The 228,805-nt window shown below is 62.4% G+C and carries 215 protein-coding genes, 4 tRNA genes, 1 pseudogene and 3 riboswitches (2 of these 223 only partly in view); of the genes and pseudogenes, 109 read left to right on the top strand and 111 right to left on the bottom strand.

The window, feature by feature from the left end; translation table 11 throughout:
- From R4P70_RS05855 to cydC, 5 genes are all read left to right on the top strand, one after another.
- Positions 1–697 carry the 3' portion of an aminodeoxychorismate lyase gene (locus tag R4P70_RS05855; protein ID WP_019745097.1) on the top strand. 167 nt of this gene lie to the left of the window's left edge, so 697 of the gene's 864 nt are visible here — the last part of the coding sequence; its start codon lies beyond the left edge, outside the window; it ends in the stop codon at positions 695–697.
- Between the two features lie 154 nt (positions 698–851).
- Positions 852–2,351 carry a cytochrome ubiquinol oxidase subunit I gene (locus tag R4P70_RS05860; protein WP_020970618.1) on the top strand — a complete coding sequence of 500 codons (1,500 nt, stop codon included), beginning with the start codon at positions 852–854 and terminating at the stop codon, positions 2,349–2,351.
- 9 nt (positions 2,352–2,360) lie between these two features.
- Positions 2,361–3,404: a cytochrome d ubiquinol oxidase subunit II gene (cydB, locus tag R4P70_RS05865; RefSeq protein ID WP_019745095.1), complete on the top strand. Its 1,044-nt coding sequence runs from the start codon at positions 2,361–2,363 to the stop codon at positions 3,402–3,404.
- Positions 3,405–3,462: 58 nt separating this feature from the next.
- On the top strand, positions 3,463–5,151 hold the full coding sequence (gene cydD / locus R4P70_RS05870; RefSeq protein ID WP_317830525.1) for a thiol reductant ABC exporter subunit CydD: 1,689 nt from the start codon (positions 3,463–3,465) through the stop codon (positions 5,149–5,151).
- Positions 5,141–6,829 (top strand): thiol reductant ABC exporter subunit CydC, encoded by a 1,689-nt coding sequence (cydC, locus tag R4P70_RS05875; RefSeq protein WP_317830526.1) that lies wholly within the window; start codon positions 5,141–5,143, stop codon positions 6,827–6,829. Before cydD ends, cydC begins: the two co-directional genes overlap by 11 nt.
- 233 nt (positions 6,830–7,062) lie before the next feature.
- On the opposite strand, the gene R4P70_RS05880 is transcribed toward cydC, so the two are convergent.
- From R4P70_RS05880 to R4P70_RS05910, 8 genes are all read right to left on the bottom strand, one after another.
- The gene (locus R4P70_RS05880; RefSeq protein WP_317830527.1) at positions 7,063–8,103 is read right to left on the bottom strand and encodes a type IV toxin-antitoxin system AbiEi family antitoxin domain-containing protein; all 1,041 of its coding nucleotides are present in this window, start codon (positions 8,101–8,103) and stop codon (positions 7,063–7,065) included.
- 144 nt (positions 8,104–8,247) lie between these two features.
- Complete coding sequence (locus R4P70_RS05885) at positions 8,248–8,853, bottom strand: FABP family protein (RefSeq protein WP_170320401.1); 606 nt, start codon at positions 8,851–8,853, stop codon at positions 8,248–8,250.
- A gap of 291 nt (positions 8,854–9,144) precedes the next feature.
- Positions 9,145–9,450, bottom strand: coding sequence for a DUF1416 domain-containing protein (locus tag R4P70_RS05890; protein WP_003939797.1), 306 nt, complete (start codon positions 9,448–9,450; stop codon positions 9,145–9,147).
- Between the two features lie 2 nt (positions 9,451–9,452).
- A complete protein-coding gene (locus tag R4P70_RS05895; RefSeq protein ID WP_020908929.1) occupies positions 9,453–10,286 on the bottom strand; it encodes a sulfurtransferase in 834 nt (277 codons plus the stop codon).
- A gap of 74 nt (positions 10,287–10,360) precedes the next feature.
- The gene (locus R4P70_RS05900) at positions 10,361–10,831 is read right to left on the bottom strand and encodes a DUF4395 domain-containing protein (protein WP_020970613.1); all 471 of its coding nucleotides are present in this window, start codon (positions 10,829–10,831) and stop codon (positions 10,361–10,363) included.
- A 130-nt stretch (positions 10,832–10,961) separates the two neighbouring features.
- Entirely contained in the window at positions 10,962–11,048 is an 87-nt protein-coding gene (locus R4P70_RS32680; protein ID WP_350318872.1) for a putative leader peptide, read from the bottom strand.
- A 10-nt stretch (positions 11,049–11,058) separates the two neighbouring features.
- Positions 11,059–11,532: a thioredoxin family protein gene (locus R4P70_RS05905; RefSeq protein WP_019745090.1), complete on the bottom strand. Its 474-nt coding sequence runs from the start codon at positions 11,530–11,532 to the stop codon at positions 11,059–11,061.
- Entirely contained in the window at positions 11,529–12,308 is a 780-nt protein-coding gene (locus R4P70_RS05910; RefSeq protein WP_003939847.1) for an LmeA family phospholipid-binding protein, read from the bottom strand. The genes R4P70_RS05905 and R4P70_RS05910 overlap by 4 nt, the downstream gene beginning before the upstream one ends.
- A 141-nt stretch (positions 12,309–12,449) precedes the next feature.
- Between R4P70_RS05910 and R4P70_RS05915 the strand changes: the two genes are divergently transcribed.
- The 13 genes from R4P70_RS05915 (at position 12,450) to R4P70_RS05975 (ending at position 24,077) form a co-directional block, all read left to right on the top strand.
- Positions 12,450–13,202 (top strand): winged-helix domain-containing protein, encoded by a 753-nt coding sequence (locus tag R4P70_RS05915; protein ID WP_003939728.1) that lies wholly within the window; start codon positions 12,450–12,452, stop codon positions 13,200–13,202.
- 1 nt (position 13,203) lies between these two features.
- A complete protein-coding gene (mshD, locus tag R4P70_RS05920; protein WP_029256122.1) occupies positions 13,204–14,103 on the top strand; it encodes a mycothiol synthase in 900 nt (299 codons plus the stop codon).
- A gap of 193 nt (positions 14,104–14,296) precedes the next feature.
- The gene (gene pstS / locus R4P70_RS05925; protein ID WP_019745088.1) at positions 14,297–15,415 is read left to right on the top strand and encodes a phosphate ABC transporter substrate-binding protein PstS; all 1,119 of its coding nucleotides are present in this window, start codon (positions 14,297–14,299) and stop codon (positions 15,413–15,415) included.
- Positions 15,416–15,477: 62 nt separating this feature from the next.
- A complete protein-coding gene (gene pstC / locus R4P70_RS05930) occupies positions 15,478–16,569 on the top strand; it encodes a phosphate ABC transporter permease subunit PstC (protein WP_007733846.1) in 1,092 nt (363 codons plus the stop codon).
- Positions 16,570–16,572: 3 nt separating this feature from the next.
- Positions 16,573–17,481 carry a phosphate ABC transporter permease PstA gene (gene pstA, locus R4P70_RS05935; protein ID WP_003940100.1) on the top strand — a complete coding sequence of 303 codons (909 nt, stop codon included), beginning with the start codon at positions 16,573–16,575 and terminating at the stop codon, positions 17,479–17,481.
- A 58-nt stretch (positions 17,482–17,539) separates the two neighbouring features.
- Complete coding sequence (gene pstB, locus R4P70_RS05940) at positions 17,540–18,316, top strand: phosphate ABC transporter ATP-binding protein PstB (protein WP_019745087.1); 777 nt, start codon at positions 17,540–17,542, stop codon at positions 18,314–18,316.
- Positions 18,317–18,597: 281 nt separating this feature from the next.
- Positions 18,598–18,900: an urease subunit gamma gene (gene ureA / locus R4P70_RS05945; RefSeq protein ID WP_003939800.1), complete on the top strand. Its 303-nt coding sequence runs from the start codon at positions 18,598–18,600 to the stop codon at positions 18,898–18,900.
- Positions 18,897–19,367, top strand: coding sequence for an urease subunit beta (ureB, locus tag R4P70_RS05950; RefSeq protein WP_020908924.1), 471 nt, complete (start codon positions 18,897–18,899; stop codon positions 19,365–19,367). The genes ureA and ureB overlap by 4 nt, the downstream gene beginning before the upstream one ends.
- Entirely contained in the window at positions 19,364–21,073 is a 1,710-nt protein-coding gene (locus R4P70_RS05955) for an urease subunit alpha (RefSeq protein ID WP_317830528.1), read from the top strand. Before ureB ends, R4P70_RS05955 begins: the two co-directional genes overlap by 4 nt.
- A gap of 4 nt (positions 21,074–21,077) precedes the next feature.
- Positions 21,078–21,767, top strand: a complete 690-nt coding sequence (locus tag R4P70_RS05960) for an urease accessory protein UreF (protein WP_021332116.1) — start codon at positions 21,078–21,080, stop codon at positions 21,765–21,767.
- A complete protein-coding gene (ureG, locus tag R4P70_RS05965; protein ID WP_020908922.1) occupies positions 21,760–22,503 on the top strand; it encodes an urease accessory protein UreG in 744 nt (247 codons plus the stop codon). The genes R4P70_RS05960 and ureG overlap by 8 nt, the downstream gene beginning before the upstream one ends.
- Positions 22,503–23,240, top strand: coding sequence for an urease accessory protein UreD (locus R4P70_RS05970; protein ID WP_020970608.1), 738 nt, complete (start codon positions 22,503–22,505; stop codon positions 23,238–23,240). The genes ureG and R4P70_RS05970 overlap by 1 nt, the downstream gene beginning before the upstream one ends.
- Before the next feature lie 90 nt (positions 23,241–23,330).
- Positions 23,331–24,077 (top strand): SDR family oxidoreductase, encoded by a 747-nt coding sequence (locus R4P70_RS05975; RefSeq protein WP_020970607.1) that lies wholly within the window; start codon positions 23,331–23,333, stop codon positions 24,075–24,077.
- A gap of 75 nt (positions 24,078–24,152) precedes the next feature.
- Here the strand turns inward: R4P70_RS05975 and phoU are convergent, their stop codons facing one another.
- A complete protein-coding gene (gene phoU, locus R4P70_RS05980) occupies positions 24,153–24,848 on the bottom strand; it encodes a phosphate signaling complex protein PhoU (RefSeq protein ID WP_003940130.1) in 696 nt (231 codons plus the stop codon).
- A 72-nt stretch (positions 24,849–24,920) separates the two neighbouring features.
- Positions 24,921–26,513 carry an LCP family protein gene (locus R4P70_RS05985; protein WP_020908919.1) on the bottom strand — a complete coding sequence of 531 codons (1,593 nt, stop codon included), beginning with the start codon at positions 26,511–26,513 and terminating at the stop codon, positions 24,921–24,923.
- Positions 26,514–26,538: 25 nt separating this feature from the next.
- Here R4P70_RS05985 and R4P70_RS05990 point away from each other — a divergent pair, with 25 nt between their 5' ends.
- On the top strand, positions 26,539–26,940 hold the full coding sequence (locus R4P70_RS05990; protein ID WP_197941606.1) for a hypothetical protein: 402 nt from the start codon (positions 26,539–26,541) through the stop codon (positions 26,938–26,940).
- Positions 26,941–27,101: 161 nt separating this feature from the next.
- On the opposite strand, the gene dusB is transcribed toward R4P70_RS05990, so the two are convergent.
- The 3 genes from dusB to R4P70_RS06005 form a co-directional block, all read right to left on the bottom strand.
- Entirely contained in the window at positions 27,102–28,244 is a 1,143-nt protein-coding gene (gene dusB / locus R4P70_RS05995) for a tRNA dihydrouridine synthase DusB (protein WP_003939756.1), read from the bottom strand.
- Between the two features lie 81 nt (positions 28,245–28,325).
- Positions 28,326–29,285, bottom strand: a complete 960-nt coding sequence (locus R4P70_RS06000; protein ID WP_003940492.1) for an acyl-ACP desaturase — start codon at positions 29,283–29,285, stop codon at positions 28,326–28,328.
- A 131-nt stretch (positions 29,286–29,416) separates the two neighbouring features.
- Positions 29,417–30,292 (bottom strand): LysR family transcriptional regulator, encoded by an 876-nt coding sequence (locus R4P70_RS06005; protein WP_021332119.1) that lies wholly within the window; start codon positions 30,290–30,292, stop codon positions 29,417–29,419.
- A 114-nt stretch (positions 30,293–30,406) separates the two neighbouring features.
- On the opposite strand from R4P70_RS06005, the gene R4P70_RS06010 reads away from it, so the two are divergent.
- Positions 30,407–31,624 (top strand): MFS transporter, encoded by a 1,218-nt coding sequence (locus R4P70_RS06010; RefSeq protein WP_317830529.1) that lies wholly within the window; start codon positions 30,407–30,409, stop codon positions 31,622–31,624.
- A gap of 56 nt (positions 31,625–31,680) precedes the next feature.
- Here the strand turns inward: R4P70_RS06010 and R4P70_RS06015 are convergent, their stop codons facing one another.
- Positions 31,681–32,271: a DUF937 domain-containing protein gene (locus R4P70_RS06015; protein WP_153211715.1), complete on the bottom strand. Its 591-nt coding sequence runs from the start codon at positions 32,269–32,271 to the stop codon at positions 31,681–31,683.
- Between the two features lie 99 nt (positions 32,272–32,370).
- Complete coding sequence (locus R4P70_RS06020; RefSeq protein WP_020970602.1) at positions 32,371–32,817, bottom strand: hypothetical protein; 447 nt, start codon at positions 32,815–32,817, stop codon at positions 32,371–32,373.
- Between the two features lie 99 nt (positions 32,818–32,916).
- Here R4P70_RS06020 and R4P70_RS06025 point away from each other — a divergent pair, with 99 nt between their 5' ends.
- On the top strand, positions 32,917–33,294 hold the full coding sequence (locus R4P70_RS06025; protein WP_007733864.1) for an MmcQ/YjbR family DNA-binding protein: 378 nt from the start codon (positions 32,917–32,919) through the stop codon (positions 33,292–33,294).
- Positions 33,295–33,339: 45 nt separating this feature from the next.
- Positions 33,340–33,924, top strand: a complete 585-nt coding sequence (locus tag R4P70_RS06030) for a hypothetical protein (RefSeq protein ID WP_019745075.1) — start codon at positions 33,340–33,342, stop codon at positions 33,922–33,924.
- A 1-nt stretch (position 33,925) separates the two neighbouring features.
- On the opposite strand, the gene R4P70_RS06035 is transcribed toward R4P70_RS06030, so the two are convergent.
- The 3 genes from R4P70_RS06035 to R4P70_RS06045 all read right to left on the bottom strand — a co-directional run bounded on the left by R4P70_RS06035 (position 33,926) and on the right by R4P70_RS06045 (position 36,801).
- A complete protein-coding gene (locus R4P70_RS06035; RefSeq protein WP_078377362.1) occupies positions 33,926–35,125 on the bottom strand; it encodes a low temperature requirement protein A in 1,200 nt (399 codons plus the stop codon).
- Between the two features lie 84 nt (positions 35,126–35,209).
- Complete coding sequence (locus R4P70_RS06040) at positions 35,210–36,298, bottom strand: NAD(P)-dependent alcohol dehydrogenase (RefSeq protein WP_317830739.1); 1,089 nt, start codon at positions 36,296–36,298, stop codon at positions 35,210–35,212.
- A gap of 29 nt (positions 36,299–36,327) precedes the next feature.
- The gene (locus R4P70_RS06045) at positions 36,328–36,801 is read right to left on the bottom strand and encodes a DUF4334 domain-containing protein (RefSeq protein ID WP_019745072.1); all 474 of its coding nucleotides are present in this window, start codon (positions 36,799–36,801) and stop codon (positions 36,328–36,330) included.
- A gap of 120 nt (positions 36,802–36,921) precedes the next feature.
- On the opposite strand from R4P70_RS06045, the gene R4P70_RS06050 reads away from it, so the two are divergent.
- Complete coding sequence (locus R4P70_RS06050; RefSeq protein ID WP_029256113.1) at positions 36,922–37,464, top strand: TetR/AcrR family transcriptional regulator; 543 nt, start codon at positions 36,922–36,924, stop codon at positions 37,462–37,464.
- Between the two features lie 94 nt (positions 37,465–37,558).
- Here the strand turns inward: R4P70_RS06050 and R4P70_RS06055 are convergent, their stop codons facing one another.
- The gene (locus R4P70_RS06055; protein WP_279218329.1) at positions 37,559–38,752 is read right to left on the bottom strand and encodes a PrsW family intramembrane metalloprotease; all 1,194 of its coding nucleotides are present in this window, start codon (positions 38,750–38,752) and stop codon (positions 37,559–37,561) included.
- A complete protein-coding gene (locus R4P70_RS06060) occupies positions 38,752–39,423 on the bottom strand; it encodes a hypothetical protein (protein WP_046379179.1) in 672 nt (223 codons plus the stop codon). Before R4P70_RS06060 ends, R4P70_RS06055 begins: the two co-directional genes overlap by 1 nt.
- A gap of 425 nt (positions 39,424–39,848) precedes the next feature.
- On the opposite strand from R4P70_RS06060, the gene R4P70_RS06065 reads away from it, so the two are divergent.
- The gene (locus tag R4P70_RS06065) at positions 39,849–40,115 is read left to right on the top strand and encodes a hypothetical protein (protein WP_139120553.1); all 267 of its coding nucleotides are present in this window, start codon (positions 39,849–39,851) and stop codon (positions 40,113–40,115) included.
- 62 nt (positions 40,116–40,177) lie between these two features.
- Positions 40,178–41,029, top strand: coding sequence for an alpha/beta fold hydrolase (locus R4P70_RS06070; protein WP_317830530.1), 852 nt, complete (start codon positions 40,178–40,180; stop codon positions 41,027–41,029).
- Positions 41,030–41,117: 88 nt separating this feature from the next.
- On the opposite strand, the gene R4P70_RS06075 is transcribed toward R4P70_RS06070, so the two are convergent.
- The 3 genes from R4P70_RS06075 to R4P70_RS06085 form a co-directional block, all read right to left on the bottom strand.
- Positions 41,118–41,190 (bottom strand) — tRNA-Lys (locus tag R4P70_RS06075).
- Between the two features lie 12 nt (positions 41,191–41,202).
- Complete coding sequence (locus R4P70_RS06080; protein WP_047889851.1) at positions 41,203–42,594, bottom strand: MFS transporter; 1,392 nt, start codon at positions 42,592–42,594, stop codon at positions 41,203–41,205.
- Complete coding sequence (locus R4P70_RS06085) at positions 42,591–43,088, bottom strand: MarR family winged helix-turn-helix transcriptional regulator (protein ID WP_019745066.1); 498 nt, start codon at positions 43,086–43,088, stop codon at positions 42,591–42,593. The genes R4P70_RS06080 and R4P70_RS06085 overlap by 4 nt, the downstream gene beginning before the upstream one ends.
- Before the next feature lie 405 nt (positions 43,089–43,493).
- Here R4P70_RS06085 and R4P70_RS06090 point away from each other — a divergent pair, with 405 nt between their 5' ends.
- The 10 genes from R4P70_RS06090 (at position 43,494) to R4P70_RS06135 (ending at position 53,119) form a co-directional block, all read left to right on the top strand.
- Complete coding sequence (locus tag R4P70_RS06090; RefSeq protein ID WP_019745065.1) at positions 43,494–44,147, top strand: TetR family transcriptional regulator; 654 nt, start codon at positions 43,494–43,496, stop codon at positions 44,145–44,147.
- A gap of 111 nt (positions 44,148–44,258) precedes the next feature.
- A tRNA-Glu gene (locus R4P70_RS06095) sits at positions 44,259–44,331 on the top strand.
- Positions 44,332–44,466: 135 nt separating this feature from the next.
- A tRNA-Asp gene (locus tag R4P70_RS06100) sits at positions 44,467–44,540 on the top strand.
- Positions 44,541–44,610: 70 nt separating this feature from the next.
- Positions 44,611–44,687 (top strand) — tRNA-Phe (locus R4P70_RS06105).
- A 241-nt stretch (positions 44,688–44,928) separates the two neighbouring features.
- A complete protein-coding gene (locus R4P70_RS06110) occupies positions 44,929–46,557 on the top strand; it encodes an ABC transporter substrate-binding protein (protein ID WP_317830531.1) in 1,629 nt (542 codons plus the stop codon).
- Between the two features lie 179 nt (positions 46,558–46,736).
- Positions 46,737–46,832, top strand: a riboswitch (SAM riboswitch).
- Between the two features lie 4 nt (positions 46,833–46,836).
- Positions 46,837–47,916 carry an LLM class flavin-dependent oxidoreductase gene (locus tag R4P70_RS06115; protein WP_317830532.1) on the top strand — a complete coding sequence of 360 codons (1,080 nt, stop codon included), beginning with the start codon at positions 46,837–46,839 and terminating at the stop codon, positions 47,914–47,916.
- A 29-nt stretch (positions 47,917–47,945) separates the two neighbouring features.
- Positions 47,946–49,340 carry an NtaA/DmoA family FMN-dependent monooxygenase gene (locus R4P70_RS06120; protein WP_317830533.1) on the top strand — a complete coding sequence of 465 codons (1,395 nt, stop codon included), beginning with the start codon at positions 47,946–47,948 and terminating at the stop codon, positions 49,338–49,340.
- 69 nt (positions 49,341–49,409) lie between these two features.
- On the top strand, positions 49,410–50,771 hold the full coding sequence (locus tag R4P70_RS06125) for an MFS transporter (RefSeq protein WP_198586362.1): 1,362 nt from the start codon (positions 49,410–49,412) through the stop codon (positions 50,769–50,771).
- A 224-nt stretch (positions 50,772–50,995) separates the two neighbouring features.
- Positions 50,996–52,372 carry a putative lipid II flippase FtsW gene (gene ftsW / locus R4P70_RS06130; protein WP_020908900.1) on the top strand — a complete coding sequence of 459 codons (1,377 nt, stop codon included), beginning with the start codon at positions 50,996–50,998 and terminating at the stop codon, positions 52,370–52,372.
- A 114-nt stretch (positions 52,373–52,486) separates the two neighbouring features.
- Positions 52,487–53,119, top strand: coding sequence for a TetR family transcriptional regulator (locus R4P70_RS06135; protein ID WP_019745059.1), 633 nt, complete (start codon positions 52,487–52,489; stop codon positions 53,117–53,119).
- A gap of 3 nt (positions 53,120–53,122) precedes the next feature.
- Here R4P70_RS06135 and R4P70_RS06140 read toward each other — a convergent pair whose 3' ends face one another.
- Positions 53,123–53,881, bottom strand: a complete 759-nt coding sequence (locus R4P70_RS06140; RefSeq protein WP_021332128.1) for an SDR family NAD(P)-dependent oxidoreductase — start codon at positions 53,879–53,881, stop codon at positions 53,123–53,125.
- 130 nt (positions 53,882–54,011) lie between these two features.
- Here R4P70_RS06140 and R4P70_RS06145 point away from each other — a divergent pair, with 130 nt between their 5' ends.
- A complete protein-coding gene (locus R4P70_RS06145) occupies positions 54,012–54,752 on the top strand; it encodes a VIT family protein (protein ID WP_019745057.1) in 741 nt (246 codons plus the stop codon).
- Between the two features lie 54 nt (positions 54,753–54,806).
- Here R4P70_RS06145 and R4P70_RS06150 read toward each other — a convergent pair whose 3' ends face one another.
- The 3 genes from R4P70_RS06150 to R4P70_RS06160 form a co-directional block, all read right to left on the bottom strand.
- On the bottom strand, positions 54,807–55,697 hold the full coding sequence (locus R4P70_RS06150) for a universal stress protein (protein WP_047889855.1): 891 nt from the start codon (positions 55,695–55,697) through the stop codon (positions 54,807–54,809).
- A 48-nt stretch (positions 55,698–55,745) separates the two neighbouring features.
- Positions 55,746–57,281 (bottom strand): CYTH and CHAD domain-containing protein, encoded by a 1,536-nt coding sequence (locus R4P70_RS06155; RefSeq protein WP_080909450.1) that lies wholly within the window; start codon positions 57,279–57,281, stop codon positions 55,746–55,748.
- Between the two features lie 75 nt (positions 57,282–57,356).
- Positions 57,357–58,280, bottom strand: a complete 924-nt coding sequence (locus R4P70_RS06160; RefSeq protein ID WP_082148549.1) for a pseudouridine synthase — start codon at positions 58,278–58,280, stop codon at positions 57,357–57,359.
- A 140-nt stretch (positions 58,281–58,420) separates the two neighbouring features.
- Between R4P70_RS06160 and R4P70_RS06165 the strand changes: the two genes are divergently transcribed.
- The 4 genes from R4P70_RS06165 (at position 58,421) to puuE (ending at position 63,691) form a co-directional block, all read left to right on the top strand.
- Entirely contained in the window at positions 58,421–60,448 is a 2,028-nt protein-coding gene (locus R4P70_RS06165; RefSeq protein WP_024487284.1) for a CocE/NonD family hydrolase, read from the top strand.
- A 62-nt stretch (positions 60,449–60,510) separates the two neighbouring features.
- Positions 60,511–61,755 (top strand): DUF6986 family protein, encoded by a 1,245-nt coding sequence (locus R4P70_RS06170; RefSeq protein WP_020908894.1) that lies wholly within the window; start codon positions 60,511–60,513, stop codon positions 61,753–61,755.
- 3 nt (positions 61,756–61,758) lie between these two features.
- Positions 61,759–62,745: an allantoicase gene (gene alc, locus R4P70_RS06175; RefSeq protein WP_060938101.1), complete on the top strand. Its 987-nt coding sequence runs from the start codon at positions 61,759–61,761 to the stop codon at positions 62,743–62,745.
- A 16-nt stretch (positions 62,746–62,761) separates the two neighbouring features.
- Positions 62,762–63,691, top strand: coding sequence for an allantoinase PuuE (puuE, locus tag R4P70_RS06180; protein WP_020908892.1), 930 nt, complete (start codon positions 62,762–62,764; stop codon positions 63,689–63,691).
- A 7-nt stretch (positions 63,692–63,698) separates the two neighbouring features.
- On the opposite strand, the gene R4P70_RS06185 is transcribed toward puuE, so the two are convergent.
- Entirely contained in the window at positions 63,699–64,475 is a 777-nt protein-coding gene (locus R4P70_RS06185; RefSeq protein ID WP_019745049.1) for a class I SAM-dependent methyltransferase, read from the bottom strand.
- A gap of 46 nt (positions 64,476–64,521) precedes the next feature.
- The gene (locus R4P70_RS06190) at positions 64,522–65,772 is read right to left on the bottom strand and encodes an MCE family protein (protein ID WP_020908890.1); all 1,251 of its coding nucleotides are present in this window, start codon (positions 65,770–65,772) and stop codon (positions 64,522–64,524) included.
- 339 nt (positions 65,773–66,111) lie between these two features.
- Here R4P70_RS06190 and R4P70_RS06195 point away from each other — a divergent pair, with 339 nt between their 5' ends.
- On the top strand, positions 66,112–66,423 hold the full coding sequence (locus tag R4P70_RS06195; RefSeq protein ID WP_021345375.1) for an ArsR/SmtB family transcription factor: 312 nt from the start codon (positions 66,112–66,114) through the stop codon (positions 66,421–66,423).
- Between the two features lie 98 nt (positions 66,424–66,521).
- A complete protein-coding gene (locus R4P70_RS06200) occupies positions 66,522–67,697 on the top strand; it encodes an MFS transporter (RefSeq protein WP_317830534.1) in 1,176 nt (391 codons plus the stop codon).
- Here R4P70_RS06200 and R4P70_RS06205 read toward each other — a convergent pair.
- From R4P70_RS06205 to R4P70_RS06215, 3 genes are all read right to left on the bottom strand, one after another.
- Positions 67,664–68,392 carry an aspartate/glutamate racemase family protein gene (locus R4P70_RS06205; protein WP_317830535.1) on the bottom strand — a complete coding sequence of 243 codons (729 nt, stop codon included), beginning with the start codon at positions 68,390–68,392 and terminating at the stop codon, positions 67,664–67,666. The two genes, R4P70_RS06200 and R4P70_RS06205, sit on opposite strands and share 34 nt — an antisense overlap.
- Positions 68,393–68,397: 5 nt before the next feature.
- Positions 68,398–69,972, bottom strand: coding sequence for an NCS1 family nucleobase:cation symporter-1 (locus tag R4P70_RS06210; protein ID WP_070795779.1), 1,575 nt, complete (start codon positions 69,970–69,972; stop codon positions 68,398–68,400).
- A 107-nt stretch (positions 69,973–70,079) separates the two neighbouring features.
- Positions 70,080–70,805: a GntR family transcriptional regulator gene (locus R4P70_RS06215; protein ID WP_317830536.1), complete on the bottom strand. Its 726-nt coding sequence runs from the start codon at positions 70,803–70,805 to the stop codon at positions 70,080–70,082.
- Positions 70,806–71,001: 196 nt separating this feature from the next.
- Between R4P70_RS06215 and R4P70_RS06220 the strand changes: the two genes are divergently transcribed.
- Entirely contained in the window at positions 71,002–73,335 is a 2,334-nt protein-coding gene (locus tag R4P70_RS06220; protein WP_317830537.1) for an ATP-binding protein, read from the top strand.
- Positions 73,336–73,423: 88 nt separating this feature from the next.
- The gene (locus R4P70_RS06225; RefSeq protein WP_317830538.1) at positions 73,424–75,784 is read left to right on the top strand and encodes an ATP-binding protein; all 2,361 of its coding nucleotides are present in this window, start codon (positions 73,424–73,426) and stop codon (positions 75,782–75,784) included.
- Here the strand turns inward: R4P70_RS06225 and R4P70_RS06230 are convergent.
- On the bottom strand, positions 75,759–75,995 hold the full coding sequence (locus tag R4P70_RS06230; RefSeq protein ID WP_020970572.1) for a hypothetical protein: 237 nt from the start codon (positions 75,993–75,995) through the stop codon (positions 75,759–75,761). The genes R4P70_RS06225 and R4P70_RS06230 overlap by 26 nt on opposite strands.
- Positions 75,996–76,185: 190 nt before the next feature.
- Positions 76,186–76,725 carry a C40 family peptidase gene (locus R4P70_RS06235; RefSeq protein ID WP_021332140.1) on the bottom strand — a complete coding sequence of 180 codons (540 nt, stop codon included), beginning with the start codon at positions 76,723–76,725 and terminating at the stop codon, positions 76,186–76,188.
- A gap of 258 nt (positions 76,726–76,983) precedes the next feature.
- On the opposite strand from R4P70_RS06235, the pseudogene R4P70_RS06240 reads away from it, so the two are divergent.
- Positions 76,984–77,298: pseudogene (locus R4P70_RS06240) on the top strand (alpha/beta fold hydrolase); the annotation flags it as partial.
- A 141-nt stretch (positions 77,299–77,439) separates the two neighbouring features.
- Here the strand turns inward: R4P70_RS06240 and R4P70_RS06245 are convergent.
- A complete protein-coding gene (locus R4P70_RS06245) occupies positions 77,440–78,906 on the bottom strand; it encodes an MFS transporter (RefSeq protein WP_411742459.1) in 1,467 nt (488 codons plus the stop codon).
- Positions 78,907–79,109: 203 nt separating this feature from the next.
- Between R4P70_RS06245 and R4P70_RS06250 the strand changes: the two genes are divergently transcribed.
- The 4 genes from R4P70_RS06250 to R4P70_RS06265 all read left to right on the top strand — a co-directional run bounded on the left by R4P70_RS06250 (position 79,110) and on the right by R4P70_RS06265 (position 82,343).
- Positions 79,110–80,006, top strand: a complete 897-nt coding sequence (locus R4P70_RS06250) for a LysR family transcriptional regulator (protein ID WP_029256090.1) — start codon at positions 79,110–79,112, stop codon at positions 80,004–80,006.
- Between the two features lie 34 nt (positions 80,007–80,040).
- A complete protein-coding gene (locus R4P70_RS06255; RefSeq protein WP_029256089.1) occupies positions 80,041–80,346 on the top strand; it encodes a DUF6412 domain-containing protein in 306 nt (101 codons plus the stop codon).
- Positions 80,347–80,459: 113 nt separating this feature from the next.
- Positions 80,460–81,416, top strand: coding sequence for a membrane protein insertase YidC (yidC, locus tag R4P70_RS06260; protein WP_283567784.1), 957 nt, complete (start codon positions 80,460–80,462; stop codon positions 81,414–81,416).
- 51 nt (positions 81,417–81,467) lie between these two features.
- Entirely contained in the window at positions 81,468–82,343 is an 876-nt protein-coding gene (locus R4P70_RS06265; RefSeq protein ID WP_020970568.1) for an oxidoreductase, read from the top strand.
- Between the two features lie 78 nt (positions 82,344–82,421).
- On the opposite strand, the gene R4P70_RS06270 is transcribed toward R4P70_RS06265, so the two are convergent.
- The 6 genes from R4P70_RS06270 to R4P70_RS06295 form a co-directional block, all read right to left on the bottom strand.
- Positions 82,422–83,429, bottom strand: a complete 1,008-nt coding sequence (locus R4P70_RS06270; RefSeq protein WP_019745038.1) for an NADP-dependent oxidoreductase — start codon at positions 83,427–83,429, stop codon at positions 82,422–82,424.
- Positions 83,426–83,854, bottom strand: a complete 429-nt coding sequence (locus R4P70_RS06275; RefSeq protein ID WP_003939720.1) for an organic hydroperoxide resistance protein — start codon at positions 83,852–83,854, stop codon at positions 83,426–83,428. Before R4P70_RS06275 ends, R4P70_RS06270 begins: the two co-directional genes overlap by 4 nt.
- Entirely contained in the window at positions 83,851–84,312 is a 462-nt protein-coding gene (locus R4P70_RS06280) for a MarR family winged helix-turn-helix transcriptional regulator (protein ID WP_269576978.1), read from the bottom strand. Before R4P70_RS06280 ends, R4P70_RS06275 begins: the two co-directional genes overlap by 4 nt.
- A gap of 78 nt (positions 84,313–84,390) precedes the next feature.
- Positions 84,391–85,773 (bottom strand): condensation domain-containing protein, encoded by a 1,383-nt coding sequence (locus R4P70_RS06285; protein ID WP_317830541.1) that lies wholly within the window; start codon positions 85,771–85,773, stop codon positions 84,391–84,393.
- Positions 85,773–87,245 (bottom strand): condensation domain-containing protein, encoded by a 1,473-nt coding sequence (locus tag R4P70_RS06290; protein WP_283567786.1) that lies wholly within the window; start codon positions 87,243–87,245, stop codon positions 85,773–85,775. Before R4P70_RS06290 ends, R4P70_RS06285 begins: the two co-directional genes overlap by 1 nt.
- Positions 87,178–88,710, bottom strand: a complete 1,533-nt coding sequence (locus R4P70_RS06295) for a condensation domain-containing protein (protein ID WP_113682455.1) — start codon at positions 88,708–88,710, stop codon at positions 87,178–87,180. Before R4P70_RS06295 ends, R4P70_RS06290 begins: the two co-directional genes overlap by 68 nt.
- A 471-nt stretch (positions 88,711–89,181) precedes the next feature.
- On the opposite strand from R4P70_RS06295, the gene sthA reads away from it, so the two are divergent.
- From sthA to R4P70_RS06310, 3 genes are all read left to right on the top strand, one after another.
- Positions 89,182–90,594 carry a Si-specific NAD(P)(+) transhydrogenase gene (gene sthA, locus R4P70_RS06300; protein ID WP_007733953.1) on the top strand — a complete coding sequence of 471 codons (1,413 nt, stop codon included), beginning with the start codon at positions 89,182–89,184 and terminating at the stop codon, positions 90,592–90,594.
- A 151-nt stretch (positions 90,595–90,745) separates the two neighbouring features.
- Complete coding sequence (locus R4P70_RS06305) at positions 90,746–91,648, top strand: hypothetical protein (protein WP_019745033.1); 903 nt, start codon at positions 90,746–90,748, stop codon at positions 91,646–91,648.
- 88 nt (positions 91,649–91,736) lie between these two features.
- Positions 91,737–92,603: a class I SAM-dependent methyltransferase gene (locus R4P70_RS06310; protein ID WP_308371115.1), complete on the top strand. Its 867-nt coding sequence runs from the start codon at positions 91,737–91,739 to the stop codon at positions 92,601–92,603.
- Between the two features lie 581 nt (positions 92,604–93,184).
- On the opposite strand, the gene R4P70_RS06315 is transcribed toward R4P70_RS06310, so the two are convergent.
- Positions 93,185–93,619, bottom strand: coding sequence for a hypothetical protein (locus R4P70_RS06315; protein WP_317830542.1), 435 nt, complete (start codon positions 93,617–93,619; stop codon positions 93,185–93,187).
- Between the two features lie 50 nt (positions 93,620–93,669).
- Complete coding sequence (locus R4P70_RS06320) at positions 93,670–94,671, bottom strand: helix-turn-helix domain-containing protein (protein WP_317830740.1); 1,002 nt, start codon at positions 94,669–94,671, stop codon at positions 93,670–93,672.
- Positions 94,672–95,035: 364 nt separating this feature from the next.
- On the opposite strand from R4P70_RS06320, the gene R4P70_RS06325 reads away from it, so the two are divergent.
- Positions 95,036–97,555, top strand: a complete 2,520-nt coding sequence (locus R4P70_RS06325; RefSeq protein WP_317830543.1) for a helix-turn-helix transcriptional regulator — start codon at positions 95,036–95,038, stop codon at positions 97,553–97,555.
- A 6-nt stretch (positions 97,556–97,561) separates the two neighbouring features.
- Here the strand turns inward: R4P70_RS06325 and R4P70_RS06330 are convergent, their stop codons facing one another.
- On the bottom strand, positions 97,562–98,317 hold the full coding sequence (locus R4P70_RS06330) for a MerR family transcriptional regulator (RefSeq protein ID WP_019745027.1): 756 nt from the start codon (positions 98,315–98,317) through the stop codon (positions 97,562–97,564).
- 321 nt (positions 98,318–98,638) lie between these two features.
- Here R4P70_RS06330 and R4P70_RS06335 point away from each other — a divergent pair, with 321 nt between their 5' ends.
- Positions 98,639–102,094, top strand: a complete 3,456-nt coding sequence (locus R4P70_RS06335; protein WP_020970559.1) for an indolepyruvate ferredoxin oxidoreductase family protein — start codon at positions 98,639–98,641, stop codon at positions 102,092–102,094.
- 94 nt (positions 102,095–102,188) lie between these two features.
- Here the strand turns inward: R4P70_RS06335 and R4P70_RS06340 are convergent, their stop codons facing one another.
- The 3 genes from R4P70_RS06340 to R4P70_RS06350 all read right to left on the bottom strand — a co-directional run bounded on the left by R4P70_RS06340 (position 102,189) and on the right by R4P70_RS06350 (position 105,877).
- Positions 102,189–102,848: an LppP/LprE family lipoprotein gene (locus tag R4P70_RS06340; protein WP_317830544.1), complete on the bottom strand. Its 660-nt coding sequence runs from the start codon at positions 102,846–102,848 to the stop codon at positions 102,189–102,191.
- A gap of 97 nt (positions 102,849–102,945) precedes the next feature.
- The gene (locus R4P70_RS06345; protein ID WP_317830545.1) at positions 102,946–104,610 is read right to left on the bottom strand and encodes an amidohydrolase; all 1,665 of its coding nucleotides are present in this window, start codon (positions 104,608–104,610) and stop codon (positions 102,946–102,948) included.
- A gap of 16 nt (positions 104,611–104,626) precedes the next feature.
- Entirely contained in the window at positions 104,627–105,877 is a 1,251-nt protein-coding gene (locus R4P70_RS06350) for an MFS transporter (RefSeq protein WP_317830546.1), read from the bottom strand.
- A gap of 216 nt (positions 105,878–106,093) precedes the next feature.
- On the opposite strand from R4P70_RS06350, the gene R4P70_RS06355 reads away from it, so the two are divergent.
- Complete coding sequence (locus R4P70_RS06355) at positions 106,094–106,723, top strand: TMEM175 family protein (protein ID WP_195790538.1); 630 nt, start codon at positions 106,094–106,096, stop codon at positions 106,721–106,723.
- 12 nt (positions 106,724–106,735) lie between these two features.
- Here R4P70_RS06355 and R4P70_RS06360 read toward each other — a convergent pair whose 3' ends face one another.
- On the bottom strand, positions 106,736–107,320 hold the full coding sequence (locus tag R4P70_RS06360; protein WP_317830547.1) for a CGNR zinc finger domain-containing protein: 585 nt from the start codon (positions 107,318–107,320) through the stop codon (positions 106,736–106,738).
- Between the two features lie 102 nt (positions 107,321–107,422).
- Between R4P70_RS06360 and R4P70_RS06365 the strand changes: the two genes are divergently transcribed.
- The 4 genes from R4P70_RS06365 (at position 107,423) to R4P70_RS06380 (ending at position 112,587) form a co-directional block, all read left to right on the top strand.
- Positions 107,423–108,325, top strand: coding sequence for an NAD(P)-dependent oxidoreductase (locus R4P70_RS06365; protein WP_019745020.1), 903 nt, complete (start codon positions 107,423–107,425; stop codon positions 108,323–108,325).
- A 2-nt stretch (positions 108,326–108,327) separates the two neighbouring features.
- Positions 108,328–109,521, top strand: coding sequence for an MFS transporter (locus tag R4P70_RS06370; protein WP_317830548.1), 1,194 nt, complete (start codon positions 108,328–108,330; stop codon positions 109,519–109,521).
- Between the two features lie 12 nt (positions 109,522–109,533).
- Positions 109,534–110,049 (top strand): hypothetical protein, encoded by a 516-nt coding sequence (locus R4P70_RS06375; RefSeq protein ID WP_019745018.1) that lies wholly within the window; start codon positions 109,534–109,536, stop codon positions 110,047–110,049.
- 114 nt (positions 110,050–110,163) lie between these two features.
- Entirely contained in the window at positions 110,164–112,587 is a 2,424-nt protein-coding gene (locus R4P70_RS06380) for an ATP-dependent Clp protease ATP-binding subunit (RefSeq protein WP_021332155.1), read from the top strand.
- A 52-nt stretch (positions 112,588–112,639) separates the two neighbouring features.
- Here R4P70_RS06380 and R4P70_RS06385 read toward each other — a convergent pair whose 3' ends face one another.
- The 5 genes from R4P70_RS06385 to R4P70_RS06405 all read right to left on the bottom strand — a co-directional run bounded on the left by R4P70_RS06385 (position 112,640) and on the right by R4P70_RS06405 (position 118,622).
- The gene (locus R4P70_RS06385; protein ID WP_317830549.1) at positions 112,640–114,532 is read right to left on the bottom strand and encodes an FAD/NAD(P)-binding protein; all 1,893 of its coding nucleotides are present in this window, start codon (positions 114,530–114,532) and stop codon (positions 112,640–112,642) included.
- A gap of 176 nt (positions 114,533–114,708) precedes the next feature.
- On the bottom strand, positions 114,709–115,899 hold the full coding sequence (fahA, locus tag R4P70_RS06390) for a fumarylacetoacetase (protein ID WP_080909068.1): 1,191 nt from the start codon (positions 115,897–115,899) through the stop codon (positions 114,709–114,711).
- The gene (locus tag R4P70_RS06395; RefSeq protein ID WP_019745014.1) at positions 115,896–116,765 is read right to left on the bottom strand and encodes a hypothetical protein; all 870 of its coding nucleotides are present in this window, start codon (positions 116,763–116,765) and stop codon (positions 115,896–115,898) included. The genes fahA and R4P70_RS06395 overlap by 4 nt, the downstream gene beginning before the upstream one ends.
- Complete coding sequence (locus R4P70_RS06400; RefSeq protein WP_019745013.1) at positions 116,762–117,961, bottom strand: homogentisate 1,2-dioxygenase; 1,200 nt, start codon at positions 117,959–117,961, stop codon at positions 116,762–116,764. Before R4P70_RS06400 ends, R4P70_RS06395 begins: the two co-directional genes overlap by 4 nt.
- A 109-nt stretch (positions 117,962–118,070) precedes the next feature.
- Positions 118,071–118,622, bottom strand: coding sequence for a MarR family winged helix-turn-helix transcriptional regulator (locus R4P70_RS06405; protein ID WP_019745012.1), 552 nt, complete (start codon positions 118,620–118,622; stop codon positions 118,071–118,073).
- A 104-nt stretch (positions 118,623–118,726) separates the two neighbouring features.
- Here R4P70_RS06405 and R4P70_RS06410 point away from each other — a divergent pair, with 104 nt between their 5' ends.
- Together R4P70_RS06410 and R4P70_RS06415 are read left to right on the top strand one after the other, a co-directional pair.
- Positions 118,727–119,341, top strand: a complete 615-nt coding sequence (locus R4P70_RS06410) for a TetR/AcrR family transcriptional regulator (RefSeq protein WP_113683316.1) — start codon at positions 118,727–118,729, stop codon at positions 119,339–119,341.
- Between the two features lie 174 nt (positions 119,342–119,515).
- On the top strand, positions 119,516–121,114 hold the full coding sequence (locus tag R4P70_RS06415; protein WP_317830550.1) for an ABC transporter substrate-binding protein: 1,599 nt from the start codon (positions 119,516–119,518) through the stop codon (positions 121,112–121,114).
- A 58-nt stretch (positions 121,115–121,172) separates the two neighbouring features.
- Here R4P70_RS06415 and metE read toward each other — a convergent pair whose 3' ends face one another.
- The 7 genes from metE to R4P70_RS06450 all read right to left on the bottom strand — a co-directional run bounded on the left by metE (position 121,173) and on the right by R4P70_RS06450 (position 129,055).
- Positions 121,173–123,437 carry a 5-methyltetrahydropteroyltriglutamate--homocysteine S-methyltransferase gene (gene metE, locus R4P70_RS06420; RefSeq protein WP_317830551.1) on the bottom strand — a complete coding sequence of 755 codons (2,265 nt, stop codon included), beginning with the start codon at positions 123,435–123,437 and terminating at the stop codon, positions 121,173–121,175.
- 158 nt (positions 123,438–123,595) lie between these two features.
- A riboswitch (cobalamin riboswitch) is annotated at positions 123,596–123,797 on the bottom strand.
- A 105-nt stretch (positions 123,798–123,902) separates the two neighbouring features.
- Complete coding sequence (locus R4P70_RS06425; RefSeq protein WP_019745008.1) at positions 123,903–124,340, bottom strand: helix-turn-helix domain-containing protein; 438 nt, start codon at positions 124,338–124,340, stop codon at positions 123,903–123,905.
- Between the two features lie 220 nt (positions 124,341–124,560).
- On the bottom strand, positions 124,561–125,190 hold the full coding sequence (locus R4P70_RS06430) for a response regulator transcription factor (RefSeq protein WP_019745007.1): 630 nt from the start codon (positions 125,188–125,190) through the stop codon (positions 124,561–124,563).
- Positions 125,187–126,311 (bottom strand): sensor histidine kinase, encoded by a 1,125-nt coding sequence (locus R4P70_RS06435; protein ID WP_317830552.1) that lies wholly within the window; start codon positions 126,309–126,311, stop codon positions 125,187–125,189. Before R4P70_RS06435 ends, R4P70_RS06430 begins: the two co-directional genes overlap by 4 nt.
- Positions 126,312–127,106 (bottom strand): ABC transporter permease, encoded by a 795-nt coding sequence (locus R4P70_RS06440; RefSeq protein WP_019745005.1) that lies wholly within the window; start codon positions 127,104–127,106, stop codon positions 126,312–126,314.
- Positions 127,106–128,062 (bottom strand): ABC transporter ATP-binding protein, encoded by a 957-nt coding sequence (locus R4P70_RS06445; protein ID WP_317830553.1) that lies wholly within the window; start codon positions 128,060–128,062, stop codon positions 127,106–127,108. Before R4P70_RS06445 ends, R4P70_RS06440 begins: the two co-directional genes overlap by 1 nt.
- A gap of 45 nt (positions 128,063–128,107) precedes the next feature.
- Positions 128,108–129,055: a DMT family transporter gene (locus tag R4P70_RS06450; RefSeq protein WP_317830554.1), complete on the bottom strand. Its 948-nt coding sequence runs from the start codon at positions 129,053–129,055 to the stop codon at positions 128,108–128,110.
- A 68-nt stretch (positions 129,056–129,123) separates the two neighbouring features.
- Between R4P70_RS06450 and R4P70_RS06455 the strand changes: the two genes are divergently transcribed.
- Entirely contained in the window at positions 129,124–129,669 is a 546-nt protein-coding gene (locus R4P70_RS06455; RefSeq protein ID WP_019745002.1) for a CGNR zinc finger domain-containing protein, read from the top strand.
- 113 nt (positions 129,670–129,782) lie between these two features.
- Positions 129,783–131,081 (top strand): NtaA/DmoA family FMN-dependent monooxygenase, encoded by a 1,299-nt coding sequence (locus tag R4P70_RS06460; protein WP_029256067.1) that lies wholly within the window; start codon positions 129,783–129,785, stop codon positions 131,079–131,081.
- Here the strand turns inward: R4P70_RS06460 and R4P70_RS06465 are convergent.
- Complete coding sequence (locus R4P70_RS06465; RefSeq protein WP_317830555.1) at positions 131,078–132,043, bottom strand: proline dehydrogenase family protein; 966 nt, start codon at positions 132,041–132,043, stop codon at positions 131,078–131,080. The genes R4P70_RS06460 and R4P70_RS06465 overlap by 4 nt on opposite strands.
- Positions 132,043–133,704: an L-glutamate gamma-semialdehyde dehydrogenase gene (pruA, locus tag R4P70_RS06470; protein ID WP_317830556.1), complete on the bottom strand. Its 1,662-nt coding sequence runs from the start codon at positions 133,702–133,704 to the stop codon at positions 132,043–132,045. Before pruA ends, R4P70_RS06465 begins: the two co-directional genes overlap by 1 nt.
- A 195-nt stretch (positions 133,705–133,899) precedes the next feature.
- Between pruA and R4P70_RS06475 the strand changes: the two genes are divergently transcribed.
- From R4P70_RS06475 to R4P70_RS06485, 3 genes are read left to right on the top strand one after another with little or no spacing between them, the layout of a single operon-like run.
- Complete coding sequence (locus tag R4P70_RS06475) at positions 133,900–135,570, top strand: PucR family transcriptional regulator (RefSeq protein ID WP_317830557.1); 1,671 nt, start codon at positions 133,900–133,902, stop codon at positions 135,568–135,570.
- Complete coding sequence (locus R4P70_RS06480) at positions 135,567–135,884, top strand: nuclear transport factor 2 family protein (RefSeq protein ID WP_317830558.1); 318 nt, start codon at positions 135,567–135,569, stop codon at positions 135,882–135,884. The genes R4P70_RS06475 and R4P70_RS06480 overlap by 4 nt, the downstream gene beginning before the upstream one ends.
- On the top strand, positions 135,884–136,984 hold the full coding sequence (locus tag R4P70_RS06485) for a DNA alkylation repair protein (RefSeq protein ID WP_317830559.1): 1,101 nt from the start codon (positions 135,884–135,886) through the stop codon (positions 136,982–136,984). The genes R4P70_RS06480 and R4P70_RS06485 overlap by 1 nt, the downstream gene beginning before the upstream one ends.
- Positions 136,985–137,031: 47 nt before the next feature.
- Here R4P70_RS06485 and R4P70_RS06490 read toward each other — a convergent pair whose 3' ends face one another.
- Entirely contained in the window at positions 137,032–138,081 is a 1,050-nt protein-coding gene (locus tag R4P70_RS06490) for an ABC transporter substrate-binding protein (protein ID WP_317830560.1), read from the bottom strand.
- Between the two features lie 373 nt (positions 138,082–138,454).
- On the opposite strand from R4P70_RS06490, the gene R4P70_RS06495 reads away from it, so the two are divergent.
- Positions 138,455–139,543, top strand: coding sequence for a 3-deoxy-7-phosphoheptulonate synthase (locus R4P70_RS06495; protein WP_003940571.1), 1,089 nt, complete (start codon positions 138,455–138,457; stop codon positions 139,541–139,543).
- 54 nt (positions 139,544–139,597) lie between these two features.
- Here R4P70_RS06495 and R4P70_RS06500 read toward each other — a convergent pair whose 3' ends face one another.
- The 8 genes from R4P70_RS06500 to R4P70_RS06535 all read right to left on the bottom strand — a co-directional run bounded on the left by R4P70_RS06500 (position 139,598) and on the right by R4P70_RS06535 (position 149,412).
- Positions 139,598–140,401, bottom strand: a complete 804-nt coding sequence (locus R4P70_RS06500) for a sugar phosphate isomerase/epimerase family protein (RefSeq protein WP_317830561.1) — start codon at positions 140,399–140,401, stop codon at positions 139,598–139,600.
- Positions 140,398–142,125: an FAD-dependent oxidoreductase gene (locus R4P70_RS06505; RefSeq protein WP_317830562.1), complete on the bottom strand. Its 1,728-nt coding sequence runs from the start codon at positions 142,123–142,125 to the stop codon at positions 140,398–140,400. Before R4P70_RS06505 ends, R4P70_RS06500 begins: the two co-directional genes overlap by 4 nt.
- Positions 142,122–143,216, bottom strand: a complete 1,095-nt coding sequence (locus tag R4P70_RS06510; protein ID WP_317830563.1) for a Gfo/Idh/MocA family oxidoreductase — start codon at positions 143,214–143,216, stop codon at positions 142,122–142,124. Before R4P70_RS06510 ends, R4P70_RS06505 begins: the two co-directional genes overlap by 4 nt.
- Positions 143,216–144,040: an aldo/keto reductase gene (locus tag R4P70_RS06515; RefSeq protein ID WP_317830564.1), complete on the bottom strand. Its 825-nt coding sequence runs from the start codon at positions 144,038–144,040 to the stop codon at positions 143,216–143,218. Before R4P70_RS06515 ends, R4P70_RS06510 begins: the two co-directional genes overlap by 1 nt.
- Positions 144,037–145,989: an FAD-dependent oxidoreductase gene (locus R4P70_RS06520; protein WP_317830741.1), complete on the bottom strand. Its 1,953-nt coding sequence runs from the start codon at positions 145,987–145,989 to the stop codon at positions 144,037–144,039. Before R4P70_RS06520 ends, R4P70_RS06515 begins: the two co-directional genes overlap by 4 nt.
- Before the next feature lie 44 nt (positions 145,990–146,033).
- The gene (locus R4P70_RS06525) at positions 146,034–146,915 is read right to left on the bottom strand and encodes a shikimate dehydrogenase (protein WP_264613232.1); all 882 of its coding nucleotides are present in this window, start codon (positions 146,913–146,915) and stop codon (positions 146,034–146,036) included.
- Positions 146,916–146,978: 63 nt separating this feature from the next.
- Complete coding sequence (locus tag R4P70_RS06530; protein WP_029256055.1) at positions 146,979–148,355, bottom strand: MFS transporter; 1,377 nt, start codon at positions 148,353–148,355, stop codon at positions 146,979–146,981.
- 139 nt (positions 148,356–148,494) lie between these two features.
- Entirely contained in the window at positions 148,495–149,412 is a 918-nt protein-coding gene (locus R4P70_RS06535) for a LysR family transcriptional regulator (protein ID WP_054831264.1), read from the bottom strand.
- A 134-nt stretch (positions 149,413–149,546) separates the two neighbouring features.
- Between R4P70_RS06535 and R4P70_RS06540 the strand changes: the two genes are divergently transcribed.
- Entirely contained in the window at positions 149,547–150,239 is a 693-nt protein-coding gene (locus tag R4P70_RS06540) for an SDR family NAD(P)-dependent oxidoreductase (protein WP_042952756.1), read from the top strand.
- A gap of 22 nt (positions 150,240–150,261) precedes the next feature.
- On the opposite strand, the gene R4P70_RS06545 is transcribed toward R4P70_RS06540, so the two are convergent.
- Positions 150,262–151,035 carry a hypothetical protein gene (locus R4P70_RS06545; RefSeq protein ID WP_019744985.1) on the bottom strand — a complete coding sequence of 258 codons (774 nt, stop codon included), beginning with the start codon at positions 151,033–151,035 and terminating at the stop codon, positions 150,262–150,264.
- A 105-nt stretch (positions 151,036–151,140) separates the two neighbouring features.
- Between R4P70_RS06545 and R4P70_RS06550 the strand changes: the two genes are divergently transcribed.
- Positions 151,141–151,968, top strand: coding sequence for a crotonase/enoyl-CoA hydratase family protein (locus R4P70_RS06550; RefSeq protein ID WP_019744984.1), 828 nt, complete (start codon positions 151,141–151,143; stop codon positions 151,966–151,968).
- Positions 151,965–153,503: an AMP-binding protein gene (locus R4P70_RS06555; protein ID WP_317830565.1), complete on the top strand. Its 1,539-nt coding sequence runs from the start codon at positions 151,965–151,967 to the stop codon at positions 153,501–153,503. Before R4P70_RS06550 ends, R4P70_RS06555 begins: the two co-directional genes overlap by 4 nt.
- Here the strand turns inward: R4P70_RS06555 and R4P70_RS06560 are convergent.
- Positions 153,496–154,128, bottom strand: a complete 633-nt coding sequence (locus R4P70_RS06560; RefSeq protein WP_279217697.1) for an alpha-ketoglutarate-dependent dioxygenase AlkB — start codon at positions 154,126–154,128, stop codon at positions 153,496–153,498. The two genes, R4P70_RS06555 and R4P70_RS06560, sit on opposite strands and share 8 nt — an antisense overlap.
- A gap of 147 nt (positions 154,129–154,275) precedes the next feature.
- Between R4P70_RS06560 and R4P70_RS06565 the strand changes: the two genes are divergently transcribed.
- Positions 154,276–154,692, top strand: a complete 417-nt coding sequence (locus R4P70_RS06565; protein ID WP_003940106.1) for a hypothetical protein — start codon at positions 154,276–154,278, stop codon at positions 154,690–154,692.
- 94 nt (positions 154,693–154,786) lie between these two features.
- Here the strand turns inward: R4P70_RS06565 and R4P70_RS06570 are convergent, their stop codons facing one another.
- Positions 154,787–155,014, bottom strand: a complete 228-nt coding sequence (locus R4P70_RS06570) for a hypothetical protein (RefSeq protein WP_020970523.1) — start codon at positions 155,012–155,014, stop codon at positions 154,787–154,789.
- A gap of 246 nt (positions 155,015–155,260) precedes the next feature.
- Between R4P70_RS06570 and R4P70_RS06575 the strand changes: the two genes are divergently transcribed.
- Both R4P70_RS06575 and R4P70_RS06580 read left to right on the top strand, forming a co-directional pair.
- Positions 155,261–156,052 (top strand): MerR family transcriptional regulator, encoded by a 792-nt coding sequence (locus R4P70_RS06575; RefSeq protein ID WP_317830566.1) that lies wholly within the window; start codon positions 155,261–155,263, stop codon positions 156,050–156,052.
- Between the two features lie 83 nt (positions 156,053–156,135).
- Positions 156,136–156,597, top strand: coding sequence for a hypothetical protein (locus R4P70_RS06580; RefSeq protein ID WP_317830567.1), 462 nt, complete (start codon positions 156,136–156,138; stop codon positions 156,595–156,597).
- A gap of 24 nt (positions 156,598–156,621) precedes the next feature.
- Here R4P70_RS06580 and R4P70_RS06585 read toward each other — a convergent pair whose 3' ends face one another.
- The 4 genes from R4P70_RS06585 to R4P70_RS06600 form a co-directional block, all read right to left on the bottom strand.
- Complete coding sequence (locus tag R4P70_RS06585; RefSeq protein WP_317830568.1) at positions 156,622–157,023, bottom strand: hypothetical protein; 402 nt, start codon at positions 157,021–157,023, stop codon at positions 156,622–156,624.
- A gap of 127 nt (positions 157,024–157,150) precedes the next feature.
- A complete protein-coding gene (locus R4P70_RS06590) occupies positions 157,151–158,284 on the bottom strand; it encodes a HoxN/HupN/NixA family nickel/cobalt transporter (protein WP_133727962.1) in 1,134 nt (377 codons plus the stop codon).
- 140 nt (positions 158,285–158,424) lie between these two features.
- Positions 158,425–158,754 carry a branched-chain amino acid transporter permease gene (locus tag R4P70_RS06595; RefSeq protein ID WP_003940007.1) on the bottom strand — a complete coding sequence of 110 codons (330 nt, stop codon included), beginning with the start codon at positions 158,752–158,754 and terminating at the stop codon, positions 158,425–158,427.
- A complete protein-coding gene (locus R4P70_RS06600; protein ID WP_020970518.1) occupies positions 158,747–159,484 on the bottom strand; it encodes an AzlC family ABC transporter permease in 738 nt (245 codons plus the stop codon). Before R4P70_RS06600 ends, R4P70_RS06595 begins: the two co-directional genes overlap by 8 nt.
- A 79-nt stretch (positions 159,485–159,563) precedes the next feature.
- Between R4P70_RS06600 and R4P70_RS06605 the strand changes: the two genes are divergently transcribed.
- Positions 159,564–160,004 (top strand): Lrp/AsnC family transcriptional regulator, encoded by a 441-nt coding sequence (locus tag R4P70_RS06605; RefSeq protein ID WP_020970517.1) that lies wholly within the window; start codon positions 159,564–159,566, stop codon positions 160,002–160,004.
- A 57-nt stretch (positions 160,005–160,061) separates the two neighbouring features.
- Positions 160,062–160,487, top strand: a complete 426-nt coding sequence (locus tag R4P70_RS06610; RefSeq protein ID WP_003940409.1) for a VOC family protein — start codon at positions 160,062–160,064, stop codon at positions 160,485–160,487.
- Here the strand turns inward: R4P70_RS06610 and R4P70_RS06615 are convergent.
- Positions 160,484–161,494: an AraC family transcriptional regulator gene (locus R4P70_RS06615; RefSeq protein ID WP_019744973.1), complete on the bottom strand. Its 1,011-nt coding sequence runs from the start codon at positions 161,492–161,494 to the stop codon at positions 160,484–160,486. The two genes, R4P70_RS06610 and R4P70_RS06615, sit on opposite strands and share 4 nt — an antisense overlap.
- Entirely contained in the window at positions 161,491–162,681 is a 1,191-nt protein-coding gene (locus tag R4P70_RS06620) for a pyridoxal phosphate-dependent aminotransferase (protein WP_317830569.1), read from the bottom strand. Before R4P70_RS06620 ends, R4P70_RS06615 begins: the two co-directional genes overlap by 4 nt.
- 135 nt (positions 162,682–162,816) lie before the next feature.
- On the opposite strand from R4P70_RS06620, the gene R4P70_RS06625 reads away from it, so the two are divergent.
- The 5 genes from R4P70_RS06625 to R4P70_RS06645 all read left to right on the top strand — a co-directional run bounded on the left by R4P70_RS06625 (position 162,817) and on the right by R4P70_RS06645 (position 166,638).
- Positions 162,817–163,395 carry a carboxymuconolactone decarboxylase family protein gene (locus R4P70_RS06625; RefSeq protein WP_020908828.1) on the top strand — a complete coding sequence of 193 codons (579 nt, stop codon included), beginning with the start codon at positions 162,817–162,819 and terminating at the stop codon, positions 163,393–163,395.
- Between the two features lie 125 nt (positions 163,396–163,520).
- Positions 163,521–163,916 (top strand): molybdopterin-binding protein, encoded by a 396-nt coding sequence (locus tag R4P70_RS06630; RefSeq protein WP_020908827.1) that lies wholly within the window; start codon positions 163,521–163,523, stop codon positions 163,914–163,916.
- A 24-nt stretch (positions 163,917–163,940) separates the two neighbouring features.
- Positions 163,941–164,750 (top strand): molybdate ABC transporter substrate-binding protein, encoded by an 810-nt coding sequence (gene modA, locus R4P70_RS06635; protein WP_020970515.1) that lies wholly within the window; start codon positions 163,941–163,943, stop codon positions 164,748–164,750.
- A complete protein-coding gene (locus R4P70_RS06640) occupies positions 164,747–165,556 on the top strand; it encodes an ABC transporter permease (RefSeq protein ID WP_020970514.1) in 810 nt (269 codons plus the stop codon). Before modA ends, R4P70_RS06640 begins: the two co-directional genes overlap by 4 nt.
- Entirely contained in the window at positions 165,553–166,638 is a 1,086-nt protein-coding gene (locus tag R4P70_RS06645) for a sulfate/molybdate ABC transporter ATP-binding protein (protein ID WP_317830570.1), read from the top strand. Before R4P70_RS06640 ends, R4P70_RS06645 begins: the two co-directional genes overlap by 4 nt.
- Here R4P70_RS06645 and fadD11 read toward each other — a convergent pair.
- From fadD11 to R4P70_RS06680, 7 genes are read right to left on the bottom strand one after another with little or no spacing between them, the layout of a single operon-like run.
- Positions 166,614–168,416 carry a fatty acid--CoA ligase FadD11 gene (fadD11, locus tag R4P70_RS06650; protein WP_279217693.1) on the bottom strand — a complete coding sequence of 601 codons (1,803 nt, stop codon included), beginning with the start codon at positions 168,414–168,416 and terminating at the stop codon, positions 166,614–166,616. The genes R4P70_RS06645 and fadD11 overlap by 25 nt on opposite strands.
- Positions 168,413–169,375, bottom strand: coding sequence for an SDR family oxidoreductase (locus R4P70_RS06655; protein ID WP_283567806.1), 963 nt, complete (start codon positions 169,373–169,375; stop codon positions 168,413–168,415). The genes fadD11 and R4P70_RS06655 overlap by 4 nt, the downstream gene beginning before the upstream one ends.
- 4 nt (positions 169,376–169,379) lie before the next feature.
- Entirely contained in the window at positions 169,380–170,813 is a 1,434-nt protein-coding gene (locus R4P70_RS06660) for an aldehyde dehydrogenase family protein (protein WP_317830571.1), read from the bottom strand.
- On the bottom strand, positions 170,810–171,310 hold the full coding sequence (locus R4P70_RS06665; protein ID WP_060938145.1) for an SRPBCC family protein: 501 nt from the start codon (positions 171,308–171,310) through the stop codon (positions 170,810–170,812). Before R4P70_RS06665 ends, R4P70_RS06660 begins: the two co-directional genes overlap by 4 nt.
- A complete protein-coding gene (locus R4P70_RS06670; protein WP_020908820.1) occupies positions 171,307–172,398 on the bottom strand; it encodes a PDR/VanB family oxidoreductase in 1,092 nt (363 codons plus the stop codon). The genes R4P70_RS06665 and R4P70_RS06670 overlap by 4 nt, the downstream gene beginning before the upstream one ends.
- Positions 172,395–173,327, bottom strand: coding sequence for a metal-dependent hydrolase (locus R4P70_RS06675; protein WP_019744962.1), 933 nt, complete (start codon positions 173,325–173,327; stop codon positions 172,395–172,397). The genes R4P70_RS06670 and R4P70_RS06675 overlap by 4 nt, the downstream gene beginning before the upstream one ends.
- Positions 173,327–174,883, bottom strand: a complete 1,557-nt coding sequence (locus R4P70_RS06680; RefSeq protein WP_317830572.1) for an NAD(P)/FAD-dependent oxidoreductase — start codon at positions 174,881–174,883, stop codon at positions 173,327–173,329. Before R4P70_RS06680 ends, R4P70_RS06675 begins: the two co-directional genes overlap by 1 nt.
- A gap of 183 nt (positions 174,884–175,066) precedes the next feature.
- On the opposite strand from R4P70_RS06680, the gene R4P70_RS06685 reads away from it, so the two are divergent.
- Positions 175,067–175,723 carry a TetR/AcrR family transcriptional regulator gene (locus R4P70_RS06685; RefSeq protein ID WP_070385585.1) on the top strand — a complete coding sequence of 219 codons (657 nt, stop codon included), beginning with the start codon at positions 175,067–175,069 and terminating at the stop codon, positions 175,721–175,723.
- On the top strand, positions 175,720–176,346 hold the full coding sequence (locus R4P70_RS06690) for a TetR/AcrR family transcriptional regulator (protein ID WP_020970505.1): 627 nt from the start codon (positions 175,720–175,722) through the stop codon (positions 176,344–176,346). The genes R4P70_RS06685 and R4P70_RS06690 overlap by 4 nt, the downstream gene beginning before the upstream one ends.
- Positions 176,347–176,350: 4 nt before the next feature.
- Here R4P70_RS06690 and R4P70_RS06695 read toward each other — a convergent pair whose 3' ends face one another.
- Positions 176,351–177,529, bottom strand: coding sequence for an acyl-CoA dehydrogenase family protein (locus R4P70_RS06695; protein ID WP_020908816.1), 1,179 nt, complete (start codon positions 177,527–177,529; stop codon positions 176,351–176,353).
- Positions 177,530–177,716: 187 nt separating this feature from the next.
- Here R4P70_RS06695 and R4P70_RS06700 point away from each other — a divergent pair, with 187 nt between their 5' ends.
- On the top strand, positions 177,717–179,438 hold the full coding sequence (locus R4P70_RS06700; RefSeq protein ID WP_317830573.1) for an FUSC family protein: 1,722 nt from the start codon (positions 177,717–177,719) through the stop codon (positions 179,436–179,438).
- Here R4P70_RS06700 and R4P70_RS06705 read toward each other — a convergent pair.
- Positions 179,414–180,376 (bottom strand): sigma-70 family RNA polymerase sigma factor, encoded by a 963-nt coding sequence (locus tag R4P70_RS06705; protein ID WP_317830574.1) that lies wholly within the window; start codon positions 180,374–180,376, stop codon positions 179,414–179,416. The two genes, R4P70_RS06700 and R4P70_RS06705, sit on opposite strands and share 25 nt — an antisense overlap.
- Positions 180,377–180,653: 277 nt before the next feature.
- Between R4P70_RS06705 and R4P70_RS06710 the strand changes: the two genes are divergently transcribed.
- Genes R4P70_RS06710 through R4P70_RS06735 form a run of 6 tightly spaced genes read left to right on the top strand, consistent with a single transcriptional unit; the run spans position 180,654 to position 187,023 of the window.
- Positions 180,654–181,733, top strand: coding sequence for an ABC transporter substrate-binding protein (locus tag R4P70_RS06710; protein ID WP_019744955.1), 1,080 nt, complete (start codon positions 180,654–180,656; stop codon positions 181,731–181,733).
- On the top strand, positions 181,730–182,551 hold the full coding sequence (locus R4P70_RS06715; RefSeq protein WP_003940477.1) for an ABC transporter ATP-binding protein: 822 nt from the start codon (positions 181,730–181,732) through the stop codon (positions 182,549–182,551). The genes R4P70_RS06710 and R4P70_RS06715 overlap by 4 nt, the downstream gene beginning before the upstream one ends.
- On the top strand, positions 182,544–183,416 hold the full coding sequence (locus R4P70_RS06720; RefSeq protein WP_042952728.1) for an ABC transporter permease: 873 nt from the start codon (positions 182,544–182,546) through the stop codon (positions 183,414–183,416). Before R4P70_RS06715 ends, R4P70_RS06720 begins: the two co-directional genes overlap by 8 nt.
- Positions 183,417–183,447: 31 nt before the next feature.
- Positions 183,448–184,794 carry an LLM class flavin-dependent oxidoreductase gene (locus R4P70_RS06725; protein ID WP_047889904.1) on the top strand — a complete coding sequence of 449 codons (1,347 nt, stop codon included), beginning with the start codon at positions 183,448–183,450 and terminating at the stop codon, positions 184,792–184,794.
- Positions 184,791–186,023, top strand: coding sequence for an MFS transporter (locus R4P70_RS06730; protein WP_021332205.1), 1,233 nt, complete (start codon positions 184,791–184,793; stop codon positions 186,021–186,023). Before R4P70_RS06725 ends, R4P70_RS06730 begins: the two co-directional genes overlap by 4 nt.
- 13 nt (positions 186,024–186,036) lie before the next feature.
- Positions 186,037–187,023, top strand: a complete 987-nt coding sequence (locus R4P70_RS06735; protein ID WP_019744950.1) for an LLM class F420-dependent oxidoreductase — start codon at positions 186,037–186,039, stop codon at positions 187,021–187,023.
- Between the two features lie 9 nt (positions 187,024–187,032).
- On the opposite strand, the gene R4P70_RS06740 is transcribed toward R4P70_RS06735, so the two are convergent.
- The 5 genes from R4P70_RS06740 to R4P70_RS06760 all read right to left on the bottom strand — a co-directional run bounded on the left by R4P70_RS06740 (position 187,033) and on the right by R4P70_RS06760 (position 194,059).
- Positions 187,033–187,695 (bottom strand): DUF3239 domain-containing protein, encoded by a 663-nt coding sequence (locus R4P70_RS06740; RefSeq protein ID WP_020970500.1) that lies wholly within the window; start codon positions 187,693–187,695, stop codon positions 187,033–187,035.
- A gap of 74 nt (positions 187,696–187,769) precedes the next feature.
- On the bottom strand, positions 187,770–189,848 hold the full coding sequence (locus tag R4P70_RS06745) for a peptidase (RefSeq protein ID WP_317830575.1): 2,079 nt from the start codon (positions 189,846–189,848) through the stop codon (positions 187,770–187,772).
- 102 nt (positions 189,849–189,950) lie between these two features.
- On the bottom strand, positions 189,951–191,609 hold the full coding sequence (locus R4P70_RS06750) for a DNA repair helicase XPB (RefSeq protein ID WP_019744947.1): 1,659 nt from the start codon (positions 191,607–191,609) through the stop codon (positions 189,951–189,953).
- Between the two features lie 180 nt (positions 191,610–191,789).
- On the bottom strand, positions 191,790–192,869 hold the full coding sequence (locus R4P70_RS06755; protein WP_317830576.1) for an alcohol dehydrogenase catalytic domain-containing protein: 1,080 nt from the start codon (positions 192,867–192,869) through the stop codon (positions 191,790–191,792).
- Positions 192,866–194,059: an LLM class flavin-dependent oxidoreductase gene (locus R4P70_RS06760; protein ID WP_020908805.1), complete on the bottom strand. Its 1,194-nt coding sequence runs from the start codon at positions 194,057–194,059 to the stop codon at positions 192,866–192,868. Before R4P70_RS06760 ends, R4P70_RS06755 begins: the two co-directional genes overlap by 4 nt.
- A 216-nt stretch (positions 194,060–194,275) precedes the next feature.
- Between R4P70_RS06760 and R4P70_RS06765 the strand changes: the two genes are divergently transcribed.
- Together R4P70_RS06765 and R4P70_RS06770 are read left to right on the top strand one after the other, a co-directional pair.
- On the top strand, positions 194,276–194,587 hold the full coding sequence (locus R4P70_RS06765; RefSeq protein ID WP_097387007.1) for a hypothetical protein: 312 nt from the start codon (positions 194,276–194,278) through the stop codon (positions 194,585–194,587).
- 54 nt (positions 194,588–194,641) lie between these two features.
- A complete protein-coding gene (locus R4P70_RS06770; RefSeq protein ID WP_092763021.1) occupies positions 194,642–195,292 on the top strand; it encodes a TetR/AcrR family transcriptional regulator in 651 nt (216 codons plus the stop codon).
- A 425-nt stretch (positions 195,293–195,717) separates the two neighbouring features.
- On the opposite strand, the gene R4P70_RS06775 is transcribed toward R4P70_RS06770, so the two are convergent.
- Together R4P70_RS06775 and R4P70_RS06780 are read right to left on the bottom strand one after the other, a co-directional pair.
- Positions 195,718–195,843 carry a hypothetical protein gene (locus R4P70_RS06775; RefSeq protein WP_256063234.1) on the bottom strand — a complete coding sequence of 42 codons (126 nt, stop codon included), beginning with the start codon at positions 195,841–195,843 and terminating at the stop codon, positions 195,718–195,720.
- Positions 195,844–195,930: 87 nt separating this feature from the next.
- Complete coding sequence (locus tag R4P70_RS06780) at positions 195,931–198,255, bottom strand: helicase-associated domain-containing protein (RefSeq protein WP_020908802.1); 2,325 nt, start codon at positions 198,253–198,255, stop codon at positions 195,931–195,933.
- A gap of 60 nt (positions 198,256–198,315) precedes the next feature.
- Here R4P70_RS06780 and R4P70_RS06785 point away from each other — a divergent pair, with 60 nt between their 5' ends.
- Positions 198,316–198,504: a hypothetical protein gene (locus R4P70_RS06785; protein ID WP_019744939.1), complete on the top strand. Its 189-nt coding sequence runs from the start codon at positions 198,316–198,318 to the stop codon at positions 198,502–198,504.
- An 83-nt stretch (positions 198,505–198,587) separates the two neighbouring features.
- Here the strand turns inward: R4P70_RS06785 and R4P70_RS06790 are convergent, their stop codons facing one another.
- A complete protein-coding gene (locus tag R4P70_RS06790; protein WP_019744938.1) occupies positions 198,588–199,151 on the bottom strand; it encodes a transglycosylase family protein in 564 nt (187 codons plus the stop codon).
- 8 nt (positions 199,152–199,159) lie between these two features.
- Positions 199,160–199,380: riboswitch (cyclic di-AMP (ydaO/yuaA leader) on the bottom strand.
- Positions 199,381–199,763: 383 nt separating this feature from the next.
- Here R4P70_RS06790 and R4P70_RS06795 point away from each other — a divergent pair.
- Positions 199,764–201,161, top strand: a complete 1,398-nt coding sequence (locus R4P70_RS06795; RefSeq protein ID WP_317830577.1) for a YncE family protein — start codon at positions 199,764–199,766, stop codon at positions 201,159–201,161.
- A gap of 121 nt (positions 201,162–201,282) precedes the next feature.
- Here R4P70_RS06795 and R4P70_RS06800 read toward each other — a convergent pair whose 3' ends face one another.
- Positions 201,283–201,672, bottom strand: a complete 390-nt coding sequence (locus tag R4P70_RS06800; protein WP_003939919.1) for a YccF domain-containing protein — start codon at positions 201,670–201,672, stop codon at positions 201,283–201,285.
- Positions 201,673–201,705: 33 nt separating this feature from the next.
- Positions 201,706–201,933, bottom strand: a complete 228-nt coding sequence (locus tag R4P70_RS06805) for a hypothetical protein (protein ID WP_003940194.1) — start codon at positions 201,931–201,933, stop codon at positions 201,706–201,708.
- Between the two features lie 215 nt (positions 201,934–202,148).
- Between R4P70_RS06805 and R4P70_RS06810 the strand changes: the two genes are divergently transcribed.
- Positions 202,149–202,562 carry a cold-shock protein gene (locus tag R4P70_RS06810; protein ID WP_007733502.1) on the top strand — a complete coding sequence of 138 codons (414 nt, stop codon included), beginning with the start codon at positions 202,149–202,151 and terminating at the stop codon, positions 202,560–202,562.
- A gap of 88 nt (positions 202,563–202,650) precedes the next feature.
- Here the strand turns inward: R4P70_RS06810 and R4P70_RS06815 are convergent, their stop codons facing one another.
- The 3 genes from R4P70_RS06815 to R4P70_RS06825 form a co-directional block, all read right to left on the bottom strand.
- Entirely contained in the window at positions 202,651–203,145 is a 495-nt protein-coding gene (locus tag R4P70_RS06815; RefSeq protein ID WP_019744935.1) for a DUF2771 domain-containing protein, read from the bottom strand.
- Positions 203,145–204,839 carry an MFS transporter gene (locus R4P70_RS06820; protein WP_030244200.1) on the bottom strand — a complete coding sequence of 565 codons (1,695 nt, stop codon included), beginning with the start codon at positions 204,837–204,839 and terminating at the stop codon, positions 203,145–203,147. The genes R4P70_RS06815 and R4P70_RS06820 overlap by 1 nt, the downstream gene beginning before the upstream one ends.
- A gap of 69 nt (positions 204,840–204,908) precedes the next feature.
- Positions 204,909–205,739, bottom strand: coding sequence for a glutaminyl-peptide cyclotransferase (locus R4P70_RS06825; RefSeq protein WP_238076548.1), 831 nt, complete (start codon positions 205,737–205,739; stop codon positions 204,909–204,911).
- A 38-nt stretch (positions 205,740–205,777) separates the two neighbouring features.
- Here R4P70_RS06825 and R4P70_RS06830 point away from each other — a divergent pair, with 38 nt between their 5' ends.
- From R4P70_RS06830 to R4P70_RS06840, 3 genes are all read left to right on the top strand, one after another.
- Positions 205,778–206,599 carry a DUF3027 domain-containing protein gene (locus R4P70_RS06830; RefSeq protein WP_019744932.1) on the top strand — a complete coding sequence of 274 codons (822 nt, stop codon included), beginning with the start codon at positions 205,778–205,780 and terminating at the stop codon, positions 206,597–206,599.
- Between the two features lie 68 nt (positions 206,600–206,667).
- The gene (locus R4P70_RS06835) at positions 206,668–209,340 is read left to right on the top strand and encodes a sacsin N-terminal ATP-binding-like domain-containing protein (protein ID WP_317830578.1); all 2,673 of its coding nucleotides are present in this window, start codon (positions 206,668–206,670) and stop codon (positions 209,338–209,340) included.
- 6 nt (positions 209,341–209,346) lie between these two features.
- Positions 209,347–209,898, top strand: a complete 552-nt coding sequence (locus R4P70_RS06840; RefSeq protein ID WP_020908797.1) for a phosphatase PAP2 family protein — start codon at positions 209,347–209,349, stop codon at positions 209,896–209,898.
- Here the strand turns inward: R4P70_RS06840 and R4P70_RS06845 are convergent.
- On the bottom strand, positions 209,888–210,928 hold the full coding sequence (locus R4P70_RS06845; RefSeq protein WP_052740959.1) for an iron-siderophore ABC transporter substrate-binding protein: 1,041 nt from the start codon (positions 210,926–210,928) through the stop codon (positions 209,888–209,890). The two genes, R4P70_RS06840 and R4P70_RS06845, sit on opposite strands and share 11 nt — an antisense overlap.
- 90 nt (positions 210,929–211,018) lie before the next feature.
- Complete coding sequence (locus R4P70_RS06850; RefSeq protein ID WP_141488525.1) at positions 211,019–211,276, bottom strand: DUF2530 domain-containing protein; 258 nt, start codon at positions 211,274–211,276, stop codon at positions 211,019–211,021.
- 102 nt (positions 211,277–211,378) lie between these two features.
- Between R4P70_RS06850 and R4P70_RS06855 the strand changes: the two genes are divergently transcribed.
- The 3 genes from R4P70_RS06855 (at position 211,379) to R4P70_RS06865 (ending at position 214,743) form a co-directional block, all read left to right on the top strand.
- On the top strand, positions 211,379–212,833 hold the full coding sequence (locus R4P70_RS06855) for an NCS2 family permease (protein WP_020970489.1): 1,455 nt from the start codon (positions 211,379–211,381) through the stop codon (positions 212,831–212,833).
- 65 nt (positions 212,834–212,898) lie between these two features.
- Complete coding sequence (locus R4P70_RS06860; protein WP_019744926.1) at positions 212,899–213,330, top strand: MarR family winged helix-turn-helix transcriptional regulator; 432 nt, start codon at positions 212,899–212,901, stop codon at positions 213,328–213,330.
- Positions 213,331–213,435: 105 nt separating this feature from the next.
- Complete coding sequence (locus R4P70_RS06865; protein WP_007733487.1) at positions 213,436–214,743, top strand: MFS transporter; 1,308 nt, start codon at positions 213,436–213,438, stop codon at positions 214,741–214,743.
- On the opposite strand, the gene R4P70_RS06870 is transcribed toward R4P70_RS06865, so the two are convergent.
- A complete protein-coding gene (locus tag R4P70_RS06870) occupies positions 214,727–215,275 on the bottom strand; it encodes a hypothetical protein (protein ID WP_019744924.1) in 549 nt (182 codons plus the stop codon). The two genes, R4P70_RS06865 and R4P70_RS06870, sit on opposite strands and share 17 nt — an antisense overlap.
- Positions 215,276–215,345: 70 nt before the next feature.
- Between R4P70_RS06870 and R4P70_RS06875 the strand changes: the two genes are divergently transcribed.
- The 3 genes from R4P70_RS06875 to R4P70_RS06885 are packed head-to-tail and all read left to right on the top strand — an operon-like array spanning position 215,346 to position 217,049.
- Complete coding sequence (locus R4P70_RS06875; protein WP_020908792.1) at positions 215,346–215,936, top strand: TetR/AcrR family transcriptional regulator; 591 nt, start codon at positions 215,346–215,348, stop codon at positions 215,934–215,936.
- A 49-nt stretch (positions 215,937–215,985) separates the two neighbouring features.
- Positions 215,986–216,792 (top strand): TrmH family RNA methyltransferase, encoded by an 807-nt coding sequence (locus R4P70_RS06880; protein ID WP_003939731.1) that lies wholly within the window; start codon positions 215,986–215,988, stop codon positions 216,790–216,792.
- Positions 216,789–217,049 (top strand): DUF2537 domain-containing protein, encoded by a 261-nt coding sequence (locus R4P70_RS06885; protein ID WP_019744921.1) that lies wholly within the window; start codon positions 216,789–216,791, stop codon positions 217,047–217,049. Before R4P70_RS06880 ends, R4P70_RS06885 begins: the two co-directional genes overlap by 4 nt.
- Positions 217,050–217,069: 20 nt before the next feature.
- Here R4P70_RS06885 and R4P70_RS06890 read toward each other — a convergent pair whose 3' ends face one another.
- The 4 genes from R4P70_RS06890 to R4P70_RS06905 form a co-directional block, all read right to left on the bottom strand.
- Positions 217,070–217,855 (bottom strand): DUF6928 family protein, encoded by a 786-nt coding sequence (locus R4P70_RS06890; protein WP_195790575.1) that lies wholly within the window; start codon positions 217,853–217,855, stop codon positions 217,070–217,072.
- A 52-nt stretch (positions 217,856–217,907) separates the two neighbouring features.
- Positions 217,908–218,849: a septation protein SepH gene (gene sepH / locus R4P70_RS06895; protein WP_019744919.1), complete on the bottom strand. Its 942-nt coding sequence runs from the start codon at positions 218,847–218,849 to the stop codon at positions 217,908–217,910.
- Positions 218,850–219,048: 199 nt separating this feature from the next.
- Complete coding sequence (gene serC / locus R4P70_RS06900) at positions 219,049–220,170, bottom strand: phosphoserine transaminase (protein WP_007733484.1); 1,122 nt, start codon at positions 220,168–220,170, stop codon at positions 219,049–219,051.
- Positions 220,171–220,233: 63 nt separating this feature from the next.
- Positions 220,234–221,361, bottom strand: coding sequence for a citrate synthase 2 (locus R4P70_RS06905; protein ID WP_003940025.1), 1,128 nt, complete (start codon positions 221,359–221,361; stop codon positions 220,234–220,236).
- Positions 221,362–221,606: 245 nt separating this feature from the next.
- On the opposite strand from R4P70_RS06905, the gene pdxH reads away from it, so the two are divergent.
- From pdxH to R4P70_RS06930, 5 genes are all read left to right on the top strand, one after another.
- Positions 221,607–222,320, top strand: a complete 714-nt coding sequence (pdxH, locus tag R4P70_RS06910) for a pyridoxamine 5'-phosphate oxidase (protein ID WP_021332218.1) — start codon at positions 221,607–221,609, stop codon at positions 222,318–222,320.
- Entirely contained in the window at positions 222,317–223,582 is a 1,266-nt protein-coding gene (locus R4P70_RS06915; protein ID WP_070385574.1) for an MFS transporter, read from the top strand. The genes pdxH and R4P70_RS06915 overlap by 4 nt, the downstream gene beginning before the upstream one ends.
- A gap of 41 nt (positions 223,583–223,623) precedes the next feature.
- Positions 223,624–224,571, top strand: coding sequence for an aldose 1-epimerase family protein (locus R4P70_RS06920; RefSeq protein ID WP_020970482.1), 948 nt, complete (start codon positions 223,624–223,626; stop codon positions 224,569–224,571).
- Positions 224,572–224,929: 358 nt separating this feature from the next.
- Positions 224,930–226,228 (top strand): citrate synthase, encoded by a 1,299-nt coding sequence (locus tag R4P70_RS06925; protein WP_003940509.1) that lies wholly within the window; start codon positions 224,930–224,932, stop codon positions 226,226–226,228.
- Positions 226,229–226,329: 101 nt separating this feature from the next.
- Positions 226,330–226,692: an FKBP-type peptidyl-prolyl cis-trans isomerase gene (locus R4P70_RS06930; RefSeq protein WP_019744913.1), complete on the top strand. Its 363-nt coding sequence runs from the start codon at positions 226,330–226,332 to the stop codon at positions 226,690–226,692.
- A 92-nt stretch (positions 226,693–226,784) separates the two neighbouring features.
- Here R4P70_RS06930 and R4P70_RS06935 read toward each other — a convergent pair whose 3' ends face one another.
- Complete coding sequence (locus R4P70_RS06935) at positions 226,785–227,546, bottom strand: ABC transporter permease (RefSeq protein WP_019744912.1); 762 nt, start codon at positions 227,544–227,546, stop codon at positions 226,785–226,787.
- Positions 227,543–228,496, bottom strand: a complete 954-nt coding sequence (locus tag R4P70_RS06940; RefSeq protein ID WP_070385573.1) for an ATP-binding cassette domain-containing protein — start codon at positions 228,494–228,496, stop codon at positions 227,543–227,545. The genes R4P70_RS06935 and R4P70_RS06940 overlap by 4 nt, the downstream gene beginning before the upstream one ends.
- 93 nt (positions 228,497–228,589) lie before the next feature.
- Here R4P70_RS06940 and R4P70_RS06945 point away from each other — a divergent pair, with 93 nt between their 5' ends.
- Positions 228,590–228,805: the 5' portion of a TetR/AcrR family transcriptional regulator gene (locus R4P70_RS06945; RefSeq protein WP_019744910.1), read on the top strand. Its footprint extends 588 nt past the window's final position; 216 of the gene's 804 nt are visible here — the first part of the coding sequence; the start codon lies at positions 228,590–228,592; its stop codon lies beyond the right edge, outside the window.

Consider the following 228,805-nt stretch of genomic DNA (forward strand, 5'->3'; position numbering starts at 1 on the left):
TCTGAGCGCGCGGGCACTGGGTCTGCCCGCCCCCGTTCTCGATGACTGGCGTCTGGCGATCGAGATGGCAGCCGAGGAGTGGGGGACAGAGAAGGAAGGCGCTCTTCGTCTTGTTCTGACCCGCGGCCGTGAGAGCGGTGACAAGCCGACAGCCTTCGTGATGGTCGGTCCGGTGGCTGATCGGGTCAGACAGGTCCGCGAATCGGGGCTGTCGGTGATGACTCTCGAGCGAGGTTTCTCGGTCGATCTCTCTGCCCGGGCACCCTGGCAGCTACTGGGCGCGAAGACGTTGTCCTACGCAACCAACATGGCAGCGCTCCGATATGCGGCGAATTTGGGTGCCGACGATGTGATCTTCGTCAGTTCCGAGGGCAATGTGTTGGAGGGGCCACGCTCGACGGTGGTGATCGTTCGGGACAGGACTTTGATCACACCGCCTCCCGCACAGGGCATTTTGATGGGTACGACGCAGCGTGCTCTGTTCGACGTTGCCGGCAGTGCTCGCTTCGATTGCCGATACGAAACCCTCCGACCTGCGGATTTGATTGCGGCCGACGGAGTGTGGATGGTTTCGAGCGTCACGCTGGCCGCACGCGTCCATACACTCGACGGGCTCGCATTGCCAGAGCCGAAGGTCTCCGAGGAATTCGCGGAATTGGTTGAACGTGCAATTGATTCGGATTCAGCAGGGCGATAGGCGAATAGGAATCGCGACAGGTCTCTACTACATTTGGTAGTAGCAAAGTCCTGCGGTCCAAACCGGACAGCAGTACCGTGTCCGCAGGGGCCGAGCGACTGCCCGCGTCTCGAACCCCGAAGCCTGTCCCAGGGCCCTACTCTCGGAGTAGCCAATGGATACTTTGGACGTCTCCAGGTGGCAGTTCGGTATCACTACCGTCTACCACTTCATCCTTGTTCCGCTGACCATCGGACTTGCACCGATGATCGCGATCATGCAGACGATGTGGGTGGTCACCAAAAAGGACCACTGGTATCGGCTCACCAAGTTTTTCGGCAAGCTCTTTCTCATCAACTTCGCACTCGGTGTAGCCACCGGCATCGTGCAGGAGTTCCAGTTCGGCATGAACTGGAGCGAGTACTCGCGATTCGTCGGCGACGTGTTCGGAGCTCCACTCGCGTTGGAAGGCCTGGTCGCCTTCTTCATGGAGTCCGTCTTCATCGGACTGTGGATCTTCGGTTGGGGCAGGCTTCCCAAACTTGTACACCTGGCGTGCATTTGGCTCGTGGCGATCGGCGTCAACGCGTCGGCGTTCTTCATCATCGCGGCCAACTCGTTCATGCAGCATCCGGTCGGTGCGACGTACAACCCTGAGACGGGTCGTGCCGAGCTCACCAGTATCTGGGAGCTGTTGACCAACAACACCGCTCTTGCTGCCTTCCCGCACGCGGTTGCCGGCGCCTTCTTGACGGCGGCGACGTTTGTTGCCGGCATCAGTGGTTGGTGGATGGTGCGGAACATGCGCCGCGCCAAGCAGGCTGAGGCCGCCGAAGCCGAGCGTCTCGAAACCGACGCGCGAACGATGTACCGCCCGGCAACACGATTCGCCTTGCTCGTCATGATCGTGGCCGGGATCGGCATCATCTACACCGGTGACGTCCAAGGCAAGCTCATGTTCCAGCAGCAACCCATGAAGATGGCGTCGGCAGAATCGCTGTGCGACACCGAGATGGATCCGGATTTCTCGATTCTCACCATCGGTACACACAACAACTGTGACAGCGTGACGCACGTTCTGAAGGTGCCGTTCGTTCTACCGTGGTTGGCCGAGGGCAAGTTCACCGGCGTCGAACTGCAAGGCGTGAACCAACTGCAGGAGCAGGCGGAGCAGGACTTCGGACCGGGCAACTACCGACCGAATCTCTTTGTCACGTACTGGTCTTTCCGCGCCATGATCGGCCTCGCCGCCGGTTCGGCAGCACTGGCTCTCGCGGGACTGTGGGTCACACGTAAGGGGCGGGTCCCGGACCAGAAGTGGTTCGGAATCCTCAGTCTCGTCGCGATTCCCACTCCGTTCATGGCGAACAGCGCGGGCTGGATCTTCACCGAGATGGGCCGTCAGCCGTGGGTGGTGCATCCCAATCCAACCGGCGTCGACATGATCAGACTGACTGTCGACCAAGGTGTTTCGGACCACGCGTCGGCTACCGTCTGGGCTTCGCTGATCACCTTCACCCTCCTTTACGGAGCGCTGGGTGTGGTCTGGTTCAAGCTGATCGTGCGGTACGCGAAGGAAGGTCCGTTGGAGCACGACATGCATCCGCCGGGCGATACGGATCATGACGAGCCGGAAGATCCGGACAAGCCCAAACAACTGTCGTTCGCGTACTAGGAGGCGATCATGGGACTTCAAGAAGTATGGTTCGTGCTCGTCGCAGTGCTCTTCATCGGTTACTTCGTCCTCGAAGGGTTCGACTTCGGTGTCGGAATGCTCATGCCGATCGTCGGCAGAGGCAGTGACCTCCCGGCAGATACGCGTCGACGGGTGGCGCTCAACACGATCGGCCCGGTGTGGGACGGCAACGAGGTGTGGCTGATCACCGCCGGTGGCGCGATGTTCGCGGCATTCCCGGAGTGGTACGCGACATTGTTCTCCGGGTTCTATCTGCCGCTGCTGATCATCCTGGTGGCCTTGATCGTTCGAATCTGTGCCATCGAATGGCGAAGCAAGATCGACGACGACAAATGGCGTCAGCGCTGCGACTGGGGCATCATCTTCGGCTCCTGGGTCCCGGCAATTCTCTGGGGTGTGGCTTTCGCGAACATCGTTCGGGGCGTGGCGATCAACGCCGACAAGCAGGTCGAGTCGGGATTCTTCGATCTGCTCAACCCGTACGCACTGCTCGGCGGTCTGACCACCGCGCTGGTGTTCGCTCTCCACGGCGCTGTGTTCCTGGCACTCAAGAGTGCCGACGAGGTTCGTGAAGACGCAGTGAAAATTGCTGCACGACTCGCAATTCCGGCTATTCCCGTCGCCGGCGGATTCGTCCTGTGGACGCAGCTCGCCTACGGCAAGGGATGGACGTGGATTCTGGTAGCCGCAGCTGCTGCTGCACTGATCGGCGTCGTCTTCCTGACGCGGGCCGAGCGTGAAGGCTGGGCCTTCGTTCTCACCTGTGTGGCCGTCATCGCCACCGTCGTGCTGCTGTTCGCCTCGCTGTTCCCGAACGTCATGCCGTCGACGCTCGATCCGGCGTACAGCCTGACCATCGAGAACGCGTCGTCGAGTCCGTACACGCTCAAGGTGATGACGTGGGCCGCGGCATTCATGACGCCGGTGGTGATCATCTACCAGGGTTGGACGTACTGGGTGTTCCGACAGCGCATCTCCTCCAAGCAGATTCCGGCGTCGATCGGTCTGCGATTCAAGGAGAAGACGTGGTAGTCACCAACCTTGAATCACGAAACATTCGAATGCCGAAAGAACTGACGGTCGAATTCACGTGACTATCGAAGTAGGCGACGCTCCCACCACTCGGGAGCGTCGCCGGGGGCCGATCGACCCGCGACTGTGGCGCCATTCCGCCTCTGCGCGCGGCTATCTGATCCTGACGGTCGCTCTGTCGATGGTGAACGTCGTGATGGTCATCGTCGCGGCGCTCATGATCGGCCGAGTGCTGGCCGGAGTGATCACCACTCGAACTGTGAATGTTTCTTCGTGGACAACCGAATTGGTTGTTCTGGCCGCAGCTGTGGCAGTCAGGGTTCTGGGGACCTGGTTGCAGACGAGGTATGCGCACCGGACGTCGACTCGCGTCGTTGCCGAGATCAAGAACGGCGTGCTGACGTCGGCGACGGCGATGAGTCCGCGCGATCTGGATCCTCGGCGGGACGAGATCGCGACCGTGGTCACCCGCGGTGTCGACGGCCTCGGTCCGTACCTGACTGGATACCTTCCGGCTCTGGTCCTGTCGGTGACACTGACGCCTATCACCCTGATAGTCATTGCGGTGCAGGACATGACGTCCGCGGTCATCATTTTCGTGACGCTGCCGCTGATCCCGATCTTCATGATTCTCATCGGCTTGCTGACGAAGGGTAAGTCGGAGAAGACACTGGCCGCGATGACCACGCTGTCTTCGCAACTGCTCGATCTACTTGCCGGACTGCCGACACTGCGAGCGCTCGGTCGTCAGCAAGGCCCTGCCGAGCGTGTCCGTGAACTCGGTGACGCCCATCGACGGACGACCATGTCTGCCCTCCGCGTCGCATTCCTGTCCTCGATGGTGCTTGAACTGCTCGCAACACTCTGCGTCGCATTGGTGGCCGTGAGCATCGGCTTGCGACTCGTGTACGGGGACATGTCACTCGAGCCGGGGATAGTCGCGTTGATCCTCGCACCCGAGGTGTATCTGCCGCTTCGGATGGTGGGAACCCAGTTCCACGCCGCCGAGGACGGAATGGCGGCAGCCGACAAGGCATTCGAGGTGATCGAGGCGGATTCTGCGGCACCGGAGGGTGGTAGCACGACGGTGGTCGCTCGCGGTGCCGACATCGTCTTCGACGGACTCGGCGTGACCTCTCGTGGGGGAGTCGCACCGTCTCAACTTTCCGCCGTGGCGTTGCCAGGGGCGATCACCGTGCTCACCGGTCCCAACGGCTGCGGCAAGTCGACGGCAGTGCACGCGCTACTCGGGCTGATCGAACCGAGCAGTGGCCGCGTGACGGTCGCCGGCGTCGATGTCCGAGACCTGGACGAGCACGCGTGGTGGAGTCAGTTGGCATGGCTTCCCCAGTATCCGGTCCTCCTACCCGGCACCGTTCGTGAAAATCTCGATCTCACCGGGGTCGTCGATGCGCAAGCATTGGCTCGCGCCGCTGCTGCGACGGGATTCGACGCGGTATTGGCCGAGCTGCCTGCGGGTGTCGAGACCGTTATCGGCGTCGGCGGCACAGGTTTGTCGCTGGGGCAGCGACAACGACTGGCGCTGACACGCGTGCTCGCCTCCGACCGCGCAGTTCTTGTCCTGGACGAACCCACCGCTCACCTCGATTCCGATTCTGAAGGGACAGTGTTGGCTTCTCTGAGAGCACGGGCGGAGCGCGGCGACACAGTCGTCGTGATCGGCCACCGTCCGAGTGTGCTCGCCGCAGCTGACCGGATCGTCGAGGTGCGCGCTCATGAGAAGTGACGCTCACGATCCGCTTCTGCGTGCTCTTCGGCTACTGGAACTTCGACCACGACGCGTACTGACTGCGGTGGCCGCCGGTGTGGCAACACTCGGTAGCGCACTCGCCTTGGCCGCGCTGTCCGCATGGTTGATCACGCGCGCATGGGAGATGCCTCCCGTTCTCGATCTCAGCGTCGCTGTGGTTGCCGTACGCGCGTTGGGAATCTCACGTGGTGTCTTCCGCTATCTCGAGCGATTGACGACGCACGACGTTGCATTGCGCGGCACCACCGCAGCGCGGTCGAGGATCTACCAGCAGTTGGCAGCGGGAGATCCCGCGGCCGCCGCCGGACTACGACGCGGTGACCTGCTCTCCCGTACGGGCGCCGACGTGGACGCACTGGGCGACGTCGTCGTCAAAGCGCTGATCCCGATTGCTGTTTCGGTTGTCCTCGCCTTCGCCGCGGTGGGAATCCTGTTGTTCATCTCGGTTCCGGCCGCACTCATTCTGGCTGTCGCGCTGGCGGTGTCCGGGATTGCGGCGCCCTGGCTGTCGGCGCGAGCTGCTCGACTTGCGGAGGCCGACAGTTCAGCTGCCGCAGCGCGATTCAGTGAGTCGGCGGTTACCGCGCTCGACCATTCCGCTGAGCTTCGAGTATCAGGTCGCTTGGATCAGGCGGTGAGCGAGGCTGTGTCCGCCGAGAACGAGGTGGTCGATGCAACCGATCGCGCGGCGGTACCGAGTGCCTTTGCCGCCGCTGCGACGCCCCTGGCAATCGGTGTGAGCGTCCTCGGTGCCCTGTTGATCGGAATTACGCTGTACGGAACCACCGACATGTCACCGATGTCCATGGGAATCCTTGTACTGCTTCCGCTGTCGGCTTTCGAGGGAACCGCGATACTGCCCAGCGCGGCGGTGGCGTTGACCAAGGCGCGGCTGGCGTCGGCTCGCATCATGGCGGTACTCGATCGAGCCGACGCGGAACACGTCGAAGGAAATCGTGCGTGGCCGGAGAACGGGATTCTCAGCGTGCATGCATTGCAGGCGGGTTGGCCCGGGGGAAAGGTGACCGAACCGCTCTCCGTGGATCTTCCTCGCGGTGCCCGCGTTGCCGTCGTCGGGGAGAGTGGATCCGGAAAGACCACCGCACTGACGACGACGGCGGGGTTGCTGCCGCCCGTCGCGGGAACAGTTCGCGTTGGCGCAGTGGATATTTCGGATATCGATCCGGCCGAACTGCGCAAGCACGTGGGGTACTTCGCCGAAGATGCACACCTCTTCGAGACGTCGGTACTCGAGAACCTGCGCGTTGCGCGGGGTGACCTCACCGCCGAGGACGCGGAGAAGGCACTTGCCGCAGTTGGTCTCGGCGACTGGTTGTCGGAACTGCCGGAAGGGCTCGATACCTACCTGGTCGGCGGTATGCGAGCGGTTTCGGGCGGTGAGCGTCGTCGGTTGCTGTTGGCACGCGCGATCGTCTCGCCTGCGGAGGTGCTGCTGCTCGACGAGCCGACCGAGCACATGGACGCGGATGCGGGCGCTCAGTTGCTCCGCGAGTTGCTCAGTCGCGACGCAACGCTGGTCGATTCTTCGCGAACCGTTGTTGTCGTCACCCACCAACTTCCGGACGGCACAGCAGCTGACCAGGTGATATGCGTCGGAAAAGTTTCTGTGGAAAATACGTTGCCGTCGTCGTGAAGTGGGCGTACTTTCTCCTTTACACAAGGAAGGAGGTGGTCTGAAATTGAAGTACAGACGGACGCGTGAGGTGGCTGCCAGCTAGCCGCAATCGCTGATGGAATTCACTTACCGCGTGAGCGGCCGGCGAATCCCAGGCAGCCACCCGACCCCCGAGCCCCCGATCAGTCCGACCGGGATCCGCGCGAAAGCGTGGGTGTGGCTCGGGGGTCGCTTCGTGCCGTGCGCCTTTATTAACCCCCGGCGGTTAATAAAGGCGCACAGCGTGGACAAGGATTAGGCCCCCACCATCCACCGCGCTCGAGGATCGCTCTGACCTCGGCTGCAGTTCGGCACGAGGCCCCCTCCACCTCCTCCCAACCGAAGACCAGTGTGGCGTTGCCTGACAGTTCGGATGCGTTACCTCGCCGCCGATCCCGCAGTGCAGTCGCCCGAGAAGAGTGGAAGGCAAAACCGTCGAGTCGAACGATCAGTGCGACACCGCAATTGCGGTAGTCGACGTCCTCGTAGAGAGTTCTCCCGTCGACGATGACCGGCGATTGCCGTCGTGCTTCCGGCAAACCGTGTGCTCGCTCGACTTCGATTGCGTAGCGATGTTCGAGTACCGACTGGACGCCGCGATCCAAGAGGTCCAATGTCGAGGACAGCGCTTTGACATATCGCCTCGGCCGGCGGCACTCCATTCGGGTGCGTAGTTCCACCCGGGACACCTTGCACGCCGTGGCGGATCGGACCAGAGAACGAGCGGCGTCGCGAGCCGACGGCTCTGCAACTGCCAGGTCAATTGCGGTGTCGGCCAGCGAAGTACGAGCAGGCTGCGTGGCAACGCCGATGTGGGCCTGAGCGCGTGAACGATGAACGATCACTCCGGGATGGGCAGTGGACCACCCCAACGGAACGGGGCGCGCCGGGGAGCGTTCGGGTCTGACCGTCGGACTCTGACAGCGTGAGGATCTGCCGTATCGGACAGTGATGTGGACCGGCAGTTCGGACTCGATGTGCGTGAGCCCCCACTCTTCAGCAGCAGTCCGGTGACTCAGGTAGGTCTCTCCGCCGCCGAACAGAAGGGCGGCCTCGAGAATCATTGCTCGGTTGAGTGGGCCGTTGGTGCTGGATTGAACGCCGTGGAGGACGGAAGTCCATTGACCCGATTCGACCAGATGTTGGATGCGCCGCGGTGAATAGCCGAAAGGGCGCAGCTGTTTATTGGTCGCGAGCCCGTGCTGGAAGTCGAAGAGTCTTCGGAGATCAGGATCGATGTAGTCGCAGTTCATGCGAATACCGTGAGATCGCGATCCGACAGGAATCGGTCGAAACTGCCGCTCCAGAGCCCGCCTGTGGAATTTGTCGGTGCCTGTGGATGGATCTGCTGTGCGCCTTTATTAACCGCCGGGGGTTAATAAAGGCGCACAGCAGAACTAGCCGATGTAGCGGGTCAGCCGCGCCGAGAGGCGCGGTTCCAGGCCACCGTCAGACATGATCCGCTCTTCGACGTACGCGAGGTCGCCGCCTTCGACGATGCCGTAGAGGCGCTTCGCGCCGCCGTACAGTGCACCGGACTGGCTGCGGATCACCACGTCGGTGGCAAGTTCCCACGACGCCTGGGTGAGCGCACGGCCGTAGTACATTTCGACGACGCCGGAGCTGTGGCTGAGCAGGAGTTCGACGACTTCCTGGTTGACGCTGCCCGGGATGCCGTCGCCGCCCATGCGCCAGTACCCGCTCTCGCGCAGATCAGGGCTCACGTACTTGCCCTCGGCGTCGAGACGCCAAGATCTGGACTCCCAATTGAGGTAGGGGCCGCCGTCGTGAGAGATGACGATCTGCTGACCGAAGGCGTAGTCGCCGGTCTCGTCGTGCCCTTCGCCTTCGCCGCGCCAGACGCCGACGAGGGGGAGCAGTGCGAGGAGTTCGGGATTGATGTCCGGGCCGAGGCGCAGGTTTGCGGTGTCCTCTGGCAACGGAAGGTCCGGCAGGGTCGGAATGTTGAGCGACGCCGTCGACTTGGAGCGCTCGACGGCGATGGCGACAGCTTCGTCCCCGCTGCCGCGCCTTACGGCACCTGCAGCGGCGGAATCGTCAGCGGTCGCGTCGGACCCTGAATCCGGAGCCTGACTCACGACTCGTCGGTGACCAAGCGGTACACGACGTACACGGAGAACCAAGCGATCATGACGGATGCGAGTGCGAGGAGTACCTCGAAGAAAATGACCACGGGTACATCTTAGACCGCGGCGACCGACCGGAAAAATCGGGAGCCGGAATGCAGAAGGCCCCGCACCGAATGGGTGCGGGGCCGCCTGGAAAAGCAGGAATTACTTGCTGACGGTCACGTCCACGTTGTGCACGCCCGAGCCCTCGGGAGCGACGGTGGATGTGCCGTTGCCCGAGCTGGACAGTGCACGCACGGTCCACTCGCCCGGAGCGGCGAAGAAGCGGAAATCGCCGGTTCCCGATGCCACGACCTCGGCCGTGAACTCTCCGGAGCCGTCGAGCAGGCGCACGAATGCGCCGCCGATGGGCTGGCCGTCAGCGGCGAGAACGCGGCCGGTGATGACCGTTTCCTTCTCGACGTCGACGCCGGCAGGCAGGGTCTGCCCCTGGGTAGGTGCTCCACACATGATCAGGCTCCCAATTCGATCGGTGCGCCGACGAGTGAGCCGTATTCGACCCAGCTGCCGTCGTAGTTCTTGACGTTGTTCTTGCCGAGGATCTCCTGCAGTACGAACCAGGTGTGGCTCGAGCGCTCGCCGATGCGGCAGTAGGCGATCGTTTCCTTGGTGTCGTCGAAGCCCTTCTCCGCGTACAGCTTGGTGAGGTCGTCGTCCGACTTGAAGGTGCCGTCCTCGTTGGCGGTGGTGCTCCACGGGATGTTGATGGCTCCGGGGACGTGGCCACGCTGCTGCGCCTGCTCCTGCGGAAGGTGGGCGGGAGCGAGGATCTTGCCGGAGAACTCGTCAGGGCTGCGAACGTCGACGAGGTTCTTGCTGCCGATGGCGTCGATGACCTCGTCGCGGAATGCGCGGATCGAGAAGTCGGGGGTCTCGGCCTTGTACTGCGTGGCTTCGCGGTTGACTGCGTCCTTGGAGAGCGGGCGTCCGTCGAGTTCCCACTTCTTGCGGCCGCCGTCGATCAGCTTGATGTCCTGGTGGCCGTACAGCTTGAAGTACCAGTACGCGTAAGCAGCGAACCAGTTGTTGTTGCCACCGTAGAGAACGACGGTGTCGTCGTTCGCAATGCCCTTGGCGGAGAGCAGGTCCGAGAACTGCTCCTGGTTCAGGAAGTCGCGTCGGACGCCGTCCTGGAGGTCCTTGCGCCAGTCGAGCTTGACTGCACCCTCGATGTGGCCGCCGTCGTATGCGCTGGTGTCCTCGTCCACCTCGACAAAAACGGTCTTGGGGGTGTTGAGGTTCTGCTCAGCCCAGTCAGCGGAGACTAGGACGTCGGAGCGAGCCATGGTGTTCCTTTCGATGTGGTCTTGCATCGGTCGATATCTAGCAGGGGTTCAGCGGGGTTGTGTGGCAAGCGTTTTCACGCGGTGGTCGCGCGGCCGGTATTTCGCAGCCTGGCGACGAGTGGGTAGATCTGGCAGCCGAGGCAGATGCCGAACGCGGCGTTGAGCAGGGCCGCGAACAGGGCGAAGCCGGTGGCAACGGTGCCGACGATCGTCGACCCGGCCAGGAAACCGACCGTGCCTGCCAACGCGAAGACGAAGCCGACGAACTGAGCGAAGCGCAACGGCGCCACGGGTTCGCGTTCGCTGACCGGCGAGAGTCGCGGGGCGACGAGCTTGCCGAAGATCTGGCCGTACGGGCTGCGCTTGGGGCCGAGTACCGCTCCGACTGCGAAGACGATCGCCTGCAATGCGAGAACGACGGTGGCGGCGGGCAGAGAGAAGGTCGAGAGGATGAGCGTGAGAACGAGAACGCCGGTGGTGACCCACGCGGCGAACCGAGGTCCGCGGACGTCGACTTGCTCGAGCTGGGCTGTGGTTGTGGACATCGGGAGTGCTCCTGCGCTGGATTGCATGGTGCTTGCCTGGACCGAGAAAAGGGGACGCAAAAGTCCCACTCGGTGGATTGATCACGTGAGCGAAAGCTCGAAGGTCAGAGAGATCTGACGGATGTGGTGATCAGCAACAGGTACAGCAACAGCCCCCGAGGCGGCACAGGTCTACTGCGCGGCGTCGGGTGAGCATCAGCTCGTGGCGGGTTTGCACGTCGGCGAGTTTACCCCGAATTCTCGGATTTTGGCTCGTGGGGTCCGGATAGTGGTACGAGCGCAGCTTTCAGATCGGCTGCGGACGGCACTCCGGACACTCGGAACTGTTCCTCCAGGCCACCGTCGAGGATGAACGTGGTGGGCAGCGACAGGACGCTCATTTCGCGTGCCAGAGCCGGTTCCTTGTCGATGTCGAGCTCGATCTCCACCGGCGGACGGGGAGCGTCCGCCATCGAAACCACAACCTGGCCGACGACGCGGCGTACTGCCGCGCACGGTCCGCACCAGTCGGCGGAGAAATGCAGTACGACGGGCCCGCCGTTCGGCGAAGACACTCCGGCAGAACTCAGCAGTTCGAGGCGGCTGTTCGTGGTGCCGGATGCCGCGGTGGTGGCTCGGACTGCTCCGTTGCGTGACTTGAGAAAGAGCCCGACCGCGACGACGGCGACAAGCGCGACCAGCAGAATTGTGATCCCGGTCATCGGTTCTGCAGCTCTGCGAGATCGATCGTCGTGTTTTCGGCGCTGCCTTCGATCACGATTCTTCCGCCTTCCGCGTAGACCAGGCTCGGCTGAATTCCGTAGGGGAGTGCCTGCGGATCGATCGTGTAGCTGAACAATCCGAGGACCACGGGTTCGAGTGCTGCGGGGATCGAGAAATCGGCTTTGCCCTCCGGACCGAAGTACAGGTTGCTTGCGACGATCTTGACCTGCCCACCTTCCAGAACCAGGTTGGCCTGGACGCTCACTGCAGTCTCGACCGGACCGACGGCAACCGTTCCGGTCAGCACGACGGCCCCCGCGGTGCTCGCGCCCGTTCCACCGCTGCCCCCGGTGCCATCCGACTTGTTGGCCGGCGGCGAAGATACCTGCAGGTCAGGGATGTTGAGCAGCTTTCCGAGGTCGGTGGCGTTGATTCCCATCCGGCCGTCGAGTTTGTCGACGGGGAGCTGGGTGACATTGCCGTTCACGATGTCGGAGAAGGGAACGGTGACCCCGCGCAGGTCGGCTTCGACGGTCACTTCGCCGACCACGTCGCTCTGGACGCCGGTAGCTCTGACGTAGACGTCCTTGTATTTCCCGCCGAGTGCTTGGGTGAGGAAGGGGAACCCGTTGAAGGTGACCTCAGGATCCGACTCGAGTGATGCGCCGGTTCGGAGCTCGCGGGAAACCCGGTACTCGGCGTACGCGGCAGCGCCGAAATCGGCCACCAGTCCGAGGCCGAGGAGAAAGACGATGCCGATGATCAGTTTGCGCACCGCACCATTGTGACGGACTCCGGTCGGGGTTCGATGCGACGGCCCCGGTACCAGGCACGCTAATGTAGGGACCGACCAAAAGCGTCGAACTACTCGAGCGTTGCCCTCACGGGTTGCGCGGGCTACTAGATAGGAGGCCGTGTGGAACTGCTCCTCCTCACCTCCGACCCCAACCCGGAAGCTGTACTACCGGCGTTGGCGTTGCTGGCGCACTCGGTTCGGCCTGCCCCCACAGAGGTTTCCTCGCTACTCGAGGCAAGTTCCGCGGACGTGGCATTGGTGGATGCGCGCACTGATCTAGCTGCCGCACGCGGGTTGTGTCGATTGCTCGGAAGCACAGGATCCGCAGTACCTGTGGTCGCCGTCCTCACCGAAGGCGGACTCGTTGCCGTCAACGCCGACTGGGGGTTGGACGACATCCTGCTTCCCGGTACCGGTCCGGCTGAGGTGGACGCCCGATTGCGGTTGTTGGTCGCCCGCAGCGGCGGTGTTGCCAGTCCGGAAGCGTCGGGAAAGATCACGCTGGGCGAACTGGTTATCGACGAGGGGACGTACACGGCACGACTGCGTGGACGGCCCCTTGATTTGACTTACAAGGAATTCGAGCTGCTCAAGTACCTCGCGCAGCATGCCGGTCGGGTATTCACCCGGGCACAGCTGTTGCAGGAAGTGTGGGGCTACGACTTCTTCGGCGGCACCAGGACGGTCGACGTCCACGTGCGTCGTCTGCGGGCGAAACTCGGCACCGAATACGAGTCCTTGATCGGTACAGTCCGAAATGTCGGATACAAGGCAGTGCGTCCGACGAGGGCCAAGGGCGGCGCAGCTGCTCCCGTTCAGTTCGAGGACGACGAAGACGTCGACTACGACGCGGCCGACGGATCGGTGGTCTGACGTGGGTTGGACAGATTCACTGCCGGCCGGATCCGCCGAGCAGGTTTCCGCGCTTCTCGATCGCGCGACCGAGTTCGACGGCAAGGCACCCGTGTCGGAACAGGGGCGCCATGCCGTTGCCGGGCGCGGCGCAGCACGACACTTTCTCGAACTCGACGGCGATACGGTCGTCGGTTATGCACAGCTGCAAGCCGGTTCGGACGAGCATCCCGACATGGCCGAGTTGGTGGTCGACCCGCAGGCGCGGCGCCGTGGTATCGGAACCAGGCTTGCCGCAGCGGTATTCGACGAAGGTCGGCCGGGCACGCGAGTCTGGGCGCACGGAAACGTCGACGCCGCAGTGGAATTCGCCAAGAGCCTCGATCTGGTCAGCGTTCGTGAACTCCTCCAGCTGCGTCGACCGCTCGATGCTCCGCAGCTTCCGGAAATCGTTGTGCCCGAAGGTATAACGATGCGGACGTACCGTGGGCCCGAAGACGATTCCGAGATCCTTCGCGTCAACAACGCGGCCTTCTCCTGGCATCCCGAGCAGGGTGGCTGGACCCAGGCGGAGATCGACGAGAGAACGGCCGAAGGTTGGTTCGACCCTGCCGGTCTGTTCATGGCGTTCGCGGACACCGATCCCGATACTCTTCTCGGCTTTCACTGGACCAAGGTGCACGCACCCGAAGGTGACGATCCCGAGCTGGGGGAGGTGTACGTCGTGGGTATCGATCCCGCGGCGCAGGGACGTGGTCTCGGCCGAGTGCTGACGCTCGCAGGCATGCATTACCTGCGAGATCGCGGCCTCGGAACGGTCCTTCTGTACGTCGAAGGTGACAACACTGCCGCCCTCCACACGTACGAGCGACTCGGCTTCGATCGGTTCCACGTGGACATGGCTTACGCTCGCGCGCTCTGACGTCACAGTCGAACACGCAGAAATGTCCAGTCTGTTCATTCTCTGTTAACCATGTGTGGTCCAACCGGACACCGCGCCCGCCTACTTTTCTCTGTGGGCAGCGCCGTGTTGCCTGATGCAGATTTCAATCATTTTGCATCTCATGTCGCCGCCCGATCGTGGGCGTGGCGGTAGCGATTTCCGGAGGATCTTGGTGAATCTCAAGCGCAGTGGTGCCCTGCTCGGTGTAGTGGCCGTGGGCGCCATGACCTTGGCCGCATGTGGCAGCGACAACAACTCGTCGTCGACGGGTGTGGACGCGTCCGCATCGAACGCAACGTGCGAAGGCAAGAGCAACCTCTCTGCCGCTGGTTCCTCGGCACAGAAGAATGCCATGGACCAGTTCGTCGCCACCTACATCTCCGTGTGCCAGGAAAAGGGCAAGACCGTCAACGTCGCCTACAACCCCAGCGGTTCGGGCGACGGTCGCACGCAGTTCATCGCCGGCCAGATCGACTTCGCCGGCTCCGACTCGGCCATCAAGGACGAGCAGGCCGACAAGGCCAAGGAGCGTTGCGTCGGCGGCGAAGCCTGGAACCTTCCCCTCGTCTTCGGCCCGATCGCAGTTGCATACAACCTCGACGGCGTCGACAAGCTCGTTCTCAACGCAGAGGTTCTCGCGAAGATCTTCAACGGTGGCATCACCAAGTGGAACGATCCGGCAATCGCCGCGCTCAACTCCGGTGCTTCGCTTCCCGACGAGAAGATCACCACCGTGATCCGCTCCGATTCCTCGGGCACCACCGACAACTTCCAGAAGTACCTCGACGCGGCATCGAACGGTGCTTGGACGTCGGGCGCAGGGTCCGACTTCACCGGTGGCGTCGGTGAGGGCGCCAAGGGTTCGGCGGGCGTTGCACAGGCAGTTGCCACGGCACCGGGTTCGATCACGTACGTCGAGAAGTCGTTCGCCGATCAGAACAAGCTCTCGGTTGCAGAAATCAACACCGGCTCCGAGGCAGTCGCACTGACCAACGACTCGGCCGCAAAGTCGATCGCAGGCGCGAAGTTCAAGTCCGACGCAACCGGCGACCTGACGCTCGACCTCGCGTCGATCTTCAAGACCAACGAAGCCGGCGCATACCCGCTGGTTCTCGCCACGTACTCGATCGTCTGCTCCAAGGGCTACGACGCGGACACCACCGCAGCAGTGAAGTCGTTCCTGACGAGCGCGGCCAACGAGGGTCAGGCCAACCTGGCCGAGCAGGGTTACGTCCCGCTGCCGGCCAACGTCCAGGATCGCCTCAACGCGTCCATCACGGCAATCAGCTGACCTAGAGACTCGTGCGGACAAGCTCATGGATCTACATTCAGACGTGAAGGAAGTGAGCGCACATGAGTGACGCGCCCATCACCTCGACATCTCGTTCTCCCGGCCCCGCAACCAGCGGGGCCGGGGTGGGCGGTCCGAACGGCACCACGGAGGACACGATTACTTCCACCAAGGCTCCAGAAACCGAGCATCCTCCGAAGGGTGACGGTCCGGGAAGCGGCAACAGCAAGACGGTGACCCGTCCGGGTGACCGCATCTTCAGCTCGCTCGCATCCGGTTCGGCAATCTTCATCACGGTTGTCATCGCGGCGATCGGCGCGTTCCTGATCTGGCGTGCTGTTCCTGCTTTGAGCCGGAACCAGGTCAACTTCCTGACCAGCCGTGAATGGGTGACGCAGAACATCAACGCGATGGCGTTCGGTGTCCTCGATCTTTTCCAGGTCACGGTGTTGGTCTCGCTGTTCGCACTGGTGCTCGCGATGCCGATCGCACTGGGCATCGCGATCTTCCTGACTTCGTACTCACCCAAGTGGCTCACGCGGCCACTGTCGTACACGATCGACCTTCTCGCAGCCGTGCCGTCCATCGTCTACGGCCTGTGGGGACTCCTCGTGTTCGCTCCGGCGATCACCCCGGTCGCGGTGTGGCTCAACGACACTCTCGGCTGGTTCCCGCTCTTCGCCGACGGCAGCGGATCGATCACCGGCGGCGGCACCATCTTCACCGCAGGCATCGTCCTCGCCGTGATGATCCTTCCGGTCATCACCGCAGTGACCCGCGAGGTGTTCATCCAGACCCCGCGCTCACAGATCGAAGCTGCACTCGCTCTCGGCGCCACGCGCTGGGAAGTTGTGCGCACCACGGTCATCCCGTTCGGTAAGTCCGGCTACATCAGCGGCTCGATGCTCGGTCTCGGACGCGCACTCGGCGAGACGATGGCGCTGTACCTGATCCTGCGCACCACCTCTCAGGCCTTCGGCTGGTCGCTGTTCGACGGCGGCTCGACCATCGCCTCCAAGATCGCCCTCGGCTACGCGGAGTTCAACAACGACATCCAGGCAGGCGCGTACATCGCGGCCGGACTGGTGCTGTTCGTACTGACCTTCGTCGTCAACGCGGCTGCCCGCGCAGTGATCGCCGGAAAGAAGGACTGACCCATGACCTCCACTCTGGACCGGCCGGTCAAGGCCCCCACTTTCCAAGGCGTCGGCGCCCGCCGTCGTGCCAAGGACGTCATCGCGACCATCCTGGTGAGCCTGGCAGTCGTCATCGCGCTCATCCCGTTGGTCTGGGTGCTCTTCACGGTCATCGCAAAGGGCCTGCCCGCTCTGACGTCGCCCACGTGGTTCACCAACTCACTGAGCGGATTGACGGCGTCGGCCGACGGCGGCGGTATCTATCACGCATTGATCGGTACCCTGCTGCAAGGCATCGTGTGCGCGGTCTTCTCCATCCCGCTCGGTATCTTCGTCGCGATCTACCTGGTGGAGTACGCCGACCGGAAGTCGAAGCTGGGCAAGCTCACCACGTTCATGGTCGACATCCTCAGCGGTGTTCCGTCGATCGTGGCTGCGCTGTTCATCTACGCACTGTGGATCGCGACCTTCGGCTTCCCCAAGTCCGCGTTCGCTGTATCTCTGGCTCTGGTCCTCCTGATGGTCCCGGTCGTCATTCGCTCCACCGAGGAAATGCTGCGCATCGTCCCGATGGATCTGCGAGAGGCGTCGTACGCGCTCGGTGTGCCGAAGTGGAAGACCATCTCGAAAATCGTTCTGCCGACGGCGCTTCCCGGCATCATCACCGGCGTCATGCTGGCCCTGGCCCGCGTGCTCGGTGAGACCGCGCCGCTGCTGATCCTCGTCGGCTACGCGCCGTTCATCAACTTCGACCTGTTCAACGGCGAAATGGGCACTCTGCCTTCCGTCATGGTCGCCGAGATGAACAACCCCACCGACGCCGGCACCAACCGCATCTGGGGCGCAGCACTGACCCTGATCCTGCTGATCGCGATCCTCAACATCGTCGCGAAGCTGATCGGTCACTTCTCACAGGTCAGAAGCAAGTGATGTGGCCTCGGAACATGTTCGTACTCAACAGCGTCAACAACTCAGTAGGGAGCCGGTAATGGCCAAGCGTCTGGATCTCAAGGACGTCAACATCTACTACGGCAAGTTCCACGCCGTCGCCGATGTGGGCCTGTCCGTCCCGCCCCGGAGCGTCACCGCCTTCATCGGCCCGTCCGGTTGCGGCAAGTCCACCGTTCTCCGTTCACTCAACCGCATGCACGAAGTGATTCCCGGTGCGCGCGTCGAGGGTTCGGTCCTGCTCGACGGCGAGGACATCTACGGCTCGAACGTCGATCCTGTCGGCGTCCGCAAGACCATCGGCATGGTGTTCCAGCGACCCAACCCCTTCCCGACCATGTCCATCAAGGACAACGTCGTCGCGGGCTTGAAGTTGCAGGGCGAGCGCAGCAAGAAGAAGCTCGACGAGGTGGCCGAGCGTTCGCTGCGCGGTGCCAACCTGTGGACCGAGGTCAAGGATCGCCTCGACAAGCCCGGTGGCGGCCTCTCAGGCGGTCAGCAGCAGCGTCTGTGCATCGCGCGTGCCATCGCGGTCTCGCCCGACGTTCTGCTCATGGACGAGCCGTGCTCCGCGCTCGACCCGATCTCGACTCTCGCGATCGAGGACCTGATCACCGAGCTGAAGAAGGACTTCACGATCGTCATCGTCACGCACAACATGCAGCAGGCTGCGCGTGTGAGTGACCAGACGGCATTCTTCAACCTCGAGGCAACCGGTAAGCCCGGTCAGCTCGTCGAGATCGACGACACCGAGAAGATCTTCTCGAACCCGACGCAGAAGGCCACCGAGGACTACATCTCCGGCCGCTTCGGATAGCCCCTGGGATTGCACACTGCACGATGATGTTTCACCCCCGTTTCCAACAGGAGACGGGGGTGAAACTTTTTGGTTGTGGTGATAGTTCCCACTCCGGGGCGCAGAGCTGAGCGTCGTTGGGCGCCCGAATAATTCGATGAGCAGCGTAAGTGCGCCGAGTGGGCGCTGAAGTAGCCGCCGATGTGAATCTCGTGGATACTGACGACGCTTCGGGCAATGCTAATCTCGGCCCGACAGCACGCTGTCGATCGATGTCGTTTCACAACCGGAAGGGCTTGTCAGTGCACCTCACCCCTTCAGATACCGAAAAGCTCCTCCTGAGCGTTGCGGGCATGGTCGCCCGCGACCGCCGCGAGCGCGGGGTACTGCTGAACTACCCCGAAGCGATGGCCCTGATCTCGTGTTGGATTCTCGAGCGTGCGCGTGACGGAATGACGGTTGCGGAACTGATGAACGCCGGTCGGCAAGTGCTCACCCGCGACGACGTGATGGAAGGGGTACCCGAGATGATTGCAAATGTCCAGGTGGAGGCTACTTTCCCGGACGGTCGCAAGCTGGTCACCGTGACGGAGCCCATTCGATGATCCCCGGTGAGGTACGTGTGTCCACCGAACCGCTCGAGTTCGGTACTGACGCGGAAAAGATCACGATGGTCGTCGTCAACGACGGCGACCGCCCCATTCAGATCGGTTCACATCTCCACCTTCCAGCGGCCAACCCGGCGCTGACCTTCGATCGCGAAGCGGCAGACGGCTTCCGGCTCGACATCCCCTCGGGAACGTCGGTTCGGTTCGAACCCGGGGTAAGCAGGACGGTGACACTGATCGCGCTCGGCGGACTCAAAAGGGTTCCGGGCCTGCAGATCGTGCCGGACGAAGACCTACCGACGCATGCGCGTGAGCCCAAGACCGTGATGCCGTTCGGCACGCCCGGTGTCGAGGTCGAAGAACCTTTGCGAGCGTCCTCGGTGAATGTTCGTGTGAGTGATGTTCCAGTCGAGGCGGATTCACCGGATGACGCCGCGACGCCAGTTGAGAGGACAGCCGAATGAGCAGGATCGATCGACGCGGTTACGCCTCCTTGTACGGCCCGACCGCTGGCGACCAGATCCGTTTGGCCGACACAGATCTGTGGATCGAGATCGAGCACGACTACACCGCGACCGGCGACGAGATGGTCTTCGGCGGCGGCAAGAGCATCCGCGAGTCGATGGGCCAGGGCCTGACCACTCGCGATCAGGGCGCTCTCGACGTCGTCATCACCAACACGGTGATCCTCGATCACTGGGGAATCGTCCGGGCAGACGTCGGAATTCGCGACGGACGCATCGTTGCGATCGGCAAGTCCGGTAACCCCGACATCATGGATGGCGTGCACCCCAAGTTGCTCATCGGGCCGAGCACCGACGTGATCGCCGGCGAGGGGAAGATCCTCACCGCGGGTGCGATCGACACTCACGTGCACTTCCTCAGTGAAATCGAGATGATGGAAGCGCTCGCGACCGGTACGACGACGGTGGCGGGCGGCGGAACGGGCCCAACCGAGGGAAGCAAGGCAACCACCGTCACGCCCGGCGCCTGGTCGCTGACGATGATGCACCGGGCCCTCGACCACATCCCGCTCAACGTTCTTCTCCTCGGCAAGGGCAGCACCGTCAGCCATGAGGCCATGCGTCAGGAAGCTCTCGCCGGCGCAGGTGGATTCAAGGTCCACGAGGACTGGGGTTCCACTCCGGCGGCAATCGACGCAGCTCTGCGAGCAGCCGACGAGTTCGGGCTCCAGGTGGCGCTGCACGCCGACAGCCTCAACGAAACCGGCTACGTACAGCACACTTTGGACGCGATCGCCGGACGCGGGATCCACGTGTTCCATGCGGAAGGCGCCGGCGGCGGGCACGCTCCGGACATCATCGTGACGGCAGGTGAGCCGAACGTTCTTCCGGCATCGACCAATCCGACGTTGCCGCACACCGTAAACACGGTTGCCGAGCACCTCGACATGCTCATCGTGTGTCATGCGCTCAATCCCCGGGTTCCGGAGGATCTTGCCTTTGCCGAGTCCCGGATCCGGCCGACAACTATTGCAGCGGAAGACTTTCTGCACGACATCGGTGCCATCTCCATCACCTCGTCCGACGCCCAGGCGATGGGCCGTATCGGAGAGGTGACCCTGCGGACGTGGCAGGTCGCCCACGTCATGAAGGCCCAGTACGGCAAGCTGGGCACCAGCATGCCGGCCGACAACGAGCGTGCGCGGCGTTACGTCGCCAAGTACACGATCTGCCCCGCGGTGGCTCACGGTATCGATCACGAGATCGGATCGGTCGAGGCCGGGAAGATGGCGGATCTGGTGCTGTGGGATCCCGCGTTCTTCGGTGTCCGTCCTTCTGCCGTGATCAAGGGTGGGGCGATAGTTGCTGCGCCGCTGGGTGATCCGAACGCTGCTATCCCGACCCCGCAGCCGGTGTTCGTTCGCCCGGCCATCGCGGCAACTCCGGGATCAGCCCCGCACCTGTCCACGACGTTCGTCTCGCCGATGGCGATCGAGGACGGTCTGGCCGGTCGTCTCGGTCTCACGCGCACCCTTACCGGTGTTCGTTCGACGCGGCACCTCACCAAGGCGGATATGCCGAACAACACGGCACTGCCGTCCATCGACGTCGATCCGGAGACGTTTGCCATCAAGGTCAACGGCGACCTGATCGCGCCCAACCCCGTTGACGTAGTGCCGATGGCTCAGCGCTACATGCTGTTCTGAAACCATGTCAATCGAGATGGCGTCTGCCGAGATAGCATCGATGCTCTTGGCAGACGGGCGTCTGCCTACCGGCGGTCACGCGCACTCGTCGGGGTTGGAACCGGCACTGGCGGGCGGACTCCTACAGAGTCAGGTCCCTGACTTCATTCGCGGTCGACTCGAAACAGTGGGACTTGTCGAGGCCGCTGCAACGGTGGTCACGCGCCGCTGGGCCGTAAGTGCCGGTGGTGCAGGCGAACTCGAGGAGATCTCAAGGGAACTGCTCGCTCGGACGCCCAGCGCACCGCTGCGTGAGGCGTCTATTCAGCTCGGACGTGGACTGGCCAGGCTGGCGTCGCGATTGTGGCCGCAGCACCCCGCGGTGCAGATGCTCATGGCGCTGCCTGGGCATCCGATGCGTCCGCTCGCGTTGGGAGTCTTCACGGCGATCTCCGGGATGGACGACCTGCAGGCAGCCAGATCTTGTTTGTACGACGACGCTCAAACAGTGGCGTCGGCGGCACTGAAGCTACTGCCGGTGGATCCGGCAGAACCGGTCGAATGGTTGCTCCGAGCAGCCCCGACCATCGAAACCGTCGCCGCGGCTGCCGTAGCAGTCGAGGGCGTCACAGATATACCCGCAACAACAGGACCGTTGGTCGAACAATGGTCACTCGAACACCACGCTCGATCCAGGAGGATTTTCCGTGCTTGACAACCTGAACAACACCACCACTGCTGCAAGAGGTTTGAGGCTCGGCGTTGCCGGCCCCGTCGGCACCGGCAAAAGTACCCTCATCGCCACCATCTGCCGCGAGCTCGCGTCGGAGTACGAGATCGCGGTGGTCACCAACGACATCTACACCGACGAGGACGCGCGACTGTTGCGCGCGGCCAACGTACTTCCGATCGAGCGCATCGTCGCAGTCGAGACCGGAGCGTGCCCGCACACGGCCATCCGTGACGACGTGACGCCGAACCTCATTGCGGTCGAAGACCTCGAGCGTCAGTTCCATCCCCTCGACATGGTGATCGTGGAAAGCGGCGGTGACAATCTGACCGCCACGTTCAGCCCGGCACTGGTCGACGCCCAGATCTTCTGCATCGACGTCGCGGGCGGCGGAGACGTCGCACGTAAGGGTGGTCCCGGCATCGAGCGGGCAGATCTGTTGGTGGTCAACAAGATCGACCTGGCCCCGTACGTCGACGTCGACGCGGTCCAGATGGTGGCCGATGCCACGGCCGCGCGAGACGGACTTCCCGTTCTCGCGCTCAGCCAGAAGGATCACGCGACGATCGACCAGCTCAGTGCGTGGCTTCGCCAGGTCATCGCAGCTCACCGCGCGGGTAGTCACACCCCGCAGGATCCGGGGCCGATGGCGCCGCACTTCCATGCCGATGAAGAAGACCACGGACACGGTCACGGGCACAGCCACTCTCACGCTCACTGATGCGCACCGGAGCTACGCGGGTCGTCGTCGAGAGAGTGGGTGACACCGCTGTTGCGCGAGAGCTGATCTCGGGCGACTTCCTGGCCCCGCGGTTCGTCGACGCTCGCGGGCTCACCGTGCGAATTGCCTTGGTAGGGCACAGTGCAACGCTGCTGGCCGGCGACGACCTGCGTATCGAATTCGTAGTCGCTCCGGGTACGTGCCTCGAGGTGATCGAGCCGTCGGGGACCGTCGCGTACAACGCGCGTGGCGGCCGGGCGTCGTGGTCGGCTTCGGCGAGCGTCGGCGCCGGTGCGGCGCTGATCTGGCGCGCGGCACCGTTTGTCGTCGCGGGCGGCGCGGATGTGACCAGGCGCGTGGATATTTCACTGGAATCCGATGCGGTTGCGCTGCTCGACGAGATGATCGTGTTCGGCCGGACCGGCGAAACCGGCGGTGCCCTTCGCTCGGATCAGCGCATTACCGTCGACGGTGACGCGCTGCTCGTGGAAACACTCGACCTGCGTAGCGTGCCGGGCCGTTCGCTGCCGGGAATTCTCGGTGGCCATCGCGTGCTCGGTACGACCATGCTGTTGGGGATCAAGACTTCCGACGTGGTCGAAGGGCACGTGACGCCGCTGGCGGGAGCAGGGATGCTGGCACGGGCCGTGGCCGATCACGCACACGAGGCGAGCGCAGCGTTGGATCCGATCTGGTCGCAGTGGCGTGGGCGGGTTTCGCAGAAGTACAGCGACTGATTCGCCCGACCGTCACACTTCGGGAGGCTGCGTCGTCCAGTATGTGACCAGGCCGAAGAGAGCCGGGCGCACGGGTTTGACGGAGGCATCATGCAGATTGTTGTTCTGGGCGGAACCGGCCAGATGGGAAAGCTGGTCGTCGAGCAGGCGAAAATCGGGGGCCATGACGTCGTCGCCGCCGCTCGATCGACGGGAGTCGACATCTCCACGGGTGCGGGGTTGGACGAAGCATTTGTCGGTGCCGACGTTGTCATCGACGTGAGTGATCACGTCACCAACAGTGCCAAGAAGGCGATCGAGTTCTTCGAGACGGCAGCGAAGAACATCGCCGCGGCCGAAGCCAGAGCGGGCGTTAAGCATCACGTGCTGCTCTCGATCGTGAACTGCGACGATCCGCAGTTGAAGTCCTTCGGGTACTACCAGGGAAAGGCCGCGCAGGAACGCGCGGTGGAAGCGTCGGGCATTCCCTTCACGATCCTGCGATCCACTCAGTGGTTCGAGTTCGGCGAGAAGACCATCGCGCTCTTCGGACTGGGGCCGGTCGCGATGGTTCCCCGGATGCGCTCCCAACCGATAGCGGCGAAGACCGTCGCCGAGGCTCTGGTGACATGCGCTCAGAACGGTCCGACCGGGAGGGCTCCAGATCTCGCCGGGCCTGAGGTCCTCGAGATCCCGGCCATGACGCGTGAGATTTTGAAATACCGTGGCCGGCGCAAGTGGCTGATCCCGATCTCGATGCCGGGAGCGGGTAAGGCGATGAAGGGTGGGGCGCTGCTGCCCGGGCCGGGATCCACAACTGCAGGACCCACGTTGAAGACCTGGTTACACGAGAACTGAATAGGAAAGGCGGCCGCGCAAGTGCGCGGCCGCCTTTTACTCACGTGGACGGTTGGGTTCAGAGGTCCGGGTAGTTCAGAGATCCGGGTACGAGGTGAGGTTGTCGACCTTCTCGGTGGTTTCCGGCTCTTCGGGCAGCTTGCCGGTCACCAGGAAGATGACGCGTCGGCCGACCTCGACGGCGTGGTCGGCGAACCGCTCGTAGAAGCGGCCGAGCAGCGTGACGTCGACTGCGGCGGCAACGCCGTGCTTCCACTCGCGGTCCATGAGGACGGTGAAGAGGTGGCGGTGGAGGTCGTCCATCGCTTCGTCTTCTTCGCGCAGGCGGGCAGCGCGCTCGGGGTCGCGGGTCTCGAGGACGACCTTGGCGGCCGCACCGATGGAGACAGCGATGCGTCCCATCTCGGCGAAGTAGCCGTTGACCTCTTCGGGAAGCACGTGGTTGGGATGTCGGCGGCGCGCGATCTTCGCGACGTGCAGGGCGAGTGCACCCATGCGGTCGATGTCGGCGACGATCTGGATTCCACTGACCACCGAGCGCAGATCTCCGGCAACGGGAGCCTGCAGGGCGAGCAGCGCAAACGCGCGCTCCTCGCAAATGGTGCTGAGTTCGGTGATCTTGTCGTGTTCGCCGATTACTTGTTCTGCCAGGGACAGGTCTGCCTGGAGCAGGGACTGGGTGGCGCGCTCCATAGCGGCACCTGCCAGTCCTGCCATCTCGCCGAGCGTGTCTGCAAGCTCGGTCATCTGTTCGTTGTAAGCCACGCGCATGAGGTCAGAGCCTACGTGCCGTGAAAGACCAAGTCACAAGCACCAGGTGAACGCAAGGTGAATGAACGCGTGTCAGTCGCAGGTGGTGTCGCCTGCGTTGACGCTGGCGATGTCGGCGGGCAGAGCCGTCGAGGTGCTGGTGTCGACCGATGTCGGATTTGCCGCCAGGATGGTCCCCGGGTCCGCGGGGGCGACGACGGTGCCGGCGAAATTGCTTCCGACGACGACCTCGATCATGTCTCCCATGCTCGGAGCGAGAACGAGAACCGCACCGGGAATCGACGACGCGACAGTGACCGCTTCAGCCTCGTAACCTGCTGCGTAACGCACGACGGTGGTCGAGGCTTGAGCATTCGCCAGGCCGGTGGCTGCGCTGAAGTTGCCGACCGTGGAGATCTGGAAACCGTAGGCAGCGAGGCTGTCGGCGATCGTCGCGGCCTGCCCGGCGATTCCCGACGCGTTGGAGACGTCGACCGAGATGTTGTAGGCGCTCATCGCTTCGACGGAAGTGGCGGCGGGCGGCGTGCTGGACGTAGGAGGGGTTGTCGTGGAACTGGTCGACGACGGTGTGGTGTCCTCGCGCTCTTCACCCGGAAGCGGTTCGTCGTCGATGATCGCCTGGAAGAGGGACTTGATCTCGTCGGTGCGAGGAATCTCGTTGCCCCAGTCGTTGGTGCCGTCCGTGGGGACCGTCAAGAACGTGACCGCGCCCGCGTCGACGTTCTGCAGCGAACGGCCGAGGGTGACCAGCGACTTCGTGTCGATGTTCTCGACGAACGTGTCGCTGGTGAAGGCGTTGATGAATCCGTTGAGCTTGCTCGGATTCAGGAGGACCTGGTTGGACAGGGCCGAGCGGAGCAGCGCCGACAGGAACTTCTGCTGACGGGTGATGCGTCCGTAGTCGCCGTTACCCTCGGCTTCGACGTGGCGCGCACGCACATAGTTGAGGGCGGTACGGCCGTCGAGCATCTGCGTTCCGCCGGATGCGAGGACGGTTCCGAGGATGCCGTCCTCGATCGGTCCGGGGGAGCAGACGTTCACGCCGCCGACGGTGTCGACCATGCGCTCGAAACCGGCGAAGTCCATTCCGACGAAGTGCCCGATTTTCAGGCCGGACATCTTCTGGATGACCTTGACCAGGCACTTGGGACCACCGAGTGCGTACGTCGCATTGAGCTTGTCGCCACTGGCGGCCGGGAAGGTTTCGCTGGTGTACTTGCCGGCGTCGTTGTCCCAGCCCTGGCAGATCGGACGTTCGACGTCGAGGTCACGCGGGAAGGAGACGGCGACGACGCGGCTTCGGTCGGCGGGAATGTTCACCAGCATGACCGTGTCGGCGCGCGCGCCTTCGGCGTCTTCGACGGTTCCGGCGCCGATCTCACCGCTCGCACCGGCGCGGGTATCGGTGCCGATGATCAGGTACGTCTCGTCGCCGAGCTGGCCACCGGCGTCGATGATGTCGTCGGACTCGGTGTCGAGTGCCGCAATCTGATCGAAACCGCCTTCGACTGACCGCAGATAACCCCAGACGACGCCGGTCAACGCGAGAGACATGACGGCCAGGAACGCTACTGCCGATCGGCCGATCACTTTTGCGCGATGGCGGCGGCGAATCTTGCTTTGTGCCAGACGGGTAGCGCCGGTGTCACCGACTACCCGCGGCACTGCGGAGGTCACGGGATGTTCTTCGGTGATCCAGTCCGCAGCGGCGGGCGGGACTGTCGGACGCGCGGGAATCGGCCGGGCCGGGGGCGGCGCGGACGCTGATGGAGGTGGAGTCCTGGGTGGCACGGATTTGGTCGGCGCCGGCTTGGGCGGCGCAGCCGGGGTAGGTGGCGGCTTCTTGTCGCCTACCCGACGGACCAACTCGGCGACCGAAACAGAGTCGTCGGTCGGAGGCGAATCCCGGCGGCCGGTCCGTCCACTGCTGCGACGCTCCGGGGGACTGGGTGGTTGCGGTGCTGGTCGCTGGGGTGTGGCAGGACGCTGGGGAGCTGCCGGTTGGTCCGGGCGGGCGTTGCGGAACCGCTTGTCTGCGAGCGGACGTTCCCAGGGGGCGCGGCTCTCGGGCGGAGGTGGGCCCGAATCGTGATCATCACCCACCGATGCAACCTGTCCCGTCGTCGACTGTCAGTAACTCGTCATTCAGATGCCGGCGTCAACCGGTTGTCGACGAAGCTGGAGCCATATTACTGGTGAATCCTGAGTGCTTCACTCAGAAAGTGATCAGAGTAATCCGACGGCGTGTTCTCGCTAGCCACCGGAGTGCATCATGTCAGCCCCCACCGGCACAAGATCGTCCTCGGGATCGTCGAGCCAACCTTCCGGAAGTGCTACCTGACCGGGCGAGCCTTGGCGACCCCGCGGACCTTCGGCATCCTTGGGGAACGGGACGTCGTGATCGAGCTGTCCGAGCAGGTCGTCCAGTTCGGACAACGTGCTGACCAACGCCATCGAGACCCGCAGATCCGATCCGACCGGGAACCCACGCATGTACCAGGAGACGTGCTTGCGAAGTTCGCGCAAGCCCTTCATCTCACCGTGGTGTGCGGCGAGCAGCTGGGCGTGACGGGCGATGATCTTGGTGACTTCGCCGAGCGTCGGCGGCGTGGCGATCTGTTGTCCGTTGAGAGCTGCGCTGAGTTCCGCGAACAGCCATGGCCGTCCGAGGCAGCCACGTCCGACGACGACGCCGTCGCAGCCGGTCTCGTTCATCATCCGGGCAGCATCCGAAGCATCGAAGATGTCACCGTTGCCGAGGATCGGAACGTCGGTGACATGTTCCTTGAGACGCGTGATCTCGTTCCAGTCAGCAGTGCCGGAGTAGCGCTGCGACGCGGTACGTGCGTGAAGTGCGACGGCAGCAGCGCCTTCAGCTGCGGCGATCCGGCCGGCGTCGAGGTGCGTGTGATGTTCGGGGTCGATGCCGACGCGCATCTTCACGGTGACCGGAATATCGGTGCCCTCGGTCGCGCGCACAGCGGCCGCGACGATCTGTCCGAACAGTCGACGCTTGTACGGCAGCGCGGAGCCACCGCCCTTGCGGGTCACCTTCGGGACGGGGCAGCCGAAGTTCATGTCGATGTGATCGGCCATGTTCTCGTCGACGATCATCTTGGCCGCGGCGTAGGTCGTATCCGGGTCGACTGTGTACAGCTGCAGCGACCGGGGCGTTTCGGTCGGGCCGAACGTGGTCATGTGCATCGTGGCCGGCTGGCGCTCGACGAGCGCACGTGCCGTGACCATCTCGCAGACGTAGAGGCCGGACGTGCTGCCTGCACGTTCGAGTTCGAGTTCACGGCACAGCGTGCGGAAGGCGACGTTGGTGACGCCCGCCATGGGGGCGAGGACCACGGGGCTGTGCAGCTCGAGTGAACCGATACGTAGGGATGACATGTCTACCTCTGAACAAATACTTGTGACAATTGGAAGTGCCCGGTACCGAATCCGGTACCGGGCACAGAATAGCTGGTGAAACTAAGAAGCCTGCTGTTCGCGCTTGGCGGCTTCGCGTGCGAGCATGCGATCGCGCTGTTCCTCGAACTTCGTCGCGTTGGCGGCGAGGGTCTCGAGGAAGGCCGCCAACTCTTCGCGCGTGTTCTCGCCTTCGGCACTGAAATCGTTGCGCTCGAAGATGTTCCACTTGCGCAAGACGGGCCAGACGACCTCGTCGAGGTGCTGGCGAAGGTCGTAGATGCCGTGCTTGGCCATGAGAGCGCCGTTACGACGGAAGTTCGGCATGCCGGCGCCCGGCATCTGGAAGTTCTGGACGATGTTCGCCACAGCCTTGAGAGCCTGATCGGGAGCAAGATCGAGCGCGGCGGCGCAGATGTTGCGGTAGAAGATCATGTGCAGGTTCTCATCAGCGGCGATGCGCTGAAGCATCTTGTCGGCAATCGGCTCGTCGCAGGCCTTGCCGGTGTTGCGGTGGCTGACGCGCGTCGCGAGTTCCTGGAAGGTCACGTAGGCGACCGAGTGCAGCAGGCCGGCGTCGCCTTCGTCGATGGGTGCGCTGTAACCGTTGGTCATGTGTTCCATGCGGAAGCGCTCGAGCTCGACGGGGTCGACTGCGCGCGTGACGACGAGGTAGTCACGCATCACGATGCCGTGACGGTTCTCCTCGGCGGTCCACCGGCCGACCCACGTTCCCCAGGCGCCGTCCTGCGAAAAGTTCTCGGCGATCTCGCGGTGGTACGAGGGCAGGTTGTCCTCGGTGAGCAGGTTGGTGATCATCGCGGCGCGAGCTACCTCGCCGAGCTGTGACTGCTCGAGGCTCCAGTCTTCGCCGCCCATGGCTGCGAAGTTACGACCCTCGTCCCACGGAACGTAGTCGTGTGGATGCCATTCCTTGGCCATGGAGATGTGGCGGTTGACGTTCTCCTCGGCAACCGGCTGCAGCTCTTGTAGCAGCTCCAGCTGCGTCAGAATCCTCGTCATTTCTTGCCTCCATGTTGAGTGAATGCGCGACTTCGCCCCAGCCTACGGCACCGTAGGTTTGAAAAGAATGGCATGAAAATTGCTCCCCTCGAGGGATGTTACCGATCCGTAGTTATCCGGGGGCACTTTCACTACCAAGTCGTTCTTTCGACGTAGTCGCGGAACGTCCGGGCGGGATCGGACAGCTCGCGGCTCTTCGACCAGATCAGCCCTATTTTTCGCTGTGCTCCTTCGATCGGTACGTAGACGACTCCTTCGGCCCAGATCGGTGGATCCTGCACCGGCATGACCGAGACACCGAAGGACGCGGAGACCAGTCCGCCGACCGTTGCCAGCTCGCTGCTCTCGAAGACGAAATTCGGCGTGAATCCTGCGGCCGCGCACAGTTCATCGAGAATTCTTCGCATCCCGAAGTTCGGATGCATACCGATGAACGGTTCGTCGGCCGCGTCCGCAAGCTCGACCGAATGCAACTTCGCAAAGCGATGATCAGCCGGAACAGCCAATGCCAGTGACTGCTGGGCGATCTGCATCCATGCCACCTGCGGATCACGCGGCTGCGGCGAGACGACGGCCAGGTCGGACGTGCCGGCGGCAATTCTGTCGACCAGGAACTGCGCACTGTCCTGATGCAGTTCGAATCGCACTCCGGGATGCTCGACGCGGTATCCGCGCAGCATGTGCGGCACCAACCAGGTGCCGAACGAGTGGAGGAAGTCGAGCCGGACCGTGCCGCTTTCGGGGCTCGCCAGCGACTGGATTTCGCTCTGCGCCGCGTCGAGTGAGTGAAGAGCGGTGCGAGCGTGTCGGTAGAGGATCTCGCCGTACCGGTTCAGTTCGAGCCGGCGTCCCTGACGGTCGAAGAGCGTCACTCCGATCTGTCGTTCGAGGCGTGCGAGTTTGCGCGAGAGTGTCGGCTGCGACAGGTGAGTCAGATCCGCGGTAGCGGTCACCTGTTGGGTTTCGGCGAGAACGACAAACCATTCGAGGTCTTCGGTCAGCATCACGAACCCAATCTATATACTTATGACGCATATAGAACTCCAAGTTTATGCATTTTCTTTTGTCGAAGCGCGGCGGGAGGATTCTTACCGGAGGTAAGCGATGCCTGGAGGTATGTGGTGACTGTCGAGAATGTGATCGAATCCGAAGTGGTGCCGCTTCGCCGCGGAACACCGGGGTATCGCACGGTGACCGTTGCGTTGTTCGCGGCCGGGCTGTCGACATTCATCTCGATGTACGCGGCACAGGCATTGCTGCCTGCGTTCGCCGAAGGCTTCGACGTCTCGCCCGCGGTGTCTGCACTTTCGGTCTCGGCGACGACGGGCATGTTGGCGTTGGCGATCATTCCGGCCAGTGCGCTCTCCGAGCGGTTCGGTCGCACACGGGTGATGATCGCGTCGGCGTCGGCATCCTGTGTGATCGGTTTGCTTCTGCCACTCAGTCCGACGATCGAGGTTCTGCTGATCGGACGCGCGGCGCAAGGCTTGGCTCTGGCGGGGGTCCCGGCGGTGGCGATGGCCTATCTGGCCGAGGAGGTCGATCGCAAGGACCTCGGTGCAGCAATGGGAAGGTACGTCGCCGGCACGACGATCGGTGGGCTGATCGGACGGCTGGTTCCGTCGGCCGTCGTCGATTTCAGTACGTGGCGCTGGGCATTGGTGACTGCGGCCTTGCTGTCAGCGTTGTTCGCGCTCAACATGATCCGGAAGCTCCCCGCGTCGAAGTTCTTTCGCCCGCAACCGGTGTCGGTGCGTGCGATCGCGTCGAATCTACGACGCCACCTTGCGAACCCGTCGCTGCGCACGCTTTTCGCCTTGGGGTTCATCCTCATGGGCGGATTCGTCTCGATCTACAACTTCCTCGGGTTTCGGCTCACGGCAGCACCTTTCGGACTTCCCGAAGCACTTGTCGGCCTGGTCTTTCTTTTCTACCTCGCCGGAACTTTCACCTCAGCGGTAGCCGGCGGGGCCTCGGACCGGCTGGGTAGGCGCAGTGTTCTGCTCGGCTCGGTTGTTGTCATCGGTATCGGTCTGGCACTGACCGTTCCGGACAATCTGGCGTTGACTCTCGTGGGGATGCTGCTCTTCACCGGAGGATTCTTCGCGGCACATTCGGTGGCCAGCGGTTGGGTGGGGCTGATCGCGACCGATCACCGGGCCGAGGCGTCGGCGTTGTATCTGTTTGCCTACTACGCGGGTTCGTCCGTGGCGGGCGCCCTCGCTGGTCTCGCGTACGCGGGCGGCGGTTGGGGTGGGGTCAGTGCCTTTGTGGGCGCGCTGCTGTTGGTTGCGTTTGCATTGTCGCTGAAGATGTTTCGATCTTCGACGGTCGAATGACAGAGCACTGCGGCGACCCCGAACGGGATCGCCGCAGTGCGAATCTGTCGAGCGTCTTACTTCTTGCCGCCGCCGAGGAGGCCGCCGAGCAGGTCACCGAGGCCGCCGCCACTGGATCCACCCAGGATGCCGCCGAGTGCGCCGCCGATGCCGCCGCCGGAATTGCCGCCACTGCCGAGAATTCCGCCGAGGAGATCCCCGAGCCCGCCGCCACCGGAGGCCTGGGTCTGCGCGCCGGCGCCGCCACCGGTGAACTGCTTGGCGAGGTAGGCCAGGACGATGGGAGCGAGGATCGGCAGCAACTGCTTCACCAGATCGTTTCCACCGCCGCCACCGACACCGCCCAGTGCGCTGGCGACCTGATCGGTGTTGCCGCCGAAGATGTTCGAGACGATCTTCTGACCGTCAGCGGTGTCGACTTTGCTGATGTCGACGCCGTCGTCGAGAAGGCTGGTGTCGGCGTGCGACTGCAGCGCACTTTCGAGTGAGGCTGCGCCTGCGGGATCCTGAGCGTTGGCGCCGAGGCCACCGACGAGGGTCGGAAGTGCAGTCTTGACCGCCGATTCGGCAGTTGCCTGGTCCACGCCGAGTTGCTGCGCGATCTGGTCGATGGGGATCTGGGATAGAAGGTCGTCAAGCGATGCCATTGATGCCCTACCTCTTCTGGGGTACTACTCGTCAGTACCCGGCTGTTGCAGACACTAGTGAATGTCGGCGTCGACGGTAACCCTCTGGTTGCCGAGCGGTCAGGCTCGGGTCTTCTCGCGGGGGACCAGACACGCTAGGAGAGCGAGAATCAGTCCGCCGGCCGTCAAGATGAATCCTGTCTGATTTGTCAGGATCGTGGAGTAGTTTTCCCTGATGACATTGTCGAATTGATCGTTCACTCGGTAGTAGAACGTGCCCAGAGTTCCCAATCCCACGATGATTCCGATCCACGCTGAAATACGAGAACCGAACAAAGCGGCGATCAGAATCAATACGGCTGCAGCGAGCAGAAGTATCGCCATCGAACGGTAGAAGGTCACGGACTGATCGCCGAGTTGCTCGATTGCCCACCCGGCCGGAAAACCGTCCCGCAGGTCCTCGAGGCGAACGTTGTTGGGTTTGACCCCGGCCAGTACGTACATGAACGAGCCGACGGCAACGGCGATTCCACAAATGAGCAGAACCAGATGAACTAACGTGCGCATGCCACTCTCCCTGTGTTCGGAGTTCGGTAACGCGGTCGTCGCCGAGCCTAGCTGTGTCGCGGGTGTCAAGCTCGGTATCGAGCGTGCAGAATCGTCTCCATGCCCGACAACATGCGTCGACTCGAAGAGATCTCGTTGTCCCTGCCGGAGGCGGAGCGCGTCGACATCGAAGCGTGGGACGGTCACCCGACCTTCCGGGTCCGCGGCAAGAACTTCGTGTTCTGCAACGTCGAAGCCACCTCCTTGACCGTCAAGTTGAGCAAGGAGGAAGCCGAAGCGGTGGTGGCCACCGAACCAGGTGCAAGCGCTGCCGGCTACGGTCTCGGTCGACACGGGTGGGTTGCGCTCGACATCGGCACCGACGTTTCCGAGGAGAAATGGTCGCAACTGGAGGAGTGGATCTACACCTCGTTCACCCTCGTTGCTCCGAAGCGGCTTGCCCGGATCGTTCTCGATGCGGATGAGGAACGCCCGTAACGGATAGATTCGTCAGTACAGACGCCGACTAGACGAGGATTTGTCATGACGACACCGGAAACTTCACCGGCCACCGAAAAACCGGGCATGCCGCCGTGGGCGAAGAAGGCCATCGGGATCGCAGTGATGGCGGTGGTCCTGGTCATCGCTTACTTCATCCTTGCCGCCTTCCTTCCGCGTTGGTGGGCGCAGCGAATTGCGTCGTTGGCGAACGGCAGCTTCAGCGCCGGAATCGCGTGGGGACTGCTGTTCGGTCTCGTCTGCACTCTGGTCCCGCTCATCTTCTTCCGAGCGGTCTGGCAGGTGCGCAAGCGCAAGCATGCTCGAATCATCCAGATCACGGCTCTCGCGTTGGGTGTGATCTTCGCGCTGCCGAATCTGCTCTCTCTGACAGTTGTTCTCGGCAACAACAATGCAGCGCATGCGGGCGAGCGGATCCTCGACGTCGACGGCCCCGGTTTCCGCGGAGCCTCCGTTGTCGGTGCAGTCCTGGGCGTTGCGTTGTTCCTGGGTCTTGTTGCGCTCGGCTATATGTACAAAAAGCGTGGCAAGGATCTCGACAAGATGCGCGGTGAGCTCAAGCAACACGAGCCGCAGAGTAAGGGCGAGGCTCCAGCCCCGGAAATCTGAGTCAGCTCTTCGACCGAGTACTCAGGCCGACACCGACTCCGACGGTTCCCGCCGCCACCAGTCCGGCGAGCGGGACCGCCCAGTGTCCGGCAAATGTGCAGGCGAGAACCAGGATTGCGCTCACCGGTAGAACAGCCTGCTCGATCCTGTCACGCTTGAAGTGTCGTGAGTGCATGAGCCACACGAAGATCAGGAACATCGCGGCGGGGATCGTGACCGCGGCAGATGCTGCGAACGTCGAAATGTGCGCCTCGCCAACTGCTTCCTCGACGGCTACTTCGATGCCGGCGCCGATGGCCGCAGCGGATCCGAATACGAAGTAGTGCCCGTATCCCCACAACAGGACGGCGCGATTGCCCTGGTCTGCGAGGTACTCGTGGATCGGGACGGCGAAGTAGATCCACAACGCGGAGAACACGATCAGAACTCCGCCGACAGCAATCGGAATCAATAGGTCGGCGGCGTCGAAATCACGAATGCCGGATTGGACCGCGATTGTGGCGGCAGCAATGGTTTCGCCGAGCATGATGATGGTGAAGAGGCCGTAGCGTTCGGCGATGTGTTGCGGGTGCCACGGCGTCTGGTGGTTGCGCTCGGCGATTGCCGGCACCGCGAGTTCGGCGATCATGAGAACGAAGAAGCCGGGTATCCACGCCGACGCCGGCATCAGGAGCAGCACGATCCAGCCGGCCTGGACGATCACGAGCCCGGCGGCGTATTGCAGAGCAGTGGTTCGCGCTGCACCGGATTCACCGCTGGCGGCTCGAAGCCATTGGCAGGTGAGCGCAATTCGCATGATGAGGTAGCCGACGATGGCCGTCGTACGGTCGGTTCCGTCGAATGCGTCGGGGATTCCGGCGGCGAAGACGAGCACGCCACAAATCTGTACGAAGGTCGCGACCCGGTAGGGGACGTCGTCCGTGTCGTAGGCAGACGCGAACCAGGTGAAGTTCACCCACGCCCACCACAGCGCGAAGAAGACGAACATATAACCGGCGATGCCGTCGACGTAGTGGCCCTCGGCAACAGCATGCACCAGTTGAACTCCGGCCTGTGCGGCCGCAACCACGAAACACAGGTCGAAGAACAGTTCGAGTGGCGTCGATGCGCGATGGTTCTCGTCGCGGCTGCGTGCGCGCATCCGGATGATCGGCATAACGGCCCGGCCGTGGCCCGCGCCCGTACTGGTGTGTTCTGTCATCGTCCCCACCTTGCTCCGACGTCTAGTGCAGGAGCGCAGTCTAGGGCGAATTCCGTCGGGTCGACGAATGAGACATTTCGCCCCTCACCACGCGAGAACGGGTTTGATGACGCGCCCCGACGCTTGATCTTCGACGGCTTTGTTGATGTCGGAGAAGGCGTAGCGCGTCACCAAGCGGTCGATCGGAAACCGGCCACCAGTGAAGAGTTCGACGAGTTCGGGGATGAACGTCGAGACTTCCGACTCTCCTTCGATGCATCCTCGAATTGTCTTTCCGCTCAGCATGATGTCGGCCATGTTCACCTCGACCGTGGATGCTCCGAGTCCGACTACCGCCAGTGTTCCCCGTGCTCGAAGTGATGTGACGGCTTGATTGATCACGGAGCCGATTCCGGTGGTGTCGAGGGAATGCGTCGAACCTCCGTCGGTGGCGGCGCGGACCGCGTCGAGCGCATCTTCATTCGAGGGATCGACAGTGACGGCGCCGAATTCCTCGGCGAGTTCGCGCCGCTGCGCAACGGGGTCCACGGCGACCAGGGTGGAAACGCCGGCAGCCCTCGCCGCCAGCAGCGCTGCGAGTCCGACGCTGCCTGCCCCGAAAACGGCAAACGTCGAGTCGGGCTCGGGGCGAAGTAGATTCAGCACGGCACCCGCGCCGGTTTGAAACCCGCAGCCGAGCGGAGCCGCGACGGTCAGGTCCACCGCAGGATCGACGACGACGGTGTTGTCGGCAGAGGCGATGACGTATTCCGCGAAGCTGGACTGGCCGAAGAATGCGGACCGTATCGGAGTTCCGTTTCGCCGGACCGGCGTCGAGCCGTCGGTGCGTGCGCCAGAGCTGTTGAGCCCGTGTGAGCTTTCGCAGTACGCCCGATGGCCGCTGAGGCATTGCCTGCATACACCGCAACTGCGGTAGCTCAGCAATACGTGATCACCAGCCGCGATGTTGTCGATCGACGAGCCAACGGCTTGCACCACGCCGGCGCCTTCGTGTCCGAACACGCAGGGCCCGAGCTTTTCCGGTAGCACCGTCTTCGTGAACAGATCCGTGTGGCACAGGCCTGTCGCGACGATGCGAACCAGGATCTCGTCTGCGCGGGGTTCGTCGATCTCGACGGTGTCGAGTGTGAAGGGGGAGTGCGGGCCGTGTGAGAGCGCCGCTGTCATCTGCATGGCGGACGTCGAATTCTGTTCGGCGCGAATCACGCTCGCTCGAGCAGGAAGTAGTAGTGCTGTCCACCGTCGAGAACCAACGCCGATTTGCCGTTCATGATGCCCATGAGCGTCGAATCGTCGACTTTCTTGAAGTGGTCGAAGATCGGCGCGCCGTCGTAGACCATCGTCGCCGTGACTTCGCCACGAAACTCGATGTTCCACAGACTTGCCTCGCCATTGCCGCTCTTGACGTCGGAGTAGAGGTTGCCGTCTTCGTCTCGGCAGATCAACGGCTTGGCATCCTCGACGGAATTGAAAGTCTTGCCGTACCAGCGGCTCGCGAACAGCTTTTCGTGCAGACGATGACCGGTGGCGAAGTCGTCGCCCTTCCATTCGCCGAGGATTTCTTCGGCGGCGACGGTTTCCAGCGCGGCCCACACTTCGTCGAGTTCTGCTGGTGAAACACCACTTTCCGATCCACGGAGCCGGGTGAATGCGGTTCGAGCGTCATCGAGATTCATGTCTCTCCTTGCGTCGGCGGGTGAGTTGGCCGAAGTTCGCGAACCAAATTGTTCGTCAACTCTGCACGCTACGCCGAACCGGATGGTTCGGCAACGGTCGATTCGTTCTAGGCTGTGAACATGCGCTCAGCAGGGGAAGCCACGAGAGACCGCATTCTGGCGGCCGCAAAGGACGAATTTGCGACGTACGGCCTGGCCGGCGCGCGGATCAATCGGATCGCCGCGCAAGCGCGTGCCAGCAAGGACCGTCTCTACGCGTACTTCGCGAGCAAGGAAGAGTTGTTTTCTGCCGTCACTGAGCAATGGACGTCCGAAACCACAGCGGAGACAGCGCTACGAGGTGATGATCTGCCGGGGTATGCAGGTCGACTCTTCGACAACTACGTAGCGCATCCCGAGAACGCTCGATTGCAGCAATGGGCGGATCTCGAAGCACCGGACGTCATGAGCGAGGACGACATACGAAGCAAGACGTTCCGGCCGAAGGTGGCCGAGATTCGCAAAGGTCAACTCGAGGGACACATCGACCCCGAGTGGAATCCCGCGGAGTTGATTCTGTTGATCACCGACATCGCCCGGATGTTCGCGCTCAAGTCGTCCCGTCCCGTCGCTCAGCGTCGCGAGGCTGCGGTCGGGGCGGTTCAGCGGTTGATCGCGACGTGACGAACCGGATGTGCAACGTGATCAATGGCCAACGCCGCGTTCCCTTGTGCTCTCGCACGAGGGGACGCGGCGTTGAATTCCAGTTCGGAGCGGGTCAGAGCTTGACCGACGGCTGACCACTCCTGATACGACTTACCTCGGATCGAGCGAATTCGACTCGGCCGGTGTTGGTTCCGTGGGAGTCTGCCAGAGCGTCGGCGAGGTCTGCCGCGGCTTCGAGGACGTATTCGGCGCGTTTACGGGCCGCGTGTCCGCCTGCAGATTTGCGGAAAGCCCTGCGTGCCTTGTGGTCGCCGCACAGAGCGACGAATTCTTCGTCCGTGATGACACCACGGTCGACTTCCGGTGCCAGGATGTCGCTCAGGAACTGGCGTTCACGTGGAACCGTCATTCGAAACACGCGGACCACGAGGGTCAATGCGGCGGCGACCATGACAAAGAAGAGCGGAAAGAGAAGTGCATTCTTGCCTTGTGTCAAGGCACCGGCGGAATCCCACAGGCCGTGGAGCAGCATCGCGGTCGCCATCAGCGCGAGTCCGCGCCCCACACGACGCGGTTCCGCCGGCCGTCCCAGTAGATAGACGAGTCCGGCACCGAAGATCGCACTGTACAGAGTGTGTGCGGCCACTCCGAATACCATGCGGAGGATGATCGTCGGCATCGCAGCGCCGACCGGATCGGCTCCGAACTGCGACGCGGCCGAGTTCAAGGCGTACAGAACGTCTTCGAAGATCTGGAAGCCGAGTCCGATGAAGGCGCCGAGGATGAATCCGTCGAATGCGGTGCGCACCAATCGAGATGCCAGTGCGATGAGCAGGAGCAACCCGATGCCCTTGGCGATTTCTTCGGTGAACGGAGCTGTCAGGCCGGGGCCCCAGTCCGATGCCCACGCCTGTCCGAATGTCTTGGCGTACAAGGACAAGATGGCGTCGTTGGCGTTTGCGGCCATCACCCATGTAGCGGCGAAGCTGCCCCACAGGAACGCAACGACGATCAGTTTGACCGGTTGGCGCGCGTACCTGTCGATGTGCTGCGTGAACCACCAGAAGATGGCGCCGTACACACCGAACAGCACCAGCGAAAGCGCGATGGCTTCTCCGTAAGCGCCGGCGGACGACGACAGCAGCGAGAAGAATTTGAAGGCGCCGCTCACCACCAAAGCGAGGTAAACCCAGAAAGCGGCGTTGCGCGGCTGGTAGAACGTGAACGACCTACCCCAACCGGAGTTCTCGATCGCACCGGCGCGGGTGAGGAGATCGTTTGCGGGTTGTGTTGTGGGAGTGTTCATCAGGAACCCTCTCCGGCTCGGTGGCTGATGCTCACGATCATGTGAGCAATGTCGTCCGTGATGGTCGGAGCCACATCGCTCGGCCCGGTGGAGACAACTTCGATGCCTTTTCCGTCGACGACAAATGCTGCGATCACGCCGTCGGCAGTCGAGTTCGAGTAGCTGGTGATGACACCACGAATGCCGCTCGCCGTGGTGATCGAGGAAGAGTCGCCGCTGACGCGCAAAGACTCTGCTGTTGCCAGGGCGTCCGAGGTCTTCTTGATCTGTTCGAGTAGAGCGTTCGCGTCACCGGCGAAGGGTGCCGTGTAGACGGTGAACAGTGCACCGCTGTTCACCAGAGTTGCGCGCTGCGGGAACGAACCGGAGACGGGAGCATCAGTTTCGCGGACCCCGTCTGTGATTCCCCAGCCGACGGCGGGAACGAAGGTGATGCCGTCTTTGAGTTCCATGACATCCCCGGCCACGACTTCGTCGTCGTAGGCGACAGAGTTGTTGACGGCCGGGATGAGGATGCTCATGACTATCGCAACGGCCAGCACTATCGCTGCCGGGATGATGGTCGCTCGGTCCAGGCCGAACCATCTACGGTCGACGGGAACCCAGCGATCCTCGGGTTCGAATGGCGTCCGCGGCGGGTCGTCCCGCACTGTGGTTTCCGTTTCGGTCATGTTTGCCCGGGCTTTCGTGAGTGCTTGGTAAGGCGTTCGCGGGCCGCAGTATCCGATTTGTACTGCACGCCGTTTGTGCTGGGTCGACAGCGAATCTGAGGAGTGCGCCTCAGGGGGTAAAAGTACCAAACAGAACGATTCAGGCAGGACGTGAACCTGGACATCGCTTTGGGGGATTTTCGAAAGGCGCCGGCCCCGGCGTCTGCACGATGTTTACGTGATTCTCAGTATTGGTGCGTAGCTTGGTCGTTGGCTCGTTGACGCCCTCGGGATGTTGACGTGCCGCCCAAACTTTTGTTGTCGACTGTTCAGATACTGGTGAGCTAAAGGATCGCGGCCAGCCACCCGTACTGAATATCGTCGACACTCAGCGTGTTCCTTCGGCGCGCGCACCTGTTCAGTATCTGGAGTGGAACCGTGGCTCAGTGGCCGTGCCAATGAAGATCTCGAAGAAGGTAGCCCTGGTGCTGGTGGCTGCATTCGCGTTGACGTTGGGTTCGGGGGAAGTCGGAACCGCCCGCGCAGACACGCCTGTCCGGGTGAGTGTGGCCGGTCATGTTGTGAGCGCCGGACACTTCGAGCAAGTGCGGCGCCCCAACCGATGTGTGAAGGCTGGGCCGGGGAAGTCGAAACCGAGCGAGCAGAAGTCCACGAATCGCAGTGGGCGTCGAGGTAGCGGGGGATGCTTCTGACGGTGGTTGCGAAGTTCCGCAATCAGCCGTCCTGAATCTGTAACACGTTCTAATCTTGCGTGATGGACGTGACCTATGAGGGGACCAAACGCGAAGTCGCTACCGACAAGGGGACTTTGCGCTATCACGAGGCGGGCGATGGTCCGCCGTTGATCCTGTTGCACGGCTCAGGGGTCGGTGTGAGTGGTTGGCGGAACTATCGGGGGAACCTCGAGGTATTCGCGAAGCATTTCCACTGCTACATCCTCGAGTTCCCGGGTTTCGGCGTGAGCGATCCCGTCGACGGCCATCCGGTGATCGCGGCAGCGTCGTCGGTGATCCGATTCATGGACGCGCTGGGAATCGAATCGGCTGCGATGATCGGCAATTCGATGGGTGGGGTAGTCGGCGTCAACGTCGCGATGAGGTTCCCGGAGCGTGTCTGCAGGCTGGTCACCATCGGTGGCGTCGGCCCGAACATCTTCAGTCAGAACCCAAGTGAAGGTACCCGTCTCCTGCAGGACTTCGCCGACGCTCCCAGCCGTGAGAAGTTGGTTCGATGGCTCGAATGCATGGTGTACGACAAGACTGTCGTCACCGAGGCGCGGATCGAGGAACGATGGGAAACGGCCAACGATCCGGCCTCGCACCAGGCATTGACCGCGATGTACGGATCCAAAGCCTTTGCCGCTCAGCAGCAGATGATGTCCAACTCGGATGTGCCGCCGTACTGGTCGATGATGCACAAGGTGCAATGCCCGACCTTGCTGACATGGGGGCTCGACGACAGGCAGTGTCCACCGGACATGCCGATGATTCCGATGCGACTGATTCCGAACGCCGAACTGCATGTATTCCCGAACTGCGGGCACTGGGTGATGATCGAAGCCAAGGAGGCATTCGAGCGCGTGAGCGTCGAGTTCCTGCTTCGATGACCTGCTGATGCATTGATGTGGCACGAATTGATGTGGCATGAACGCACAAGACCCGGCGCCTCTGAATGAGGCGCCGGGTCTGTGTTTGTGCCCCCAGTAGGACTCGAACCTACGACCTGCGGATTAAAAGTCCGTAGCTCTACCAACTGAGCTATAGGGGCGCGGCGCAGAGTCTAACGGGACCGCAGAGTCCGTGAAAACACCACCCCCACCAGAAGGGCGATTCCGATGACGGCGATGGTCCCGCCCGTGCGATGCAGACCCGCGTCGTCGATGGTTCCGCGCATGGTCAGCTCGATGACGACGGCCGCAAGGTTGGCGCCGATGTACTGGATTGTTCGGTAAAGGCCGATCGCGGTCCCGACGTCGGCGGAGGTGGTCACCGAGTTGATCAGGTTCTGGTTTCCCATGTTGTTGAAGCCGTTGGGGATGCCCAGGATCGCCGCTATCAGCAGGAGTGCCACAAGGGGAGTCGAACTAGATTCGACAAAGGCGATCAGAATCCCGCCGACAGCCAACGCGGCGGTGCCGATCAGGAGGGTGATTCGTGCGCCGAATTTCCCGTACACCCTGGACGCGGACATGGTCGCGAAGATCCCGACCGCAGCGACGGGCAGCATGAAGAGCCCGGCGCTGATCGGTGACATTCCGCGGGCTACCTGTAGCCACTGGGGGAGTCCGAAGAAGATGCAGTAGAACGCTGTGTAAGTCAGCAGGGTCCGGCCGAGAGTCATGCTCAGTGCGCGGTTTCGGGCGATGGCACGGACGTCGATGAACGCCGAGGTGGTTCGACGTTCCCACCAGACGAACAGGAACGCGAAGAGGGCCGTCGACGGGACGAGATACCACTTCGCGTGCTCGGCGAGAGACAGGAGGAAGAGCATCGTCGACGTCGTCAGGGCTAGAAACAGCGTGATACCGAGTGGGTCGAGAGACTTGAACAACGCAGTGGCGCCGGCCCGGTCGGGCAGGGCGGAGTCGCTCGGAGCGGCGAAGAAGACCCATACGGCAGTGACGACGACAAGCGGGAGGTTCACCCACATGATCGACTGCCAACCGAGTGTGCCGACCAGCAGCCCGCCGAGAGTAGGCCCCAGCGCGACGACCGATTGAGCGCAAATGGTGAGTGTTGCTATAGCTGAACGGGTTTGAGCCCGGTGACGGTCAGCGTATTCGCGGATGACGGTCATCGCATTCGGATACTGTGTCGCCGTGCCGATTCCGAGCAGAATTCGCGCCGCGATAAGCCAACCCAGTGACGGGGCGAGCGAGCCGAGGATCGATCCGGCAGCGATCAGACCCAATCCCGCCAGATAGACGCGTTTGGCGCCGAGGATCGATCCGAGTCGGCCAGCCGCCGGTGCCGTGACTGCAGTCGCGATGTAGAGAGCCGAGATGACCCACGCTGTGCCCGAACTGGAACCGAAGTATGTAGCGATCGGGACGATTGCCACCGCAATCATCGACGAGTTCAGTGCCTGAAGGACGGTTCCCGAACCGAGAGCAAGACTCAGTTTCAGGGGAACGGAGGCTTGGGGTGTCGACGTTTCGGCGACGGCGGTCACGGGTTCATCAGTGACTCCTCTGATATCGGTGTCGATGCTGATGGCGGGGAAGCGTCCTGGCCTAGTGTGCGCAGGATGCGGCCGGCGATCAGCAGCAAGTCACGCTCGGCTTCGGTGCACTCGGCGTCGATGACCTCGGCCAGCCACTGCGTGCGTTTCGTTCGGTCTTCGTGAAGGGTCGATGTGCCTAGTTCGGTCATCGTGACCAGGGCCGCGCGGCCGTCCGATGGATCCGCCCTTCGCGTCACCATGCCCTGTTCCTCGAGCGCGGCCACGGTCTTGGCGATGGATTGCGGTGTGACGCGCTCGAATTTCGCCAACGCTTTTGCGGTCAACGGACCTTGTCGGTCGAGGTGGCCGAGAGCTTGGATCTGGCTCGGCGTGAGTTTGTGGTCGTGGCGTTTGGTGCGAAGACGCCGGACGAAGGCACCCAGATCGTCCCAAAGTACGTCGATCTCGTCCCGAGTCTTGCTGCGACCCTCGCCATCGTTCATTTAGACAGTCTAACTGTGTTATTTCGATGCTGCCAGCACGGTTTCGACAAAAACTGGGGAATAAACAATCGCATTAGTTGTTTAAAACCTTGGGATTGCCGTTCATCCGTCGGCGAAGCAGTTCCGTCTGCGAGGTCGGATTATCGGAATCTCGGACACGAAAAAGCTCGGATGCGCACCCCCTGCAGCGCACCCGAGCGGCCAAAACCATACCACTTGGTGTCTTTTGGGCATAAAGTCGGTTGTTGTCCCCCGAACAGCCGATTGCCTCTAGTACTTTTGGCGGGTATCGCTCTAGTCCTTACGTAGGGTGTGTTGGAGGGGATATTGTGAGGTTTCGGGGGATGACAGGCGCCGATCACGGCGATTCTGCGTACCAACTCTGCGAGAGGCACAACACCGTAAATGGCACGTCAACAAGAGCGTGCGCGGCGTACCCGCGCCGCCCTGGTCGAAGCGGCTGCAGTCGAATTCGCCAAGCGCGGCTATGCAGCTGCGTCGGTGAACACGATCCTCGAGGGCTCCCGCGCCACCAAAGGCGCCATGTATTTCCATTTCCAGTCCAAGGAAGAGTTGGCGCGAGCGGTTCTGACCTCGGCTATCGAAACCTTCACTGGAATCACTGATCGTTGGGCCAAGAGAACAGACCTCGATCCATTCGTCGCATTGCACGGGCTCGTGCTCGACATTGCCGAGGTCTTCCGTACCGAGGTAATCGTGCAGGCGGAATTCCGGCTGATCATCGAGCCGGAGTTCTACAAGGATGTGCAATCTGGTGGCGGGCAGGTCTGGGGAAAGACCGCCTACGAGTTGGCATTGCGCGCCAAGGACGACGGTTTGCTCCGCGAAGACGTGGACCCGGAGAAATTCACGCGCGTACTGGCAGCGAGCCTTGCCGGCCAGCGGTACATGGCGGACCTGATTGCCTCGAGTGGCGATCTGGGTGTGTGGTTCGAGGAGTCCCTCGAAGTGGTGCTCGAAGCCATGGCCACACCGGAGTGGTTGGAGAAGTTTCATCGCGACGGCTGGCCACAAGTGGAGTTCCCCGACGCGGAATAGTCCACTTTTCGCCCATGACCAGGCGATTTGTGATTTCCGAACGCTGTGCCATAAGCTATCCAAGCTCCCAACGGAACGCCGTTGGGGTACTAGTTCGGAGAGATCCGGCGGGCCCCCTTCGTCTAGCGGCCTAGGACGCCGCCCTTTCAAGGCGGTAGCGCGGGTTCGAATCCCGTAGGGGGTACGTTTTGCGAAAGCGAAACGATGCAGTATGGTTTGACCCGCACGACACGCTTTGAGATGCACAAATGCCAGGCCAGGACAGTGGTTTGGGAGCGGCTCGAAGATGTAGTACGGTTTCACAGCAAGGAAAAAGCAAGGCCCTGTGGCGCAGTTGGTTAGCGCGCCGCCCTGTCACGGCGGAGGTCGCGGGTTCGAGTCCCGTCAGGGTCGCAAAGCTTTGTTCTCAATCAATTGGTTGAGAACAAAGCAATGCGATAGGCATTCGGTTCGGGTGCCGTCCGGCCAGGTAGCTCAGTTGGTACGAGCGTCCGCCTGAAAAGCGGAAGGTCGCCGGTTCGATCCCGGCCCTGGCCACCATAATTCTTATCGACAAGCTCCAATCTCATGTTCTTCGAACATAAGGTTGGAGCTTTTTCGTGTTCGGATGTCAGTCGCCGTCAACCACTCGGCCCGATCATCTCAGTTGTGCGCATCCTTTGTCTGCGTGAATATTTCCGGTCACCGGGAACGTGCTGGGCGTCACTCCACAGAGGACATCACTATTAGCCGATTGCGGCCGATCCGTGGCTGCGTCTACTGGAAGTGAGGTGGAATCTCCGTGTCGCACTCGAGATCTTGGCGCATCGGGAAAGTCAGCCGGGTCGCCGTCGCGTTGCTCGGTACCGGGGTTCTGTTGGTGGGCTGCGCGAGCAACGGTGACGACAGCGGGACCGATACGACGAACACGTCGGGGGACGTCGTGACCGGCATGGTCAACGAGCAACCGGACCCAGGCGACGCGGTCGCCGGCGGGACCATGACGTACGGCGTGCAGGTGCTCGTTCCCTCACTCGACCCGACCAAGACGGCAGCGCGCGGCGGTTCCGGCGGTGAGGCCTTCGCTGCTGTGTACGACGTCCTGATGAGTTACGACACTGCGAGCGGCGAGTTCGAGCCCAAGTTGGCTCAATCGCTCGATACCAGCGACGACGGAAGCACGTGGACGTTGAAACTTCGCGACGGTGTGAAGTTCAGCGACGGTTCCGCGCTCGACGCCAACGCCGTGATCACAAGCATCGATCGGTACAACGCGGGCAAGGGCAATGGCGCCGAGTTGTGGCTGGCTTCGGTGGAATCGGCGCAGGCAAGCGGTCCCACGACGGTCGACTTCAAGCTGAAAACGCCGTGGATGCGCTTTCCGTCGATGCTCGCTCTCGGGCACGGGATGATCGTCGCCCCGAGTTCGCAGCAAGGCGACAAGTTCACCGCGGTGGGTGCCGGACCCTTCACCGAAGATCTCTTCACACCGAGTGTCGAGCGAATCTTCAAGGCCAACCCGTCCTACTACGGCGGTGCTCCCAAGCTGGACAAACTGCGGATGGTTGCACTCAACGGTCCGCAGGCCAATCTCGAATCATTGAACAGCGGTCAGCTCGATGTTGCCTACATTCGCGGCCTTACTTCGGCGATCAATTCCGCCAAGTCCGCTGGTTACCCCGGCTACATCGACGTGCTCAACGCCGGTAGTGCCGAGATTGTCAACAATCGTGAAGGCCGACCGGGCTCGGATGTTCGCGTTCGACAGGCTATCGGCTACGCGCTGGACACGACATTGATCGATCAGCGCGTGGAAAACGGTGAGGGACTGCCTGGCTCGGAGTTGTTCGGTCCGACGTCGCAATGGCACGTAGACACACCGGGTATTGCCTACGACCCCGAAAAGGCCAAGGAGCTTCTGAATCAGGCGAAGGCAGACGGATACGACGGCACGCTCGACTACGTCGTGCTCAGTGAGCCCAAGGACCACGCGATCGGCCTCGCCGTGCAGTCACTGTTGCAGGCCGTCGGGTTCGAGGTGAACTTGATCTTGGCCAACAACGCCGGCGACATCGTGCAGAACGTCTACGTCAAGCACGATTTCGACCTCGCGCACGCGGGCATCGGAATGTACGAGTCGATTCTCGATCTCGGATTGTTCTCCACGACCAACAGCACCTCGATGGCGAATACTGCTGGATATGCGAACCCGGTGATGGATCAGCTGATCGCAGATCTACAACAAGCCAAGGATAATTCGTCGACCCTGGCGATCATCGGCAAGATTCAGACGCTGTGGAACGAGACGGTTCCGTCGGCGCCGATCGGCGGGCTCACGTCGTTCTGGGCTTGGCAGAAGAACGTGCACGGTGTGGTTCCGACTGCAACCGGCATCATGCTGTTCGATCAGGCATGGATGGGAGCGAAGTAGCGTTCCAGCGCACACCGAGAGCCCCGTCCGACGCGAGTCGGGCGGGGCTCTTTGGTGTCTACGTCGGCTAGCGTTGCGCAACCCTTTCGATCAGGATGATTGTATTGAAATATGTTGTTGGTCAATATGATTCGCCGATCGTGATTTGACTTGTTCAGCGTCGCCCGCATAGATTGCATCCACCATCCAGAGTGGCTGAGAGACCTGGCTCGATGATGCCGCAGCAACCCGCTTCGTTTGCGCAGTGTGGGTGCTACCGCCAGGACCGATGGAGGACACATGACTGTATTTGCCGTGGGTATCGAACTGGACGGCGAGGGCACTCACCCCGCTGCCTGGCGCCGAAGCTCACACCGCCCGGATCAGTTGCTCACGGGTAAGGCCGTGCGCGATCGCGTCGCGGCTGCCGAGAATGCGGGCTTCACCTTCGCGACGTTCGACGATTCCATCCTCCCTCCGAGTGGTGACGTTGTCGGCCGCATCGATGCCGTCTCCAGGGCGTCATACGTGGCAGCGACGACCAGCACGATCGGACTGGTCCCCGTCGTCGGGACCACTTACGCCGAACCGTTCCACACCTCTTCGCAATTGGCGACATTGGACTACTCCTCGCGTGGGCGTGGCGGCTGGCTTGCTGTTCCGGTCGAAGACGATGCCGCGGCGAGGGCGTGGGGGAGGGCTCCGGTAACGACGGAGTCGGCGCGTCAGCAGGAGCAGCGGGATTCGGTTACCGTCGTGACAGATCTCTGGGATTCGTGGGAGGACGACGCCGTCGTCCGTGACTATCTCAGTGGGCGTTTCCTCGAGCGTGATCGTCTGCATTACGTCAATTTCGAGGGCGACACCTTCTCGGTGAAGGGGCCGTCAATCGTTCCGCGGCCGCCGCAAGGCCAGTTGGTGGTGTTCGGCCGCTACGGCGCCATCGAACCACACCAGGCCGATGTTGTTCTCGTTTCCGGTGATTCGGTGGAGGCCATTGCACAGTCGGCTGCCAAGGCGCGCGATGAGGGCGCGTCATTGGTGGTCGCCGAGGTCGATGTGGCATTCGATACGCCGAATCTGTCTGCGGCGCAGCGGTTGATCGAGCTGAACTCGTACGGGAATGCCGTCGTCACTGGCCGACTGCTCCTGGCTGCAGATCCGGGGGAAGCGGCCGTGGTTCTGAAGGAATTGGCCGGACACCTCGACGGTATTCATTTCCACGCTCTCGTGATCGACGAGGACCTTCCGGTGCTGGCCAAATTCGTGCTTCCGGCGCTGTCGAAGTCCGGATTGACGCGACGCCCGGTTCCGGGATCGACTCTGAGGGGCAACCTCGGCCTGCAGCGGCCCGCAAATCGATTCGTCCACTCCTCCTGACTTGACTTCGCGCTAAGGACATTTCGGCTATGACTGCATCACGCTCCGCCGTACCTCGACCCGACGCACACGTTCACTTCGGCGTCTTCTTCCAAGGGGTCAACCACACCACCATCTGGTCCGATTCCTCGAGCGGATCCCAGATCGACTTCGAGACGTTTCGGCAGTTGGTACTCACCGCCGAGCGAGGTCTGTTCGACGCCTTCTTCCTCGGTGAGGGCCTTCGTCTTCGCGAGCAGAACGGCAAGATTCTCGATCTGGATATCGCCGGCCGCCCCGACGCCATTGCGCAGTTGGCCGCCCTCGCCGGTATCACCGACAAGATCGGGTTGGTCGCGACACAGAACACCACGTACAACGAACCGGCCGACCTCGCCCGTCGACTCTCCGGCCTCGATCTACTTTCCGACGGACGGGCCGGCTGGAACGCGGTCACCACTGACAACGCTTGGACGGGAGAGAATTTCCGTCGCGGTGGTTTCCTCGACCACGCCCTGCGTTACGAGCGTGCCGGGCAGTTCATCGAAACTGCACGGGCACTGTGGGATTCGTGGGCCGACGACGCGATCTCGGACTCTCGCACGTCCGAGAACTGGTCGACTCCGGGAGCCGTGAGCGACGTACGCCGCCAGACTTCGCAGTTCGACATCACCGTGACGCCGACGCTTCCCCGCAGCAGACAGGGACATCCGGTCATCTTTCAAGCGGGCGATTCGCCGACTGGACGCGATTTCGCGGCGACGCACGCCGACGTCATCTTCTCGCGACACGGGACGCATTTCGACGGCGCGCTCGACTTCGCCGACGACATTCGGGCTCGGTTGCGTAGCGTCGGGCGACCGGAGGACGACGTCAAGATCCTGCCCAGCACGCAGATCGTGTTGGCGGAGAACGAGTCCGAGGTCGAAGAGAAGGCGCGGTGGGTCCTCGAAGGTCAGTTCACCGGCCAAACCGCACTGTCCCTCGTCGGATTGGTGTGGGGGAAGGACCTTTCCGACCGAGACCCGGACGGTCCACTACCGGAGGAAGATCCGGTTGCCCGCCCGGTGTCCGAGACGCGCGGTTCCGCACGAGACGGCAACGACCCCATTGCGATTGCACGTGAATGGCGGGCTCTCGCCGAGGCAAAGAACCTGTCGCTACGTCAGGTCGCCATCGAGACCTCGCAGCGTTCGGGTTTTGCGGGCACCCCGGGGCAGGTCGCAGATCAGTTGGTCCATTGGGTGCGCAACGGAGCTTCGGACGGCTTCAATATCTCGCCGTACCTGGTGCCGACCGGGCTCGACGAGATCGTGGACTGGTTGATCCCGGAACTGCAGGAGCGTGGGGCGTACCGCACCGAGTACTCCACGTCGACGCTGCGAGAGCACTTGGGGTTGCGACCGCCGCTCACGCGTCGGGCCGCGTCTGAAGTTGCGGGGTAACGGGTCCTGTCCCACACGGTCACAGCGGCGGCCGAATCCACCAAGCTCGATTCGGCCGTCCGCTGGGAGATCATCGTCTGCGTAGCCGCGGGCTTCACCACCCTTCTCGATTCGGCGGTGCTCGGAATCGGGGTTCCGTCGATCCGGGCGTCGCTGGGCGCGTCGACCTCCGAGGTGCAGTGGATCCTTGCGAGCTATTCGCTGACTTTCGGCTTGGCCCTTGTGCCGGCGGGCCGACTCGGTGACGTCGTCGGGCGTCGACGCTTGTTCTTGGCAGGGCTGAGCATTTTCGCGGTGATGGGAATCCTCGGAGCATGTGCGTCGGATCCGTCGATGATCGTGTTGGCTCGTCTGGGGCAGGGGATCGGCGCAGGCACCATCAGTTCGCAGGTGCTCGGCATCATCACCGACCGGGTGTCCGGAAAGGCTCGGGCGAAGGCGTTAGGCGCGTACAGCACCGCGGGTGGTCTGGCCGGCGTTTCCGGACCGATCCTCGGTGGCGTTCTGCTGAAGTATTCCGACGCCGACTTCGGATGGCGGTTGCTTCTCGTTCTCAACGTGCCGTTTGCCGTGATCACTCTGATTTTGGCGTTTCGCTTTCTGCGCCGTGATCGAACTACCCGATCAGGCGCATCGATCGATCCGGTTGGGCTGTGTCTGCTGGCGACTACGACCGGGCTCCTGTTGTGGCCCATCGTGACCCGAACCAGTGTCACTGTGGCTGCGGCTTTCCTGATCGGTGCGTTCGGCGCTGCCGTTGCCTTCTGGTTCTGGGAACGTCGGTACGCCGAGCGCGGCGGGACGCCGGTACTGCTTCCGTCGTTGATCGCCTCGAGGGGCTTCCGACTGGGTACGACGGTTGCACTCTTCTGGTTCGGATCCATCCTCGCCGTCAACGCGGTGCTCAGCCTCTATCTGATCGAAGGTTTGGGCTTCGCCCCGCTGAGTGCGGCGTTGATCATGACCGGTAGCTCACTCGCGATGGCATTGACGTCGGCTCTCGGATGGCGGCTGGTTGCCAGGTTCGGCCGAAGTGCAGTGGTTTTTGCCATAGTCGGCGAGATCCTTGTCATCCTCGGGTACATCGCAGCGGTCAATCTGATTCCGCGGGAACATCTGATCCCGGTGCTGGTGGTCCTGGCGGTGTTGTCGGGAGTTGCCAGCGGTTTGGTCGACGCGCCCAATCGGGTGCTGACTCTCGAATATGCACCGCCGGGCGCGAACGGTGTTGCGGCGGGTTTCCTTCAACTGTCTCAGCGCCTGTCAGCGACCATCTCGCTGGCCGCGGTATCGGGGTTGTATCTCGGTGTACTCGGATCGTCGCCCGACGGATATGGACGTGCGTTCGGGATCGCGCTTGCCGTCTGCGTGGTCATGTTGACGCTCTCGTTGGCGGGAGCGGTGGCAGACCGACGCCGGCGAAGGACGTGACCTGGTATTTCGTGGGTCTACATGGACCTCGGGAGGCCGAGCCCGTGTGACTCATGGGACTTGTGTTACCCATGGGTTAGGAGTCGTGGGACGATACTTGTGTGGTGACCGGTCGCAGTGAAGACAAGCCCAACGGTCGCGGGAGTGGAGAGCCAGTTAACTCACCCCGTGGATCGTCGGACAAACGTGACCGCACATCGACACCCTTCCGCGCTCGAACGGCGATGTGGACGAATCGGCCACTGTTCGATTTCCATATGATCGTCGGTCTGGTCGTGCTGATCGTGGCGTTCGGGCTGCTGATGGTGCTGTCGTCTTCGGGCGTCGAATCCTATGTTCTGTCCGGGACGTCCTACGCCCGCTTCTGGCCGCAGTGCATGTTCGCAGCGATAGGTTTGGTGATGTTCGTGGCGGTCGTGCGGTTGCCGACCGAAACGATGCGTAGAGCCTCACCATGGCTGCTGATCCTGTGTCTTGTTCTGCTTGTCCTGGTTCTGATTCCAGGTATCGGCTCGGAACAGATGGGTGCTCGCAGCTGGTTTGTGATCGCGGGCATTTCCTTCCAGCCGTCGGAGCTGGCCAAACTGGCATTGGCGATCTGGTCCGCGGCGACGGTTGCGTCGTTCATGAACGCGCGGATGGATGTCAACCGTGCGCTGCCGGTGATCGGCGGTACGACGCTGCTGGTTCTGGTTCTGGTGGTGTTGGAGAAGGACCTCGGAACCACGATCACCATCGGCATCATCTTCATGTCGGTGCTGTGGTTCGGGCTGTTTCGGATGAAGACGTTCATCAGCCTCACGCTCGGTTCCGCAGTCGCATTTCTCGTGCTCGGGCTTACTGCTGGTTACCGCTCGGATCGCATCAAGGCTTTCCTCAATCCTGATCTCGACCCGCAAGGCTTGAACTTCCAGAGCACTCAGGCCAAGTACGCCTTGGCGAACGGCGGCATCTTCGGTCGCGGTCTGGGACAGTCCGACGCCAAATGGAGTTACCTCCCTCAGGCGCACAACGACTTCATTTTTGCCGTGATCGGTGAAGAGTTGGGTCTGGTCGGTGCGCTGATCGTCGTTGCTCTCTTCGCCGCGGTTCTGATCGTCGGACTGCGAATCGCGAAGCGGTCCACCGATCCGTTCCTCAAGGTCATGACGGCGACAGCAACGACGTTGATCGTCGTGCAGGCGTTCATCAACATCGCCTACGTCGTTGGCCTGATTCCGGTGACCGGTCTGCAACTACCGCTCATCTCGGCGGGCGGAACGTCGATGATCACCACCTTGCTGATGTTCGGGCTCATCGCGCACGCAGCCTTCCGTGAGCCCGAGGCTGTCGCCTCGGCCGAGAGCAGCGGTCGCGGTTGGATTCCGCTGGTCTTCGGCAAGCCTCGGTTCGGCATTGCCAAGAAGCCACAGACTGACCGACGTCGGCCGCCTGCTCGCCGCGCCCAGCCGGCCCCTACTGGTCAACGCCGACCGGAGCGACGGGCGCCGCAACCCGACCGGCGCCGGACTCAAGCGCCGGGCCGACGCGCACCGTCGCGCGACTGGTCGGAAGATCCACGTAGACGCGGCCGATCCGATCGGCCGCGGCGCGCTTCCTGATCTCGGCCAGTCCTACTGGCGGCCAGCTCGGAAGCGGGCAGTCATGCACCCGACGATTGCGTTGGGCGGCTACATTGGGAGTCGGCAAAACGACGTCTAATTAGGGTTGTGGACATGGCAGGTGGCGACAAGGCAGACCAGTCGGTGGTCGAACGTAGCTCGGTGACCGGACGTCGTACGACGCCGTCGCAACGAGCGCGTTTTCGCCGGATTGTCGACGCCGCAATGGAATCCGCCTCCGAAGGCGGCTACGACGCGGTGCAGATGCGATCGGTCGCCGATCGCGCCGGCGTCGCGATCGGCACTGTTTACCGGTATTTCCCGTCCAAGAACCACATGCTCGTCGTCGCATTGTTGTGGATGTTCGAGGGTTTGCGTGACAGATTCCAGGACTTTGTAATCCCGGGCGAGACTCCGTCGGACCGGATTCTGTTTGTGCTGCGCAAGAATACGGAGGTCCTCGAGACCGATCACCTCCGTTACGAAGCGTTGGTTCGGGCGTACATGTTCGCGGACGCGTCGGCGACTCCGGAACTCAACGCGCTCGGTGGGGTCGTGACCGAGATGTTCGCGAAGGCGATCGGCGTCGAGGAAGTCTCGCAACAGCAGATGGATGCGGTGAAGGTTATCGACGACGTCTGGATGTCGAGTCTGGTCTCGTGGGTTGCCGGCCGGATGACGACGGACGAGGTGATGGCGCACCTCGAACTTGCCGTGCGACTGGTCTTTCGCAAGTTGGGTGGATAGCGCTCAGACGGTGTAGCCGCCGTCGACGTTGAGCTTTTGACCGCTGATGAATCCGGCCGCGTCGCTTGCGAGGAAACATACTGCTTCGGCGATGTCGGCAGCTGATCCGAAGCGCTTCAACGGAATTCGGCTCATCGTCACGTCGAGTGCGCTCTGGTCGAGTTCGGCGGAGTTGATCAGTCGCTCCGCCATTCCGTCCGTCAACATGCCTGGTCCTACCGCGTTGAACCGAACGCCGTAGCGTCCTTCCTCTGCGGCGAATCCGCGAACAAGTTGTTCGACAGCCCCTTTGGTGCCTGCGGAGAGTCCGTCGCGCACGGGAAAACGATCCGTTGCCGCGGTTGTCACCGCTACCACCGAACCCGAAGATGCACGCAGCGCAGGCAGGGCGGTGTGGACGAGTGTGAAGAATGCCGCGGCTTCCTGGTTCAGTTGTTCGGTGAAGAACGCCGGCGTCACGCGTGAGAGGTGCGTCATCGGGACGTGCGGTCCCGCAGCGTGGACGAGGGTCGTCAATGCGCCCAGATCACTGACCGCATCGCGGACGGCGGCGCTGATCGACAGCTCGTCGGTCAAGTCGAGAGAATACGAGTGGACGAGCACGCCATGCGCTCGAATCTGCTCGCTCAGTTGCTCGGCAGCGTCCTTGTTATTTCGGTAGGTGAAGGCGACGTCGTGCCCGCGTTCGGCGAGAGTAAGGGCGATCGCCGACCCGATTCCACCGGTTCCGCCGCTGACAAAAGCGGTGCGTGCTGCGCTCACAATGCCTCCAGAGGTGTGCCGTTCATAACCTAGCAAATGCTTGGTTGGGTTCTGTCTGGGAATATATCAGTACGCGAAGGACAGGCTCAGATTGCTATCGCAACCGGACTGATCGTCCTAATCTGTTGCCATGTCCGGAGACAGTGTGCAGTTGACCGACGGGGCGCCCGGTGGGGAATCGGAACCTCACGCACCGAGTTTGAACAATCGCCTGAATTGGCTGCGTGCAGGTGTTCTGGGGGCAAACGACGGAATCGTCTCGACCGCAGGCCTCGTGGTCGGTGTTGCGGCAGCCACAACCGAGCGCTCCGCGATCTTCACGGCCGGTTTCGCTGGCCTGGTTGCCGGCGCTGTGTCCATGGCGTTGGGTGAGTACGTCTCGGTCAGCGCTCAGCGAGACACCGAACGCGCACTCCTGCAGAAGGAGAAGAAGGAACTCCTCGAGACACCGGAGGCGGAACTCCAGGAACTGACCGAGATCTACGAGAACAAGGGATTGAGTCCGGAGACGGCCCGCCGCGTCGCCGAAGAATTGACCGAGCACGATGCTTTTGCGGCACACGTCGAAGTCGAATTGGGTATCGACCCGGACGATCTCACCAATCCATGGCATGCGGCGATTTCGTCGGCAATCTCGTTCACGATCGGCGCGGCGATCCCGTTGGTCGCAATCCTGTTGCCGCCGACGGGTATCCGCGTCCCCATCGCCTTCTTCGCAGTGCTGATCGCACTTGCACTGACCGGGACGATCAGCGCGACGCTCGGCGGAGCCCGCAAGACCAGAGCGGTGCTACGAGTGGTGATCGGCGGCGCGCTCGCGATGGCTGTGACCTACGGAGTAGGTCAGCTGGTGGGGACGGGCCTCGCCTGACCCCTGCTGTGCGCCTTTATTAACCGCGGGGGGTTAATAAAGGCGCACAGCAATTCAGGTGCGACAGATCATGACCGGCCCTGGCGCATGGTGCAGCAGATTCTGGCTGGTCGAGCCCATCACGGCGGCGGCCATCGCACTGCGGCCGTGGCTTCCGACAACTATCAACTGCGCATCGTCGGCGTACTTGAGCATGACGGGGGCGGCGGCGCCGGGTTCACTGATGCGGGTGACCGGCACGTCCGGGTACTGATCGGCCATGCCGGCCAGGTTCTCTGCCAGCAGTGCTGATTCCTCCTGCTCGACGGCCTCCCAGTCGATGAGGATTCCCGCTCCGCCTTCGCGGAAGGTGGACGAGCCCTGCCAGGTGTGGACCGCGATAAGCGGCGCGTCGAACTGATCGGCATAACGAAACGCGTACTCGACGGCCTTCTTGCTCAACGCACTTCCGTCGACTCCGACGATGACGGGACGTTGATCCGGACCGGGATTCTCCGCCGAACCACGCCAGACGGTGACCGGACAGGTTGCGTGATTTGCCACCTTCAGTGCGGTCGATCCGAGCAGCCGCGAGCGCAGTGCACCGGATCCGGTCGACCCCATCACGATCAGGCGTGCGGTACCCGAGGATTCGAGGATGTGCGTCGACGCCGGGCCCGGTGCGATCTCGGATTCGATGGTCAGTTCCGGGAATTCAGCTGAAATCACCGCGGCGGCGGCATCGATGATCGCTTCGCCGTCTTCGCGGATCTGGCTGAGGAACTGCGACTGCAACATCACTGCAGCGGGACTGTAGATCGGGCCCTCCTGCGGCAGGGCATGCGCCAGAATCAGTCGTGAGTTCACCGCGTTCGCGACCGAGGCTGCCCACCGGGCCGCCGCCGTCGAGGCCTCGGATCCGTCGATACCGGCGACGACGTCCTGGTGTCCTGCAAGTGTGTTCATGTCTACTCCTCTGAAATGATCGAGATCGGTCGACTGGTTACAGCCTGGTCACCAGAGTGACGACGCTGATTTGACGGCTTCCTTCCACGTCTTGCGGAGCAGTGTTGATTGCCCGTCGGCGATTTCCAGTTCTCGTCGGTAGGCCATGCCCAATCCGAAACTGGTGAGCGAGGTGTGCTCCTGCTCCGCAGCAATTTCGAGCAGATGATGTTGGGCTACAACGGAATCCTGATGCTCGCCGAGAACGTCCTGGAAGTGGCTGAAATGCTTCAAGGCACGCTTGGCCCGGCTCTTCGACACCGGTTCCATGACCTCGATCGCGTACTTCATCCGCTTGGCGCCCTTGCGTGCGCGGTGCATTCGCTCGTCACGCTCGGTGCGGGTATCGGCATCGAAGACGTGATCGACCCGCTTACCGACCTTGTGAGCTAGATGGCGCAGGGTATGCGCCAACTCTCGCGCCGACGCCTTCTTTCCTACACGGTGGGCGGCAGTGTCGAATTCGAGGTCGCCGACGTACTCGTCGAGTCGATCGAGCAGTGTGGTGTAGCGCTCGGAATCGAGCGCTTCGAGGGCGGTTTCCTGTGCGGTTTCACCGCGGGCCGAGAAGTACTCGTCGATTCGAGCGCGCACTGCTTCTCGCTCGGGCATCTCGTCGATTTCACCGAGTCGTTCCACAAGACGCTCCCACTGGACCTCGACGTCGCGGGCGTCACCGAACTTTCCACCGATCCACCGAAGATCCGTGATGAGATCGTCGGCCTTGGGGGAGTGACCGGCGTACGACTGTAGAGCGCTGCGGATACGACGTGCTGCGACCCGGAAATCGTGAACGGCTTCGTCGTCGGCGCGGCGCGTGCCGAGATCCGCGGCGACCAGTGCGCGCAGTTGTTCGATGAGGTAATTACGCAACAGAATTCGCGGATTCGACGCTTTGCCAGTGGTGACCTCGTGGCCGACGTATGGAGTGACCGAAGTGCCCAGTGCTCGTTTGAGTTTGGACGGACTCGCAGAACGCTCGAGCCCCGCGTCCAGTAGAACCGACTCGATTGCATCGGCCAGGGCTTGCCCGCCTGCGCCTTGTTCGACCTCGACTTCCTGCCACGTCGACTCACCGGAACCGTCTGCCTTGCAGGCGATGACGGTGTCGGAGACCACTTCGGCAAGCAGAACACCGTTTTCGCCGTTGAGTCTGGTGCGCTCCCGATCGGTGATGATCAGGGCGACCGGCACCAGATCGTGACCGCGGATGACCGCCCGGATCAGACTCGCCAGCGGCGAGGGCACATCGGTGCTCTCGTCCGGGGGAAGCTGGATTTCGGTTCTAGTGTCCTCGCCTGCGGGAAGTTTCATGTGCCACCCCGCGTCATCGCCGCCCTCACGCTTGCGCAGCGTGATCTTCTCGGCGAGCAACCGGTAGTCGGCGGTGTCGAAGTAGGTGGCAGAGAGCTGTATCGAGTCGTGGACCGGTTCGCCGACGACACCGGGAAGTCCACCCAGCGCGGGAACTTCCTGCTCGGCCGGCGCCTCGTACTTGCGCTCGATCTCCCGTACGGCTTCGGGTACGACGGCGGTCTTGCTCATCTGGTCTCCTCTTGCGGTGCGGTCTGCGCTTCCATCCTCCCGGTATCGGAGGCGCAGTGGAAGGGTCCGGGGTCCCTACGGCGAGTCGCCACGGCCTGATTCGTCCGGCCAGGACAGGGTCCGCCGACTTTCGAACCGTTGCAGCCGGCCGGTCGTGGGATCCTCGAACTCGAGAACCTTCGACAGCAGGCGCAGCGGGTTCGAATAATCCTCTGCGGCAACGTCGTAGAAGTCGGGATAGAAGTTGTCGCCGTGGATCGGGAGCCCGAGCGAGGTCATGTGCAGGCGAAGTTGATGGGTCTTGCCGGTATGGGGAGTCAACCGGTACCGCGCGAAGCCGTCTCGCGTCTCGATCAGTTCGATCCGCGACTCGCTGTTGGGTTCGCCCTCGATCTCCGCGGCCTTGAGCACGCCGCGTTCTTTCACGATGCGACTGCGCACGATCACGGGAGTGCTCACCTGCGCGTCGTAACGCGCGATGGCCTCGTATTCCTTGGTGACGCGACGCTCGGCGAACATGGTCTGATAGCCGCGCCGGGCCGCCTGATGCACGGTGAACAGCAGCAGTCCTGCCGTGACGCGGTCGAGGCGATGCGCTGGACTCAACTCCGGCAGATCGAGATCCCGACGCAACCGCACCAAGGCCGATTCGGCGATGTATCGCCCGCGGGGCGTGCTCGCGAGAAAGTGCGGCTTGTCCACGACCAGGATGTTTTCGTCCCGGTAGAGGATGTCGATCTCGAACGGCACCCGCGCTTCGACGGGAGCGTCGCGGTACAGGTAGACGAAACGCCGGGGGGCGAAACCGCTCGTCTCGGTGATCGCGACGCCCTTCTCGTCGACGACCTCCCCGGCTGCGACTTTCTCCCGTAGGCGGACGGCGTCCTGGGGAAACCGTTCGAGCAGGTAGTCGAGCGTCGTCGCCCACATGCCGTCGTCTGGCTGACGGATGCGACTCGGGTTCAGGCCGTCGCGGACGGGAAGGGGAGATCGTGACACATCTTCAAAGCTAGCCGTCCGGGCGGCATCGAGACCTATTGACGACATATGGGACGGAAGTTACTATCCGGTAAGTTCGTGACGCCGGTCACTGTCGTGGGGGCAGGGCTGGGTCATCACAACAGAAAATTGGGGTTTTCGTGAGGACACGACTTCTACGTCGAAGGTCGACAACGATTGCGGTGGGGCTGTGCGTCGTGGGATTGACGGTGCCGAGCGCCGTCGCTTCCGCGGATCCGACGGGAGGGTCGGACGGACAGACCTGGCTCGCGGCCACGGAGACTGCGCCGCAGTATCCGGGCGTCTCCGTCGAGTGGGACGTACCCATCACGATGAGTGACGGCACGGTTCTGCAGGCAAATGTGTACCGACCGGCGGATGCGTCCGGGCGCGCTGTGGAATCGAAGGCGCCTTCGGTTCTCAACATAACTCCGTACACGAAACTGCTGGACACGTTGGTGGATTCAGCTCTGTCGATCCCGCAGGTGGGTGAGACGTTGATGGACGTGGCGAACTCGCTCGACCTCGCGGCGCCGTTCGACGGAGTCTCGGAGTTGACGGGCGTCATAGCCGGCGGAGGCGCCAGGGTTCTCGGCGTCAACCGTGATCTGGTCCAGAACGGATACACGCAGGTAGTGGTCGACGCACGTGGAACCGGCTTCTCCCAAGGTAATTGGGACGTGCTCGGCAAGCGCGAGCAACAGGATTCGGTCGAAGTCATCGATTGGATGAGCAAGCAGGGGTGGTCCGACGGCAAAGTGGGGATGGCCGGAATCTCGTACTCCGCGATCAACTCCGTACAGGCCGCGAGTAACAATCCGCCTGCGTTGAAGGCAATCTTCCCGGTCGAACCAGGCAACGATCTGCTACGCGACATCGTCGGAACCGGTGGCGGACTCGGAGTCGGGTTCATGCCGTTGTGGCTGACCGCGGTCAACGGGCTCAAACTCATTCCGAACGTTCAGGACATCCTGCAAGGCAACTTCGATCCACTGTGGTTGGCGAGCCGCCTCGAGGATCCCGGCACCCTGATTCCTGAACTGGTACAAGCGATGACGGCCCAGAGAATCGAGGACGTGTCACCGTCGACTCTGCAAGTCGCACAGGACGGTCAGTTCTATCAGGACCGATCCGCTGACGTCGGCAACATCACTGTTCCGACGATGGTCTACGGCGGTTGGCACGACATCTTCGCCAACAGCGAGCCGCGGATCTACAACGGAATCGATCTGCCGGCCGGGCAGAAGCAGTTGATCATGGGCAACGGCTATCACGTCACTCCCGGTGGAGGATTCGGCAAGGACGGTGCGCCGCCTCGCCTCGACGTACTCGAACGCGCGTGGTTCGACAAGTGGCTCAAGGGCATCGACAACGGAATCGAGCGATACGGTCCGGTGACGATGTTCCAGCAAGGTGGCGGATGGATCACGGATGATCAGTTCCCGCGAGCGGGCGCGACGTACGAACGTATGTATCTGAACTCCGCGCCCAGCGGAACTGCCGCACACGCGGCCTACGACGGTTCACTGACCAGTGACCAGCCCAGTGCCGCAGCGCGATTGACAGTCGCACCCGGACTGCGAGGCTTCTGCTCCGGTGACGGAACTCAGGGCACTGCCGGGATCTCCGTGGTGCTCGGTGCGTCGTGTTCCAAGGATTCCCGATTCCAGGAAGCGGAGGGTCTGACGTTCACCGGTGAGGCAGTCACGGAGCCGACCTCACTCTCGGGCCCGATCAACGTCCACCTCGAGACAGTCCTGGACGTGACGGACGGATTCTGGGCAGCGACGGTCAACGACGTAGCGCCGGACGGAACATCGACACCGATCACGAACGGCGCTCTGACTGCGTCGCTCCGGGCGGTCGACGATTCCAAGAGCACTCGCTCGGCCAACGGTGACTACAGTGAACCGCACCACTATCTGACGATCGACACGCGTCAGCCGGTGGTTCCCGGTGAGGTCACCGCCGTCGACATCAACATGCTCCCGACCGACGCAGTGCTACAACCCGGTCACCGGCTCCGCGTCGACGTCTACGCTGCCAGCGTGCCGCGATACCTGGCGCTCGGGCCGATGCTTGCCGACAGCCAACTGAAGCCGCAGCACATCGAATTGGCTGCGGATCGGCCGAGCTTCGTCAACGTTCCGTTCGTAGGGGGTCGCTGACCCGGACTGGATCGGCGGCGTGAGAACCTGCGGGCTCGCGGACGTTCTGCGAAGATCGTCCGATGACAGAATCCCGACTCTCCGCCGCCGTCCACGATCGTCTGGACGGACTTCTGGATCCGGTGGACGAGCGGCTCGCGGCGCAGTACCCGGGAAACCGTGACGAGATCCAGCCCGTGCACACGATTTACGTCAGTGCCGCGGATGCAACCGTCGACACCCCTCGTCTCTGGGGTGAGCAGGCGATCGCGCTTCTCGATTCCCATGCGCATGTGTTCGCCGATCTCGACACGGAGAATGCGCTCGCAGATGTGCGAGTTCAACTCGGCCGCAAGCCGGTCCAAGACTTTCGGATCGATTTCGAGGACGGGTACGGACGCCGCAGCGACGAAGAAGAAGACGCAGCAGCGACGTCGGCCGGGCGGACACTTGCAGCGTTGAGCGCTGATCCTGCCGGGCCGAACTGGGGCGGCATCAGGTTCAAAGGGCTGCCGGCCAGTGAGCGTCGACGCTCGATCAGGACGCTCGAGCTTGTGCTCGACGCGGCAGGCGGAGTGCCGGACGGATTTGTCTTCACCGTTCCCAAACTGCGCGCGGTGGAGCAGGTCACGGCGACGGTGGTGCTCTGCGAAGAACTGGAGAAGGCGCACGGACTCGAGACCGGTTCGCTTCGGTTCGAGCTGCAGATCGAGAGCCCGCAGGCGGTCATCGCTGCCGACGGAACTGTGGCAGTTGCTCAGGCCATCCATCGCGGTGCCGGCCGTCTGACCGGTTTGCATTACGGCACTTACGATTACAGTGCGGCTTGCGGAATTGCATCGCGTCATCAGTCGCTCGAACATCCGGTGGCAGACCACGCAAAGGCTCTCATGTTGGCTGCTGCCGCGCAGACCGGCGTCTGGGTGTGCGACGGGTCAACTCAGGTCGCGCCCGTCGGGAGCGCCACGGCGATCCGCGACGCGATCACTCGGCACCATCGCCTCGTCACGCGGTCCCTTGAACGCGGTTACTACCAGGGGTGGGACATGCACCCCGGGCATCTGGTCACCCGCTGGCTCGCCACGTTCGGCTTCTACCGCAACGCGCTCGGCGCCGCTGCCCCGCGCATCCAGTCGTACCTGGGGCGCCAAGGTGGCGACGTGATGGACGAACCTGCAACTGCCCAGGCGCTGGCAGCGGTGGTACTGCGTGGGCTCGACGCGGGGGCTTATCCAGAATCCGACGTTCTCCGGCTCGCCCCGAGCGCGGACACCAACGCACTCCACCACCTCGTAGGACGCACCACACCGATCACAGGAGAACACTGACCGATGAGCACCACCGAATTCACCTTGCTGCCCGACCTGGCACTGCGCACCCTCGGCGGAGCCGTCATCTGGGCGAACGACGAGGCATTCGCCGAGCGCGAGGCCCTGATCCGACCAGGTAAAGCCGGATACCAGCCGGCGACGTTCGGACACAAGGGGCAGGTGTACGACGGTTGGGAGACGCGTCGTCGCCGTGTGGCAGGCCATGACGAGGCGATCGTGCGCCTCGGTGTTCCTGGAGTGGTGCGAGGCGTCGTGGTCGACACCGCGTGGTTCAAGGGCAATTACCCGCCCGAGATCTCGGTGGAAGCAATCTCCGTCGACGGGTATCCGGATCCCGTCGACCTGGCCGGATCCGGCGAGTGGACAACCATCGTCGAACGCTCGACCGTGCACGGTGACTCGGAGAATCCGTTCTCGGTGGTTTCGGAGGATCGATGGACGCACGTCAAGCTGACCATTTATCCGGACGGCGGCGTTGCGAGATTCCGTGTTCACGGTGAAGCACGGCCAGACCCGCGTTTCCTCGATGCCGGGCCGTTGGACCTTGCAGCACTCGAAAACGGTGGCCGCGTGACCGATTGCTCCAACATGTTCTACAGCTCACCGCAGAACATTCTGTTCCCCGGACGCGCTGCTTCGATGGGGGACGGGTGGGAGACCGCCAGGCGCCGCGACGACGGAAACGACTGGGTGCAAGTACAACTCGCGGGTGAAGGCGTGTTGAGTTTCGTCGAGATCGACACCTCGTACTTCCTCGGAAACAGTCCAGGTGAGGGCGCTCTGACCGGCCGAACTCCGGAAGGGGAGTGGTTCGAACTGTTGCCGCGTACGACGCTGCGTCCGGACACGCGCCATCGCTTTCCGATCGATTCCGAAGTTCCGGTCACCGATGTTCGTCTGGACATCTTCCCGGACGGTGGCCTGGCGCGGCTGAGAGTATTCGGCGTACTCACCGACGCTGCTCGCGCTGTGATCTCCGGGCGCTGACGGTAAAGTTGTTGCCATGAGCGACTATCCGCGCGACGACTATCCCCGGGACATGGTGGGGTACGGCCCTCATCCGCCGCATCCGCACTGGCCCGGCGACGCGCGGATAGCGGTTCAGTTCGTACTCAACTACGAAGAGGGAGCCGAGAACAACGTCCTCGACGGGGACGCGGCTTCGGAGACTTTTCTGTCGGAAATGACTCCGGCGGAAGCATTTCCGAATCGACACATGAGCATGGAATCGCTGTACGAGTACGGCTCCCGGGCCGGGTTGTGGCGTGTCCTGCGGACCTTCGAGCGGCGAAACCTGCCTCTCACAGTCTTTGCGGTGGCGCGGGCAATGCAGCGTAACCCGGAAGCAGTCAGTGCTTTTCAGGAGTTGGGTCACGAGATCGCGTGTCACGGATTACGTTGGAAGTCTTACCAATCCGTGGACATCGAGCGTGAACGCGCCGACATGGCCGAGGCAGTCCAGATTCTGCAAGATCTGACGGGTTCGGCGCCTCTCGGTTGGTATACCGGACGCGATTCACCGAACACCCGCGAATTGGTGGTCGAGCACGGCGGCTTCGTCTACGACTCCGATTCGTACGCCGACGATCTGCCGTACTGGGTAGACGTTCCGCGTGGCACAGAGTCGGTGAAGCATCTCGTCGTTCCGTACACGCTCGATACCAACGACATGCGTTTCGCCTCTCCAGCAGGATTTCCCAGCGGCGATCAGTTCTTTGCGCACCTACGTGACGCCTTCGACGTGCTGTATGCGGAGGGAACGGCCGGATCACCGAAGATGCTCTCCGTCGGGTTGCACTGCCGCATAGTCGGCCGCCCTGCCCGAGCTGCCGCCCTCGAGCGTTTCCTGGACCATGTGCAGTCACACGAAAAGGTCTGGATCTCGCGGCGAATCGACATCGCCGAGCACTGGAAGACCATTCACCCCGCGTAATGCAGGGCTATTTGCGCGCCTCGATCAGAAATCGACTCGAGTACGCGACAAAAGATCCGTCGCGACGGATCTGCTGATCGAGTTCCCGGAGCCGGTCCAGATACTGCGCGACGGTGAATCCCGGAACCATCCAGATCACCTTGCGTAAGAAGTAGACAACGGCGCCGATATCGAAGAATTCCATGCGCAGACGCTCGAAACGAAGGTCGACGACGGTGAGCCCGGCCGAAATCGCGTCGGCGCTTTCGTCCTCGTAGTGCCGTCCGCGACGAGCCTGCGGCTGAGGACCGAGGAAGAACTCGACGAGTTCGAACACGCTGGCGTGACCGACATGTTGAGCGAAGTACGTGCCTCCCGGTTCGAGTACCCGAGCGATCTCGGCCCACCACACCGTCGCAGGGTGTCGACTGGTCACCAGATCGAAAGCCGAATCGGCAAACGGTAGCGGTGGCTCGTCCGGATCCGCGACCACCACCACACCTCGGGGACGCAGAAGCGCGGTGGCCTTGGTTACGTTCGGTGGCCAGGATTCGGTTGCCGCCATCACCGGCGGGAGTGTCGGTGCAGCGGCGAGGACTTCGCCGCCGCCGGTCTGGATGTCCAGCGCAGCGCCGGCACCACCGAGACGTTCACCCATCAACCTCTGATACCCCCACGACGGACGCTGCTCCGTGGCGCGCCCGTCGAGCCACGAGAAGTCCCACCCGTCGACGGAGGCGGATTCGGCTTCGGCGACAAGTTCCTCGAAACTTCGTGACGTCCTCTCAGGCGTTCCTTGCGACATCACATCATCATCGTCGCGGAGCGTCGACGGTGCCAGTTGTTTACGGCTACTTCGGGGTGGCACCGAGCATCGGTGCGAGTTGTGTGGCAATCGGGTTCAGGTTGAGCTTGTCCGGGTCCACCTTGGGCTTGCTGTCCCACGGTTGCGAGGTGTTCGGGTCGGCGAACGCGATGCGGTTGGCGCTCCGAACTCCCGTTTCGCTGCCCTGGGGTGCCTGGCAGTTGGCGGCTGTGTTCAACGGGAAGTTCTGCGTCGTGTCGTCGAAGTTCGGGTCCTTGCGCTTCATCTCGTCGAGGATCGCCATGGTCCCTTCGTAACCGACGGTGCACGAGAGCGGGTTGTTGGTCTCGAGTACCAAGCCCAGATGTACTGTGCCGTCTCCCGGTGCAACGGTGGGCGCCGCCCCGGCGAGGGCAGGCAGGAAGAGCAGGAAGGGCTGCAGCGAGGGCAGTGTCGGGGCGGCTGCCGCTGCAACGGCGGAGAGGTTGGAGAGGTTGGTCGTGAGCGCGGGGCCGGCTTCGGTGACGAGAGAGCCGACTTGTTCGCTGGCCGGTATGCCGTTGTCGATCACGCGTCGGATGTCGGGGTCGCTGGTGCGCAATTGCGCAGTCAGTGCGTCGAGGTCGGTGCTGAACTGCTTGATCGCCGACGATTGATCGGACTGGGTCGTGAGTACCGTCTGGCTGTCGCGGATCAGTCCGAGGGTCTGGGGAAGGGTGTCGAGGCCCGACTGGGAAATCCCCGACAGCGAGTCGGCAAGGACTTGCAGATCTTCGCCCTTGCCGTTGAATGCCGCGCCGAGTTCCTTCGCGACGGTGTGGAGTGCGTCGACCGGAACGGAGTGCACCAGACCGTTGGCGCTGGTCAAGACGTTCTCGATGGGGATCGGCGTGGTGGTGTCGCCCACGGCGATCACCGAGCCGTCTTCGAGGAACGGGCCCTGGTCGGTATCGGGCTGAAGGTCGACGTACTGCTCACCGATGGCTGAGCGATTGGCCACCACGGCTCGCGCGGATGCGGGAATCTGTGGAGCACTGCTGTCGATCAACAGGTCGACTTCGATTCCGTCGGACGTGAGCGACATGTCGCCGACGCGTCCGACGGGTACACCGCGATAGGTCACTTCGGCGTTGGTGAAGATGCCACCGGACGTCGCCAGTTCGGTTTTGACCGTGTATTGGCCGAATCCCAGAAGATTGTCCAGCCGTACGTATTTCGCTCCGACGTAGATCAAACCCAGGAGCGCAACCACGACGAGGGCGACCAGCTGCCACTTGGCGAGCTTCGACATCACCATGTGGGGACGGCCCTGAACTGATGCGGTGTGTTCATGGTTCGACTCCCGAATGACTAGCCGGGTACGGCTGGTGTTGAGCGAATTGTGTTCACCCGTGAGCATTCTCGGGCGAACCGGAAACTTCCGGCAATTCGTTGTTGGCGATAACTATAAACAAGTCGTCACAGATAGAAAGTCGGCTCTGAGATTTCCGCAGGTCGTCGAAACGTAAGTGGCACAGCTCACTTCGAATGTGTCGATGTGACGTACGTAGCTTTGCGTCCGAATCGGGCTTGACTTCGCCAAACATATCCACAAAAGTAGATGCGTTCCTGTTGGCGGAGAGAAGGGGTGCGGTCCATGGATGCTTTGGCGATCTTCAAGGCGCTGTCCAACCCGACTCGTCTGCAGATCTTGGAGTGGCTCGCGCATCCGGCGAAGTATTTCGACGAGGACTCGTACACGCAACAGGATCTCGGGTTTCACATCGGAGTCTGTGTCGGTGATATTCAGGGGCGGTCGGGACTTGCCCAGTCGGTGATCTCGGGGTACCTGCAGGGCATGAAAGATGTAGGTCTGCTCGAGTCCGAGCGCATCGGGAAGTGGACGTACTACCGACGAAACGAAACCGTGATCGGAGAGTTCAGGGAATTCGTTCGCGAAAAGCTGTAGCGGTCGGATTGCCCTCGTCGGCTGGTTTTGCTTAATCAAACATATCTATATATCTAGATATGTATCTGTTTTGTGTGGCGTAGTAGGAGGAGTGTGTCGTGAAGTCGAAATTGTTGATACCGGTTCTGGCGTTGGGTGTATTCGGAATCATCACTACGGAGATGGGCATTATCGGGGTTCTGCCTCAGGTCAGCGAAAAGTTCGGTATCACCGCGTCCACTGCCGGATGGTTGGTTGGTGTGTTTGCGCTCGTCGTGGCGGTGACCGGTCCGTTCACGACGCTGATCACCTCGGGAATCAACAGGAAAACCGTTCTGTTGGTGGCGATTGCAGTCTTTGCGGTGTCCAACATGGTGTACGCGAGCACGTCGAGTTTCGAGGTGATGTTTGCATTTCGGATCATTCCCGCCGTGGTTCACCCGGTCTTCTTCGCGCTCGCACTCGCGAGTGCAGTTCGACTGGTGCCACCGGAGGAAGCAACTGCAGCTGTGACGAAAGTATTTGCGGGTGTCACAGTAGGATTCGCATTCGGTGTTCCGTTGACGTCGTATCTGGCCGAGAACTTCTCGGTGTCCGCGGCTTTCGTTTTCGGTGCCGTGGTCAACGTTCTCGCGTTTCTCGGGATTGTCGTACTTCTGCCCTCGGCTCCGGTGACACAACGCCTGTCGTACGGCGCACAGGTCGGGATCCTTCGCCGGCCGCGCGTGTGGTTGACCATCCTTTCCGTCACCTTCGTCTTCGCAGCCATGTTCTCGGTGTACGGATACTTCGCCGAATACCTCGGCGGAGTGACGGGCATGAGCGGATCGTGGATCAGCGCGATGCTCTTGGCTTTCGGTGTCGTGATGATCTTCGGCAACTTCGTCTTCGGGGCGGTGCTCGCCAAGAGTGTGGTGCGCACGGTTGTGGCTTTTCCCTTGCTGTACATCGTCGTCTACGTGATGCTCTATCTGGCAGGCCCGTACTTCGGTGCGATGGTTGTAGCCGTGTTGGTTTGGGGTGTGGTGCATTCCGGTGGACTGGTGGTTTCGCAGAGTTGGATGGGGCGAGACGCAGTCGACGCGCCTGAATTCGGCAACAGCCTTTTCATCTCGTTCTCCAACTTGGGGATCACGCTCGGAACTGCGGTCGGTGGACTGTTTCTCGCGCATTTCGAAACCCGCCAATTAGTCTGGGCCGGAGTATTGTTCGCGGTCCTGGCACTGGTGACAATCGGTGCTCGACTCTCGCTCGGGCACGTTCACAGCGAGAACGGTGTCAGTGTGCCGGTGTAGATTTTGGGCAGTGGCCGTGTGAACTCGCCGCGCGCACTGGTCGACAGTCCGAGGGTGACCAACGATTGAACCATCGTGACCCCAGCGGCAACGCCGTCGACTACCGGGACACCGAGTTCGTCGGACAAGTCCTGGCACAGGTCCGCCATGCCGGCGCAACCCAGCACGAGGACGTCCGAGTCGTCTTGCTCCAATGCGTCGAAACAGGCTTCCAAGATCACCTTTCGCGCGTCGGGATCACGATCGAGTTCCAGAACCGGAATCTCGCAGGAGTGGATACCCCGGCACCGAGCCTGCATGCCGTACCGGTCCACCAGATCGGCTGCGCGGCCGCGGGTTCGACCGAGGGTGGTCACGATGCTGAATCCGCGTCCCAGGAAACTTGCGTAGTTCATTGCCGCTTCGGCAACAGCTACGACGGGGCCCTTGGCCAGCTCTCTGGCTGCATCCAGGCCTGGGTCACCGAAGCAAGCAATGACGTAGCCGTCGACTTCGTTCTTTTCTCCGGCGGCGATCTCGGCCAGGATTCCGGGGATGCTGAGAGCTTCGTCGTAGTGGCTTTCGATCGACGCGGGACCCATCGCAGGGCTGACGGCCTCGACGAATGTGCCCGAGCCCGCGACGGCCCGGGCACATTTCTCGATCTTGGCGGTCATCGCCCACGTGGTGTTGGGGTTGATCACCTTGATTCTCATGACGATCAGTCGACCGTCACAGTGTCGGGAGAAGAAGCATTCCGGACAGCCAGGGAAGTGCGCGTGGCGAGTAGGTAGTAGACGGCAAATCCGAGCCCGCAACCGATGAACCAGCTGTACTGCGCTGCGGTGTACATCCCGGTGAGGTCCTTGCCCAGGACCGGGACCATCGCGACGACGGCTCCCACCACGGTGGCGATCACTGCAGCAGGATTGTATCCCTTGCTGTACCAGTAGGTTCCGGTCGGCGACATGCTGAACAGTTCGTCGACGATCACCTTCTGCTTGCGCACGAGGTAGTAGTCGGCAATCAGGATTCCGAACAGCGGACCGATGAAGGCTCCGAGGGTTTCGAGCGTGTAGTGGATGACGTCGGGATTGTTGTAGAGGTTCCACGGGGTGATGAGGATCGAGCCGATCGCCGCGATCATCCCGCCGGCCCGCCAGCTGATCTTCTGCGGGCTCACGTTGGAGAAGTCGAAGGCCGGGGAAATGAAGTTGGCCACGATGTTGATGCCGATCGTGGCGATGGTGAAGGTGAGTGCGCCGAGGACGATGGCGAAGGTGCTGTCGATTCGTGCCACTGTTGCGACGGGATCGGTGATCAGTTCGCCGTACACCGGCAGTGTCAACGACGCCGTGACGACGACCAACACCGAGAATACGAGGAAGTTCAACGGCAAACCGAGGAAGTTGCCCTTCTTGACTGCAGCGAACGACTTCCCGTAGCGGGAGAAGTCACCGAAGTTGAGCATCGGTCCGGAGAAGTACGAGACAACCAGAGCGATCGCACCGAGCATGACCGGCACGGCGTCGAAACCGGAGTACTTGACGTCGCCGAGTGTGAGATCGACAGCGCTCCAGCCTGCCTGGTAGATGAGGTACCCGCACAGCATGAACATCACGACGTACACAGCCGGCCCGCAAAAGTCGATGAAGCGGCGGATCGATTCCATGCCTCGCCAGAAGACGCAGGCCTGAAGTACCCACAGGAGCATGAAACTTCCCCAGCCCAGTGCGGAGAGTCCGGCGAATCCGTAGTCTTCTACGACGGCATACGGTGCGAGTGACGGAAAGAGTTTGATCAGTACGACATCGAGGGCTGCCGAAGCGAGAAAGGTTTGAATCCCGTACCAGGCCACGGCAATCAGGCCACGAATGATTGCCGGGATGTTCGCGCCGAGGACACCGAACACGCTGCGGCAGATCACCGGATACGGTACGCCGGTAACTTGGCTGGGCTTGGCGACGAGATTGCAGAAGAAGTAAACGATCGTGATACCGACCAGCAGGGCGACGAGTACTTGCCAGCTGGCCAATCCCAGTGCGAAAAGACTACCGGCAGTGACATATCCGCCGACGCTGTGTACGTCGGACATCCAGAAGGCGAAGATGTTGTACGACGACCAGGTCTGCTTGCGAAGCGGCGCCAGATCCTCGTTGGTCAAGCGAGGGTCGTAGCCCGGTTTGATCAGTCCGCCGCCGACCGGGTGGCCCGCGGCTTCGACGAGGTCGGCCGAGCCGGTTTCCTTTGGGGGAGTTGGGGTAGTGGTCGTTCGGGACGGAAGAATGTCGGTCATGACAGCTCCTGTGCATCAGTGCAGGAAATCAGCGGACAGTGCACGAGCTCTCAGCGTCAGTGATGAAAACTGTGTTGAGAGAAAGGTATCGACGCTGTGTTGCACAGCTATTGCGCAATCGGTATATCTTTCTCGGCCAGTAGGCCGGTGTCTGTCGGCAGAGTCGCGATCACGGTGTTGAGTCGGCGATGATGGATTTCGGAAGCACTCAGAAGAGCGGCTGCGTCCCGACGCAGGAATGCGTCCAGCATCGCGGTGTGATCGGAGTGCAGAACCCGGCGATCGACGCCGGCAACATGGACCATCGGCTGTACCGGTTCGGTGATGTTCCAGGCAGCTTCGAACATGTGCAGAAGTCGAAGCATTTGCGACGGTCGGGTCAGTGCGAGGTGAAAGTTTCGGCTCTCACAGTGATAGGACTGAGAGTCGTCGTAGCGCAACGCGATCTCCAGACGGGAATTCACCTCGACGGCGTGTTCGTGATCCTCTTCGGTGGCCTGCTCGACGGCGACGGCCAATGCAGCTGATTCGAGAGTTTCGCGGACGATGTACATCTCGCGCAGTTCTGCCGGCGTCAACTGAGCAACGGTGTAGCCGAATTGGTGGCGGTGGTCGACCAACGACTCTCCGACCAGGGTCTTCAGCGATTCCCGCACTGGTATTCGGCTGACCCCGAACACATCAGCCACGTCGCCGAGAGGGATCGGGGTACCCGGAGGCGCCGACCCCGACAGAATCACTCGGCGCAGTTCGTCGAGGATCGTTTGTTGTGGACTGCCGGGAGCATCGATTACCAGTTGCGTCAGTAGTACCGATCTACGGCGCGGTGGCATGTCGGTCTCCCTTCTCGTCGCTGCCAGGGTAGAAATCCGTTGTTTCGGGCGCGTGACACCGGCATGGCCGTCGTGAATCGCATGCGTGAGGGCCGACATTTCGACTGCGATGACGAAGCACAAGTGAGCGCTGCTCAGGGCGACGAACGCGGGGGTAGCGTTGATTTGTAGTGGTTGGCAGAAAGCGAGTCGGTCGATGGCATCCGTTGTGCGATCAGAAGCCGATCATCGGGTTGTCGGTAACTTGCCGTTGGAGTTGACGAGTTTTGTCGGCCGACGGCGTGAGTTGGCCGAAGCCAGAAGATTGTTCGAGTCGTCCCGTTTATTGACGCTCACCGGTATCGGAGGTGTCGGCAAGACGCGGCTCGCGATCCGGCTTGCGAGTGCGCTCCAGCGGGTGTTCCGAGACGGCACGTGGTTGGTGGAGTTGGGCGAGCAGACGGATCCAGAACTCCTCGAGGATTATGTCGCCGTGATTTTGGGGGTGCGGCCGGTGTCCTCGTCGGACCCGCTGCACACTGTGATCGACTACTGCTCCGATCGCAGTCTGCTGTTGGTACTCGACAACTGCGAACATCTGGTCGATGCCGTCGCTCTGTTTGCCGGTGCGGTCCTACGGCGATGTGCCGGTGTCAAGATCTTGGCGACGAGCAGAGAATCGCTGGGAATGGGCGGTGAGGTGACGATGCGCGTTCCCTCGCTCACCACGCCGCAGCAACAGCCGCGCGAATTCGAGGGACTTGCCCAGTACGAATCCGTGTCGTTGTTCACCGAGCGTGCGGCTTCAGTCGTCCCCGGTTTCACCCTCACTGAGGAGAACAAGCGCGCCGTTGCTCATATCTGTCACGACCTGGATGGACTCCCACTTCCGATCGAGTTGGCGGCCGCTCGCCTGCGCGGTATGTCGGCGGAGCAGATCATGGATCGGCTCTCGGATCGTTACCGCCTGTTGACTTCTGGTGGACACGACGTACCGAGTCGTCAGCAGACTCTCCGATTGTCGATCGATTGGAGTTACGACTTGTGCTCACCTCCGGAGCAGCAGCTGTGGGGTCGGCTGACCGTGTTTTCCGGCGGGTTCGAGCTTGACGCTGCCGAGGGAGTGTGCGGGCAGGATTCGAGTTCGACGGAAGTGCTCGATCTCGTCACTGCGTTGGTCGAGAAGTCCATCCTCATTCGTGAGGAGATCGACGGCACCGTTCGCTATCACCTGCTCGACCTCTTGCGGGAGTACGGACGAGAGAAGGCCGAGTTCTCGAACGACTACGTGGAACTTCGACGGCGCCACCGTGATTGGTTCGAAGCGCTGGTCGTTCGTGCGGAATCCGAGTGGATCAGTGACCGGCAAGCGGCGTGGATCGCAAGGCTGGGTCGCGAACAGCACAACGTTTACGACGCGCTGGAGTTTTCGATTTCCACTACCGGAGAGGCGCGATCTGCGACGCGAATGGTCGGTGCGTTGTACAGATTCTGGCTTTCTGGTGGATTGCTTGTGCAGGCACGGTATTGGACGGATCGAGCTCTGAATACAGAGGATCGGGAGCTCGACCCGTTCCGCGTTGATGTCTTGACCATCGACGCTGTGAATCACGCGATGCAGGGGGAACTCGAACGGGCACAAGCGCTGGTCGACGAGAGTTGGCACCTGGCGAATGCCTTGGCGGACGTACGCTCACGCGGTCTCGCGGCATGGGGTGACGGATACGTCGATACGTTCAGAGGCAACTTCGATACCGCTACAGCCAAGCTGGAATCCGCGTTGACGCTGTTTCGATTGGACGAAAATCTGCTGCATGTGGTGATCGGCCTGGACACGCTGGGGATCGCGTACTTTCTTTCCGGGGCCCTCGATCGCTCGGTGGAGTGCAACGAAGAGACTCTCGCGATCACCGTGCCCGCCAACGAAGTCATGTTCCAGGCTTTTGCGTTGGGAACCCTCGGGCTCGTGGGCTGGCTCCGAGGTGAATTAGATGGCGCACGTGATTATTTGACGCGAAGTCTGAGAATTCTCGATGCCCCGATGAACTCGGCGTGGTGTATCGAACCACTGGCGTGGATTGCTGCAGCGCAACGTGATTGGAAGAATTCCGCGGTTCTGCTCGGCGCGGCAGCCATGTATTGGCAGAAGGTCGGGGGTCGGCTGGCGGGCCTGCCGGGTTTGTCGCCTCATCACGACACTGCGGCAGAGACTGCTCGTAGGGCTATGGGTAAGAGTGCTTTCGACAAGTCGTTTCGCAACGGATTTGTGATGTCCGAGGGTGAAGCTGTCGCGTATGCGCTCGACGAGCGTCGCAGTGTTCCGGGTTCATCGTCAACTGAGGCACCTCACCTCACTCGTCGTGAGCAGCAAGTTGCGGAACTCGTTGCGCGGGGCCTGACCAATCGCGCTATCGCGGAACATCTCGTGATCTCGCTTCGCACGGCTCAGGGGCATGTGGAGCATGTGCTGACCAAATTGGGTTTCACCTCCAGAGCGCAGATCGCGGCGTGGTTCGTGTCGACCGAGCAGGAGACCGACTCCCGAGGCTGAGATCGCGGGCAGTGGTTAGCGCTTCTCGGGTGCAGTTCGCGGGGGTAGCGTTGCTTTTGGAGTGAAATCGCAGAAAGCGAGTCGGTCGATGGCATCCGCTGTGCGTGCAGAAGCCGATCATCGGGTTGTCGGCAACTTGCCGTTGGAGTTGACGAGTTTTGTCGGTCGGCGGCGTGAGTTGGCCGATGCCAGAAGATTGTTCGAGTCGTCCCGTTTGTTGACGCTGACCGGCGTTGGGGGCGTGGGTAAGACGCGTCTTGCGATCCGGCTTGCGGGTGCGCTGCAGCGAGTGTTCAGCGACGGTACCTGGTTGGTGGAGTTGGGGGAGCTATCGGATCCGGATCTGCTCGCGGACTACGTCGCCGTGACGTTGGGGGTGCGGCCGGTTTCGTCGTCTGATCCGCTGCGCGCTGTGATCGACTTTTGTGCCGATCGGAGTCTGCTGTTGGTGTTTGACAACTGTGAACACCTGGTGGATTCGGTTGCCCGGCTTGCCGGGGCGATCTTGCGTCGGTGTGCCGGTGTGAAGATTCTGGCGACGTCGCGAGAGTCTCTGGGTGTGGGCGGTGAGGTGGTGATGCGGGTTCCTTCTCTCACTACGCCGGAACTGCGGGGGCCGCGCGCTTTCGACGGGCTGGCTCGGTACGAGTCTGTTTTGTTGTTCGCAGAAAGAGCTGCGACTGTGGTGCCGGGTTTCGTGTTGACCGAAGGGAACCGGAATGCCGTTGCTCGTATCTGCCACGATCTGGACGGATTGCCGTTGCCGATCGAGTTGGCGGCCGCTCGCCTGCGCGGTATGTCGGCGGAGCAGATCATGGATCGGCTCTCGGATCGTTACCGCCTGTTGACTTCTGGTGGACGCGACGTACCGAGTCGTCAGCAGACTCTCCGATTGTCGATCGATTGGAGTTACGACTTGTGCTCACCTCCGGAGCAGCAGCTGTGGGGTCGGCTGACCGTGTTTTCCGGCGGGTTCGAGCTTGACGCTGCCGAGGGAGTGTGCGGGCAGGATTCGAGTTCGACGGAAGTGCTCGATCTCGTCACTGCGTTGGTCGAGAAGTCCATCCTCATTCGTGAGGAGATCGACGGCACTGTTCGCTATCACCTGCTCGACCTCTTGCGGGAGTACGGACGAGAGAAGGCCGAGTTCTCGAACGACTACGTGGAACTTCGATGGCGCCACCGTGATTGGTTCGAAGCGCTGGTCGTTCGTGCGGAATCCGAGTGGATCAGTGACCGGCAAGCTGCGTGGATCGCACGGCTGGGTCGTGAACTGCACAACGTTTACGACGCGCTGGAGTTTTCGATCTCGACGCCGGGTCAGACGCGATCAGCGACGCGAATGGTCGCGGCGCTGTACCGATTCTGGGTTCTCGGCGGTCGGATCGCTTCGGCGCGGCACTGGGCGGATCGAACCCTGAGAGCTTCCGATAGGGAGCCGGACACTTATCGCGTGGAAATTCTGTGTATCGACGCCGTAGCGCATGGGATGCAGGGTGACCTCGTCCGGGCGCGCGGACAGGTAGCGGAGAGTTGGCGCCTTGCCGAGGTCGTGGGAGATGTACGCTCTCGAGGCCTGGCTGGATGGGCGGACGGATATGTCGACACGTTCACCGGCGAATTCGACACTGCCGCCAGGAAGTTGGAGGCTGCCGTATCGCTTTTCCAATCAGCTGAGAATCTGGAGCACAAAGTGGCCGGCTTGATTACCCTCGGGCTCGCTTGCATCTTTACCGGCGCGCTGGAGCGGTCGGTGGAGTGTTTCGACGAGTCCCTTGCCATCACCGGACCGCCGCACGAAGTGATGTATCAGGCGTCGGCGCTTAGCAATCTAGGGCTTGTGGACTGGTTTCGAGGTGACCTCGAGCGCGCACGTGACCATTTGGCGCGAAGTCTGCGGGCCACGGCCGCTTCAATGAACTCGGCGTGGTGTATCGAACAGTTGGCGTGGATTGCTGCAGCGCAACGTGATTGGAAGCAATCGGCGGTTCTGCTCGGCGCTGCGGCGATGTACTGGCAGAAGGTCGGGAGTCGGCTCGCGGGGCTTCCGATCTTGTCACCCCACCATGACAAGGCGGCAAACGATGCTCAAAAGGCATTGGGTAAGAGTGCTTTCGACAAGGAGTTTCACCGGGGAATTGTGATGACCGAGGGTGAAGCTGTCGCGTACGCGCTCGACGAGCATCGCAGAGTCCCGGACACATCGTCGACCGAGGCGATTCGACTCACCCGTCGTGAGCAGCAAGTTGCGGAACTGGTTGCTCAGGGCCTCACCAACCGCGCTGTCGCAGAGCACCTCGTCATTTCGCCACGCACAGCACAGGGGCACGTGGAGCACGTGCTGACGAAATTGGGTTTCACCTCCAGAGCGCAGATCGCGGCGTGGGTGGTATCGACTGCGCAGGAGCGTGACTCGCGCGAGGTCAATGGTTCAGCAGATCGGAACTGAAGTCCGATTGCAGTTCTCCCCGATCGTCGCCGCACAGGCAGAACACCGGGTACCGCTTACCTAGTTCTCGCCGTTGAAACAATACTCGCAGCGGTCCGGACGCATCCGCGCGCGGGGATTCCGTGAGCAACGTGTACAGCCACGGCCCCTCGTCCAATTCGACGATGGCGAGAACGGTCGTGGGGTCGCCGTGAACCGTTCGCCAGGACACGACAGTGCCGTCTCCGCAACACCGCGTTACGTCCAACCGCGCTCCGCGACACCTGGTGCAGACCGCGCTCGCGGGGGAGAGGATGGCATCACATTCCGCGCATTGGGGGAGTGTCAAGCATTCGGATCGTGATGAACGGCCCGAATATCGTTGCGATACACGACTTTTTGTCAAGTTGACGTGATACATGTCAGTAGCGCCGGGCGAGATAGTATGGCATCGAGTCCACGGGTGCGCGTTTGACCGACTCCCCGGACGTCGGGGCGTGAAGGACCTCACCGCCTCCGGCATAGATCCCCACATGTTCCCCGCCGTAGTACAGGACTACGTCACCTGGCTGGAGATCGTCCCGGGAAATCGGAGCTCCGCCGACCGCCTGGTCGTAGGTAGTTCGCGGAATTGAAACGCCCGCTTGTGCATAGGCCCATTGAACGAGGCCGGAGCAGTCGAACGAGTCCGGTCCGGTCGCGCCCCAGACGTACGGTGCGCCGATCTTGGACTCTGCGGCTGCCAATGCGCGGCCTCCATCCGAGGAAGCGAAAGCTGACACTTTCGCCGGATTCGTGACGACGGAAACTCCCGCGGTGTTCCAGTCCGGAAGCAAGGGGGCCTGAGCGTTCGCGGTGTCGATACTGACGGCAAGGGTTGTCAGTGAAAGAGCGCCGATGACAAGCGCCCTTCCGAGTGCGTTCTTCGTCGTGCTGGGGCTGGTGAATCGGTGGTGCGACATTTCTCGTGTTGCCTTCGCGTCGGTGCGTCCCGAAGCAGGTATCCGGCTGGGCGTGATCGGGCTTCGGCTTGTGACACACAGCCTGGTTTCGCCTCGACGTGTTCGCGCCGGTCAGTTGGACGGGATGCATACCTGTTTTCGAGTGGCATGTCGGCAATCGTGACGTCTCGCGAAGTGGCAGAAGAAAGAAGTAGGTACCGATGCAGGTACTACGGTCGTCGCCGCGCCCTAGACTGACCCGATCGCAACTTCGAAGGTTATGCGGCGTGGGTGACGCGGTTTCTCGACGCGGCCGGAGTTACCGGTCCGGTGACCGTCGTCGGGCATTCGTTCGGCGGCGGTGTAGCGACAGCAGTGGCGCGGGACTTCCCCACGCGAGTCTCGCGCTTGGTTCTGGTGAACTCGGTTGGTGGTCAGGAGCGCCCGATTCGTGAACGTCCGTGGTGGAACTGGTGTGGGTCGGCGATGGTCGAGGCTGCCGAGTCGGTACACGCTCGCAGAATCCCACAGTTTCGATTCGACGAGTCCGCGCGATGCCTGTTGTCGTGTTGTGGGGAGCTGATGATCATGTGATTCCGCGAACGAGTTTTCATGCTGTCTGCGCCGCCTTGGGTGATCCCGAGGTTCGCGAGGTTCCTGGCAATCACAATTGGCTTATCGACGATGCGGAATTGTTCGGCCAGGTGCTGACGGAATCACTGGCCGGACGCGCTGTCAGTGCGCCTGTTCTGTCTCCTTCGTTCGCGTTCTGTTCGACCACGCGGATTGCGCAGTGACCAGGCAGCCGGCGATCAGGGTGATGACCGCGATGACGCGCACGGCGCTGTCCGCGCCGGTGGTGAAGGCACTCAGGACGGCGTCGTGAGCGAGGGGAGTGTCGGCCATCTCGAGTCCGTCTGCGACCGTGCGTGGCGCGGCGCCGTCTCCATCGCGCATCGAGTCGGGCAATGCGCTGATGAAACGGCTGGTCAAGATGGTGCCGATGACGGCGACGCCCAAGGCGCTGCCGAATTCTCGTGCCGTCGCCTGCAGTCCTGAACCGACGCCTGCCTGTTCGAGGGGCAGCGAGTCCGCGATGTCGTGAGTCAATACGGGGAGCGCGGCTGCCGCGCCGATGCCGATGACAACGAGCCACAACGCGTAGGCGAAATAGGGAGTGTGGGCTGTGCTGGTCGACAGCCCGAACATGCCAACCCCGATAAACACGAACGCTGCCGCCACGGTGATGGTGGAACCCAGACGAGCCGAGATCAGCGGCACGAAGCGAGCACCGAACAGCAGTGGAATGGTCAGCGGTATCACCGCCAGGCCGGTGGTGAGAACGCTGAAACCCTTGGCATACTGCAGAAATGAAGCGTTGACGTAGAACAGTGCGAACAGACCGAAGAACGCGACGGTCATTCCCAGGCATCCCGCGCGAAGCAGAGGAAGGCGGAACAACCGCGGATCCAGCAAGGGTTGCTCGACGCGGAGCTCGACGATGATCCATGCCGCATAAAGCGCCGCCGACGCGACGAATGCTGAGATCACCGTGACACTGCCCCAACCACTTTCGGGTCCTTCGATGACGCCGACCAGCAACCCGAACGTCGCCGCCGTCAGCAACACGGTTCCGACGGGGTCGAGACCGCGGTGATTTCGAGGGGTGCGAGGAGCGAGATAGGCGACTGCGGCAGCACCTGCCAACGCGATGGGTACGACGGCGACGAACAACCAGCGCCAGGACCCGGTCTGCAGAAGCGCGCCACCACCGACATTCCCTGCCACGCCGCCGAATCCGGTCGACGATGCCCAAATGGCAATTGCGCGAGGACGCTTCTGTGGGGGAGTCGCGTGCATGAGGATTGCGAGGCTGTTCGACAGAACACAGGCGGCTCCGACTCCGGTGACGCAGCGGCCGATCAGCATCACCGCCACTGTGGGGGAACTCGCGGACACGGCGGCGCCTGCTGCGAAGAGGATCAACCCGATGGTCAGCACCCCTTTGCGTCCGAAGCGATCACCGAGTGCCCCGCAGGGGATCACCAGACAGGCGAAGACCGTGACGTAGGAATCGACGATCCATAGAAGCTGCGTCGAGGAAGGATGCAGAGAACCGGACGTCAGGAGCGGAACTGCCAGGTTGATGGCAGCGACGAACGCAATAACGAGGACGGTGACCGCGCACAACGTTGCGAGCACCAATCCTTGTCGCGCGTCCGAGTTCGCCCGACCCTCCGTCGGTATCGAAGTATTTGTGGACAAGACGCACCTCTTTGCAAAAATTTGTTCTATTGCGGGAGTTGTTGATCGACAGCCAATTCGGCTACTGAAACGACAGTAGGGATCTCGGTAACGTGCGTCTACTGCAAAGATTGCAGTAGATAGTTGCGTATGATGCAACTATGGCGATGGATATGGACCTCAATCTTTTGAGAGTGTTCGACGCTCTGGTGGCGGAGGGCAGTGTCACCGGCGCGGCCGAGCGATTGAACTTGTCGATACCGGCAACCAGTAGGGCTTTGGGGCGTCTCCGGCGTGCGATGGGTGACCCGATCTTTGTTCGTGCCGGGCGTGGGTTGGTACCGACGCCCTTTGCGTTGCGTGCAGCACCTCAGGTCCGATCGCTCCTGGAAGGGGCGCAAGGCCTGTTGATCGACCGCAAGAACTTCGAACCAGCAGAGCTCGAGCGGACTTTCGTGATCCGAATCAACGAGGGCACGGCGGCCAGCCTCACCCCGGCTCTGGTCAGGCGTTTCGCGGCGGAAGCGCCGAACGCTGTAATCCGTTGTATCGGAGAGGGAAACGAGGACGTCGACTCGCTGCGGAACGGTTCGATCGATCTCGATATCGGCGCTGATCCGTTGCCGTCCTCTGATGTGTGCAGTGAGATTCTCTACCGAGAGGGTCATGTGGGCTTGGTATCGAAGTCGTCGCCGTTGGCCCGCACGGCTCAGCCGACACTCGCGCAGTTGTGTGAGCATCCACATGTCTCGACATCCAGACGTGGCCGGACACACGGACCGATCGACGACGCGTTGTCCGCAGTCGGAATGCGCCGGCGGGTGATCGCGGTGGTTGCCTCGCCCGTTGCGGCGGCGCTCATGGCGGCCGACAGCGATCTCGTTGCACTGGTGCCGGAAAGGCTTGCCCGATACTTTGCCGCTCGCCTCGATGTCGCCTGGTTTGCGGTGCCGACCGAACTACCGGCCGTCACCATCCACCAACAGTGGCACGGTCGGCTGGACCACGATCCAGCACACAAATGGCTGCGCGAACAAGTACGTGAGGCAAGCGTCTAGCTGGATTCGGCAGATGTTCTGTACTCTCGCAGTCATGCAACAGCGGAGCACGGGAACGGTGACACGGTCACTGTTGCTGCTTCTGCTGCCGTTCATCGCTCTTCTCGCCGTGCCTCCGCTTGGATCGTCGGGTAGCGCCGCGGTGCTGGGAACTGCGATTGCCGTCTTCGTGGTCGCAGCCCTCGCAACGTCGTCGAAGTACGAACTTCTGCAGCTGTGCGCGGTTTCGGCCACTGGCCCCTCTGATGACGAACGCTGCCTGCGTGGCGCTTTCCGCAGGCAGAGCAGCCCGGACGCGCCCGGCCGTCCACAGCCTCGAGCTCCGGGAATCGGTCTGTAGATCGGCCGTCGGCGGGAGTGAACTCGTCGTAGGTCGGTCAGACGTCTTGCGTCCACGACCATTCCCGCGCTCTCATCTCCTGTGAGCGTGCCTCTCGGTGAGGTTCATTCGTCATGCTCGATTTTGTCTACTACCCCGTGTCCGGAATCCTCTGGTTCTGGCACAAGGTCTTTTCACTGATCTCCGGATCACCCGACAACGGCGTCGTATGGGCGTTGTCGGTCGTATTTCTGGTCTTCACGCTCAAGGCTTTGCTGTTCAAACCCTTCGTCAAGCAGGTCCGCACCCAACTGGTGATGCAGAAGCTGCAACCTCAGATCAAGGCGTTGCAGAAGAAGTATTCGGGTGACCGGCAGAAACTCACTGTCGAGATGGCCAAGCTGCAGAAGGAACACAACTACAGTCCGTTGCTCGGCTGTCTGCCGATGCTCGTTCAGGCACCGGTGTTCATCGGCCTTTATCACGTCCTGCGATCGTTCAATCGGACTGGAGCGGCATCGCACGTCCCGTTTCTGAGCCCGACCGAACCGATGTCGGTGGCGGACAACGCGAATACGGCCAACTACTTCTTCAGTGCCTCGGACGTGCAGTCGTTTCTCGACGCCAAACTGTTCGGCGCGCCGTTGTCTGCCATGATTTCGAGTCCGGCAGCGCAACTGGAAGCGTTCGGCGACGTCAGCCGTATCTCCATCATTCTGGTTGCCGTACCGCTGATGATCTTCGCCGCCGTCGCTACACATTTCACGTCGCGGGCGTCCATCGCGCGCCAAGTGGACACCGGAACCGTCAACCCTCAAACAGCGATCATGAACAAGCTCGCATTGTGGGTGTTTCCGGTGGGTGTGATCGCTTTCGGTGCTTTCGCGCCCGTGGCGATCCTGCTGTATTTCGTGAGTAACAACTGCTGGACGCTGGGACAACAGCATTTGGTCTACGGCCGGATCGCGGCGGAGCAGAAGGAAGCTGAATCGTCGCCCACACCCGGAGTGACTGCGCCCCCGTCGCCCAGGGTGGCTGCAGGACCGCCGCTGCCGGGTGCAAAGCCGATCCGCGCCAAACGCAAGCGATGACCGAAAAGCGACCCCTCCCTACCGGCGGGTAAGGCACGTACGCTGGAATGCATGACCAAATGGACCGCAGAAGACGTAGTCGATCAGACCGGCCGCACATTTGTCGTCACGGGGGCGAACAGCGGACTGGGTGAGGTAGTCGCACGGGCGCTTGGCAAAGCCGGGGCCGACGTCGTCCTCGCCTGTCGTGACACCACGAAGGCCGACGCCGTAGCCGCCGAGATCGGACCCAACGCGGTTGTCCGTAAATTGGACCTCTCGGATCTGTCGTCGGTACGAGCCTTTGCCGACGCAACGGAGAAGGTCGACGTCCTGGTGAACAACGCCGGCGTGATGGCGGTTCCGTTTCGCCGGACTGTCGACGGATTCGAAATGCAGATCGGCACAAACCATCTCGGGCACTTCGCGTTGACCGGATTGCTGAAGGACAAGCTCACCGACCGTGTCGTGACGATGTCCAGTGCCCTGCATCAGCTCGGAACTGTCGATCTGGACGATCTCAATTTCGAGCGTCGGAAGTACAACCGCTGGTTGGCCTACGGGCAGTCCAAGCTTGCCAATTTGTTGTTCACGTACGAACTTCAACGCAGGCTTGCGGCCTCGGGATCTTCGCTCAAAGCGCTTGCTTCGCATCCGGGATACGCGTCGACGAACCTGCAGGGTCACACCGAGTCGATCCAGGACAAGCTGATGGGAATCGGCAATTCGATCTTCGCGCAGTCCGCGGAGATGGGTGCCCTTCCCGAACTGTGGGCGGCAACCGCGCCGGATGCCTTCGGCGGCAGTTACATCGGACCGGACGGTCCGTTCGAGCAGCGAGGTTATCCGAAGGTCGTGGGGTCGAACAAGAAGTCACACGATTCGAAGACAGCCTCGGGCTTGTGGACACTGTCGGAGAAGTTGACCGGAGTCTCGTTCGGGATCTGATTCAGATATGAAGGTGGCCGCGAACTTCGAGAAGTTCGCGGCCACCTTCATATTCGTTCGAGCCAGATGTTGTTCGGGTTACAGCGTGACAACCATCTTGCCGGTGTTCGCGCCGCGCATCAGGTCGATGAACGCTTGCGGTGCATTCTCCAGGCCTTCGACGATGGTCTCGTCCCACTGAATCTTGTTGTCGGCGAGCCACCCTGCCATGTGGGTGCGGAATTCGCCACCGAGGTGACGGTAGCCGCCCACAAGGAATCCGCGCAGTGTGAGCTGCTTGCCGATCACCAGTGCCAGGTTGTGGGGAGCGGTGGGCTTCTCGGTGGTGTTGTACTGAGCGATGGCTCCGCACAGGGCAATCCGGCCACCCTGGTTCATGGCATCGATGGCGGCTTCGAGATGCTCGCCACCGACGTTGTCGAAGTACACGTCGATGCCGTCAGGGGCGGCAGCGGCGAGCAGTTCGGTGATCGGGCCGTCGTGGTAGTCGAATGCCGCATCGAATCCGAGTTCGAGAAGTCGGGCAACCTTCGCCGGTGAACCGGCGCTACCGATTACTCGCTTCGCTCCGAGCAACTTGGCGATCTGACCGACGAGCGATCCGACGGCACCGGCTGCGCCGGAGACGAATACGGTATCGCCTTCCTTGAACTCCGCAACCGCAGTGAGGCCGGCATACGCGGTGAGGCCAGTCATGCCGAGGGCACCCAGGTAGGCCGTCGCCGGCGCGATGGACGTGTCGGCCGGAGTCACTGCGGATCCGTCGAGGATGGCGTATTCACGCCATCCGAGGCCGTGGACGACAACGTCGCCCACAGCGCGATCAGCCGACTTGGATTCGACGACCTCGCCGACAGCACCACCGTCGAGCGGCGCACCGACCTGGAACGGCGGAAGGTAGGACTTCACGTCGTTCATTCGGCCGCGCATGTACGGGTCGACGGAGATGGCGATGTTGCGGACCAGGATCTGGCCGTCTTCGAGTTCGGGGAGTTCTACTTCGGCGGTGGCGAAGTTCTCCGAGGTGGGCCAACCGTTCGGGCGTGAAGCGAGACGGATTTCCCGGCTGACAGTGGTGGTGCTCATTCGTCGTCCTTACTTACTTCGAGGGTGACCTCGATGTTGCCGCGAGTTGCATTGGAGTACGGGCACACCTGGTGCGCCTTCTCCGTCAACTCGACGGCCTGATCATGGGGCAGATGGGGGAGTGAAACCTCCAGTGTCACAGCGAGTCCGAAGCCTCCTGCACCGTTGGGGCCGATGCCGACCCGCGCGCCGACTGCGGAATCAGCCACGTTGGCCTTCTCGGCGCGGGCGACCATCTGCAGAGCGGAGTGGAAGCATGCTGCGTATCCGGCGGCAAAGAGCTGCTCGGGGTTGGTGCCTTCGCCACTGCCACCCATTTCCTTGGGAATGGCGAGGCCGAGATCGAGGCGTCCGTCCGAAGTGCGAGCGTGACCGTTGCGGCCTTCGCCGGTGGCAAGTGCTTCTGCGGTGTAGACGATGTTCATGACTTCTTCTTTCCGTCGGAGTGGGCGTTGGATGCTTGAAGTGACTCACCGAGACGAGTGAGAACGTCTCGGAGTTCGGTGAGTTCGTCGTTACTCAGACCAGTGGCGCCTGCGAGCTTGGCCGGGATGTCCTCGGCCTTGCTGCGCAAGGAGGAACCCGCCTCGGTCAGGTGAATCTCGACGCGACGCTCGTCCGTGGTGAGGCGTCGGCGCTCGATGAATCCCAGACCCTCCAGCCTCTTGAGCAGCGGCGACAGAGTTCCGGTATCGAGATCGAGTGCCTCACAGATCTCACGCACGCCCCGGCCGTCTCGTTCCCAGAGTGTCAACAGGACGAGGTACTGGGGATACGTGATTCCCAGGTCGTCGAGCATTGCCCGGTACGCGGCCGTAGTGGCCCGCGACGCCGAATAGAGGGCGAAGCAGACCTGGCGTTCGAGAGCGAGTGGGTTGGTCACGAGAACAACTGTAGCGCACAGTTAAGTTGTGCACAACAAAGAAGTGTCAAATAGATCTGCGGATGCACAGCCGTCTGGTTACGGCGTCGACAGAATCTCGGATACGCACTCGAGGAAGGTGAGCACTGCCTGGGCCGCGGGTGCCGGAAATCGGGTGCGCACTGCCAGCCCGTCGTGGGTGCGCGAAAACCAGAACTGAACGTCGTCGGCGCTCGACACGCGACTGAGTTGCTGCGGATTGATCGGCGCAGGTTGTGAGTCGCCGGGCCGTGATTCGCGGGGGCGAGATCCACCGGGCATGGTCCGGTAGTCGGCGTAGGACACCGAGAAGATGTCTCGGCGAGTGGGCGAAACCTCGGGTCCCAAGCTCCTCAACACTTGTCTCGACGACACGGACGACAGTGAAAGTGACTCGTGGAAAGCGAGATTGACTGCCCGAGCCGTGCTGTGAAGATCATCCATGCTCGTCACGGTGATGGGTGCATTGGCCACCAGCCAGCCGAAGGTGTGGTTGTGCCGCGGTTCCCGACGCGTGTGAACAGGGAACAGAAGGCGTGTGTCTCTCTTGTCGGTCAATTGTGTTGTGGCCAAACCGATCGACGCAAGAATCGCACCGAACGACGAGTGTCGATGATCGGCGCAGTTCTGGTCGAACAGCTCTGCTTCGTCGGCGTCGAGGAGCATTCGGGTGTCTGTGCCCTGGGGCGACATGGTCCCGGCGGGCAGCCCCAGATCTACGGGAAAATGGGGAGTGTCACCCCCGCAAGATCGAAGGAAAGACCGCCACCCCGAAATGCGGTGGTCGCCGGGCTCTGGATCCGCGGTTGCCGATTCACGGAAGCAGTAGTTGAGGAAACTCCCGGGCTCGGGCAAGAGATCCGACGCGATCGGATTACGGTCCGCCCGCGTGTATTCACGATACAGAGTGCTGATCTCGGTAATTGCGATGCTCAAGGACCAGCCGTCGCAGATGGCATGGTCGAATCCGCAGATCACTGTCGACTGGTCCTCGCGGGTGATGGCCCCGAGAAAGTAGGCGGGAAACGCAAAAGGATTGCACCATCGATCCAAGCGCTCGCCCAGGAGTTCTCGCACCTGTTCCGGCGTTCGCGCGTCCGCCACTGTTTCCTCACGGAGGCGCAGATCGACGACATCGGCGACGTCGACGAACAGCGCCGAGGATTCATCCGCTTCTTCGGCCTGGGAGAACGAGCACGACAGGGCGTCGTGACGGGACGTCCATTCCTCGAAGCTGGCCCGGAGTGCGTCCGTGTCGATCGGGCCGGGAACGTCGAAAGTGGCAGCGAGCCAAGTCGTATCGCCGCGGCTCCCGGCAAGATGCAGCTGCTGATTCGAGGTCGGAGGAACCGGATATGTCGATCCGGTGGAGATTTCGCTCGGCGTCCACTGCAGGATGCGGCCCGGCCGTGCCTCGAACCTGTCGAGAAAGGTGATGTGCATCAGGCGGTCTCCACTTCCTGACGTGCATCCGCCTGACGAACGACACGGTAGTCGCCGGTATCGGCGACCGTTCTCAGGACGTTGCGGAGGTGTCGAAGGTACCGATCCACCGATGTGTGCGCTTGCTCGGTATCGGGAAAACTGACCATCACGTACGTACGGTCTTCCTTCCGGTTGATCCACATCGACAGATCACCCGTCGTTCCTGGCCCACCGAGTGCGCGCGCTTCGAGTTCGTCGTGGTGCTCGGCACCTGGAATCAGGCGCATGTCGATGTACGACACCATCGGCGGGACCGAGGTTCCGCCGATGTCGGATCCGGTCAACTTCGACACCTGGGCGATCACCGAGTGAATGGACACGTCCGCGAGTCCCTTCACGGCTGCGCGAGCAGCGTGAGCAAGGGGGAGTGCATCGGTGAAGGTGGTGACACCACTCAGCGTGAACGAGACCGGGACGAGATTGATGAACCAGCCTTGAGAAAACAGGTATCTCGGATCGGAACGAGTACCGACTGCGTTGAGCGCGAAGTAGTTCGCTCTGTCAGCAACTTCGATCTCGGTGAGGGCGAGGGCTGCGAAGATCCCCGTGGAGAATCCGACGCCATTGGACTTGCACAGCGCTGCGAACGCGGCTGACTCGTCGCTGTCGAGAACGTCGATATGTGTGCGGGTCGACCGGGTCTGTTCGCCCTGCGCGACGCCGAGGTCGAGGGGGAATTTCGGGAGTTGTCCGGCGTTGGCGGCGAGAATCGAAATCCATTGCTGCACAGGTTCTGCGGCTAGGTCAAGGTTCTTCGCCGCTGCCCGTTCTTCGCCGCTGTACTCGACGTAGCTACCGGGAGAGGGAAGTTGAGCGTCGATGCCGGCGCTTTCGGCGATGTACAGCGCACGAAGTTCTTCGACGCCCAGCATCAGCGACAGGCCGTCGGTGTGCGAGTGATCGACGCCGTAGTAGATGGTGAAACCGGCGCCGGTGCCGTGCTCGACGGCGCCACTGGTGAACGAAGGCCATTGCAGTGGGCTGGTATCGCCTGCGAAACTTCGGCTGACATGCTCGCGAACCGCATCGGTCGTGTTCAGGGAACCGACGCTGTGCGGCGCGAGTTCGATCGTCGATTCATCCACCACGTGACGGTCGATGACCCCGCTGCCGCCAGGATCTTCGGATGGTCTCACCTCGAACCAACTGTGAAGTGTGTTGTGCCGCAAGACAAATGTCTGGACAGCCCGACGCAGTGCCTCCCGATCGAGATCACCGGGCAGAGTGAACGTGAATCCGATCCACGGTGACCAGTCGACGCCTTGTGCGCGCTTGTGATCGGCGGTACGAATGTGTCCCTCTTGGAGGAACGAGAGAGGTTGGTCGCTCAGCGGTGCTCGAGATGCTGCCGTCAGGGACTGCTCAGTAGGCCTGAACTCGGTGAGCGTCCCGGCTTTCGGTGCCCAGAGATCGATGGGTGTCATTTCCATGAGAGTTCTCCTCGATCGGTGCAGCGGTATTGATCGGTACAGCGGTGTTGATCGGTACAGCGGTGTTGGTCGGAGGTGTGCATGTGTCGGTCGAGAAGGCAAAGTCCTCCATTTCGCGGCGTAGGAGTCCCGCGAACTGATGGATGTGGCGGCTTGTGCGCGCGTTGCCTGGGTGGCGTATGGCCAGATTGAGCCCTTCGGGAGTCCGTGTGAGCCAGATGTAGACGTCGGTTCCCGAATGATCGCGACTACGAAGGCCTCTGGTCTGCCAGCTCGTCCATTGCTCGGCACCAGGAACGTGACGAACGTCCATGTACGAGAGCACGAACGGCAGGTGCTGCGGGGAGTCGATCAGCTCGCACACTTTCGAGTACGGCAGGGCCGCTGCGGGGCGGACGCGTCGCATCTCCGTGCCGGCAACCTTGGCCAGATCGCTCACGGTTGCTGCGGGAGCAATCGGGATCCTCACCGGCACAACACCGATGAACCATCCCAGCGACGCGGCCCATCGAAGCTCCGAACGGGTGTGTTGCGGCACCACGACGCGGAATTCGTCTGCACCGGTGAGATCACCGGTCACCTTGGCCGCGCACGCGAGTATCGCGGCCAGGAATCCTTGGTTGCTGCGCTTGCTCGCTTCTGCCAGGCGTTCGGCTCCCCGGGCGCTCAGAAGCCAGGCGGACAGGCTCTGCTGAGGGCCTCGGCGTCCGGCGACCGGTTCGGGCAGCGCTGGAAAGAGCGGAGCCTCGCCCTGCGCGTAGAACTCGCGCCACGTCTGCACCGCCGGGTGAGAGCAGTCCGCGTGTCCCACGAGATCTCGTTCCCTGGTGCCGAAGTCGATGTAGCTTCCGGTCTCCGGCGGCGAGGGAGGGCTTCCCTCGCTCGACGAACGGTAGATCGTCTGCAGTTCGTGCGCGGTCAACGCCACCGAATATCCGTCCAGCAGAGCATGATCAGCGGCAAAGACCACGGTGAAATGGTTGGGACCTTCAATTGTCGCGAACTGGTACGCAGGCCACACAAGTGGATCGGTCGACCGGTCGAGCAGTTGCTGCAGATGCGTGAAGACGGACATCGAGGACGCAAGATGTCCGACTTCGTTACCCAGAATTCGGACATCTCCAGGACCCGCGGTGCGTCGGACTATCGCTTCGCCCTCCATGGCGACTCGTGTTCGGAGCACTTCGTGGCGATCGATCCAATGATCGAGAGTGGCCGCCCAGATCCTTCGGTCGAGTCGGTCGTGGATACGAAACGAGGTACCCAGCCACGACGGAGTGCATCCGTCGTTGTGATGGTGCGCCTGCCGTTTCGCCTGCTCGGCATGTTTCAAGTGTGCCTCGTGTATGTAGCTGGCGGGACGCTGGTCGACAGGCCACAGTTCGGGCGGATTCACTGCGGCAGGAGTCCACTCGGTGACGGTCCCAGGAGGTAGGGGATAGTCGGCAAGTTCCGTGAATTCCATTGGGAAACCTGATCTCTCGAGATGGCGAAAGGTGGGGATCGTGAACGGGGCGGATGTTTGTAACCGAGAGTGACAGATGATTAGTCAAGGCAAGTAGAACGCGACCTGAGGCTCCGCGCAACTGCTTCGGTCCGGGATGTGACGAGGAACATTCTGCTCGTTATTTCGGACAATTCGAATACTGGACATCCGGTTTACTGCCCTGGTCACCTGTCAGTTGATCGATCAATCACTCTGGGGTGAAACAAATTTCAACAGACCGTTGTGAACTCCGTCGGACGGCGAAGAATGTGCGCATGCGAATGTCGGAATATGTTTGTGTGTAGCAATTTTCGTAAGGGTTTGACTGTATCTCTTTTAATTGCAACAGGGTTCGTGTACAGCCGTCGTGCCCGTTCGGCGCGCGGATTGTTCACCGAGTATTGACATGCTCGGCATCTGCCGGTCGTATGCAGACGGTATTTGTAAGCGATGACTGATCCGATGGAATACGACCTGGTTGTGATCGGCTCCGGCCCGGGTGGTCAGAAGGCTGCCATCGCGGCGGCCAAGCTGGGTAAACGGGTAGCGATGGTCGAGAAGGGCAACATGCTCGGGGGAGTGTGCGTCAACACCGGCACCATTCCGTCGAAGACGTTGCGCGAGGCGGTTCTCTACCTCACCGGGATGAACCAACGCGAACTGTACGGCGCGAGTTACCGCGTCAAGGAGAACATCACTCCGGCCGACCTGCTGGCGCGAACTCAGCATGTCATCACCAAAGAAATCGAAGTCGTGCGATCTCAGCTCCTGCGCAACCGCGTCGAATTGTTGGTAGGGGTCGGCTCGTTCGTCGACGAGCACACCATCCTTGTCGAGGACGCCTCGCGCGGAGACAAGATGACGATCACGGCGAAATTCGTTGTGATCGCGACCGGAACGTTGCCTGCCCGCCCGGCGGGGGTGTCCTTCGACAGTCACCGGGTGCTCGACTCCGACGGAATCCTCGATCTGACCTCCATCCCGACCACCATGGTCGTGGTGGGCGCGGGAGTGATCGGTATCGAGTACGCGTCGATGTTCGCGGCACTCGGCACCAAGGTCACCGTCGTCGAGAAGAGAACGTCGATGCTGGACTTCTGTGACCCCGAGGTCATCGAATCGCTTCGGTTCCATTTACGCGATCTGGCGGTCACTTTCCGATTCGGTGAAGAAGTGACGGCCGTCGACGTCGGAGCGAACGGAACACTTACGACGCTGCGCAGCGGCAAGCAGATTCCCGCCGAGACCGTGATGTACTCGGCGGGACGGCAAGGCCTCACAGCGCCACTCGCGCTGGAGAACGCCGGGCTCGAAGCCGACGAACGTGGCCGCATCTACGTCGACGACAATTTCCGCACCAAGGTCGAACACATCTACGCCGTCGGTGACGTCATCGGCTTCCCGGCGTTGGCGGCGACGTCGATGGATCAAGGTCGACTCGCGGCCTACCACGCCTTCGACGAACCAGGCGCGAAGCTGATGGATCTGCAGCCGATCGGCATCTACTCGATTCCCGAGGTGTCGTACGTAGGCGCCACCGAGGTCGATCTGACCAAGGAATCGGTGCCGTACGAGGTCGGGGTTTCCCGATACCGTGAACTCGCGCGCGGGCAGATCGCAGGCGACACCTACGGGATGCTCAAGATCCTGGTGTCGACGGATGACCTGAAACTGCTCGGCGTTCATATCTTCGGCTCGGGTGCAACGGATCTCGTGCATATCGGCCAAGCGGTGATGGGGTGCGGCGGGACCGTCGAATACCTTGTCGACGCCGTCTTCAACTATCCGACACTGTCCGAGGCGTACAAGGTGGCGGCGCTCGACGTCATGAACAAGATCAGGGCTCTCAAGCAATTCCACTAGGGGGCGGGGTGTCCCCAGGTACCGGTCAGGGTCGGTCGGTGTACTTCTCGGGTAGCACTTGTTCGAATACCTGAGGGTGATGTCAGGCCTGGGAAAATAGGGCAGGGTCTATCTCTATGACCATTGCCCATGAACTTCGTGTGGAATTTCGATGCTGATCGGACTGATTGCCGCGATCGTGGCGTGCGTCGGATACGGCGTGGCGTCGGTGTTGCAGGCGTACGGCGCGCGCAAGTCGGCAGCGGCCGCCGAGCAGCGAGGCGAGGCCGGACACGTGACGGCGACGGGTGGCCCGACCTTGCGTTCGACGTTCGCCGCAGCGCTGACGGCGTCGTTCATCCTGGGCACCGTGCTCGATGCGGTCGGATTCGCCGGTAGTGCCATCTCCGCGCGGCTCATTCCACTGTTCTTGTCGCAGACAGTGGTCAGTGCCAATCTCGTCATCACGGCAGTGCTGGGGACCGTGGTCCTGGGCATCCAGTTGCATCGTCGCGACTGGTTCGCGATCGCCGCGGTGATCGGATCGCTCCTGCTGCTCGGTTTGTCTTCGGGTCACGCGGGCGGCGGGAGTTCCAACGACGTCGTCCACTGGGGTGTCCTGGTGGGCTCGGCGTTGATCTTGTCGATCGGTATCGGTTTGATCCGATGGTTGGGCTCACGCGCAGCAGTTGTCGCCGGGTTGATCTCCGGTGTGTTGTTCGGCTGTCTGGCCATTGCCGTACGCGTGGTCTACGGAATCGATCCGTTCGAAATCGGCACGATGCTCCGCGATCCGGCCGGCTGGGCAATCCTCGTCTCGGGCCTGGGTGGTTTCTATCTGCACACGGTGGCGTTGCAACTGGGATCCGTCAACGGAGCGACAGCGGCACTGGTTGTCGGCGAGACGGTCGTTCCGGGAATCGTCGGCGTCGTGGTGCTCGGCGACGCGTCGCGACCGGGCCTGGAATGGCTTGCCATCGTCGGATTCGTCGGAGCGATCGCGGGCGCCGTCGCCGTGGCCGTCTTCGGCGCGGCGAGCCACGAGGGGAAACCTGCCGAAGAAGTGACCGTCTGATTCGAAAACCACAGCCCATCGAAAACTGGAACGCGAACACGACCACAGACGTGTTAAAAAGACACTTCAAGTCGATGGCGGAGGGTCAATGGTGCACGAGGGCCAAGCGAAGCACGAGGCAGAAGCCATCGCCGGCAACCGGTCGAATTGGGACGATCGCGCCGAGGTGCATGTGCGCTCCGAAATGTATGACGTCGGAGGGTTTCTCGCCGACAGAGCGGCCATTTCCAGAGTCGTGCAGAACGATCTGTCGAGTCTGTCTACGCATCTGCCGGCGTCGGGAGTGCGGGATCGCTCGCTCCTGCACTTGCAGTGTCACATTGGTATCGACACCATTTCCTGGGCGCGCCTTGGTGCGGTGGAGGTGCACGGGCTCGATCTTTCGCCCAACTCTCTGCGCCACGCAGCGCGTATCGCGAAGGCCGACGACCGCGAGATCACCTGGGTGGAAGGTGATGCGCGATTCGCCTCGACGCTGATCGACCGACGTTTCGACACGATCGTCACCAGCGCCGGGACAATCGTCTGGTTGCCGGAACTCGCCCACTGGGCCCAGTCGATCCACGACCTCCTCGAGCCGGGTGGGGTGTTTCAGATCCGGGACGATCATCCGATCCTCGGCGCAATGGCATTCGAGCCGTGGATGATCACCGACGACTACCTCTCCGGAGGCGGCATGCGATCGTACGAAGACTCGGCGACCTATACCGGGAACTCCGACGGACAGATAGCGCACACCGCCAACCACGAATGGCGCCACGACTTAGGCGAGGTCATTGGTTCCTTGCTGGATGTGGGTCTTCATATCGAATCAGTTTCGGAACTTCCCTACATGGACTGGCCGGCCTTCCCCGAACTCGTTCCATGCGCCAACGGATGGACTCTGCCGAGCCACTCTCCGCGGATCCCTTTGAACTTCGCCATCGTCGCCAGGCGAAATCAGCGAAGTGAGTGAGCAGAGCCGATCCCTTGGGAGACTTCGAATAATTCCTGGAGTGGCGTGGCCGTATTTCGTGCATGATCGTCGGATGGCTTTGTCCCGGTTGTTGCCTGCCAACTCGCCCCTATCGCAAGTCGGCGCGTCGAGTGTCGTGTGTCCAGGGATCGAGTGAATCGTAGTTCTTTCAAGCTAATACTTTTGGTGGATAGTGCTTTTCGCTCGAACTCTGCTCGGCGTTGTTGCAACCGTTCGACGAATTTGCAATATCAGGTTCGAGTGAACTTGCGTCGCTGTTCGGTCGGTCCAGCGGTAACGGAAACCGCATTTTCGCAGATAGTTCTAATGCACGACCGATGCCTCGCATACGTTGTGCGGTCAGAGGCACCGGGTCGTAGACCGGAGGAAAGTAATGAGCAGCTTGGATATTCAACGTTGGTCGAACGACTTCACTGCGCTGACCAAAGTCATTTCGGAAGGCATCGAGCAGTTTGTTCTCCGGTTCATTTCCAGCTGAAGTGATCTGAGCTCGCTGCCTGGCAAGGAGTTATTGATCTCCACCGCGGTTCGGAGGCCGAATCGTGATGAAGCAGAGGTTCTTACGGGGTCTGGGAGGCCTGGGCGGGGGCGAGCAGGTAGGAGAACACGTACGTAACTGCGGCGATGACCGCCAGTACGATCAAGGACGTCGGGAACCCTGCGGCATCTCGCACCGGGGCACCTGAAGCGGTGACGGCCGCCATGAACACTCCGATTACCAACAATGTCACCGCCAAGGCCGAGCACGCAGCGAACCGATGCTTCCAGCAGCAGACTGTGCGCGCCGGCCATGTGTGGCTTGTTCTCAGGGCGCAGCGCCCGCCTGCAACAGCGCTCGAGCCAACAATCAGCCCGACCAGCGCTCCGATGAAAGCGGGTATGAACAGTCCTACCCAGGACCAGGCTCCATCGCCGACTATCGGGATCATCACGGCGACACCTGTGACCGCGCCTGTGAGTGCAGCCAGACTCAGTTCCTTGTCGACCCAGCTCATGGAACAACTAGAACACAGGCGCGATCCCGAGGCTGTGGAGTATTTCGGATTCAGGGGCTGAAGAACTCGAGTCGACGGTGCAGCCGTGCGATCGACGGGTCCCCGATCGTGCGCCTGCCATCGGTACGAGCTTGGCTCGGAGTCATCCCGTAGAAGTCTTTGAACGCGCGCGCCAATTGGGATTTCGAGGTGAAGCCACATCGCAGGGCCAACGCGTCGGTCGTTTCGTTCGACATCTCGGCTCTGGTCAACTCGCGGTAGACGAGTTCGAGGCGCTTGCGCCGTATGACAAGAGCAATTCCGCCGTCGGATGCGAATGCGCGGTAGAGCTGTGCTCGGGAGACCGACAATGCTGCGCACATGCTCGTCGGGCCGAGCCAGGTCTCCGAGAGATGCTCGGCGATGTAGGCGTACGCACGATCGCGGAGAGAGTGATCGGGCCGCGGCGACAGATCAGGTTCGGCGATACCCAAACTGACACGAAGGAGGGAAGCGACGACGTCCTCGTAGCCGGCCGTAGCATCGGGATCGAGATGCGGTAGCGCGAGTACGACCGATTGCATGCACTGAGCGAGCACGACGGCAGGAACTCCGCGCAGTACCGTCCCGTGTAGAGAACGACCCTTCGACTCCGCTTCGACGAGGGAGCGCGGTGCCAGGAGTGTGATGGTGCGTCCGGTCGCCTCGGTTTCGACGTCAGCAGTCCAGGTTCGCCCGAGGTCGAAGAACGCGATGTCCCCAGGGCGGGCGACAAAATCCACTCCGTCGGCGTCACCACTGACCTGTCCGCCGAGAACGACCTGGATCATGTACTGATCGTCGAGTCCGCTCTCGGCGATCACAACTTTGCTGCGGTGGTACTTCTGCGCGTTGAAGGTCGTTTCACCGATCAGCGAGGTCCCGATAGGCAGGGCGAAGATCGAGCCTTGGAGGGGCGTGTCGGCGCCTATCGGCTCGGTGACGAAGAACGGACGCGTGACGACACGCCAGAAGTCGTTGGCGTCCGCAGGGTCCACCGATCGAGTCGACACGCGAATGCGGGCGGAATTCATCGGCACGCGGGCATGATATGTCAGATCCCGCAGGTCGCAGTCACTCTCCCGCAAATAAATGTCAATAGTGACCGAGCCCACATAATGAGACAAATCGGGCGTATTTGTGAGACGGCCAGTGCTCGCGTGTCGCGGTGATTCTGTCTATGTTGTTCGTTATGGGTGGACAGGTTGGGAGTTCGATGCTCGAACGAAATCTCGAGTTCGGCGGGGATCGACTGCTCGTTTGTCGGCCATCATGACATCCACTTCGAATCGGTCGCAGCTATCTCGAGCAAAGCGAAATCCTCGAGGAAGGGGCACGCTGCAAAGACGGCTCGCCGGGCGTGGAGCCACGGCGATTCGTCCTCGTCTGCTCGGGTTGATGGAACGCTCGGCGGGATTGACGGTCATCGATTCGCCGCGTGGGTTCGGGAAGACGGACCTCGCCGCGTTGTGGCTCACGACTCTCGGGCACATGCCCATCAGACCAGTTGTCTGGGTGCCGGCGCCATCGAATCGGATGACCCCCCTCGAGTACTGGAACACTGCGCTCGCAGTGATTCAAGATTCTCTGGAATCACTCGAGGCCCCGCCACGAATGCGCGAGGATCCGGTGGGGGCAATCGAATCACTACTCGACTCGTCGCCCACTCCATTCGTGTTGGTGTTCAACCGCATCGACCTCGTTGAGGGTGACGAGGTGGGACGCCGAATCGTGGATCTGATCGTGCGGCTTCCCGGATTGAAAGTAATCGTCACGCTGCAGGATCGGTCTGCAACGGACTTACTCGAGGACGTCCGCGTGGACGAGTACCTGTGCGCGAACGACCTCAGGTACACGCTCGACGAGTCCACAGTTCTGTTCGCGGAGGCAGGGATCCACCTTCCCTCGGGCATCGTCCATTCGATCTGCGAGCGTGTTGCCGGCGTTCCTGTGCTGATGAAGGTTGCTCTGAGTGCGGTTGCGGGGCTGAGTGAACCGAGTCGTGGGCGCGAACGCGTTCAGCAGCGAGTGGACCAAGCGATCCACGCGTACGTCAGTCGGACCGCTCCTCGATCGGGCAAGTCGCTCGAGTTGTTCGACTTCGCGACTACGATCGCCGCCGCCCGCACCGTCACACCAGAGATCGCTCGTGTCTTGTCCGACGATCTTGACGTGGAGGGCAAACTGGACTTGCTCGAGTCTTTCGGTCTGATCTTTCGGGACGGTCCCGAGGGAGAAGCATCCTGGTACTTTGCGCCGTCAGTTCGACTGGCATTCATGCAGATACGGACCGAACAAGGGGATGGATTCGACGATCCCTTCCAGGTTCTCGTCGATCACGCTCTCGGGACTTCGGATATAGCCGGTGCCGTTCACTACGCCTTGGACGGACGCCATTGGACCAGGGTGCTCGACATACTCGAGCGTCACTGGGCCGATCTTCTGGTCGATCACACCGGATTGGTCCGGACTGCGTTGCAATCCATACCCGGCGACGTACTCAGTTCGAACTCTTCGATTCTGGTGGGCCGTGACCTGCTCGAATCACGCCTACGGCCGCAGTTGGTCAACGGCGATTCGTTGCCGACGGAACCGGCGGAATTGCGTGCGATAGGTGGTAGTTCGCATGCGCACAGCTTGTTGAACGTCGGGACGGTCCAATCGGTTGTGCTGAGAACATCCGGTAAGTACCAACGCTCTACCGAGATCACGCGCAAGTTGGCTCACGTCGTGTACGGACTCGGTGACGAGTCGTTGGGCGCGTTGGGGTCTCAACTGCCCGCCCTGCGCCTGATCTGGGGTGTTTCGCATCAACTGACCGGTGACCTCGGTGATGCCGCGGTGGAATTGCGACTCGCCTATCAGGGTGCGATGGAACACGGTCCGGAGTTCGTCCTGCGGCACGCCGCTGGCAATGCCGCGCTCAACTCCGCGCTGATCGGGGACGTCGCGCACGCGACAGACTGGCTTCACCTCGAAAGCACACACCCGGACGTTTCGGGATGGTTGGGACCGCCCTCGCATATGGGGGGAGCGATCGCGCGGGCACTGGTGGCGTGCGATCGCGTGGACCTGAATGCCGGCGCTGCCGCGATGGACGCGCTCGCCGAGATCACACCGCCGGGCGACCTGTGGGCGTTCGCGGCCTACACTTACACCAGATTCGCACTGCTGCAATCGGATCCGTTCTCGGGGCTGATTTCGCTCCAGCGCGCAGTGGCAACGCACGGGCACGTGAATCCGTGTGAACGATCACTCGGTGACGCACTTCTCGCCGCGGCGCGTATCGATCTTCTGTTGGCGTCCGGGGAGGGTACCAAGGCGCTGGAGGAATCAGTCGCTGCGTCACATACGTTTGCTGTTGTCACGGTTTCTGTCGCTCGTGCGCATCTCCTGACGGGGGCTCCGTCACAGGCATTGGAATTGTGTCGCGAAATCGACTGGAGCGAGCAGTATCTCACGAGGTTTCGGCTCGAGTCCCTGCTGATCGAATGCGCTGCGCTGTGCGAACTGGGGAGAATCCCCGCTGCCGCCAGTCCGTGGGAGGAGGCTCGCGGACTGCTCGAAACCTCAGGTGTCCTGTCGGCGCTGGCGACCATACCGCGTGATCTGATCAGGCAACTGGAAGAGCGGGCCGAGGGCCCGAGCAGTGCCGTCGCAACCTTTCTCGAATCCGAAGTGCCGCAGATGTATCCGGCGGCTATCGTTCAAGTCCAATTGACGAAGCGGGAGATGGACGTTCTCGTGGAACTGGGTCTCGGCATTCCGATCGGCGAGATAGCGCGAAAGTTGTTCGTATCCAACAACACATTGAAGAGTCACCTGCGAGCCCTGTATCGCAAACTCGGTGCGCATTCCCGCGAAGAGGCCGTCGCGGCAGCGCACCGACACAACCTCCTCGGCAGTGGGCAGGACTGATCGACGTCAGTGCAAATTGCGCTCGGAGTAGATCTTCATCGCGTCACGGACCAGCGAAGCGGTGCCTTCTCCGTACTTGTCGTAGTTTGCAGTGAAGCGGGGATCGTCGACGTACATCTGGCCGAGTCCGGTGAAGGCGTCGGCGCTGGGAGTCCTTCCCTGCCAACCGATTTTTATCCACTCGAACTGTCTCTGGGTAATCGTCTGGACGTCGTCGCTTTCCGCGGGTAGGCCCGCTGTCAGTGCTTTTCCGAATGCCGCTGCGATGTCAGCTTGAGCTTGCAGATGTGCTTTCCGGTCCTGCTCGGACATCGACCGCCACCAGTTGTCGCCGCTGGTATAGGCGTCCTTGCCCCAACGCTCGATGACCTCGTCCTTGTATCGGGTGTGGTCGAACCCGTCGAAAACATCTTCCGGCATGAGTGATTCACCTTTCTTCGTCTTGTTCAACGTCCTGTTGACCGATTCGATCTGTCTCGAGATCCGCGTGCGCTCTTGCTCGAGGAGTTCGAGGTGCGTACGCAGCGCGGCGGCCGTGTCGCGTTCACCGGTGAGGACTTCGGCGATGGCCGGCAATCCGAGTCCGAGTTCCCGAAGCAGCAGGATGCGTTGCAGTCGCACCAGGGCGTCTTCGTCGTAGAAGCGGTAGCCGTTGGCGCCGATGCGGCTTGGTTCCAGGAGTCCGAGATCGCCGTAATGGCGCAGCGTTCTGCTGGTGGTACCGGCGGATTTGGCGAGTTCTTGGATGGACCATTCGCTCACGTGGAGTTCCTACTCTCGGATCGGTTGTGCTCATTCAGCATGCAAGTTGACGTTGCGTCAATGTCAAGAAAGTTCTCGGTGTGCATTGTCGGGAACGTTTTATGTCCGTTTCGCCGTATCGCCACGAACGGGTCTCCAACTGATTGATTCGATGACCTAGGTCACGTGATTTGGCTCACAAATTGCCAATTTGAATAGTTGAACAAGCCTCTGTTGACGCTTTCACATACCTCGACCACGATCATCTGAACAGATCGAGTTACGCGGTTGTTGAAAATGCACGGTAGTTGAAATGCACTGCAGACGGAACGGTGGTCCACGATGACTGAACTGGTGTCGGGCGTAGCCCAGGCCAAGCCCTATGACCTCGATGATCGGTACCGGTCGGGATCGGGACCGGTGTTGCTGACCGGTGTTCAGGCAATCGCACGCGGTTTCGTCGAGCAGCACGTTCGCGACATCCGGGCGGGTAAGCGTATTGCCACTTTTGTCTCCGGTTACCAGGGCAGCCCCCTCGGCGGCGTCGACAAGATGCTCCACGGCATGCCCAAGGTTCTCGCGGAACACGACATCACCTTCATCCCCGGCTTCAACGAGGAGCTCGCTGCCACCGCGGTATGGGGAAGCCAGACGGATCTCCCGGCCGGAACCGCGACCCACGACGGCGTGACCGGCGTCTGGTACGGCAAGGGCCCCGGCGTCGACCGCGCTACCGACACCATTCGCCACGCCAACATGTACGGCGTGAACCCCAAGGGCGGCGTCGTCCTGCTGGTGGGCGACGACCCGGCGTCGAAGTCCTCCACGGTTCCGGCCGTCAGCGAGCGCTCGCTTGCCGCGATGGGTGTGCCGGTTCTCTTTCCGCGCAATGCCGAAGAGATCATCACGATGGGTATGCACGCCGTTGCACTCTCGCGGGTGTCCGGTTGCGTAGTAGCGCTGAAGATCGTCGCCGACGTCGCCGACGGTGCCTGGACGATCGACGGCAGCATCGCGGACTTCGACATCGTGGTTCCGGAAGTGCAGTTCGAGGGCAAGCCCTTCGTCTACAAGCAGCGTCAGATGGCTGCGCCGCCGGACAGTGTCATCGCCGAGGCCGATCTGTACGGCCCGCGATGGGATCTTGTTCACGCGTACGGAACTGCCAACAACCTCGATGTGATCGAGGTCAACCCCTCCGGTGCGAAGATCGGTATCGCCGCCACCGGTACAACTTTCGACTCCGTCCGCCAAGCTCTGGCAGACCTCGGCGTCGATGATGCGGCGCTGCACCGCGCCGGGATCCGTCTCCTTCGCATCGGAATGTGCTACCCCGTCGTGGGCGAGAAGATCAGGGAGTTCGCCGAAGGTCTCGAGCAGATCGTCGTGGTCGAGGACAAGACCGCGTTCATCGAAGCTCAGATCCGGGAAGTCCTGTACGGCACCGACGATGCTCCTCGCATCATCGGCAAGCGTGACGGCCAGGGCCGTCTGCTCATGCCTGCCAGTGGTGAACTGACCGCAGGCCGGCTGCTCGCCCCGTTGCGGCGCGTACTGAAGCCGCACGTCGAGCTCAAGCGCACCCTCCCGGCACCGCTGTCACTGAACGTGCTCTCCGCCAAGCGAACCGCGTACTTCTGCAGTGGGTGCCCCCACAACCGTTCCACCGCTATCCCCGAGGGTTCAATCGGCGGCGGCGGAATCGGTTGCCACACACTCGTCACCATGTCCGGCCGTGAGGACAGCGCTGTCACCGGCCTGACGCAGATGGGCGGCGAGGGCAGCCAGTGGATCGGGCAGGCACCGTTCACCGACGTGCCTCACCTGTTCCAGAACATCGGCGACGGCACCTTCTTCCACTCCGGTCAGTTGGCTGTCCAGGCATGCATCGCCGCAGGCGTGAACATCACCTACAAGTTGCTCTACAACGAAGTAGTGGCGATGACCGGTGCACAGGACGCAGAAGGTGCCCTCTCCGTTGCTCAACTCAGCCACAAGCTGACCACCGAGGGCGTCAAGCAGATCATCATCTGCGCCGACGAGCCTTCGCGCCACAACAAGCGCGCCCTGGCCAAGGGCACCAAGCTCTGGCACCGCGATCGCCTCGACGAGGCTCAGAAGGAGCTTCGCGAGATCAAGGGCGTCACCGTACTGATCTACGACCAGCACTGTGCGGCCGACGCTCGTCGCCAGCGCAAGCGTGGCACGCTGCCCACTCGCAACACTCGCGTCGTCATCAACGAGGCAGTGTGCGAGGGCTGCGGTGACTGCGGTGTGAAGTCGAACTGCCTCTCGGTCCAGCCTGTGGACACCGAGTACGGTCGCAAGACGAAGATCGACCAGACGTCCTGCAACACGGACTACACCTGCATGGACGGCGATTGCCCCTCATTCGTGACCGTCGAACTGGTGCCGGGCAAGAAGGCTCCCAAGGCCGCACGTCCCGTCCCGCCCGTCGTCGCAGATCCCGATTTCGGACCGCTCACCAGCACGCAGAACGTGTTCCTCGCGGGCATCGGCGGCACCGGTATCGTGACCGTCAACCAGGTGCTCGCAACGGCGGCACTGCGCGCCGGCCTCGAGGTGGAGAGCCTTGACCAGATCGGCCTGAGCCAGAAGGCCGGACCGGTTGTCTCGCACTTGCGTTTCAGCTCCAGCGCGCTCGAGCCGTCCAACCGCCTCACCCCGGGCAGCGCGGATTGCATCGTCGCCTTCGACCTGCTGACCGCGACGGACAACAAGAACCTCGACTACGGCAACGCCGAGAAGACGGTCTCCATCGCATCGACGTCGCAGACGCCGACCGGAGACATGGTCTACGACAAGGCTGTTCGCTACCCCGAGGAGACGTCACTCCTCGCCCGTCTCGACAAGGTGTCGCGCACCCTGCGCTCGTTCGACGCACTCGCCGCGGCACAGGAGTTGTTCGGTAACACCGCAGCCGCCAACTTCCTGCTGATCGGTGCTGCCTACCAGAGCGGTGGACTTCGTCTGCCGGCCGAGGCCATCGAAGAAGCGATCGGCATCAACGGCGTTGCCGTGGACGCGAACATCGCGGCATTCCGTTGGGGCCGTGCAGCAATTGCCGACACTGCAGCGTTCTCGGCCGTCACCACGCCGGCCAAGTCCGTCCGCGAACCCGTTGTCGCACCGGCTCACATGTTCGCCGGAACCACCTTCACCGGTGAAACCCTGCGACTGGTCGAACTGCGTGCGGCACAGCTCATCGAGTTCCAGTCCGTCAAGATCGCCCAGCGCTACATCGATCAGGTTCAGGCAGTCTGGACTGCTGAACGTGCCGCAACCGAGCGGACCGATTTCAGTGAAGCGGTCGCCCGCGGCCTGTTCAAGTTCACCGCGTACAAGGACGAGTACGAAGTTGCTCGCATGCTGGTCGATCCTGCCTTCATCGAAGACGTCAAGTCGCAGGTGCCGGCCGGGGAGAACCTGACCTACAAGCTCCACCCCCCGATCCTCCGAGTGATGGGCCGCAAGAAGAAGATCGGCCTCGGGCCCAAGTCGCATGTTGCACTGAAGGTTCTGGCCAAGGGCAAGAAGCTGCGCGGTACCAAGCTCGATCCCTTCGGCTACATGCACGTCCGCAAGGTCGAGCGTGAACTGCTCGCCGAGTACGAGGCCATGATCGCTGATCTCTCTCGTACGCTCGCAACCGACGGATACGATCGCGCCGTCGAGATCGCGGCGCTGCCGGACGTGGTTCGCGGCTACGAGGACATCAAGCTCGGCAACATCGAGCTGTACAAGACTCGCCTGCGCGAACTCGGTGTCGGTGAGTAGGAGCGTCAGCGAGTAGATCGAAGAAGACTGTGCCCCAGCGACCGTTGTCGCTGGGGCACAGTTGTATTCAGAGCTGTATCGTACGGAAACGGGTTCAGGAGGGCGGGAACTGGCCGTCGGCGACCACAGCGCTGCCGTTCCACGTGAAATTCACGATATTCGGTCCGCCTTGAGGGCAGCAGAATGCGTCGTCGTCGAGCAACCATCGGTATTGGACGGACACCGAATTCCTGTTGCTGTCGATGACGTGTGTGTACGAGTACGGCTTGCTGGTAGCCGTGCCCAGGTAAGTCCCGTCGTGGAAGAACAGGACGTGTGACTGATACGTCGCATCGCCCACGCCGTCACCGTCGACCGAAACCCAGAGCAGGTCAGGACAATTACCGATCTGCTCCTCGCTCGCGGATCTCGGTATCCAGCTGCCGCCGTTGACGTCGGTTCCCAAGGTGCCGATTGCGTCCGTGACGACCGGGGAGTCGACGTCGACACAGGGACCTGAAGCCGGGACTGCAGGCGTCGTCGCCGGCACGGATTCGCTTGCTGGGGTGCCCGATTGCGGCGGGGGAGAACTCGTTACCGTCGTCCCGGATTCGTTTGCCGTCGAGGTCGCCGACGCCGTTGAGCTTGACGCTGTTGAACTCGCCGCCGCCTCGGGTGTTCCTTCGGTCGACCCGCAACCGGCGACCGTCAGGGCAGTGGCCGTCACCAGTGCCGAGACAGCGACGGCGGCCGAAATCGGAGCTTTCCTGCGCATGCGTCCTCCAGAGAGTGTGGGTTCACGTGTTCAAGTCCCTCCCTCGTTCTGTCGCCGGGCCGCATGCGTGCGTTATCGAACAACTGATAACGATCAGCTATCGGGCTTCGGTGTTGACGGCTTCGGTGTTTGTGGCTCGAGCGGAGTCGTATCGCACGGATCCGGCAACCACGGTCATCGCGATTTCCGTGGTCAGGAGAGAATCGACCCCTTCGGTGAACGGATCTTGTTTCAGTACGACAAAATCGGCTGCTTTTCCCCGAACCAGTTGGCCGGTCACATCTTCCCACCGGCACGAGTAGGCAGCGTCGCGGGTTGCGTGAGCCAGCGCGTCCGCGAGGGGGAGCGCGTACCCCGGCAGGTTGGGTGCCAGTGACGGATCGATTGCGGATCGACGGGTGGTGGCGATGAACATGTTCGGCAGCGGCGGGTGGGGCGCCGTCGGAGCGTCCGAACCCAACGCCAGAACCGCTCCGGCCTCGGTGAATTCGGGCCAGGGGTACGCGCGATTCACCCGGTAGTCGCCGAGCATCGCCTGCCAGTTCTCTTGGATAGCAGGGTCAGCGTGAACCGGTTGCATCGAGGCGATGATTCCCAGGCGGGCAAGCCTTTCGACGTTGTCCCGGGTGATGGACTCCAAGTGTTCCATTCGGTGCCTGCGGGGAATGTCTCCGTTGGCGGCGATCGCGTACTCGAGTGCCGTCAATCCGATCTCCGACGCCTCGTCGCCGATCGCGTGCATCGCGATCTGCAGGCCTGCGGCGTCAGCGGCTGTCACGACGGGGATCAAGGACTCGAGATCCCAGATGGGCTCGGCGTTGGTGCCGTCAGAGTACGGCTCTTTCATTGCGGCAGTGCAGCTGTCGATCACACCGTCGATGATGATCTTGATTCCGGCGATACGGAGCCACGGACCTTGGACGCGCTCGTGGAGTTCGATCACGTCGTGAACTTGTCGGACGTTGTCGGCCTCGTTGTCCTCGCGGGTCATCAGCCAGTGAGCCGCGACGCGCAGCGGCAATGTGCCGTCTCCTGCATCCAATGCTCTTTCCAGCGAAGCTAATTCGTCCGCGCCGAGAGCCATGTCGACCGCGCCGGTCACGCCGTCCTCGAGATAGTGGCGGAACGCGAGCGCGAGGGCGGCGTCCCGGTCCTCGTCGGATGCGAGCTCCGCCAGTTTCGGCCAGACGTAGAGCATCATGGCGGTCTCGTACAGCATTCCGGTGGCTTCTCCGGTGTCCGGATCCCGGCCGATACGACCGCCGATCGGATCGGGCGTGTGCGCGTCGATGCCGAGTTCTCGCAGTGCTGCAGTGTTCACCCAGACCGAATGTACGTCGTTGGCGTCGAGGTACACCGGGCGATCGGGCACGACGGCGTCGATCATCTCTCGCGTCGGGTGCCCTCCATCCAGCGCGGAGAACAACCAACTGCGACCCAGCAGGCGTGGTGCGTCCGGGTTCGATTCCGCGAATTGCTTGATGCTGGACTGAATGTCGGCGAGATCGGTGGCATCACGCAGATCCAACTTCTGCAGCGCGAATCCCATCATGATCAAATGTGTATGGGCGTCGACGAAACCGGGTAGCACGACGGCGCCTTGGAGATCGATCACCTCGGCGTCGGGAGCCAGGATATCGGCATAGACGGTTTCGCCCACGAATCTGAGCTTGTGGTCCTCGACGACTATCGATTCGGCCCATCCGTCGTCGGCAGCCGTGAAGATCTTTCCGTTGCGGTAGTGAGTGATGCTGTCATTCATGACTTCTACGTGATCCTTACGCGATGACGGTAGTAGTGATGGCGGCGCTGTGGTGACGATACGCACCCTCGGTACGTGCGGAGAGTCGGGAAACCAAGGCGAACGGGACTAATAGAACGAAGCTGATCCCGGAGATGATGACTCCGAAGGTCGGATACCCGAGGCTGGCCGTCACCGAAGTGCCGAACAGCGGCGCGAACGCGGAGCCGATGAGGTAGGTGCCCAGTAGTGGGGCCGACCATCGGCCGGCGGCGTCGAGCGCGGCCGAGATGGCAACCAAGACGATGAACGTGGCCGCGTAGACAGTGTTCCAGGCGATGACCAGTACCAGGTAGATCGTGGGATCGGTGGTGAGGCTGGCAGACAGCTTCAGGATTGCCCCGAGTATCAGTAGCACGGAGATCGATACTGTCCGACTGACCCGAGAACCCAACGCGGTCAAAGTAACAGCCGCGAGCACGCCACCCGCCGTTGATGCGCTCAGCGCGAGACTCATTTGTTGATCCGAGAGTCCGGCGTGCTCGGAACCCATGATGCCGAGTACTGCCCACAGTGAGTCTTCGCTGATCGCCCAGACTGCAAGCATCGCGAGAAATGCGGTTCCGGCAAAAGTGAGTCGTTTCGCGCTTACCCCGGCGGGGAGAGTGGTGGTCGTCTTGGCGGACTTCGCCGTCTCCGGCGACTCTTTCACCGGGGATGACGGCAACCAGGTGACCGTTGCTGCGGTAGCCAGTGCCAGGACTGCGACGATGCCGAATGCGTTGGTCATGTGTGTGCCGAGGATGGGTATGAGAGCGAGGACGGCTGTGACGACGACACGGTTCACGAGGCCGCTGATGCTTGACGCCCGGTCCGGGTTCGTGAGCGCGGCCAGTGCCGCTCCACCAACGGATGCAGATCCACCAGCGCCGATGCCGCCGACGATGATCGCGGTACACGCGATCATCGTGGACGGTGCGATGGCCGCAACGCCGAATGCGGCTGCCATTGCCATCAGGCTGACGCGGCCGAGGAGATGACGATGCCGACCCGATGCGATACGAGTGGTGGCGAGGCAGGTGAACGCGCAGACCAGCAGCGATGCGGTCAGGAAGGCACCGGCGGCGGATTCGGTGACACCGAGGTCCTCGACCATTGCCACGATCATCAGGGGGATGAGGTTCGCGGTGATGAATCCCATGACACCGATGCTGAAGACGGCAATACCGCGGTTGGCGGTGAGTGGAACCCGGTCGGACTGCGTAATCGCAGAAGCGTTGATTGGCACTAGGGCAACCCCATGTCCTGAAGGGGGTGGCGGAACCGACCCCTGATGGCGTGATGCGAGTCACTTAATGAATGTGATTCGTTAAGTATGGGGATGGGCCCTGCCTCGGTCAAGGGGTATAACGAATTTGATTCGTTAATTGTATGTTTCGGGATACCGCCTCCCGCAAAGTGGCGTCGCCGGTCTGTTTCTTGTTGTGAGGCTTATGCTTCCGCAATGGCTGAGATTGCGGAACGCACCCGCTACTTCGAGCGCTACGTCACTTTCGTCGACGCGATTGTCGCCATTGCGATCACGCTGCTTGTCCTGCCGCTGGTCGAACTCACCAGTGACCACCACGGCACCACGTCGGAACTCCTGCGCGATCACGCTGCGCAGTTTTATTCGTTCGCCCTGAGCTTTCTGGTGATCTTCCGTCTCTGGTGGTCGCAGCATCGGCTGCTTCGTTTCGTGGTCGACGGAGACAAGGTGGTTGTGCGCGGGCTGGGGTTGTGGGTGATGACCATCGTGTTCTTGCCGTTCCCGACTGCGCTCGTTGCAGCGCCGTCGCAGGATCTCGGAACCAGGGCTCTCTACATCGGGACAATGGCAGCCAGTGCTGCGTGCCTGGCGGTGGTCGCGTGGGGTCTGGTTCGCAACCCTTCGTTGAGTGAAGAGAATGCGAAGCCGCATTTCACCGCTGAAATCGTCACTTTCCTGATCATGGTGGTGGCGCTGCTCGTCAGTGTGCTCGTTCCGGTGACGTCGTACTTCCCGCTGTTTCTTCTCCTGCTGTCGACGCCGATCGAGAAGCTGTGGAACCGAGTGGCGGCGAAATGGAGTGGCGGCGAAATGGAGTCGCGGTGAAGGTGAGATGAGCTAGTCGGCGCGAGCGGTCATCGCGGATTTCTTGGCTTTGTTTCCGCAGATGTTCATCGAGCACCAGCGTCGGTTGTTGCCGCGGCTGGTGTCGACGTAGAGGCCGGTGCACCCGTCGCCCTGGCAGGCTTTGACGCGGTCGTGGTCGGGTCCACCGAGCACCGCGATCGCGTCGGCAGCCACTATCGACAAAGCGTCGCGGATCGGATTGTGTCCGGCTGATTTCCAGAGGGCCCGGCCACTCTCGAGGACGAGGTGGGCATCACCGAGTTCGGATGCGGTGTTGACGATCCCGACATCGGCGCGTGAGGCGCGGCGGTCCTCGCATACGGCGGTTCCGATGCGATGAATGGCCTCACGTAAATCCTGCGCGCCGCGGAGGTCGTCTTCTGTCGCGGTTGCTGGGGTGTCCATCAGATCGTTGGCGCGTAACCATAATTCGAGTCGCTGCGGGCTCGTGAGTCGTTCGAACCTCGAGCCGTTCCGATTGGTGAGGGTGGCGGTGAAGCGGAAGGCGAGCGTGTCGTTGTCGAGTCGAAACACGTCCCGAGCGGATTGATCAACTCCTGCTTCGTTCACTTTCATCCTCCTTTGTAACGAACCATCTCAACCGGTTCGACAGCAACTGTACCTGTGTGAGAGTGTTGAACCGTCTTAGATGGTTCAGCATTTTCGAGAGGGAAATCCATGACTTCTGTTTCCGTGGTCGGTTTGGGTGCGATGGGTCGTCCCATCGCTCGAAATCTGATGGGTGCAGGCTTCGACGTGACGGTGTGGAATCGCAGCCCTGAAGCGGTAGCCGAATTGGTCGCGGAAGGGGCGACCGGCGCGAAAACCGTTGCCGAGGCATTCCAGTCCGGTGTTGTGCTGTCGATGTTGGCGGATGATTCGGCCGTGTCTGCGGCCATTCTGGATCCCGCCGTACTCGCATCCGTTCCGACTGGAACCGTGCACGTCAACATGGCCACCGTCAGCGTCGGCCTTGCCAAGCGCGCCGCCGCACTGCACGCCGAGTACGGCATCGGGTACATCGCGGCGCCGGTATTCGGACGCGTTTCTGTTGCTCAGGCTGGCCAGTTGAACATCATCGCCGGCGGCGACAGTTCCCTCCTCGAGCGAGTGCAACCCTTCCTGGACGTCATCGGGGCTCGCACGTGGCCACAAGGTGAGCGTCCGGAGCAGGCCAACATCGTCAAGATCATCGGCAACTACCTCATCCTTGCCGCGATTCAATCCTTGGGTGAGGCAATCACATTGGGGGAGAGGTCAGGTGTGGACGGAAGCCAACTCGTAGAACTGCTGACCTCGACGATCTTCCCGGGGCCGGTCTACTCCAGCTACGGAAACCTCGTCGCGACGCGTCAGTACGAGCCTGCAGGATTCACCACCACTCTGGGCCTCAAGGATTTGAGGCTTGCGCTCGACGCCGCCGACAGCGTCGATCTGGATTTGCCGTTCGGCGGCGTACTTCGAGGCGTGCTCGCTCAGGCTCTGGCGAACGGTCAGGGCGAGATGGACTGGGCGTCGATTGCAGAACTGGTCCGTTCCGGCCAGTCGGGTGAAGGCAGTCCCGAAACACCGACGAGGTGAGCGTGAACTCGGACGGGACTGCGACTTCGGCACTGGCGGAGACCGATTCCGTCCGGACGCTACCGCTGGCCGGGTTGTCGGCAGTCGCAATGGCAGGCTTCATAGCGATCACAACCGAAACCATGCCGGCCGGACTACTGGTGCAGATCGGGTCAGGACTGTCCGTATCTGTCTCCGGTGCCGGGCAATTGGTCACTGCATACGCGTTGGGCTCGGTCGTCGGGGCGGTACCACTGATCGCATTGACCCGAGGACTGCGACGGCGTGCTGTCCTGGTGTCGGCGACTGTTGGATTCGGTGTCTTCAATCTGGTGACAGCGCTGTCGTCGAATCTTGTTCTCGCCTTTGGTGTTCGGTTTCTGGCGGGCATGGCAGCAGGTGTGGTGTGGGGGTTGCTTGCTGGGTACGCACGCAGGATGGCGCCCCCTCATCTGCAGGGGCGGGCCGTTGCGGTTGCCTCCGTCGGACAGCCGATCGCGCTGGCAATCGGCGTTCCGATGGCTGCGTGGCTCGGGACCCTGGCCGATTGGCGCGTAGTCTTCGCCGTGATGTCGGTTGCTGCGCTACTTCTGGTCGTGTGGATACTCACGGTGATGCCGGACTTTCCCGGGCAACAAGCGGATCGGCAGCTGTCGGTGCGGAAGGTCCTGGTCCTGCCGGGCGTACGACCGATTCTGTTTGTCGCGTTCTTGTGGATCTTCGCGCACAACATCGTGTACACGTATCTGGCGGCGTTTCTGGATCGCATCGGTTTCGGCGATCGGTTGGGAATCGTCTTGTTCGTGTTCGGACTTTTCGCCTTCGTGGGCATCGGTGTGGTCGGGGTGTTTGTCGACCGGGCCCTTCGAAGTCTCACCGTGCTGAGCTTGGTGGTCTTTGCCGCAGCTTTGACGGCGTTGGGCGTCGGCGGTGACAGCTTCGCAGTGATCGCACTCAGCGTTGCGGTATGGGGCGTGGCATTCGGAGGCGCTCCCACTCTCCTTCAGACTGCGCTCGCCGACACGACGGGCGACGCTGTGGACACTGCGCAATCGGTTTTCGTGACGATCTTCAATGCGGCGATCGCAGCGGGCGGCGTCGTGGGCGGGCTGATCTTGGCGGACAGGGGTGCGGGAGCGTTGCCGTTGGTTTCGCTGGTGCTGATCGTCGTCGGTGTTCTTCTGGTAAGTATCCGACAATTCGGACATAGCTTGTGATTCACTTCACGCATGCGAAAGTCATTGCTGGTGGTTGCTCTCGTTGCTACGTGGTTTGTCGCCGGAGCGATGCCCGCGGGGGCTGCGGATGCGAACTGGTCCGGTGATTACTCGCTCAAGCGTTTCGCCGCGACCAAGACGGGCACAAGTCTGGCCGCCAGCCAGTGGGAGCCGGATTTCTCCGATACATACACGTTCGAGACGGATTGCTCGAGCGGAGTCTGTATCGCCACAGTGGTCGGCGGTCCGGCTCCCGCCAATCCGACGTTGCCGCAGCCTGCGCGATACACCTGGGACGGAACCAGTTGGGTGCACCCCTATGACTGGGAGTGGGATTGCTACCAGGGGGAAGGCGTGCCCAAGGTGTGGGCACCGGCGCACTCCGAGGCGTATTACACACCTCAGCCCGATGGCAGTCTGAAAGGTTCGTGGCGTACCGACATCGCGAGTGGTCCCTGCGAGGGATCGGTGATCATGCACGTCGAGGCGTACCCGGTCGGTCGATCTACCGGATCCTTCGGTAGTTGAGAACGATCTGTGGCCCGAAGGTGTTGAAACAAATCTGAGCCCGCGGGAATTGATCGAGCCCCATGCACGTTAATTGAGTCAGTAACGCTCAACTTTCTGCAAGGAGGCTTCGGAATGCCAGCATTCTTCGGGCCCGAGGGTCCCGGTCGCATCGATATTTCCCGGCTCATGAGCAGGGCCACCCAGCAACTCATGGCTGACGCTGCACGTGTAGCGGCTGCTCGCGGTGATTCGGATCTCGATGCACTGCACGTTCTCCGCGTCATGGCGGAGCAGGATCCGGTCCGCACGCTCATGCAGCGCGCCGGAGCCGACCCGAAATCCGTGGTCGACGCCGTCGATCTGCGGCTGCCACAAGGCCGTGAGCAGGGGGCCTACTCTGCTCCTGCGCTCAGCAGCGCCGTGAAAACCGCTCTACTCGAGGCTCATCAACTGGCCCGAGCCCTGGGATCGACGTACATCGATCCCGAACACCTCTTCATCGCATTGGCTGGTGACCCCGATCATGTTCCGGGTCGTCTGCTCGCTTCGGCCGGCATCACGCCGGAGAAGCTGCAGGCAGCGGTTCAGAATCCTGCAGCCGGTCCAGTCGAAGACGAGTCCACCACACCGACGCTCGACAAGTACGGCGTCGATCTCACCGATCGCGCACGCAACGGCGGCGTCGATCCGGTGATCGGCCGCGCCGACGAGATCGAACAGACCATCGAGATCCTCTCCCGCCGCACCAAGAACAACCCCGTCCTGGTGGGTGAAGCAGGCGTCGGCAAGACTGCCATCGTCGAAGGTCTCGCCCAGCGCATCGTCGACGGGGATGTCCCGGAATCGTTGGTGGGCAAGAGGATAGTCCAGCTCGAACTCTCGAGCATGGTCTCGGGTACTCGCTACCGCGGAGACTTCGAGGAACGGCTGACCAAGGTGATCGACGAGATCACCGCACACAAGGACGAGCTGATCGTCTTCATCGACGAGATGCACACCATCGCCGGTGCCGGAGGCGGCGCCGAAGGTGCGATGGATGCCGGAAACATCCTCAAGCCCAAGCTCGCTCGCGGTGAACTGCACATCGTCGGCGCCACCACGCTCGACGAATACCGCAAGAACATCGAGAAGGATCCCGCGCTCGAGCGGCGCTTCCAGCCCGTACAGGTCGGAGAGCCGTCGATCGAGGACGCGATCGCCATCTTGAGCGGACTGCGCAGTCGGTACGAGGATCACCACAAGGTCCACTACACCGACGAGGCGATCACCGCTGCGGTGGAGCTGTCGGCACGTTACATCGGCGACAGGTTCCTGCCGGACAAGGCAATCGACTTGATCGACCAGGCCGGCGCCAGGCTTCGGTTGAAGACGGCCACGGTAGACACCGCTGCTCTGCAGCAACGTCTCGAGCAGCTGGAGAGCGACAAGGAGAAAGCCGTCGCCGATGAATTGTACGAGAAGGCGTCGACCCTGCGTGACGAGATCAACAGCGTCGCAAAGCGTCTGGAGAAGGCAGGATCCTCGGTTCCTTCCGAGGAAACTCCGGATGTGACTGCTGAACAGATTGCCCAGGTTGTCGCCCGTGCCACGGGTATTCCGGCCAGCCAGATGACTCAAGCAGAGAAAGATCGCCTGCGCCGTCTGGAAGAGGAACTGCACGGTCGTGTCATCGGGCAAGATGACGCCGTTCGCGCAATCGCGCGTGCGGTGCGTCGTAGCCGGACCGGTATGAGCGATCCGGATCGTCCCGTCGGTAGCTTCCTGTTCCTCGGACCTACCGGTGTCGGCAAGACGGAGCTCGCAAAAGCTCTGGCTGCCACACTCTTCGGTGACGAGAACAAGATGCTGCGCTTCGACATGAGCGAGTTCGGTGAGAGGCACACGGTAAGCCGATTGGTCGGTGCTCCTCCCGGATATGTCGGCTACGGCGAGGCCGGACAGCTCACGGAACAGGTGCGTCGTAACCCGTACTCGGTGATCCTGCTCGACGAGATCGAAAAGGCACACCCGGACGTGTTCAACACCTTGCTCCAGGTGCTCGACGATGGGCGTCTGACCGACGGCCAGGGTCGAACGGTGGACTTCAAGAACACCGTCGTGATCATGACCAGCAATCTCGGCTCGGACATCATTTCGAGCAAGTCCGGTGGACTGGGCTTCACCACAGGTGATGCAGAGTCGGCGGAGAAGCCACTGCGCGACCGCGTGATGGCCAGGTTGCGCGAATCGATGCGGCCGGAGTTCCTCAACCGCATCGACGAGATAGTGATCTTCCGCAAGCTCGACACCGAGCAACTGCACCGGATCACTGATCTGTTGCTCGACGACAGCCGGAAGCGGTTGCAGTCCAAGGGCATCGACATCGAGTTCACCGCCGACGCAGTGGACTGGATTGCCGAGCACGGGCATCAACCCGAGTTCGGGGCTCGCCCGTTGCGACGTTCGATCCAGCGTGTGGTCGACGACAAGATCGCCGACATGCTGCTCGACGATCTCCTCGAAGAGGGCGGCAGCATCACCGTCGCGGTTGACGAGGGTGAGTTGGTGTTCAGCTAGGAGGGGCACAGCCCCTGTGAGCGGTTAGGGAGTCTCTGGACTCCCTAACCGCTCACAGGCGCGCAGCGCCCAAAATCTCCGCCGCCAGGGCGTCGTTGTGCCGGAAAAACCCCGCATTGGTACGGGGACGAGGGAAAGCCGCCGACCAGTTGTGGCCTGCAACCCACGGCCCGGCCGCGAAGCGGCGAGGATGAGCTGTGTTGTCCTGGTTGAGAATTCGTGACGTACCGTCGACGGCGAGCTTCGCCGAACTGTCCACGGTCGCACGAAGTTCGACTGCCTCGCCCCGACCGTGAAGCGTCCGCAGGAGCGAGTCACCGCTCGCGCTGATGGAAGCAACCGGCAAGCGTGCTTCGACGAGGGTGTTCGCGGCCACGATGTCGGTGTGCGACGCACTGCGAGCGACAAAGATCCCAGCCCCCGTTGCCGGGTCGATCTCGGTGGAGAACACCGAATCCGGCCCGAGGAACTGGACGATGCCGGCCTCGTTGAGCGCGATCAACTGTTCCAGTCGCTCGGGTGGCGGACCACTGGCGATGAAGCTGAAGAACGAATGAAGCCAACCCTCGACGTCCTTGGCGACGGATTCGGCCGGGATTCTGCCGCGCCGCAGCAATTCTCCGACAGTCATGTACGTCGACAGCAGCGCTGAGAAGACAGCGGCGTCGGCGCTGAAATACGGGTCCGACCTCCGCGCGACGTCTGCCGAGATGTATTCGTTGATCCGGGATTGGACCTCGGCAAGTCCGTCGTAGCGCTCACCGCCGAGTGGGCGGTTCAGTCGCTCGAGATCGATACGGTCTTCCGGCTTCGGAACTGCGTTCTCGACGAGTTCCTGCAATCGAGACGATCCCCAAGCCAGCGAGGCGAATTCGGCGTCGAACTCCTCCCAGGTGCCCACCGTCCGATCCGGGTGCGACGCGAACAGTTCGTGATAGTGGGCGCCTGCCAATTCTTTCGACGCCAGCGGCCAGATGTCGTTTCGGAAATTCAACGGCCCGTCGCCGGGCACAAGATCAGCGGTGAAGAACCGAGGTAGCGGTGGCCGCGCGTCGGCGATCGAGTACGAAATCTTGGAGTGGTACGGCACGCCTCGACGAGATCCGGCGTACAACAGAGGTTCCCGACCCGAGGGAGTGTAAGTGAGGGTGCCGTCCTCACCGCGTTCGAAGACGCCGCCGCGGCTCTCGGCGAGGAGAACCATCCAGTCGATGAAAGCCAGCCCGAGCCCGGCGATCAGAACCGGTTCGCGTTCGGGAATGACATCGGCGTCGAGGTCGGCGGTGTATCCCGGACCTACGTAGGTCAACCCGTGCTCGGACGCGAAGCTGGTCAGCGCGGTTTCACGCGGGGCAGCCAACGCATCGGGGTGCCCTTGCGCGAGAAGGACGGCCGTCGCTTCGATGACAACTCCGTCGTCCAGATGAACCGTCTGTATCTCGCCGACGCTCACGATGTCGACCACGGATCGTCGATGAACCCGAACGTCGACGTGCGCTGGTGCGGAGTCGACCGCGGTCTGGAACACCCAGTTCAGGTATCGGCTCTGCAGTGACCTCGATGCAAACGACGACGGGGTGATCATCGGAACTTCTGCCGCGATTTCGGGAAATTCGGCAAGTTCAGTCGAGTGCTCGGCGACCCATTCCGCGAGGGTCGGACCCGGCAGAACCGGGCCGGTCACGGCGGTGGTCTCGTCGGTGAACATCGTGACGTCCGCGGTTGTCGAATTCATCCACAGAAGCGGCGCCTGGCTGCCTCGCCAAATGCGGCCGGCGCCTGCCGGATACGGGTCGACGACGTGAATGTCGATCGGTATGGGATCGGCGTTCACCGATTCGTGAGCGAGGATTCGCTCGAGTACGCCGGTCCCGCGGGGGCCACCGCCCACGATCACGACGACAGCTGCTGTCCCCACTGAGGTACGGGGTCGATCGCCTGGCACGAGTCCTCCATCGGACCTGGCAGAAAGCACCCGCACCTCAGCAGAGGGGGTTGCTGCGACGTCACGGAGCCAGGACTCTCGATCGCTCTGGATGGTTAGTCCAGCTTATCTTCGGAGAATCGTGAGGCAAGGAATTCCGGACATCAGATCAGCGTGAATCAAACAGTTGTCAATCGTTATCTTTCGGTTTGCGTTGCCGGCAGGATCCGAGCGTGAACATCCCCGAAGCCGATTCGTGATCCCCCGACGCCGGGAGCGGTGGCTGAGATGGCGATGGTGTCGCCGTCTTCGAGAAAGGTTCGAGTCTCGGAGCCCACAGTCACGGGTTCCTTGCCACCCCAGGTCAGTTCGATGAAGGCGCCGCGCTGATCCTTGTCCGGTCCGGAAATGGTTCCGGATGCAAAGAGATCGCCGGTGCTCGCTGCTGCGCCGTTGATGGTGGTGTGCGCAAGCATCTGCGCAGGCGACCAGTACATCTGGGCGTAGGGCGGCCGGGAGACGACGTGACCGTTCCATTCGACGGCCAGGTCGATGTCCAACCCCCACTTCTCCTCGCCGCGCAGGTAAGAGAGAGGTTCGGGGTCCTGCACCGGCGTATCGATTCGGGCCTCTTCGAGCGCGAGCAACGGGACAACCCACGCAGAGATGGACGTCGCGAAGCTCTTCCCGAGATTCGGGCCGAGAGGGACGTATTCCCACGCCTGGATGTCCCGGGCGGACCAGTCGTTCACGACGACGGCGCCGAAGACGTGCTCGGCAAAGTCGTCCGGGGTGATGGAATCGCCCATCTTCGAGGGAGTTCCGACGATGAAGCCCATTTCGGCCTCGATGTCGAGGCGGCGGGACGGTCCGAAATCCGGGTTCTCCTGATCGGGTGACTTGCGCTGTCCGCAGGGGCGAACGATATCGGTGCCGGAGACGACGATGGTGCTCGAGCGCCCGTGGTATCCGACCGGAAGGTGCTTCCAGTTCGGCATCAAGGGGGCAGCGTCGGGTCGGAACAGGCGTCCGAGGTTGGTCGCATGATTTTCCGACGCATAGAAATCCACGTAGTCGGCCACCGCGATCGGCAAGTGCATTGTGACTGAGTCGACGGGAAACACTGCGTCCGAGACTATTTCGCCGGTCACTAGATCCGTGATCCGATTACGCACCGATACCCACTGATCTCGGCCCAGCGCCATGAACGCATTCAGACTCGGTTCGGCGAAGACGGAATCTCCCAGTGTCGCTGCGAGATCGACCACCGAGTCGGCGACCCGAACACCAACACGCGGTGATCCTCCGGCGGGGGAGAAGATGCCGTATGGCAGATTGTCGATCCCGAACAACGAGTCGGCGGGAATGTCGATGGTCGTGACGGTCATACGAGTGTTCCTTCGGTTTTGTCGGAGCGGACGATCAATCCGAGACCTTCGAGTTCGGTGAGAGGGTCCGAAATGCTACAGGTCCCGAACGAGAGGAAGCGGCGACGCACCTCGCCGGCCTCGTCCGCGGTCAGTTCGGCCAGGGCTTGCGCGATCGATTCGCCATCGCGTTGCGCCAGAGCAGCAACAACTTCCGAGCGGTCGGCGCCCCGCCTCACAGCGTTGACGGCCACCATGATGTTGAGGAAGCCGTGCTGCTCGAAACCTGTCTCCGGATCGGTATTGCGCACGCCGTGATGCAGTCCCGCGGTCGCCTTGAACGGGATACCCGCTCGGACAACGGATATCACGGCATCGGCGAGCTCGTCCTCGTCCGGGTACGCTTCGGCGACAATTCCTCCGGTGCGAAACTTCGCGGAGTACCCGGCGGTTTCGAGCGCCGTCAGAAAGTCCACGCGTCGATCACCGCGGGGTACCTCGACAAAAATGTCCAGGTCGGGATGAGCGGCATGGACGGGAGCGAGTTCCTCGAAGGCGGCTTCGGCGTCCAACCCGTCAGGAATTCCCACTTCGACGGCGGCGACGCTGACACCGGGGATAGCGAGCGCGTTCGACAGTGCCGCCGCCGTATCGGCTGGACCGGCCGGCACAGTCAGACTCAGCGTCACCGGGTTGTCAGCTGAAACGTACGCGGCCAGTTCGCTCAATCGCGGCGCGGGAAAGACGAAGGGCCCGACCAGTGCGTCATAGTCCGCCTGCTGGTAGGCCGCGTGGGCCGGAACTGCCTCGGCGAGAGGAGCATTGCCGGGTGGGAAGAGTGCTGCGTCGTCGCACAGGCCGCGCAGGAGTGGGGAGATGATCGTCATTGCTGAGGCCCCCGCCCTGCCCAACTCCAGGCGTACGCTTCGTCTTCACAGGCCAAGGCTCCCTCACCCAATTCGAGGGGCCGGAACGTATCGACCATCACGGCCAGCTCGTCGAAGAACTCGGCGCCGATGCTTCGCTCGTACGCGCCGGGTTGTGGGCCGTGGGCGTGGCCGCCGGGATGAATCGATATCGAACCCTGCCCGATGCCGGAACCCTTGCGTGCCTCGTAGTCACCGCCGCAGTAGAACATGATCTCGTCCGAGTCGACGTTCGAGTGGTAGTACGGCACGGGGATCGACAGGGGGTGGTAGTCGACCTTGCGGGGCACGAAGTTGCAGATCACGAAGTTGTTCCCCTCGAATGCCTGGTGCGCGGGCGGCGGCTGGTGAACACGGCCCGTGATCGGCTCGTAGTCGGAGATGTTGAAGGTGTACGGGTACAAGCATCCGTCCCAACCGACGACATCGAAAGGGTGCGTGGGATAAACCATTCGGGTGCCGACGATGCCCGCCGACGTGCGGTGCTTGACCAGTACCTCGATGTCGGTGCCTTCGGCGATCATGGGCGCGGTCGGTCCGTGCAGGTCTCGTTCACAGAACGGTGCGTTCTCGAGTAGCTGGCCGAAGCGGGAAAGATAGCGCTTGGGCGGGACGATGTGACTGTTCGCTTCGATGGCGTAGGCACGAAGTGGTTTGTCACCCTTGGGGATCCATCGATGCGTTGTGGACATCGGGATCAGGACGTAGTCACCTTCACAGGCCTCGAGTGTGCCGAAGACAGTCTCGACGGTCGCCTCGCCAGATTCGATGTAGACCATCTCATCGCCGATTGCATTGCGGTACAGGGGAGATGGCGCCGCCGCAACGACGTAGGACAGTCGCACGTCGGCATTTCCGAGGATGAGACGACGGCCGGTTACCACGTCGGTCTCGTTCCAGGTGCTTTCGGGAAACAGTGTGTGGAGTTTCAGATGGCGCGGTTTGAGGGGATGGTTGGGGGTTGTGCTCTGATCGCGCAGTTCCCAGACTGTTGCGTCGACGATGGCCGACGGGATCTCGCGGTGGTAGAGCAACGAAGAATCCGAGGAGAAACCTTCCTCGCCCATCAGTTCTTCGTAGTAGAGGTTGCCGGACTCGTCACGGTGTTGGGTGTGACGCTTCGGTGGGATGTTGCCGAGTTGTCGATAGAACGCCATGACGGGGCTCCTTCTGTGCTGTTCTGCCTGGCTCACCTCCACCAGATAGTAAATACATTAACTAAAATGATGTGATGGGCGCAACCCTTCAAGGGGGTTCGGGTCTATGTCAGTTACGTCCGCGTACGTCGAACTGGCTGCGGTTGGTGATCAGTTTGTCCAGGAGCATGACAAGAATTCGCTGTTCGGCCTCGCTCAGGACGCTGACCCAGGCGTGTTCGCGTTCGTTCTGCTCGCGAAACGCTTCGACCATGGCTTCTCGGCCTTTGTCGGTCAGGTACAGCTGGACCGAACGGCCGTCGTTCTCGGTGGGCCGACGATCGATCAATCCGTCTGCCAGCAGCGACTTGGACAGATTGGAGACCGCTGCCCTACTCATTCCGGTGAGCTCGGCGGCAGCCTTCGGCTCGATCGGACCGGCCAGCCAGGTGACGAACAACAGTCGGAAGGAGGACCATGACCAGCCTCGAGGGCGGTGGATCGACGACTCGAGATCGTACGTGACGACGTTGGAGGCTCGGTTGAGCGTCAGGAGAACCTCGGTGGCGAGCTGATCGCGAAAGCCGTGTTCGGTGGCCAGCTTTTTGTTGGCCAGTTCGATGAACGACCAGAAATTGAGTTCGCCGACGGTTGACTGGTCATCGGTTGTCCGGTCATTCATGGACTAACCCTAGCGCGATCGGCAGGTGATTAATCTATGTACTAGATTTCGGGGTTCTGATGAAACTTCGCAACCTGGCACTGCGGTCGAGGTTCTGAACTATCGTGACGCGCGTGACTGTGCGCAGCGACGAGTTTCCCCTGGATACCGACCTCATGTCGGTGGGGCAACTCGAGCGGAGACGACGATTGACCACGGCGGTGGTCGAGATGCTTGCAGCGATGCCGTCGGATCGAATCCAGATGAAAGAAGTGTCGGAGCGTTCAGGCGTGGCGCTAGGCACTCTCTATCGCTACTTTCCGACCAAACAGCAACTTCTTGCTGCGGCGATGACGGCGTGGAGCGGGCTCGAATCCGCTCGTCGTCCTGAGGAGCCGCGAACAGGCGGCGAAGAGAGCAATGCGTACGAACGGGTTCTGGCACTTCATCGCCGCGAGATGAAGGCATTCGAGCGTAGGCCTCACTTCGCTCGACTCGAGATCGAACTCCATTCGTCCTCGGATCAGTTCGTGATCGAGTCGTTGGATCAGCGCGCGGCTGCACATCGGAGAATGCTGTTCGAATTGATGGACGGTATTCCGGCCGAGACGGCGCGGGTTGCGGCCGTGGCAATGGGCGGCACGATGTTGACGGCCCTTGCACTGTGGACCAGTGGCCGGATCGGATTCGCAGAGGCCCAGCGGAACGTCGAAGATGTCATCGGACTGGTACTTCGCTGAACGGTGTCACTCTAGAATTCAGTTCTTGTTTCTGTCGCTGTGAATGCGAATCATCGCTGCAGCTTTGTGAAAACGAAGACGCAGGGAGCGTCCTTACCTAGAATTCACTTACAAAACTGCCGGGATGTCCGATCCAAGGATCGACGTGTCCGTGAACTGTGAAAGTGAGTCGCAATGAAGCGCTCGTACCGAGCTCGCTCTCGAATCTGGATGGTTGTCCTGGCGTCGGCGACACTGGTGGTGACGGGGTGCGCCGGTAGCAGCCAAGGTACGACCACGGATGCATCGGACGTGACGGTCGGAGTTGTCGGTGACCAGAACAACGGGGGAGAGCCGCGCTCGGGTGGCACCGTGTCGTTTGCCACCTACAACGGGATCAGCAGTCTCGATCCGGCTGACCGTCAGGACGGCGGCGCTACCGGTGGTAGCGAAATGGCGGCCATCTACGACCTTCTGATGCGCTTCGATACGGCGGCGGGCGAATACGTTCCCCACTTGGCGCAGTCTTTGTCGGCCAACGGCGACAACACGGTGTGGACACTGAAATTGCGCGACGGCGTCACCTTCAGCGACGGCACTCCGATGGACAGTGCGGCAGTCCTGTGGAGTATCGATCACTATCTGCAGAAGAAGGGAACTCACGCGCTGGTGTGGAAGACCACTGTGCGCGAGAGGAATTCACCGGATCCGAGTACGGTCGTCTTCACATTGGCGCAGCCGTGGGACGAGTTCCCGATCATGTTCACCACCGGTCCCGGCATGATCGTCGCGCCCTCGTCGATGGCTACCGGCACGTTCACCCCGATCGGGGCAGGTCCGTTCACCGTCGAGAAGTTCGCCTCCCAGGACGAATTGGTGCTCGCTGCCCGTCCGACGTACTGGGACGGGGCACCGTACCTCGAGAAGTTGCGCTTTCCGGCAATCGTCAACGAGAAGAGCAAACTCGAGGGATTGCACACCGACGGAATTCAGGTCGCCTATCTGAAGTCTCCCGATTTCATACACGAGGCTTTCGAAGCCGGTGATCCAGGATTTGTGTACTCGGCCAGCATGGCCGGCGTTCTGGCAATCAATCAGCGCGACGATCGGGCAGCGAAGGACGAGCGCGTGCGTAAGGCGATTGTCGCTGCGGTGGACCCGACTACGTTCAACGAGCGAGTTCAGGGCGGCTTCGGCGAACCCGGCACCGACATGTTCGCGTCGTGGTCGCAGTGGCACGGATCGGTGGCCGGGAACGGCTTCGACCCCGAGGCGGCGAAGAAGTATCTCGCCGAGGCGAAGGCCGACGGTTACGACGGAAAACTGACGTACGTCGGTATGAACGATCCGGCGACGCAGCGCAGCGCACTGACGTTTCAGTCGCTCTTGCAGGCAGTGGGTTTCACGGTCGACATCACCTACGCAACCAGCATCAACGATCTGATTTCCATGCTGTACGCGAAGCATGACTACGACGTGTCCTACTTCGCGTTCAACGTGCTGGAAGAGTCACCGTTCGTGCGTATGTACGGCAACCTGTTCAGCGAATCGCCGTCGAACATTCTCGGCTACAAGAACGCTCGGATGGACGAGTTGCTCGGCAAGCTGCAAACAGCGTCGGGCGAGGATGAGCGGCGAGCCGTCATCGACGATATTCAGACCGTGGTCAACGAGACAGCGCCGATGGCCGTGGTCAACTCCGGCAAGGTTTTCATCCCGTGGCGCGAGAACGTGCACGGAGTGATGCCGAGTGCGGACGGGATTCTGCTCTTCGGCAACACGTGGTTGAGCTGACCCCCGTGCGCCTTTTTGGTAGTGCCCACTACCAAAAAGGCGCACCGGGGCTTCGCCCCTAAAGCTCCGCTCGTACCAACTTCGCGGCTTCGACGAGGTTACGCAGTGACGCCTCGACCTCGACGGAACCGCGAGTCTTCAAACCGCAGTCCGGGTTGACCCACAACCGCTCGACCGGAACAGCTTTGAGTGCCTCACGCAGTGATTCGGCAATTTCGTCGACGCTCGGCACCCGCGGCGAGTGGATGTCGTAGACACCGGGGCCGACGCCGAGATCGAACCCGACCGAACTGAGATCGTCGAGGACCTCCATGTGTGAGCGTGCCGCCTCGATGGACGTGACGTCCGCGTCGAGGCCGGCGATGGCGCCGATCACCGCTCCGAACTCGGAGTAGCACAGGTGCGTGTGGATCGCGGTGGAATCCGCGACGCCCGAGGTGGCCAACCGGAAGGCGCCGACCGACCAGTCCAGGTAGGCGCGCTGATCCTCGGCACGCAGTGGGAGTAGTTCTCGCAGAGCCGGTTCGTCGACCTGGATGATTCCGATTCCGGCGGCCTGCAGGTCGACGGTCTCGTCTCGAATGGCCAGTGCGACTTGATTTGCCGAGTCGGCGAGGGGTTGGTCGTCGCGGACGAACGACCAGGCCAGAATGGTGACGGGTCCGGTGAGCATGCCCTTGACCGGCTTGTCGGTCAGGGACTGTGCGTACGTGATCCAGTCGACGGTCATCTGCTTCGGGCGCGAGACGTCGCCGTACAGAATCGGCGGACGCACGCAGCGGGTGCCGTACGACTGGACCCAACCGTTGGCGGTGGCGAAGAATCCGTCCAACTGCTCCGCGAAGTACTGGACCATGTCGTTGCGTTCCGGCTCACCGTGCACAAGCACGTCCAGGTCCAGCTTTTCTTGGAGCGCAACAACTTCGGCAATTTCGGCGCGCATACGGTTGACGTACTCGGCTTCGTCGATCTCACCTTTGCGCAGCGCTGCGCGAGCGATGCGGATCTTCGAGGTTTGCGGGTACGAACCGATGGTCGTCGTGGGCAGCGGCGGCAGAGAAAGCAGCTCGTCCTGGGCAGCGCGACGTTCGGCGGCGGGCGCGCGACCGGTTGCCGAGTTCAGCACCGCGTCCAGACGGCCTCGAACACTCGCATCATTGAGTCTGCGATCGTCCTTGCGGGTCGACGCGGCCGCTCGTGCCAGAGCGAACTCGTCCTCCACCGACTCTCTGCCCTGTGTGAGAGCGGTTGCGAGAGTTACTACTTCCTTGACCTTCTCGGTGCCGAACGCGAGCCACGAGCGCAGGGCCTTGTCGACATCGGACTCAGCGTCGAGTGTGTACGGAACGTGCAGCAGGGAGCACGACGTGGAGACGGCAAGCGTGTCGACGCTGCCGAGCAAGGCACCCAAAGTGCTCAGTGCCGAGTCCAGATCGGACCGCCAGATGTTTCGTCCGTCGACCACTCCGGCGACGATTAGTTTGCGGGCGAGTTCAGGTACGGAGCCGATCGAATCCTGACCGGCCACCAGGTCGACGGCAAATCCTTCGACGCCGGTGGACGCAAGCGCGGGCAACGCGTCACGCAGCGAACCGAAGTACGACGCCAACAGGATCGACGGCCGCTTGGACAGCGCTGAAAGCTGTTCGTACGCAGCGCGTGCCGCTTCGATTTCCTCATCGGTGCGATCGCCCACGAGGGCGGGTTCGTCGAACTGAACCCAGCTCGCACCGGCCTTCGCGAGCCGACCGAGTAGATCCGCGTAGAGGGGGAGTAGTTCGTCGAGCCGCGAGAGCAGCGGCTCGTCTGTGCCGACAGCCTTCGAGAGCAGCAGGAAGGTGACCGGTCCGATGACGACCGGGCGGGCTGCAATGCCGTCGGAAAGTGCTTCTGCCAGTTCGGACAAGACTTTGGACGGGTCGAGTGCGAACGTGGTGGACGGTGAAATCTCCGGCACCAGGTAGTGGTAGTTGGTGTCGAACCACTTCGTCATTTCGAGTGGCGCGATGGTGTCCGTCCCACGGGCAGCGGCAAAGTAGCGGTCCAACGGATCGGCGACCGACGCGACGCGGTCGGGCAGCGCGCTGAGAAGAACTGCGGTGTCGAGCATCTGGTCGTAGAAGGAGAAGGTATTGACCGGGACGGAGTCGAGGCCCAGGTCACGGAGGTCGGCCAAGCCCTGCCGACGGAGGTCACGGGCGACAGCCTGCAGGGCGTCGGCGTCGATGCGCCCTGCCCAGTAGCTTTCGGTTGCCCGCTTGAGTTCTCGATGAGGACCGATGCGCGGTGAGCCCAGCACGGTCGAAGTGAATGTTGTTGTCACGGAGTTTCTCCAGATTGCCAATGCATTGATGGCCACTGCCGGCAGACGGGTACACCTCACGAGACCTCGAGTTTCGGCGGACAGTACTGCCCGCACCGCACACGAGGTCCGATGGAGATCTACACGCCCATTCCACGAGGCGGTGGACCGTCGGGCACGGCGTGCCCGACACAGTCGGCAGGTCTTCGGACTCGCGGGCACTCGATCGAGTTGGATCGAACCTACTGGCCGTCGCTTCCCAGGCGGATGCCCAGTGCACATAAACGGCGGTCGTTCCTGCTTACCGCTGCGGGACAGTCCCGGATTTTCACCGGGTTCCCTCTCACTCCGACAGCTTGCGCTGACGGGGCTTCGACGCCGGGAACGGTCTTCGGGGCTCCTCATGACCGCGCCGGGCGAACCAGCTGCATCGACCAGCATAAGGCCAACCCTCCCTGAGCAGTCAAGGAGAGTCGGCGAAGGGCGCTACGCGCGTGACATGTAGGAATTCGAGTCCGGTGGTACGCGCGGAAGATTCTCGGAGGAACGTAGATTCTCCGCCATTTCGACAAGCAGATCCTGCGAAGACGGCGATAGATCGACGACGCGAGAGGTGAGGTTTCGCAGGCGCACGTTGTGCAGCTGTTCGAGGAGAGAGAGGTCCGCCTCGCCGCCCGAGATCGCGGGCGGAGTTTGATCGGACGGGGCGTAGAAGTAGTCCGGATGGACGTTGAAGAAGTGGGCGAGGGCGGCAACCACTTCGGGTGACGGGTTGGTTCGGACGCCGGTGCGCAGTTGGGACAGGTACGGCGTCGAGATGCGGCAGCCGAACTCGGTCATGCCGCGAACGACCATCGCGTTGGTGACGTGAAAGTCGGCAGTCTCGAACAGCGAGTTCAAGCGATCGTTGAACTGGTTCGACATGAGACGTCCCTTCCCCCGTTACGCACAGGCTCCGTCGATTCAATTAACTGCATCATAGCCAGTTATCGAACGATTAGCTGTTTTGGATTCTCGCGAAGGGGGTCGTTTGCAGGGAAAATCCCTAGGGTAGAAGGTCCCTACTTTGAGTGATTTGGACAAATCGCCGTCAAGAATCGAACCGCGAACTATTTGCCGGGGAAGTGGATTCCGGCCACGCGGATCAGAGCCAGCCGTTCGACTCGGCGATTCTGACGGCTTCCGCGCGCGTCGACGCACCCGTCTTACCCATTGCGGATGACAGATGATTTCGAACCGTCCCTGCGGACAAGAAGAGCGCCCCTGCGATGGCTGCCACGGGTGCGCCGTCGTGAGCGGCGCGCAGTACTTGGGTCTCACGCTCCGTCAGAGGCGACTCGCCGCTGACGAGGCTGTCGGCCGCAAGGGTGGGATCGACGACGCGCAGTCCGGCGTGGACACGCCTGACTGCGTCGGCCAACTGCCTGGCGGGTGTGTCCTTGACGACGAACCCGCCGGCCCCGGCGTGCAGGGCTTTGCGAAGAAATCCGGGACGTCCGAACGTGGTGACGATCAGGACTCGGGTGTCGGGTGCTGCCTCGCGAAGGGCCGCCGTCGCGGCGATTCCGTCCATGCCGGGCATCTCGACGTCCAGAAGCGCGACATCCGGGCGGTGTTCGAGAACAGCGGCCACAACCTCGTCGCCGCGACCGACCTCGGCCACCACGGAGAGGTCGGATTCCAGATCGAGTAGTGCGGCCAACGCTCCTCGCACGAGCGCCTGGTCGTCCGCCAAGAGCAGCCGTATGGTTGCTCGATCGCCCTGGCTGTTCACTCTGTCTCCTGTTCGACTACCTGAAGTGCAAACCCCTGCGGCTGGGGATGAGTGATGATCACTCGTGCGCCCGACGCTCCGGCGCGCTCGCGTAATCCGATCAGACCGTTGTCGGAAGACGTCGACCCGGCCCCTTGCCCGTCGTCGACGACCGACGCACTTTTTTCGTCGACCGTGATCCGGCAGTGGGTCGCACCACTGTGTCGAACGACGTTGGTGACGCCCTCACGGATCGTCCATGCAAAGAGTTCGCGAAGACGCGTGGGAACCATGTCGGTACTGCTCGGCACCTCGTCCTCGATGCCAGCCGCACGCAATGCCTCTCGTGCTCGGGCTATTTCGACGGGAAGAGAAATCCCACGAAATCCTTCGACGGCCGAGCGCACGTCTGCCAACGCGTCACGCGAAAGTCTTTCGAGGTCGTCGAGTTCGTTGCGCGCACGTTCGATATCGACATCGAGTAGGCGATTGGCCAGTTCGGCTTTGATCGTGATGACGGTCAGCGAGTGTCCGAGGATGTCGTGCAGATCGCGCGCCATCCTCGTTCGCTCCTCCATGATTGCCCGCTGCTCCTGCTCTTCGCGTTCATGGAGCATGGCGAAGTTGCGGCTGATCAGGGACATGATGCCCCAGGTCGCGAATGCGGCCGCGCAGACTCCGAGCGAGAGTCCGGAGTAGTTCCCCCACCCGGACGAGAGGCTGACTATCTCCACGGAGGCCGCGAACACCAAGGCGAGAATGCCGCCCGAGACGGTCGGCAGCAGCGTCACCGCTGTCACCGCGAGATACGGTGCGGCTGCCAAACCAGTCGGCCCGACGCTGACGATCATCACGGCGGCCAACGCGGTCAAGGCGGCCAAAGCCAGTGCAGCTTCGCGAATCGTCGGCCGAGTCATTGTCATTCGACGCCGCTGCTGCGTTGTGGCGAACGTGTAGAGATAGAGCGCACCGAAGGCGACCGTCGCGAGAATCCCTGTCCAGCCGCGCAGTTCGTCGCGCAGATTCCATCCCTCGATCAGCGGCCCGCCGAGAAATACCATCCAGACCGCCGCGAAGAGAACGCCGAAACGATTCCGCCGCGGGAGCGCGACGGAATCTTCTCGGTCAGTCGTTTGCGACAACTACACACGCTCCGTATCTCGTTGGAACCGCCAGATCGCTCCGCCGGCGAAGATGGCGAACCACACCAGGATATTGACGATCCAGGTCCAGTGAATGCTATTGCCCGTCAACGGTGCGTGGGCGAGGGCGTTGATGCCGAACATCGGGGTGAACTGTGCGATGGTCGCCCATACGGAACCGTCGGTGAGCGGCACGAAGAGTCCGCCGCCGAAGGCGAGCAGAGCCAGTCCCGGTCCGAGCAACTGCATGACGTTCTCACTGGGGAGTAGATACCCCATGAACAGGCCGAAGGCCGCGAAGATCGACGATCCCAACCAGGCGATCAATGCCGTTGTGAACCAGAGTGATCCGTCCATCTGCGCCGAGGTGAACGCGCCGACGACGTAGACGACAAGGATCGAGACGAGACCGAGCAGCATCGCCATGATCAGTTTGACGGCGATGTAGGCGACCGGGGTCAGGGGAGTCAGCCGAAGTTGTCGGCTCCATCCGGACGCTCGTTCGATCGAGACCATCGCTCCGCCGCTGGTGGTGGCCAGCATCGCGCCGTAGAGAGCCATGCTGATCATGATGTACGCGGCGACATTGCCGTGTCCGATCCCGTGGTCGTCGTCGCCTTGACCGAGACCGAAGACGAGGAAGAAGACAACCGGCATGACGAGCGTGAAGATCATCGTGCGCCGATTGCGAGTCAGGCGACGAAATTCCAGTCGCAGTAGCGTCGTGTTGAATCCGCCGAGAGGTACGACGGTTCGCTCGGCTCCGTAGGTGTTCGCTTCGGTTGCAGTGGTCATCACTTCTGTCCTTCGGAGTTGTTCGACGTGAGTGCGATGAATGCGTCTTCGAGGCCACGCGAGACGATTTCGAGATCGCGAGCCTGGGTATTGGTCAACAGGAACCGTGCAACGGCATCGGTGTCACCCGAGTGCACGAGCAGTGACTCACCGCGCACCTCGACGGCGTCGGAGTTCGGTATGGCTCGCAGGAGTTCGTCGGTGATGCCTGGAACAGTCGCGCGCAGGGTGCGTCCGGACGCCATCGCCTTGACCTCGGCGGTGGTCCCGTCTGCGACCACGGTGCCTTGCCTGACGAGGATGATGCGGTCGGCGTAGACATCGGCCTCTTCGAGGTAGTGCGTCGCAAAAAGCACAGTGCGACCATGATCTGCGTCGGCGCGGATGGCGGACCAAAAGTCCCGACGCCCTTCGACGTCCATGCCGGTGGTGGGCTCGTCGAGAATGAGCAATTGCGGGTTCGACAGCAACGCCATCGCAAATCGCAACCGCTGTTGTTGTCCGCCTGAGCATTTGCTGACCAGGCGATCGGAGATGTCGAGGATTCCGGCTCTCCCCAGCACTTCGTCGACCGGACGGGATTGGGCGTACAGGCTGGCGGTCAGCTGCACCGTCTCGGCAACCGTCAGCTCTTTCAGTAGTCCGCCGGTCTGCATGACTGCGGAGACGAGTCCGCGGGCGATCGCCGATCGGGGTGACATTCCGAAGACGCTCACGTCGCCCGACGTCGGCCGGGACAGGCCGAGTATCATGTCGATGGTTGTCGTCTTGCCTGCGCCGTTCGGGCCGAGGAACGCGACGATCTCGCCGGGGCGGATGCTCAGGTCGATACCCTTGACGGCGTCGACGGTTCCGAAACTCTTGCGAAGTCCGGTCAACCGGACGGCGTCGAGTGCCGATCCTTCAGTGAGTGTGTGCAGTGCCTGTGGTGAATGCCGTGCCTGTGCTGAGGTCATACATAGAATCTGCTCGCTTCGAGGTCGTAATCCCTCGTCCGTCCGTCATTCTTCTGCCATGACATTTGTCATCGGGTCGGCCGGTATCTGATTCGGTGCAACCTGGCCGAGGCGCGCGAGGACCAACCCCACGATGATTGCTGCGCCACCCACAGCTTGGAGTGCAGTGACGGATTCCCCGACCAGGATCCACGCGGCGAGGACCGCGCACAGCACTTCGGTCAGCGCTACGAGAGATCCGATTGTCGGCCCCAGCAGCGTGATCGCGGCGATGCCGGTGAGATAGGCAATGACAGTGCTGACCAGGACCAGGACCACCACCGGCAGCCATACGTTCACCGAATGGTCTGCCACGACGGCGTTCGAGGCCGAGAACTGGAGGGGGAGGACGCCGACGAGTCCGAGCGCGCCGATGACCATTGCACTGACCGTGAGCCCCGATGCCGCGAGCACAACAGGATGGAGATCACCGTCCGCACGTTCGGAAATGACGAAATAGACTGCAAGGCATGCCGCGGCGGCCAGTCCCCAGGCGACTCCGACGGCACTGATCTCTGCCGATCCGAAGACGTCGATCACCACGGCGGCGCCGATCATGGCAACCGCCGCACCGAGAAGCGTCTGCACGCTCGGACGCGCGCCCTTGATTATCCACACCCACCCGATGACGATGATCGGTGCAAGGTACTCGAGAAGCAATGCGACGCCGACCGAAAGATGTTGCACGGCATTGAAGAAGCACAGTTGAACGCCCGAGATCGCGAACACCCCGTACAGCAGTACCGTTCGCGTGTGGGCGCTCACCTGTCGTAGGCGAGGCCATTGGGTGGCTACGGCGATCACCATCATCACCAGTGCGCCGCCGGCAACGCGCGCGAACACTGCGCCGCCGGGGGACCACCCCGATTCGATGAGAGACTTCGCGAACGGGCCCGAGACGCCGAACGTTGCCGCGGACAGCAGAGCGAAGATCAAGCCGTTGCGAGAGTTCACGTCGTCACCCGTCAGGAGTAAAAGCGATTACGATGCTGACATTAGGTTGATAGAGCTCAGGAGTCAAAGTGCATTTTGCTGGTGACACGGAATCGGCGCTCGTCTTCGCCGCGTCGTTGGTCAACACGGCCCGCGGCGGGGCTGAACTGCTTCCGGATCAAGGGGAGCTGACACGGTTTCTCGACGCGGATCATTGGACCGGCAGGCGGGACGGCACGCGGGAGGAATTGACGGCGGTTCGTGCGCTGCGTCCACGACTGCGAAAGTTCTGGGAAGCCGCGGGAGTGGACGACGCCGTCGAGGTGGTGAACACACTGCTGCTCGAATCGGGCGCGAGGCCGCGGCTCACCAGGCACGACGACCTCGGCTGGCATCTGCACGTCACCGCTGACGATTCGCCACTGGTGGACCGGATGGCCGCAGAAGCGGCGATGGGTGTGCTCGATCTGATCCGAACCGACGAATTCTCGCGGTTGCGATGGTGCGAGGCCCCGGACTGCGAAGCGGTCTTCGTGGATTTGTCGCGCAATCGTTCGAAGCGATACTGCGACACCGGAAACTGTGGGAACAGGGCGCACGTCGCCGCCTATCGTGCCCGTAAATCCGGGGCGTGACCAAGCGGTGTTCGGAGGGATAGAACCAGGCTGAGTGAATACCTTGTCGGGAGCCAGGATCGGTCTAGCGTTGTGAATTCGGAACAGATTTCGCGAAGCCAGGAGGATGGTCGGTGGCCGATCGTAGGCGTCCACTCAAGACGGTGACCGGTGTCAGCGGGGCGGTGAGTATCTACGACGCCGCGATCGATCCGACGACTTCGACGGTAACGTCCGCGATCGACGTCGCAAAGACGGCCGAGGCGAACAAGATCGACGGACTGTTTGCCGCCGACCTGCTGAGTTTCGGCGCGCAGGGCGCGATCGGCGCGCAGGAGCCGTTGATCTTCCTTGCCGCGCTGAGTGCGGTCACCACCCATGTGGGGCTGATCGCCACCGTCACGACGACGTTTCATCACCCTTTCAACCTGGCACGGTTGTTCGGCACCCTGGACCACGTCAGCAATGGTCGAGCCGCATGGAATGCCGTCACTTCCTCACTCGGAGAAGAGAACTACAGCGACCTGGACCTGCCGAGTCCGGAGGAGCGGTACGCCCGAGCGGCCGAATCGCTCGAGGTGGTCAACGCGCTCTTCGACAGTTGGAAGCCCGGCGCCCTGACCCGGGGAGAGGGCTCAGCGGTGCTCGATCCGTCGAGGGTGGTCCCCATCGAGCATCGAGGCAAGTACTTCACGGTGCAGGGGCCGCTGAACATCCCCTCCCTGCCGCAGCGTCGTCCGGTCCAATTCCAGGCCGGCCAATCTGCCGGAGGTATCGAACTGGGTGCTCGCTTCGCGGAGGTCGTATTCACTTCTCTCGCAACCTTCGAGGACGCGGTCACCTACACGAAGACGATCCGCGCCCGGGCGGCAGAGTTGGGGCGTGGGGACGAACTGCCACTGATTTTCAGCTCGTTCCACGCAACGTACGGCGCTACCGAAACCGAAGTCGAACGATTGGTCAGAGAAGCCGAGGAATCGACGGACTTCGACGCCGGTCGCACGAGGCTTGCCGACATGTTCGGCGGTGACGTGGATTTCTCGGAATTGCCGCTGGACCGGCCGATCCCGGAGTCGTTGTTGCCGGACCCGTCGTCGGTGAATCGACGACGGGGCCGGGTCGAGATCTTCGGCAAGCTCGCATCACAAGGAAAGACTCTGCGTGAGTTGATCATCGCGTCCAAGGACACCGGCCACTGGGCAGCGGCGGGCACCCCGGAACAGCTCGCGGACGCGATCGAGGAACGATACGACGCGGGCGTACTCGACGTCATTACGCTCGGTGACCTTGCCGATCCGCGTACACGCGATTTCGTCACGAACGGACTGCTACCGGAACTACGCAAGCGCAGAATCGTGGGAACAGATTACGTCGGGGGTACCTTCCGTGAGAACCTCGAGTTGCCACCGCTGCCACCGGTTTCCAGCACCTAGTTGTTGGAGGCGAGTGAGCGCATGAAGAACATGAGGTTGGCCGGCCGTTCCGCCAGGCGACGCATGAAGTAGCCGTACCACTGGCTGCCGTAGGGAACGTAGACCCGCAGGTGATTGCCTTCGGCTACCAATCTGCGTTGTTCGCCGTCGCGGATGCCGTAGAGCATCTGAAACTCGAAATCCTCGGCTGTCCGTTCGGTCAATGTGGCGAGTTCGAGGGCGGCTTCGATCATGGTGGGATCGTGGGAGGCGACCATCGGGTACCCGTCACCTTCCATCAAGACCTTCAGGCAACGCAGGTACGACGCGTCGACTTCGCCGGGCTTTTGGAACGCAACGTCGGCCGGTTCCTTGTATGCACCCTTGCACAGCCGAATTCGTGAACCTGATCCGGAGAAGTGCCGGCAGTCGGCCTCGGTGCGGTGCAGATACGCCTGCAGGACCGTGCCGAGCGTCGGGAAGTCGCGACGCAACTCTTCGACGATGGACAGTGTCGAGTCGGTGGTGGTGTGATCCTCCGCATCGACGGTGACCCACGCGCCCACTTCGTCTGCCGCTGTGACGATTCGGTGAGCGTTCGCCAGGGCGATCTTCTCGCCGTCACCGGGAAGTGACTGCCCTAACGCGGAGAGCTTGAGCGAAACCTCGAGGGTGTGTTGCGTCCCAGCCGCTTCGGAAAGCGTTGCGTACGAGCGGAGAAGGGAGAGATAGGCGTCGACGGTAGCTGTTGCCTGAGCTGGATCGGTAGTGTCCTCGCCGAGGTAGTCGACCGTCACGAACCGGCCACTGGTGAGGATGTCGCGTACGGCAGAGACCGCTGCGGGTTCCGCGTCCCCGGCGACAAACCTGTCTACCAGCTTGCGAGTCACGGTCATCCCGGAGACTGTCTTCTCCAGCCGCGACGAGCGTGCCGCCGCGAGGAGTACCGGGCGCAGCGGGTTGCTCAGCGAGACGGCACTCATCAACGGTTCTCGCTCTCGGCTGGATCGACGTCCTGGTGGGGGTAGCGATGATCGGTGGGAGGAACGAAGGTTTCCTTGACGGTGCGTGTCGACGCCCAACGGAGCAGGTTCTGCGGTGAACCGGCCTTGTCGTTGGTACCGGAAGCTCGAGCACCGCCGAAGGGCTGTTGTCCGACTACCGCGCCCGTCGGCTTGTCGTTGACGTAGAAGTTTCCGGCGGCGAACCGCAGACCGTGGTGAGCTTGATCGACGGCTGCACGGTCGGTGGCGATCACGGCACCGGTCAGGGCGTACGCGGATCCGCTGTCGATACGAGCGAGGATGTCGGCGTACGCATTCGGTGCGGAGTCGTCGTAGACGTGCAGGGAGAGTATGGGGCCGAAGTACTCGGTGCTGAAGGACTCGTCACTGGGGTCGTCACCGAGCAGGACCGTCGGCGAGATGAAGAATCCTTCGCGGTCGTCGTAGTCGCCGCCTGCTGCGATGGTGAGGCTGCCGGTCGACTTGGCTCGGACGATCGCGGCGGCATTGCGGTCGAAGGAACGCTGGTCGATGACGGCGCCGCCGAAGTTCGTCAGGTCGGTGACGTCGCCGTACTTCAGTGACGACACTGTGTCGATGAACGTGTCGCCCATCTTGGCCCACACCGATTTCGGGACGAATGCCCGTGACGCGGCCGAGCATTTCTGACCCTGATAATCGAAGGCCCCGCGGATCAATGCCGTCGTGAGTACGTCGGGGTCTGCTGAACTGTGTGCGAGTACAAAATCTTTGCCGCCGGTTTCGCCGACGAGACGCGGATACGTCCGGTAGTTCGAGATGTTGGCTCCGACCTCACGCCACAAACGCTGGAACGTTGCGGTCGATCCGGTGAAGTGGATGCCCGCCAGGCGAGGGTCGGCCAGCGCGACCTCGGACACCGTGGGTCCGTCGCCGAGAACAAGATTGATCACCCCGGGCGGGAGGCCGGCGGCTTCGAGTAGTTGCATTGTCAGGTACGCCGCGACGGCCTGCGTCGGTGACGGCTTCCAGATCACGGTGTTGCCCATCAGGGCCGGTGCGGTGGGGAGATTTCCGGCGATGGCGGTGAAATTGAAGGGGGTGATCGCGTAGACAAAACCTTCGAGTGGTCGATATTCGACGCGATTCCACACTCCCGGAGCGGAAACGGGTTGGTCGGCGAGTATCTGGCGTGCGAACGCGACGTTGAAACGCCAGAAGTCGATCAGTTCGCACGGGGCATCGATCTCGGCCTGATATGCGGTCTTCGACTGACCGAGCATTGTTGCGGCGGCGATGGTTTCGCGCCACGGGCCGGAGAGTAGATCGGCGGCGCGGAGGAAGACCGCCGCGCGGTCGTCGAACGAGAGGTCGCGCCAGGCCGGGGCGGCGAGCGTAGCGGCGTCGATGGCATCACGAACATCCGAGTGCGTTGCGCCCGCAAACGATCCGATGACCGAGCTGTGACGGTGTGGTTGAACTACGTTCTCCCGCTTGCCTTCCGCAGTTCGGTGGACGCCCCCGATGACCTGTCGGATGTCGGTGGGTGTCTCGGCCAGTTCGGTCAGTTTGGTGCGTAGGCGTGATCGTTCCGGGCTTCCCGGCCCGTAATTGTTGACCGGTTCGTTGGCTGGGTGGGGGACATTGGTGACGGCGTCCATGACGATCCTTCGGCAGACTGATGGGTGGGGCAGTTGTCGTGTCGTCATCAGTCAAGCCGAAAGGAGTCGGCGAGTAATCCGCTGATCGGCCAAACTTCTCGGACGCTGTTTGTTCGATCGGCTGAACCATTTCCGCAGGAAAATGCACTATTCTCGAAATTGAGGCGTTGGAACGGTCCGGAAAGTGGGTGGTACGTGGCTATCCGTGAGGTCAGGCTCGACGCGGTCCTTCGGGCGCTGGGCGGAGCCTTTGTCGAGCTCGTCTTCGCGCCGTCAGGTGATGACGTCTTCGTCGACTCCGTGGTGTTCGCGGAGGTCGGGGACCTTTCACGCCCCGGAGCCGCGGACGTCGAATCCTCTGAGCTCTGGCTCGCTGTGGGTATCGGCGCAGCCGAATTGGCGGCCTGGCTGAACCGCGTCGATCAGAAGGGATCAGCGCCTCGGGCCGTCATGTCGAAGGAGGCCTCGGACACGTCGGTGCGCGCGGCGGCACAGCGCGCCGGGATCGCCTTGATGGCAGTCCATCCGGACGCTCGTTGGGATCGATTGTTCACCACTATCCGGGGCGTGCTCGATCATTCGGTATCCCGTCAGGATTCGGAGGACGTTGAATTCGGCAGTGACACAGACTTGTTCGAGCTGGCACAGAACGTCGCGTCACTCACCCGGGGGATGGTCAGCATCGAGGACGAGCGTTCCCACGTCATGGCTTATTCGGCATCAGGAGATGCTGCGGACGAGCTCCGCCGGCAATCGATCCTCGGCCGTGAAGGACCTCGGGAATACCTCCGGAAGCTGCAGGAGTGGGGCGTCTTCGAAAGCTTGCGGCGAAGTGACGACGTGGTGGAGGTGCCTGCGCACGAAGACCTCGCGATCAGGCGACGGTTGGTGGTTCCGATTCGCAGAATTTCCGAGAACGTCAAGGGGGAGAGCGGTTTCAGTTCTGATCTGCTCGGCACGATCTGGGTTCAGGAAGGCCTGCTTCCCATCGCCGGCGATGCCGAGAGAGTGCTCCGCGGTGCCGCGGCCATTGCAGCTCGGCTGATTTCGCGCATCCGAGACGCGCCGAGTAACGAGGCGATACAGGTTCAGCGCTTGCTCGGGGTTCTCGGCGGCGGCGTCGATGTTCCTTCTCTGGCGGCCTCGTTGTCCATCCCGATGTCCGGACCCGCGATGGTGATCGGCGTGGCGAGTGTCGGGAGCAGCGTGTTGTCGGCTTCGGGTGAGCTCGTGTCGTCGTTGCGCCTGCACGCCAGTGCCTTTCACCGTGAATCGCTGGTGAGTGCATTCGGCGCCCGGATCTATGTGCTGTTTCCGCGAACCCAATCCGTGAAATCCACAGACTCGTGGACCCGTGAAGTTGTCGCGCGTTTGGACAAGGTGTCGCCCTCGGGTTTACGGGCCGCAGTCTCGTCGCCGGTTTCGACGCTTGCGGAGGTGGCTAGGGCTCGCGCCGAAGTGGATCGGGTCTTGGACGGAACGTCGGGGGATGTTCGTGTGACCACCCTCGCGGACTCGCGCACTCCGGTGCTGCTGGGCGAAATCATGGACGCGATTGCGGCCGACGAGCAACTGCACGATCCGAGAATCGACGCGCTCGACGTCTACGACAGGCGTAACGGGTCGAACATGCGTGAAAGCGTGTCCGTTTACCTCGCGCATTCGGGCGATGTCCGACGCGCGTCCGAGCAGCTTCGCATTCACCCGAACACACTCAGGTATCGGATCAAAAGGGTCGAGGAGATAACAGATACCGACCTGTCCGAGCCCTCGACGAGGCTGTTGATGGAGATTCAGTTGGCGGCGTCCGCTCGCGCAGTGAGTTCGCCGAACCTGTCGGACCCCAGCAGTACTCTTCGCGAATGATCGACTCAGCGAAGGTGCCAGGCGCAGCGCGCGCATATTTCGACGGCGGAGACGTCCGTGACGTGTTCACCGAAGACGCGGTGGTGCGTGACGACGGCCGGACGTATGTCGGGATCGAAGAAATCGTGGCGTGGAAGTCCGCCGTGTCGACGGCGTTCACCTTCACCCAGAAGATCGAGTCGGTCAACACCCCAGGCTCGGCCGTTGTCGTGTCGGTGAAGGTCGAGGGTGATTTTCCCGGAAGCCCCGTCCGGTTGCATCACCATTTTTCTCTCGACGGTGATCGGATTTCCGCTCTCACGGTGTGCCCCTGATGCCCACCGCTGACGAACTGCTCGGGAAATCCGTCGTCGCCGATCTGGCAGGCTGCCTCGAGCGAGCCTCCGGTCAGACACGCCTCGCCCTCGTTCGGGGTAGTACATCCGAATTCGACGGTATGAGTCTCGGCGAACGTACCCGCGTCGTGCGGGACGCGATGACTGCCGAACTGCCTCAGGATCTTCCGGCCTTCGCCGAGATCATCCGCCGTGCGCTTTCAGCGGAGACCTTCACTGGTTGGATGATCTGGCCGGTGACCGAAGCCGTCGCCGTCACGGCGACACGAAGTGGCTCCGAGTCGGACTTCGACGAGGGAATGGCTCTCCTTGCCGAGCTGACGTCGCGTCTGACGGCCGAATTCGCAATTCGCACATTTCTCGAAACGAACCTTGACCGTTCGCTGGCGATCGCACTCACCTGGACCGGCCATGAAGACGAACACGTCCGGCGCTTGGCGACCGAAGGCACTCGTACTCGTTTGCCCTGGGGAAGACGAGTGAAAGAATTGACGGCGTGTCCCGAGTCGACAATCGCCATTCTCGACGAGCTGTATCAGGATGATTCGGAATACGTACGACGTTCGGTCGCAAACCATCTCAACGATCTCAGTCGTGCTGACGCAGCGCTCGCCGTGTCGACTGCGAAGCGTTGGTTACAGACACCGGATTCCAACACACTGAAAATCGTCAAACATGCATTGCGGACGTTGATCAAGGCCGGCGACCCAGATGCTCTGTCTCTTCTGGGGTTCTCGCCGCCCACCGACGTCGTGGTCGAAGGGTTCGTCATCGACCGCGAAATAGTCGATGCGGGTGGAGAACTCACCTTCGACTTCGCTGTCACGAACAACGGCAGCGAGTCCGTCACCGTCGTGATCGATTACATCGTCCACCACGTGAAGGCCAACGGGACCACGACGCCGAAGGTCTTCAAACTGACAACACGAACGCTCGAGCCTGGGGTGCCGGCCCGCATCGCGAAGAGGCATTCCTTCAAACCGATCAGCACCCGGAAGTACTACGCCGGCGAACATGCCGTCGAGGTGCAGATCAACGGCGTACGCCAGGTGCGAGGTGTATTCCGTTTGGACGCGTGAGTGACCCCACCGGTCACTCACGCGCCGATCCAATGCCCGCACAGACGTCAGCGCATGACCTGTACCTGCTCGGCGATGTCAGCGGCCAGGGCCATCGCAGTCAGAGCGAGGCCGTTGTTGAGGTCATATCGCAGATGCCCGACATGGCCGTCCTGGACAGCGCGGACTCGTTTCCACGTCGGCGACTCGGCTTCGACGGCGTCGGGGTTCTGTAGCAACACGAAGTCGGCCTGGTCGAAGATCGCGAGCTCCTCGAGGCTGTAGAAAGTCGAATCCTTCCGATCGGGTGCCGCATGGGCGGCGTCGGTCAAGACGTTCAGGCCGAGGTCCTGTGCAACCGACACGGCGAACGTGTTGTTCTGCAGCCAGATCTGACCGCTGTCGGCGCCGGCGATCGCAATCGACTTGCCTTCGAGGAGACCACCGATCTTGGCCCGCGCTTGAGCAAGTTCGGCGTTGTATCGGGCGATGACGCGTTCGGCGACTTCGCGGCGATCGAGCGCCGTGAGCTGCGCGGTCATGGCCTGTTTCCAGGACGAGCCCGTCGTGCCCTCGTCAACGACGAGCACCGGGGCGATGTCAGTGCCGAGCAGGCCCTTGTCCTGGTAGTAATCCCACCAGCCTTTCCCGACAACCAACAGATCGGGGTCGTAGCTCAGGATCGATTCGGCGTTCGGTTCGTTGTTCGTCCCACCGAGGCGAGCTGCGCCGGCGGGTACCTTCTGCATGAGTTGAGACTTCGGATCCCAATTGGTCGCGACGATCGGGTACTCGGCCAGTAGTGCAAAATCGAGGGCGCCTCGGGCTTCGAGCACCACGACACGCTTGGGGTCCCGCGGGAGGCGGTAGGTCTGGTCCGCGACGACGATGTCGACCCACTCGTCCGAGGCTTCGGTGCCGCTGGATTCGCTCGAACATGCAGACAGCGCGCCCAGTGCACCGAGCGCCGCCGCACTGGTCAGGAACCCGCGTCGTGTCAAGGAATCGATCAGACGGGTGAATTCGTCGTCCACATCTTTTGTCGACTGCAAGGGGGTTTCGGTCGCAGAAGGGGACACCGTCGGGTGGAAGGTTTTGGTCGATTCGATCACAGGCATGAGAAGGCGCAGCTCCATCTGATGTTCCGGGCATTGGCAGGTGCCTAACCAACGTATTCGAACTTCGCCGCCGGAGACTTACTCGAAAGCGCCAACCGCTCAGCGGATTTGGCCATTCTTCACGGACTCGTGCCACGGGACTCGCCCCTCGGATTCGGCTTGTTGTGGAGGGGCGCGCCCATCTGATCCGAACTCGAGGTATCGTGGCCGTCATGCAGCGCGTCTATTTCTGGTTTAGCAGGCCGGCCCCGGGTGGGCCTGCCGGCGTAACCACGCGCTGACAACCTCCACCCAAGAGCCGGACTACAGACCGGCTCGCTGGAGTTTCTCTTCATCTCTGGGGTCGGCCTGAGAACAGGAAACCGAAAACCCCATGACTGTCACCATCGACACCACCGCAGCTTCGGACAGCCTCGACGATCAGCGCACTGTGAGTATCAGTCCGCTCGTGTCACCGGCGACTGTTCGTGCTCAGCACGCTCCGGACGAGGTCGCGGCCGCAACCGTGCGGACCGGCCGTGCCGACACGATCAACATCCTCAACGGTGACGACGACCGTTTGATCGTTGTTGTCGGACCGTGCTCGGTACACGATCCGGAAGCTGCGATGGACTACGCCCGTCGGTTGGCTGCCAAGGCCGAAGAACTGCGGGACGACCTGCACATCGTGATGCGGGTCTACTTCGAAAAGCCGCGCACCACGCTGGGTTGGAAGGGCCTGCTCAACGACCCCCACCTCGACGGCACGTTCGACATCAACACCGGGCTCGGTATCGGCCGCAAGTTGCTTCTCGACGTGTCGAGTCTTGGCCTGCCTGTCGGCTGCGAGTTCCTTGATCCGATCATGCCGCAGTACATCGCCGACCTGGTCAGCTACGGTGCAATCGGCGCCCGGACCGCCGCCAGTCAGGTTCACCGTCAGCTGTGCAGCGCGCTGTCCATGCCCGTCGGCATCAAGAATTCCACCGAAGGTGATGTGCAGGTAGCCGTCGACGGTACCCGCGCCGCGGCGGCGAGCCATGTGTTCCCCGGAACGGATCTCGACGGCCAGGCTGCCTTGATTCGGACCGCGGGCAACCCGGACTGCCATGTCATTCTTCGTGGCGGCAGCGACGGACCGAACTACGATGCCGAGACCGTCGCGGATACCCTTGCTCGCCTGCGTAAGTCGAACCTGCCCGAGCGCGTGGTCATCGACGCGAGTCACGGTAACAGCAGCAAGGACCACGAGCGTCAGGTCATCGTGCTGGACGACATTGCCCGACGTCTGACCGAGGGTGAGCAGGGAATCGCCGGCGTCATGTTGGAGAGTTTCATCGAGGCCGGCCGTCAGGACCTGACCTTGGGTAAGGCGGACGAGCTCACCTACGGTCAGTCGATCACCGACGCGTGCATCGACTGGTCCACCACCGCAGCGCAGTTGGACCGTCTGGCGCAGGCCGTTGCGGCTCGGAGGGGCTGACGCCCCCGTGCGCGTTTAGGGAGTGCCTGGACTCGCTAAACGCGCACAGGGCCGCTAGGCCAACACTGCTCGCGTGGCCTCGACCAGGCGCTTCAGCCAGGCGTCCGTGCCGACGGCCTGACGCAGCGGCTCGTTGGGCAATTCGATGCTGACCGGCAGTCCGGAAGGCAGGGTCGACCAGATGTCGGTCAGGGCGATGCCGCCGGTGCCGGGCACCAGACGCTCTTCGCGGGCGTGACGGATCAGTTCTGCGTCATCCGTAGGAGCGGGGGTCGAACCGTCGCACATCTGGGCGTAGTGAAGCCACTCGCGCGGGATGGACGCAAGATCCTCCAGTGTGGTCGCCGAGCGGTCGGCGTGGAGTGCGTCGACGAGGACACTACGAGCCGGACCGTCTGCCGCCGAGACGATCTCGATGGCCGCACGCGCATCGGGCACCGCAGTCCACGGCATGAATTCGAGCGAGGCGACGATGCCGTAGTTCGCGCACAGTTCAGCGAGGCGGGCATAGGAGTCAGTGAGCCGAGCGCGGTCGCGATCGTCGCCGCCCACCAGAACGGCTTTGGCTCCGAGCTGTGCACCCGCTTCGAGAAGCGGAACATAGTCGGCGGGGTCGAAGTCGGCTGCAAGGCGGATGATTTCGAGGTCGAATACCTCAACGGGTGAATCGCCTAGTCGACGCACCAATTCGTTCAACCCCTGCTTGTCCTCGTGCAGGGGGTACGCCGTAGTGCCCGGTGCCGCGGGCATCAGACGGATACCGATGGTGTCGAAGCCGTGCTTTTCGGCCAAATCGACGTGCTGCATCGGTGCGGTATCGAGCACCGTGAGGGCTGCCAGCCCGAGTGAGAGTGTCATGCGTGTGCTCCAACTGTCTTGGCTCCGGCCAGTTCCCGACCTGCCAGATAACCGAACGTCATAGCCGGGCCGAGGTTGATGCCGCCGGACGGGTAGTGCCCGCCCATCACGCTGGCCTGATCGACGCCGACGGCGAGCAATCCCTCGATGGGGCGGTCGTTGTCGTCGAGCACATGCGACGACGAGTCGGTGACAAGCCCGGCGAAGGTACCGAAACTGCCCGGCACCACCTTCACCGCGTAGTACGGACCCTTCTGTAAGGGCGCGAGCGACGGGTTCGGCCAGGGGTTGGCGGTATCGCCGGATCCCCGGTTGAACGGCGTTGTACCGCGACCGAACTCGGGGTCTTCACCGGCCACGGCCCCGACATTGAATGCCTCGATTGTCTTTTCCAACTGCGTCGGATCAACGCTGATCTTCTCCGCCAGTTCGCGAACAGTGCGACCCCGTGTCAGGTATCCCGAGCGCAGGTACGGCTGGATCGGGATCGGCAGGGGCTTGGCCATGCCCAGCGGGAGGTAGCGCACATACTGCTGGTCGGCAATCAACCACGAGCACACTTCTTCGCTCTCGGGAACCTGCTCGACCATCGCGAGGGTGTAGTCGTGGTAGCCGAGTGCTTCGTTGACAAAACGCTTGCCGTTCGCGAGAACTCCGATGACACCGGGCTTTCCGCGGTCGAGGATGTGCGGGAACACACCTTCCTTGCCGTTGCGGTAACGAACGATGGAGACGGGGCAGTACGCGACGGGGGAGGCAAGAGTGCGGTCGAGGCGACCACCCACGGATTCGCCGAGGGTGATGCCGTCGCCGGTGGTTGTCTTCGGAGTGAGTGACCAGTGCTCGTTTCCGGTGGGGGTACGGGGGAACAGTTCACGTCGGCGGTCGATGTCCTGGGCGAAGCCGCCGGTGGCCAGTACGACGCCGCGCGTGGCAGTTACCGAGTACGCACCATCCGGACCTTCGAGGCGGACACCGACAACGCGACCGTCATCGTCAGTCTGCAGCGATGTTGCCGACGTTTTCACCCGAATCTCGACGCCGAGATCGAGCGCTGAGCGAAGCATCATGCCGACAAGCGCAGTGCCGTTGACGAGTTGCTGGCCACGACGCTTGGTGGCGAGATCGAACATGTGCTTTGTCACGCGAACGCCACAGTGCACAAATGCTTTCGGCGATCGAGTCGAGTGCAGGAATGCCTGCAGGTCGGGGCCGGCCATGATGCCCATTCCGAGGAATGACGTCTCGTACAACTGTCGACGGAGCAGCGCCGCGACGTCGGGTCCGAGCTTTCGCAAGCTCACCGGTTTCGGTCCGACGGAACGATGACCCGTGCCGGCTCCCGGTGTGTCGCCGTGAATGTCGGCGATCTTGGCTCCGGGAACGAACTTCAGTGCAGTCTTGCGTTCGAAGAACTCGACCATCTCCGGTGCGCCGTCGAGGAGTGCATCCACCTTGGCAGCGTCGAAGTTGTCGCCGAGTCGGTTCTCCAGATATGTCCGCGGCGCCGAACGATCCTCCACAACCCCGTCGGCGATGGCAAACATGTTGCGCGGGGTCCACATCCACCCGCCCGACCAGGCCGTTGCGCCGCCGCAGGTGTCGGCCTTCTCGACAACGAGTACCGACGCGCCGCCATGTGCTGCGGCAATTGCTGTGGAAAGCCCGCCTGCGCCGGAGCCCACGACAACTACGTCGTAGGTGAGGGGGGTACTGCTACTCATTTCTGCTCCTTGGCAGTTGTTGCGAGGGTCGGTGTCGATGTCAGATCGACAACCTTCCCGGTTCGTGACGATTCGTAGATTGCGGCGATGATGGCAAGTGATGCGCGGGCGTCCCGGCCGGTGACGGCGGGTTCGCGCCGGGTCAGGACCGCGTCGGCGAAGTCCTGAACCTGCAGGGTGTGGAAGTCGGTCAGTGCTGCATTAACCGCTCCCACATCGAGATTGGCGTCGATGTCGGCAGAGTACGGCGACTGGAACTCCACTTCACCGGGCACGGTCCAGATTTCGTTGACACCCTCGTGCCCTTCAGGAAATTCGAGGACGCTGGCGATGGCGCCGGTGCGCCCGATCACTGTCACGCGGTTGCCCAGATTGTGATTGGCACCGGTAGTCGCGGTGACGGTGGCGGTGCCGCCCGAAGCAAAGGAAATTACAGCTGACGCACTGTCCTCGGTCTCGATGTGCTCACCGTGGGTGTGGGTGCGGATGAAGCCGCTGACCGAGACGGCCTCGCCCATGAACCAGGCCAGCATGTCGATCTGGTGCACCGCCTGCGTCATGAGCACGCCACAGCCGTCGGTGTCCCAGCGTCCGCGCCACGCGTCGGCCGAGTAGTAACTCGACGGACGGTGCAGGATCACCGACGCCTCGCCGAGCGTGGGCAGTCCGATCCGGCCGTCGTCGATGGCGTCCCGGATCCGACGCGCGGCCGGCCAGAAGCGACGTTGGAAGAGGACGCCGAAGGTGATACCGGCGCGGTCGGCGGCCTCGATCATGCGGTCGGCGGCAGCAACATCGACCGCGATGGGCTTCTCGCACAACACATGTACACCCGCTTCGGCAGCGGCCACGACTACCTCTTCATGTACCGGGTGTGGCGTGCAGACGGTGCAGGCGTCGAGTCCGAGGGCAAGAAGTTGCTCCACTGAACTCACGGCTGCGGGAATGCCGTGCGCTGCCGCGAACTCCTGGGCGCGTCCGAGATCGGGATCGCAGCAGCCGATCACCTCGACGCCGGGGACTTGTTGTAGGGCTCGGGCATGGTTGCCGGCGATCTTGCCGCAGCCGACGATTCCGACTTTCAACGTCATCAGAAATGTTCCTCTGCTTCGACGTCCCGCGCCGCAGACTCGCCGCGGTCGAGACTGTTCAGTGCTTCGATGTCCTCGCCGGAGAGGGTCACGTCGAGTGCTGCCAGGTTCTCGGCCTGACGCGTCGGGTTCGCTGATCGCGCGACCGGAACCACACCCTGCGCGACATGCCAAGCAAGGACCACCTGCGCAGGGGTGCAACCCATTCGACCGGCGATCTCACTCACAACGGCGTTGTCGAGCACATCCCCGCGGCCGAGCGGGCTCCACGACTGCGTGAATATTCCGAGTTCGTCGTTGGCGCGGCGCACCGGAATTCGCGCGAGCGAAGGGTCCATCTGAATCTGGTTGACTGCCGGTGCCTCGCCGGTTTCGGCGACGACGCGGCGCACGTGGTGCTCCAGGAAGTTCGACACACCCACGTACCGAACCAGTCCGGCGTCGCGGCAGGCAAGCATCGCCTCGAACGACGCAACGAAACGATCGATTCGCGGGAGCGGCCAGTGGATCAGGAACAGATCGAGTTGATCCAGTCCCAGTCGTTCCAGGCTCTGCTCGAGCGCTCCGCGGATGTCACCGGAAACCTGGTCGTTTCCACGAAGTTTGGTGGTGACGAACAGTTCTTCTCGCGGTAGGCCCGACTCCGCCAACGCTACGCCGACGGCGTCCTCGTTGCCGTAGATCGCGGCGGTGTCGATGAGGCGGTACCCGGCCTCGATGCCGGAGAGAACCGACTTCGTGGCGTCGGCACCGACCAGTGGCCAGGTTCCGAGTCCGATGGGTGGCAACGCAGTTGCCACCGGTGCGGCTGTGTGTGCGCTCATGCGTGAACCTCCTGACGGGCCGCAGCGGCGGCGGTGATGGCGACGGCAACGTCGGCTGCGGTCACGAGTGCGGCATGGATGGATCCGCCGTCACCGCTCGCGTCGCCGACGGCATGGACCCCGAGTCGTGGTGCCAGTGAACGTAGTTCGGCCAGAAGCTCCGAGCGCGGCTCGACGCCCTGTGAAATCAGCAGCTCGCCGGGGGCGTCGACTTCGCTCAGTACACCGCCTGTCGAGATCGTGACCCGATCGGCGTCGACTTTGGTGACGATCGAGCTCAGGTAGGTCGTGAGGTTCTCACTTGAGGCCAGGCGCGGCAGCAGTACGATCTTGCCGCGTCGGCCGACGTCGTGCGCGATGGTTTCCTGCGGCCCGATCATGACGACCTGGGTGCCCTTCTGGAGCAGATCGTCTGCGACGGCAGCAGCCTCGCGGTCGGCGCCGAAAATGGTGATTGCTTCGGGGGCCGGATCTCCGGAAACCAGGAACTCGCGCACGTCACGGACGGTTCGGGTCTGCGCGCCGGGGAGGTCAGTCACGGGACCGTGCCCACCGGCAGCAAGGACGATCGCGTCGAAGTCACTGTTTGCGAGCAATGCTGCGTCAGCTCTGGTCGAAGTGTGGCACTGCACCCCGAGTTCGGCCAGTTCCGCGAGGTACCAGTCCACGATCCGCCCGTATTCAGGATACTCGTGCAGCTTCGATGCCAGAGCGAAGTCGCCACCGAGGCTGGGTCGTTCGTCGTACAGGTCGACGCGATGACCGGCAAGTGCGAGGTCGCGGGCAGCGGCCATTCCGGACGGACCGGCACCGATGACGGCGACGCGTACGGTGGCATCAGCCGGCTTCGTGGGCTGATCCAGTTCACGTCCGACCCACGGGTTGACGGAACAGGGAATGGGGCCGGCGGCCAGGCTGTCGATGCAGTAGTTGCAGGCGATGCACGGCCGGTACCGGCCACCGTCGACAGCGCGATTCGGAAAGTCCGGATCGGCGTGCAACGTACGGGCCATGCTGACGAAGTTCGCCTGGCCGGATTCGATGATCTGCGCGGCGATCTCCGGCGACGTGATGCGTCCGGCTACACCCACAGGGATGTCGAAGTCGCGCTGGTACTGCTCGGAGTACGGTGCGAGGAGTCCGCGGGACCATTCACCGGGCTGGATGATCCACTGTCCCGCTTCGTAGTTGCCGGCCGAGACGTCGAGGAAATCGAGTCGGTCGGTGTCGATGGCGTCGATGCGAGAGCGGGTTGTCTCGGCGTCGAGTCCGCCGGCAATGCCTTCGAAGGCTGAGAATCGAAGTCCCAGAGTGATTCCCGGAGCGTGTTCGTGGACGGAGGCGATGACCTTGTTGACGAACAAGGTGGGGTCGGCCCATTCGTCGTCGCGGTGATTGTAAGCAGGGGAGAGGAACTGGTGGATCAGATACCCGTGGCCACCGTGCAGGGAGATGACGTCGACGCCCGCCTGCTGGCAGCGCGCTGCGGCTTCACCGAAACATTCGATGATGTGCTCGATGTCGTCGGCGTCGAGTTGTTCTGGCATCTCGCCGCCGACAACCAAACACGGAATCGGTGTCGGGGCAACGGGAACAAACCCGCTGACAGAACCTTGCGCCGTACGTCCACCGTGGTTGAGTTCGACTCCGACGAGGGCGCCGTGTGCGTGGATCGCGTCGGCCATCTTCTTGATGCCGGGAATCCGTTCGTCGACGTCGACGCCCATCTGCCGGATGCGTCCCTTGCCGTCGGCACGCACGTAGCTGGCTTCGGTGAAGATCAGTGCAGCACCACCTTCGGCGCGGCGGGCGAGGTACGCGATGTACTCGTCCGTCATGGTGCCGTCGACTTCGCAGTAGTTGCGTTCCATCGGGGCGGACACGAACCGGTTCCGGAGGCGGACGCTGCCCATGTCGAGAGGTTCGGCGAAAGGCGCAGTCACCTTCATCAGTGCTCCTGGTACTTCGCGAGAAAGTAGGTGTTCGGTTGTGCTCATGCGCATGCCGTCTCGGAGAGCAGCTCGCTCAGATGGCTGCGCATGCGATCCGTATCGGCTTCGACACCGGTCAGGAGTGTGAAGGTGTCAGAGGCTTGAGCCACCAGCATCTGCCCACCGTCGAGAACCGCGCATCCGAGAGCAGCTGCAGCGTCGAGCAATTCGGTGCGCATCGGTCGATAAACGATGTCAGCGAACCACAATCCGGAATGCAACGCCGCAGGGTCGAAGGGAGTTCCGGGGTGACCCACCATGCCGATCGGAGATGCGTTGACGACGCCGTCGCACGTCGTCAGGTTGACGGCGATCTCATCGATCGCCAAAGCCGTTGTGCGCGTGCCAGGGAAGGCCGAGGTGACGCGAGAACACACATCGACAGCGCGATCGGGATCAATATCTGCGATGCGAAGATCCGTGGTACCGGCGGCGGCGAGTGCGTATGCCACAGCGGAACCCGCCCCTCCTGCCCCGGCAAGCACCACTCGGTCCAAGGCGGCGTCGGGCAAACCGCGCTGCAGTGCTGTGAGGAATCCGCTGTGGTCTGTGTTGTGGCCGATCAAACGGCCGTTGTCGACCACCACCGTGTTGACGGCACCGAGCAACCGCGCGTTGCCGGACAGCTCGTCGAGCGCGTCCACGACAACCTGCTTGCACGGGTGGGTGATGTTCAGTCCGGTGAAATCGCCCGCGACGGCGCCACGCACCACCTCACCGGTTTTCTCGACCGAGATGTTCAGGTTCTCGAGATCGATCAGTTCGTAGCTGTAATCGTCGAATCCGAGTGCTGCTGCTTCGTGTGCGTGCAACGCGGGCGAGAGTGAGGTGGCGATACCCGACCCGACAAGGCCGATACGGTGACGTGTGTATTCGGAAGTCATGACATTCTCCTGCATAAGTGGGGACGGCCCCTCGCGGCAATTCAGCGCGAGGGGCCGGTCCGGTCAAGCGTTGTTGCTGGTGAGCTCTGAGTCCTGCTTGATCGGCAGGCTCGGCTTCGGTTGGCCCAGTTCTGCTGTGGGCGTGCGGTACGTTTCCGGTCCGGTCATTGCCGCGATGGCGGAGATGACGGCGAAGCCCAGGCACATCCATGCAACCGGTGTCCAGTTGCTCTTGTCTCCGGCCGAAATCGCCTGGGCGATAGCCGGTGTGAAGCCGGCAACAAGGAGTCCGAGCATGAGGCTGACGGCCATTCCGGTGTATCGGACCTTCGCGGGGAACTGCTCCGGGAAGTATGCCGGGTACGTGCCGTTGGGCATCGCGTAGAAGATTCCGATCATGACGATTCCCGAAGCGAAGACCATGGGGACGCTTTGGGTTCCGATCGAATGGAAGAAGACGAAGATCATCAAGCCGGCTCCGATGGCGCCGACGACGAAGATGGGCTTACGTCCGTAGCGATCCGAGAGAATGCCGAACAGCGGCTGAGTCAGTACGGCAACAAAATTGGCGGTCGCGATGGCCCACAGCATCGTGGAGCGTTCGAAGCCGGATTCGACGGCGTACGCCAGGGCGAAGACGTTGACGATGGTGTTGATCATCGCGAAGGTCGAGCTCATGCTGATACGGATCACGGTGCGCCAGTGCGAGCGGAACATCTCGACGACGGGAATTCCGGCCGTCTCGTCCTGTTCCTTGAGTTCTTCGAATACCTCGGGCTCATCCAAGGCGCGACGTAGCCACAGCGCAACGACGGTCACGATGATGCTGAGCCAGAAGGGAACTCGCCAACCCCACGAGTAGAGGTCTTCGTCGGGCAGGCTCGCCACAGGGATGAATACCAGGCTGGAGACGACGATGCCGAACATGATCCCGCTCATGGTGAACGAGGTGAAGAACGAACGACGGTGATCAGGTGCGTGTTCGAGAGTCAGTGCCGAAGAGCCGGGTGATTCACCGCCGGCAGAGAGCCCTTGAAGAAGGCGAAGCAAGACGAGAATGATCGGCGCGGCGATGCCGATCTGGTCGTAGGTCGGCAGGCAACCGACGATGACCGTCGCAACACCCATGAGGAGCAGGCAGGCGAGAAGCGCGTTCTTGCGTCCGTACCGATCGCCGAGGTGTCCCCACAGCACTGCGCCGAGTGGGCGGGCGACGTAGGCCACGCCCAGGGTGCTGATCGAGAGCAGCGTTGCCGTCGAGCCGCCGCCAGGAAAGAAGATCTTGGGGAACACGAGCGCGGCTGCGGAGCCGTAGATGAAGAAGTCGTAGTACTCGAGGGTGCTGCCGAGGAAGCCCGAAACGGCGGCGCGGCGCGCATTCGAATTCGGGTGCTCCGCAGTGGAGTGCGTGGAACCGGTGGAGGTGATCGGTGGTGCCATGTGAAGTCCTTTCGTCCCGATGGGCCGGCCGTGGCGGCACGTTTGGTGATGCACCACGCATCGGTGACGTCCCTCACCTTTCGGCGGCTGAGACGACAGTGCCACGAAGGACTATGGCGCGTCCAACACTAAATGAGTCTCAGATAATGACGTTTTTGGTCTCAATGTCCGGCGTCGGCAGAATCTCCTCGGACGTCTCCAGTGCGACGGCGAGTGCATCGGTCATGTGCCGGGGTGACCAGGCAATTCCGTGATTCATGAACGTCGGCTCGCCGGTGAGTGGGACGAACACACTGCCAGGTGGGGTGATAGCAGCCATGCCGGACGTCATCAGCGCTACACCGACGCCGGCGGCAACGAGCATGAGGATCATGTACGGATCGGTGATCTCCTGGACGACGCGAGGCCTGAAGTCTGCGTTCATGCAGGCGCGCATCGCGGTTTCCTGGAGGGCGGAGCCGGCTGAGAGCGGGGTGGTCACGAATCCGTCGTCGGCCAATTCGCGGAGATCGATCGCGTCCCTCTCGGCAAGGGGATGGTCGATCGGAAGTACGGCGCCGAACGCCTCCCGTCGGATCAGCCGGGTAGACAGTGATGCGGATTCCACCGGTAGTCCGACGAAGGCGAGGTCGAGGGCGCCGCTCTCGAGTTGAATGACCGCGTCGCGCGTCATGATCCGGCCGAGGAGTGTCAGTTCGACTTCCGGATAGCGCTGACGCAACGCGCGGGTGAGCGGCGGAAGTGCTTGATAGTTGAGCACTCCGGTGAACCCGATCGTGACTCGTCCGTAGACGCCTCCCGACGACGCACGTGTAGCGTGTCGTGCCGTCTCCATGTTCTCGATGACGCGATAGGCGTGGGGGAGAAAGGCATGTCCGCCGGACGTGAGTGCGACGCTGCGAGTGCTTCGTTCGAACAACTTGACGCCGATGTCCTTTTCGAGCTTTCGGATCATCTGGCTGAGCGGCGACTGGGCCATCTGGAGCCGTGATGCGGCCCGCCCGAAGTGAAGTTCTTCCGCAACCGCGACAAACGCGTGCAACCAGCGGGTTTCCATCGCCAAGGCCTCCAGTTATTTGACGTTGACAACAAACGCCATATATTCAGAATTTCTACACAGTGTGACGGCAATTATGCCTGTTTGCAACATAAATTGAGTGCGTAGCGCACAGAAACTCAGGAGTGAATGCGATGCAGGGTTACCCAGAGGGTGTCACCGCGCTCGTTACCGGCGGTGCGAGCGGAATCGGCGCCGCCAGTGCAAAGCTGTTGACGGAGAGGGGAGTTCGGGTGGTAACGGCAGATCTTGCCGAGGGTGCGGACGAACAACTCGACGTGAGTGATCCGACAGCAGTCGATGCGCTTCGAACCAGACTCGGCAGAGTCGACATCTTGATCAACAGTGCGGGAATCGTAGGACCATCAGCGCCACTCGTCGACGTCGACCTCGCGGCTTGGCGGCGTACGTTCCGCATCAACGTCGAAGGGACATTCCTGATGTGCCGGGCGTTCGTGCCGGGGATGGTTGCGTCCGGGTGGGGGCGGGTCGTCAATCTCGCGAGTATTGCTGCCAAGGACGGAAACCCGAATCAGAGTGCATATTCCGCGTCCAAAGCGGCAGTCGTCGCGCTGACGAAGTCGCTCGGCAAAGAGGTCGCCACCACCGGTGTGCTGGTCAACGCGATTGCTCCCGCGGCCGTGGAAAGTCCTATGAATGCCGGCACCGATCCGGCCATCCTCGCTCGTTCGCAGTCTTTGACGCCGATGGCACGGATGGGGCGGGCCGACGAGATCGCTGAACTGATCTCCTGGCTGTCGTCGTCGGCGGTGAGTTACTCGACGGGTGCTGTGTACGACGCCAGCGGTGGCCGCGCAACGTACTGAATTACCTTCTGGAAGAAGTCGATCAGAACTGGAGCAGTGACTGCCACAGTTCGCGAGATGCGTCCTGGTACTCGAGCATGTGCGAGATCAGTTCACGTAGTGGCTGCGTCGGTTCGAGTTCTTCCGGAAGGAGCGGATTGCGCACGATGACCGCGATCACCGCGCTGCCCAAGGCAAGTGATTCACGGGCAGCCTCCTCGCGACTGATTGTCGCCAGGCGTGTTTGCGCCTGTGTGAGTGCTTCACGGGCCTCGGCGATGTCGACCAACAGTGCTTCCGAGTTCCAGAGTGTGCGGATTGTCGAATCATCCTCGGGGGCAAGGTGAGCGATTTCCATGACAGCCGATTCGGGGGCGGCGCCGAGTCGGCGGAGAGTGCGGCGGGCGCTGTCCGTGCCGCCGAGCAGATTGTTCGGGCGGACGGCGAGTGTGGGCTTCCACTCCTCGTAGCCCGCCAGGCGCAGCGCCTGATCGTGTCTTCGGGCGGCAGTGCGGTCGCTTCGTTTGAGCGCTGAGTGCTCGACGGCTATCCACGTGCCGTCCCAGGGGCGTATGCGATCGGTGCGAGTTCGCCACCCCTCGACCTCGCTGTAGGTGGGGATGCCGTCCGGGTTGAGGACGTACGTTCCACGAGCGGTGCGACGCAGTTTGTTCTCGCGGCACAGGCGGCCCGTTGCCACGCGAACGCTCGATGCGCTGACACCGACGATCTCGCCGGCGCGGGTCAGCACTGCAGTGCTGAACTCGGTGTCCGGACTCGCCGTTGCGAGGTCCAGCACAACTCGGGTTGCGGACATTCCTCGATCAGTTTGTAACAACTTTTGAACAACTCCCGACAAATTCTGTTACAAGTGGCATGGTGGGTACCGGGAAACCTTATCCGCGAGCAGTGAGGAAATATCGTGACCGACTCCGATCGACCAGGTGGCGATGTCTATGTGGAGCGTGACGGTGGCGTCACCGTCATCGTGATGAATCGCCCTGATCGCAAGAATGCGGTGGACGGGCCGATGGCGGCGCAGTTGCGTGATGCCTTCCTGGAGTTCGAATCGGACGAGAGTCAGAAGGTGGCGATTCTGTGGGGCGCGGGCGGCACATTTTGTGCCGGTGCGGATTTGACCGCAGTCTCCGACCCCGCCCGCGTGCACGAGTTGCATCCGGAAGGCGGCGGCACCGGCCCGATGGGGCCGAGTCGGTTGGTGTTGTCCAAGCCATTGATCGCCGCCGTCAGCGGATACGCGGTTGCAGGAGGGCTCGAGCTTTCATTGCTCGCGGACCTGAGGATCTGCGAGGAGGATTCCGTGTTCGGAGTCTTCTGCCGGCGCTGGGGAGTTCCTCTCATCGATGGTGGGACCGTGCGACTGCCGCGAATCGTCGGGCAGGGGCGAGCGCTCGACATGATCTTGACCGGTCGCCCGGTCGACGCTCCGGAGGCGCTGGCCTTCGGACTGGCCAATCGTGTTGTTCCAGTGGGGCAGTCACTCCAGGCAGCCAAGGAGCTTGCGCACCAGTTGTCCGCTTTCCCTCAACTCTGCATGCTCGCGGATCGCGCGTCGGCCTACCGATCTTTTGATCTACCACTTGCCGAAGCACTGCGGGCCGAGGGCGTCGCGGGAAATCCCATTGTCATCGCTGAAGGTGTGCGCGGCGCTGCTGCGTTCGCCGCGGGCGCCGGCCGGCACGGCCGGTTCGAGAACAACCCGAATTCGAACGAGGAAACTGAACCATGATGCCCATAACCAGAGACCTGATCGCCCGTGGTGCGCGACAGCACGGATCGCGAACAGCCGTCGTTTTCGGCGATCGATCGATGACGTTCACGGAAGTGGACGAACTCAGCAGCCGATTGGCGCACACATTCATCGCCCTCGGTATCGGGCGTGGTGCACGGGTTGCATTGCTGGTCAACAACTCTCTTGCCAGCGTCCCCGTCGATTTTGCCTGTGTCAAAGCCGGCATCAACAGGGTTCCGCTCAACTCGCGTCTCTCGCTCGACGAGCACGCGAGAATGCTCGAGGACACCGACACCTCGCACGTCGTCTTCGGTAGTGACCTCGCCGACCGCGCCGCTGAACTGTCCGCCAGGTTCCCCGAACGTACGTTCATCGGGCTGGAAACAGGTTCGGCGCGGCAGCGTTCGCTGCTCGACCAAGCACAGAGCATGCCTTCGGACACACCGGACGTCGAGTTAGCTCCCGACGATGTGATCCTGACGCTGTTCACCTCCGGGACCACGGGAACATTGAAGGCCGCGCAGCACACTCAGCGCAGCTACGCCGGCATCTGCCGCAATGTTCTGCTCAATCTGCTTCCGGCGACTCAGGACGACACGATGCTGCACGCGGCATCACTGATTCATGCCAGCGGTGTCTTCGTGCTTCCGTTCTGGCTGCGTGGCGGCAAGACCGTCATCCTTCCCGGATTCGACCCGTCGACCTTCTTGGACTCGATAACCGAGCATCGGGCTACGGCAATCAATCTGGTGCCGACGATGATTCAGATGCTCCTCGAACGCCCTGATTTTGCGAGCGCAGACATCTCGAGTCTGAAATCCGTGATCTACGGTGCGTCGCCGATGCCGCTGGCCACTATCGAACGTGCAATGCAGGCGTGGGGGCAACACCGTTTTCTCCAGTACTACGGGCAGACCGAGGCACCGCTGTGTATTGCAGTCTTACGGCCCGAAGATCACACGGAAGATCGCCTGCTGTCCTGTGGTCAGCCCGCCATCGACGTCGAGATCAGGCTGCTCGACGGCGAGGGAAACGAAGTGCCCCAGGGAGAACCGGGTGAAATCGTGATCCGCTCGCCATCGGCGATCGCCGGATACTTCAATGCACCGGAACTGAATGCGGACACCTTCACCGAAGACGGCTGGGTTCACACCCGTGACATCGGTCAGTTCGACGCCGAAGGATTCTTGTTCTTGAAGGACCGAGCTTCGGACATGATCATCAGCGGCGGATACAACGTCTACCCCCGTGAAGTCGAGGATGCACTCCTGACGCATCCGTCTGTCCGTGAGGTCGCCGTGGTGGGTACCGCCGACGCCAAGTGGGTGGAGGCGGTCACGGCTGTGGTGGTACTCGAGGACTGGACCGTCGAAAACGACGCACTGCAAGCATCATTGGTCGCGCACGTCGGCGAGCGACTGGCGTCGTACAAGAAGCCGCGTCGGGTTGTTTTCGCAGAATCCATACCGAAGACGGCCGTCGGCAAGCTTAATCGGAAGGCGCTGCGAGACGAACTCCGCGACGCTATCTAACTCCGCGAGTGCGGAATTGAACGCTGATTCTCGGCCCGAGGGCCCGTGCACTCTTCGGGACACAGTGTTCCCACGTGCGTTGGCAGGATCCGCCCATGACGAGTAGATCTCCGTGTCCGAGATTGAAGCGGATGGATTCGCCGCCCCCACGAGGGCGCAGTAGGAGCGGGCGAGCCGCACCGAGAGACAGGATGGCCACCATCGTGTCCTCGGTGCGACTTCGTCCCGTATCGTCCCCGTGCCAGGCAACGCTGTCGGAACCGTCGCGATAGAAACACAGACCCGACGTGGCGAATGGTTCACCGAGTTCGTCGAAGTAGTGACTGCTCAGCGCGTCTTTGGCTTCGGTGAGAAGTGCGTCCGGCAGTGGTTGATTCTCTGCGTAGAAACACACCAGACGAGGGACGTCGACAACGCGGTCGTACATCTGACGCCGTTCGGAACGCCACGGCACCGAGGCTTCCAGATTGTCGAACACGGCCTCCGATCCGGTCAGCCAGGCCGGGCGATGGTCGACCCATGCGCCGGCGGTGAGAATACGTCGCTGCACCGTGCCGTCGAGATCGGCCAAAGAAACGCCGAGGTCACCGTTGTCGAACAGAGACGGTTGCATCGTGGCGGTCATAGGCTCCACCGTACACCGAAATCGAACATATGTTCCCATGAATCTTGATTGCAGTGCTGGACGGCTGTTCATCCTTGCTGGGTGATGTCCGTCGGCGTGAACCTTTGAATACTGTTCTCACGCTATTTCGCCGAAGAAGGGGACGTCATGACTGCTCCGCACCAATCTCATGCGAACCATCCTGTCCGACAAGGCTTTGCCATCGGGACCACGGTGGCGGCAGCCTGCCTGCTCTTCGTCGCGGGAATCGTCGCGTTGCTCCAGGGCATCGCGGCTCTCGCAGACAACGACCTGCTGATCGTCGGAGTCAACTACACCTTCGAATTCGATGTCACGACATGGGGTTGGATCCACATCGTGCTCGGAATCATCGGCATCGCGGTGTCGCTGGGATTGTTCGTCGGCATGACGTGGGCCCGCGGCATGGCCTTCGTGATCGCGGCGCTCTCGATCGTGGCGAATTTCCTGTGGATGCCGTACTACCCGCTGTGGTCGATCGTGATCATCGCCCTCGACGTCGCCGTGATCTGGGCCGTCGCGACCTGGCGACCTGACGAGGTGTGATCCTCTGACCGAAGTGAGTGGTTCACCTGCGACAGGTGAACCACTCACTTCGCTGTGTCCGGGCCTCCACGGTTGGCCTCATCCCTACGCGGCGTCAGCGCCGTTTCGGTGACTCGCGATCCTGGTTCTCGCGCGGACGCATGTCCTTCGTCGATCGGTGTGGGAAGCCGTGGATCATCGAGCAAGAGATCCAGCAGATCACCACCGTTGCGATTCCGAGTCCGATCGACGCGAATGGTTCCTGCGTGGCCAGCCAGACGCTCAGTCCGATTGCCGTCCCGACGATCAGAATCAGGATGGTGTCGAGTCGTGTCGTTTGCATCGAAATCATCGCCTGGCACAGATTGTTTTCGGCGGCCCGCTGGTTTTGGCGGCCCGCCACCCGGCGAGTGACAGCCGGGGGCAGACCTTGCGCGGCTGACCCCTCGCTCTGGAAATCGCCGCCGCAAGTGATCAATACCCGCGAAATTCGTCTGCGAAACTATTGGCAGGCAGAACAGGACCTTAGGCCTCAAGGCCGGCATGTCGGCCTTGACTATGACGTAGCGTCATAGTTGATGCTGTTCGTATGCGAATCAGCGACGTGGCCAGTGCGGCAGGCACCACTCCGCGGACCGTTCGGCACTATCACCGACTGGGGCTGCTGGCCGAGCCGAGACGACTGTCCAACGGTTACAGAACTTACGAACTTCCCGATCTGGTCAGGCTGATGCGCATTCGTTGGCTCTCCGCCGCCGGCATTCCACTCGGATCCATTGCCGCGATGATCGAACCGAAGCCGATCGATGCACGAGAACCGGACGACTTCGCCGAAGATCTTTCCTCCTTGATCGCGGAGATAGACCGGAAACAGCGCGTCCTCGCAGACCAGCGAGTGCGGCTCCAGGAAATGCTCTCGGCGCGAGGCGCCGGCCGGGTGGTCTCGCCGCTTCCGGTGGAGTTGCTGTCTGCGTTCGACGAGTTGATCGCGTCGTCCCCGACGGATTCGGTTCGGCGTCTGTTCGAGCGTGAACGCGACATGTGGGAATTGGTGGCGATCTCGGGAGCAGCGCCACACGAACTGTTCTCCACGGCTGCGCGATTGCTGTCCGACGAGGGCGACCGGAAGAGAATTGTCGATCTGTACCGTCGTTTCGCCGCTCTGGCTGGGCGCGAGGTCGCCGAGGTTGCAGACGAGATCGCGTACTTGTCGGACGAACTGGAGGAATCACTGGACGGGGTGCTCGGCGATGTGTACTCAGACGGAGACTCCGCAGGTGTGGGATTCTCGGTTGGGATCGCGGACCTGGTGCCCGATCCAGCGCAACGTGAAGTGGTCGCGCGCGTCGCAACACGTCTCATGTCAGGCGGTACGGCGTGATCCGATCACTGTGGTTGCTCTCGACGGGTCGGAGAGACGGAGGTTCCAGTGATACAGCGACTTTCGGCTACGCGAGGGGGACAATGTCGATACCGGTGGCATTTGTTGCGGCGAGTGTGATCGAGGCCGTAGCGATTCACTTCCTGGTGCCGTGGCAGTGGCTTCGCGTCGTGCTGCTCGTTGCAACGGTGTTGTCGCTGATTGCGATTGGCGGTTGGCTTGCCGGACGCGTCGTGCACCCGCACCTCGTCTCGGCTCGAACGGTAGTGTTTCGATCCGGCACGGGCATTCGAGTCGAGGTGGACCGATCACGGATTTCGCGGGCGAGCATGGTCCGAAGATTCGGTGAGACAGCAAATGCGATTGTCGACGATCGCTTGGTTCTGCCGGGGCCCGATGGCACTGTCGTGGATGTCGACTTCGATCAGCCGCTCTCGGTCACGCTCCCGAAACGGCTCTCGAAGGCCAGTCCCACCACGATCGGTGGGCTGCGGTTGCATGTCGATCAACCCGGCGAGTTCTGTGCTGCATTGGGGCCGAACTGAATTCGCAACGATCGTTGGATCCGGTCAGTACGGAGACTTCGGTGGAAGACCTTCACGGAACGGATCGACAACCAGCCATTGCACCGTGCCACCGACATTCCATAGTGCACCGGGGTTGTCGAGCGAGGCCGCGTACGTTGCCGCAGCTTGGTCGCCGGCGATCTCACCGCTCTCGCCCGACGGCGGGTTGGGCTCGAGGAATTCGGAGGGGTGCGGCCCTGGCCATGCAGGCACGTCGAACGGGGAAATGCTGGTGTCGATGAAGCCAGGTCGATGCACGGTCACCCGGTCGGGAACTTGCTTGGTTTCCGCCGCCACGGCGATCCCTGGTCCTTCGGCAGCTTCGCCGTCGCCGCTACCGCAGCCGGCCACTGCAAGAACAAGTCCCGTGATTGCCGCACCCAGTATCGCATGACGTATCCGCACCGTTTTCTCCTAGCCGGGGCTGACCCCGTTCGAACTCCACTATTGCATCTCGCCAACTCCGCGGGATGCGTCTTTCGATAAATGTGGGAAACGCACTGAATGTGCGTAGAAGACTCGGATTGCCAAACTATTCAGCGGTCGATCGAGGTGCGGTGGCAACGGATTGTGCCTGCCACCGTTCTTCGATGCGGCCGTACCGCCACACAAGGAGGGCGATCATCCAGGTGGCAACGAAGAGTCCGACGATGATGAAGCCCATCGCGCCGAGATCCAAGTTCCCGATGGCGCCGAGAATCCCGTCGTGGATGTCGAGTTTGTCGGTGAAGATCGAGATGATTTCCTGGGTCCCGATCAGCAGTGCCACTGCCACCGAGAGTCCGGTGATCACCATGTTGTAGTAGATCTTTCGTACCGGCTGGGCAAATGCCCAACCGTAAGCGAAGTTCATGAACGATCCGTCGATCGAGTCGAACAGAGACATCCCGGCGCAGAAGAGTATCGGTAGAACGAGGATCGAATACCACGGGAGCCCTGTCGCTGCCGCGCCGCCGGCGATCACCAACAGTCCCACTTCGGTGACGGTGTCGAATCCCAGTCCGAACAGTAGGCCGACCGGGTACATATGCCAGGGCTTGCGAACCATCTTCATCACCGGGCCCAGGATCTTGTTGAGGGCGCCGCGGCTGTCGAGTTCCTTCTCGAGTTGTTCCTCGTCGAAGGTTCCGGCCTTGTACTTCGTGTACACCCGATGAATCCCGATGAGAGAGAAAAGATTCAGGAGGCCGATCAAGATCAGGAACGTTCCGGAAATGGTGGTGCCGAACAAGCCGGTCCACTTCTCCAGATCGGAGTTGTCGTCGGAAAGGCTGGTGGCAAGTTGCCGCACACCCAACGCCAGAAGTGCGACGAGAACAAAGACGATGGTGGAGTGTCCGAGTGAAAACCAGAAACCGACGGACATCGGTTTCTTGCCGTCCGCCACCAACTTCCGAGTGGTGTTGTCGATGGCGGCGATGTGATCGGCGTCAAAAGCATGGCGCATGCCCAGCGTGTACGCCGTGACACCGAGTCCGATGCCGAAGACACTGCCTTCGATCGTGTAGTGGCCGGGGACAACCAGACCGAGAAGAACTGCCCACCCGACGACGTTGAGTGCAACGACGGTGACGGTCATTCCGATGATGCTTCGACGCTGGCCTCGATCCAGACTGTGCCAAGCGCCGGCGATTCGGGTGCCCGTCGTGGTCATTGTCGTGGACATCGAACCTCACCGATCTTTCAGTCGCGGCCGGCGGCCACCCTACTGAAATCGTGTAAGTGTTCAACTGTTCAGATAAGCGCCTGGAGGTTACAAATCACCCATCCGGGAGTAAAACTGCTTTGCTCCCGGATGGGAAACGCTCAGGCAAACACGGTATTGACCAGTGCGACGTAGATCGTCGTTCCGACAACGATGCTCAGGACGGCATTCTTTCGCCACAGGTGCGCGGCGATTGTGGCACACACTGCAATCAGTTCGGGGAGGCCGTGAGACGGGGCGGTGATCGACACCCCTTTGAGTGAATACATCACGAGGATCAGCATGACGCCGGCCGGCATGTAGATGCCGAGGTAGCCGACCAGGGCGGAGGAGCGCAGCGGCATGAGCGCGGCGAAGGGGATTGCGCGCAGCGCGAAGGTGACCACGGCCATGACTGCGACCGCCGCAAAGATGTACGAGGTGTCAGGCATCGATCTTCGCCTTTCGTGAGTCGTAGACAAAGCGGCCGATCAGGAAGAGCACGAAGGCGCCCATTGCAATTGGCAGCATGTGATCCGGGGCTGCGAGCCGGGCGACCAGAGCGCAGGTGACCGCAGCGACCGGCACCGCGAATCCGTTTTGTGCGCGAATTGCCTCGATCGAGAGGACGACGAACAGTGCGGTCAGAGCGAAGTCGAGACCGACTATCGAATCTGGAATCCACTGTCCTGCCGTCGCGCCCAGGATCGCGCCACCGATCCAGTAGCCGTGGAGGTACAGCTGGGAGTAGACGATGACGCGTCCGGTGAGTGCCTTGGGATCGGCAGTTACCGACATCGCATAGGCCTCGTCGGTCAGCGCGAACATGCTGTAGAAGCGGGCGAAGGGGTTGCGAATCTTTTCCAGCGGAAAACTCAAGGCGTAGAACACATGTCGAAAGTTGACCAGCAGTGCGGTCAGAGCGACGTACGGCAGTGGTGTCATGGCCGCGACCATTCCGACGGCGAGAAACTCCAGCGATCCGGCGTAGATCAGCGAGGTGAAAGCGACTGCCCACCAAGGGTTGAGGCCCTGTTGGACCACAAGAACGCCCAGGGCTATCCCGAGTGGGAGCAGGCCGAATCCGACCGGCAGCGACAGTTGGAAGGCGTGCCGCCACGCCGGGGTTCGCGGCGAGAGTTCGACGGCAGGCGCGGCCGTCGACGATGCTGGTTCGATCACGACGCAAATCTATAACAAAGATCGAGGTGATCGATTGCTCAGAATGCCCACATATTGAACAGTGCGCAATAATAGTGCGATGGATGCCATGGATGACGCAATTTTGTTTCACCTCCGTCAGGACTCGAGTCTGACGAACACGGAATTGGCGGATCTGGTGGGTCTGACACCGTCCCCTTGCCTGCGCCGCGTGAAAAAGCTCGAAGCCGACGGAATCATCACCGGGTACCGCGCGATCGTCAGTCAGGAAGCGCTTGGCCGAGGATTTCAGGTGATCGTCACCGCCGAGATCGGAGTCAACGACCAGGCGACCATCGAGGACTTCGAATCCCAGGTCGCCGCCTTCGACGAAGTGATCGAATGTCGGCGGTTGTTCGGAATTCCCGACTACTTCATTCGGGTCGCGGTGAAAGATCTCGCGACGTACGAGAACTTCATGGTCACCAAGCTCAGCGGGCTTCCGGCTGTCTCGCGGGTGACATCGCTGATCACCATGAAGACCATCAAGAGTGTCGACTGATGCCCGGGCTCGGCTGAACCTTCACTAGGTGTCGGTGGTCGGCGTTAACGTCGGAACATGGGATACGAATTTCAAGTCACAGTAGATTCGGCACATCCGCACGAACAGGCGAAGTGGTGGGCCGCAGCACTCGGGTGGGCAGCGGAGCCCAGCGACGAAGACTTCATCAGGGGCCTCGTCGCTGCTGGTCACGCCAAGGAATCTGACACCACGACCTTCGAGGGAGTTCTCGTCTGGCGCGAAGGTGCAGCCATCAGCGATCCGGAGCATCCCGAACGTCCCCGCGTTCTGTTCCAACTGGTTCCGGAATCGAAGACGGTGAAGAACCGGCTCCATTTCGACATACGAGTGGGCGACAAGCGCGAGGATGTCGCAGCGCACCTCGAGACGGTGGGGGCGACGATCCTGCACCGTGGAGCGCAGGGGCCGAGCGTGTGGATCACGATGACCGATCCCGAAGGAAACGAGTTCTGCGTCAGCTAGCGGTACGAACTCGGAGTGTCGCCGGTCCATCGTTTGAAGGCCCGACGGAACGCGCTGGGCTCGGAGAACCCCAATCGCGCCGAGAGTACTTCGACGGATTCTCCGCGCCGCAAACCAGCGATGGCTACGTCGCGGAGCACTTCCTCGCGCAGTTGATTCAGTGATGTTCCGTCACGCCGCAGCAGTCGACGCAGATGGGGAACGCTGATCGAGAGCATCTCGGCGATCTCCTCGGCCGTGGAGGTTCGCCCCTTCACCCCGAGTTCGAGGACCCGTCGCACCTGCGCCGACGCAGTGCTGTCGTAGTCGCGTTCGGACATGAGCTGAATCGGAGATTCTCGGAGGTACTCCTCCAACGTCTCCTCGGTTTGGATGATCGGTGCGCGCATGGCCGAGTTGTCGAACTCCAGTGCCGCTCGCTGCGCGCCGAAGGTGACCGGCGCTCCGAAGATGTAGTCGTAGTCCTGCGCCAACCGCGCATCCGGTGCCGAGTACGGAAATTCGACTGCCCGAAGTCGGACGCGCTTTCCGATCAACCACGCGGAAAATCGGTGCAGCAAGATCAGGACAAAATCGGTTGTGACACGTTCTGCGACATCAGGTTCGGCGACGCCTTCGCGAGCTCGGACTGCGAAGCTCACCCGCGTGCTTTCCTCGCCCTTTTCGATCGCCAGTGGGGCGAGAGCCGGTAGTGCACGGATCACGTCGGACATTCGAGCGAACGCTGATCCGAGGTCAGGGCAATGGATCAACGTCAGGCAGATCAATCGGAAAGTGCCACGGGGGACCGGGGCGGATCCGAGGCCGAACAATTCGTCATCGGTGATCTGCCAGGTGGTTTGAATGAAGGTGGTGACCTGAGTTGGGGTCAGCCGCGCGCGAGCGTCCGACAATGTCTCCAGGTCGATCCCAGCAGCTCGCAGTGCACCAGACAAATCGACGTCGTTGTCCGGCGAGAACGCGAGGTAGCGGTGGACGAATGCGGTCGGGATGGTCCGCGCTGTCATGGGTGCGCTGCTCCTTGGAGCAGGTGGAGACGGCGTGCAGCTTCGGAAAGAATGTGGTCCTGCTTGCAGAAGGCGAAGCGCACCAGGTGCTTCCAATCGTCGCGGTTGTCCGCGAACACGTCGACCGGTACGGCCGCGACGCCGATACGCTCGGGCAGTGCGCGACAGAAATCTCCCGCGTCGGTTTCACCCAACGGTCTGATGTCGGCAAGGAGGAAGTACGTGCCGCCGCCGGAATGCACCGTGAAACCGGCCTCGGTCAGAGCTTTTCCGAGTACGTTCCGTTTGCCCTGCAAGCTCTGTCGAAGTTCGACGACCCACGGCTGTTCGTTGGTCAGCGCGTAGGCAACGGCCGGTTGGAATGGTGCACCGGCAACAAATGACATGAACTGCTTGGCGGCACGGACTCCGTCGATGAGTTCTCGGGGGCCGATCGCCCAGCCGGTCTTCCAGCCGGTGACATTGAAAGTCTTTGCGGCACTGGACACAGTGACGGTGCGCTCACGCATGCCCGGGAGCGACGCCATCGGTGTGTGGGTGAGGCCGTCGAAGACCAAGTGCTCGTAGACCTCGTCACTCAACACGATCAGGTCGCGTTCGCACGCGAGTTCGGCGATCGCTCGAAGTTCGTGATCGGTGAATACGGTGCCGGTGGGGTTGTGAGGACTGTTGACGATCAGCATCTTCGTCTTGGCGGTGATCGCACCGCGCAATGCATCGAGATCGACCGCGAATCCGTCTCCCGCGGCGACCAGCGGAACAGTCCGACGCACAGCGCCTGCCAATGCGACGGATGCAGCGTAGGAGTCGTAGTACGGCTCGATCAGCACTACTTCTTCGCCGGGTTCGACCAGTCCGAGAATTGCAGCACTGATCGCCTCGGTGGCGCCGACGGTGACCAGAACTTCGGAGTCGGGATCGCTGTCGAGTCCGTAGCGGACGCGCCGATCCTCCGCGATGGCCTGACGCAAGACGGGCATGCCCGGACCGGGCGGGTATTGATTGACGCCCTCGGCGATGGCTCGGCGCGCTACTTCGAGCATGGCCGCAGGACCGTCGGTATCCGGAAAGCCCTGACCGAGGTTGACCGCGTCGTGAAGTGTGGCCAACGCTGTCATCTCGGCGAAGATCGTGGATGCGAACGGCTGCAGACGCGAGACGGTGCGGTTGCGGGGCGTCGAAGGCATCTTTGCAGCTTAGTCGGCTGACACCGCATCCTCACATCCGCTCGGACGCGGTGCTTGTCACGTTTGAATCGCCGCCATCGTCCAACTCTGTAGAGAGCATCGAATCCGGTGCCCCAGAACATACGGAGGCTTGCCATGACTCGCATTCCCGCAGTGACACCGTCAGAAGCCAGTCCGTTGATCAAAGTGGCATACAAATTCGCCGCCAGGCAGTACGACGAAGTCCCCGAGCCCTTTGCCGTCCTGGCCAACCATCGGAAATTGTTCGTCGCGGCTGCCCGTCACGAGATGGCCGTGCAGAAGGCGTCGAAGGTGCTGCCGTCGAACATTCGTGAACTGGCCGTCTATCGCGTCGCCTGGACTGTCGGCTGCTCGTGGTGTGTCGACTTCGGGACGATGCTCTCGCGCCTGGACGGTTTGGACATCGACAAGCTGAAAGGGATCGCGAATTACCGGGATTCACCGAAGTACAGCGAGGACGAGCGGGCCGCGATCGCCTACGCCGATGCCATGACCGGTGACCCGCACGGGGAGAACGGGGTGACGGACGAGCAGGTCGCGGATCTCGAGCGCAGGTTCGGGCGAGCGGGCGTCGTGGAACTGACCTATCAGATCGGGCTCGAAAACATGCGCGCCCGGATGTATTCGGCGTTGGGGATCACCGAGCAAGGGTTCAGCACCGACTCCTGCCGCGTGCCCTGGGCCGAAGAATGATGCGCTGACTCGTCTACGGCAACTATCGACAATGCTCCGCAGATACGTGATCATGATTGACTAGTTCACGCATCTGCGGAGTATTTCGGCTTGTTAGGTCCGCACTTGCGACCTACGATCACCTGGTGCCCAACATTCGAATCCGCGAAGCTGCCGGTCTGCTCGGTGTCAGTGACGACACCGTTCGACGGTGGGTCGACGGTGGGCTTCTCACCGCGAGGACGGACGACTCCGGCCGCAAGGTCATCGACGGTGCCGAGTTGGCGGGCTTCGCCCGGTCCAACGCCGGACCCGCACCGGCCGATCCGCTCGCGGGTGCGAGTTCGGCCCGCAACCGGTTCGCCGGCCTCGTCACCAAGGTCGTCACCGACAAGGTGATGGCCCAGGTCGAAATGCAGTGTGGGCCCTTCACTGTCGTCTCGTTGATGAGTACCGACGCGGTTCGGGAGCTCGGACTCGAGGTCGGGAGTATCGGAGTCGCAATCGTGAAGGCCACCACGGTCATCGTGGAAACGCCGTAGTTCTGAACATACTGGAGGAAATTCGTGAAGCGTGTAGTCGGACTTGTTGCAGCAGGTGCCTTTTCGCTTGCCCTGGTGACCGGTTGTAGTTCCTCCGACAATTCGTCGTCGGAGACGTCGTCGGCCGCTCCGACCACGACCACTTCCAGTGACAGTGCCACGGGAAGCATCACCGTCTTCGCGGCGGCGTCACTCAAGACCAGCTTCACCGAACTCGGCAAGGAGTTCGAGTCCGAGAACCCCGGTTCATCGGTCACATTCAGCTTTGCCGGGTCCTCGGATCTCGTCGCCCAGATCACCCAGGGCGCACCGGCTGACGTGTTCGCCTCGGCTGACGCCGCCAACATGACCAAGGCCACCGATGCCGGTGTCGTCGCGGGGTCGCCCTCGGATTTCGCGAGCAATACCTTGACGATCGTTGTACCGCCTGGCAATCCGAAGGGCATCGCGTCCTTCGCCGATCTGGCAAAGGAGGGGACACAACTGGTGATCTGCGCTCCGCAGGTCCCGTGTGGCGCGGCTACGAAGAAGGTCGAGACGGCCACAGGTGAGACCCTCTCGCCCGTCAGTGAGGAATCGTCGGTGACCGACGTTCTCAACAAGGTGACGTCCGGTCAGGCCGATGCCGGCATCGTCTACGTCACCGACGCGAAGTCCGCGGGTGACAAGGTGCAGACGGTCGCGTTCCCGGAAGCCACCACGGTGGTCAACCTGTACCGGATTGCGGTGCTGAAGGATTCGAAGAATTCGGAAACGGCAACCAAGTTCGTCGATCTCGTCAAGGGGCCCAAGGGCCTGGCAGTTCTGAGTGACGCGGGATTCGCTGCCCCGTGACACACCTAAGACCGGCAGTCCGGGCTCCGCTCGGGTTGCCGGTATGGATTTACCTTCCGGCGCTGATCGGCGGAGCGTTTGTCATCGCGCCCTTGGCGGCGATGCTGGCCACCGTGCAGTGGTCGCAGTTCTGGGAACTCGTGACTTCCGAATCGTCGGTTGCCGCGTTGAAACTGAGTTTGAAGACAGCGGCAATGAGCACGCTGCTGTGCATCCTGTTCGGGGTACCGATGGCCGCGGTGTTGGCGCGCAGTCATTTTCGGGGACTGTCCGTTCTTCGATCCTTGATTCTGCTCCCGCTGGTTCTGCCGCCCGTGGTGGGCGGTATCGCGTTGCTGTACACGTTCGGGCGCAAAGGGTTGATCGGTGAGCAGTTGGAAGTGCTCGGCATCCAGATAGCATTCTCGACAACCGCGGTGGTCCTGGCGCAGACGTTTGTTGCGCTACCGTTCCTCGTCGTCAGCCTCGAAGGTGCACTACGCACTGCGGGTACAAGATACGAGGCCGTTGCCTCGACGCTCGGAGCCCGCCCGACCACTGTGCTTCGCCGGGTGACTCTGCCGCTGGTGCTTCCCGGTCTGGTGTCAGGGGCAGTTCTGGCTTTCGCTCGAGCGCTGGGGGAATTCGGTGCGACGCTGACCTTCGCGGGAAGTCTGCAAGGGGTGACGCGTACCCTGCCGCTGGAAATCTATCTCCAGCGTGAGACCGATCCGGATGCAGCGGTGGCGCTTTCGCTGGTGCTGGTTGTAGTCGCGGTGGTCATCGTGGTTGCGGTGCGTGGACGCGGATCGGCGGGTTCGTTGTGAGTGGCCTCCACGTCGACATCGAGATTCCGGAGCGCGACGTCGTTGCGACGTTCGACGTAGCGGCGGGCGAGGTGACCGCCATCCTCGGGCCGAACGGCGCCGGCAAGTCGACGGTACTGGCGGCGGTTGCCGGACTGCATCATCCGCGGCGCGGGTTGATCGAACTCAATTCCCGCGTTCTCACCGATACCCGTAGGGGAGTCGTGTTGGCACCCCATCGGCGCGGCACTGCCCTACTCGCGCAAGAGGCACTTCTCTTTCCCCATCTCAGTGCGGCTGCGAACGTGGCGTTCGCGCCGCGCAGTGCAGGGCGGTCGCGTCGCGATTCCGCCGAGTCCGCGCGCCATTGGCTGGACGCAGTCGACGCCGGCGATGTGGCTGAACGCAAGCCTTCACAACTCTCCGGTGGCCAAGCGCAACGGGTTGCAGTGGCGAGGGCATTGGCTGCTGAACCCGAACTGCTTCTGCTCGACGAACCGATGTCCGCGCTCGATGTCGCTTCCGCCCCCGCGCTGCGGTCGTTACTGCGCCGAGTGCTCAGGACCGGCGATCGCACTGCCGTACTCGTCACGCACGACGCTCTGGACGCACTTGCGCTGGCCGACACGGTTGTCGTCATGGACGGTGGCCGGGTCGTCGAACGTGGTGACGTACGAACAGTTCTGACCCGCCCGCGTAGTGCATTCGCAGCACGCATCGCCGGAATCAACTTGCGCAGCGGCACGATGGCCGGAGACGGAGTGCTCAGAAGTCCGGTCGGGGTGGATATCGCGGGCCAGACGGAGACCGACCTACCGGCCGGCAGTGCCGCCGTGGCAGTCTTCGAGCCGCGAGCAGTGTCGGTCTACCTGGATCCGCCTCACGGCAGCCCACGAAACGCGTTTGCGGTCACGATCGCGGAGATCGAAAACCGAGGCGATGTCGTCCGAGTCCGAGCGGAGGACGAAGCCGGCCAGCCGGGCTTGTCTGCCGACATCACGGCGAGCGCAGCGGCCGAACTCGATCTGGTTCCGGGATCGGCCGCTACGTTTGTGGTCAAGGCCACCGAGACGCTGATCTATGCGCAGGGTGCAGGCTCGTAGACGTCCTCTACGACCGAATCCGCATAGAGGGCTGCAATTTCGGACGCGTACTTCTCGGCTATCGGCTTGCGCCTGAGCTTCATCGTCGGTGTCAGCTCGTCGCCGCCTGGCTCCCAGAACATGGTGAGTACGTGAAACCGCTTGATCTGCTCGGCCCTCGACAGACGCGAGTTTCCCTCGGCGACAGCAGTTGCAACGACGTCGACGATCCGAGCATCCTTGGCGAGTACCGCGGCCTCGGCCGCAAGTCCCAGTGAGCGTGCCGCTCCGACCGCGGCGTCGGCGCTGAGAGTGATCAACGCTGTGTTGAACTTTCGGCCGTCTCCGATCGTCACGACCTCACCGATCAACGACGACGACGTCTTCACTGCCGTCTCGATGGCGGCCGGTGACATGTTCTTTCCCGACGCGTTGATGATCAGCTCCTTCTTGCGATCGATCACCGTGAGGTAGCCGTCCGCGTCGGCGGTGACGACATCTCCGGTCGAGAGCCACCCGTCTGCACTGATCGCTTCGGCCGTTTTTGCCGGTTCGCCGCGGTACCCCTTCATGACCAACGGGCCTCGAACCAGTAGCTCGCCGTCCGGCTCGATGCGCATTTCCATGCCTGGGAGTAACTTTCCGACCGTTCCGAGCTTGGTCGGCTCGGCCGGCGCGGTGCTCGCGATGCATGTCAGCTCGGACATTCCCCAGATCTCCGAGATCGGAACTCCCAGGGCCGCAAAGAATGCCAACGTGTCCGGCGGAATCGGTGCGGCGCCAGAGATGGCCCACTTCAGTTCGGCAAAGCCGAGTTTCGCACGCAGAGCGGACAGGACCATCGTATCGGCTCGGGCGTAGTCCGCTTCCAGTTCGGCGGGGACTGTTTCACCGGCTCGCAAGTGTGCGAGACGAGTGCGACCGACGTCGAGTGCCCACTGCAACGCCGCTCGCCGCGCGTCGTCCGGTTCGTTGGCGACAGCCGATTCGACTGCAACTTTCAGCTTTTCCCACACACGGGGGACGCTGCCCCAGATCGTGGGGCGACAGTCCGGAAGCGCGGCCGCTACCTGGCTCGGATCCGGTACGACTGTGATCTGGGTGCCGAACACCATTTGCATGTACAGGCAGGTGAGCCGATCGGCGATGTGCGCCGACGGCATGTACGAGGTGATGCGGTCACCGAATTCGACGGGGAGTACAGCGCTTACGGCGTTGGTTTCGAACAACAGGCATGCATGAGTCGTCTCGACGCCCTTGGGGTTGCCGGTCGTGCCGGAGGTGTAGATCAACGTGGCGACGTCGTTCGGTTTCACCGCACGCCAGGTGCCCTCGAAATCGAAATCCGATGCGGCAGAATTCTTCATCTGCTCCAAGGTCACGGTGCCGGGCTGGTGGACATGCGATTGCGCGTCGACGACGACGATCGTCTCGAGTGTGGCGCCTGAGCGGCGGACCGTATCCACGTACCGGTCTTCGCAGACGAGAACCCGTGCACCGGAATTGGCGAGGATGTAACGGATGGCTTCGGGTGCCGACGTGTTGTAGATGGAGAAGGACGTCGCGCCGAGATGTTGGGCACCGACGTCGATCGGATAGAACTCGATGCGGTTACTCATCAACAAGGCAACCGTATCGCCGTGTCCCACGCCGATTCCGGCCAATCCCGCGGCAACCTCGCGGACCTGTTCGGCGTACTCGCGCCACGTCAGTGTTCGCGCATCGCCGATGTCTCGCAGGGCCACCGCGTCGGGCGCTACCGCCGACACTCGCTGGAAGGCTGCACACAACGTGGTCATGATGATCTCCTGGATGCCTTTGTCAGGGCTGATGCATTCGTCGGGGCCGCAGCGGTGGTTCTGTCTTCGAGTTCGCGGATCAGGTCGTGTGCCTGTTTGTCCCTGGCCAGATAGCCGTCGGCCAGGACATTGATGAATCCGCGTCCCCACGCCCAGGGTTCCCAGGCAGCGGGGGCAAGGGTCCGCGCGGCGCGGCGCGCGATCGCATCTGCGATCACCGTGGCGGCACGGTCCGGGGAGATTCGATGACGGAGGGGACCGGGTAGTCGAGCGTCGAGTTTGCGCCCGATCTCGTCGTCGTCGAGTGTGGCGCGTGCAAGTTGTGTATCCACCATCCCGAAGTACGCGATGCCGGCAGTGGCGCCGTAGCCGGCAACCTCGAGACGCAGCGCCCGGCCGAGCGCTTCGACCCCAGCCTTGCTGATCATGTACGAAGCGCCGCCCAAACCGGGGGCGAACGACGCCGCCGATGACACGACGACGATGTGCCCACTGTTGCGGATCACCTCGTCGATGGTCGGATGCACTGTGTTGAAGACGCCGGTGAGATTGACGTCGAGCACGCGATCGAATGCGTCGGGATCGATCTGGCGCAATGTTGCCGGGGGAGGGGTGATTCCGGCGTTGGCCACCACGACGTCGATTCTGCCCAGCTGCTCGATGATCGTTTGCACGGCTGCGGTCATGCCGTCCCGATCTCGGACATCGGCCGTCACCGTCACGACTCGCTGTGGCTCGAATGAGCGCTCGGCCGTTGCCAATGAACTTTCGTTGACGTCGACCAGCGCCACGGTGGCCCCACGCCGGTGGAGAGTGCGCGCCAGCGCGGAACCGATACCGTCGCCTCCGCCGGTGATCAGCACGACCTTTCCGGCGACGTCGTAGTCGATTCGGCGCCCGGGCAGTGGAATGCCCAGATCGCGGACTGTTCCCGCAATTGCGGACATGCGTCCCGTCATTGCTTCAGTGCCTTCCGTGTAGAGCGCGGATGAGAACCTTGACCAGCCAGTCGATTCGGGCGGTCCGTCGAAACGTCGTCAGTGGTAGGGGCGAACGGAATCGTTGCCTGGTCATCGACCGGGCATAGGTGAACTCCTTCAGACCATCTGGGCCGTGAACGCGTCCGAAACCAGATGCTCCGACCCCACCCAGTGGCAGGTTGGGAACCGCGGCATACATCACGTAAGAGTTCACCGACGCTCCTCCGGATCGGAGCCGATCGGCAACAGCCACTCCATCCTTGCCGAACACGCTTGCTCCCAATGCGTATGGCGGCGCATTGACCAACTCCACCGCCTCGTCCATCGAGGCGACCTTGGTGATCGTCATCGTCGGGCCGAAAGTTTCCTCCGTGACGGCGAGGCTGTCTTCGGGGACGTCGACCATGATGGTCGGTTGCACATACTGGCCGGAGATCGAGCCGAGCCCTCCGAGAACGACACGTCCACCTCGAGACACCGCGTCGTCGATGTGGCGCCGGATTACAGCCACTTGCGAGGGCATGGTGATCGGACCGATCTTGTCTTCGGCCCCCGGACCCGCATGAACTCGGGCAGCCAAAGTGATTGTCTTGTCGATAAACTCGTCGTAGACCTGTTCGTGCACGTATAGACGCTCGACGCCCAGACAGGTTTGACCGGAGTTGGACAATGCGCCCCACACCGCAGCATCCGCGGCGGCACCAACATTTCCGTCGGCATCAAGGATGAGCGCGTCCTTACCGCCACATTCCATCAACACCGGTGTGAGGGTCTCGGCGCACGCTGCCATGACTTTCTTGCCCGTCGCGGTCGATCCGGTGAACCCGATCTTGTCGACACCGGCCAGGCACAGTGCCGCGCCGACCGAACCGTCTCCTGTGACAACTTGCAGCACAGGATGTTCAGGGACGACCTCGACAAACGCTCGGACCAACCATTGCCCGACTGCCGGGGCGAACTCACTCGGCTTGTAGACCACGGCATTGCCTGCAGCCAGCGAGAACGAGAGCGAACCGAGCGGGGTGAAGACCGGATAGTTCCACGGACCGATCACACCGATCACCCCGAGAGGTCGATACTCCAGCGAGGCGGCCTGATTGACCGTCAACAAACTGGAGCGGACGCTGCGCCTGCCCAATACCTTTCGGGCATTCTTCGACGCCCACGCGAGATGTTCGAGTGCCATGGCGATTTCGAGCATCGCGTCAGGGTGCGGCTTGCCCATGTCCCGGTGCACGACGTCGGCGAGTTCGGATGCTCGACGAGCGATGATTCCACGCCACCGATCCAGTCGACGAGCGCGTTGCTCGAATGTCAGTTCTGCCCACCACTCGGAAGCAGTTCGGGCGTCGCGCACTGCCTGTGTCACCGTGTCGTCGGACGCCTGTGTGGTCGTGTCGATCTCGGTCGCCGTCATTGTGGAGTTCCTTGAAGTGTGTGGTGGACGGCGCCGTCGGCCCAGCTGCGAGTGACGCGTTCGAGGATCGGTCGGGACAGAGCCAGAATCGGGGCGAACCACGGCTGCGCTTGTACGGCGAATGTCCAGGTGAGGCGGCTGCCTGTCGAAGTCGGTTCCAGCACCAGATCTTCGGCGAAGCGTTTGAACCCCGGCAGTGACGCCGACTCCACGTAGAACGTCATTCGGTGCCCCTCGTCCCAGCGGAAGAATCTCTCGTTCAGTGCAGCAAAAGCGCCGGCGCGCACGGTTCGGGTAGTCCCGATGCCGAATGGTCTGGCCGAGGTCCAGTCGGCTCCGGTGATCCCGCGCGCCCACGACGTGAGCGCTCCGTCCGAGGTCAACGTCTGCCACAGGCTTTCGCACGTCGCTTCGGATTCGATCCGGTGAGTGATCACCAGCGGCGCGGATCGGACGAAGTCTGCGTCGGCTGCCGCAAGAGAGAATTTTCCCCTCACAGGTCCACCACCAAAGATGCACCGGTGGAACGTGATCGACAGGTCAACATCGAATCGGCACGTTCGGATTCGGTGAGCAAGGTGTCTCGATGATCGACGCTCCCCGAGAGCACCCGAACCTTGCACGTACCGCAGAAGCCCTGTTGGCAGGAATACGCGACTCCGGGAAGTGCACGTCGTATCGCAGCCAAAGCACTTTCGGACTCGCCCACATCGACGGTGAGACCGGTGCGCGCCAGATGCACCGTGAACTCCTTGCCGTCGACTACCGGGAGTGGGGAGAACCTCTCGCTGTGCACCGATCCGGTCGGATTGCCGGCGAAGGTCGCCGCGCGCACCATGTTCATCAGCGGCGCCGGTCCGCACGTGTACACCGCGGCACCGGGATCCGCAGCAGCGACCAGTGTTTCGATATCCGTCGGGCCCAACTCGTCGTCCGGTCGGATGGTTACCCGGCCGCTGGAGTATTCCTCGATCTCGTCGAGAAATGGCATGGCCGTCCGAGTTCGTCCGAGATAATCCAAACGCCACGGGATTCCGCGGCGGTGACAACGTTGCACCATGGGAAGGAGCGGAGTGATCCCGATTCCGCCCGCAACAAAGAGGTACGACGGAGCAGCGACAAACGGAAATGCATTGCGTGGCCCTCGGACGTCCACAACCATGCCGGGTTTCAGCGACTCGTGTATCTCGCGCGAGCCGCCCCCACCCTCGTCGATCCTCCGGACGGCGATCCGATACGAGGACAAGTCGTCGGGGTCGCCGCACAGCGAATACTGTCGTTGCCTTCCCGAGGGGAGAAAGATGTCGAGGTGGGCGCCGGGAATCCACGACGGAAGGGTGATTCCTTCCCTCGGGGTCAAGGTGACACTCAGGACGTCGTCGCACTCTGACCGGACGGACTTCACGTCCAGAGTCATGTCGAACCCGCTGTAGCGGACCGGGCTCGGGCGCGAAAGTATGTGCGCTGCTGGACTTGCTGCAAAGATTCGGCGGTATGCGCCGGTGGCTTGCGCGGCAAACCTCAACGATCGGGTCGGTGTGAAGTCGGGTGCGTCGTGGGAACTGTCGGCAGTCGTCTTGTTCATCCTGCGCTCGCTTCGGAAGAACGATTGGCGGCAGGCGAGCGAGCGAGGTAACGCATGGCGACGTCCATGTCCCCGATCTGGGAAGGATGGAAGCTCGGCCGCAGATACGGAGGAATCTCGGTGATCAGGAATTTCATGTTGGGTACCAGGCCACGACGGGTGGCGCTTATCAGTTGGAGAGGCCACAGTCGGCCCTTCGTCGTGGACGGGTCCTGTCGGAACAGGTAGTTCATCGAGGCGATGAACAGCACGAACAATGTGAAGCTGGCCAGCAGCGCCGTGCGAACGCGTCTGGCGTAGCTGCCGTCCACGTACATGTAGGCGTCGAAGGCTACGTTGCGGTGTTCGACTTCCTCGGCGCCGTGCCACTTCACCATGTCAAGCATCATCGGGTGCATGCCGGCATCTTCGAGGGCGGGATCGGTGAGCAGCCATTCCCCGACCACCGCCGTGTAGTGCTCCATGGCGGCAAACAAGCCGAGACGTTCACAGAGCCAGGCGTGCTTGGCTTTTCCGGTCAATCCTTTGTCGCCCAATATCTTGTCCACGAGCCAGTCCATCCGGCGTGACATCGGTTTCATGTCCATGCCGAGGTCCGCAAGATGTTCGCGTGCACCTTTGTGCGACGACGCGTGTGTTGCTTCCTGGCCGACGAATCCCACCACCTCTTCGTGCAGGCGGGTGTCCTCGATGAGCGGGAGTGCTTCGGCGAGCGTTGCGGACATGGCCCGCTCTCCCTCGGGCAACACGAGATGCATGAAGTTGATGACGTGGGTGACCATCGGTTCGTTCGGCACGTAATGCAGTGGTACGCCGTCCCAGTCGAATTCGACGTCCCGCGCGGCGATCGCATGTGCTTCGTCGGTGTAGCGGCGAGCGCCGGACGGTGCGACGACGGGTGTGCCTCGGAAGGCGTTGATGCCGAGCATTATCGGCTCCTCACGGTTTCTCGAGCAGTGGTGAGTGCTGCGGACGAGACGGGTTGTACCTGCGCGTAGTGAGCGAGGTCGGCTCGTTTGGTCCTGGCGCGGAATGATCGGTTGAATCCGGGATAGAAGGTGTAGTTGCGGCCGCCGTCGACAAGGTAGTAACTACTGCACCCGCCGGCGTTCCACACGCTGGTGGCGAGTCGGCGGTCTGTCGCGCGTACGAACTCGCGTTGCACGTCTGCGCGGACGTCGATGCTGCCGATGCCGCGCTCGTCCATTTGAAGAATGCAGCTCACGATGTACTCGACCTGGGCTTCGATCGTGACGACCTGCGAGGTGTAGACCACGGAATTGGGGCCGAGGATCATGAAGAAGTTCGGAAAACCGCTGATAGTGGTGCCGAGGAAGGCCTCGGCACTGCCGTTCCACGTCTGTGCGAGGCTGCGGCCGTCCTGGCCTCGGATGATGTCGAACGACGGGTTGTCTCCCATCCGAAAGCCGGTTCCCATGACTATGGTGTCGACTTCCCGGAAGGCGCCGTCCGCGGTGAGAACTCCGCGCTCCTGCACCTCGACGATTCCGTCCGTCACCACCTCCACATTGGGTGACGCCAGCGCGGGATAGTAGGTGTTCGAGAACGTCGGACGCTTGCATCCGAATGCGTAGTGGGGGAGCAGCTTTGCGCGAAGCTCCGGGTCCCGCACCTGCCGGCGAAGGTGTGCTCGGCCGAGTGCGGCCAAACCTTTGAGAAGTGACGGCTTGTACACGAATCCGGGTACCAGGGCTTCTTGAAGCAGGTCGAGTCCCTTGCGTGCCAGTCGTTGGGTGAGCGGCACCCGCTCGAAGAGAGCGCTTGGCCAGCCGGTCATCGGCTGATCCGGATGCGGCAGGATCCACGTCGGTGTCCGCTGGAACACGGTCAACGTGTCCGCGAGCGGTTGCAGTCTGGGGATGATCTGCACCGCAGAGGCGCCGGTGCCGACCACGGCTATCCGCTCACCGCGAAGGTCGTGGTCGTGGTTCCAGTCCGCGGTGTGGAACATCTGACCACGAAACGATTCGAGCCCGGGAAGGTCGGGTGTGGCGGGGGCACTGAACGGGCCGGTGGCCGCGACCAGGAACTGTGCCTCCCAGACGGTTTCCGCAGTGTGTACCCGCCAGATCTGGGCTTGCTCGTCCCACGAAGCTTCTGTCACGTCCTGGTTGCAGTGGAGATGACCGGCCAGTCCGAAGCGATGGACGCAATCCCGGAGATAGTCGTAGATCTCGGGCTGTAGCGGATACAGCCGCGTCCAGTTCGGATTGGGCGCAAACGAGAACGAGTACAGAATCGACGGGATGTCGCACTGTGCACCGGGGTAGGTATTGACCTGCCAGGTCCCCCCGGGCTCCGCGGCACGTTCCAGAACGACGAAGTCGTCGATCCCGGACTGCTTCAAGCGGACAGCCGTTCCGATGCCGCCGAAACCGGCTCCGATGACGACGACTCGTGTTCGGCGAGTTCGAGTTTCCTCGTCACCGGCCGATGGCCCCGAGGTTGGGTCGATGTCGACCATGTGTGACGCCTCCTGATTGGTGCGTGAACAACTGAACGAAGAGTAAGTCTGACATCAAGTGATGTCAACAGCGATTGATGTCAGAATTGAATTGATTGACATCGTGCGATGTCAGTTCGCTTGCCGAGGTCGCCGCGATAACCTGAGGTCGAGAGCACTGCCGGTCAGTGAGAACATGGGGACATGACGGATACCGAGGCTCGGCGCACCGGCCCGCGCAGGTGGCGTGGGCAGGAACCAGAAGATCGCCGCGCCGCGCGCCGGGCACAGCTGATCGAAGCCGGGTTGCAGATCATGGGCACCGAGGGTGCGGCCGCCGCGACCATGCGTGCGACCTGCCGCGAGGCTGCGCTGACCGAACGGTACTTCTACGAGAGCTTCGCCAATCGTGACGAACTGCTGGTCGCCGTGCTCGACGAGGTCGTTCTCGGGGCACGCGACACTATTCTGGACGCTCTCGAGGCGGCGCCTTCCGAACCGTCGGCCCTGATCCGTCACGTGGTGAAGGCCTTCACCACCTACGTATTCAAGGATCCGCGCCGTGGACGCATCATGTTCGTCGAATCCCAGGCGGAACCTGCGCTGTGGGATCGAGGGCGAGAATTGATGGCGGAGTTCACCAATCCGATCTCCGCGTCGCTCGAGCTGATGTACGGCGGCGAGGCAACCGACTCCGCGAACTCCGAACTCAATTCGGTGGGGCTGTTCGGTGCCCTCGCGTTCATCTATCAGGCGCACACCCCGTCCTCCAAGATCTCTCGAAAGCGTTTGGTGGAACACATTTCGCTCATGGTCGAAGCGCAGGCGACGGTCGACAGCACGCCCGCGAGAAAAGAATGACGTCCGCGTCGGCCACAGGCGGAAAGCGTCTCGGTCCTGAAGACCGGCGTGAGCAGATCATTGTCAGCGCGGCAAAGGTTTTCGAGGAGAAGTCTTTTGCCGACGTCTCGATGACCGAGTTGGCCAAGGCGGCCGGGGTCGGTCGTCCGCTGCTCAATCATTACTTCGGCTCCAAGCGGGAGTTGTACCTCGACGTCGTGCGGCGATTCGTCTTCATTCCCGAAGTGGCGGTGGACCGCATTCCGCGATCGGCGAGCCAGGAGAAGCGGATCGGCGCCGTGATCGATCGGTGGCTCGACGTCGCCTGGCGTCATCGCGACATGTGGATCTCGACAGTCATGTCCGACGACCTCCGCCGTGATCCCGAGATGGATCGGATCCTGCAGGACGCTGACGACGTTGCTGCGCGACGCATGATGGATGCGCTCGAGATTCGACCGAGCGAAGGCAGCGAGGCTGCTGTTCATTCGATGATCGTGGCGTACGGAGGATTGGCGAAGGCCGCCAGTAAGCAGTGGTTGGTGACGGGAGCGCTCGACCGCGAACAGGTGCACCTTCTGCTGGTACGCAGTTTGCTCGCCATCGTGCGTGACGTTCTGCCGGCGTGCGAGGCGGATTCCTGATTGCTCAGAGTGATCTCGCCACGAGGTCCTTCATGACTTCGTTCGATCCGGCGTAGATTCGCTGAATACGAGCGTCGGCGTACATCTGAGCGATGGGATATTCGAGTATGTAGCCGTACCCGCCGTGTAGTTGCACGCAGCGGTCGATCACGGCGCACTGCTGATCGGTGAGCCAGTACTTGGCCATCGCGGCGGTAGTCGCATCGAGCTGCCCGGCAAGATATTTGACGATGCAGTCGTCGATGAACGTTCGTGAGATACGAGCGATGGACGCGCACTCGGCAAGTTCGAAGCGGGTGTTCTGCAGATCGAAGAGCGTTTGCCCGAACATGTTTCGGGATTTGGTGTACTCGACGGTGAGGGCGACGGCACGCTCCATTGCCGCAGTGGCTGCAACCCCACAGATCAATCGTTCGGGCAGTAGCTGCTGCATCAGCTGGGCAAACCCTGTGCCTTCGCGGTCCCCGAGCAGGTTTGTTGCAGGCACCCGCAAGCGGTCGAAGAACAGCTCGGTGGTGTCCTGGCCCTTCTGTCCGACCTTCTCGAGTATTCGCCCGCGCTCGAAACCCGGTGTGTTGTCATCGACCTCGGCCACGATGAGCGACACTCCACGCGCTCCGAGGCCGGGATCGGTCTTGGCGGCAATGATCACCAGATCACAATTGCGACCGTTCGAGATGAATGTCTTTGCGCCGCTGATCAGATAGTCGTCACCGTCGCGGACGGCGCGGGTGGTGATGTTCTGCAAGTCGGATCCGGTGCCGGGCTCGGTCATGGCGATTGCGCCCACCCACTCGCCACTCACCAGCTTCGGTAGCCAGCGCAGTTTGTGCTCGTGATCGGCGTAGGCATTGAGGTAGTGCGGCACGATTCCCGAGTGCACGCCGAGTTGGAGTGAATGATCACCCGCCATGACCTGCTCGTGGAACAGCACGGCGTCGTGCGCAAACGTTCCTCCTCCGCCGCCGTACTCGGTGGGGATCGACATGCCGGCGAGCCCGAGCGTCCCGAGTTCCCGATATGCGGATTTGTCGGGAAAACCCTGGGACGCGAAGCGTTTCTGATGCGGTGTGACGTGTTTGGCGAAGAAGTTCCTTGCCAGGTCGGCCACGGCCTCCAATTCGTCGTCCATCCACGGGGACCGGCGTTCGGTGGTTCGGGTTGCGGTAGATCCTTGCGTCATCGTGATTCTCCCGATCGATGAAGTGCGACCCGCGAGCGGATCCGACTCCACCTATCATCCACACTGTTGACAGAGTGTCAATAACGGGGTGGTCGAATCGACCTCCGGACCCGCCTCGAATTCCACGTCGGCCGCCCGCAAGAATGGGACGACACAGACACGAACAGGCCGGCGCGAAGGATGGGCAGTGGACCCCGAAGAAACATCAGCGGGTCACGAGTCCAACCTCCCGGCTCCGCGGCCGGCGCGCAGCGTCCTGTTCGGATTGCCACCGGTGGGAAACCGGTACCCCGGAGCAGTTCGCGTCGCCCTCGCCCTGGCGATTCCGGCGGCCATCGCCACACTGCTCGGATTCGGGTCTGCGTCGCTCCTGGTCGGCCTCGGCGCATTTGCATCGATCTACGGTGAGGGTCGTCCGTACCGGAGCAGGTGGAAGGCAGTCGGTATCGCCGCGACGGCGCTGACGATCCTGTCCTTCATCGGGGCATCAGTGGGTGAGCCCGTCCACCGAGCCATCGCCGAGGGAGCGCCGACGGTGCTGCTCGTCTTTGTCGTGCTGATCATGGCCGTCGTGGTGTCGACCTGCGCCTTCACCGTCGACGCGCTTCGATTGGGTCCACCGGGCGCGTTCTTTCTGTTGCTCACCACCGAGATCAGCTCCGTGATCGCCACTCCCGGCCAGCCGCCGGTCGAGGTCGCGATGTGGACGGCAATCGGTGGGATCAACGCGGTGGTCGTCTCGATGACGGGAATCCTGTGGGCACCGAGAGCTGTCGAACGCAGCGCTGTACAGGCAGCCGTCTCGGCAGTTGCGGAGTACACGGACGCTCAGGCGGCGTACGCCCCACCCGAACTCACGCGAGACAAACGCCACGCTGCAGCACTTCGGCTGCACGACGCGTGGCAGTGCCTTTACCGCGGCGCAATCGTCGGGAAAGACCACCCGTTGACCCGTGAACTCGAACGAGCGCAGATCTCGATGGCCAGAGCGATCTCCGACGACCACGATCCGGAGCTCAGGGCGGACCCCGCGTTCGACGTCGACGAGGTCGGGGCCCACCCGCCTCTGCCCGATCCGACGATCCGATATCGGTTCCTCCGCGCCTGCAATCCGTCCAGCCGAGCGTCGGTCACGGCACTTCGGCTGTCCATTGCCTGCATGGCCGCGGGAACCCTCACCGTCCTGCTCGGCATCGATCGCCCGGACTGGGCGGTGATCGCCGCGGCGATGGTCCTTCATCAAGGACCGGATCGAATACTGGGCACCTATCGCGGAATTCACCGCATCGGCGGAACCGTCCTCGGGTTGATTCTGTTGGGTGCCATCTACGCCTGGAGTCCGACCGGTCTGTGGTTGGTGGCGGTACTTGCAGTCCTGATGGCCGGGATCGAGCTGTTCCTGGTGCGGAATTACGGGATAGCCGTCATCTTCATCACCGCCCTCGCGATTCTCCTCGGCGCGGCCGGTGGTGCGCACGGGACCGTCCAACATCTGATCCTCAGCCGCATGCTCGAGACGGCAATCGGCGTCGTCGTGGCGTTGGTGGTCCTGTGGACGGTGGGGCGCGGTGCGCATCGACGCACTCTGATCTGGGTCGACGAACGGGCGGGTAGTGTCCTGTTCAAGCTACTGACCGAAATTCGCGCGAGGCACTATGCACCACAGGTGAATTGGTCGGAGCTTTCGGAGCTTCGACGGGACCTGGACTTCGAACTACGAGGTAGCGCGATGGCCGGGATCGACGCCGCCCACAACGAACCCGAGTGGGCGTCGCAGCAGTGGAGGACGCACACCGAATTGCATCATCTGGGATCGGATGTACTGCACCGACTGTGGTTCGGAACGCAGGTGTCCAGATCACACCTCGAGGAATGGGAGTCTCGTTACTTGCGTTCGGGTTCGATGTGATCGAGCATCGGCACAGCGCTGAACTTGGCTGGATTCGCAATATCGTAGGCTGCGCACACAACTCCGTCGCGGACAGTGAAGCCGGCAACGCGAGCGGCGAACTGCGGGTACTGGTCGTCCCCTGGTGAGCCGGCGAATACACCGCCGAGCCGTCCGTTGACGAGAACCGGTGACATCGAGAACACCGCTGCCGGTCCGTACTTGCGGGCCAATCCCAGGTAGAACCGCGCCACACGATCGCTGCCGCGCACAATGTTGACAGCCGTGCGGGTAGTTCCGCCTGCGTCACCGATCAGGACGGCATCGGGATCGAGTGCATCGATCACGGCGTTCAGATCTCCACTCGCGATAGCCGTCACCAATCGCTCGACGGCGGCAGCATGCTCCTCGCTACTGACCGGGACCGGCGCCGACGCTGCGGCTTTACGGGCCCGCGAGGCCAACTGACGGGCAGTGGCTACTTCGATGTCGAGGATGCGCGCAACCTCGGCGAAGGGCACGTCGAAGCCGTCATGCAGGACGAAGGCAACGCGCTGAGCGGGAGTAAGGGTGTCCAGGACGACGAGGGCCGCAAAACGATTCTGTTCCTGCGTCACGACGTACTCCAGCGGATCGGGTGTCGCTGAGGGTGTGCCCGCGGTGGCGTCGACGGGCGTGACGATCGGCTCCGGAAGCCACTGTCCGACATAGCTTTCTCTTCTGACTGCGGCCGATTTGAGATGATCGAGGCAGATCCGACCGACAACAGTGGTGAGCCATCCGCGCAGCTCCCGGATCTCGAGGTCGCTTCCTTGTCTCGATTGTGCGACTTGCAAGCGTATCCATGCCTCCTGCACCGCATCCTGAGCGTCGCTGAAACTTCCGGTGAGACGGTAGGCCACCGACGTCAGGTGGCCACGGTGTTGCTCGAAGTCCTGCGCAGTCGTCGGCGAAAGCATGCCCTCATGATACGGACCTCACACATTAAATCCGGCATGAATGTAACCGTTGACCCAGGTAGTGGGTGCCGACGTATGGTTTCGGCACTGCTAACGGCTCGATTCTGTCTTCACATTCATTGGAGTCTCACGTGTTTCGGTCTTTCCCGCTCATGTCGCTCAACTGTTGTCGTTGAACTGACATTCCCCACACCTGCCTGTGCCGAGCGCCGCACACGGCGCTCCGGACAGGTGTAGCCGAGAACTGAACCAATCATCTTCTACAGGAAGCAACTTCATGATTCGCCCTCGTTTCGCGCGCTCGGTAGCCGCGGCCGTCGCCTTTGTCACTCTGTCCAGCCTTGCCGTTGCCTGCTCGGGCTCCTCCGACGAAGTCGTCAAGACCGCCGACGGCAAGACCGTCCTGCGGTACGAGGGCAGCACCGGACAGGTCATCTACCCCGAACTGGCCGCTGACCTCGGCTACTTCAACGACGTGGAGCTCAACTGGATCGGCGATACGACCAGCGGCCCTCAGAGCATTCAGAACGCAGCGACCGGTCAAACCGAGTTCGGCGGAGCGTTCAACGGTGCGGTGGTGAAGTTGGCTTCTGCGGGTTCGCCGATCACCTCGGTCATCGGGTACTACGGCTCCGACAAGGAGAGCTTCAACGGGTACTACGTACTCGACGACAGTCCGATCAAGTCGGCGAAGGACTTGATCGGCAAGAAGGTCGGGATGAACACCCTCGGTGCGCACCACGAGTTCGTCGTCCGTGAATGGCTTGCGCGGCAGGGACTTACGCCTGACGAGATCAAGCAGGTTGAATTGATCGTCGTTCCGCCGGTCAACACGGAACAGGCGCTGCGGCAGGGACAGATCGATGTCGCCACCCTCGGCTCGGTCTTCCGTGACTCAGCGCTCGAACGCGGTGGTCTTCGCGAGCTGTTCACCGACGAATCGCTGTTCGGCTCGTTCACCTACGGCACGTTGGTGTTCCGTGACGACTACATCGCGCAGAACAAGGAGGCGGTCGCCGATTTCGTACAGGGAACCGCGAGGGCCATCCGCTGGACGCAGACGCACCCACGAGAAGAAGTGATCGCGAAGCTGACGTCGATCATCAACAGCCGCGGACGCAACGAGGACACCAAGCTCATCAGCTACTGGAAGAGCCCAGGAGTCGCCGGTCCCGGCGGAACGATCACCGATACCGAGATCAGCACGTGGATCGACTGGCTCACCCGTAACGGTGAACTCGAAGAAGGAAAGTTGAAGCCGTCGGACATCTACACCAACGAATTCAACCCGTACGCCAACGGAACGTATTCACCCGACAGCGGCGCTGACGGACAGGCACTGGAGGCAGCAAAATGAGCACAGAACCGAAACTACGGCTCGAGCACGTCACCAAACAGTTCGACATTCGTGGGACCGACGAAGTTTTCACCGCGGTCGAGGACATCAACATCGACGTGGCGCCGGGGGAGTTCCTGGTCCTCGTCGGGCCGAGTGGTTGCGGCAAGTCGACTCTGCTGGACCTCCTCGGAGGACTCAGTTCACCCACGTCCGGTCGAATCCTTCTGGACGGCAAGCAGATCACGGGCCCAGGCTTGGATCGGGGAATCGTCTTCCAGCAATACGCGCTACTTCCATGGCGAACTGCACGTCACAATATCGAGTTCGGACTCGAGGCGAAGGGCGTGAAGAAGAGCGAGCGACGCGAACTCGCCGAGCATTACCTCGAACTGGTCGGTCTGCAAGGTTTCGCGGATCGCTATCCGCACGAGTTGTCCGGTGGAATGAAGCAGCGAGTCGCGATCGCCCGCAGCTTGGCCTTCGATCCCGAAGTGTTGCTGATGGACGAACCATTTGCTGCGCTGGACGCACAGACGCGAGAGTCGCTGCAGGACGAGCTTCTGCGCATCTGGAAGGCCACCGGCAAGACCATCCTGTTCATCACCCACGGAATCGACGAGGCCATCTACCTCGGGCAACGTGTCGCAGTACTGACTTCGCGCCCGGGGCGCGTCAAGACGATCGTCGACATCGACATCGACCGGTCCGGCGACGACGTGCGATCAGGTGAGGAGTTCCGTGTGTTCCGGCACCGGATCTGGACGCTGCTGCACGGTGAAGTCGAGCGCGCTCGGGCCGGCGAACTCGATCCTGCCAAGGAGGTTGCACATGTCTAGCGCATTGGCGACGCCGGAGGTGGTCGTCGACCCGAAACCGTTGCCCGACAAAACACCTGACATTGCGCAGCGGAGCCAGGCCGGCGGCAAGGCGGCGCGCTACATTGGTTCCACCGCCTGGCGGATTGCCAAGCCGTCGATTGCGATCGCGATCTTCCTCGGGATCTGGGAAGCGGCACCTCGGCTCGGGCTGGTGGACAAGGTCTTCCTCCCGCCCTTCACCGAAGTTGTGTCCGCATTCTTCACTCTCGCCGAGAACGGACAATTGCAAGAGCATGTTTCGGCCAGTCTGACGCGTGCGCTGACCGGATTCTTCGTGGCCATTGCGATCGCGATTCCGTTGGGAATCGCGATCGCCTGGTACCGCCCGGTCTCCGACTTCCTCAACCCGATTCTCGAATTGTTCCGCAACACAGCAGCCTTGGCTCTGCTTCCCGTCTTCGTGCTGATTCTCGGAATCGGTGAGGAATCGAAGATCGCCCTGGTGATCTACGCCTGCACCTTCCCGATTCTGCTCAACACGATCTCCGGTGTGCGAACAGTGGACCCCCTGCTGATCAAGTCCGCTGCCTCGCTGGGGTTCTCCTCGATTCGGCTGTTCCAGAAGGTGGTTCTGCCCGCCGCAGTTCCCACGATCTTCACGGGTATCCGCATGGCCGCCGCGTCGTCGATTCTCGTGCTGATCGCCGCCGAAATGGTCGGGGCCAAAGCCGGTCTCGGGTATCTGATCACCGCTTCCCAACTCAACTTCCAGATCCCGAACATGTATGCGGGCATCGTCGCGATCTCGTTGTTGGGTCTGACAATCAACGCGATTCTGGTCCTGATCGAACGTCGGCTCTCGCGCTGGCGCGTCACCACCTGACCACACTTTCACGGAAAGATTCTGCGAACTCATGTCCGAACGACAATTTCATCTGAACGCCTTCCTGATGGGCGTCGGCCATCATGAGGCGGCGTGGCGCCACCCTCGCACAAATGCGGCCAACCTTCTGGACGTCAAGCACTTCCAGGAACTGGGGAGAATCGCCGAGCGTGGAAGGTTGGACTCGGTGTTCTTCGCCGACGGTCTAGCAGTCGGCCCGCGGGTCAAATACAACACTCAGGCGATCTTCGAACCCGTCACCTTGCTGTCGGCGATCGCTGCGGCCACCGAGAAGGTGGGGTTGATTGCAACCGCGTCGACCAGTTACAGCGATCCGTACACTCTTGCAAGGAAGTTCGCTTCCCTCGATCACATCAGTGGCGGACGAGGCGGGTGGAACATCGTGACGTCGGCCGGCGCCGACGAGGCCGCGAACTTCGGCCTCGATGCGGTACCGACGCACAGCGGTCGTTACGAGCGCGCCGAGGAGTTTCTCGACGTGACGCTCGGACTCTGGGACAGCTGGGAAGAGGGGGCAGTTGTCCTGGACGAAGAGACCGGAATCTTCGCCGATCCTGATCGTGTCCATCGCATCGACCATGACGGTCAACGATTCACGGTGGCTGGCCCGCTCAATTCGCCGAGGTCTCCACAGGGACGTCCGCTGCTTGTACAGGCCGGTTCCTCCGAGAGCGGTAAGGATTTCGCGGCGAGGTATGCCGAAGCCGTGTTCACCGCTCAACGAACACTCGAGCAGGGGCAGGATTTCTACAACGATCTCAAAGCGCGGCTGATCAAGTACGGGCGTAGTCCCGACGAGATCAAGGTGCTGCCGGGCATCGTGCCCTTCATCGCGGATACGGAAGAAGAAGCGAAGGCTCTGGAGCAGTCATTCACGGACCTGATCTCTCCGGAGTATTCGCTGCGCCAGCTCTCGAACATGGTGGGTGTCGATCTCACCGAGCATTCTCTGGATGCCCCGCTGCCACCGTTGCCGGACATCGATCGCATCCAAGGGAACAAGAGTCGATACCAGCTCGTCAAAGATCTTGCAGAGAGCGAAAACCTCACCGTCCGTGAATTGATCGGCAAACTCGGCGGTGGCCGTGGGCATCGGACATTTGCCGGGACACCGGAGCAGGTCGCGGACGAGTTGACCGAATGGTTCGACAAGGGCGCCGCGGACGGCTTCAACATCATGCCGCCCTATCTGCCCGGAGGGCTCGAGGTGTTCGTCGACCGGGTCGTGCCGATTCTGCAGGCGCGTGGGCTCTTCCGAACCGAGTACACCGAATCGACCCTGCGGGGCCACTACGGCCTCGATCGTCCGGCGAACCGGTTCTCGCGGGCCGCTGACGCGGCAGAAGTGAGCGCGTGACGGAAACACTGCCCAAGGAACAGCCGGCGATTGCCGGACTCAAGCCACTGGTCACAACGGTTTTCGTGCCGGCGGCCATCTTCGGGATCGGTCAGGGTGCGGCTGCCCCCATCATGGCCGTCACCGCGCGCGACCTGGGCGCATCGGTCGCCGTCGCCGGCCTGATCGTTGCGCTCGGTGGCTTGGGTGCCGTACTCGGTGACCTCCCTGCCGGCCGGATAGTGTCGCGTTTCGGTGAGCGTAGATCGATCATCGGCGGAAGTTCTTTGGGTGCAACAGGAGTGGTGATCTGTCTGCTTGCGCAGACTCCGTGGATGCTCGGTATCGGCGCACTGTTGACCGGACTGGCGAATGCGGTGTGGGGCCTTGCGCGGCAGAGCTACCTCGCCGAGACCGTGCCACTCGGTCTTCGGGCCCGAGCAATGTCGTCGTTCGCCGCGATGTGGCGGTTGGGTTTCTTCCTGGGACCGCTCATCGGTGCCGGCGTGATTCTCCTGGTGGGAGCACGCGGAGGATTCCTCGTCCAGTTGGTGGGCGTCGTGCTCGCCGGGGCGCTGATGGCCCGCGTTCCCGACCCGCCACGAAAGGTGCAGGCGGGCAACAGCGATCACGGGCACGTCACCCTCCCGGAGATCCTTCGCCGTCATCGTGCCGCTCTGTCCACGCTCGGGACAGGCTCCCTTCTGATGGGCGCCGCCCGGGCTTCGCGTGAGGCCGTTCTTCCATTGTGGGCATTGCACCTCGGGTTGGATGCAGCCCAGGTGAGTGTGATCTTCGGTATCGGTGCGGCCGTGGACCTGCTGTGCTCGTATCCGGCCGGACACATCATGGACCGATACGGCCGCAGGTTGGTCGCGGTGCCTTCGCTGACGGTGATCGGTGTGTCGTACCTGATGTTGCCGTTTTCGACGGGCGCAGTGGGATTGACCGTGGTCGCTGTCGTGATGGGGATCGGCAACGGACTGGGCAACGGCGTGATCATGACTCTCGGTGCTGATATCGCCCCACCCGAAGAGCGCGCCGAGTTCCTCGCTGCATGGCGATTGACGCACGACACGGGCATGTTCGGTGGGCCGCTCGCGATCGGTCTTCTCGCCGCGGTGTTCCCGCTCGGGTGGGCATTTGCCGCACTGGGCGCGACTTCGTTCGCCGGCGCGGCGATGATGTTCCGCTTCATTCCGGTCTATTCTCCGCGGGTGTCACCCCGGTCGCGCGTCGGGAAACTGTAGGTAGGCTCGCTACATGCGATTCGGACTGTTCGTACCTCAAGGCTGGCGTCTGGACCTGGTCGGCATCGACCCCGCGAAGCAGTGGGAGGTGATGCGAGACTTCACGCTGCGCGCGGAGGCAGGGCCGTGGGAGTCGGTGTGGGTCTACGACCACTTTCACACCGTTCCCCAACCGACGGAAGAAGCGACTCACGAGGCGTGGACGTTGATGGCCGCACTCGGTGCGTCGACCTCGCGTATCCGACTGGGCCAGATGTGTACCGCCATGAGTTACCGAAACCCGGCGTACCTCGCCAAGGTCGCCGCGACCACCGACCTGATCACGGGTGGACGCGTCGAGATGGGCATCGGCGGCGGTTGGTACGAGCAGGAGTGGCGCGCGTACGGCTACGGTTTCCCCTCTGCCGGTGAGCGTCTGGGCCGCCTCGACGAAGGAATCCAGATCATGCAGCAGGCGTGGTCGACCGGCAGCTCGACGCTCGACGGCAAGTACTACCAGGTCGACGGAGCGCTGTGCCGTCCACTTCCGTTGCAAGAGGGCGGAATTCCCATCTGGGTTGCCGGTGGCGGCGAGAAGGTCACACTCAAGATCGCGGCCAAGTACGCGCAGTACACAAACTTCGACGGCACCCCGGCCGGCTTCGCGCACAAGTCCGAGATCCTGAAGAAGCACTGCGACACCGTCGGTACCGATTTCGATGCCATCGTCCGTTCGGCCAACTACAACGTGGCCATCGGCGCGACGGAAGCCGAGGTGGCTCAGCGGTTGGAGACACTGAAGGACAGACTGACGCCGTTGGTCGGCGAAGCTGCCGCCGATGCGTCGCTCGATGCGTTCCGCGGAATGCCCGCCGTTGGTACACCCGAGCAGATAATCGAGAACCTGTCGGCGCTCAAGGCACAGGGACTCGAGTACGCAATCTTCTACTTCCCCGAGGCCGCGTACGACACGTCGGGAATCGAGATGTTCGAGAAGGAAGTGCTGCCCGCGCTTGCGTAACCGTTAGGGCTAGCGCAGGGAGTCAGGAAGATCGGCCGGGTTGATCAGAACCCGGCGATCGGGGTGGGTGCGAACTTCTTCGGAGTCGGGGATCCGGCTCTGCAGGAAGTTCCACTCGCTCGCACTGACAGCTGCGATCGCGCGTGCCAGCACTGCCGAGTCCTTGGTTCCCCACTCGATCGGCATGGGGCTGACCATCTGCCACGTGTCAGCCTTGCTGCGGGTGGAACGATCCGAACGCAGTGCCACCGACGGAATGCGGTCGCCGACTCGCCACTTCGGATTGAGTCGAACATTGCGGCTGACGAGCGCGTACTTCGGTGCTCCGGCCGCCGGCTTCGCGATGTCGATCAGTGCCGTCAGGGTCGCCGCTCGAGGGTGAACCTCGGTGACGATCGCGGGAACCAGTGGGTTGTCCGCATACAGAGATTCGACGCTTCCCACCTTGCGAGGTGCCCACAAGGCGACCCACAGTGAACTGGCCGCACCGATGGCGAGGACCGCGCCGATGATGATGGACCACACCTCACCCATGCTGATCAGCCAGGCTCCGACCGCGGCGAGGACGATCGCGAAGATCACCGCAGAAATCTGCAGGCGGCGTACGTCGGCCAGTGTGTCGTTGACCGACTTGGCGTGGGCCTTGTCGACGGTGAACTGGAAGTCAGCCACGAAAAAATCCTTCGGGTGGTGCCGGACGATCTAGGACCGGCCCCCGATCTCCCGGGAGCCGTCCACCAGCGTAGCTAGTTTCGCGCGCGCTCCCACATTTGCAGGTAAGCCTCGGCGCCACGGCTCATGTCCTCGATGATCGTGTCACCGTCGGCGCCCGCAGCAATACGCATGTCCGCGATCCAGTCGGGAATCATCCCGTACTGGGCAACACCGTCGGTGTTCACGTCGAAAACCCTGGTGCCGGCGCGCTGCTGGTCCATGACGGTGCCGTCGAAGGCGGTGTACGGATATTGGAGCGGATTTTCGGCGGCGTCACCGCGCGGTGCGGCTTGCGGCCCGAAGCCGTTGGTGTCTGCGCCGTAGCCGAAACCGAAGTAGTAGTTCTCGCTTCGCATTGCCCGTGCGTCGCGCCACTGGTCGATGAACCCACGCTCCTCGGGCTTGTCGTCCGATGCGTCCAGTTGCCCGGCGTACAGGGCGACAAATCCGCCGAGCGCGTAGATCCGCTTGTAGAGGCTCGGGTCGCTCCAGCTGTGACTGGAAACAACACCGGAATAGTTCGCTGCTTCGAGAATGTCGAGGGCTGCTTCGGCGGTCTTGACGCTCATGTGATCGATGTCCACGATCATCCCTCGGTCCATCAAACCTCGGATCGTGTATGCGCCGAGGTCGGTCAGGCCGTGCGAATTGCATTGCGGACCAGAGGGGTACACCGGAAGCGTCACTCCGGGTGGGAGTACCGCGAGAAGATTCTGTGCGCCGTCGACCTTGGTGGGCAGCACATTGTCCTCGGCAACGCCGGTGCATGGTTCCGACTGCCAGAACTCCCCGGTGCCCAGGTAGTTGCCGATATTGACGGCCACTCCGGTGACGCCGCCGTCGAAACGGGCACCGCCGAGGGCGTTGTCGAACTTGTGCGTGACGATCATCTGCCGAACACCGAGGTCGTACAACTCGTCCAGGCCGCGGTCGATGTCGTCCTCGGTGCACTGCGGAATACCGTTGCGCACAGAGCAACCGAAGGGTTCGGACACCTCCACCCCGAGGGTGACGGCCAGCTTTCCGTCGGCGGCCACCTGCCTGGCCTGTTCAGGGGAGCTCACGATGCGGAACCAACCCCGGCCGGGACCGCCGTACTGGGCGTCGATGTAGTCCTGGAGTTCGCGTGTCTGCTGCGCCTGGATCCGGACGGTCTCCATCTCGTCACAGGGATTTCGCTTGCTCGGATACAGCTCACACAGCACACGGTTGGCGACAAAGAGATTGGTGAAGATTCGCAGACCACCACGCCAGGCGCGCTCGACCCACTTGTAGTACGTCTGCTCGTGCGTCAGTGAATCGTGCGCCGGCCAGTCGGCGAAACTCGGCCAGCCGGTGGTGTCGTGAGTTTCGAAGGGATTGCCGTACGACAGAACGTTTTCGAGGAGCGCCGGTATCCCGTCGGGTCGATGGTCCGGGCAGTCGACGAGCGCTGCGGTGACGCCCTGAGGGTCGAAAGGTCGGCCGCAGTGCAGGTTTCCGCCCATGAACTCGGAAGCGTTCATGTGCACGTGTGTGTCGATGAATCCGGTGACTTCACCGTTCGGTCCGATTTCTGCTGGAACGCCGTTTGCGCCCACCTCCGCTTCGGGGAAGTCGGCGCAGCCACCGCGCGGGATCAGCGTGAACGCAGATTCGGGAACGTCACCGGGATCGGACATCGTGAGCATCAAATCTCGCGAGATCAGTTGACGGCCGTTCGAGGTCGCGGTCAGAACGAACGATTCACCGGTGGACATCACGGTCCAGTCGGTGGAGGGAGTTGCTTCGGAAGTGGCGAGTACCGAGTCCGCGCCGTCGTGCGAGAGCATCGACCCGTCCGGGCCGTACAGCATGAAACGACCCAACTGGGCCGCATGTAGCCGGAACGGTTCGGCGTCTGCGGCTTTCGTTACGTTGGTGAGGTACGCCGACCCGTCACGACGGACGAAATCACCAGACTCGGTGCGCAGCGCGAAGCAACCGTTCGCAAGTGCGTACACCGAGTTCTGCGCGGTAGGAGCAGGGCTCGGTGCCGCGGCGCTGACGCCTGTCGTGGCGACGACGACGGCGGCAGTCAGCAGCGAGATGGTTCCGGCGAGCCGACCCCGTAGACGTGGAACTGAGCGCATGGTGCTGGTGACCCCCGGCCGATGGACACGACTGTGACAGGGGACACTCTACAGATAACTGGACGTATGTCCATTTGATTCTGCAACGTGTTGCAGAAATGCTCAGCCGATTGCAGGTCCGAGCAGGTCATCGGCGTCGGTGATCCGGTAAGCGTAGCCCTGTTCGGCGAGGAATCGCTGACGATGTGCCGCATATTCCGCATCGAGAGTGTCGCGGGAAACCACCGAATAGAAGTGGGCCTGACCGCCGTCGTGCTTGGGCCGCAACAGTCGCCCGAGTCGCTGAGCTTCTTCCTGCCTCGATCCGAAGGTTCCCGAAACCTGCACGGCGACAGACGCCTCCGGAAGGTCGATCGAGAAGTTCGCGACCTTACTCACCACCAGCGTCTGGATCTCACCGTTGCGGAACTGATCGAACAGGATCTCACGTTCCTTGTTCTTGGTGGATCCCTTGATCACCGGGGCGTTCAGGGCTTCGCCGAGTTCGTCGAGCTGATCGAGATACGCACCGATCACCAAGGTCGGTGAATCCGGGTGCTTGGCCAGAATCGACTTCACGACAGCAATTTTGGTGTGCGCCGTCGAGCACAGTTTGTAGCGCTCCTCCGGTTCGGCGACGGCATAGGACATGCGCTCGGCGTCCGTCATCGTCACTCGCACCTCGACGCAGTCTGCCGGCGCGATCCAGCCCTGCGCTTCGATGTCCTTCCACGGAGCGTCGTAGCGCTTGGGGCCGATGAGCGAGAAGACGTCGCCTTCGCGGCCGTCCTCACGAACCAGCGTTGCGGTCAGGCCGAGACGGCGGCGCGACTGCAGGTCTGCCGTCATCCGGAAGACGGGCGCGGGCAGCAAGTGGACCTCGTCGTAGATCACCAGTCCCCAGTCGCGGGAGTCGAAAAGTTCGAGGTGCTTGTACTCGCCCTTCGTACGACGCGTGATCACCTGGTAGGTGGCGATCGTGACCGGCCGAATCTCCTTGCGCTCGCCGGAGTACTCGCCGATTTCTTCCTCGGTCAACGACGTGCGGGCGATGAGCTCACGCTTCCACTGACGACCGGCGACGGTATTGGTGACGAGGATGAGTGTGGTGGCTTTGGCCTTTGCCATGGCTGCTGCGCCCACCATCGTCTTGCCGGCGCCACACGGCAGCACGACGACGCCCGAGCCGCCGGCCCAGAACGAATCCGCTGCCATCTGCTGGTAGTCGCGCAGTTCCCAGTGGCCCTCTTCGAAAGCGAGATCGATCGGGTGCGCTTCGCCGTCCACATAGCCGGCGAGGTCCTCGGCCGGCCAGCCCACCTTGAGCAACATCTGCTTGAGGCGGCCGCGTTCGCTCGGGTGGACGATCACGGTGTCGTCGTCGACCTTCTCACCGAGCATCGGTGAGATCTTCTTGTGTCGCATCACCTCGGTGAGGACTGCCCGGTCGAGGCTGACCAGGATGAGGCCGTGCACCGGGCTCTTGACCAGCTGCAAGCGTCCGTACCTGGCCATCGTGTCGACGATGTCGACCAGCAGCGGTTGCGGAACTGCGAATCGTGAGAACGAAACCAGAGCGTCGACAACCTGCTCGGCGTCGTGTCCGGCGGCGCGGGCATTCCACAAGGCCAGGGGAGTGATGCGATACGTGTGGACGTGCTCGGGGGCGCGTTCGAGTTCCGCGAAGGGGGCGATTGCCTGCCTGGCATCGCCGGCGCGCTCGTGGTCGACCTCCAACAGCAGCGTCTTGTCGGATTGGACGATCAACGGTCCGTCGGTCACGGAAGCCTCCTAGTGAAACAAACGCAGCAGCCACAGAGCGTTGCACCGCGTTGTCGGCTGACGCCAACCCTGCCATTGTCCTGGTATCGGAGCGCATACGCCAACAGGCGACGCTCGCACAGCCAGAAGTAGAGGTGCCCGAGTTCGGGCACCCCTACGTCAACAGAGCAGGACCAACCGCTATTCCGGACGACCTGCAGCGGGCAGGACGAGGATCTTCACGTGCTCGTCGGGTGCGCGAAGAGCCGCAAAAGCGTCCGAAACTCCGTCGAGCCCGACACGGCCGGTAATGATCGCTTCGGCGTCGATCTCGCCGGCGGCCAACCGAGCAAGGGTGATGTCGTACGCGTTCTCGTAGGGGCCATGACCGAAGTTGATCGAGATCCTTCGGAACTGCCCGATGACGGGAACGATGGTCTCGTCGCCGAACGGCGCAGCCAGGACCTGAATCCGCGAGTTGAACGGCAGGGTGCGCATCAGTTCGCCGATGACCCCCGCCCGGCCGCTGCATTCGTAGGCGATCAGGATGCCGTTCGCGGCCTGGCCCACGAGCGGGTTGCCTTCGGCGACCATCTGATTCCACAGTTCGATCGGATCCTGTTCGAAGGGGTCGACGACGATGTCCGCGCCCATCTTCTTGGCGAGCTCGCGGCGTTTGGGGGAGGGTTCGGACGCGATGACGATCTGTGCCCCTCTCGCTTTCGCAGCGACGATGGCACCCAGTCCGATCGTCCCGCAACCGACGACGAGCGCTGAATCGGCCGAGGTGAGGCCGGACTGTTGGAGATGCATCTCGCCGACGTGTAGAGGTTCGGCCAGTGTGGCGTGCTCGAGTGACAGATGGTCGGGAACCTTGCGGACCCAGAATGCGTCGACAACGATGTGATCGCCGAACGCGCCGTGGTATTCGTTCGAGTAACCGATGATCGTCGGGATTCCGGTAGCCGTGTCGGTGGCCAAGCCGATGCCGGACACCCGATCACCGATCATGAAATCGTCTACTGCAGAACCGGTCTCGGAGACGATACCCGCGTACTCGTGGCCCAGCACCACGGGTGCGTCTGGATCGAAGGTGGCGAGCGGGTAGCCACCGTTGTGTGCGACCTCGACGAATCGGCACGGGTCCTTCGACATGCTCAGGTCGCTGCCGCAGATTCCGCAGGCGACGACGTCGATGCGGATCTGATGGGGTGCCAACGGCGGCGCGTCGGCCATCTCGGCGACGGCGAATTCTCCCTGTTGGAATCGGACGGCCCTCATGCGCGCACGGCTCCCGTCTCGGCCGGTTGGCCGTAGTAGTCGGTATGGGCTTTGGTGATCGCTCCGACCAGCCCGCCGATCAGGTATTCGCGGTTGTCCTCGGCGAACTGCATGCTCGCCTGACGTCCGACATTCCGCTTCCGGAAGTGCGGGACCACCTCGGAGGCGAACAATTCGTAGCTGCGTTTGGTGTCCTCCCAGCTCGCCATGTCCACGTGAAGGATCAGGAACGTGCCGAACCCTCCTGTCTTCTCGATCAGACGCTCGATCTGAGCAATCGCATCTTCGGGCGTACCGATGATCGCCTGACCGAACTCGCCGAGCGTGTCGTTGCGCCACTGGTCGATGATTCCGGCAGGTGTATCTGCCCAGGCCGGGTTCTGGCCGGTCTGTCGATTCACGTAGGAGGCCATCGATCCGATCCGTCGGCTCACGGCGCGCTCGGCCTCGGCTCGGGTCTCGGCGATGAACATCGGATTGACCACACGCCACGTCGCCCGGTCGGCGTGGTGACCGTGCTCGGCCGAGACCTTCTCGTACACATCCCAGTTGCGATCCAGTGCGTCGAATCCGCTGGGTGAACTCGCCGCGAGTGAGAGCAGGGAGAGCCCGTTCTTGCCGGCGAGCACCGAACCGTTGGGGGAAATCGTCGACGCTGTCACGGTCTCGATGCCGTCCGCACGGTATGTGGGCAGCTGTGCGCGTGCGTCACGCAACGTGAACCAGTCGGTTTCCATGTTGACGACCTCGCCGCGGAGCAACGCGAGAATGGCCTCGAGCGCTTCGCCCTGGCGACGACGCTGGTCCGACGGGTTGATGCCCATCATGTGTGCATCGAGGGGGATCTTGCCCGGGCCGGTGCCGAAGATGAGCCGTCCGCGGGTCTGCAGATCGAGCTGAGTGATGCGGTCGGCCGTGATCAGCGGGTGGTGATAGGGCAGGGACGTCACGCCTGTGCCGAACTGGATGCGCTCGGTTCGCTCTGCGGCGGCCGCGATGAACATGTCCGGGGCAGGCACGATCTCGGCGCCGGTCGAATGATGCTCACCCATCCACGCTTCTTCGAATCCGAGGTGGTCCAGGTGTGTCATGAGGTCGATATCGCGTCTGAGTTGCAGGGCGGGATCGGCGTCGAGCGGATGGTACGGGGCGAGGAAGGCTCCGAAGCGGATGGACGATGCGGACCACACGATGACATCTCCTGTCGACAGGGGAGTGATTTGGATCACTCGCTCTGATGGAGATGTCTAACATGGATCAACTGATCCAATAAGTTGAGCCTCCCGCACAGTGGGAGGTTTGTAATCACTTGTAGCTCAACGCTATCTGGCGCAGTCATGTCGTCTAAGGTTGTTTCAAGTCGATCAACTGAACCAGGCATTTTGAGAAGGAGCGTTGAAGAGGTCATGCGACTGGACGTCACAATCACCCCCACCTCCTCGACCGTCGAACTGAACGGGGTCGACGATTTCACCAGTCTCTCGGTCGTCGTAGGCGGCGACGATCAATCCGAGACTCTGAGTCGGGCATTGGAACCGTGGGGGGAACTCGAGGACGATCATGTCTGGCTCGACATTGCTCACCTGGAACAAGCCGTCGCGGCCCAGGTCGGAAACGCGCAGTGGAGGCAGAAGTTCTCCGCGATGGTGGACTACGCACGCGCCCACGGCTGGGTCGATCGCGACAACAGGGTGCGAGCACACCGTGAATCACTCTGACTCCGCGGTCAGCGCTTCGGAGAAGTTCGGCGAGCCCGTGCGAAGCTCGTTCGTATGACCGACTCCCGGCAGAACCGTCAAGGCGACGTGACACGTCTGCGTTTGCTCAAAACTGCTGAACGGCTTTTCGCGACAGAGGGATTGGATGCAGTTTCGCTGCGCGCGGTCAACGCGGCGGCCGGTCTCGGACCGTCGTCCGTCCACTACCATTTCGGCACCAAGGAGGATCTGGTCGCCGCGGTGCTGTTGGACATGGGAACGTCGGTGCGAGATCAGATCAGCGCGAACGTGGACGCCCTAGCCGCCGACAAGGAGCCGCCGACGGTCGAAGCGTTGGTGCGGGCCGTCACGGCGCCATACAAGACACTGCTTCTTCGCCATCGCACGCGGGGAATGCGATGGATCAGAATCGTCACGCAGATTTCGCAGCCGCAGATGTCACGACCAGGCCATCCAGCCCTCGAGGCGACCGAGCTGCACCTTCGTGATCATCTTCTCGACCAGGTCCGTCGTACCTTTCCTGCTACCGATCCCGAAAGGCTCGAGACTCGCTGGGCGGTTGCCTTGATGGGCTTCCTCCAGGCGTTGAGCCGGGCGGACGATTGGAGCGGAAGCAGCAAGCCGCTCGCGCCGGAGCGACTTGCCGACTTCTACGAGGACCAGGTCGTCTTTCTGGTGGGTGGAGTGCGACAGTTATTGGGATGAGCGCCTAATTGATGCGCCTCCTATTTCTGCGCGACCACTGACTTCCGCATTTCCATTACATGAGTAATAGCTTCGGAAATTCCGGATCTATAACCGATATTCTTTTCGGAATCACCCGGAGTGGAATCAAGCTCCGATTCGAGTCTCGTTTGAATACGGTCCAGGGTGTGGATTGTTCTTTTCACGATGGTTGATTCTCTTTCTGCGGTAAATCCGAAAGAAGTATTCCGGATTGCCGAGCGTGTTCGTCGAGGACACACAGTGATGCAAGGGTCATGCCCGCTGCGTAGCCGCGCGAGCGTGCATCAGTTCCTCGACTACGTGACTTGAACAGGTTGAATGTTTCGTGCAGGTGCACGAGGGTGTCGGTGGAGGCAGGCATTGGTCAGCTTCGCAGTCAGCTCGTCTTCCTCTGGACTGTGCTGTCAGCTCCGCTTCCGCTTACGAATGAACTCGGAAGACTCCGTATTTTTCGCCCGCTTTTCCGCGCGGCGTTCCTTGATCGACTGAGCGGGTTTCTTCATGTTCTTTCCCGGCGCCTTGTCAGCCATTGTCGCTCCTCATTTTTCGAAGTGGCAATCACAAACTGACCTCGACCATACTTCATTTACAGAAAAAAGCCAGTTGCTTCTTTTCTGCTACTTTTTTCCGGAGTCGACGGGGCTGACGGAAGTAATGCGGTGCAACGTGAAACGGCGTACGGCACCACTTGCCGGGTCGAAGGCGTCCAGCTGTCCGCCGCCCACGCTGACGGGGTCGACGATGCGATGAGTCGCTACCCCCTGAGCGTCGACATAGCCGATGTTGACGCTCGAATTGTCCCGGGCCGCTGTGGCCAGTAATGCGATGGTGGCGGCATTGTTCTCCCTCGAACCGTCCGTCCGGACACCACCACGGCCCGGGGCGGACGCGCGGTCACCTGCTCGCATCGTCCGTACCAACGACGCCAATTGATCCGCCGACGGGCTTGCGGGCATTCGCGACGCCGGTCGGCTGCGACGGTTCGGTACCCGCGCCCCACGTGGGCGGAGATCGACCAACGTGCCCGAGGAGTCCTCACCTGCCGGCGCGAATCCGGCTGCGCGCAGCTCGGCCAGGACCTCGCGCAGTGGGGCCTGCGAAATCGCGACTGTGGGAGCCAAGGCGCGCAATGCCAGGGGCTCCGCCACCGCCGAAGCGAGGACCTCCGCCAGCAGTGACGCGTCCTCACACCGAATGAACGACGCTGCCACTCCGGCACGCAGTCGCCCGTGTCGACGGGCGACATCGTCGATCAGATACGAAAGTGATTGGGGAACAGGCGTCTTCGATTTCGAGGCGAACATCGCGTGCAGTTCGGTGGCCGTCAGACCGGCGTCGAGCGCACGACGCACGCTGTCCTCGCTGATGCGGTACATGGACGCCGATCCTGCCGACTCGATGTCCGCGACCAGGCTCACCTGCTCGAGCAGGTCCGGTACGAGCGGGCCGGGCGCAACCAGAGTCAGATCTGCCTGGACCAGGATGTAGTCGATGGGCTCGGGTAGGGCGGACTGCATTTCGGCTTCGGCGTCCCCGCCGTGCAGCAAAGCTCGTCCAGGTGACGACAACGCGCCGCGGGCCACCAGCCCGAGGGCGGCGGCCTCGTCCAGAGTCCGCTCGATTGCGAAAGTCCGTAGGCGCCCGCTCCATCGCGGGCGTCGCCACGCCAGTAGTCGACTTACCTCGACGGCCGATGCAGTCTGGCCACTGTCGAGTTCGGAGAGCAGCCCCAAAATGGCCTGGCGATCGCGCGGAGCCGCCGGGGCCCGGCCTTCCTCGGACAGTGCCGCGATGGGCTTGTCGGTGGAATCCCTCAGCCCGATCATCCACGGAACTCGCGGTACGTCGACCCAGGCGGACGCCAGCACCTCCCACCGACGCGCTGTGGACGCGTTGAGCCAGCCGTCGACGGCGAGTGTGGGCGTCCAGTATTCGTCCGCGTTGTCCGAGACCGGCGCCGGGTCGGGCGTTCCACTGGCGATGAGCCCGGCTGCCGAGAGCAATTCGACGAGCAGGCTCACTCGCGCTTCGTCGAGATCGGCCGTCTTGGCCACGCGTCGTAGTTCTCGAACACCGAGTCCACCGGCTCGCAGTGCTGGGGCCGGTGCTGCGCCCAGAACAGCGATCACGCTCTCGCATTGGCGTACCAACTCGAGTGCCTCGCCGGCCGCTGCGGCGTTCACGTCCGCGGGTTTGAGTTTGTCGCCCCCGATGACGGGTGCGGTCAGCGTCGTCGGATCGAAAACCGGCTCGCCGCGGATGACCTGACGAACCGTCGCCGGAAGCTCGACGGTCTGCTCGTCGAGCCACCGAAGCAGGCCGGCCGCCAGCAGTCGCTGAACCGGGCGCTCAGGCGGCGTTCCGGGGGCGGCGTCGCGGGTGCGACCGATCGGGCTGGAGTTGGCGAGAGTCTCGAGGAGATCCCGCTCGCGGGTGTCCAGAGCGTCGAGGGCTGCCGAGATCTCGGTCTCGGTCATCGCCTCGGCAGGTTCGAGGGCTCGCCCCACACGCCACGGAATCATCCCGATGACTGCCGGGACGACGCTGATGGGATCGACACCCCAGACGAGGGCGGACTCACGCATCTTCGACAGTGACTTGTCGACGGCCTTCTTGGTGACCTTGCCCTTGCCGGTCAGGGCGCGTTCGGCGATTGCACTGTTGAGCTCCGCCCGCGTCATCGGAGTTTCCTCGGCGCCGGCCAGTGCCAACAATTCGAGAAGACCGAAATCCAGGGTGTCGAGTTCGTCCGCCGCTCGGCTGACCGACGCGCGTTGCTGCGCCCGACCACTGAGAACCACCATCGTGCTTGGCGGCGGTACGGCCAGATCGGGGCGCAGACGCAGCAACTCCGTCAACTCGGCGTCACTGCGCGCCGAGAGCCAATCGGTCAGACTTTCGGCTGCGGAACTGCCCGCCGGGGTGCCACGTGTTTCGGTCATCAGGTATCAGATTAGAGACCTGGTCTGTACGGCGTAACGGCGTCCTGTCAAAATGACTTCGTGGCCAACAATTCGAAGCAACACTATGTAGATCCAGGATGGCCGGAAACTGCAGACGGAGATCACGCAGTGACCGAATTGTCATCGACCCGCGCAGGTGGACTTTCACCCTTCGGCGAGGACACCACCTTTCCGGTTCCGGTGGAGTCACTTCCTTACGTACACCCGCACACCGTCATCAACCGATAACAACTCGACACGAAGAAGGCCCGCACCGATTCGGTGCGGGCCTTCTTGATGTTCGAGCGTCCGAGCGGACAGTCTTACCGGTGTTACTTGAGGAACGTCTTCGCGGTGTCGGCGACTGCGAGGATCTGCGGGTCGACCGGGATGCCGTTGGCCTTGGCGAACGCGATTGCCTGATCGATGGCGTCAGCGACCGGGTGTGCAACGGTCTGAGCGACCTGCTGTGCCGGAGCCGGAGCTGCCTGAGGAGCCGTGGTGGCCGGAGCGGAACGCTCGGTGGCGCCGCTGCTCAGTCCGAGGCTGGAGGAGCAGGACGGCCATGCGCCCCAACCCTGGTTTGCGAGAACACGCTCGGCAACAACGATCTGCTGCTCGCGGGTGGCCTGGTTTGCGGTGGCTGCGTACTGTCCGCCGCCGTGTGCGTTCCACGTGCTGGGGGAGAACTGCAGTCCGCCCTGGTAACCGTTGCCGGTGTTGATGGCCCAGTTTCCGCCGGCCTCACACTGGGCGAGACGATCCCAGTCGGAGTCGGGGGCAGCGCTTGCGGTTCCGGTGGCTGCAATTCCTGCTACGCCCATGATGGCGCCGGTGACGGCGACCTTGGCGACAGTGCGACCGGTGGTGGTGGGCTTGCGATGGCGTCCGCTCATGATGGTCGAAATCCTCTCCACACGCGCCTGCGAGGTCAGCTGTCGGGTTCGGGCTGAGAGGTCGCCCGGCCTCGCCTTTCCTGGCTGGAAAGGGTCTGGCTTCACCCCAAGATTCGGTCTTGCGATCGAACCGGTGTCCACTGGAGAACTTTTCTGTTCTCACAGAGGACTTTGGGTCCCCCGTCCTCGTCCCTGGAATGCTCTGTCGGAAGTCCGGTACCCGCGGGACAAGGCTTGGCGCGGCGGGCCGGAGGTGGCCGAGTTTCCCGGCCGAAAACGACGGTAACGGCTCGAGTCTCTCGTGTCACCATTTGATAACGCGGCGTGGCGAAGGACGTACAACGCGTCACACAAAGCGCAGGAGACTCTTCCCAGGTAGGTGGGGGTGCCTGAGTGAATGTCCGGTTGTGTCCGTTCCGTTATCCATCCGTAATGTGAGCAAGGTCACACGTTATGTGGAAATGGAATTCCGGCCGAGTGAGAGGTGCGCCGATCCAGGTCGAAGATGTGTCCTGTGTCTCAACATCGAGATTGAAACTTAGGTTAGGTTTGCCTGACTTGCCCCGAATGGGCAGGGTTCGCAGAGTCTTCAAAAGAAGTAGGGCACCCCTCATGAAACTGCAATACCGTCGGCGTGCGGTCACCGCGTCACTCGCCGTCGCCGCTGCTGCTGTCGGCCTGGCCGTCACTGCTCCCGCTGCACACGCCTCACCCGAGGATCCGACACACGGTGTTGTCGGAAGCTATTCCGCAACCCAGCCCGGCGACATCGTCGTCGACTCGGCAACCCACCGCGGATACATCACGCAGTACGGCGGACCGACCAGCTCGTTGTCCGTCGTCGACACGAACACCGGCAAGTCCGTCGGCACCATCGACGGTGTCGTCGGTTACCCGTCGGCACTTGCCGTGGACTCGGACCTCGGACGCGCATACGTGTCCTCCTCCTACGGCGGCGCGATCTCGATTGTCGACACGAAGACCGGCAAGGTCGAAAAGACGGTCACGCTGAGCGAGAAGAACCCCGACGGCTCGCGGCCGCAGATCAACGATGTCGTCGTCGACCCCACAACACACCGCGCGTACTTCTCGGACTACAAGTCCGGCAACATCCGAGTCGTCGACCCCAACGCCGCCGACGCCGTGTCGAGCATTCTGGTCGACAAGTCGGCAACGCCGACCAAGCTCGCCTTCGACAGTGTCCGCGGCTTCCTCTACATCGCGGACACCAACTTCTTCGACGAGAATTACGGCCGCACGCTGTGGCAGGCGGACGTACGCAAGGGCGGAGCACTCAAGTCGATCGTGCGTGCCGACAACCTCTACCCGGTCGACGTCGATGTCGACACGAAGACCGGCAACATCTACATGACCGACACCCGGGCAACCAACCTGTGGGCGATCACCCCGGCCGGCGCGGTTCTGTCGAAGACCACGCTGTCTCCGACCGCGATTCCCAACGGCGTGGTCGTCGACGCTGCTGCAGGCATTGCATATGTCGCGGACGTCATGAACGGACACCTGTGGTCGGTCGATCTGACGACCCGCGCCACCACCGCTCTGACCGATACCAAGGTTCCGGCACTGGAGAAGGTCAAAAACCTCGCGCTCGACACCTCGACCGGCGCCATCGCGTCGACGACCAACGGGGGCAAGGTGACCGTCGTTGCTGCGTACCCGCTACCCGCGACCGTCGAACTGCCTGCCGCTCAGGTCGGTAAGGCGTATTCGCAGAAGCTCACTGCCGCTGATACCCGGGCAGCCTTTGCGCTCACCAACGGCACTCTGCCCGGCGGACTGTCCCTCGCACAGGACGGCACCATCTCGGGAACCCCCACGGCCGTCGGCAGCGTCACCGTCGAGATCACTGCGAAGAGCGTGCTTTCGCGCGCTTCGAGTGTGACCATCGTGGTCTCCGAGGGTCCGGTCGGCCCCGTTGATCCGGGCAACCCGGGAACGGGTACCGGTTCGCTCGGTAACCTCCCCGGACTCGGTAGCCTCGGCCGCTGATCCGACCTGATACGAGAGAACCCGACCACAGCACCTGCTGTGGTCGGGTTCTTCTGTCTCCGGGCCCGCTTACGCGTAATTCACCCGGTCCACGGCTATGCGTAATTGACGCGGTCCACGGCTATGCATAATTGACGCGGTCCACGTCGACGATCTCCTTGCCGAGCGGCATCAGCGAGATCGGAATCATCTTCAGGTTCGCGACCGCGAGCGGAATTCCGATGATCGTGATCGCCATCGCGACGGCGGTGACGATGTGTCCGATCGCCAACCAGATACCGGCGATGATCACCCAGATGACATTGCCGATCATCGAACCGACACCAGCGGTCGGCTTGTCGACGACGGTCTTACCGAACGGCCACAGTGCGTAGATGCCGATGCGGAATGCCGCGATTCCGAAGGGAATCGTGATGATGAGGATGCAGCAGATGATGCCTGCGGCGAAGTAGCCCAACGCCAGCCAGAAGCCGCCGAACACCAGCCAGATCACGTTCAGGAGGATTCTCATGGTCAGTGACCTTTCGGTTGAAGGCGGGGGTGATCAGCGCACGCGTCGACCGGATCTGAGCGTGTAGACGATGGCCAGAAGGAAGCCGATCGGGCACGCGAGTGCCACCAGGTACAACGCCAGGCCGGGCGGGGTGTCGCTGAAGATGTGGACTGCGAAGATGGCCACGATCGCCAGGAATCCGACGATGAACAGTGCCATCGCCGTACGGAACAGACCGTTTCCGGTGCCGGAAGTGCGCGGGTTCGGTTGAGGGTCCACACCTACGAGGATAGTGCCTGTAAACCTGGGTGCCGACCCGGGTTCGTCACAGGTAGACTGTTAACAGACTGCGCGCCCCGCTGAAGCAAGTGTGGGGCGCGTTCTTTTGCATTCTTCCACCGGAAGCGATGCGAGCAAGGCCATGAGGCTCTTCCGAGAGCCTCCCGAGCACATTGGGGCAGATGCCCCAGTCGAGTGATGAGCAGGTGAACGCGGTGCCGACCGGCAAGGTGAAGTGGTACGACGTCGAAAAGGGTTTCGGCTTTCTGTCGCAGGAAGAGGGCGAGGACGTCTACGTCCGTGCTTCCGCTCTCCCCGAGGGCGTCGAAGGCTTGAAGGCCGGCCAGCGCGTCGAGTTCGGCATGGCTGCGGGCCGCCGCGGTCCGCAGGCGCTGAGCCTGAAGGTGCTGGAGCCGGCGCCGTCGTTGCGGGGCGCTACGGCGACGCGTCGTGAGCCCGTCGAGCGTAAGCACACCCCTGACCAGCTGCACGGCATGGTCGAGGACATGATCACGTTGCTCGAGGCGAAGGTCCAGCCGGATCTGCGCAACGGCAAGTACCCGGACCGCAAGACCGCTCAGCGGATCTCCGAGGTCGTCCGAGCCGTCGCTCGCGAGCTCGATACCTGATCGCTCGATTCGAGCTGCCGTACACGGCTTCGAAACAAAATGCCCTGCACACCAATCGGTGTGCAGGGCATTTTCGTTCTTCCGGGGATCAGGCGGTCTTGATCGACCAGATCAGTAGTCCTTGTTCGCTTCCCTCACCGACGGCGAGGTGGATTTCGACGCCGACGAGTTGCTTGACGGGATCGCTCGAAGATTCGACCGTCACTGCCAGGGCCTCGCCGGGCTCGAAGACTCGGGGTTCGCCGGTCTGGTTGCCGTCGGCATCCTCGTAGACCGCCAGCAGGGCCCACTGCGCATCGGAGACGTCCGTCGACAACGACAGCTGCAGCGGGTAGCCCGCGGGAACGTCGAGGGCGTAGATGTCGCCCACCTGGGCGCACTGGGACAGATCGATGGTGCAGAACCCGGCAGGGTTCGTCTCGATCGTCTTGCCGTGTGCGTATGCAGTGATGACCGGCAGCTTTTCGGGGTCGTCGTTGATGTTCTTGATGATCACGAAAAGAACGGAGACGTAAGCAACTAGTGCCACCACCATCAGGACACTGATCGCTGCCACGATCTTCTTTGTTCTCGAGCGCATCATCACTGCGGAGTACTTCCTTGTCCTCGGTTGGATTTACCGGTGTAAATCACTTCGGTCACTTCTTGTTCGGCCAGATCGGGTCGCTTCCCGCCGAGGCCGGGCAGGAGGCTGCTTCCTCGGTAGCTCAGGAAGGTCTGCAGAAGCCCGATCGTCAGGAACACCGATACAACAGTGAACCCGATCCAGTATTCGGTCGGAAGCAGAACCCCCAATGCGCCGCCGAGTACCCAGCTCAACTGCAGAACCGTCTCGGATCTGCCGAATCCGGACGCGATCGATTCCTCGGGCAGGTCGTGCTGGAGTGACGCGTCGAGTGAGACCTTTGCGAGTGCGCTGGCGGCGGAGGCTACGAGTGTGGCCAGCGCAGCGGTCATCAGGTTGTCCGTCAGCGCTGCGATCACCGCGATGATCCAGACCGACGCAGTGCACCGGAGCACGATCAGTGCGGGCCGGCCGAGCTTGAGGCGCGCACCCGTGGCATTTCCGGCGAAGTTTCCCAGACCGGCCGCTGCGCCGACCAGGCCGAGCATCATGGCTTGCTGGAGCGGCTCGTGATCGGTGCGTGATTTGGCGACGAACGCGATGTAGAGCGTCAGGAAGCCGGTGAGCACGCGAATGGTGCCGTTGCCCCAGAGTCCGATGATCACGGCGCGTCCGAGAGGCTGTCGGACCTTGGCCGGTTTCGCGTTCGGCTGTGGTGGGGCGCTGCCGGCGTGGTGCGCCTCGTCCGGGTGGTAGGTGATGGTCGCGGGAACCTCACCCTCGGTGACTTCGACCCACGACGGGATGCGCATGCTCAGATATGCGCCGAAGACGGTGACGGCGACGGCGAACCACAAGGCTCCGGTGGAACCGAAAGCGAGCGCGAGCGCACCCGCGACGGCGCCGGCGCCGATCGTTCCGCCGATCAACCCGAAGACCGTCAGACGCGAATTGACGCGCACCAGGTCTATTTCCGGTGGTAGGACGCGTGGTGTCACCGCACTCTTGAGTACCGAGAACGATTTACTGAGCACCATCATGCCGAGCGCGGCCGGATAGAGGATCCAGCTGTCGAAGTTGAAGACCAGGATCACTGCGAGGAGCGTCCGGATTCCGAACGACGACGCGAGTGCGATGCGGCGGCCGCGCTGCAACCGGTCGAGCATCGGACCGATGAGCGGTGCGATGACCGCGAACGGTGCGATCGTGATCAGGAGATAGAGCGCGACCTTGGTCTTGTCCTCACCCGTCGCAGCCGAGAAGAACAGCGTGTTCGCAAGGGCGACGGAGATCGCGGCGTCGGTGGCGTTGTTCGTCATCACCGCGTAGGTGAGAGCGGTCAGACCGGACTTGTCCGCGCCGTCGGCCTTCGCTGCGCGCTGGAAGGTCGCGATGCCCTTGTTCGTCAGTTCGCGGCTGCGCATCGCTGCGACGCGGGTGACGGTGAGCTTGCGAGGCATCGGGGGAGCCTTGGGGGCGTCCGCACCCGGTGCCTTCGAACCGGACGCAGAATCCGAGTCTCCCCGTGATTCGGGGATCGGGTGCAGCGGCGGCAACGGCGTGCGACGCGCAGCGGGGCGAGCCGAAGGCGGGTAGTTGTCCGGGCGGGCCGCGGGTGGGTAATTGTCGTAACCGGGGTGCACCTGTTGCCCCTCCGGCTCGTCGTGGATTCGCCGAGTTTCGGGGTCGTAGGGTTCGCGCGGTCCGGTCACCACTCAATTCTGTCCTAGTGTCGGCGCGGCTACCACGCACACCCCTGCGAGTCCTGTGTCATGTCGGACTCAGTTAACAAAACGGACTTCGAACATCTGCGGCCAATACTTGCCGGTGAGCAGGAATCGATCGGTACCGGGAATCTGCGCGATGCCGTTGAGAACGTCGACGGTGCTGGTCGATCCATCCGTGACGAGTTCTTCGCGTAGCGCCGATGCGTCGTACACGTTCGTGACGGCGCCGTCCGACGGGTCGATTCGGACGACGGTGTCGGTGGTCCAGACATTGGCGTAGACGGAGCCGTCTTCGGCGCATTCCAATTCGTTCAGCTTGCCGACGGACTCCGAAGATCTGGTGACGTCGACTGTCGAGATCGGCGCAAAGGTTTCGGGATCGCGAAAGGTCAACGTGGCCGAACCGTCGCTGGAGACCAGCCGATCCCCGAGCGAACAGATTCCCCATCCCTCGGTGTCGAGTGGGAACCGCCCACGTTCGGTCAAGGTGTCCTTGTCACGGGCGATGGCGACGCCGTCTTTCCAGGTGAGTTGCCACAGTGTGTCTCCGGCGACCGTGATGCCCTCACCGAACAACGGCGGGTCGAGATCTGCACGCGCAACTTCCGGTCCCGAAGCGGGGGACTGCTCGTCGGAGATCTCGCTCGAGCGCACCCAGGACTGCCCGACGCGTCCGGTGCTTTCGTACAACCGGTTTCCGTCGATCTCGAGGCCCTGCGTGAACGCGTCGGGATCGTGCGCGGACACTCGAACGATCTCGACGGAGCCGGTTTCGGACGTGAGGTTGTCGGGAGCACCGGGGGAATCGGAGCACCCCGCCAGGGCCGACGCGATCACGGCGACCACTGCAAAAGTGCGCACGGAATTGGCGTGTGACCTACTCATCTGCCCAGCATGGCAGCCCAGTGCGTTGCGGACTTGCGGTGGTGCGGCAAACTGGAGGAGTGAGTGTTGCTACTTCTCCAGAGCGTGCAGTGCCGCGCCCAGTACTGGCCGATGCGGTCGAGCTTGCCCGAACGGCAGTCGTCGACCTGCATGAAGGCGGTGTGGGGGCATACCTCGGCGTGACGTCGGAGGACGAATTTGCCGCCACCCATCGATTTGCAGCAGACATTCCCGGATACCGCGGTTGGCAGTGGGCGGTTGTCGTCGCTGCCGGACCGGAGGACACCCGCGCAACTGTCAGTGAGTTGGCGCTGCTGCCGGGTCCCGACGCGTTGGTTGCGCCGGAATGGCTGCCATGGGATCAGCGGATTCGTCCCGGCGATCTCTCCGTCGGTGACCTACTCGCCCCGCCGGCCGAGGATCCTCGGCTCGTTCCCGGCTACGTCGCCACCGGTGACCCGGAAGTCGACGAGGTAGCTCTCGAAATCGGGCTAGGCCGCAAACAGGTCATGAGCCTCGAGGGCCGACTCGATGCCGCGCAGCGTTGGTTCGACGGTGACTTCGGCCCGGAGTCGGAGATGGCCAAGGCTGCCCCGTCGACGTGTGGGCTGTGTGGATTCTTCCTTCCACTCGCAGGTTCGCTGCACGCAGCGTTCGGCGTGTGCGGCAACGAACTCTCCGCAGACGGCCGGGTGGTCAGCGTGTCCTACGGCTGTGGCGCGCATTCGGACACCAGCTTGCCGCTCGGTGCGGGCTCGCCGCAGTTCGACGCATTCGACGACGGAGCAGTCGAGCTGATTGCGGTACCCGCTCGCCCGTCGAGCGTTGTTGCAGTTGAGGATTCGGTATCCACCGAGTAGAAGATCCGTTCGGCACGGACGCACTCCGCGAGGCGACGCTGCGCGCGTGGTCGGAATCTCCGACGCGATTGCGTGAAGACGCGGCTGCGGAATCCGACCTCGCGAAGGCCGGGTACCGCGACCGTCTGCTCACCGAACTGGCGCAGAACGCTGCCGATGCAGCTGCACGCGAGGGCGTCGAGGGCTCTTTGTGGGTGGACGTGGACGGTCGGACGCTGACGGTGGCGAACACCGGCCGTCCGCTGGACGAATCCGGCGTTCACGCACTCACGGCGCTGCGTGCGTCGAACAAGGTCGACGCCGACGAAGGCGTGACGGGGCGGTTCGGAGTCGGATTCTCGGCAGTTCTCTCGGTCGGTGACGAGGTTGAACTGCGCTCGTCGACGGGATCGATTCGATTCTCTGCCTCGCAAACTCTGCGCGAGATCGAGTCTCGCGAACTCCCCGTGCCGGAAACCGGTGTCCCCGTACTTCGTTTGGTGTGGCCGTCTGGCGAATTGCCGAGCGACGGTGCCGATTCGGAAGTGGTGCTGACGCTTCGGCCGGACGTCGATGCCGCGGCGCTGCTTTCGCAGATGACACGTGAGGCAGTCGATCTGCTGCTCGAACTCCCGGCTCTCGGATCAATTCGTTTGGGTGAGAAGACTTTTCGGCGATCGGAACGAGTGCTGGATTCCGGTCTCGTCGAGGTGGTCATCGGAGATCGCACGTGGTGGCAGTACTCGGCGCCGAATGCACGGTGGTTGGTGCCGGTCCGCGACGGGGTCGTCGAGCCGGTCGCAGACGACGTGCTGCGGGCGCCGACCCGATCCGACGAGGAACTGTCGATCCCGGCGATCATCATTGCCGACATTGCAATGCAACCCGATCGGCGACGCCTCATGCCCGCTGCACCGATCGCTCCGCTTGCCGAGGGGTACGCGAAGTTCCTTGCTGCACTACCTCCTCGGCAGCGAACGGCACTCGTCCCGATCCCTGCCTTTGCCCGCAGCGAAACCGATTCGCTTCTGCGCGAAGCGCTTCTGAAGGAGCTGCAGGAAAACGAGTGGCTTCCGGTGGTCGGTGAACCCGACCGCGCGCCGCAGCGAGCATCCGTGGTGCCCGGGCTCAGTGATGACCTTGCCGAGTTGCTCACCGACATCATCGGCGGCCTGGTTGTCCCCGAGCTCTCCGGCCCCAAGCACGAGCGAGCACTCGCGGCAGTGTCGACGCACCGCATCGGGCTCGCGCGCATCGCGGAACTGCTCAGCGGCTTGGAACGTGAACCGAAGTGGTGGAATCGACTCTATTCGGCTCTCGAGCCCTTGGTGATCGACACTCTTGCGGTGGAAGAGCTTGGAACACTGCCGGTTCCGCTCTCCGATGGACGAACGGTGACCGGACCGCGGACCGTCGTCGTCGGCGTCGAACTGGGCGAAGACGCACCGTCTGTGCAGTGGACGAGGTTGGTTCATCCTGTCGCGGCGCACCCGTTGCTGTCTCGATTGGGAGCACAGACCGCGAGTGCCACCGACCTGCTGTCCGATCCGGCACTGCGAGCCTTGATCGAAGATGCTGCGGATCAGGATGATTCGGTAGCGACGGAGTTGGCGCAAGTGGTGCTCGGATTGGCGGCCCACGTGGCGCCAGGGGCGCTGCCGTCGTGGATCGGTGAAGTGCTGCTTCCTGATTCGGAGGGCGAATTGCGGTCCGCCGACCAACTTCTGCTTCCGGGAGCTCCCCTTGCAAGCGTCCTGGTCGAGGATTCTCCCTTCGGCATCGTCGACGCTGATTTTGTTCAGCGGGTGGGGGAGCAGGCGCTACGGGTAGTCGGTGTCGGGTGGGGTTTCACGGTGGTCCGTGAGGAATTGCCGTCCGGCCCCGATCACGATCTCGACGCCGAAGACGCATGGTGGGACACCCTCGACGAGGACCCCGAATACATCGAAGCCGTGCGCGATCTCGATCTCGTGGACGAAGACCGCTGGCCGCAGGCGCTGTCGCTGCTGGTCGAGTCGCCGGCGACGCGGGCGCTGCTCACCGACCGTCGTGGATACACGGCGTGGTGGTTGCGTTCGAATGCCGAACTCGGCGGTGAGGTGCTTGGCTTGCTGCGCGCTCCGGGCGATCGCACCTTCGAGGGATTGCTCGATGCTGCCGAACACCCCGACGCCGGATTCTTCTCCGGATTGCTGGCATCGGATACCGTCGACGATCCGGAACTGGCTCAGCTGCTACTCGATCGGCTTGCCGACCCACTACGGATGCCGGCCTCCGCCGTCGTCGCGCGGACGCACCGACTGCTGGGTGAGGCAGCGCAGCGACGGGTTCTCGACCTGGAGGAACTGCACCTGCCGCCGTTCGTGCGAGGCCTTTCCGGCGATCTGGTCGATCCCGGCGACGCCCTTGTTCTCGACCGACCGTGGCTGGGAGCGGCACTGCCTGCACAACGAGTGGTGCTCGGCAGTTTCGAGACAGCTGACGCACTGGCAGATCTGCTCGACGTCGCTACGGCGTCCACATCCGTTCACGGACGAGTGAGCAGCACCGGCGTTGTGACGACGTGGGCGAACGAACCACAGGCAGTTCTCGGCTTCGCAGCCCTCGGCCGTGAGGTTCCCGGCGGCGAGGTAGTGATCCATCACGAACTGTCGGTGGAACTGACAGGAGCGGTGGAGGCGACAGTGACCGTGCCGTGGTGGGTGGACTCGGACGGCGTTCATCACGTGATGCGCACGTGGACTCTGCCGCAAGGGATGTGAGGGCAGATGTCTTTTGATCAGTGGGTACTCGACAGTGCAGTGAGCCAGCGGACGGCGTGGCTCGTGGACGTGGTCGACGTCATCACCGACAGCGGCGGAACCCTCGCGTCGTGGCTGATCGCGACGCTGCTCACGATCGTGCTTCTGGTTCGGGGGCTCCGAACGGAAGCTCTGCTGATCGCCGGATCGATGTTGACCGGTCTGCTCGTGATGAGCGGATTGAAGCGCATCTTCACGCGAACCCGTCCACCCCTGCCGGAGCGTTTGATCGAAATCGATTCGTATTCGTTCCCGTCGGGCCACGCGATGATGAGCGCGATACTCGCGACTTCGGTTGCCGCAGTGATTCTTCGGCTTGCTTTGCCGAGGCTCGCGAAGATGGCAATGCTCGCGAGCCTCGGCCTGTACACGATCGCTGTCGGATTCTCCCGCGTCTACCTGGCTGCCCATTGGATGACCGATGTGCTGGCAGGTTGGGCGTTCGGGATGGTGTGGGCCGGAGTGTGGATCTGGGGAACTGCGCAGATCAGGAAGCGCCGGGCGCTGGTTACTTCGTGAGTTCGGCGAGTAGTTGGCTTGTCGCCCACGGCAAGCTCAGTGCTGAACTCGCGGTCAGGGCCGCACCGACCTGCGGGGCCTGATCGTCGTTGACGTAGACGACGCGATTGTTCTTGACCACGTCGAGTTGCTGGAAGCCCGGATTGTTTCGGACCGCCTGGGCGGCATCGGGATTGCCGATGACAACGAGACGGTCCACGTCGAGGAGATCTAGTCGCTCGGTGGAGATGGGCGCGTAGAACTCACCGTTCATCAATGCCTCGACCGCGGGAGCAGGTTTGAATCCGAGACTGCCGAGGACCCGTCCGCGGGCGTCCTCGGAGGAGAAGGCGTAGAACTCCGGGGTCGTGTCGACGCTGATGATCACCGCGGTCTGGTCTGCAAATTCCGGGTGAGCGCTTCTGGCGTCGGCGAACTGCTTGTCGATATCGGCGACCAACTTCGCGCCGTCGGCCTCGCGACCCACTGCCTTCGCTGCGGTCTTCGTCGTGATCTGCCACGGAGTTGCGTAGTCGCCGTAGGCCGGATCCTTCGCGACGGTCGGGGCGATCGCGGAAAGTGTGCTGTACAGGTCTTTGTCGATGCTCGAGTAGAGCGCGAGGATCAAGTCGGGCTCGAGCGCAGCGATCTTTTCGACGCTGATCGTGGTTTCGGGATTGCTGCCGACGACGGTCGGTTCGGTTCCGCCCCAAGGGCCGGTGACCCACGGCCACGTGCGGTTGACGTCCGGCTCGCCCGGGTACTGATTGACCATTCCGACGGGCTTGATGCCCAAGGCCAGCAGAGCCTGCTCGTCGTTGTAACCGACAGTGACGATCCGTTGTGGTTCGGAATCGATCGTGGTGCTGCCGAAAGCGTGATCGATCGTGACGGGGAAGGCGCCGCCACCGGAACTCGACGAACTACTTGCTGCGTCGTCGTTCGAACCGCAGGAGACGAGTGCTGTGCCGACCAGGGCGACCAGAGCAACGGGTGTCAGTCTCGTCCAACGTCCTCGGCTTTTCCAACGATTTCGGTGGGAGATCTTCACGGTTACGTGGTTCCTTTCAGCATTGACAAGCTAAGACCGACACTAGAGTGCAGGGTAGGCTTACCATACTGACAGGGTGAATCGACCTGCTCAGTCGACCAGACCGGCGCCCTGTTGTGCGCCCTTGTCACCGCGCACAGCTGCGCGTCGTTGAATGGAGAACAGAGCGAGGCCGAGGAAGCCGACTCCGATACCCGCGTAACAGATCGGGAGTGCATCCGACCAACGATCGCCGCTCACCGCGACCACGATCGAGGCGACCACCCACAACGCGGTGCCGATGATCAGTGCCGGCGCGGGTGCGGACAATTTGCCGATCAGGCTGGTTGTGTTGCGAGTCTCCGTCACAAAATTAACGCTACCCGTACCCCGGTGGCCTACTCTCCCTAGTGCGACCGGCTTCATGTGCGCCGGCACACGGCGACCTACAGCGATGGGGAAAGAACAAACATGGCGGCACCCGGCAAGATCCTCGACACCTATTTCAAGATCAGCGAACGAGGGTCGACGATCTCGACCGAGGTTCGCGGCGGTGTCGTCACCTTCGTGGCGATGGCCTACATCGTGGTCCTCAACCCCCTGATCCTCGGCAGTTTCTCGGCTGACGACGCTGCAGCGAAGACCGACGTTCTCGGCAACATCCTTCCGGTCAACCAGGTGGCTGCGGTCACCGCTCTGGTTGCCGGCCTGATGAGCATCGTCTTCGGTCTCGTTGCCAACTATCCGTTTGCCATCGCCGCGGGTCTCGGCATCAACAGCCTGCTCGCCGTCACCATCGCACCTCAGGTCACCTGGCCCGAGGCGATGGGACTGGTGGTCATCGACGGTGTGATCATCGTTCTGTTGGCACTCACCGGTTTCCGAACTGCGGTGTTCAATGCGATTCCCTCGGCATTGAAGTCCGCGATCGCGGCCGGTATCGGCATGTTCATCGCCTTCATCGGGCTGGTCGACGCCGGATTCGTCCGCCGCATCCCCGACGCCGCCGGTACGACGGTTCCCGTCGGGCTCGGAATCAACGGCTCCATCGCTTCGTGGCCGACCGTGGTGTTCATCTTCGGTGTCCTGCTCATGGGTGTTCTGGTCGTGCGCAAGGTTCGTGGTGGACTGCTGATCGGCATCGTTGTCACGACGATCCTCGCTGCGATCATCGAGGCAGTTGCCGACGTCGGACCCTCGCTCGGAACCAACCCCAAGGGCTGGAACCTCAGCATCCCCGCGATCCCGGAGATGCTCGGTGGTATGCCTGATCTGAGCCTGGTCGGCGACGTCAGCATCTTCGGCGCGTTCACCCGCATCGGTGTTCTGGCCGCCAGCCTGCTTGTCTTCACCCTTGTACTCGCGAATTTCTTCGACGCCATGGGCACGATGACGGGTCTCGGTAAGGAAGCCGGCCTGACCGACAAGGACGGAAACCTCCCCAACGTCGGGCGCGCGCTTGTCGTCGAAGGCGCCGGTGCCATCGTCGGCGGTGGCGCTTCGGCGTCGTCGAACACCGTGTTCGTGGAATCCGCGTCGGGTATCGCCGAAGGCGCCCGCACGGGCCTGGCAAATGTCGTGACCGGACTGCTCTTCCTCGTCGCGATGTTCCTGACGCCGCTCTACTCCGTCGTGCCGATCGAGGCAGCTGCGCCTGCCCTCGTCGTCGTCGGTGCGCTGATGATCGGACAGGTCCGAGACATCGATTTCACCAAGTTCTCGGTGGCACTCCCGGCGTTCCTGACCATGATCGTCATGCCGTTCACCTACTCGATCGCCAACGGCATCGGTGTCGGCTTCATTTCATGGGTGGTCCTGCACGCTGCCAGCGGTGGTATCAAGAAGATCCACCCGTTGCTCTGGATCGTGGCGGCACTTTTTGTGGCCTACTTCACTGTCGGACCCATTACCGACGCCCTTACGTGAAATCAGGGTTGACCGGTATTCGATTACGTGAGCTACCGGCCAGCTCTTGACGTATTGTCTGACGCGTGACCACCGAAACTCGTGCGCTGGCCAGCGATCTTTCCCTGGCTGTAGTGCGTCTCACCAGGCATCTGCGCGGCCGCAGAGTCGACGCTCAGGTATCGCTGACGCAACTGTCCGCTTTGGCGAGCCTGGATCAGTACGGCCCGATGACCCCTGGCGTACTCGCAGCACGTGAGAAAGTTCAGCCGCCGTCGATGACGCGCGTTGTTGCTTCTCTCGCCGAGCTCGGTCTGGTCGAGCGCTCGCCGCATCCCACGGACGGTCGTCAGATCATCGTGAATCTCTCCGACGCCGGGCAGGCGTTGCTCGCGGACGAGACCCATGCGCGTGAGGCGTGGATGAACGAGCAGCTGGCCGGGCTGGGTGGCGAAGAACTCGCGACGCTGCGCGGTGCCGTCGGGATCATCACGGAGATGGTCAACAAGACGGAGTAGTTCCGCGAGTTATGCGGTCGCGTAGCTCCGCTACATAGAGGTCGTTGCCCAAACGAATTACTCGAGGGGCAAGATAGTGGGGTGCCCCGAGACCCCGATTCCGGCATGTTTGCCGCGCTCCACAACCGCAACTACCGCCTTTGGGCTTCCGGACAGATCGTTTCTCTGGTCGGCACGTGGATGCAACGTATCGCCCAGGATTGGCTGGTACTGACGCTCTCGGACGGCAACGCGTTGGCGGTGGGCATCGTCATGGCCTTGCAGTTCGGTCCGACGCTGTTTCTGTCGGTGTGGGGTGGGGTGCTGGCCGATCGGTACGACAAGCGTCGGATCCTGATCTTCACGCAGTGGGCGAGTGCGGTATGCGCACTGGTGTTGGGTCTGTTGGACGTCGGTGGGCTCGTCGCGTTGTGGCACGTCTTCCTGATCGCCTTTGCCCTCGGCTGTGTCTCGGCGCTCGACGCACCGGTGCGTCAGTCGTTCACTATCGAAATGGTGGGCAAGGAGCACCTGTCCAACGCCATCGCGCTCAACTCGATGACGTTCAACACGGCCCGCATCGTCGGTCCGGCCATCTCGGGTGTTTTGATCAACCTGATCGGAACCGGATGGGTGTTCCTGCTCAACGTCGCGACGTTCGGTGGGGTCCTCATCGCGCTGTACCTGATGAACAAGAAGGAGCTGATCCCGTCCGAACCGGCGCCGCGTACCAAGGGGCAGGTGCGCGACGGGTTCCGATATGTGTGGGGTCGCAAGGACCTTCGGGTGATCATGGTGTCCGTCTTCATGGTCTCGACGTTCGGCCTGAACTTCGCGATCAGCCTGGCGGTGATGGCGCGCAACACGTTCGGTCTCGAAGCCGACGGTTACGGACTGCTGTCCACGACGCTTGCTGTGGGAACCCTTGCAGGCGCTGCGTATGCCGCAAGGCGCAAGGAAGCGCCGCGGTTGCGGACGTTCCTCGGTGCCGCAGTGGCTTTCGGCGTGTTCGAGGTCGCGGTGGGATTGATGCCTACCTACGCGTTGGTGGCGCTGATGTTGATTCCCACGGGCGCACTGACGTTGACGTTCACGACGTCCGCGATGAACATCCTGCAGATGTCGGTCCCCTCCGAGATGCGTGGGCGGGTGATGGGCATCTACATGCTCAGTTTCCTCGGTGGCACACCGCTGGGAAGCCCGCTGCTTGGTTGGCTCGCCGACTCCGTGGATCCCCGTGCGCCTTTGATCGTGGGCGGAGTGATCTCGCTCGTCTCAGGCACAGTGGCCGGGGTGTACCTGCTACGTAGCGAAGGGCTGAAACTTCGTCTTGCGAGGCCGGAAGACGGTGGAAGGTTGCCGGTGTTCGTCCTGCGTCCGGTGATCGTGTGCGACGCGACCGAACAGGCAGTCGAGGCTAGCCGCGCGCCGTGACCTTCTCGCGCTTGGGAAACACCGTGTAGCTCAGGGCGATTGCTCCCCAGATTCCCAGCACCACTGTCAGCTTGCTGATCCATCCGTCGAGGGCTCCCGTGCGGGCGGGGTCGTCGACGAGGAAGATGGCCGCGCCGAGAAGTCCGCACGCGATGGCCCAGGCGATCGCGGCTTTGCCGAACTCGCGCCATTCGCGCAGTGCTCGCGCACTCCCGTACTTGGGTGGCGCGACGGGAGCCGGGCCGCCGGCGAATCGGTAGGCGAACCTGGCGTCGGCCCAGGAGATGAGACTGTGCCCGAACGCAACGGAGAAGCCGATGTAGGCCGCAGCAAGCCCGTGGGTGAAGTTCGCCTCGCCGCCGCCCCGAAGATCGAGGGCTGTGGCGACGAGCAGGACGACGTCGACCAGGGGTGCGCAGATGAGCAGTGCGGCACCCAGCGTCTTGCGGCGCAGCAGATAGCGGGCGGCGAGACCGGCGGCGATGAACACCCAGAACATGATTTCGCACGCGATGATCAGATGGACGATCATGACATCAGCTCATTTCTAGTACGACTGTGTTAGTGATCGAAAACTAGCACAACTGTGTTAGCTTTGTGAAGTGGTGAAACGAAGCAGCCCCGATGAGCGACGGGAAGAGATCGCCGAGGCTGTCTGGCGTGTGATCCGTCGCGATGGTGTGGCGAGCGCGAGCGTCCGGGCCGTCGCAGACGAGGCGAAGATGTCGACGGGGTCGCTAAGGCACTTCTTCGCGACGCAGTCCGAACTCTTGCTGTTCGCGATGACGCTCGTGACCGTCCGAGTGGAGAAGAGAATCGCCGGCATCGACTTCGATCCCGACATCCGCCGCGCGATCCGCCAGTTCACCGATCAGTTCGTTCCCCTCGACGAAGATCGGCGTGAAGAAATGCAGGTCTGGGAGGCGTTTGCTGCTGCCGCCCAGACCGATTCGACGTTGACCGCAGTGCGTGACGAGACGGACCGGACGCTGTTCGAGCACTATCGAACATTTGTCGAGGCCGTACATGATGCAGGATTCCTGCAGCCGGACGCTTCGGTCGACATCGAGGCGATGAGGTTGCATGCGCTCGCCGACGGGCTCGCGTCGCACGGCGTCGACAATCCCGAGCGAACCAATCCGCAGGTGATCGGCCGGGTGCTCGACGCGCATTTCGCTACGCTGCTGCGCTAGGTCGGGAGTAGTGGTGGGGGGCTCGCGGTGCGTACGGCACGATAGACCCGTGGTTCACGTCATCGACATCTCAGATCCCGCCGACCCCCGGTTGGATGACTTTCGCGATCTCAACTCCTCGGATCGGCGCCCCGACCTGCCGGAGGGCAAGGGGCTGGTCATCGCCGAAGGAGTATTCGTCACTCAGCGGCTGCTGACGTCGCGGTTCGAGCCGATCAGTCTTCTCGGCGTTGAACGACGGCTCCTGGAGCTCGCTGACGATCTCGACGGTGTGGACGTGCCGTTCTACCGTACGAGCGCCGAAGTGATGGCCGAGGTCGTCGGATTCCACCTGAACCGTGGCGTCCTCGCTGCAGCAGCGCGCCCGGCACCACTCGCGGTCTCGGACGTGCTGAAGGACGCAAAGACCGTCGTGGTCCTCGAAGGCGTCAACGATCACGAGAACCTCGGCTCGATGTTCCGCAACGCTGCAGGGCTCGGCGTGGACGCCGTTCTGTTCGGGAAGGGTTGTGCTGACCCGCTCTACCGGCGGTCGGTCCGTGTGTCGATGGGGCACGTGCTGCGAGTGCCCTTCGCGCATGTGGCAAAGTGGCCACACGACTTGGATGAGCTGCGTGGCAACGGTTTTCAGCTCATATCCTTGACTCCGAATCCGGAAGCGGTCACTTTGGCCGAAGCGATGACCGGGGAGAAGGTGGCGCTACTGCTGGGCGCCGAGGGGCCAGGTCTGACCGAACATGCGATGCGGGCCACCGACATTCGTGCCAAGATACCGATGGCACCTGGTACCGATTCGCTCAACGTCGCAACCGCAGCGGCTATGGCCTTCTACGAACGTGTCAGGACCGGCCGGTGACTCTGGACCGCACGCCCTGGTTCACCGGAATCGCGGTGTCGGTATTCGCCGCGATGCTCTCGACCAGCGCTGTCGCGGCGTTCTGCGTCGCGCTGGGCAACGTGAACGTGCTCCTGGCAGTTGTCGTCAATATCATTGCGGTAGGCGGACTTGCGCCGACCGTCTGGCGCTGGCGAGCCGTCCCCGTGTGGCGATGGGTGGTCTACGGCGCGGTAGTCGGCGTTCCGCTCGGGTGGATCGCAGCGATAGCCGCGTGACCGTGTGAGGCTGCTCGGCGCTACTTGAACCCGAAGTACCGGGCGAGGCGGCCACGCGGCTTGGTCGCGGGTGCGTCGTGGATCGGCGGCATGTTTTCGGGCATGGGTATCTCTGTCGGCGCCTGCTCGGGTACCGGTACGGGAGCTGGGGGCGCAGGTTTGGGTGCCTCGCCGGGGCGGTGAATCTTGAAGCCCCACAGGAGAATCTGCGTTGTGTCGAGTTCGTGTTCTCGCGGCGCGCCGGTGTATCGGAATCCCAGCCACTCGAGGTTGGCAGACTCCGCGAACTGTTGCGGGTGGAACGGAAGTGACTGCGGATCGGGCAGGATCCCGGGCGGGTAACGCAGGGGATGGTTGCCGGCCCAGAATTCCAGTTCCCACGTCTGCGGGATCCCCAGATTTTCGACGATGTCGATCGGGATGGCACTGAACGAGCGTCGTAGCTCGCCGTCCTCCCACAGCGCAAACGAACCCTGCGCGGTTTCGGGGACGGAGCTGATCAACAGCGTCGAGCCACCCTCGGCCGAAAGGTGCCAGGACTCAGGCAGTTTCGAGGGGACAAATGTGCTGAGTTCGGAACTGCAGACGACGCTCACTCGGCCGTACGCGCCGACGAAGACGTAGCCGGGGCTCACCGTCGCGGCCATCGACAGCGGCTGAGGACCGAGAGACTCGAACTCCTTGTCCGGGTACAGCGACATGGCGATTTTCAGCGCCTCGGTCTGATCCGGCTGTGGGTACTTGCTCAATTCGGTGCGAGCGTCTGCGCCGCCCAGAAACCAGATCGTCGATACCCGTGCAGCCACCGGCAGCCCTCTCTCCTCAGCCTCGCTCGAAAGAAGAATACTTTCCTTCGGGTCAGCGACCGCTGCTGCGGACTCCGAGGAGTACGTCGTCCCACGAGGGAAGAGCAGGCCGTCCGCGCTTGTCCTTGGTCTGCGTCTGCTGCGGAGCGGTTTTCGGGGTCACGTCCGGTGCAGGCTCGGGAACCTCTTCGTCGACGACTGTTTCCGGCTCGACAGCAATCGGCTCGGGCGCCACGATTCGTTCCGCCACCACCGTTCGCTCGGAAGCTGCTGTCCGCTCGGAAACTGCTGTCCGCTCGGAAACTGCTGCGGGCTCCGGCTCGATCTCCGCCACCGGTTCGACGTCGAATCGGGACAGTTCAAGCTGCTGCGGCTCGTTCGAAACCACCGGTACCAGGCCGCGGAGCGGGCGACCGAAGTCGGGATCGATCAAGTCGAATGCCGCGTCGTCGAGTGCGACGATCGTTCCGCCGTGCGCGTCGGGCTGGTAGCGCCAGTGTGCGGCGTTGGTGGTGCGGCCGGCCTGCCACTGCAACTGCGCGACCCACTGATTGTCCTCGTCGCGCCAGGCATCCCAGGTGGCCTCGTCGATGCTGTGGCCGCGGGCGCGGAATGCGTGGGTCACGATTTCGGAGAGGGTGGGAACTGTCGGACCGTTGTCGCGCACCGGGTGTCCGCCCTGCGCCATTTCCGCGGCTCGGGAACGCTCGAGCAGAACGGGGTACGCAAAGCGCTCGACCTTGCTGATGGGGATCTTCGCTTCTTCGGCGACCTGCTCTACGGAAGCACCGGAACGAATGCGCGCCTGAATTTCGCGGGGACGGAGTTGGCTTTCCATTTCGATCTCAATCTGGCCGAGTCGAGCCACGTCTCCGCGGGAAGCTGCACGAAGTTTGTCATCGGCGGGAAGCCGGAATTTCTGGCCGGTTTCAGCATCTGCGCACACCACATGCGATCCATCGGGTTCAAGTCCGATCACTCGAAGCTCTCGCACATTGACCTCCTTATCGCGCCGGCTCGCGACTTTGCGCCGCGCTCAACTGTAATTCATTCGTGACCATGGACTCGGCAGGACACGCAGGGCGAGATGACCTCGGATCCGACCACCGGTGTGGTAGCTCACAAGGCCTGGCGCAAACGACGCTCGGCCCCCGACATCATGTCGGGGGCCGAGCGGTGAAGCAGTATGAAAATCAGCCGAGCTGAGAAACGACCCAGTCGATGCTCTTGGTGAGAGCGGTGACGTCATCGGGGTCGATGGCCGGGAACATGCCGACGCGCAGCTGGTTGCGGCCGAGCTTGCGGTACGGCTCGGTATCGACGATTCCGTTGGCGCGCAGGATCTTTGCCACCTCGGCAGCGTCGACGTCGTCGTTGAAGTCGATGGTGCCGACAACCTGCGAGCGGTGTGCCGGATCAGCGACGAACGGCGTTGCGAACTCGCTGGCCTCGGCCCAGTTGTACAGGCGCGAGGACGAATCCGCGGTGCGAGCGGTGGTCCAGTCGAGGCCGCCGTTGCTGTTCATCCACTCGATCTGGTTGGCGAAGAGCAGGAGGGTGGCCAGGGCCGGGGTGTTGTACGTCTGATCCTTGGAGCTGTTGTCCACGGCGATGGGCAGTGAGAGGAAGTCAGGAGTCCAGCGGCCCGAATCCTTGATCTCCGCGACGCGCTCGAGGGCGGCCGGGCTCATCAGCGCGATCCACAGTCCGCCATCTGCGGCGAAGCACTTCTGCGGAGCGAAGTAGTAGACGTCGGAATCGGCGACGTTGACCGGAAGTCCACCGGCGCCCGAGGTGGCGTCGATGGCGATCAGTGCGTTCTCCGAACCCGCGGGGCGCGAGACGGGGATCGACACACCGGTGGAGGTCTCGTTGTGCGCCCAGCCGATGAGATCGACGGACGGGTCGGAGACCGGCACCGGTGCGCTGCCCGGATCGGCGGAAACGACGATCGGGTCACCGATGAACGGGTTGGCCTTGGCGACCGAAGCGAACTTGGAGCTGAATTCGCCGTTGGTCAGGTGCAGCGACTTCTCGCGGATGAGGCCGAATGCGGCCGCATCCCAGAACGCAGTGGTTCCGCCGTTGCCGAGGACGACCTCGTAGCCCTCGGGCAGTGAGAACAGATCGGCGAGGCCGGAACGAATGCTGGCCACAACGTTCTTGACCGGCTTCTGGCGATGGCTGGTGCCGAACACCGAAGCGCCCACCTCGACCAGGGACTGCAGCTGCTCGGGGCGAACCTTGGAAGGACCGCAGCCGAAGCGTCCGTCGGCGGGCTTGAGGTCGGCGGGGATGATCGGTGTGGAGGTCATCGCTTCTTTCTGTTCCTTCACTTGTGTTCTGTACTACCGTGATTGGCGAATTCGAGCGGGGTACTACGCGTGGCTGATCTGGTCCCAGCCCTCGACCGACTCCGGAGTACGGGGCGCCGGGCCGGTGTAGATGGCGGCCGGGCGTACCAGTTTACCGAGACGCTTCTGCTCGAGGATGTGTGCACACCAGCCGGCGGTGCGGCCACAGGTGAACATGGCAGGCATCATGTGCGCGGGAACCTCGGCGAAGTCGAGGATGACGGCGGCCCAGAACTCGACGTTGGTCTCGATCGCGCGATCGGGACGACGCTCACGCAGTTCTGCCAGTGCAGCCTGCTCGAGAGCTGCAGCAGCTTCGTAGCGGGGAGCGTTGAGGCGCTTCGCGGTAGCGCGGAGCACGCGAGCACGGGGATCTTCGGCGCGGTAGACGCGGTGTCCGAAGCCCATGAGCTTTTCCTTGCGGTCGAGGATTCCCTTGACCAGTGCGCGGGCGTCGCCGGTCTTCTCGGTCTCTTCGATCATCGGAAGAACGCGGGCCGGTGCGCCGCCGTGCAGCGGGCCGGACATCGCGCCGATGGCGCCGGAAAGCGAGGCAGCGACGTCGGCGCCGGTGGAGGCGATGACGCGGGCCGTGAAGGTGGAGGCGTTCATGCCGTGCTCGGCTGCCGAGACCCAGTACGCGTCGATTGCCTCGACGTGTGCCGGATCGGGCTCACCCTTCCAGCGAACCATGAAGCGCTCGGTGACCGTCTTGGCCTCGTCGATGCGGCTCTGGGGGACTGCAGGCTGGTAGATGCCGCGAGCGGACTGCGCGACGTACGACAGTGCCATGACGGATGCGCGGGCGAGCTGGTCGCGGGCGGTCTCGTCATCGATGTCGAGGAGCGGCTGGTATCCCCAGATGGGAGCCAGCATCGCCAGTCCGGCCTGGACGTCGACACGGACGTCGCCGGTGTGAATGGGGAGGGGGAAGGGCTCGGCCGGCGGGAGGCCGGGGCCGAAGCGGCCGTCGACGAGAAGGGCCCATACGTTGCCGAAGGTGACCCTCTGGCCGACCAGGTCTTCGATGTCGACTCCGCGGTAGCGCAGTGCGCCGCCGTCCTTGTCGGGTTCTGCGATATCGCTGGTGAAGGCGACGACGCCTTCGAGTCCGCTCACAAAATCGTCCGGTATTGCTGCGCTCGCTGCCATTCTCGTGGACTCTCCTCGTTCGAGTGCGCCAGGTCTACAGTCGCACTGCCTCAGCTTCAGTGACTGCGCCTCGGTGCTCGCAGGGATGAGCACGCACCGTGTTTTGTACTGCGCAATCGTCTCGTCCCGATTCGGTTGCTGTCGCTGGTGCGGCTCGCGGTCCGGGTCGGGTCTAGCCACGGCAAACTTTAGCGCGTGCCGCGTAGCCGTTGGCCAGTGAGTACCCGGGAGTAGCGTTCTCGGCTGTGTCGAATGAACGTCAGGACCCGCAGGCGGTGGACAACGAACTCGCGGCCATGCGTGTGGGCTATCCGCAAGCAGGCAGCGAATCGGAGTCCGTCGAGGACCGCATGAGTGCGGAATTGGATACCTCGGTCGTCGAGACCGGTTGGCTGCCCCTCATGCGTCAATGGCTCGTGGACGCCGTCGAAGCTGACGCGCCGGAGCCCAACGCCATGACTCTGTCGACGGTGGACGACGGTGGGCATCCGGCGTCGCGCACCGTGCTCTGCAAAGGGCTCAGCGAAGACGGTGTCCTCTTCTTCACCAACTACGGATCCGACAAGGCTCGTCACCTCGCCGCCCACCCGTACGCGTCGGCCAACTTCACGTGGCTGACCCTTGCCAGGCAGGTGATCGTCCGCGGCACCACCGAGCGCGTGAGTGCTCAACTGACGCAGGAGTATTGGCGAACCAGGCCTCGTGGATCGCAGCTCGGCGCGTGGGCGTCGTCGCAGTCTCGTCCGATCGACTCGCGTGCCGATCTCGACGAGCAACTGCGTGAGGTCGCCGCCCGATTCGGCGTGGACGGTGAGATTCCGGTGCCACCGAACTGGGGCGGGATTCTGATTCGGCCCGAGTCCGTCGAGTTCTGGCAAGGACGCGCGAACCGCATGCACAATCGAGTTCGCACGAGCCTGGTCGACGGACAGTGGTCCGCCGTCCGTCTCCAGCCGTGAGCCGGTTACTCGCGGACACGACTCCGCTCGAGAATCGCGACTATCGACGGCTGTGGACGGCCGGCATCGTCACCGTCATCGGCGCTCAGCTCAGTGTGGTCGCCGTACCGCAACAGGTGTACGAGATCACCCGAAGCTCGGCCTACGTCGGTCTGACGGGAATCTTCGGTCTGGTCCCGCTGGTCGTTTTCGGTCTGTGGGGCGGCGCACTGGCCGACGTCATGGATCGACGACGGCTGTTGATGATCACCTCGATCGGACTCGGTGTCACGTCGGTGCTGTTCTGGATCCAGGCTGCTCTGAACGTGAACAACGTGTGGTTGGTGCTCGGATTGTTCTCGGTTCAACAGGCGTTCTTCGCGGTGAACCAACCGACGCGAGCGGCGATCATCCCTCGGTTGATTCCGGGCAGGCAGTTACCTGCCGCGAACTCGCTGAACATGACTGTCGTGCAGTTCGGTGCAATAGCCGGCCCGCTACTGGCGGGTGTCCTCATACCGTCGGCCGGTCTGCAACTGCTGTACCTGCTCGACTCGATCTTTCTGATCGCCACGTTGTGGGCAGTATGGAAGCTCCCGGCGATTCCGCCGACCGGCACGTCTCGACGGGCAGGATTGAGCGAAGTCCTCGGCGGTTTCACGTATCTCGCGACGCAGAAGGTTCTGCTCGCGTCGTTTGTGGTGGACATCATCGCGATGGTGTTCGGGATGTCGCGAGCACTGTTCCCGGAGATCGCACACGAATCCTTCGGTGACCCCGCCAGCGGTGGTTTTGCGCTCGGACTGCTGTTCGCGGCGATGTCGGTGGGAGCAGTTCTGGGCGGTATCTTCTCGGGTTGGTTGCCACGAGTTCAGTACCAGGGGCGGGCCGTGCTGGTCTGCATCGCGCTGTGGGGGCTGTCCATGGTCGGCTTCGGCGTAGCGGTGTACTTCGCGAGTCCCGGTTCCAGTGTGATTCTGCTCTGGGTGGCGGTCGCATTCCTGGCATTCGGCGGCGCCGTCGACATGGTCTCGGCCGCATTCCGCAGCACGATGCTTCAGCAAGTGGCAACCGACGACATGCGCGGACGACTGCAGGGCGTGTTCATCGTGGTCGTGGCTGGTGGTCCGCGTATCGGTGACGTCCTGCACGGCGGTGCGGCCTTCCTGTTCGGGACCGGTGTCGCGGCAGCGGGCGGCGGCTTCCTGGTGATTGTCGGTGTTGTCCTTTCTGCCCTCGCATTTCCGGCGTTCGTTCGCTACAAGGTGGGACGCGCCGTCTGACGTCCTGGTTAACCGGTCGCTCGTGGTGGAAACTGGTACGTATGACTGCGCCGCACAGCACGGGTAGGGGAGGGTTCGAGATCCGTGGTGGCGGCTATCGAGCCGAGATCGCCGCGGCCGGTGCCGGGTTGCGGCTTCTCGACCACGAAGGACCGAACGGTCAGCGCGCGCTGACCGAGACCTGGGCACTCGGATCGAAGCCACCGCTGTCGGCCGGATTGGTTCTCGCGCCGTGGCCCAACCGAATTCGCGACGGGCACTTCATGTTCGACGGGATCGAGCATCAACTCGAGATCACCGAACCTGCGCTGGGGAACGCGAGCCACGGGTTCGTCCGTCGTCGCAATTGGAGCCTCGTGGACCACACCTACGAGCGCGTCGAACTGTCGGTGGACGTCGGACTGCACAAGGGTTGGCCGTATCCGTTGCAGCTGACGATTGCCTATGAGGTCGGTGCCGACGGGTTGACCGTCACGCATACGGCCACGAACAAGGGTGCGACCTCGTCGCCGTTCGGGCTCGGAATGCACACCTTCATTCGCGCCGGCGACTTTCCGCTCGACGAATGTGCGCTGCATCTGGCCGCAGGCACGCGGTTGCCGATCGATCCGGCGAGGATGCTGCCGAACGCGTATTCGCAGGCAGTCGCCGGTACGGATTACGACTTCCGGACACCGAGACTGCTCGACGGGGTTCAGTTGGACACGCCGTACAGCGCATTGGACGTCGTCGACGGCAGTGGTCGGACGCAACATGAGCTGCTGGCTCCGGATGGAACGGGCACTGCCCTGTGGACCAACCGCGAGTTCCCGTGGATTCAGGCCTTCATCGCAGATCCCGCCAACGACAAGGGGTATCCCGATCGCGGCCGCGCATTGGCTTTGGAACCGATGACCTGCCCGCCTGACGCCTTCAATTCGGGCATCGACCTCCTGGTGCTGCACCCGGGTCAGACGTGGTCGGGTAGCTGGGGCATCAAGGCTCTGTGATCCGGCTCTCATACCGTGGGATCGTGTAACGCCGAGTAGGCATCGGCCGATAACAATCGGTTTTCGGTACCTCGTGTCAGTGCTCCGGACGGTCCGACATTGGTCCCATTCTCGGATTGCTGCCGAGATTTGCAGATCAGTGTGGGTAAATGCGCGATTCCGTAGACTGGAGTACCGGTCACGCGAGTGGGAAAACCCAGCCTGGAACGTGTTTCAGTTTCGGTGGGTATGTCGGGTTCGTGAGTACCCGAAAAATAGCCGTGGAGCGACCCTCCTTCGGCACGATCTCTCCCGTGCGACTAGTTTCTAGTTGATCGCATGTAGTTACTCGTTGGTTCGAGCTTGAGAGGGATCCTTCGTGCCCGCTGACAATGACACAAAGCCCACGCTTACTTACCCCGGTGGTGAGTACACGATGTCCATTGCCAGGGCAACAGAGGGCAATGACGGCATCGAGCTGGGAAAGCTGCTGGCCACAACGGGGTACACCACCCTTGACCCCGGTTTTGTGAACACTGCATCCACCAGTTCTGCAATCACCTACATCGACGGTGAGAAGGGAATCCTGCGTTACCGCGGATATCCCATCGAGCAGTTGGCAGGTAAGTCGACGTTCATCGAGGTCAGCTACCTGCTGATCTACGGCGAACTGCCGACCGACGCCCAGCTCGAGTCCTTCACGGACCGCATTCGTCGACACACCCTGCTCCACGAGGACCTCAAGCGGTTCTTCGACGGATTCCCGCGCAACGCTCACCCGATGCCGGTTCTCTCTTCCGCAGTGAACGCACTGTCGGCGTACTACCAGGATTCGCTCGATCCCGAGGATCCGGAGCAGGTGGAACTGTCCACCATCCGTCTTCTTGCGAAGCTGCCGACCATCGCTGCGTACGCGTACAAGAAGTCCGTCGGACAGCCGTTCCTGTACCCGGACAACTCGTTGAACCTGGTCGAGAACTTCATGCGTATGACGTTCGGCTTCCCGGCCGAGCCGTACCAGGGTGATCCCGAGGTCGCCAAGGCACTCGACATGCTGCTGATCCTGCACGCGGACCACGAGCAGAACTGCTCCACGTCGACCGTGCGCATGGTCGGCTCGTCGGACGCCAACCTGTTCACCTCCGTCTCTGCCGGCATCAACGCACTGTGGGGCCCGCTGCACGGCGGCGCGAACCAGGCAGTGCTCGAGATGCTCGACGAGATCAAGGCCAGCGGCAGCACCGCAGCCGAGTTCGTCCGCAAGGTCAAGAACAAGGAAGACGGCGTGAAGCTCATGGGCTTCGGGCACCGCGTCTACCGCAACTACGATCCGCGCGCTGCGCTGGTCCGCGAAACCGCGCACACCATCCTCGCCAAGCTCGGCGGCGACGACGAACTGCTCAACATCGCAATGCAACTCGAAGAGGCCGCCCTCACGGACGACTACTTCATCGAGCGCAAGCTCTACCCGAACGTCGACTTCTACACCGGCCTCATCTACCGCGCGATGGGCTTCCCGCCGCGCATGTTCACGGTGCTGTTCGCCATGGGCCGTCTGCCCGGCTGGATTGCGCACTGGCGTGAAATGCACGAGGATCCGGCTACGAAGATCGGCCGCCCGCGCCAGATCTACACCGGCTACACCGAGCGTGACTACAGAGACATCACGTCCCGCTGACGCGTGACCTAGCGACATCACGTCCCGCTGACGCGTGACCTAGCGATATCACCACCCGCTAGTCTTCTGTACCCAACATTTCGCCTCAACGAGGAGGACCCATGAGTAGCAAGCCCGTAATCGAGTTCCAGGAAGGCCCCGCGCCGACCGATCTGGTCATCAAGGATCTGGTTGTCGGAGAAGGCGCCGAAGCCGTTCCCGGTGGCACCGTCGACGTTCACTACGTCGGTGTCGAGTTCGAGTCCGGTGAAGAGTTCGACTCTTCCTGGAGCCGTGGCGAGTCCATTCAGTTCCCGCTTCGTGGCCTGATCAAGGGTTGGCAGGACGGCATCCCGGGCATGAAGGTCGGCGGACGTCGCCAGCTCACCATTCCGCCGGAGCTGGCATACGGCCCCGCCGGTGCAGGGCACCAGCTTTCCGGCAAGACCTTGGTCTTCGTGATCGACCTGCTGGAAGCCAAGTAATTCACTGTGCGCCTTTATTAACCCCCCGCGGTTAATAAAGGCGCACAGCACAAGCAGCCCCGCACCGTCAGGTGTGGGGCTTTCTTGTGTGGTCAGCTCGCGGTCTTTCGTCGGTAGAGCCAGTTCGACCACACGAATCCCGCGGCGGCGATGCCCAGACACCACGCGAGGGCGATGGCCGCGCTGTTCCCGATCGGCGTGCCCATCAGGAGTCCGCGCACCGTCTCGATGATCGGGGTTACCGGTTGGTGCCGGGCAAATCCCTGCAGCCATGACGGCATGGTCTCAGCCGGTACGAAAGCAGTGCTGACGTAGGGCAGGAACATGATGGCGAAGGTGAATCCGCTTGCAGCCTCCGGGTTCTTGGCCAAGAGCCCCAAAGCTGTCGAGAGGTACGACATGGCAAAGACGAAGGCGACGATCACAGCGGCGACGCCGAGCCAGCGCAACGGATCGCTGGTCGGGCGAAATCCCATGATCAGCGCAACGACGACCACGATCGCCGTAGTCAGGACGTTGCGGACGACGCTGGCCAGTACATGACCGGTCAGGACCGACGACGGAGAGATCGCCAAGGTCCGAAAACGGTCGATGATCCCGTCCTTCATGTCGCTCGAGACGCTGACCGCGGTGGTCGAGGCGCCGAATCCGGCGCACAGAAGGATGATTCCTGGCACGACGTAGTCGATGTACTCGCTACCGGTGTTGATGGCGCCGCCGAAGACGTAGACGAATAGCAGCATGAGCATGACCGGAAGAGCTATCGCGGTGATCATCGAATCCGGACTGCGCAGAACGTGTTTGAGATTCCGGCGGAGCATCACCGCGGAATCGATTGCAATGGTGGAGGTCATCGAACGCTCGCAATCTCGGGTTGGCCTGATCCGGTGAGCGCGAAGAACACGTCGTCCAGATCCGGAGTGTGAACGGAGAACTTCTCGACGGTGATCGACGGATCGTCGATCGAGTCGAGGATGGCTTTGATCGACGGAACCGCCCCGTCGGAAGGGATGTGCAGGGTCAAGGTCTCGGCATTCGAATGCGCCTGCGGCAGTGATGCCGCGGCGAGTTCGAGTTGAGCCAGGTTCTCGAATTGCAGAGCGACATGGCCGCCGGGAACAAGGTGTTTGAGTTCGTCCGGTGTTCCCTCGGCGACGAGGCGACCGCCGCTCAGCACGCCGACTGTATCGGCCAATTCGTCTGCCTCGTCGAGGTATTGGGTGGTGAGGAAGATGGTGACGCCTGACGCTGTGAGTCCTCGAACGATCGACCACATTTCGTGGCGGCTCCGCGGGTCCAGGCCGGTGGTGGGTTCGTCGAGAAAGACGACGTCCGGTCGGGCGACGAGGCTCATTGCGATGTCGAGTCGTCTGAGCATGCCGCCCGAGTAGTCGCCGGCGCGTTTGTCGCCGAAGTCCGTCAAATCGAACTGGTCGAGCAATTCCTCGGCACGGCGACGGGAGTTCTTCCGGCCCAGGTGATTCAGTTCGCCCAGTAGGGTCAGGTTCTCGAATCCGGTCAGCAAGGTGTCGACGGCCGCGTACTGCCCCGTCACGCTGATGCGCCGCCGAACGTTCTGTGGATCTCCGGGCAGTGAATGCCCCGCGACCGTGACCTCGCCTCCGTCGAAGGGGATGAGGGTGGTGAGAATTCTTACGGCCGTGGTCTTTCCGGCGCCGTTCGCGCCGAGGAGTGCGTACACCGATCCGGCCGGGACCGACAGGTCGAGTCCACCCAGTACTTGTTGATCGCCGTAGCGCTTACGGAGTCCGCGGACCGAGATTGCTGGGATCGTTCCTGACATCGAGACCTCCAAGTAAGAACTGTGTATGTCATAAACTCGTGTTTATAGCGTACACAGTTCTAGGATGATGGCAAGAGGGAAGAGTGGGAGCTTATGGATCGCGGAGCGCTACCGAGAGCAGTTGAACTGGCCTGGGGACTGGACCAGCCGGGAACGCGGGGTCCCAAGAAGGGGCTCAGTCTCGAGCAAATTCTCGACACCGCGATCGAGTTGGCCGACGCGGAAGGTGTCACGGCTCTGTCGATGGGCCGCGTGGCCAAAGCGCTCGGGTTCACGACCATGTCGCTCTACCGCTACGTGGCAAGCAAA

The sequence above is a fragment of the Rhodococcus sp. IEGM 1241 genome (assembly GCF_033142365.1).
GTDB classification, from domain to species: Bacteria; Actinomycetota; Actinomycetes; order Mycobacteriales; family Mycobacteriaceae; genus Rhodococcus_F; species Rhodococcus_F erythropolis.

What these genes read in the sequence shown, in the direction of transcription:
- R4P70_RS06575 (WP_317830566.1), top strand. Translation starts at nt 155,261, where the DNA reads ATGCGAATCAGCGACGTGGCCAGTGCGGCAGGCACCACTCCGCGGACC.
- R4P70_RS06375 (WP_019745018.1), top strand. Translation starts at nt 109,534, where the DNA reads ATGCGAAAGTCATTGCTGGTGGTTGCTCTCGTTGCTACGTGGTTTGTC.
- R4P70_RS06695 (WP_020908816.1), bottom strand. Translation starts at nt 177,529, where the DNA reads ATGACGCAAGGATCTACCGCAACCCGAACCACCGAACGCCGGTCCCCG.
- R4P70_RS06790 (WP_019744938.1), bottom strand. Translation starts at nt 199,151, where the DNA reads ATGAGCGGACGCCATCGCAAGCCCACCACCACCGGTCGCACTGTCGCC.
- R4P70_RS06265 (WP_020970568.1), top strand. Translation starts at nt 81,468, where the DNA reads ATGACCAAATGGACCGCAGAAGACGTAGTCGATCAGACCGGCCGCACA.
- R4P70_RS06825 (WP_238076548.1), bottom strand. Translation starts at nt 205,739, where the DNA reads ATGAGTAGGTCACACGCCAATTCCGTGCGCACTTTTGCAGTGGTCGCC.
- R4P70_RS06840 (WP_020908797.1), top strand. Translation starts at nt 209,347, where the DNA reads ATGTCTTTTGATCAGTGGGTACTCGACAGTGCAGTGAGCCAGCGGACG.
- R4P70_RS06255 (WP_029256089.1), top strand. Translation starts at nt 80,041, where the DNA reads ATGCAACAGCGGAGCACGGGAACGGTGACACGGTCACTGTTGCTGCTT.
- R4P70_RS06490 (WP_317830560.1), bottom strand. Translation starts at nt 138,081, where the DNA reads ATGCCTGTGATCGAATCGACCAAAACCTTCCACCCGACGGTGTCCCCT.
- R4P70_RS06465 (WP_317830555.1), bottom strand. Translation starts at nt 132,043, where the DNA reads ATGAGTGCCGTCTCGCTGAGCAACCCGCTGCGCCCGGTACTCCTCGCG.
- R4P70_RS05970 (WP_020970608.1), top strand. Translation starts at nt 22,503, where the DNA reads ATGCGCACCGGAGCTACGCGGGTCGTCGTCGAGAGAGTGGGTGACACC.
- R4P70_RS06145 (WP_019745057.1), top strand. Translation starts at nt 54,012, where the DNA reads ATGTCCGGAGACAGTGTGCAGTTGACCGACGGGGCGCCCGGTGGGGAA.
- puuE (WP_020908892.1), top strand. Translation starts at nt 62,762, where the DNA reads ATGAGCGACTATCCGCGCGACGACTATCCCCGGGACATGGTGGGGTAC.
- R4P70_RS06055 (WP_279218329.1), bottom strand. Translation starts at nt 38,752, where the DNA reads ATGAACACTCCCACAACACAACCCGCAAACGATCTCCTCACCCGCGCC.
- sthA (WP_007733953.1), top strand. Translation starts at nt 89,182, where the DNA reads ATGACTGATCCGATGGAATACGACCTGGTTGTGATCGGCTCCGGCCCG.
- R4P70_RS06215 (WP_317830536.1), bottom strand. Translation starts at nt 70,805, where the DNA reads ATGCCACCGCGCCGTAGATCGGTACTACTGACGCAACTGGTAATCGAT.
- R4P70_RS06855 (WP_020970489.1), top strand. Translation starts at nt 211,379, where the DNA reads ATGGCGGCACCCGGCAAGATCCTCGACACCTATTTCAAGATCAGCGAA.
- R4P70_RS05895 (WP_020908929.1), bottom strand. Translation starts at nt 10,286, where the DNA reads ATGGCTCGCTCCGACGTCCTAGTCTCCGCTGACTGGGCTGAGCAGAAC.
- R4P70_RS05900 (WP_020970613.1), bottom strand. Translation starts at nt 10,831, where the DNA reads ATGTCCACAACCACAGCCCAGCTCGAGCAAGTCGACGTCCGCGGACCT.
- R4P70_RS06815 (WP_019744935.1), bottom strand. Translation starts at nt 203,145, where the DNA reads ATGATGCGCTCGAGAACAAAGAAGATCGTGGCAGCGATCAGTGTCCTG.
- R4P70_RS06415 (WP_317830550.1), top strand. Translation starts at nt 119,516, where the DNA reads ATGAAGCGCTCGTACCGAGCTCGCTCTCGAATCTGGATGGTTGTCCTG.
- R4P70_RS06275 (WP_003939720.1), bottom strand. Translation starts at nt 83,854, where the DNA reads ATGAACATCGTCTACACCGCAGAAGCACTTGCCACCGGCGAAGGCCGC.
- R4P70_RS06045 (WP_019745072.1), bottom strand. Translation starts at nt 36,801, where the DNA reads ATGAATCTCGATGACGCTCGAACCGCATTCACCCGGCTCCGTGGATCG.
- R4P70_RS06135 (WP_019745059.1), top strand. Translation starts at nt 52,487, where the DNA reads ATGGCAGGTGGCGACAAGGCAGACCAGTCGGTGGTCGAACGTAGCTCG.
- R4P70_RS06440 (WP_019745005.1), bottom strand. Translation starts at nt 127,106, where the DNA reads ATGACCACTGCAACCGAAGCGAACACCTACGGAGCCGAGCGAACCGTC.
- R4P70_RS06705 (WP_317830574.1), bottom strand. Translation starts at nt 180,376, where the DNA reads ATGCTTTCGCCGACGACTGCGCAGGACTTCGAGCAACACCGTGGCCAC.
- R4P70_RS06545 (WP_019744985.1), bottom strand. Translation starts at nt 151,035, where the DNA reads ATGTCCGCAACCCGAGTTGTGCTGGACCTCGCAACGGCGAGTCCGGAC.
- R4P70_RS06030 (WP_019745075.1), top strand. Translation starts at nt 33,340, where the DNA reads ATGACGACACCGGAAACTTCACCGGCCACCGAAAAACCGGGCATGCCG.
- R4P70_RS06505 (WP_317830562.1), bottom strand. Translation starts at nt 142,125, where the DNA reads ATGAGTAGCAGTACCCCCCTCACCTACGACGTAGTTGTCGTGGGCTCC.
- R4P70_RS06610 (WP_003940409.1), top strand. Translation starts at nt 160,062, where the DNA reads ATGGGATACGAATTTCAAGTCACAGTAGATTCGGCACATCCGCACGAA.
- R4P70_RS06285 (WP_317830541.1), bottom strand. Translation starts at nt 85,773, where the DNA reads ATGCACATCACCTTTCTCGACAGGTTCGAGGCACGGCCGGGCCGCATC.
- R4P70_RS06120 (WP_317830533.1), top strand. Translation starts at nt 47,946, where the DNA reads ATGACTGCATCACGCTCCGCCGTACCTCGACCCGACGCACACGTTCAC.
- R4P70_RS06185 (WP_019745049.1), bottom strand. Translation starts at nt 64,475, where the DNA reads ATGTCGCAAGGAACGCCTGAGAGGACGTCACGAAGTTTCGAGGAACTT.
- R4P70_RS06500 (WP_317830561.1), bottom strand. Translation starts at nt 140,401, where the DNA reads ATGACACTCTCACTCGGGCTGGCAGCCCTCACGGTGCTCGATACCGCA.
- R4P70_RS06040 (WP_317830739.1), bottom strand. Translation starts at nt 36,298, where the DNA reads ATGCAGATGACAGCGGCGCTCTCACACGGCCCGCACTCCCCCTTCACA.
- R4P70_RS06625 (WP_020908828.1), top strand. Translation starts at nt 162,817, where the DNA reads ATGACTCGCATTCCCGCAGTGACACCGTCAGAAGCCAGTCCGTTGATC.
- R4P70_RS06520 (WP_317830741.1), bottom strand. Translation starts at nt 145,989, where the DNA reads ATGAAGGTGACTGCGCCTTTCGCCGAACCTCTCGACATGGGCAGCGTC.
- R4P70_RS06290 (WP_283567786.1), bottom strand. Translation starts at nt 87,245, where the DNA reads ATGGAAATGACACCCATCGATCTCTGGGCACCGAAAGCCGGGACGCTC.
- R4P70_RS06775 (WP_256063234.1), bottom strand. Translation starts at nt 195,843, where the DNA reads ATGGCTGACAAGGCGCCGGGAAAGAACATGAAGAAACCCGCTCAGTCG.
- R4P70_RS06940 (WP_070385573.1), bottom strand. Translation starts at nt 228,496, where the DNA reads ATGTCAGGAACGATCCCAGCAATCTCGGTCCGCGGACTCCGTAAGCGC.
- fahA (WP_080909068.1), bottom strand. Translation starts at nt 115,899, where the DNA reads ATGACCGTCACGACCATCGACATTCCCGCCGACTCGTTGTTCGGGATC.
- pruA (WP_317830556.1), bottom strand. Translation starts at nt 133,704, where the DNA reads ATGGACGCCGTCACCAATGTCCCCCACCCAGCCAACGAACCGGTCAAC.
- R4P70_RS06675 (WP_019744962.1), bottom strand. Translation starts at nt 173,327, where the DNA reads ATGCTCGGCATCAACGCCTTCCGAGGCACACCCGTCGTCGCACCGTCC.
- R4P70_RS05955 (WP_317830528.1), top strand. Translation starts at nt 19,364, where the DNA reads ATGAGCAGGATCGATCGACGCGGTTACGCCTCCTTGTACGGCCCGACC.
- R4P70_RS06800 (WP_003939919.1), bottom strand. Translation starts at nt 201,672, where the DNA reads ATGAGAATCCTCCTGAACGTGATCTGGCTGGTGTTCGGCGGCTTCTGG.
- R4P70_RS06225 (WP_317830538.1), top strand. Translation starts at nt 73,424, where the DNA reads ATGGCATCCGCTGTGCGTGCAGAAGCCGATCATCGGGTTGTCGGCAAC.
- R4P70_RS06335 (WP_020970559.1), top strand. Translation starts at nt 98,639, where the DNA reads ATGACTGAACTGGTGTCGGGCGTAGCCCAGGCCAAGCCCTATGACCTC.
- R4P70_RS05905 (WP_019745090.1), bottom strand. Translation starts at nt 11,532, where the DNA reads ATGACCGGGATCACAATTCTGCTGGTCGCGCTTGTCGCCGTCGTCGCG.
- R4P70_RS05860 (WP_020970618.1), top strand. Translation starts at nt 852, where the DNA reads ATGGATACTTTGGACGTCTCCAGGTGGCAGTTCGGTATCACTACCGTC.
- R4P70_RS06530 (WP_029256055.1), bottom strand. Translation starts at nt 148,355, where the DNA reads ATGGCACCACCGATCACCTCCACCGGTTCCACGCACTCCACTGCGGAG.
- pstC (WP_007733846.1), top strand. Translation starts at nt 15,478, where the DNA reads ATGAGTGACGCGCCCATCACCTCGACATCTCGTTCTCCCGGCCCCGCA.
- R4P70_RS06905 (WP_003940025.1), bottom strand. Translation starts at nt 221,361, where the DNA reads ATGGCAGCGAGCGCAGCAATACCGGACGATTTTGTGAGCGGACTCGAA.
- R4P70_RS06765 (WP_097387007.1), top strand. Translation starts at nt 194,276, where the DNA reads ATGCGACTGGACGTCACAATCACCCCCACCTCCTCGACCGTCGAACTG.
- R4P70_RS06770 (WP_092763021.1), top strand. Translation starts at nt 194,642, where the DNA reads ATGACCGACTCCCGGCAGAACCGTCAAGGCGACGTGACACGTCTGCGT.
- R4P70_RS06405 (WP_019745012.1), bottom strand. Translation starts at nt 118,622, where the DNA reads ATGAATGACCGGACAACCGATGACCAGTCAACCGTCGGCGAACTCAAT.
- R4P70_RS06195 (WP_021345375.1), top strand. Translation starts at nt 66,112, where the DNA reads ATGGATGCTTTGGCGATCTTCAAGGCGCTGTCCAACCCGACTCGTCTG.
- R4P70_RS06655 (WP_283567806.1), bottom strand. Translation starts at nt 169,375, where the DNA reads ATGACGGGACGCATGTCCGCAATTGCGGGAACAGTCCGCGATCTGGGC.
- R4P70_RS05975 (WP_020970607.1), top strand. Translation starts at nt 23,331, where the DNA reads ATGCAGATTGTTGTTCTGGGCGGAACCGGCCAGATGGGAAAGCTGGTC.
- R4P70_RS06250 (WP_029256090.1), top strand. Translation starts at nt 79,110, where the DNA reads ATGGCGATGGATATGGACCTCAATCTTTTGAGAGTGTTCGACGCTCTG.
- R4P70_RS06365 (WP_019745020.1), top strand. Translation starts at nt 107,423, where the DNA reads ATGACTTCTGTTTCCGTGGTCGGTTTGGGTGCGATGGGTCGTCCCATC.
- pstB (WP_019745087.1), top strand. Translation starts at nt 17,540, where the DNA reads ATGGCCAAGCGTCTGGATCTCAAGGACGTCAACATCTACTACGGCAAG.
- R4P70_RS06070 (WP_317830530.1), top strand. Translation starts at nt 40,178, where the DNA reads ATGGACGTGACCTATGAGGGGACCAAACGCGAAGTCGCTACCGACAAG.
- R4P70_RS06725 (WP_047889904.1), top strand. Translation starts at nt 183,448, where the DNA reads ATGTCCGAACGACAATTTCATCTGAACGCCTTCCTGATGGGCGTCGGC.
- R4P70_RS06620 (WP_317830569.1), bottom strand. Translation starts at nt 162,681, where the DNA reads ATGCCTTCGACGCCCCGCAACCGCACCGTCTCGCGTCTGCAGCCGTTC.
- R4P70_RS06660 (WP_317830571.1), bottom strand. Translation starts at nt 170,813, where the DNA reads ATGACGGCGACCGAGATCGACACGACCACACAGGCGTCCGACGACACG.
- R4P70_RS06745 (WP_317830575.1), bottom strand. Translation starts at nt 189,848, where the DNA reads ATGCGCTCAGTTCCACGTCTACGGGGTCGGCTCGCCGGAACCATCTCG.
- R4P70_RS06220 (WP_317830537.1), top strand. Translation starts at nt 71,002, where the DNA reads ATGGCATCCGTTGTGCGATCAGAAGCCGATCATCGGGTTGTCGGTAAC.
- R4P70_RS06395 (WP_019745014.1), bottom strand. Translation starts at nt 116,765, where the DNA reads ATGACGATCATCTCCCCACTCCTGCGCGGCCTGTGCGACGACGCAGCA.
- R4P70_RS06035 (WP_078377362.1), bottom strand. Translation starts at nt 35,125, where the DNA reads ATGACAGAACACACCAGTACGGGCGCGGGCCACGGCCGGGCCGTTATG.
- R4P70_RS06535 (WP_054831264.1), bottom strand. Translation starts at nt 149,412, where the DNA reads ATGGAAACCCGCTGGTTGCACGCGTTTGTCGCGGTTGCGGAAGAACTT.
- R4P70_RS06155 (WP_080909450.1), bottom strand. Translation starts at nt 57,281, where the DNA reads ATGAGCAAGACCGCCGTCGTACCCGAAGCCGTACGGGAGATCGAGCGC.
- R4P70_RS06870 (WP_019744924.1), bottom strand. Translation starts at nt 215,275, where the DNA reads ATGATCGTCCATCTGATCATCGCGTGCGAAATCATGTTCTGGGTGTTC.
- alc (WP_060938101.1), top strand. Translation starts at nt 61,759, where the DNA reads ATGAGCACCACCGAATTCACCTTGCTGCCCGACCTGGCACTGCGCACC.
- R4P70_RS06025 (WP_007733864.1), top strand. Translation starts at nt 32,917, where the DNA reads ATGCCCGACAACATGCGTCGACTCGAAGAGATCTCGTTGTCCCTGCCG.
- R4P70_RS06865 (WP_007733487.1), top strand. Translation starts at nt 213,436, where the DNA reads ATGTTTGCCGCGCTCCACAACCGCAACTACCGCCTTTGGGCTTCCGGA.
- R4P70_RS06935 (WP_019744912.1), bottom strand. Translation starts at nt 227,546, where the DNA reads ATGACCTCCACCATTGCAATCGATTCCGCGGTGATGCTCCGCCGGAAT.
- R4P70_RS06015 (WP_153211715.1), bottom strand. Translation starts at nt 32,271, where the DNA reads ATGGCATCGCTTGACGACCTTCTATCCCAGATCCCCATCGACCAGATC.
- R4P70_RS06445 (WP_317830553.1), bottom strand. Translation starts at nt 128,062, where the DNA reads ATGACCTCAGCACAGGCACGGCATTCACCACAGGCACTGCACACACTC.
- R4P70_RS06205 (WP_317830535.1), bottom strand. Translation starts at nt 68,392, where the DNA reads ATGAGAATCAAGGTGATCAACCCCAACACCACGTGGGCGATGACCGCC.
- R4P70_RS06315 (WP_317830542.1), bottom strand. Translation starts at nt 93,619, where the DNA reads ATGAGCTGGGTCGACAAGGAACTGAGTCTGGCTGCACTCACAGGCGCG.
- ftsW (WP_020908900.1), top strand. Translation starts at nt 50,996, where the DNA reads ATGTGGACGAATCGGCCACTGTTCGATTTCCATATGATCGTCGGTCTG.
- ureB (WP_020908924.1), top strand. Translation starts at nt 18,897, where the DNA reads ATGATCCCCGGTGAGGTACGTGTGTCCACCGAACCGCTCGAGTTCGGT.
- R4P70_RS06360 (WP_317830547.1), bottom strand. Translation starts at nt 107,320, where the DNA reads ATGAAAGTGAACGAAGCAGGAGTTGATCAATCCGCTCGGGACGTGTTT.
- R4P70_RS06920 (WP_020970482.1), top strand. Translation starts at nt 223,624, where the DNA reads ATGACTGCGCCGCACAGCACGGGTAGGGGAGGGTTCGAGATCCGTGGT.
- R4P70_RS05890 (WP_003939797.1), bottom strand. Translation starts at nt 9,450, where the DNA reads ATGTGTGGAGCACCTACCCAGGGGCAGACCCTGCCTGCCGGCGTCGAC.
- R4P70_RS06295 (WP_113682455.1), bottom strand. Translation starts at nt 88,710, where the DNA reads ATGGAATTCACGGAACTTGCCGACTATCCCCTACCTCCTGGGACCGTC.
- R4P70_RS06670 (WP_020908820.1), bottom strand. Translation starts at nt 172,398, where the DNA reads ATGAACAAGACGACTGCCGACAGTTCCCACGACGCACCCGACTTCACA.
- R4P70_RS06690 (WP_020970505.1), top strand. Translation starts at nt 175,720, where the DNA reads ATGACGTCCGCGTCGGCCACAGGCGGAAAGCGTCTCGGTCCTGAAGAC.
- R4P70_RS06710 (WP_019744955.1), top strand. Translation starts at nt 180,654, where the DNA reads ATGATTCGCCCTCGTTTCGCGCGCTCGGTAGCCGCGGCCGTCGCCTTT.
- R4P70_RS05960 (WP_021332116.1), top strand. Translation starts at nt 21,078, where the DNA reads ATGTCAATCGAGATGGCGTCTGCCGAGATAGCATCGATGCTCTTGGCA.
- R4P70_RS06595 (WP_003940007.1), bottom strand. Translation starts at nt 158,754, where the DNA reads ATGCCTGACACCTCGTACATCTTTGCGGCGGTCGCAGTCATGGCCGTG.
- R4P70_RS06050 (WP_029256113.1), top strand. Translation starts at nt 36,922, where the DNA reads ATGCGCTCAGCAGGGGAAGCCACGAGAGACCGCATTCTGGCGGCCGCA.
- R4P70_RS06325 (WP_317830543.1), top strand. Translation starts at nt 95,036, where the DNA reads ATGGAACGCTCGGCGGGATTGACGGTCATCGATTCGCCGCGTGGGTTC.
- dusB (WP_003939756.1), bottom strand. Translation starts at nt 28,244, where the DNA reads ATGTCATCCCTACGTATCGGTTCACTCGAGCTGCACAGCCCCGTGGTC.
- R4P70_RS06755 (WP_317830576.1), bottom strand. Translation starts at nt 192,869, where the DNA reads ATGAGGGCCGTCCGATTCCAACAGGGAGAATTCGCCGTCGCCGAGATG.
- R4P70_RS06615 (WP_019744973.1), bottom strand. Translation starts at nt 161,494, where the DNA reads ATGACAGCGCGGACCATCCCGACCGCATTCGTCCACCGCTACCTCGCG.
- R4P70_RS06340 (WP_317830544.1), bottom strand. Translation starts at nt 102,848, where the DNA reads ATGCGCAGGAAAGCTCCGATTTCGGCCGCCGTCGCTGTCTCGGCACTG.
- R4P70_RS06510 (WP_317830563.1), bottom strand. Translation starts at nt 143,216, where the DNA reads ATGACGTTGAAAGTCGGAATCGTCGGCTGCGGCAAGATCGCCGGCAAC.
- R4P70_RS06190 (WP_020908890.1), bottom strand. Translation starts at nt 65,772, where the DNA reads ATGGTGATGTCGAAGCTCGCCAAGTGGCAGCTGGTCGCCCTCGTCGTG.
- R4P70_RS06540 (WP_042952756.1), top strand. Translation starts at nt 149,547, where the DNA reads ATGCAGGGTTACCCAGAGGGTGTCACCGCGCTCGTTACCGGCGGTGCG.
- R4P70_RS06485 (WP_317830559.1), top strand. Translation starts at nt 135,884, where the DNA reads ATGCCCACCGCTGACGAACTGCTCGGGAAATCCGTCGTCGCCGATCTG.
- R4P70_RS06580 (WP_317830567.1), top strand. Translation starts at nt 156,136, where the DNA reads ATGTCGATACCGGTGGCATTTGTTGCGGCGAGTGTGATCGAGGCCGTA.
- R4P70_RS06795 (WP_317830577.1), top strand. Translation starts at nt 199,764, where the DNA reads ATGAAACTGCAATACCGTCGGCGTGCGGTCACCGCGTCACTCGCCGTC.
- phoU (WP_003940130.1), bottom strand. Translation starts at nt 24,848, where the DNA reads ATGCGCGTGGCTTACAACGAACAGATGACCGAGCTTGCAGACACGCTC.
- R4P70_RS06930 (WP_019744913.1), top strand. Translation starts at nt 226,330, where the DNA reads ATGAGTAGCAAGCCCGTAATCGAGTTCCAGGAAGGCCCCGCGCCGACC.
- R4P70_RS06590 (WP_133727962.1), bottom strand. Translation starts at nt 158,284, where the DNA reads ATGTCCACGACAATGACCACGACGGGCACCCGAATCGCCGGCGCTTGG.
- R4P70_RS06480 (WP_317830558.1), top strand. Translation starts at nt 135,567, where the DNA reads ATGATCGACTCAGCGAAGGTGCCAGGCGCAGCGCGCGCATATTTCGAC.
- R4P70_RS06605 (WP_020970517.1), top strand. Translation starts at nt 159,564, where the DNA reads ATGGATGCCATGGATGACGCAATTTTGTTTCACCTCCGTCAGGACTCG.
- R4P70_RS06680 (WP_317830572.1), bottom strand. Translation starts at nt 174,883, where the DNA reads ATGGTCGACATCGACCCAACCTCGGGGCCATCGGCCGGTGACGAGGAA.
- R4P70_RS06560 (WP_279217697.1), bottom strand. Translation starts at nt 154,128, where the DNA reads ATGACCGCCACGATGCAACCGTCTCTGTTCGACAACGGTGACCTCGGC.
- cydC (WP_317830526.1), top strand. Translation starts at nt 5,141, where the DNA reads ATGAGAAGTGACGCTCACGATCCGCTTCTGCGTGCTCTTCGGCTACTG.
- R4P70_RS06380 (WP_021332155.1), top strand. Translation starts at nt 110,164, where the DNA reads ATGCCAGCATTCTTCGGGCCCGAGGGTCCCGGTCGCATCGATATTTCC.
- R4P70_RS06780 (WP_020908802.1), bottom strand. Translation starts at nt 198,255, where the DNA reads ATGACCGAAACACGTGGCACCCCGGCGGGCAGTTCCGCAGCCGAAAGT.
- cydB (WP_019745095.1), top strand. Translation starts at nt 2,361, where the DNA reads ATGGGACTTCAAGAAGTATGGTTCGTGCTCGTCGCAGTGCTCTTCATC.
- R4P70_RS06345 (WP_317830545.1), bottom strand. Translation starts at nt 104,610, where the DNA reads ATGAATGACAGCATCACTCACTACCGCAACGGAAAGATCTTCACGGCT.
- R4P70_RS06020 (WP_020970602.1), bottom strand. Translation starts at nt 32,817, where the DNA reads ATGCGCACGTTAGTTCATCTGGTTCTGCTCATTTGTGGAATCGCCGTT.
- R4P70_RS06720 (WP_042952728.1), top strand. Translation starts at nt 182,544, where the DNA reads ATGTCTAGCGCATTGGCGACGCCGGAGGTGGTCGTCGACCCGAAACCG.
- serC (WP_007733484.1), bottom strand. Translation starts at nt 220,170, where the DNA reads ATGACCTCCACACCGATCATCCCCGCCGACCTCAAGCCCGCCGACGGA.
- R4P70_RS06320 (WP_317830740.1), bottom strand. Translation starts at nt 94,671, where the DNA reads ATGAATTCCGCCCGCATTCGCGTGTCGACTCGATCGGTGGACCCTGCG.
- R4P70_RS06515 (WP_317830564.1), bottom strand. Translation starts at nt 144,040, where the DNA reads ATGAGCGCACACACAGCCGCACCGGTGGCAACTGCGTTGCCACCCATC.
- R4P70_RS06570 (WP_020970523.1), bottom strand. Translation starts at nt 155,014, where the DNA reads ATGCAAACGACACGACTCGACACCATCCTGATTCTGATCGTCGGGACG.
- R4P70_RS06210 (WP_070795779.1), bottom strand. Translation starts at nt 69,972, where the DNA reads ATGACCGACATTCTTCCGTCCCGAACGACCACTACCCCAACTCCCCCA.
- R4P70_RS06170 (WP_020908894.1), top strand. Translation starts at nt 60,511, where the DNA reads ATGACAGAATCCCGACTCTCCGCCGCCGTCCACGATCGTCTGGACGGA.
- R4P70_RS06565 (WP_003940106.1), top strand. Translation starts at nt 154,276, where the DNA reads ATGACTGCTCCGCACCAATCTCATGCGAACCATCCTGTCCGACAAGGC.
- R4P70_RS06715 (WP_003940477.1), top strand. Translation starts at nt 181,730, where the DNA reads ATGAGCACAGAACCGAAACTACGGCTCGAGCACGTCACCAAACAGTTC.
- R4P70_RS06060 (WP_046379179.1), bottom strand. Translation starts at nt 39,423, where the DNA reads ATGACCGAAACGGAAACCACAGTGCGGGACGACCCGCCGCGGACGCCA.
- R4P70_RS06085 (WP_019745066.1), bottom strand. Translation starts at nt 43,088, where the DNA reads ATGAACGATGGCGAGGGTCGCAGCAAGACTCGGGACGAGATCGACGTA.
- R4P70_RS06000 (WP_003940492.1), bottom strand. Translation starts at nt 29,285, where the DNA reads ATGACGAGGATTCTGACGCAGCTGGAGCTGCTACAAGAGCTGCAGCCG.
- R4P70_RS06425 (WP_019745008.1), bottom strand. Translation starts at nt 124,340, where the DNA reads ATGTCGAACCAGTTCAACGATCGCTTGAACTCGCTGTTCGAGACTGCC.
- R4P70_RS06305 (WP_019745033.1), top strand. Translation starts at nt 90,746, where the DNA reads ATGCTGATCGGACTGATTGCCGCGATCGTGGCGTGCGTCGGATACGGC.
- R4P70_RS06310 (WP_308371115.1), top strand. Translation starts at nt 91,737, where the DNA reads ATGGTGCACGAGGGCCAAGCGAAGCACGAGGCAGAAGCCATCGCCGGC.
- R4P70_RS06115 (WP_317830532.1), top strand. Translation starts at nt 46,837, where the DNA reads ATGACTGTATTTGCCGTGGGTATCGAACTGGACGGCGAGGGCACTCAC.
- R4P70_RS06685 (WP_070385585.1), top strand. Translation starts at nt 175,067, where the DNA reads ATGACGGATACCGAGGCTCGGCGCACCGGCCCGCGCAGGTGGCGTGGG.
- fadD11 (WP_279217693.1), bottom strand. Translation starts at nt 168,416, where the DNA reads ATGACCACGTTGTGTGCAGCCTTCCAGCGAGTGTCGGCGGTAGCGCCC.
- R4P70_RS06270 (WP_019745038.1), bottom strand. Translation starts at nt 83,429, where the DNA reads ATGAGCACCACCACTGTCAGCCGGGAAATCCGTCTCGCTTCACGCCCG.
- yidC (WP_283567784.1), top strand. Translation starts at nt 80,460, where the DNA reads ATGCTCGATTTTGTCTACTACCCCGTGTCCGGAATCCTCTGGTTCTGG.
- R4P70_RS06090 (WP_019745065.1), top strand. Translation starts at nt 43,494, where the DNA reads ATGGCACGTCAACAAGAGCGTGCGCGGCGTACCCGCGCCGCCCTGGTC.
- R4P70_RS06525 (WP_264613232.1), bottom strand. Translation starts at nt 146,915, where the DNA reads ATGACTTCCGAATACACACGTCACCGTATCGGCCTTGTCGGGTCGGGT.
- R4P70_RS06495 (WP_003940571.1), top strand. Translation starts at nt 138,455, where the DNA reads ATGACTGTCACCATCGACACCACCGCAGCTTCGGACAGCCTCGACGAT.
- R4P70_RS06735 (WP_019744950.1), top strand. Translation starts at nt 186,037, where the DNA reads ATGCGATTCGGACTGTTCGTACCTCAAGGCTGGCGTCTGGACCTGGTC.
- pstA (WP_003940100.1), top strand. Translation starts at nt 16,573, where the DNA reads ATGACCTCCACTCTGGACCGGCCGGTCAAGGCCCCCACTTTCCAAGGC.
- R4P70_RS06355 (WP_195790538.1), top strand. Translation starts at nt 106,094, where the DNA reads ATGGCTGAGATTGCGGAACGCACCCGCTACTTCGAGCGCTACGTCACT.
- R4P70_RS06555 (WP_317830565.1), top strand. Translation starts at nt 151,965, where the DNA reads ATGATGCCCATAACCAGAGACCTGATCGCCCGTGGTGCGCGACAGCAC.
- R4P70_RS06400 (WP_019745013.1), bottom strand. Translation starts at nt 117,961, where the DNA reads ATGGCGTTCTATCGACAACTCGGCAACATCCCACCGAAGCGTCACACC.
- R4P70_RS05880 (WP_317830527.1), bottom strand. Translation starts at nt 8,103, where the DNA reads ATGAACTGCGACTACATCGATCCTGATCTCCGAAGACTCTTCGACTTC.
- R4P70_RS06150 (WP_047889855.1), bottom strand. Translation starts at nt 55,697, where the DNA reads ATGAACACACTTGCAGGACACCAGGACGTCGTCGCCGGTATCGACGGA.
- R4P70_RS06235 (WP_021332140.1), bottom strand. Translation starts at nt 76,725, where the DNA reads ATGTCGCACCACCGATTCACCAGCCCCAGCACGACGAAGAACGCACTC.